Consider the following 230,686-nt stretch of genomic DNA (forward strand, 5'->3'; position numbering starts at 1 on the left):
GCATCCAGAAGCTCACCGTGGATGAAGGCGACACTGTCACCGCGGGCGAACTCATCGCCAACATTCAAAGCGACGACCTCGCCGCAGCCCGCAACGCCGCCGAAGCCACCGCTCTCAGCCAGAACTTTAAGCTGCAAGGTTCGCAGGACACCCAGCGCCAAACCAAAGGCAGCACCACCAGTCAGGTAGCCAACGCCGAGGCCCAATTACAAGTAGCAAACGCCGCACTGTTGCAGGCGCAAGCCAATTACGAGCATCAACAGGCCGATAGCAACCGTACCATAGCTCTCGCCAAGCAAGGCGTCATGAGCCAGCAGTCGAGCGACGAAGCCATTACCTCTCTGCGCGCGTTGCAAGCCGCCGTCGACTCCGCGAAGCAAAGCGTAGTCGCAGCCAACGCATCTCTCAAACTAGCCGTAGCGAATACCATTCAGGCACAAGCCGCAGCCAAAACCGTAGCCTCCACCCGCAGCGACGTGCAAAACGCAAAAGCCCTCGTCAATCAGGCGCAGGTCGAGCTCGACTACGCCAACGTCCTCGCTCCCATCTCCGGAAGGGTCAACGTTCGCGCAGCCCGTCAGGGCGAAGTCGTCGCCGCCGGAACCCCCATCGTCACCATCACCGACCTCACCCAAACCTGGGTCTACGCTCCGCTCCCCGAGACCGAAGCCGACTCCGTCAAGCTCGGCGACAGCCTCCGCGTGGTCATGCCCAGCGGCGAGGCCATTCAGGGCAAAGTCATCAACAAGTCCGCTGAAGCCGACTTCGCCACCCAGCGCGACGTAAGCCGCCGTAAACGCGACATCAAGACCATCGAGCTTAAGCTCCTCATCCCCAATCCCGGCATGAAGTACACCCTCGGCATGACCGCCGAAGTCTACGTCCCCAAAGACAAGCTGGTGAAGCAATGAGCACCACGCCAGTCACAGCTCAACCAGCCATCTCCGTCCAGAACATCATCAAGCGCTACGGCGACTTCGAGGCAGTCAAAGGCATCACCTTCGACGTAGCCGAGGGCGAGATCTTCGGTCTGCTCGGCCCCAACGGCGCAGGCAAAAGCACCCTCATCCGCATGATGACGACGCTCATCCCCGTCACCTCCGGCAAAGCCATCATCGGCGGCCACGACGTCTCCCGCGACTCCGACGCCGTCCGCCGCATGATCGGCGTCATCCCCCAGGCCCTCACCAGCGACATCGATCTCACCGTCGAAGAGAACCTCTCCATCTACGCCAAGCTCTACGACGTTCCCAAGGCCCGCCGCGAACAAAACATCAACGACCTTCTCGAAGCCGTTGACCTCACCAAGTGGCGCAACGCGCAGACGAAAACTCTCTCCGGCGGAATGCGCCGCCGCCTCGAAATCGCTCGCGGCCTCGTCCACAATCCGCGCATCTTCTTCCTCGACGAACCCACCACCGGCCTCGACCCCGTCTCCCGCGTCGCCGTATGGGAGATGCTCAACAACCTCAAGAACAAGCATCACCTCACCATGCTCATCACGACGCACTACATGGACGAGGCCGACCGCCTCTGCGACCGCATCGCCATCGTCGATCACGGCAAGCTCGTAGCCCTCGACACGCCCATGGCGCTCAAAGCCAACGTCCCCGGCACCAACGTAGTCGAAGCGCAGTTCTCCACCGAATCCACTGATTGGCCCGAGCGTCTGCGGCAACTCGAAGGCGTCATGTCGGTCGAATCGCAAAGCTCCGGCATGTACCGCATCATGACCTCCAGCGGTTCGCTCACCACTATCCAGTTAGTTCAGATGGCCGCCAGCCGAGGCGAAACCATCAAGTCCCTCAGCGTACAAAACACCACCCTCGACGACGTCTTCGTCCACTACACCGGACGCGCACTTCGCGACGAACAAGTGAAAGCGGCCGCCTTCGTCATGCCGCCGCGCCCAGGGATGCAGCCATGAACCGAATGATGGCAATCGTCGAACGCGAGATGCGAAAGTTCTTCCGCTCGCCCGCACTCATGATGGTCTCCATGACCCTCCCGCTGGTGCAACTGCTCATCCTCGGCCACGCCTTCGGCGGCAAGATCCGCAACGCCCGTATGGGCATCGTCGATTACGACCACGGCGCGCAGGCCCTCAAAATCCACGAAGCCTTCGACGCCATCGCCGCCAACATCCGCACCTTCACCACCGTCCCTTACAACAATGAGGTGCAGGCTCGCGAAGACGTCCGCACCGGCAAGATCGACGGCGCCGTCATCATCCCGAAACAATACTCCCGCCGCGTCCTCGCAGGCGACTCCCCCAACATCGGCCTCGTCGTCGACAACACCGACCAGGTCATGAGCGACTCACTCGAGCAGGAGATGCAATCTCTCGTCGACTCCCTCAACGCTCCCATCATTCAGCCGCTCGTCGTCCAGAGCATCGCCCTCAAAATCGTCGAACTCTACCCCTACGTCGAGTACATGAAGTACCTCCTCGCAGGCTCCATCTCGCTCGCCATGTACGTCGCCGTCATGATCGGCGGCGGCATGTTGTACATCGACGACAAGGCCCGTGGCGTCCACGAGGGCTACCTCGTCACTCCCATCACCCGGCTCGAACTGGTCATGGGTCTCAACCTCGCAGGCTCCATCAAAGCCATTCTCTCCGGCATCTGCCTCACCGTCATCGGCTCGCTCTTCGCAGGCATCGGAGCCATCTTCAACCCCATGGCGCTCCTGCAACTCTCGCTCCTCATCGTCGCCACGTCAGTCGCCTTCAACGGCATGATGTTCCTGATGATGGTCCGCGTAGAAGACCCCCTCGTCCCCCGCGCCATGTTCGGCGTCCTCAACACGCTTCTCTTCTTCCCCAGCGGAGCCATCTCGCCCGTCTCCGGCCTTCCCCCCTGGCTCCGCGCCATCGCCGACGTCGATCCCTTCACCTACGCCGTCCACGGCTTCAAAGCCATCCTGCTCAAAGACGGAGGCTTCACCGCCATCTATCCCGACATCCTCTTCCTCTTCGCCTTCGGAATCGGCGCGCTCCTGATCGCAACACCGCTCTTCAAACGCACCCTCTAAGCCTGCCGCTCCTCACCCCTTGTCATACGGCGGCACCTTCCACAAACGTGTCATCCTGAGCGAAGGTGCAGCCGAGTCGAAGGACCTGCGGCTGCAGTTGCCTGTTTTATGCCATCCTAGTCACCGCGATTGCAGATAGACTAGGGCCTCCACCCATCTTTGGAGGCCCGATGCGCCACGCTCTACTCCTGACCCTGCTCGTAGCAATGAGCAGCACTCTAGCTGCACAAGCGCCTCCCCTATCCGACTACGTGGGCACCTACACCGACCGCCCCGGCCACACGCTCGAAATAGTCGCGGGCGATCAACTCTTCGCCGTACAGGACAGCGCAAAGTACAAGCTCCAATCCTCCAAACCCGACGAGTTCATTACCATCACCGGGAACAAAATCCCCTTTATCCGCGACGCCAGCGGCAAAGTCATCGGCTACGAAGAAGACGGCAAACTCCACCCACGCGTCTCACTCTCCATCACGCCGGAGTCCGCCGCCCTCGCCCGCCCGTGGCCACTGAGCAAAGGCACCACGTACCACTACCACCCACCCGCCAATCTTCACGACGGAATCGCCGTAGCCAGCATCACCCACTCCGACCTCGGCGAAGCCACAGCAGACGCCATCGTGAACAGCATCCTCAATGGCACTTACCAGGACGTCCATAGCGTCCTTCTCTACCAGCACGGCCACCTCGTCATGGAAGAGTACTTCTACGGCTACAACGCCACTCGCCAGCATCAACTCCGCTCCGCCACCAAATCAGTCGTTAGCGCGGTGGTCGGCATCGCCATCGACCGCGGCGCTCTCACCGGAGCCAACGAACTCGTGCTCCCCCACATGAGCTACACCACCTACGCCAACCCCGACCCGCGCAAATCGAAGATCACGCTCGGCAACTTTCTCTCCATGAGTTCCGGCCTCGACTGCAACGACCACAGCGGCACCTCTCCCGGCCGCGAGACCGTCCTCGATGACGCGCCCGACTGGGTCAAAGCCACGCTCGATCTCCCCATGATCAACGACCCCGGCAGCAAGGGCTTCTACTGCTCAGGAGGCGTTGCTGTCGCAGGCCGCATGGCCGAAAACGCAACCCACATGTATCTCCCCGACTTCGCCCAGAAAAATCTCTTCGCCCCTCTCGGAATCCCACGCACCAACTGGACGTGGAACTACAACCTCACCAACGCCAACAAGGAGTACTCCCAGATCCATCTCCGCCCCCGCGACATGCTCAAGCTCGGCATCCTCTTCGCCGACGGCGGCAAGTGGAAGGGCCATCAGGTCATCTCCTCCTCCTGGGTGCAGGCATCGCTCACAACCCAAAGTCAGATCGACGGCACCGACTACGGCTATTTCTGGTGGAAGCCCTACTTCAATGTGCCCACCCCCAACGGCATACAGCGCGTCCACTTCAGCGCCGCGCAAGGCAACGGAGGCCAGAAGATTTACCTCCTTCCGCAATACGATCTCGTCGCGGTCTTCACCGCGGGCGATTACAACTCCGGCGGAGCGCCCCCCAACAAGATCATGATCAACATCATCCTGCCGGCACTCATCGCAGCCCGTTCCCACGTAAAGTAATTTCGGACGCGGCATCCATCCAAATGCCGCGCCCGAAATCCAAACATCCTCTTCAAAACTTCTGAAAGTTCACTTCTATATTCAGCGCAACCGCCACCGGCTCTCCTGCTCGCGTAGCAGGCTTGAAGCGATATTGCTCAACAGTCTTGACAGCATTCGCATCGAAGTCAGGACGAAGCGAACGCTTGACGTGGACATCATGAACCATCCCCGACGAGTCCACCACCAGTTCAATCAGACACGTTCCTCCAAACTTGTCCTTACTCTTTTTCTCAGCCTCAGGATATTCAGGCTCCACAGACCAGACCAGCACAGGCGCAATTACATCTTTCCCAAGGTGATAGACCTGCCCATACGGTTGCGACTGTTCAGCTACCTGAGTAGAGGCTTGCGGTTCAATCACCACAGCCATCGCCGCCCCGCCCACCGCTACCGAGAGCAGGAACACCGTTGCCGGAATCACCAGACCATACTTCAAAGCAGAGCTGACGCGCGGCTTCTTGAGATTCATCATCATGATTCGCTTCTCCAGAATGTTGGCATCGAAGATCCCGATGGCGTGAGAGGGATAAGCTCGCGAGCCCACAGCGACCATAGTCGCGAGCCGTAGCAGAGAGTCCGTATATTTGCGCGAATCGATCAGCTTATCGGTGGCCATGCCATCGCAGATCATCTCCCGCGTCTGTGCGATGTGGATCTTCAGAACCCAGATGACAGGGTGGAAGGCAAGCAAGAGACTCGCAACCTCGTAGAACAGGTTCTTCTGAAAATCCCTCCGCTTCATATGCGCGCATTCATGCGCCAGTGCAGCCAGCAGGTCCTGCGGCGCACAGTCGGCGACAAACGCATCCGGCACCAGCAGCATTGGCTCACGTAGCCCCAGCGTCACCGGTCCCGCGATACGCGAAGAACAAAGGATACGAGCCTGATCCAAACCAAACGCCCGCTTGCAATCAAGCCAAATCTCCTCCTGCTCCTCTGTCAGCAAGAGAGGACGAGCCAACCGAAGCAGCCTTGCCGTCGAGCGCAACGACCACGCAAGCCTCATCGCAAAGTAGATCAGCGCGCCAAAATAAAGAGACAACAAGGCCCCAACAAGCACCGCAGGCAGAATATAAATCCCCCTTTGATTCAGCGCAGCGCCTTGAGCGGCAACAAAAGCAATCGAAGTATGCCCACCCGCCACATGAGGAAGATGCACAAAAGCCAACAGCCATCGAAAAAAAGGAAACGCAGGCGCAAGAATCGCAAGCCCCAGCGTGGATACCCAGACAAGATGCTCCGCCTGCGGCCCAGCCTTTTTGAGCAGGCGGCTTACCAGCCATCCCGCTGCGGCGATCAGGGCCACCTCCCAAATTGAGTTAATGAAATAAGAGACCATAAATCCAGAGAAGCTATTCATCCTCTTCTCCTCTCTCCTCGGCCGCAATCTTTCGGCTCAGGTCCGCAATCCGCTCCAGATCGACCTGACGGCTTTTCACCAGGCTCATCACCAGAGCTTCGGAAGATCCTCCGAACATCCGCTCGACCAGATCACGAACAGCCTGCCCCAGCACCGTCTCCTTCGAAGCGACGGGAGAGTAGACAAAAGCACGCCCCTCCAACGCCCGCTCCACCCTGCCCTTGCGATGGAGAACGTTGAGCATGGTCTGCACCGTGTTGTAAGCCAGCTCATTGCTGGGCAGCAGCCCCTTCTGCACATGCTGCACATTGCCCGCCCCCTCGCTCCAAAGCACCTGCAAGATCTGCAGCTCAAGAGGGGTAAGAGCATTCGTGCCTTTTTTACGTCCGACCATAGCGTCTCCTAAATTAATAGGAGTCTAGGATCGAACATCCGTACCTGTCAACCTAAATATTTAGGCCTTTGCCGCCACCACCGGCAAAGGCCATAACATCAATACTTAGAACGAAAGCCGCGCGCTCAGTTGGATCTCTCGTCCCGGCGTAGTCACCTCGGTGATCGATCCGAACCCCGCCGTATTTACAAACCGGTTCGGCGTTCCCAGGTTGGTGTGGTTCAGCGCGTTGAAGAACTCGCCCCGCGTCTCCAGCCGCATAAGCTCGCCCAGCGCGAAGCTGCGCACCACGCTCACATCCGTCGTCTCCATCCCAGGCCCTACAACCGAGTTGCGTCCTACATCGCCGAACGCATACGCGGGCGGAGCCGCGAACGCCGCTGGATTGAACCAGTTCGTCGCATTCCTCGTCCCCGGCGCAAAGACCTGCTGGCCGGTGACGGCGTTGGCCCGTATGGGATTCTCACCCAGCGCCGTGCCCGCATTCGCCGTGTCGCCGAACACCGAGATCGTCAGCGGAAACCCGCTCTGCGCCTGAAAGATCGCCGAAGTGTGCCAGCCTGCGGTCACGACGCGCGTCAACCGGCTTCGTCCCCACTCTGGCACGTCGTACACTGCGCTCAGTGCGACGCGATTCCTCACATCGCACGCCGGCCCCTTCTCCGCTGCCAGGTCGTTATCGTTCTGCGGGATCGCCGCTTCGAACATCGGCGAACGAAAATCCGGTGAATTCGACAAGCTCTTCGACCAGGTGTAGTTCGCCAGGAAGCTAAGCCCCTTCGCCGCCCGCCGCCGCACATTCACATAGCCCGCGTCGTACCAGCTCTGCGCCGAATTTTCGAGCAGGTTGATCGTGCTCACGCCAAACGTCGTACTCGCCACCGTCACGCCAGGCGGAAGCACCGAATTCGGAACGAAGCTGATCTGCTTGAATGGCCGCCGCGGCTGAATCAGTCCGGGTCCCGGCAGCGCGTTATTGATCAGATGCGAGCGTTGCAGATGAAATCCGCCCGAGCCCAGATAGCCGATCTCAACCACCGTGCTCTTTCCAATACTCTGCTCCATCGACGCGCTCCATTGTTGGATGTACTGCGGCGACGGATGCGTCTCCATCGCGGTAAAGCTGACTACCGTCTTGCCCAGCACAGCCGGGGCAAAATTGAAGCCGTTGATCGACGGCGTAAAGTTATCGCTCTGGTTCGTCTCCGGGAACGTATAGGGAACATTATGCCGCTGATTGCACCATGTATTCATGTCCACCGGCGTGTAGAAGATCCCATACGCCGCATGCAGAACCAGCCCTCTACCCGGCACGTTCTGCGAGATCCCGAGGCGCGGCGCGAAGTCCGTCCGATTGGGATACATCAACCCCTTCGGCATTCCATTCTGGCCACCGATAAACACGCTCGGCGTTCCATCGGATGCGAATGTCAGGTTGCTATTGGTGTATCTCCTGTCGATCAACGCGCTCATATACTCATAGCGCACGCCATAGTCGAGAGTCGTGTTGTTGGCCAGCCGGAAGGTGTCCTGCACATACCCATCGCCATACCACTGGCTCAGGTTCATCTGCGGAATTCCTGCCTGTCGCTGGCGAACCGCGGGCAGACCCAGCAGAAAGCTCGCCAGCGCCGACCCGGTGCCGTCGTTCGCTCCAATATCCGTCGTAAACCCGTTCGTAAACTGGTAGTATCCGCGGTTTTGAAAGAACCCCCACATCGGCCAGATGAACCGCTGATAGACGCCGCCAAACTTCAGGCTGTGCCGCCCCAACAGCCACGTCAGCGTATCGCGTCCCTCCACCAGCGTGTCCCACGCGTGCATCGGCGTCGCCGAAAAGCTGTCTCCGATGGGCGAATATCCCTGCACTGCGAAGTACGGCGCTCCCCATGCACCCGGTCCGCCAAACCCTACTCCTGTAATTCCCAACTCGCCTGTAATGTCGTTCTTGTCCGCACTCTCCGTCGTATGGTTCATGCTCAACCGCGACACCGCAATCGTTGCCACATTCAGCAGCGACGGCGTAAAGACGTGGCTGTACGACCCCATCCCCTGCTGCGAAAGATTGTCGTGCAGGTAGCCGAACCCCGGCATGTTCTCCGGCATAAACCCATGCTCGCCGCCAGCGCTGTACCGCGCAAATCCCGTATTGCTGGCATTGAACTGGCGATCCAGACGCACCGTCCCCTGATCGGTGTAGTGGATTTCGTTGCGCACATCTAGATAGTTGTTGGAGTCGTTGCCCGAGCCTACCACCGTCGGCTGCCCCATCATCGTCATGCTGCCGCCCATACCCATCATCAGGTTCGGCTGCGGCACATACTTCGTCAGCATCGTCACCGCGACAGGGCTCAACCTGCTCGCAGGAATGACGTTGTTCGGAAACGGCTGCCGGTTGAACTGCGGATTCTGCTGGCTCACCGGGAGCGCCGGGTTGTAGTTCGGATTCACCGTCGTCTTAGCCGGGTCGTAGATCGTTACCCCGCTCATACTGAAGTCGCCGCCCGACTCCTGTACCGTTGGCACCGTCAGCGTCATCGTATCCGCCTGAACATGTCGCAGCGCCTCATAGTTCAGGAAGAAGAAAGTCTTCTTGCCAGGCAGCACCGGGCCGCCCAGCGAACCACCAAAGTTGTTCTGCACCAGATGGTTCGTCCCGCCCATATCGTTGAACGAGTGAGCATCCATCGCTCCGTTGCGCAGAAACTCATAAGCTGTCGCATGCAGCCGCGTCCCGCCTGACCGCGTGACAATGTTCACCTGTCCGCCGCCCGCACCGCCCATCTCTGCGGAATAGCTTCCGACCTGCACTTGAAACTCCTGCACCGCATCCGGCGACGCGCTGAAGTTCTGCGTATTGAAAGTAGGATCAGTGTTCGTCGCGCCGTCCAGCAGAAAATAATTCGCGTTCGGACGATTGCCCCCCACAGTAATCGCCGATCGCTGCCCCGGCCGCCAATACAAGGGATTCGTATCTCCTGTCTGCGCCCCCATCCCCACATGCGCCCCGGGAACGGTCAGCATCAGGTCCACCAGCATCCGTCCGTTCAGCGGCAGTTGTGCCACTGCCCGTTGGTCCACCACCTCGCCCACGCTCGCATCGGAAGTCTTCAACAACTCCGCCGCTGTCACCGCCGTCACCGTCTGGCTGTCCGGCCCCACCGCCAACGCCACATCCAATGTCGCCTGCTGGCCTACTTCAAGTTGCAGCGACCGCCGCGCCACGGCAAACCCCTGGCTCTTCGCCTCCAGCAGGTAAGCCCCAGGCAGCAGCCCTCCTGCCTCATAGACGCCCTGCCCATTCGCCGTCACGTCCCGCGACTCCCCAGTCTTCACCAAGGTCAGCTTCACCGTGGCACGAGGAATGGCAAGATGCTGAGGGTCGGTCACTACGCCGCGCAGAACGGCATAATTCGTCTGCGCTTCAAGCGTTGAAATAGAAACGGTGAAAACCACAACACCTAACATTGCCAGCAACCATACGCGTCTCATAAGTCTCCCGGAATTGAATTCGTGGCCGCCCCACTCTCTCTGGAGTGGGGTCATGCGTCCCATCGACCGCATTCGCCAGAGAGCCGTCTGGCCTCACCGCGTGAACGATCGATTCGTTATCATTTTCTTGAACTGCCCGATGCTATCTGCAAGTCCATCCCTTGTCATCCGACAAATGGATGATTAAAATCTCAACCCTTAGGCGTAACCACCCTCTCGTCGCATTCCATTGCGGCTAACATGACATCCGCAAAGACCTCTCGAACACACGTCATCTCGCCCCCTCCAAACACACGTCATCTCGATCGCACCAAACATCCGTCATCTCGACCGAAGGCGGCGCTTTTGCCGCCGTAGTGGAGAGACCCCTGTATTTGCCCTTGTGTGTTCCACTCTCGGAAAATGCAGACTCCAAACGTTTTTTCCCTTGTCAAGCCCCAGGTCGTCAAAACCTGCGCCAGTCAAGAAGAAAAGTACCGGAGGGAGAATTCCCGGTAGTGGGTTAGTTTGAACCTATTGGGCTCTCTCTTGCCGTTTTGCCTTGACGCTGAGAGCATTGAGGAAGAGGTGTGGGTATGGCTAAGCGGAGAGGCTATCCTGATCGTCGCGGTATGGGCGCCCAAAGTGACTTCATTGCTGAACAGTTCGTACCAAGTGAGCAGTACAAAACGGAACAGATGGCGAGGGTTCAGTATTTGCTTGCAGCGGGTGTGAGTCCTGAACAGGTCGCGAAGATGCTTTCCATTCCCTTCGATCTGCTTTCAGGTCAAAAGCACAATCCATAAAGCCCGTTCGTGAAGAGAATTTCAAACTGACCCACTACCGAATTCACGCAAATCCGACAGCCTCCACAGGCTATCCTCATAAAAGCATGGCCATCCCTCTCCACATCGAAAAAGACGAAGCCTTCATGCACCGGGCCCTCACCCTCGCCCGAGAAACCGTAGCCCTCGCTTCGCCCAATCCGCAGGTAGGCTGCGTCCTCGTCAAAGATGGCGAGATCATCGGCGAAGGCGCTCACCTCTATGCCAACCGCGACCATGCCGAGATCGTCGCCCTCAAGCAGGCCCGCGAACGCGGCATCGACGTCACCGGAGCCACAGCCTACGTCACCCTCGAACCCTGCTCCCACCACGGACGAACCGGCCCCTGCGCCGACGCCCTGGTGGCCGCCCACATAGCACGAGCCGTCGTCGCCACCGAAGATCCCAATCCACAGGTCAGCGGCCAGGGCATCGCAAGACTCCGCGCCGCAGGCATCGAAGTCACGCTCGGCATCCTCCAGCAACCAGCCCGAGACCTCAACGACGCCTTCGCCCACTTCATCCAGCACCATCGCCCCTTCGTCACCCTCAAAGCAGCTCTCTCCGTCGACGGCTACCTCGCTCCCTCACCGCAAAACCGCACTCCCAACCAACCCCACTGGCTCACCGGCCCCGCCGCCCGTGCCGAAGTCCAGCGCCTCCGCCACGCCTCCGACGCCATCCTCACCGGCATCGGCACCGTCCTCGCCGACGACCCAGCCCTGACCGACCGCACCAATCTTTCCCGTCGCCGACCACTGCTCCGAGTCATCCTCGACACCCAACTCCGAACCCCTCTAACCTCCCAGCTAGTTCGCACAGCGAACAACGATCTCCTTATCCTCACCGCCCTCACCGCTTCCGCTGAAAAAATCGAAGCCCTTCGCGAAGCTGGGGCCGAAGTCCAAACCATCCCTGAGCAAAACAATCAACTAAGCCTGCCCGAAGTCCTCAAAGCTCTGGCCGAACGCAACATCCTCAGCCTTCTCCTCGAAGCCGGCTCTCATCTCAACGGAGCCTTCCTGCATCAGAACCTCGCAGACAAAGCCATCCTCTTCTACTCCGAGACCGAGCTAGGCTCTCAATCGCTTCCCTTCGCCGAAGGCATCGCCTCTCCCTACCTCTTCCAGCAAACCCTCCAGCGAACCACTCGAACCGCCTTCGACACCGACGCCTGCATCACCGGCTACCTTCACGATCCGTGGTCAGCAACTAGCCACTAAAATAGATCCATGTTCACCGGCCTCATCGAAACTACTGGAACCGTGCTCGCCGTTACGCCGATCGCAGGCGTGACGCGCATCACCATCGCCGCACCAACGCTCACCAGCAAGCTCAATACCGGCGACAGCATCGCCGTCAGCGGAGTCTGCCTCACCGCGCTCTCCATCGAGCCCAACGCCTTTCCCCCGCGCTTCTCCGCCGACCTCGCTGCCGAGACCATCGCCCTCACCACGCTCTCGCGCCTCGAACCCGGCTCCACCGTGAATCTCGAGCTGCCCACCCCCGCAGGCTCGCCGCTCGGAGGCCACGTCGTTCAAGGTCACGTCGACGGAACCGCGACTCTGGTCGCGCTCAACCCCATCACAGCAGATACCGAGATCACCGACTACCGTCTGCGCGTGGCGATTCCTGAGCAACTGACCACCTATGTCGTCAACAAAGGCTCTATCACCATTGAAGGCATCAGCCTGACCGTAGCCTCGGTGCGCGGCAACGAAGTGGAGGTCGCGATTATCCCCCACACTTACGCCACCACCAGCCTGCGCACCCTGCCTATCGGATCTCCGCTCAATATCGAGGTCGATGTTCTGGCCAAATATGCCGAGCGTCAACACAAGTCCAACGGCCCCGGAATCACCGAACAAGACCTCATCGCGAACGGCTACTGACAAATCCCCTTCGAACCTATAGGCCTCCTTCTACATCCTTCGTGTGCTATTCGTACCCGTGGCCAATGTCGATAATCTTCTTGGAGGACAGCGTGATGTTCAGGCTAGTAAGGAATAGGCAACCATGACCCCAATCGCCACAACCTATGTCTACTGGCTCGTGGGGGTCTCGCTATGCATGGCGATCATTGCATCCTATGCCGCTTTCAGCTTTGCTGAACGGATAACCGTATCCACAGGAGTGCGGTTCTGGGGATGGCTGTTCGGCGGCGCCTTGGCGATGGGGCTGGGAATCTGGTCCATGCACTATCTCGGCATGCTTGCAGTGAGGCTGCCTGTGGAAGTGACCTACCACATTCCCACCGTCCTGGCTTCCCTGCTGCTGGCGGTGCTGGCCTCAGCCGTGGCGCTCTGGGTCGTGAGCCGACCCCGGTTGCGCGTGTTTCAAATTGCCGTTGGCGGCATACTCATGGGCGCGGGAATTGGCGGCATGCACTATTTGGGGATGAAGGCCATGCGCGCCAGCGCCATGCACCACTACAACGATAAATTGGTCGTTCTATCGATCGTCGTGGCGATCGTCTTCTCCTGGATGGCGTTGGGAATTACGTTTTTTCTGCGTAATGATCACCTACAGCGAGAGTGGCAGCGCCTGGGCGGGGCAGTCCTGATGGGCAGCGGTATCTCCGCAATGCACTACACGGCCATGGCCGCGGTGACGTTTACGCCGGGCGAGATGCCGTGGTCCCCCGTAGGGACGATCCGTGTATCGACGCTGGGGATCGCAGCCGTCGTGGTGACTACGATCCTGGTCCTGTTCGGAGCTTTGCTGACTGCATTCTTCGATCGCATGACGTACCACAGGCTTCAGGTTTCTCATCATAGTCTGGTCGAGGCACAGACTGCTCTCATCCAAAGCGAGTCCGCTCTTCGAGAAGCCAACCTCCAACTGAGGAGCCTCTCCATTCGGGATGGATTGACGGGCGTCTCTAACCGGAGACACTTCGACGAGACCCTCGAAACCGAGTTGAAGCGAGCGGCGCGCACGAAGCTGACCGTCTCTTTGCTGATGATCGATGTGGACTACTTCAAAGCACTCAACGACCGCTACGGGCATCCGGCAGGCGACGACTGCCTCCGCAAAATCGCAGGGGCGTTCACCGCCAGGATTCGCCGTCCGCAGGATATCGTAGCCCGCTATGGAGGCGAAGAATTCGCAGTCATCCTCCCCGGTGCAAGCACAGAATACGCCTTCGAGCTGGCAGAGTCGTTACGTCTCGCCATCGAGCAATTGGAGATTCCAAACGATGGTTCGAGCATAGGGCCATTTGTCACCGTCAGCATCGGAATCGACACCCGAAGGCCGGAGATTGGCGAACCGGTCACAGAGATCCTCGCTGCCGCCGATGCGGCCCTCTACCTGGCAAAAACTCAAGGGAGAAACCGCACGCTATGCGCCACGCGCCTTGGCCAGCCTGTTGAAAAGCAATAGAGGAGCGCGACCGGCTGGCCGCGCTCCTCTATTGGTTCAACTTTCCGGGTTTAGATCGAACTCATATTGTGCAGGAACTCCTGATTGTTCCTCGTCTTAGCGAGTTTGTCCGTCAACAGTTCCATCGCCTCCACCGGCGACAGCGGGTTCAGCACCTTGCGCAGAATCCATGTCCGTTGCAAATCTTCCTTCGGAATGAGCAGCTCTTCCTTACGCGTACCGGAGCGCTGAATGTCGATCGCCGGGAAGACGCGCTTGTCGACCAGCTTGCGGTCGAGGATGACTTCCATGTTGCCGGTACCCTTGAACTCTTCGAAGATGACCTCGTCCATGCGCGAACCGGTATCGACGAGAGCAGTCGCAATGATCGTCAGCGAACCGCCTTCCTCGATATTACGGGCCGCACCGAAGAACCGCTTCGGCCTTTGCAGCGCGTTCGAGTCCACACCGCCTGAGAGCACCTTACCCGACGGCGGAACGATGGTGTTGTAGGCGCGAGCCAGACGCGTGATCGAGTCCAGCAGAATCACAACGTCGCGCTTGTGCTCAACGAGGCGTTTCGCCTTCTCGATCACCATCTCGGCGACCTGTACGTGGCGCGCCGCAGGTTCATCGAAGGTGGACGAAATCACTTCGCCCTTCACCGAACGCTGCATGTCCGTCACTTCTTCCGGGCGCTCGTCGATCAGCAGAACGATCAGCACTACCTCAGGATGGTTGGTCGTAATGCTGTTAGCAATCGACTGCAGCAGCATCGTCTTACCGGTACGGGGAGGAGCGACGATCAGACCGCGCTGTCCTTTGCCCATCGGCGTCAACAGGTCCATGACGCGTCCGGAGATGTGCTCACGGACGGTCTCCATCTTCACGCGCTCCTGCGCATAAAGCGGCGTCAGGTTGTCGAACAGAATCTTGTTGCGGGTCTCTTCAGGCGACTCAAAGTTGATCGCTTCGATCTTGACCAGGGCGAAGTACTTCTCGCCCTCGTGCGGCGGCCGAACATTGCCGCTGATGGTGTCGCCGGTCTTCAGGTCGAACTTGCGGATCTGCGAGGGCGAGACGTAAATGTCGTCCGGACCGGGCAGATAGTTGTAATCGGGAGAACGAAGGAAGCCGTAGCCGTCTGGCAGAATCTCAAGCACGCCCTCGGCGAAGATGTGCCCTTCTTTTTCGCTCTGCGCCTGAAGAATCTTGAAGATAAGGTCTTGCTTGCGAAGGCCGCTGGTTCCGGCGATGTCGAGGCCGCGCGCAAGCTTGCCCAGCTCCGCAATATTGTGTTCTTTTAACTCAGAAATTGTCATGTTTTACCTGGAATTTGATTTGATAAGGAGGGATTGTTTGAAACGGAGGCGGGATCTGCTTGACGGGGGGTCGTGCGGAAGGCCAGAGGTAAGTGAAGTTGCGGATGGGTTATAAAGCGGATATTCGTTAAGTTATCAATAGTTGACTACTAAACTATTTTGTTGACTGCAGGAAAAGCCGCGCTATGCCGCGCGGCGTTCCTGCAATTCTACCTTTTTGACGACAGTATCTTCAGATTCATTCATCGGAACGGTGTCCTTGAAACGATCGAGCACTTCGTTGGTCGTGTCCTGCAGACGCGTATTGGGCTTGTGCAGCTTCCGCGTTGCCTTGGATGCCAACTGACACAGCTCATAGCGGTTGTTCACATGCGTAAGTGCTCCAAATATAAGATCCGAGCGCATAATTTCTCCTCTTCTTTTCTAAAAAGCGTAAGCGTCTAGCTAGCGCTCACTCGCCTAAAAATCGTCACAAGTTGCCGAATTCAATAGATTTGCTCTACCACTTCATTAGACGCAGAAAGACCTCTGTTGGACTCTCTATCGCCTGCCACTATTTTCCTCACTACCTTCTGCTATGCCTCACAGGCAAAAGCAGACTACAACCGGTCAAAACCAGCTTGTTCACGACTGTCTCTCTCATGCGATTCAGCGCGGCCGGCGCCTCGGCGTTAAACAGAGAAGCCAACCAAAACCTTCTGGCAAGCAAATAACCTCATCGACCGCTCCCGCTGTCCCAAAGACCGTTCAGCAGATTGGAGCAACTCGATACTTAAGTAAAAATAAATGGTCTCAGAGATCAGGTCAATACTTTTTTTTGGAATCCGCGCACTTCAATATCCCAAAAACAGGATTTTTACTGTCATCAAATATATTGGCAGGGTTATTCCTTCACGACCAATAACTTCTGTCCAAAGTACGGTATTGAATCGCTTCGGCAATATGCTTCACAGCGATGTCCTGCTCCCCGCCAAGGTCCGCAATCGTCCGGGCCACCTTCAAGATCCGGTCATGCGCTCGGGCACTTAACCCCTGTTGTTGCATCGCGCGCTCCAGCAAACGCTCCGCATCCGACGAAAGCTCACAATAAAGCCGAATCTGCTGCGTATTCATCTGAGAATTGGAAAAAATCTGCCGCGAAGGCCCCTTCGCCGTCCCCTTAGTCCGCTCCGCAGCCTGATTGAACCGCTCATGTTGCCGCTCCCTCGCGGCCAGCACCCGCGCGCGTATCTGCTCCGATCCCTCCGCCGATGCCCCGCCCCGCAACTCCTTATATTGCACAGCCGGGACCTCTATATGGATATCGATCCGATCCAGCAGCGGCCCCGAGACCTTGGAGACATAGCGTTGGATCATCGGCGGCGTACACATGCACTCCCGCGACTTGTCGTTGAAGTAGCCGCAGGGGCAGGGATTCATCGCCGCCGCCAGCATGAACCGCGCCGGAAAGCTCAGACTCATCGCTGCGCGCGCAATCGTGACCATTCCATCTTCCAGAGGCTGGCGCAGCACCTCCAGAACGTTCCGGGGAAACTCCGGCAGCTCATCCAGAAACAGCAGACCGTTATGTGCCAGCGAGACCTCGCCCGGTCGCGGCATCATCCCGCCGCCAATCAACCCCGCATCCGAAATAGTATGGTGCGGCGACCGAAACGGGCGGTGCGTCACTAATCCCTGCTCCGCGTCCAGCACCCCCGCCACCGAGTGGATCTTGGTCGTCTCCAACGCCTCTTCAAACCGCAGCGGCGCAAGGATCGACGGTAGCCGCTTGGCCAGCATCGTCTTGCCCGACCCCGGCGGCCCGATCATTAATATGTTGTGGCCACCCGCAGCCGCCACCTCCAGCGCCCGCTTGGCCACATGCTGACCGCGCACGTCTTTGAAGTCGAAGGGAAAGTGTTGCATCTCGTTCAGCAGATCGGCTGTCTCTACTTTTAAGGGAACCGCCGTCACCGTGCCAAAGGACGCCGAGTTCAGCAGCTCCCTCACCTCCAGCAGGCTCTTCACCGGATAGACGTTCACTCCCTCCACTACCGCCGCCTCGCGCGCATTGCTCGCCGGAATAATTAGGTTCGGAATCCCCTGGGCCTTTGCCGCAACCGCAATCGGCAGCATTCCCTGCACCGCACGCAGGCTCCCGTCCAGCCCCAGCTCGCCGACCAGTAGAAAGTCGCTGATGTCCTTGGTATGCAGCGCACCGTATGCGCCCAGTATGCCAATCGCAATGGGAAGGTCGAACCCCGACCCTTCCTTCTTCAGGTCTGCCGGAGCCAGATTGATCGTGATTCGCGTCGGCGGAATATCGAACCCGGAGTTCTTGATCGCCGACCGTACCCGGTCGCGGCTCTCTCGCACCGCCGCGTCCGGTAGCCCCACCGTGTTGAACTGCTCCTTGTCCAACTTGACGCCCGAAAAATCGACCTCAACATCGATGACATGCGCATCGATTCCATACACTGCTGCGCTACGAACTTTAAAAAGCATTCTCTAAGCCTGATGAACCGTTGAGGCAGTTGATTGTGCGCCAAATTGAAATCAAAAATAGGCGGCACTGAAAAACGATCCCGCAGCAAAAGCATGTTGCGGTTTGGCTCCCCGGATAGAAACCTCGCCGAAATTACATCCGCGTTCCTTCAGCTTCCGGTGAATTAAATTGGACAACTCCTGTTCGCCTTCCCGTTCCATATCATCCACTACGATGACAAAACTGTCAGCAAGATTATTTTCAATCACCTCGATTGCGCCCAATCGATTGAAAATCGTCCCTTTTTTATAAGCAGGAGGGCCATCGACCAGCACGAAATCGTAGAGGACCGATGAATCGAAATATTTGCCGCCATAGTGGTGAATTTTATGGCCATCAATCGTCTTCGGCACAAGGTCCGCCGTAACGACATTGTGGTTCACCTTTGCCCTTACGAAATCTGCCCATTGCAAATCATGTTCAACCGTTGTGATTGTCGCTTCCTTCTTCAGGCGGTCATTGAGCTGGCTCATCAGGATACTTGACTGCCCCGCACCAAATTCAATCGCATTACGGATAGGCAACTCCAGGAAGCATCGCGTAATAAAGTACAACAAACTATGATTTGCGGCTGAACCTACAGGATAGTACGAGTCGTCCAACTCCAGCTTAGCGATATCTCGCACAAATAAATCACGATATACAACCTCCATCGATGGCCTGGTTGTATGTGCCTGCCACATCAAAGAGTTAAGAACATCCAATCGGCGATGGACTTTTTGTATAAGACCCACACTTCCTCCAGATGGTTGATTACGAATCCGCCGGAACTCTTCAAAGCAGCGCCCACCATTACTACCAGACAACGTACTGCGTCGTCCTAAAAATCCGGCACCATGCGATCATGCGCCCCTCCAGGTAAGCCAGGGCGTACCCGCGCCTACAATAAGACAGCCGTGAATACCAGCCTCTTCGAACTCTTCAAGATCGGCATCGGTCCCTCCAGTTCGCACACCGTCGGCCCCATGCGTGCCGCTCTCCGCTTCGTTCGCTCACTCGATGCCTCAGGTCTCCTCGCACGCACGGGCTCAGTCCGCATCGATCTCTACGGCTCACTCGCACTCACCGGAATCGGCCACGGCACCGACCGCGCCATCCTGCTCGGCCTCCTCGGCGAAGCGCCCGACACCGTCGATCCCACTCTCATCGAAATCGAACTCGCCGCCATCCGCACCACAGGCACGCTTTACCTCCTTGACCTCCACGAGATCCCCTTCACCGAGAGTCAGCATCTCCTCTTCCACCGCGATCAGATGTACCCCAACCCCGCCGTACCCACCCATCCCAACGGAATGCGCTTCTCCGCCTTCGACGACGCCGGTACTCTTCTCGCAGAAGAGATCTTCTACTCCATCGGCGGTGGCTTCATCCTCTCCGGCACAGAGTTCGAAGCCCAGCGCACCGCGTCAAGCGCCACCACGCGCACCGTTCCCTATCCCTTCCGCAGCGCAGACGAGCTTCTCTCTACCGCTGCCGCTCACAACCTCACCATCGCGCAGCTCATGCTCTCCAACGAGGTCGCGCTCCTCTCGGACTCCAGCGTATCCATCAACCGCCCGCCGTCCGCAGAACCCTTGCACAGCCCAGTGACCCCTGAGCAAAAAATCAAAGCCAGCATCCTCACCCTCTGGCACACCATGCAGTCCTGCACCGCTCGCGGCATCGCTACCGAAGGGATCCTGCCCGGAGGCCTCAACGTTCGCCGCCGCGCGCCGCGCCTCGTCCAGCGACTTGAAACCGAAGGCTCCAAATATCCATTAGACCCGCTCGCCCCACTCGACTGGGTCACCGTCTACGCCATGGCCGTCAACGAAGAGAACGCCGCAGGCGGCAGAGTAGTCACCGCTCCCACCAACGGAGCCGCCGGAGTCATCCCCGCCATCGCGCACTTCTACATGCGCTTCACCGATGGCGCAGATGAAGAAGGCCTCCTCCGCTACTTCCTCACCGCCGCCGCCATCGGCATCCTCTATAAAGAGAACGCCAGCATCTCCGGAGCCGAAGTCGGATGCCAGGGAGAAGTCGGCGTAGCCTGCTCGATGGCTGCCGGAGGCCTCGTCGCCGCGCTCAACGGAACCAACGCGCAGGTCGAACACGCCGCCGAGATCGCCATGGAACACAACCTCGGCATGACCTGCGACCCCATCGGCGGCCTCGTGCAGATCCCCTGCATCGAACGCAACGGCATGGGCGCAGTCAAGGCCATCAACGCCACCCGCATGGCCATGCACGAGACCGGCGGTCACAAGCTATCCCTCGACCAGATCATCGCCACCATGTACCAGACCGGTCTCGACATGCAATCCCGTTACAAAGAAACCTCACTCGCCGGATTAGCCCTGAACATCATCGAGTGCTAGATTGGCCACCTATGCGAAAAGTAAAGACCAAACGCTACTGCCAACTCCCTAAAGTACGCACCATAACCTGCCGCTCATCGAGCATCACCAACGCATTCTTCAATGCAATCATCCCAGTGCACACTCCCACGCCTCAGGATGAGCGTGACGCGCTTGCAGTGTTAGAGATGAATCCTGAAGATATTCGCTGTGTGTATTGTGGCAATTCATATACTGAATGGGATCACCTACGGCCAATTATTAGGGGGAAAGGGCCTTCTCGGTACATTACCGAGATCGCAAACCTCGTACCGGCTTGCGGAAAGTGTAATCAATCTAAAGGTGCCTACGAATGGGACAAATGGATGCTCGGTCCTGCTCTTCTTTCACCTAAAACTCGCGGGGTAGCAGACATCGATCATAAGGTTATGCTTCTCAGAAAGTATGAGTCTTGGAGAAAGCCTATCCGTGTCGATTTAGACAGCGTGATTGTGCAACCGCTTTTGAAAGAGCACCAAGAGAATTTACAAAAAGTCCTCGCCTTACTCAAGGAAAGCCAGGTGTTGGCGAATAAGATTCGCGAGCTCCTGAACGACGCCACTCCGCGAACTGAATAGCACTCACCGCTCTACGGCCAGAGCCACCGAGTTCCCTCCGCCCAGGCAAAGCGCAGCCACACCCTTCTTCACATCCCGCCGGATCATCTCGTGGATAAGCGTCACCAGCACCCTCGCGCCGCTCGCTCCAATCGGATGCCCGATCGCCACCGCCCCTCCATTTACATTCACGCGACTCGCATCAAGTCCCAGTTCTTTCATCACCCCTAGCGCCTGCACACTGAACGCCTCGTTCAACTCAAACAGATCGACCTCGTCCATCTTCCAGTCCGCACGCTGCAAAACCCGCTGCACGCCGATCACCGGAGCAAGCATCACCCATCGCGGAGCAACTCCACTCATCGCCTGCGCGCGAATCGTCACCAGCGGCTTCAACCCCAGAGCTGCAGCCCTCGCCGCCGACATCACCACAACCGCCGCAGCCGCATCGTTCACGCCGGGAGCATTCCCCGCCGTCACCGTGCCATCCTTCTTGAACGCTGGCTTCAACGCAGCCAGCGTCTCCAGCGAAGCATCGTCGCGCACGCTCTCGTCACGCGAGAAGATCACCGGCTCGCCGCCCTTCTTCTTCGGCGGCAATGAGACCGGAACCACCTCCGCATCGAACCGTCCTTCGCGCCACGCAGCGCTGGCACGACGATGCGACTCCAGCGCATAAGCATCCTGCATCTTTCGGGTGATGCCATGCTTCTCCGCGACGAGTTCTCCGGTCATGCCCATGTGCCAGTCCTCGCACGCACACCACAACCCGTCCCTCACCATCGAGTCCACCACCGTCGAGTCGCCCATGCGCAACCCCTTCCTCGCCTGCGGCAAAAGATAGGGCGCGTTGCTCATCGACTCCATCCCGCCTGCGACGACGATCTCCGCCGCACCCGTCATCACGCTCTGCGCTGCCAGCGCCACCGCCTTCAAACCCGAGCCGCAAACCATGTTGATCGTCATCGCCGCAACGCTGTCCGCAAGGCCGCCTTGCAACGCCGCCTGCCGCGCTGGGTTCTGTCCCAACCCTGCGGGAAGCACACACCCCATCACACACTCGTCTACGCTTGCAGTGTCAATCCCCGCTCTACGCGCGGCTTCGCGCACTACCACCGCACCGAGCTGCACCGCACTCATCTCGCTTAGCGCCCCTTGAAATTTTCCCACCGGAGTCCGCACCGCCGACACAATCACAACGTCGTCCATCGCTATACCTCGTCACAAAACCATTCCTGAATTCGAAATTCCGAACGCACTCTGAACGCGAAAAGTATACGGCGCGCGCTCTCTCACACGCATTCTTCAGACGCTTCAGCGGTCAACTCATCCTCTCTTTCGAAATCCACCTTGGACTTCGCCCAAAAAATAAATTCACAAACGTATCGATTTTTCTTGACAGTGAATTTCCATGAATCTATACCTTCGTTAGCTGCAATGCAGCGTGTTGCAGCAACGATGTCTAATCAATAGGGAGAATAGACAAATGGCAACGAAAAAGGCAGCCACAAAAGCAGCAAAGAAACCGGCGAAGAAAGCCGCAAAAAAGAAGTAAACCAACCAGGCAAACTGAAAAGGGGGACGCGATGAGCGTCCCCCTTTCTGCGTCTGCATGTTGCAATCGCTACTGGCCCGGCGCGCCCTTCGGCGTGGAGAGATAGCCCGACACAGTGTTCTTCTCGATGTCGTTCACCACCAGCTCATACAGCACCGGCGTCTTGCCCGTGTAGAACTGCACCGGCTCGTCGAGGTTCTTGTCCTTCTTCTCGATGTTACGGTCGTCCGCGCTCACGTTCAGCGTGAACCGCGCGTGCTTCATGTCCACCTTCTTCAGTTGCAGCTTAATGGTCGAGAGCAGCACTGGCTTCTCGCCCTTCTTCAAGGTGAACTCGATATAGTTCCGGTCGCCTTTATGCTTCAGGATCTCAAGCTCACCGTGGTTGGTCGCAATCAGGCCGCTCATCACACCTGCATCGCCGACCACCCGCTGAAGCTGCGTCTTCGTCGCCTCCAGGTCGGTCTTCGTCGTCGCAACATCTGTCTTCACGCCGCCCACATCGGTCTTCACCGTGGCCACGTCGTTCGAAACCGCGCCGATCTGCTGATTGGTCGCCGCCTGTTCCTTTTCCAGCTTCGACGTCGCAGCCTGCTGAGAGGCAAGAATGTTCTGCGCGCGGATCTCAATCTGCTTCTGCGCGATGCCGACGCTCTGCCCCAGCGTCTCGCTCGTCGCCCGCAGCCGGGCATTCGTCGCCTCCAGCTTCTCCGACAAATCAGCATTCTTCTGGACAGCCGCCGTCAACTGCTTCTGTGTATCGGCCAGATGGTTCTGTAAGCCATAGCACCAAACCAGCGAGCCCAACGCAGCCAACAATGCCACTACAAGAACACCAAGAAATACTCCAGACATCGAACGCTCTGCTACATATCCGTCTTCGCTCATTCCACTCTCCTATGCATCGCACTTCGATTCGCCTGTGCCGATCTTCCCGGAACAAGCTGCTCGTCAGTCTCTCAAACTTGCGCGTCCCTGACCATACCACTTCTGAAATCGTGCCTCTCCTCTATTTTTGTAATCGCACTAAACTAGTCTTATGCACCACTCCGACATCTGCATCGCTGGAGCCGGCATCATCGGCCTTTCTCTCGCCCTCGAACTCCATCGCCACGGCCTCAGCGTCACCGTCTTTGATCAGGCACAGCCGCTCGGCGAAGCCTCGACCGCTGCCGCCGGAATGCTCGCCGCCAGCGATCCCGACAATCCTGCGCCGCTGCGCAAGCTCGCCGACCTCAGCCTCTCGCTCTACCCCGCGTTCCTCGACCGCCTGCACGCACACTCCGGCATCGCCGTCCCTTTCCACACCAGTCAAACCCTGCAATCGCAGATAAGTTCTTCGCCCGATCCCCTCTCCCCCGAAGCACTCAGCAAAATCCTTCCTCAACTCACACCGCAGCATCACCACTTCACCCTCCTCGACGAGCACAGCCTCGACCCACGCAATCTCGCCGCCGCACTCCTCGCCGCAGTCCGTGCAACCACCATCGACCTGCAACCGGACACAAAGGTCCTCTCCACGCAGTCCATCGACGACGCCGTCGAAGTCCACACCACCCAGGGCATCTTCCACGCCGCGAAGTTCATCAACTGCACCGGCGCCTGGGCGACTCACTCCACCCTTGCACCCAGCGCCGCCATCGCTCCGAGAAAAGGCCAGATGCTGGCCATCGCCATCCCCCCCACGCTCTCGCTTCCTCTCGTGGTCCGCACCCACGGCATGTATATCGTCCCTCGCACCACTGGCCCCAACGCAGGCCGCGCCATCATCGGAGCGACTATAGAAGATGCTGGCTTCGACAAGATCGTTCATCCAGCCGACATCGCTCACCTCCGCTCTCTCGCCGCGGCTCTCCTTCCCGCTCTCGCCGACGCGCCGCAGCTTGAGGTCTGGGCAGGCCTCCGTCCCTCAACGCCGGACGAACTTCCCTTCCTCGGCCCATCGCCCGGCCATCGCAATCAATTCGTCGCCGCCGGACACTACCGCAACGGCATCCTCCTTGCTCCGGCAACGGCGCACGTCATGGCGCAGAGCATCCTCGGCAAACCCACCGCAATCGATCTGTCCGACTACTCTCCCACCCGCACCCTGGCATCTTCAGCTATCGCACACTGAAGGCGATATTCGCGCAGCGAACCGTGACAACCCTTTCGCGGCTGCGCTATAAACGATGTAGTTCGTTTAATTCTGGAGAAGTCGCTCATGTCCAATGTTGTCGCACCGAAAGGCTTGGAAGGCATCGTCGCCACCAGCTCTTCCATCTGCTTTATTGACGGCGACGCCGGCGTCCTCTCCTATCGTGGAATCGACATCCACGAGCTTGCCCAGCGCTCCACCTTTGAGGAGTGCGCCTACCTCCTCTGGTTCGGCAAGCTGCCCAACGCCACCGAGCTTGCCAACTTCGCCACCCAGCTCGCCGCAGCGCGCAAGCTCGATCCCAAGATCGTCGATTTCCTCCGCACCGTACCGGCAACCGCGACGCCCATGCAAGTGCTCCGCACCGCTACCTCGCTGCTCAGCATCTACGACGCCGACGAGGCCGATTGCAGCCACGACGCCAACGTCCGCAAGTCCTTCCGTCTCACCGCGCAGATCCCGATGATCGTCGCCCTCTTCGACCGCATCCGCAAGGGCAAGCCCGTCGTCGAGGCCGACCACAAGCTCTCGCACGCCGGCAACTTCCTCTGGATGCTCAACGGCGAGCGCCCTTCCGAGACGGCGACCCGCGCCTTCGACATCGCGCTCATCCTCCACGCCGACCATGAACTGAACGCCAGCACCTTCGCCGCCCGCGTCATCGCGGCGACTCTCGCCGACATCCACTCAGCCATCACCGGAGCCATTGGCGCGCTCAAAGGCCCCCTCCATGGCGGAGCCAACGAAGCCACCATGCGCCTGCTCTACGCCATCGACAAGGCGGGAGCCGACCCCATCGAGTACGTGAAGCAGATGTTCGTCGAGAAGAAGAAGATCTCCGGCTTCGGCCATCGCGTCTACCACACCGAAGACCCACGGGCCACGCACCTCCGCAGCATGTCCGAAGAGCTGGGCAAGGCCGCTGGAAGCACCAAGTGGTTCGATATGTCCCGCAAGATCGAACTCTTCATCAAGGAGCAGAAGAAGCTCAACGCCAACGTCGACTTCTACTCCGCCTCCACCTACACCACGCTCGGCATCGACATCGATCTCTTCACTCCGATCTTCGCCATCAGCCGCATCGCCGGATGGGCCGCCCACGTCATCGAGCAGCACGATGACAACCGCCTCATCCGCCCGCGCGCCGACTACGTTGGCCCCGCTTACCCGTCGCCCTACGTCCCCATCGCAGAACGCTAGATTTAAAGTGGAATGTGCGGACGGTAACAGCACCAAAGGCGCGATCTATACCAGCCTGGGGCAAAGCCCCAGGTAATTGGCCAGCAATGCCCAAGGGCTGAAGGCCCGTCCCATAGGCATCCCGCAGCGGTAAAATGGACGTATGCGACCTATCTACATGGACGCGAATGCCACCACCCCTCTTCTCCCCGAAGTCTTCGAGGCCATGCGACCCTTCTGGATCGAACACTTCGGCAATGCCAGCTCCATCCATCAGCAGGGCCAATACGCCCGCGCCGCCGTCGATCACGCCCGCGAGTCCATCGCCAAGCTCCTTCATTGCCGCGCCTCCGAGATCGTCTTCACCTCCGGCGGCACCGAGAGCGACAACCTCGCCCTCTTCGGCACCCTCTCCGCAGGCGCGCACCTCGTCACCACCGCCATCGAGCACCACGCCGTCCTTCACGCCGCCGAATCGCTCGCCGCACGAAACATCGAGGTCACCTTTCTCCCCTGCACCGCGCAGGGACTCATCGAACCCGCCGCACTCGAAGCCGCGCTCCGCCCCAACACCAAATTAGTCAGCATTATGTACGCGAACAACGAGACCGGCGTCATCCAACCGATTGCCGAACTCGCCCGCATCGCGCACACTGCCGGAGCACTCTTCCACACCGACGCCGTACAAGCCGCAGGCAAGCTTCCCCTCGACCTCAGCCCGCGCGGCCCACTCAAAGACGTGGACCTTCTCAGCATCTCCGGCCACAAGATCTACGCGCCCAAAGGCATCGGCGTCCTCTTCGTCCGCCGCAGTGTCCGTCTCTCCCCAATGATGCACGGAGGCACGCACGAGCGCCAGCGCCGTGCCGGAACAGAAAACGTCACTGGAGTCGTAGGTCTGGGCAAAGCCGCCGAACTCGCCCAGGCATGGCTAGCGACCGATGTCCCCGCCACAAATCTGGGTGCCCCATGTCCCGACTCTGGGACATGGGATGCGGGCGGATGCCCGCCCCCTCTCGATCCGGCGCATGGCCCCACCCACCTCGCCACTCTCCGTGACCGCCTCGAACAAGGCATCCTCGCACAGGTCGAAGAGTGCGGCATCAACGGCGAGGGCGCGCCTCGCGTGGCAAACACCACCAACCTCTACTTCGACCACGTAGAGGCCGAAGCACTCGTCATTGCGCTGGATTTAAAGGGCCTCTCCGTCAGCGGAGGCAGCGCCTGCCAGTCCGGAGCCACCGAACCCTCACACGTCCTCACCGCCATGGGCCTCATCCCGGCCCGCGCTCGCGCCAGCATCCGATTCTCGCTCTCCAAGCTCACCACCGAAGAAGAAGTCGAACGGGCTCTCGCGCTGGTCCCCACCGCGGTAGCTCGTCTCCGCGAGCTAAGCCCTACTTATCACAAGAGCATAGAGAGCGTTGCCTGACTCACAGGTACCAGGGAATATTCACGATCACGATTCTCTGGTTTCCCTTCAGCAGCAGCAGCAGCTTCAGTAACTGCACCCGCTGTCCATGCAGCGCATTCTCCCACCAGTGCGCCACCACCATCTCCGGCAGAATCACGGCGACCTTCCGCCCAGGATTCTCATCCTCCAGCTTCAGGATGTATTCCATCAACGGCGAGAGCACGAAGCGGAAATTAGACGGTATCGTCACCAGCTCCGGCTCCTGTAAGCCCTCTTTCCTGATAGGGCCCACCACCTTGTCTTCCCACACATCGTCAAGGCCCTCGTCCCCTTCGTCGTCCGAGTGGATGTGTACCGCCTTGATCTCCTTCGACAGCAGCAGCCCAAACCGCAGCGCCTTCTCCGTCACCCGGTCCCAGCGCGCCATCGGAATTACCACAATCGGTGGCTCCAGGTTCATCAGGTTAATCGGGGTCATGTCCTTCATCTCGCGCTTCACCCGCGAGTAGTGCCGCTTCACGCCAAGCATGATCAGGATCAGCAGCGGAATCAAAATCGCCGTCACCCATGCCCCGGAGAGGAACTTCGTCACCAGCACCACCAGCGTCGTAATGCCGGTCGCCAGCGCGCCGAAGCCATTGACGAACATGTGCCACCAATGTCTTTTGTAGCCCCCCTCCTGCTTCTTCCAGTGCACCACCATCCCGGCCTGCGACAGGGTAAAGGCGATAAATGCGCCAATCGCATAGAGCGGAATCAATCGGTCGGTCACACCGTCGAACAGGAAAAGAATGACAGCGGTAAATCCTGTGAGCGCGTAGATGCCGTGCGAAAACAGCAACCGGCGGCCACGCAGCAGAAACACATGCGGCAGATAATCATGTGCGGCGATGGCCCGCGCCAGCCGTGGAAATCCGGCGAAGGCGGTATTGGCGCTCAGAGACAACGCCACCAGGATCGACGCCATGGTCGTGTAGTAAAACCATCCCCGCCCAAACACGGCCGTGGTCAGGATGCTCACCATGCTCTGGTAGTGGAGCGCCGTCGGCTCCATCGCCGTGATGCCATAAGCCCGGGCCAGATAGGTCGTCCCAAACAACAGGACAACCAGCATCGCGATAATGACTGTCAGCGAGAGTTGCGCCTTCTTCGCCCTCGGCTCCTCAAAGGCATTCACGCCGTTCGATACAGCTTCAACGCCGGTCATAGCGGCGCAACCATTGGAAAACGCCTTCAGCAGCAGCCAAATCCCCAGGTACTTCACCGTAGCAGGCAGTGCCGGAGGAGGGGGCGCTACCGGTACAGGATGGCCACCGGAAACAATGGTGTGATAAACCCCGACACCAATCACAGCCATCAATGTCCCGACGAACATGAAAGTCGGAATAATAAATGCTGCTCCGGCTTCTTTCACTCCGCGCAGGTTCACAATGGTCAGAATTGCAAGTATGAGTAAACAGAGAAGAAGCGTATCCGGCAGCAGGCTCGGGACAGCAGAGGTCAGCGCCGTCACGCCGGCTGAAATTCCCACCGCAGCCGTCAGAATATAGTCGATCATCAGCGCCGCAGCCGCCAGCAGCGCCGGGCCGATGCCCAGGTTCTCGCTCGCAACGGTGTACGATCCGCCACCGTTGGGATATGCGGCAATCGTCTGCAGATAGCTGAAGAAGACGATTCCCAGCAGGATTAAAATTGCCGTAACAATCGGAACGATGTAATGAAGTCCCGCGAGCCCCAGCGGAATCAGCAGCGTCATCGCCGCCTCTGGCCCGTAAGCTGCGCTGGTCAGCGCATCCAACCCAAAAATCGGGATTCCCGCAGCGACTCCGATGTGCTCGGAGTGCTCTTCACTTGTTGCTAACGGCTTCCCCAGAAGGGAGTCTACAAAAGACATCGTTTTTGTATAGTAACCCGTTTGTCAAAGCGCGCATCTAACTTCTTTTGATGCATCGTCCTGTCAAAAATAGTTCCATACAATCCCTTTATCATCAAAATAGAAAATCCTAATCCCGCATCAGGAGCCCCCATGCCCGCAAATCTCTACGACATCCCCGTCAACCGAATCACCGGCGAAGCTACCTCCCTCGCCGACTATCGCGGCAAAGTCCTGCTGGTAGTCAACGTGGCCTCCCAATGCGGCCTCACCCCTCAATATGACGCACTCGAAAAGCTTTACACCCGCTTCCAGGACTCAGGCCTCGCTGTTCTCGGCTTTCCTGCCAACGACTTCGGCTCGCAAGAGCCCGGCAGCAACGAGGAGATCCAGACCTTCTGCCGCAGCACCTTCGGCGTCAACTTCCCCATGTTCTCGAAGATCGCCGTCACCGGCCCCGACACTCATCCTCTTTACAAGTCCCTCATCGAAGCCCAGCCCAAGGCCACCGGCGAAGGCCGCGCCGCCATGCGCGAGAACCTCAATGGATTTCTCAGCAAAAGCAACTCCACCACCAACCCCGAGCCCGGCATCCTCTGGAACTTCGAGAAGTTCCTCATCGGCCGCGACGGCAATGTCGTCGCCCGCTTCTCCCCCGAAGTCGTGCCCGACGACCCAGCCGTCGTCGCAGCCATCGAGTCTGCCCTCGCTCAATCGTAATTTCAAGTTGTAAGCTGGATGAGTCAACGCATTTTCCTCGCTCATCCAGCTTCCAACTCTGAATTACTGAGAGGGCCCCGACCTTGAACCTTCGCATCCTCCCCTTCGCGTTCTCCCTTCTTCTTGCCTTCCCCGCCATCGCGCAAAAGCCCCCCATCCGCATCACCGCCGATCTCTCCGAGGCTCCCCGCAAGCTCTACCACGCCGAGATCGAGATCCCCGTCTCTCCCGGCCCGCTCACCCTCATTACGCCAGAGTGGATTCCCGGCAACCACCGCCCCACCGGCCCCGCCGAAGACATCACAGGAGTCGTCTTCACCGCCAACGGCCAAACCCTGCCCTGGCGCCGCGACGACACCAATCTCTACGAGTTCCACCTCATCATCCCCGCCGGAGTCACCACCCTCCACGCTCACCTCGACTGCATCGTCACCTCCCGCGTCGCCTCGAAGTTCGCCGTCCTCGAGTGGGAAAAGCTGCTCCTCTATCCCGCCAACACTCCCGTCGCCAATATCCCCATCCAGCCCTCCGTCACCGTTCCTGCAGGCTGGGGCATCGGCACCGCGCTCACTTCCATCGGCACCGGCGCACCGACCACCGCCAACACCGGAGTCGATCAAGCCGACCACACTACCACCCCCGGCGCGACCACCACCAACTACGCAGCCACCACCGTCGAGCAGCTTCAGGACTCCCCTGTCATCACCGGCCAATACTTCCACGAGTTCCCCCTCGCACCCGAGGTCACGCCCAAGCACTACATCGACGTGGTCGCCGACGCCCCCGAAGACTCCGAACTCCGCCCCGAACTCCTCGCCGAAATCTCCAACCTCGTCCGCGAGACCGGAGCGATGTACGGCCCGCGCCACTATCACGTCTACCACTTCCTGCTCACCCTCTCCGACGCAACCGACGGCGAGGGTCTCGAGCACGGCCAGTCCTCCAACAACGGCGTCGACGAAAAGACCTTCTCCGACGCCGATCACCAACTCATCGACTCCGACCTCCTCTCGCACGAGTTCACCCACTCCTGGAACGGCAAATACCGTCGCCCCTTCAACCTCTACCAGACCGACTTCGCCACCATGCAGCAAGGCTCGCTGCTCTGGGTTTACGAAGGCATGACTCAATATCTCGGCAACGTCCTCGCCGCCCGCTCCGGCCTCAAGTCGCAAGCGCAATACCGCGACCAACTCGCCATCTCCGCCGCCAACCTCGATAACAAACCCGGCCGCGTCTGGCGCAACACCGAAGACACCGCCATCGCCGCCAGCATCCTTCGCGGCGGCAACCCCGCATGGTCAAACTGGAAGCGCGGCCAGGACTACTACCAGGAGGGCGAACTCTTCTGGCTTGATGCCGACACCACCATCCGCAAGCTCACGAACAACAAAAAATCTCTCAACGACTTCGAGCACATCTTCCTCGGCAAGGGCGGCAATACCGGCCCACTCATCGTCACCTACAACCGCGACGAGCTCGTCGCTGATCTCAACCAGGTCGTCAAATACGATTGGGCAACCTTCATCCACGAGCACATCGACACGATCAACCCCCACGCCGACCTCTCCGGCATCGAACAGGGCGGCTATAAGCTCGTCTACACCGACAAGCCCAGCAAATCCCAGACGACCATGAATTCCGCACGCAAGGATCATCCCGGCCCCGACGTCTGGTACTCCCTCGGTCTCCGCATCAAGAACGATGGCACCATCACCGACATTCGCTGGGGAGGCCCAGCCGACAACGCCAAACTCGCTCCCGGCCAAAAGATCATCGCCGTCGATGGAATCATCTTCTCCTCCGACGCGGTCAAGGCCGCCATCAAACAATCCAAAGACAACGCCGCACCGATCCACCTCATCCTGCAAACCGATCAATTCGTCACCCTCACCGACATCAACTACCACGGCGGCGAACGCTACCCCTCGCTCCAGCGCATCGAAGGCACACCCGACTTCCTCGACGACATCACGAAGCCTCTCACCACACCCCAAACCGCCCCCGCAAAAGCCGAGTAAGAAAACCGTTACAAAGCTCAACTCAAAAAAGAGGACGCAAAAGTTTTCGCTAACACCCTCATAAGCTAGGATTGTGCAGTTCCGCTATAGAAGCATGCGGCGGTAAACCGAGTGAAAGGGTGCGCGATGGGAATGACGGAGACCTCGGGAGCGGCGGTGGCGACGGCAGAGGTCAGCACGACAAGGCCGCATTTTGTAGTGCTGGATGGTTTGCGCGGCGTAGCCGCCGTGGCAGTAGTGACCTTCCACTTTCTCGAGATGGTGATTTGGAACTACAGCAAGCTTTGGATTGGGCATGGCTGGCTGGCGGTGGACTTCTTTTTTTGCCTCTCCGGTTTTGTGATGGGGTATGCGTATGACGACCGCCTGGGCAAGATGGGACTGGGAAAGTTCCTGAAGGCGCGATTGATTCGGCTGCATCCTTTGGTCGTCTTTGGGACGGTGCTTGGGCTCATTGCATTTTATGCAAATCCGTTTGGGGTGACGCCGGGGTATGGCCCGGGAAAGATGGCGCTCATCGTTGCGGCGTCCCTCTTGATGATTCCTTACGGTGCGATAACGCAACGGGGAGGAAGCATCTTCGGCCTCGATGCGCCAGGGTGGTCACTATTTTGGGAGTACGTGGCCAATGTGGTGTTTGGTGTGGTGCTGTACCGGATGAAGCGCAATGTGCTGGTGGTGCTAACGGTGGCGGCAGCGGTGCTGCTGTGCTGGGTGGGACACCGGGCGGGAAACTTATTCGGCGGATGGAACGTGCATACCTTTTGGGACGGTGGGGCCCGGGTCACGTTCTCGTTTATGGCGGGACTACTCGTGTACCGGATGGGGTGGCGGCTGCGGACGCGGCTTGGCTTTGGGGCGTTAAGTGTACTGCTCATGCTCGCGTTTGTGATGCCGTATGCGAAGGGCGGATGGGTACGAGAGGTGGCGGTGATTGTGGTGTATTTTCCGCTGCTGGTGGCACTCGGTGCGGGGGCAAAGGTATCGCCTCGGATAGAACGGCTTTGCCGGTTCTCGGGGGACCTATCCTATCCGCTGTATATGACTCATTACTCCGTGATCTGGATTTGGGCAGACTTTGTCGGCAAACACAAACTGGCAACGGGAGAACTGGCGCCAGCGGTTGTGTGCGGAGTGGTGACAATGGTGGCGTTTGCGTACATAGTGATGGTGGCTTATGACAAGCCGGTACGATCGTATCTGCGGGCGAAGTGGTGAGTGGCGAGGCATCGATCCTTTGCTGTTGTACTTACGTCGCTTTTCAGTTCCAATTGAACCCACCAATCGAGGAAACCCTATGCGCCTCGCAGCCGTTGCTCTCTTCCTCTTCTCGGCCCTTGCAGGCTCCGCACAAACCATGTCAGCGCCCTCGGCGCAAACGCCTCCCGCCACCATCACATGGCCCACGCAGGACGGCACCTACCTCATCAAAAATTTTCGCTTCCGCACCGGAGAAACCCTCCCCGAACTGAAGCTCCACTACCTCACCCTCGGCACACCGCACCGCAACGCCGCAGGCCACATCGATAACGCCATCCTCCTCCTCCACGGCACCGGCGGCGACGCCCACTCGCTCCTCGCCCCGCAGTTCTCCAACATCCTCTTCGGCCCCGGCCAGCCCCTCGACATCACGAAGTATTACCTCATCCTCCCCGACGACATCGGCCACGGCCAGTCCAGCAAGCCCAGCGACGGCCTCCGCACGCGCTTCCCGCACTACGACTACGACGACATGGTCTCCAGCCAACACACCATGCTCCTCGAAGGCCTCCACGTCGATCACCTCCGCCTCATCTTCGGAACCTCCATGGGCTGCATGCAGTCCTTCGTCTGGGGCGAAACATACCCCGGCTTCGCCGACGCCCTCATGCCCATGGCCTGCCTCCCGACTCAAATCGCCGGACGCAACCGCATGATGCGCTACATGGCCATCGAAAACATTAAGAACGATCCCGCCTGGAAGAACGGCGACTACACCACCGAACCCGTCGTCGGTCTCCGCGCCGCCAACGAACTACTCCTCGTCATGGGCTCCAGCCCGCTCCAGATGCAGAAGGCCGCGCCCACCCGCGCCGCCGCCGAAGCTTACGCCGACCGCTCCCTCGCCCGCAGCACCGCTAACACCGACGCCAACGACTTCATCTACTACCTCGACGCCTCACGCGACTACGACCCCAGCGCCAAGCTCAGCACCATCACCGTTCCCGTCCTCTGGATCAACTCCGCCGACGACTTCATCAACCCACCTGAGCTGGGCATCGCAGAAAAAATGGTGAACCTCATGCCCAACGCAAAGTTCATCCTCATCCCCATCTCCGACGCCACCCGAGGCCATGGAACCCACACCCAGGCCACCGTCTGGAAGGACTACATGGCCGACTTCCTCCGCCAGACCCAGTCCAAATAGCGCATAACAAGTAGTCTGTAACCTGTGACCTTAACTCTCACCAATTTTCTGGGACTGCTCGGCGGCCTGCTCGTTCTGGCCTTCGTGACCAATCGTTTCTCCCGCCGCACCCGCGTGCCCGACGTCATCGTCCTGCTCATCTGCGGAATTGTTCTGGGCCCCGTCTTGCACTGGATCAACGCCGACCGATTTCCCGAGCTCATCCGCGGAGTCGGCACCGTCGCCCTCATCCTGATTCTCTTCGCCGCCGGCCTGGAGCTCGACCTCCGCCGCGCCCTCAAGCAGTTCACCGCCGGCATGACGCTGGCGATCTTCAGCTACGGCCTCACCTTCGCAGGCGTCGCTTATTTCTGCATCCACGCCCTCAGCATGGCCAGAATGCCGTCGCTCCTTGTCGCCGCGGCGCTGGCCTGCATGAGCAGTTCGATCATCCTCCCAACCCTGGACCAGCTCGACCTGCGCCACGACCTCAAGACCACGCTCGTCATCGAAGCCTCCTTCGGCGACGGCCTCGGCGCCATCGGCGTAGGCGTCCTGCTCGGCCTCGCAGGCGGTGGAAGCTTGTCCCTCCATAGCAGCAGCGGCGCTATCCTCGGCAGCGCCTTCGCCATGTTCATCTTCAAGTTCCTGCTCGCATTCATCGTTGCCATCATCGCCGGATTTCTCTGGGTGCGGCTGCTGCCCAGCGTCTCCGACAAGCAGTTCTGGCAGGTGCTCACCTTCGCCGTCGTCCTGATCGTCTATTCCATCACCGACGCCATCGGCGGCAGCGCCCTCTTCGCCGTCATGGTCTTCGGCGCCACGCTGGCCAGCCTGCTCGATCCCCAGAACTCCATGCAGAGGTTCGGGTTCGAGATCCTCGCGCCCGGCCACAGCGACAAGATCCACTCCTTCCACTCCGAACTGGCGTTCCTCGTTCGCAGCTTCTTCTTCGTCCTGCTCGGCGCGATGATCCAGTTCGCCGGATTGAAGAAACAGCTCCTCCCGAGCCTTGGCATTCTGGGTGTATTTCTTGTCGCGCGCATCCTTGCCGTCTTCTGCAGCCGCATCGTTTGGCGTGGAACAACCTACCGCGAATGCGAGTTCGCCACCCTGCTGATCCCCCGCGGCCTCATCACCGCGGTCCTCGCCCTCGAAGTCATTCAGGCCGCCCCGACCGGCCTTGCCTACTTCCCGTCCCTGACCTTCGCCCTCATCCTGTTCACCAACGTCCTCATCCTCCCGGCATCGATCCGCGCCCGCGTCCTCGCCCCCGCCTCGCCCCCGACAGCCGACGAGCTGCCAGTCTCCTAATCTTTATCGGATCATATTTGCCCTATTTTGTTGTCATTCCCGAAGGGAATCTGCGTTTCTTCCCGGGCTGGCATGACTACACTCGGAGGGGAACAGCTTTAGCGCCGTAGTGGAGAGACCCTCGCCGTTGTTCCTGTCATTGCCCGTTCTTAAGACCTTTACGGCCTCAGGCTTAAAAGATAAAGCTTCCCATCGGTTCGATTGAGGCATAGGATTCCGTCGACAAGTAAGGTGGCTCGTATGTTGAAGCCTTTGTTGGCTCTTCCCGCTCTTCTGCTCTTCGTTCCCTCGCCCCAGCAACCGGCTCCCGCAAATATTCCTGCAACTGCCGCTGCGGCTCCAGCCATGCCGGCGGATGCCAAAACTCTGGTCAATCCGGTAAAGCCCACGGCTGATTCTCAGACGCAGGCAAAGAAGATGTACGGATATGACTGCGCCGTATGCCACGGTGAAAACGGCAACGGCAAAGGCGACCTCGCCGCCGACATGAAGCCTCCGCTCAAGGACTACACCGACCCGGCCGCGCTCAAAGACCTCACCGACGGCGAGATCTTCTACATCATCAAGAACGGCAAAGGCCAAATGACCGGCGAAGGCGACCGTTTGAACAAAGACGGTACTTGGAACATGGTCATCCTTGTACGCTCGTTCGCCAAAAAGTAATCCTGCTCCAGCCCCAACCGTACGTCATCTCGACCGAAGCGAAGCGGAGTGGAGAGATCCCTGTATTTTGTCTCCATAGCTATTTCTTCTCAGGTATGGCTTCCTTTTATTTGTCATTCCCGAAGGGAATCTGCGTTTTGCTCAAATCGCCAAAACTCCCTCCGGAGGAGAACTCTAACAAACAGATTTTATTGGTCTTACCAATCTCATCCCTAAAAAATCCAGCAAAAGCATCTGTCAAGCCCCAAAAGCATCTAACTAAAACAAAACAAACCGAATAGAGGTTGCAGGTTAGTTTCACTCAACTCGATAAAATAGAAACAGCATAAAAAAAGTAAGAGCAATCGTTCCCGGCTCCACCTGTAACTCCTTTTGATGGAATATTTTACCGATAAACCATCTAAAATCAATATTTTAGCAAGCATAATTTTGATACATCACTGAAAATAAGCAGCTTACTTCTTTTCGCTACATAGGGAGCCTTCCCCAACAGGAGAGATCATGACCGACTTCGCCATCCGCCGGGCCACCTTCCGAAAGCTCCACGAGAGCGGCTGCTTCGTCCTTCCGAACCCTTGGGATGTAGGTTCAGCGCGATACCTCCGCAGCCTCGGCTTCAAGGCGCTGGCGACGACCAGCGGCGGCTTCGCCTTCTCCAGCGGCCTGCCCGACGCACATTGGGCCGTCTCCCGCGATCAGGTGCTCAAGCACATCGCTGAGATCGTCGCCTCGGTCGATCTCCCCGTCAACGCCGACTTTGAATCCGGCTACGCCAACGAGCCCGAGGACGTCGCCGAAAACGTTCGCCTCTGCGTCGAGACCGGCGTCGCCGGACTCTCCATCGAAGACGCCACCGGCGATCGCGAAGAGCCGCTGTACGATCTGCCGCTCGCCGTCGAGAGAATCAAGGCAGCAAAGGCAGCCATCAAGGCCTCCGGCGCAGACGTGCTCCTGGTCGCAAGGTCGGAGTGCTTCCTCCTCGGCCATCCCGAGCCATTGGCCGAAGCCATCCTTCGCCTCGAGGCCTTCGCCGAAGCAGGCGCAGACGTGCTCTTCGCTCCCGGTGCAGTCAAGCGCGCCGACATCGAGGCCATCGTAAAGGCGGTTCATCCTAAACCGGTCAACGTCCTGCTCACCTCCAGCGCCGGGCTCAAAATTCCCGAACTGGCCGATCTCGGCGTGCGCCGCATCAGCGTAGGCTCCGCACTCGCCCGCACCGCATGGACAAGCTTCATCCGCGCCGCCCGCGAAATCGCAGAGCAAAGCAGCATGGCCGGAATGGACAACTCAGTCACCTTCGCCGAGCTGAACGGCTTCTTCCAAAAGGACCTGGCCCAGCGCACCTAGAGCGATTTCGCCCACGTGTAGCTTCCCTTGTTTGTCATTCCCGAAGGGAATCTGCGTTTTGCTCGAATCACCAAAACTGCATCTGGAGGAGAACCGCTATCAGCCCTTAATCCGGCGATATCTGCGAAAATAGAAGCAGTATGCCCGAGCAGCAGACTATTGCCGTAGCCATGTCCGGAGGAGTCGACTCCTCCGCTGTCGCCGCGCTTCTGCGTTCGCAGGGCCACACGCTCGTCGGCCTCACCCTTCAGCTCTGGAACCAGCGCCGCCTCAGCGGCCACGAGGGAATGCCCGAAGCAGTTCAAGGCCGCTGCTGCTCCATCGATGACGTCTACGACGCCCGCCATGTAGCCGAGCAACTCGACATTCCTTACTATGTCGTGAACCAGCAAGACCGTTTCGAAGCCGACGTAGTCAAGCCTTTCGTAGCCGAGTACCTCGCCGGACGAACACCGATTCCCTGCACCCTCTGCAACAATCATCTGAAGTTCGACCAGCTCCTCACCACCGCCCGCCAGATCGGCGCTGACCGCATTGCGACCGGCCACTACGCCCGCAATCACTTCGACGAAGCCCGCCAGCGCTGGATTCTCTCGCGCCCTGCCGATCACACGAAGGACCAGACTTACTTCCTCTTCGGCCTGACGCAGGAGCAGCTCTCGCGCACCCTCTTCCCTCTCGGCGAGATGCAGAAGCCCGCCGTGCGCGAGATGGCCTCCGACGCTGGTCTCAACGTCGCCTCGAAGCCCGACTCGCAGGAGATCTGCTTCATTCCCGGCGGCGACTACAACGCGTTCCTGAAGGCCTATCTCGACGAGCAGGGCGAAGACCTTCCCGACTCCTCCGGCGAGTTGGTATCGAGCTCAGGCGAAGTCATCGGCCACCACGAAGGTATTCAGAGTTTCACGGTCGGACAACGCAAGGGCCTCGGTCTCACCTCGCCCGATCCTCTCTACGTCCTCGCCATTCATCCGGACAGTCATCAGGTCACCGTCGGCTCCAACGACGAGCTGATGTCCAACGACCTGCGCGCCAACCGCCTCAACTGGATCTCCATCCCCGAGCTGACCGAAGACATCCGCGTCACCATCAAGGTGCGACACCGCCACACACCCGCAGCGGCCATATTGAGCCCCGGACCTGACGGAACCGTCCGCGCCACCTTCGATGAGCCCCAACGTGCAATCACCCCCGGCCAGGCCGCCGTCTTCTATCAGCAAGACGAGGTCGTCGGGGGTGGTTGGATTTTTTAGGATTCTTTACAGATCGATGTCATTGCTGTCCCGATAGCTTGGGCGAGTTCGGCCGCTGCCGAAACCCTTGGCACGCCCTACCAGAACATCCAGTCCGGCTTTCAGTCCATTCACTAACCCGTTGAACTCGCGCACTGGAACTCGAATCCCATTCTGGACCGCATTCACTGCCTCAGCGGTTCCGGTCAGAATTGTGGTGACAATATCATCCACGCGCGCTGTCTGCACTCGCGCTTTGTTGTTGACATCGCTCAAGGTAGCGTCGAACTCCGCAGCCTTGCTGCGAACCACGTTGCTGGTCTCGACGAGGTTCTCGGCAAGCGTCATCATCTTCGGGGCGGTATTGGCAATGAAGTCCTGCGTACTTTCAAGAGCAGGCATTGCCTTGGCTCGAACTTCCTCCACAATGGCAAGCACGCGCTTGCGCGCCTTGGCCGCGCCGACAGCCATCACGACCAGCGCTATCGCCTGCACAATCAAAGCAGCCGCAACCATGCCGACGAAGACCATCAGCAGCCTGGAGTTGCCCGAAGAAATCGAGTCGGCATCCTGCAGCCACATTCCCGACAGAACAAATTGTGCCGCTACCATGCAGCCTCTCTTTCAAATTCAAATACACAAAATTTCAGGGCCTGATCCCCATCCACGAGAGATCAGGCCCCGGCTACAGCTATGCTTTGCCTAGATCTTTCGTTACATTCGCATAGGCATCTTTGCCTGCATCAATCGCGGCGGCAACCTTGTCCTGCTGCTCATGCACCAGACCCTTGCCCTTTTCGACATACTCTGCCCACTGGTTGCGGCCACGGTCATAGTACTCTTTACCGCGGTCGACATATTCGCCAACCTGCTGCTTGCCCTGCGCTGCCAGATCGGCAGCCCGCTCCTTGCCTTGCTGGGCAAGGACCGCTGCCTTTTCCTTTGCATCGAGGGCGCCGGCTACGAGATCATCCCGCGTTTCTTTACCTGCCTTCGGGGCATACAGGACGCCCACAAGGGCACCGACGCCGAGGCCCGCCAAAAACCAACCCAATCCACCTACGCTGTTGTCATCTGACATATTCTTTTCTCCTGTCTGTCTGAAAATGCAAACTCTTGTCCCCGCCTTTATAACCCAGCGGACGAAAGAAACTCATGGGCGCTGCCAAATATCAAGCATACCTTTTCGTGCAAGAGGAAGCGTCTTTAACGCCAGGCAGCCTGTAGGGAAAGATGCCCTCTCGATGGAATAGGTTGCGCCATTCGCTCTACCGCCCTCTTAGGATTGCCTCCGTCAACCTCACTCTTGCGCCCTCCGATCCGTCTATGAAATAGCACTCTTCGGCAGTGGCTGCAACTCTTCATACAGCCACCAGCTAAATAGAAGCATCTGAAACCAATAGAGTGAGTTGCAGTGTTTGCAATCGCTCTACCCACAACGAGGTTCCATGTACGTGTCCCATGCCGTTTCCTTTCCGCGCGCCGTTACGTTCGCTGCCGTCTTTGCTGTAGCACTCAGCCTTGGAGGTTGCAAGAAATCCACGCCTCCCCCCGACGATGCCGCCCTCACCTCCGCAGTCCAGACGCGCATCGCAGGAGATAGCGCGCTTCAGTCCGAATCCATTCAAGCCACGGTCCAGGACGGCAGCGCCACGCTCAACGGCACAGTCAGCAGTGAAGCCGCTCGCTCTCTCGCCGCTTCGGACGCTGCCCAGGTAGCGGGCCTCAAAACCGTCATCAATAACCTCGCCGTTCAACAGGCTGCAGCCCAGCAGCCTGCGCCACAAGCCGCTGAAGTCGCTCCACCTCCGCCCGCTCGCGTCCGCAAGGAGCAGGTAAAGAAGAAGACGCGCCCCGAGCCGGTTGCTCATTCCCCTGCTCCCATCGAGCGCGTTCCTCCTCCGGAACAGGCTCAGGCCGAGCCGCCACCATCTCCTCCACCGCCGCCGCCAGCAAAACCCGCGGCTCCAGCTTTCCGAGACGTCAACATTCCCGCAGGCACGACGCTGCCCATCCGCATTACCCAGACGCTCGACAGCGCCAGCACCCAGCAGGGTGACAGCTTCAGCGGCACGGTAGCCAGCGATGTCGTCATCGATGGCGTAGTCGTCATTCCAAACGGCGCTGCCGTCTCCGGCCGCGTCGATGCCGTGCAGGAAGCTGCACACTTCAAAGGCAACTCCCTGCTGACCATTGAACTCACCGGCCTACGCCATCGGGGCGACGGCGTCGCCCTCTCCACCGAACCTTACAGCGTGGCGGGCAAGGGACGCGGCAAGAACACAGCCATCAAGACCGGCGGCGGCGCAGCCGTGGGAGCTATCCTCGGCGGCATCTTCGGCGGCGGCAAGGGCGCTGCCATCGGGGCCGCGGCAGGTGGTGGAGTCGGTGCCGGAAGCAACGCCATCACCCGGGGCGAGCAGGTCCAGATTCCCTCGGAAAGCCTGATCCGCTTCCATCTCACGAACACCATCTCTCTCCGCGTCTCCAACAACAGTGCACGAAACGCATCCGATAGCCCAGATAACCCCAACCTCCAGCAACGGCCTGATTCTCAGCAGCAATAGCAGGCGCACCCAATCGCTGGTTCAGCTTCATCGTCCCTATCCACGTGGCGGCAAGGTATTCGCCGCCACTCCTGATCGATATTTTCCTGCGCACCCTTCGTGTAAACTTGGTATCAGCGGGCCAGAAAAACCCATGCACGATGCTTCTTTTACCGAAAGAAATTTACTTCTTTGAGGTACTCCGTCTTGACGAAGGCATCGCCTAACACCACGGTTAACATTACGAAGAAGCCATCAGGGTTTCTCACCTTCACCCTGCATGCTCACCTGCCCTACGTCGTCAACCACGGCACCTGGCCACATGGCATGGAGTGGCTGCACGAGGCTGCCGCCGAAACATATCTGCCGCTGCTTCGCGTCTTAAAGAATCTTGAACGCGACAAGATCCGCTTCAACTGCAATCTCAATCTCTCTCCCATCCTGCTCGAACAACTCTCGCACCCCGTGTTCATCGCGGAGTTCCCGAAGTATCTCGGGCGAAAGATCGTCGCCGCGCAGGAAGACGAGGCGTTCTTCACGCAGTCCGGCGAGGCCCACTACGCCGAGACCGCGCGCTTCTGGCATCGCTTTTTCTCGCAGGCGCTCGAAGACTTCAACCACTTCGACCAGAACATCATCAAGGCCTTCCGCCACTTCAACGACATCGGCCTGATCGACATCATCACCTGCGGCGCCACCCACGGCTACATGCCGCTGCTGGGCACCGACGAGAGCGTTCGTGCGCAGATTCGCACTGCTGTCACGACCCACATCCGCCACATCGGTCAGCACCCAAAGGGCATCTGGGCTCCCGAGTGCGGCTATCGTCCCGCTGGCTTCTGGAACTATCCCGTGGCCAATGCAGACGGCACACCGACACCTCCGGGCTTCGACCGCATCGGCGTCGAGCAGGCGCTCTCTGAATCCAACATCGATTTTTTCTTCGTCGATACGCACCTCGTCGAAGAGTCGCATCGCGTTCCCTCGCCTTACGAACTGAAGAACGGTGCCGTTCCGACCGACGAACAGACTGAGCAGATGACGCACCGCGACTACCGCCGCCTCTACCAGCCTTATTACGTCGACGGCCCCTACGATAAAGCCCACGCCACCACCATCTTTCCTCGCGATCCGCGTACCGGTGTCCAGGTCTGGTCCGGCGAGAGCGGCTATCCCGGCGACGGTACCTATCTCGACTTCCACAAAAAACGCTGGCCGGGCGGTCATCGCTACTGGCGTGTTACCGGCCCCAAGGTCGACATGGGCGACAAGCAGCCCTACTACCCGCAGGAGGCCGCAGAGCGCGTGAAGTCTCACGCCGCCAACTACGTCCATCTCGTGTGGGAGGCGCTCCAGTCGGGCTTCAACGATGCCATTCCGCCGATTCTCTGCTCTCCCTTTGACGCAGAGCTCTTCGGCCACTGGTGGTTTGAGGGGACGTTGTGGCTCGAGGCTGTCGCTCGCAGCATCCACGACCATAACACGGGCATCCAGCTCATCAGTTGCGCCGAATATCTGGACCGTTATCCTCGCGCAGGCTTCATCGCCATGCACGAAGGCTCATGGGGAGCCGAGGGCAACAACCATGTCTGGATGAACCCCGAGACCTCGTGGACTTACACCCACATCTATCCCGCCGAGCTTTACACCCGCGACGTCTGTACTGCAGGCCACTGGTGCAAGTCCGCGCTGGGCAAGCGCATCATGCAACAGCTCTGCCGCGAGCTGCTGCTACTCGAGTCCTCAGACTGGCAGTTCCTCATCACGACAGGCGCTGCTCGCGACTACGCGGAAATTCGCTTCCTCACGCACAACGACCAGTTCAACGAGGTCAAAGCCATCTGGCAGGGCTTTGAATCGAGCGGCAGCCTCACGCCGACGCAGGAGACTCGCCTCGCGGAGATCGAACTGCGCGACAGCGTCTTCCCTGACATCGACCCCGGTTTATGGGTTGCCGGAGCCCATCAGGTCCGCGAAGCGGAAGGCCTAGCGAGGATTCACGCCGAAGCAACGCCTGCACCTGCCGCAGACGCTGCGACCGCTTGATTCAGGCGCAATAGCAATGAAGGAGCAGCTCCCTTTGAGTTGCTCCTTTTTTCGCGCCTAAAATAAGAGTGTGGCTCTCGCATCGTCAACCTCGACGCAACCAACGCTGACACCAGCAACAAAACCCCGATCCATGAGTCGCCGCTCTCCGCTCGTACTGTGGCATCTTCTCTCGCTCGATGCACCCACCATCGCCGCTCTGTGGGTATGGTTTATCGCTGCCGCCGACCACATCCGCCTTCCACTCTCTTCCATCGCCGCGATGTTCATCGCTGTGTGGATGCTCTATGCCGCCGACCGTCTTCTCGACACACGGCTGCTCGACAGCCAGTCCCGGCAGGAGCAACATCTCGAAGCCCGCCACTACTTCCACCACCGCCACCGCAGCGCCTTCCTCACAGGGATACTGCTGGCCTCCGCGGCCCTCGCGCCGCTTCTCCTACGCCTCTCCACTGAAGCAATCCACCTCTATCTGATTCTGGGCGGCCTTCTCTTCGGATACTTCATCCTCATCCACGCCACCCGCAGCGCCCACCGCTTCCCCAAGGAGATCGCCGTGGGCATCTTCTTCGCCGCTGCCACCTTCATCCCCACCGTCGCGCGCCAGCCCGAACTGCGTCTTGCACTGCTACCATCAGCGCTTCTTCTGGGGATGCTTTGCAGTCTTAACTGCCTCTTCATCTACGCATGGGAGCATGATCCCCAACGTTCATCCGCTCCTGATCACCCTACCCACGCCACTACCCGCTTCGCTCTCCGCCATCTGCCCCTCTTTGCCATCGTCATTGCTCTCGCGGGAACAATCCTCGCCATCTTCCATCACCGCGCTCCGTGGTCAATTCCGCTTGCAACCGTCATCTCTGCCGCTCTTCTGCTCGTACTGCATGCTCGTCGCCACCACATCTCCCCACTGACGCTTCGTGCTACCGCCGATCTGGTGCTGCTGACTCCAATGCTTCTCATCGCCTTTCTCCGTTGATGAATTCGATGAACTCTGATCCCAACTTCAACCCCATAGCCCGCCCCTACCGCTGGCTCGAGTACCTCACCCTCGGCCGTACCCTGGAACGTTGCCGCCTGCACTTCCTCCCAAAACTTCTCGGCCAGAAAAAAGCCCTCGTCCTCGGCGACGGAGACGGCCGCTTCCTCGCGGCCTTCATGGCCTCCAACCCTCACATCCACGTTGACGCCGTAGACTCCAGCGCGACCATGCTCCAACTCTTAAGCAAGCGTTGCGAAGTCAGCGCCGCACGCCTTGAAATCCACCACACCAGCGCACTCACCTTCGCGCCCACCGAAGCTTACGACCTCGTCGTCACCCATTTTTTTCTCGACTGCCTCAGCCAATCCGATCTAGAAGCCCTCATCGCCCGAATCACTCCCACGCTCACCTCAAAAGCTCTTTGGCTCATCTCCGACTTCCGCATCCCAGAGGGACACATGCGTCTCCCCGCACACATCCTCGTGCGAGCTCTCTACCTTGCATTCCGCATCATCACCGGTCTCCGCACGACTCACCTCCCCGACTACGCCACGCCCCTCGCCAAAGCCGGACTGACACGCATCGTCCATCACTATTCGCTCGGAGGTCTACTGACCACCGAACTCTGGCAGATCGAATCGAGTCCCATTGCATTCGCCCCACCTTAACCAGTACGCTGTGGATGGCGCATCCAAACCGCGCAGCCAGCAAATGAACAAGCCCTACACAATGCGAAAGTGGCGAAATTGGCAGACGCACCAGACTTAGGATCTGGCGGAGCAATCCATAGGGGTTCAAGTCCCCTCTTTCGCACCAAATTCTTTACCATCCGCCCCACAAAGCAGTCTCTCGAAAGCGATCCAAATGAGCCAGCCCAAGACCACGGCCAACCAGCCGACTGAACAGCCCGCACTCCGACTCACCAACACCGAGAACTATCGCGAAGACTACGCCAACAGCGTTCAGGTCCGCATGAGCGTATGGGACTTCTTCCTCGTCTTCGGCACCATGACCCAGGACACTCCCGAAGAGCTGCATGTCAAGAACTTCGAGGGCATCTACCTCAGCCCGCAGCAGGCCAAGGCCCTGTGGAACGTCCTCGGCCATAACCTCGCCCAGTACGAACAGGCCTTCGGCCAGATCACGCTGGAGCAGGTTCCTCCGTCGCCCAACGGCCCCGTCCACTAAGAGAGTGCGAACCCCGGAGAAATTCAGCGGCGCAAGGCCCGGCAACTCCGCACCGGGCGACATCTCCCTCTGGATGCTCTTCCCGCTCTTTTTCGCCGCTGTCTATCTCTCCCATCTCACCCTCCTTCGTCTCCCTTATTTCTGGGATGAAGGCGGCTACTACATTCCTGCCGCGTGGGACTTCTTCCGCACCGGCAGCCTCATTCCGCAGACCACCGTCACCAACGCCCATCCACCGTTGCCTTCCATCCTGCTTGCGGCGTGGTGGCATCTGTCGGGATTCGTCGTCAGCGGCACGCGAACGCTCGTCTGCATCGTCAGCGCCTCGGCCCTTCTCGGCGTCTACAAACTCACACGAACTCTTGCCGGAGCCACCGCAGCCGCAGTCGTCACCTTCCTTACCGCAATCTATCCCATATGGTTCGCGCAAAGCACGCTCGCACACGCCGACATCTTCGCCGCCGCCTTCACTCTCTGGGGCCTCGCCTTCTACTTCGACCACGACGAGGCAAATCGAAGCACGACAAAGAGCCAAATCCTCGCGGCCGTCATGTTCTCTCTCTCGGTCCTCTCCAAAGAGACCGCGATCATCACTCCTGCGGCGCTCGCGCTATGGGAGGCAATCCTCTTCCTGCAAACCCAAGACAAAGCCTCCAGCAGACGCGAAACCCTGCGCTGGCTGGCTGCGCTCCTCTTCCCCATCGCACCGCTCGTAGCCTGGTACGCCTACCATTACCACCGCACCGGTTTCATCTTCGGCAACCCCGAGTTTCTCCGCTACAACGCCACCGCGAACCTCAGCGCCTACCGCATTGCTCTCTGCCTCTGGCACCGCTTCCTGCACCTGACGACGCACATGAACCTGTTCGTCCCGGTCGTTGCCACAGTAGCCGTCTTCCTGATTCCAGTAACATCCCCCGCGGCTCCACAAGCGATTCGCAAATCCGCGCTCAAGGCCATCGCCGTCATCCTTCTCGCCAACTGGATCGCCTTCTCCATCCTCGGCGGAGCGCTGCTCACCCGCTATCTTCTGCCGATGTACCCTCTGGTGCTGCTCCTCTGCGTCTCGACATGGCGCCGTCATCTGCGCCAGTGGTGGCTCATCGCCGCGCTCAGTACAGCGGCCTTCCTTAGCGGTATCTGGATCAATCCACCCTATGCCTTCGCGCCGGAAGACAACCTCACCTACCGCGACATGATCGTTCTGCACCAGCAGGCCGTCCAGTTCATCGAGCACAACTACCCTCAGGCCACCGTCCTCACTGCATGGCCCGCAACGTCCGAACTCTCCCGTCCCGAGATCGGCTACACCCACCACTCCATCAAGACCGTAGCCATTCCCAACTTCTCCATCGAGCAGATGCAGAAAGCCGCAGCCGACCCCGGAGCCTACGACACCGCCTTCATCTTCTCTACTAAATGGGAGCCACCACCCGGCACCATCAACCTCGGCAAGCCAAACGAATCCGAAGACACGAAGTTCTTCGACTTCCACCACGACATGCATCCCGCCGCCGCCGCAGCCCTTCTGCACGGAGAGGTCGTCTGGCAGGCTCACCGCAAGGGCGAGTGGGCCGCCGTCCTTCGCTTCCCCCGCTCGGTAGACGCATCGCTCACGCTGCCGCGCTAACGTCCAAGCTCTATACTCATAGCTGTGCTGAGACCGTTAAACCTGCGCTCGATTCTCCGAAAAAAATGGCTGCCCGCTGCACTCCTCCTGTGCTGCTCCCTTGGCCTCTTGCCCCGCGCACATGCGGCACAAAACGCTGCTGACGCTGAACCGCCTCAGGCGATGGGCCGCGTCGTCCTTGTGCTCCCCTTCGACAACCGCTCCGGCCAGCCCAATCTCGACTGGATCGGTGACTCGTTCCCCGACACGCTGAATCAGCGCCTCACCTCAGCCGGGTTCCTTACTCTCTCCACTGACGACCGCCAGTTCGCGCTCGACCATCTTGGTCTGCCTGTCGACTTCAAGCCCACCCGTGCCACGACCATCCGCATCGCCCAGACGCTCGACGCCAACTTCGTCATCGTGGGCAGCTACACGGTTAGTAACAACCGCATTAATGTGCAGGCGCAGATTCTGAACGTCGACAAGCTCAGTCTGTCGCAGCCACTCGCTGACTCCAGCGATCTGCCGCGCCTGTTCGACGTCGAAAACTCCATTGCATGGACGATCGCAAAACGCATCGATCCCCACTTCAACGTCGCGCAGCAAACTTTTCTCGCCGCTGCAGGTGGCGTTCCCCTCAACTCGTTTGAGAACTACATTCGCGGCATCAGTGCAGCATCGCCACAGGAGCAGATCAAGCGTCTCCAGATGGCCATTGCGTTGACGCCCAATTACGCTGCCGCTCTGCTTGCGCTGGGCAAGGCGCAGTTCACCCAGCGCGAATACGATCAGGCTGCCGCCACCCTCGCCAAGGTTCCTCACAGCGACCGCCGCGCGCTCGAAGCCGGCTTCTATCTCGGCCTCGCCCGCTTCAACTCCGGCAAATATGCCGACGCCGAGACAGCATTCGGCTTCGTTGCCAGCCGTCTTCCGCTTCCCGAGGTCGTCAACAACCAGGGCGTCGCCGCCAGCCGTCAGGGCCACAACGCCGTTCCCCTCTTCCAGCGCGCCTCCACCGCCGACCCCAATGACGCGGACTATCACTACAACCTCGCCGTATCTCTGCTCCGCCAGGGCGATTTTGCCGGCGCGCAGCGAGAGGTCGATGAGACCCTGAAGCTCCGCCCTGCCGACAATGAAGCGGCGTTGCTCAAGGCGCGCATCCACTCCGGCAGAAGCCTCAAGCCCTCTCCAGCAGCCACCCCCAAGGCCGATACAGCCAACGCCGCAACGACCTCATCCGACGACTCCGACTTCGACCCCTTGGAGCGCATTCGCAGGACCTACTCCGAAGCCTCCTTCCATCAGGCAGCCTTTCAGCTCGACCAGATGCGTTCCATGCGACTCGCCAACCTGCCGCCTGCAAAACAGGCTGTTGAATACACGCAGTCGGGCAACGAATATCTCACACAAGGGCTGATTCCCGAAGCCGAGCAGGAGTTTCAGGCGGCCATCACCGCCGACCCCGCCAGTGCCGACTCTCACACCGGACTCGCCCAGGTACGCGAACACACCGGCGACATCGACAACGCGCGCGCCGAGGCGCAAACCTCTCTCAAGCTCCATCCCACCGCTGGAGCGTACACTCTTCTCGCCAAGATCGAACTCGAAGCCAAACAGATGGACGCCTCCGCCGCCGATGTAAGCAGCGCCCTCAAGCTCGACCCCAAAGACCCGGCAGCGCTGGCCATGCGACAAGCGCTGCTCGCGCGCGGACAGCGCATCCCATGAAGACCTCGCTGAAGTTCCTCTTCGCACTCGCCTTCATCCTCTCCTGCCTTCTGCCCGTGGCCGCGCGCGCCGACTCCGCAAAGCCCGTCACCAAGCCGATCGCGGTCAAACTGATCATCCACGACACGGTTCAGCCCATCACCGCCGATTATCTCCAGCGCGGACTCAACGAGGCCGCACGCATCCACGCCAGCGCGGTCATCGTCTCACTCGGCACTCCGGGCGGCCTGCTCGAATCGACCCGCGTCATGGTCGAGTCCATCGAAAAATCTCCTGTTCCGGTCATCGTCTATATCTCTCCCACTGGTAGCCGTGCCGGATCAGCAGGTTTCTTTCTGCTCGAAGCCGCAGACGTAGCCGCCATGGCACCCGGAACCAACGCCGGAGCCTCCCATCCTGTTACAGAAGGCCGTGAGCCCGACGCCATTCTCAAGCAGAAGATCGAAAATGACGCCGCGGCCTTTCTCCGCTCCTACGTCTCTCGCCGCGGACGCAACGTACAGGCCGCCGAAGACGCCGTCCGCAACTCGAAATCCTACAGCGATGAGGAGGCCCTCAACCTCAAACTCATCGACCTCATCGCCAATAATGACCAGACGCTGCTGTCCTCGCTCGACGGCCGCGAGATCAAGCGCTTTGACGGCAGCTCCGAAACCTTTCACCTTCAAGGCGCGACCATCACCACAATCGCGCCCTCGTTGCGTGAGCGGCTCCTCACCCGCCTCACCGATCCCAACCTCGCTGTCCTTATGCTTGTGCTCGGCGGCCTGCTGATCTATCTCGAATTCAACGTTCCCGGAACCATCATCCCCGGCTCCATCGGAACCCTACTCGTTCTGCTCAGCCTCTTCGGCCTGAACCTCCTGCCCATCCGCCACACGGCAGTCCTTCTGCTGATCGCAGCCGTCATTCTGATGGTGCTCGAAACCAAGTTCGCCAGCCACGGCATGTTGGCCCTCTCGGGAACCATCTGCCTTGTCTTCGGCTTAGCTACGCTGGTCAGCTCCTCCGTCCCGGAACTACAGGTCCACACCGGCACCGCAGTCGGCGCGGGCATCGGCTTCGGGGCCATCTCCTTCGGCCTCGCCTGGATCGCCCTGCGCGCCCGTCGCGGCAAAGTCCTCACTGGTCCTCAGGCCATGCTCGGAGCCACCGCCGTCGCACAGACTCCACTTACCCCCAATGGTCAGGTCGAAATCCGTGGTGAGCTATGGCAAGCCTCTCTCCGCAACCATGCCACGCTGCCCGCCGGGGCCACCGTCCTCGTACGCAGCGTCGAGGGCCTCACCCTGATCGTCGAGGCCGCTGGAGATTCCACCCCCTCCTGAGCCGCACCACCACGGCAACCGAGGTAAACTGAAATGAGTATCAGTTCGCGCTAAAAGTAACTAGCCAAAAGTACGATCCTACGATCCAAGGGAGTCTCGTCTCGATGTTGAATGTGTCCCGCCTGTCCTGTGTCTGGAGTGTTTCGCTTTGCCTGCTCGCAACTCTGGCGACACCAACCGCAAAGGCCCAATCCCCCGCCCTCCAGAAACAGCTCGACCGCATTGACTTCAGCGTCAACGGCATCGGCCAGTTCAACGGCAGCGGCAGCGGCATCCCCAAGAGCGGGCCCACTGACGCCAATGGAAACCCTCTCACCGTCGATCTCTCGACCGGAAACACTCTCGGCGCGCTGATCACTATCCGTTACGTCAAATCTCCCTACGTCGGCTTTGAAGGCAATTACACCTACGCTCGCTACACCGAGACCTTCACCCCCTTCGGCTCTCCCACAAGCGGCGGCGCGGCTACAGCGGGCGTTCAGACCAATGCCTCCGAGTACACCCTGGGCTACGTCGCCCATACGCCGAAGCTGTTCACGTTGCAGCCATTCCTCTCTGCCGGACTTGGCACCATCGCCTTCCGCCCTACTACCTTCGGTGGCCAGTCACTCCGCGAACAGGCCCGTGCGGCCTACTACTATTCGGCCGGAGTCGAGGACGCGATCTCACCCCACTTCGGTCTCCGCGCCCAGTTCCGCCAGGTCTTCTTCCTCGCCCCTGACTTTGGACAGAACTACCTGACCATCCTTCACCACACCTCGACCTACGAGCCTGGTGTCGGTTTCTACCTCCGCTTCTAATTCACTTCCAGAAGTTATCCGCAGCCCGGCGAAATCATCCTTCGCTGGGCTGAAAACTTTAAGCTACAAACTCCAGCCGCCCCTTCGCCATCACCGAGTGCCGCGCTGCCGCGTCTCTCCCCGGAAAGTCGTTCCGGTAATGCGCTCCCCTGCTCTCCTCCCGTCCCAGCGCCGCAGCAACGATCAATCCAGCCACGGTATGCAGATTGCGTGCCTCCAACGCTCGCCGGAACATCCCTCGCGGCATCGTCACCGCCAGCGCATCCAGACCACGCTGGGCCTCGTGCAATCCATTCGCATCACGCAGCAGCCCGGCGTACTTCCACATCAAATCCCGCAGCTCTGCAATCCACCGCTCCGTAGCCTTCTCTCCGGTAACGGAACCTGCCACAGCGGTTGTTGTCTCCGCGACCTGTTCCCCGCCAACTCGCTCCTGTTCCACGCCGTCATTGGCGATCATCGCCTCCGCCGCCAGCACCCCAAACACCAGCCCCTCCAGCAGCGAATTGCTGGCCAGCCGGTTCGCTCCATGCACTCCCGTACAAGCCACCTCGCCCGCTGCATAAAGCCCCGGCAGCGAACTCCGTCCATGCACATCCGTCCTTATGCCGCCCATCAGGTAGTGGGCTGCTGGACGCACCGGGATCAAATCCCGTCCTAACTCCAGCCTGTACTTCGCCAGAAACTTCGAGATCCCCGGAAACCGCGCCTGCAGGTCCTTTTTCACATGGCGCATGTCCAGATAAACCTCGCCATCCATCCCTTCGTGCGTGATCGCCCGCGCCACCACATCTCTGGGAGCCAGCTCCAGCAGCGGATGATACCGCTCCATGAACCGCTCACCTTTGGCATTCACCAGATACGCGCCCTCGCCCCGCAGCGCCTCGCTCATCAAAAACCGCGGCGCACCCGGCGCACTGAACGCCGTGGGATGAAACTGGTAGAACTCCATATCGCTCACCTCGGCGCCCGCCCGGTAAGCCATCGCAATGCCGTCCCCCGTAGCTACCGCCGGATTGGTCGTGTCGCTATAGACCTGCCCTGCGCCACCACTGGCCAGCAGCACCGCCTTCGCTCGAACCACGCGCACGCCGCCCTCGCCGTCCAGCAGCGTAGCCCCCGCCACGCGTCCGCCTTCCACGAGCAGATCGACGCCGGTCGTCCACTCCATCAACTCAATCGAATCCATCTCCCGCACATGCCGCAGCAGTGACACGGCAATCTCTTTACCCGTAGCATCCCCATTCGCATGAAGAATCCGCGACCGGCTATGCGCCCCTTCGCGTGTCCGCATCAGTTCGCCATTCTCGCGATCGAACTTCGTACCCCACGCCAACAACTCTTCCACCCGTCGCGGCCCCTGCTCCACCAGCACCGCCGCCGCCTCGCGATTCACCAGGCCATCGCCCGCGCTCATCGTGTCTTCCAGATGCAGCGCGACGTCCTCCTCGCCTCCCATCGCCACAGCAATGCCGCCCTGCGCATAAGCTGTATTCGACTCCGCCAGCTCTTCCTTGGTGACGACCATCACCCTGCCCACCCGCGCCAGGCAAATCGCCGCACTCAGACCCGCAATTCCCGCACCCACTACAAGAAAATCAACTTGTTCCATCTCTCGATGCTACTGCAATACTGGTTGCTGGTTGCTGGTTGCTGGTTGTTGATCGTTGATCGCTGCCTACCCAGAACTCACGTCATCTCGACCGGAGCGAAGCGGAGTGAAGAGACCGCTGTATTTCGTCTTTGCCTGTTCCTAATCGGTGTCATCCGTGCAAATCGGTGTTAAGCCTTTCCCCCGCACCTCAACCAGCCATTATTCCTGCGATACCATGGAAATACCGTGCCCGTCATCTCACTCAAGACGCCCTCCGCCGCTTACGACATCACCATCGCCTCCAGCCTGCTGCGCACCCTCGCACCGCGCCTCAACAAGCTCGCAAAGGGACGCCGCTTCATCATCACCTCGCCCGAGATCTGGGGCCTCTGGCACAAACAAGTCCTGGCTTCGTTCAAAGAAACACCCACCGTCCTCTTCCTCCCATCAGGCGAAGCACACAAGCGTCTCGCCAGCGTCGAGTCCCTCGCGCAGCAGCTCGCCACCGCCGGGGCCGACCGCGACTCGCTCCTCATCGCCTTCGGCGGCGGTGTCATCGGCGACGTCACCGGATTCCTCGCCGCCATCTATATGCGCGGCATCCCCTACGTGCAAATCCCGACAACATTACTCGCACAGGTCGACTCCTCCATCGGCGGCAAGACCGGAGTCAACCTCGTCGCCGGAAAAAATCTCGTCGGCAGCTTCAACCATCCCCTCGCCGTCTTAGCTGACACCGATATCCTCGCCACCCTCCCGCCCGAGCAGCTCCGCGCCGGGCTGCAGGAGTCCGTCAAAGCCGGAATCATCCGCGATCCCAAACTCTTCAAATACATGGAACAGAACGCCGACGCCATCCGCAAGGGAGACGCCAAGGCGCTCACCCACGTCGTTACCGCCAGCGTCCGCGTCAAGGCCGACGTCGTCGCCAACGACGAGCGCGAATCCGGCCTGCGCATGATCCTCAACTACGGCCACACTATCGGCCACGCCATCGAGGCCGCCACCAGCTACAAGCAGCTCCTCCACGGCGAAGCCGTCGGCTGGGGCTCCATCACCGCCACCCACCTCGGCTTGTCGCGCAAACTCATCACGCAGGCGCAGTCCGATCGCATCATCGCGCTCATCCTCCGCTATGGCCCGCTGTCGCCCTTCAAAGCCACAGCCGCAAAATTAGTAGCCCTCACCTCCAGCGACAAAAAGAACCGCAGCGGCACCCTCTCCTTCATTCTTTCCACCGGCATCGGCACCGTACAGATCGTCCGCGACGTCACCCAGCCTGAGCTCCTCGCCGCCACAGAATCCATGCTTGCCCTGATGCGCCAACATACCGCAGCACCCAAGCCCGCTGCGGCACGAAAGCGCAAGCGGTAATGTCAGCACAGCAAAACATACCGGAACACACCACCGGAGCCCGCCCCACCGGCACCACCACCGATCAGGACGCCGCCGCGAACGTCCAGCAGATGTTCGACACCATCGCGCCGAAGTACGATCTGCTCAACCACGTCCTCTCGGTCGGCATCGACCGCTGGTGGTGGTCGCGTGCCGCCCGCACCTTCCGTCCCATCCTCCAGCGCCCCGAGTCCGTCGCCCTTGACCTCTGCTGCGGCACCGGCGACATGACCCTCGCCTTACTCAAGCATCGCCCTAACCAACAACCAGTAACCAAGAACCAGCAACTAATAGCCCCCCTTCTCGCCGTAGACTTCTCCCACCAGATGCTCTCCCGTGGAGCCGAGAAGTTCGCCCCGCACAACATCATCCCCATCGAAGCCGACGCCCTGCATCTCCCCATCGCCGACAACTCCATCGACCTCGTCACCTCGGCCTTCGGCTTCCGCAACCTGAGCAACTACGAGGCTGGCCTCGCAGAGCTCCACCGCATCCTCCGCCCCGGTGGCCAGATCGGCATCCTCGACTTCAACCAGCCCACCGGCCTCACCGGAGCGTTCTACAACGTTTACTTCAAACAGATTCTGCCCCGCTTCGGCGGGCTCATCTCGGGAGACCCGGCGGCCTACACCTATCTCCCCGACTCCGTGGGTCGCTTCCCCAGCCCATCGCGCATGATCGAGCTGATCCAGCAGGCGGGCTTCACCGATACCACCTGGACCAGCTACACCTTCGGCACCGCTGGCCTCTACCGCGCCACCAAACCCTGAACCATATAGCATCTTTATCATGGCTCCTGTTATGACGCCCGAAGAAGCAGCGCGCACACACGCAGCCAAGCGTTCCGCCGCGCTGTTGTCCGTCTTCGCCGCGCTCATCATTACGCTGCTCAAGCTGATCACCGGCATCTTTACCGGCTCTCTCGGTATGCTCTCCGAAGCGGCCCACTCCGGCATCGATCTCGCCGCAGCAGCTATCACCTTCTTCTCCGTACAGGTCTCCGACCGTCCCCCTGACGAAGACCACAACTACGGCCACGGCAAGATCGAAAGCCTCTCTGCCTTCGTCGAAACTGTGCTGATGCTCGGTTCCTGCGTCTGGATTCTGACCGAGGCCATCCGCCGCATCCTCTTCCACCACAACCTTGCGCTCACCTTCTCCGCATGGCCCTTCGCCGTCCTTCTGCTCTCCATCACCGTCGATTACTCCCGCTCCCGCACCCTGCATCGCGTCGCCGTACAGCATAAGAGCGAGGCTCTCGAAGCCGACGCCATCCACTTCCGCACCGACATTTGGTCCTCCTTCGCCGTCCTCCTCGGCCTCGGCGCAACCTATGCAGGCAAGCACTGGCACCTTCCCTTCCTCGAACTCGCCGACCCCATCGCGGCCCTCATCGTCTCCGGCATCATCCTCCGCGTCAGTTGGCAGCTCGCCCGCCGCACCATCGACGCACTGCTCGACGCTACCCCCGCCGAGACCCGCGCCCAGACCCGACGCGACCTTATCCGCGACCTCGCCGCCATCGACGGCGTTCTCTCCGTCGACCGCGTCCGCACCCGCCGCTCCGGCTCCAGCTACTTCGCTGACGTCACCCTCGGCATGCCGCGCAAGCTCACCTTCCAGCGCTCCGAGCAGATCACCGCAGCCGCCACCGCAGCCGTCCAGCGTCACCTACCCGACGCCGACGTCGTGGTCCACTCCGTCCCCACCGCTTCTCTGGCCGAGAGCGTCCACGACCGTATCCGTGCCGTCGCCGCTCGCTCCAACCTCACCATCCACGATGTCAGCGTGCAGGAATACAACGGAAACCTCCACGTCGAACAGCATCTCGAAGTCGATGAAACCATGCCACTTCGAGATGCCCACGCACTGGCCACCAGGCTGGAGTCCGACATGCGTCGCGAGATTCCCGCCATCGCCACCATCCTCACCCATATCGAGAGCGAACCCGCCACCATCGAGCGTCCCGCTTCGCTCGAGCGCGACCGCCAGCTCGAAGTCCGCCTTCGCCGCGCTGCCGCCGCATTTCCCGAGATACTCGACATCCACGAGGTCTTTGTCACTCGCGCCCACACCAATGGAGTCGACCGCATCCAGGTCAGTTGCCACTGTACCCTGCCAGACGACCTGCCTATGGCCCAGGTCCACTCCGTCATCACCGCGCTCGAAGGAGCATTTAAGCTGGATGCTCCGGAGGTCAGCCGCCTGTTAATTCACCCCGAACCTGCCACCGACAACCGCGGCTGAAGACTGTATCCTGACGTTGATGAAGATCTCCAGCATCAACCGCTTTTTCAACATTGTTCTGGGCGCGATGGCGATGCTTGCAGTTGCGCTGATCTCCGCATTCATCACGATGCGTCTCGCCATTCATGGACGCGAGGTCGAGGTTCCCAATCTGGCCGGGCTCACGATCGCTGAGGCCAGCCAGACCGCCAGTTCACAAGGACTCAACCTCAACGTCGAAAACCGCTTTTACTCGAATGACGTTGCTCCCGGCCATATTCTGGCCCAATCGCCGACCTCCGGCGTTACCGTCCGGCGCGAATGGACGGTGCGCGTCACCGAGAGTCTTGGGCCCCAGAAGGTCTCCGTGCCCGATCTGATCGGGCAGACAGAGCGTCCTGCCTCCATCCTGATGCGGCGCCTCACCCTCGATATGGGCACAGCCGCCCAGCTTCCGGTTGATGCCGAAACTGGGATTGTGCTCGCTCAGACGCCTACGCCGAATGCCTCAGGGATTGACCGGCCACGCGTAAGCCTGCTGCTGAGCGCGCCGGAAGACCCTGACTCGACGGCGTATGTGATGCCCTCGCTCACTGGCCTGACGCTGACAAACGCCGCAGCTCGCGCGGCCGCGGCAGGTGTACACATCGCCAGCGTGGAGGATGTCAACCTGCCTGCGCCTACAGTTCCTACAGCTCCAGCAGCTCCCACGACTCCGACTGTTCCTGCGGCTTCAGCGACGCCCATCGCCGCGGCAGCTGTTCCAGCAACGACGGCGGTGCAACCGGGTACGGTAGTGGACCAGAGTCCCCAGGCTGGATACCGCGTGGTAAAGGGCGATGCCGTCCACATTACGCTGACCCACTGATTTTTTAGACCACACCTATTTTGCGGTTTCGAGTACCGTTGCGAAGAAGCCATCGCAGGGATGGACACCCGGAAGCGTCCGCAACGCTCCGTCGCGGATGGCCGACCTGAGGTCGGCATCTTGTCGGAGGGTGTCTGAGTCCGATAACTTCTGCATCAAAGCGTCAACTGGGATTTGAACGATATTTGTTCCGGCGATGACTTCAGCTACCACCTGCTCGCACTCCTCCGGCTCCAGCGAACAGGTGGAATAGACCAGCTTGCCGCCGGGAGCCAGTTGTTTCAAGGCAGCCTTCAGGATCGCCTTCTGCCGGTCTACCTGACGGGAAAACTCTTCAGGCTTGAGACGATGACGAATCTCCGGGTTCCCGGCCAGCGTTCCGGTCCCGCTGCAAGGCACATCGCAAAGGATGAGATCGAAGTTCTGATCGCCGGAGGGAGCTGTGGCATCGGTGACAGCACAGCGGATGCGCTCGGCATAGGCATAGCGGCGGAACCGGGCTTCGGTCTGTGCCAGCCGTTTAGCGCTTACATCGCTGGCCGTGATCGCTGCCGAGGCCATGCGGTGGGCGAGTATGAGGGTCTTGCCACCCGGCGCGGCGCAGCAATCCCATACCGTCTTTGCGTCGGGTGCGGCGGCTGCGGCAAGCTCGGCTACGAGACGGGAGCCATCGTCCATCTGCGGCAGATCGCCACCGTTTTCGGTGAAGAGTGTGCCTTCCGCCGATTCTTTTTGGTCGGCCTCGCAGATCTTCAGCGCAGCCTCGCGGCCATAGGCGGCGACCCATCGCTCCGCCAGCCATTGCGGATGGCCGAGCCGCTCGGAGAAGGCCGCGACCGATTCAAAGACGCGCTGGCCGGGCTTCTGCGCTGCTGCCAGCTTGCGCAGGACCGCATTGACCATTCCTGTGGCGTGGGGCTGGCCTGCGGCGCGGCATAGTTCAACGCTCTCGCTGAGGGCAGCGTGCGCGGGGATGCGGTCGAGGTGCAGAAGCTGGAACGCGCCCAACCGCAGGGCAATTGAGACCGGCTCCGCCAGCCGCTGCTCCGGCCTTTGCAGCAGCGTGCGGATGCGGGCGTCGAGAGCGATCTGCCAGCGCAGGACTCCCATGACCAGCGCCGTGGTGAGGTTACGATCTTCGGGAGAAAGCGCTTCGATGCGTGGCGAGTGCAACAGCTCGTCGCTATGGCCTTTGCCTTCGCCTACGAGGGTCAGGATCTCGAACGCCGCCAGCCGGGCTGGGGTGATCTTAGCGATGGCCGCTTCGGCGGTGGCAGTTGGGCCAGCAGAGGCTGGGCGCTTCGCTGGGGCGGGACGCTTTGTCTGCGGAGTCTTTGGCTGAGTCGGCTTGTTCTTCATATCCCCAGCCGTTCCCCACTCTTAACCTGGTAGCCGTTCAGAAATTCGGGAGCGGTCATGCGGCGCTTGCCCTCGAGCTGTACCTCGTCGAGGTAGATGGCTGTGCCGTTACCGCAGAGGGCCATCATGGCATCGCCCTGAACGGCAATCGTTCCGGGCTCGCCTTCGGTGGCTTGGGACGACGCGCGCATCTTGTGAACGATCAGCTTCTTGCCGCGCAAGGTCGTGTGCGCTCCGGGCCACGGCTGGAAGCCGCGCCAGCGATCGTAGATATTGTGGGCCATGCGCGTGAAGTCGATGCGGCCATCGTCGCGCGTGAGGATGGGAGCAAGGGTGGCCCGCGCGTGATCTTGCGGCTGGTGGAAGAGCGACTTGTTGGCAACGCCGCAGAGGGTCTCGACCATCAGTTCGGCTCCGACCTCAGCAAGGCACTCGTAGACATCGACAGCAGTCTCTTCCTGCGCGATGGGAACGACCTTTGCCAGCAGCATATCGCCAGTGTCGAGGCCTGCATCGAGCCGCATGGTAGTGACGCCAGTGACGTTCTCCCCGTTGGCGATGGCCCATTGAATCGGGGCGGCTCCGCGATACTTCGGCAGCAACGAGCCGTGCAGATTAATGCAGCCGTAAGGCGGGAGATCGAGCATCCACTGCGGAATGATGCGGCCATAGGCGACAACAAGGATGGCCTCGGGAAGAATGTCTTCGAGCAGGGCGCGCAGCTCGAAGTTGTTCTTGATCTTCTCCGGCTGCATAACGGGAATGCCATGTTCGAGGGCAACGCGCTTTACAGGAGGCGCCTGCGTCTCCATGCCTCGGCCTGCGGCGCGGTCGGGCTGCGTGACCACAAGGGCGACTTCGTGACCGGCGGCGAGGACGGCTTCGAGGGTGGGGACAGCGAATTGAGGAGTGCCGCAGAAGACTAGTTTCAAAGCTGGGTTCTCATTTCTGGCTGAAAACTTAACACCGATTTACACCGATGGGCACCGATTTAAGAACAAGCAACACCAAAAGACGAAATACAGGGGTCTTTCCACTTCGCTAGGCTCCGGTCGAGATGATGGAGTTTTGAAATTACCACTCACCGTTCTTCTGCAGCTTCTTGATCTTGCGGATGACGAGGTCGCGCTTGAGACGGCTTAGACGATCAATGAAGAGCACGCCGTCGAGGTGGTCGATCTCGTGTTGCATGGCGCGGCCCAGCAGCTCTTCGCCCTCCATCTCGATGGGGTTTCCGTTTACGTCCTGTGCCCGTACCTTGACCCAGGCGGCGCGAGAGACCTTTTCGCGAATCTCAGGCAGGCTCAGGCAGCCCTCTTCCTCGACCTGCTTGCCCTTGCGATCGACGATCTCGGGATTGATGAGGACGACCTTTTCATCGGGGTTCTTTTTGAAGCTGCAATCGATGACCGTAATGCGCTGCGAGATATTGATCTGGGGCGCGGCCAGGCCGATGCCCTGCGCGGCGTACATCGATTCGAACATCTCTTCGACCAGCTTTTTGAGCTTCGCGTCGAACACGGTGACATCTTCGCCGCGCTTTGCCAGCACCGGGTCGGGCCACTTCACGATTTCATGGATCTTGCCTGTTGATGGACTCGTCGATTTGCTTACGGATTGGCTCACTTAATATTCTCGAATCTGGTCACAATAGCCGTTGAAGTTTCGCTGCATCTCACGCAGCGAATCGCCGCCAAACTTTTCTACCACAAGGCGCGCAATGGCCAGCGCCACCATCGCCTCCGCCGCTACGCCCGCCGCGGGGACGACACAGACGTCGCTGCGCTCATAAGCAGCCTTGACCGGTTCGCGGGTCTCGAAGCTGACCGAGCCAAGCGGACGGCGCAGGGTAGAGATGGGCTTAAGATAGCCGCGCACCACGATGTCTTCGCCGTTCGATATGCCGCCCTCGATGCCTCCGGCGTTGTTCTGCTCGCGGGAGAATTTGGTGAAGCCGCCCGCGCCTTCGTAGCCGATCGCATCATGAACCGTCGACCCGAGGGATTCGGCAGCGGTGACTCCCCGACCGATCTCGACGGCCTTGACCGCCTGCAGGCTCATCACCGCTTGGGCCAGCAGGCCATCCATGCGCTCGTCCCAGTTGGCGTGGGTACCGACGCCCGGAGGCAGGCCGTGAACGACGACTTCGAAGACGCCGCCGATGGTGTCGCCGGTGCGGAGGACGGCATCGACTTCGGCCTTCATCGCGGCTTCGCTCTCAGGGTCGACACAGTTGAGGAGGACTTCATCTTTAGATTGGAGGGCTACAATTTCGTCCCATGTGGCCGGGCGGGATAGCTCGGCCTTGCCTACTCGGATGACGTGGCTGGCTACACCTACGCCTAATTCTTTGAGCAGAAGTTTTGCGAAAGCCCCGGCAGCAACACGGGCGGCGCTTTCGCGGGCGCTTGCGCGTTCAAGCACATAACGGGCATCTTTAAAGTCATACTTGAGAGCTCCCGCGAGGTCGGCGTGCCCGGGACGCGGAGAGGCAACAGCCTTGTGCTTCTCGGGATCGCCTTCTTCGACGGGCAGAATCTCGGTCCAGTTCTTCCAGTCGTTGTTGGCCAGCGTCATGGCGATGGGCGAGCCGATGGTCTTGCCGTGGCGAACGCCGCTGAGGACGTGCGCGGTGTCGCGCTCGATGCGCATACGGCCGCCTCGGCCATAGCCCTTCTGGCGACGCCATAGCTCGCGGTTCACAAACTCAAGATCGACGGGAACGCCAGCCGGCATTCCGCTTACCATGGCCACGAGGCTTTCGCCGTGACTCTCTCCCGCTGTCGAAAATCGAAGCATTTCCCTCACTAAAGCGGCGCGAAGGCGCGCTGACGCCGCAAGTCTAATTGTAACAATCGTGAAGGCGAGCTTAGTGAGCGTCGGCCAGTTGTCCCTGCGGTGGCAGCAGCCAGTCTTCGCGGGTGGTGGGTGATAGATGTTCGTCGCTGCCGGGGTTGGAGAGAAGGATCTGGTAGACGCTTATCTTCGCCTTGCGGAAGGCCTCGGCCGAACCTGCCATGTAAAGCCGCCAGATGCGATAGGTCTCCGGATCGACGTAGTTGAGCAGGTCGCGCTTGCAGCGTTCGAGGCGGTCGACCCAGCCGCGCAGCGTGCGCTCGTAGTGCTCGCGAAGGCATTCGACATCGCGGAGTTCAAACCCGGCGTGCTCGGCCTGACTGGTAACGATAGGCAGTGTGGCGAGCGCGGTGTCGGGGAAGACGTATTTACGGATAAACGATGGGCCGTGCTTTTTGTACTCGTCCAGCGACGAGACGATGCCATGGTTGAGAAAGGTGCCGCCGGGTCTCAACAGCTTCTTGACGGTGTCGAAGTAGATGCCGAGGTTCTGCCAGCCGACGTGCTCGAACATACCTACGCTCGATATCTTGTCGAAGGAAGGCGCGGCGTTGTCGAGCTGGCGATAGTCGCAGAGGCGGACCTCGCAGTCGGAGGCGAGGCATTCCTGCGCAATACGTCGCTGGGCGAACGCGAACTGCTGCTCGCTGAGGGTAATGCCAGTGGCGTGAACGCCGTAATACTTGACCGCGTGGAGGATGAGGCTTCCCCAGCCGCAGCCGATGTCGAGCATCTGGTCGCCGGGTTTGAGGCGGAGTTTTTTGCAGATCAGGTCGAGCTTGTTGCGCTGCGCGTCTTCGAGCGTCTCCGAGTTGCGGCAAAAATAGGCACAGGAGTAGACCATGGTAGGCCCCAACCAGGGAGCGAAGAATTCTGGCGGCTTGTCGTAGTGGAAGGAGATGGCCTGCCGGTCGCGACGCAGGCTATGGGTGAAGAGATCGCCGACGGTGTATTCGAGATGGTGATAGGCCCTAGCGGCGGAGATGGCGAGGCGGCGGGCGTAGGAAGGACTTTCGACTGCGTGGGCGCGGCTGAAGACGAAGTCGGCGAACTCGAACATGGCGAAGATGTCGCCTTCGACTTCGAGGTCGCCTTTGACGAAGGCGTCACCGAGGGAGATCTCGTTAGGATCCCAGAGCAGCGCCTTCAGGACGTCGAGCGACTTGACGGTGATGGTAAAGCTGGGATTGCCTGCGCCATAGTTCGCGCCGGTATCGTCCCATAAACGCAGCCCGAAGGAGGGCCCGTGATAGGCCTCGAGCTCGTGGGTAAGTCCAGCGTAGAGTTTGTGAGAGAGGGCGTTAGTTCTGGTGACCGTCGGCATAACTTACTCCCGAATGATCAATTTCCCGATTCCAGACAATACTATTTTCAGTGTTGATTTGACTCCATTCGATGCCAGAAATCAAACTCAATCCTTCAGGTAGCTGCGGGAGTCGAGCAGCGGGCGGTCCATGCTGCGGACCCACTCCGTCATCTCATCGCTGGACTTTCCGCTGGCTGCCGCAGCAGCGAACTCGTTGCGCAGCACCTGCATCTTGGCTTCGAGGTCGTCGAGCATATTCAGCAGCAGGGCTTCGGCGGTCATGGGCAGCTTGGGCGAGCCAAACTCGTACTTGCCGTGGTGGCTGAGAATCATATGCTCCACCAGAACGCGCAGCTTCTCGGGGAACGGTGCCAGCTCCTTCACTTTTTCAATCAGCATTCCCTGGGCGATGCTGATGTGGCCGATCAGTTGGCCTTCGAGCGTGTAGCCAAAACTGTTCTTCCAATGAAGCTCGCGGGTCTTGCCGATGTCGTGCAGGATGGCTCCGGTAACGAGCAGGTCAGAATTTACCTCGGGATAAAACGGAGCGGTGGCGAGGCAGACGCGTACCAGGGTGACGACGTGCTCCAGCAAGCCGCCAAGCCAGGCGTGATGCAGGCGTTTGGCCGCAGGAGCGCTGCGGTAGGCGGACGCGATGGCTTCGTCGTCGAGGAAGGCGAAGACCAGCCGCTTGAGGTCGAGGTTGGTGAACTGCGAGACATAGCCGCGAAGTTCAGCCCACATCGCATCGACGTCGAAGAGGGATGCGGGAAGATAGTCGGCGGGGTCGATCTCGCTCTCGGCGGCGTTGCGCATCTTTTGCAGGGTGATCTGGAACTTGCCCTGATACTTGCTGACCTGCCCTTGCACCTTGACGTAGCAGCCTTCGGAGCAGCTTGCCAGCGCGTCGGCGATGTCGTCCCACATGCGGGCTTCCAGGGTTCCGGTCTTGTCGGTCAGCGTGAGCGCGAGATACTGGCCGCCCTGCTTCTTCTCGCGCACCGACAAGGAGGACAGCGCGAAGTAGGAAACTACGGTGTCGTTATCGAACTTCGCGGCGTCGGCAATAAAAAAGTCTTTCATGCACCTCAGGATACCGCGCCATGCTAAGAAAACGTACTTCGCAGACAACGACGCGAGGGCCGGAGCCCTCGCGTCATTGGCAGATTATGTTTACAGCTAGTTCGGCGTTGTCGGTGCAGGTGGCGTAGTTGGCTGGGCAGGTGCCGGAGCGCTTCCCAGCCCCTGTCCCAGAGAAGGATTCACCGTCGGCGCGGGAGGCGGAGGAGCCGCTGTCGATGGCTTCGCCTTGTTCTCCAGGCGTTCCTTCTTCTCTCCCTTGGTCCTCTTCTTTTTCTTTTTCTTCTTTGCCGTATCGCCATTTAACCCGAGAGGAGCGGCCTGCGTCTTCTGGTCCGCGCTCTCCTGTGCCGTCTCCGTTACAGGTGTCGCTGCAGCCTTCTCTTTGACCTTTCGACTTCTGGCGGCCTTCTTTTCGGCCAGAACGATCTTCTCTCGCGAGGCATACCGCGTCTTCTTGGTAGGTGCCGCTTCCGTAGGCGTCAGCGGATTGACATCGGCTGCCTGCGCCGCGCTCTCCTCGCTGTTGGTCATGGCCGCACCCGGAGCGGCAGTGATGGCCGAAGCTGAGGCAGCGCCTGCTCCTACGTCGCCCCCGACCGCCGTCTGTTCCGGCCCGGCAGGTAACGCATTGCGGGGAGCCCGTCCGAAGCGGATCTTTTCACGCTTGATCTTCTTCTTTTTGTGCTTGCCATTCCCCGAAGATTCAACCGCAGCTACAGGAGTGGCAGTTGCTGCCGCCCCTGCTGCAGCAGGGGCTGCTGACGATCGCTTACCCTGTGCCGCAAATCGACCCGTACCATTGCTTTCGTAACGCTGCTTCTTCTGAACCTTTTTCTTCTTGGCGACAGGAGCAGCATAGGCGGTAAATAACGGCTTGCTCTCGTTGGCGCTGGCGCCAGAGTCCACAAATCCCGGCGCGAGGTCGATGAATGCTTCTTCGCGCAATCTGGTGAGATAAGTACGCAGCGCAGGCTGCAACTGCTCCATGTACATCGCTTCCTGAACCTGCGGCTCAACATCCTTCAACGCCGGTGTGCCCGCGTACTGGTGCTCCGTGACCTTCATGATGAGGTAGCCCTGGCGCGTCCGGATGGGCGCGGTCACTTCTCCTGCCTTGAGGCTGAAGGTCTGGTCTTCCAACAACTGCGATTTCAAGCCGCCTCGCTTGTACTCTCCCAGATCGCCGCCCTGTGCGGCTGTCGATCCGCTGGACTCAGTCTTAGCGAGTTCGTCAAACTGGGCACCGGCCTTGAGCTTCGCTTCGACATCGTCGGCCTTGGCCTTTGCTGCCGCCAGCGCCGCGTCGTTTGCATCGGCTGCCGTCGGAATCAGGATCTCGCTCAGCCTCACCTGCTCCGGCTGCGAGAAGTCCTGCTTATGCGCGTCATAGTAGGTCTGCTCCTGCCCCTGCGTCATTTGCAGACGCCGCCCTACCTCGTCGCGGACCACCTGTTGGGTGAGAATGCTATCGCGGATGTTCGCCTTGAAGTCTTCAAACGAAATGTTTTGCGACGCGGCAGCCTTCTCCAGCGCCTCCATAGAGTCGAGGTGGTTCTGCTTGCGGATCTCATCGAGCCGCCGGATGACCTCGGCATCGGCGTTCAGGCCAAGCTCCTTGGCCTTGGAGAGCAGCAACTGCTTGTCGATCATGTCGCGCAGCAGATCTTTTTGCCGCAGTGCAGCGTCGGCCGGAGTGGCGTTGGCCTGCTGGTCCTCGTGGACAAGCTCCTGCTGGGCGCGTTCGACATCGCTGCGGTTGATGATCTGGTCGTTCACGCGAGCGACCACATCCTCCACGACTGTGGCGTTGGGCGTAATGGGGGCTGGAGTCGGCAGCGACAGTTGCGGCTGCGGGGCCTCCGGTACGCTTACAGGACTCTGATACCGTGGCATCTGCGCCACACCCGGCAATGCCAGCACGCTTAGCCCCAACACCACCGCAAACTGCGAAATTCTAAAGGTCATCGTCACTCGTAATCTTCAATTAACATCCGCGAAGCCGCAGCCATCGCACGGGTGCCAGCACTGCTTCTTTGACTGCCCGCAGCATTGGACGGTATCCGCTCACCATTCTAACTGCCCCCGCACCTATCTAGCGAATCCCCTTTATGTCCAGCAGCCGCTCACCCCCCGATGCTATACTCCGTCCAAAGAGGACGCGCCCATAGTACGCATTCCGTTGCGTAGATATTGAGCACTGTTTCCCGCTTTTTTTGAGGTAATCCAAGCTAATGGCTCCACGCACCCGCCGCGCACTCTTTATCGCCACCCTCTTTCTGGCCAGTTGCGCCGTGCTCGGCACATTCATCAACCAGAAAGTCGATGCCCAGTCGGCGACGGACGAGTCCACGCTCCGCGATTCCCTGCACTCCTTCACCAACGTCTATGCTCTGGTCGAACAAAACTACGCCGAGCACCTCGACTCCGACAAGGTCGACAAGGCCGTCTATGATGGAGCTATTCCGGGGATGCTGCATACGCTCGACCCGCACTCCAGCTTCCAGGACCCTAAAGCCTTCGCCCAGCTGCGCGAAGACCAGCACGGCAAATACTACGGCGTCGGCATGTCGATCCAGCCGCAGCCTGACCCAACCGCGAAGAACGGCCTGAAGATCGTCGTCCTTACGCCCTTTGAAGGCACCCCCTCCTATAAAGCCGGCATCCGCCCCGGCGACGTGATCATGGACGTCGATGGAAAATCCACCTCCGGCATGGACTCGGCAGCCGTCGCATCCATGCTCAAAGGACCCCGCGCCACTCACGTCTCGGTCACCATGGAGCGCGAAGGTAGCCCCAAACCACTCGTCTTCGATCTGGTCCGCGAAGAAGTCTCCCGCCCGTCGGTCGATCTCGCGTTCATGATTCGGCCCGGCATCGGCTACATTCACGTCACTAGTTTTATGGAGACGACCAGTCACGAGGTTGGCGATGCGCTCGATAAACTCGGCGACATCAACGGCCTCGTCATCGACTTGCGCGCCAATCCCGGCGGACTACTGAACGAGGCAGTCGGCATGGCGGACAAGTTCCTCCAGAAGGGACAGATCGTCGTCTCGCAAAAGGGCCGCGCCTTCCCCGATCAGGTCTATCGCGTCGCCAATGGCGAAGAGGGCAAGAAATACCCCATCGTCGTCCTTGTCAACCGCAATACCGCCTCCGCCGCCGAGATCGTCTCCGGCGCGCTCCAGGACCACGACCGCGCCCTGATCGTCGGCGAAACCACCTTCGGCAAAGGACTGGTCCAGACCGTCTTCCAACTCAGCCAGGCCACCGGTCTTCTGCTGACCACCTACCACTACTACACGCCGTCGGGTCGCTTGATCCAGCGCAACTACAACGGCGTTTCGCTCTACGACTACTACTATGTCCGCAATGATGCAGCGAAGCCCGACAAGAGCAACCTCGAGGTCAAGCTGACAGACTCCGGCCGTACCGTATACGGCGGCGGCGGCATCACGCCGGACGAGCCAATCGCGGAGTTGAAGGCGAATGATTTTCAGGGAACTCTTCTACAGAAGTATGCCTTCTTCAACTTCACCAAGCACTATCTTGCGACCCGCACCGTCAGCAAAGACTTCGTGGTGGACGATGCTGTGATGAAGGACTTCAAAGACTTCCTGAAAGCGCAGAACATCGACTACACCGATGCCGATATGGCCAGCAACCTCGACTGGGTGAAGGAGAGTATCAAGAGCGAGCTCTTCACCTCGCAGTTCGGCGAGCTCGAAGGCCTGAAGGTCCGCGCCGCCTGGGACCCGCAGATCGCCAAGGCAATCACGTTTCTGCCACAGGCAGAGGCACTCGAAGAGCGCCTTGCGGCATCCCAAAAAACTACGCTGGCCAACCGCTAGCGACAATCTCCCTCTACAACAAAACGCATCGACTCCGGTCGATGCGTTTGTGTTTGTGTCTGAAATTTAAGGGATCGTTGCTACCAAGTTTTGGAGCGGGAGACCGGGATCGAACCGGCGACATTCAGCTTGGGAAGCTGACGTTCTGCCACTGAACTACTCCCGCCCAATCCATCCGCCAGGCGATATTTTGGTGGAGCTGAGCGGGATCGAACCGCTGACCTCCTCGTTGCGAACGAGGCGCTCTCCCAGCTGAGCTACAGCCCCCCACCAGATGCGCTGCACACTGCCTTCGCGGGCATACGCACTGTCAAACGACATCTCCGAGTGTATCAGCAAGCAGCCTGCCGCTCAAACATCAAAGTGCGCTCACACGCGCCGTCACCGATGTGCCCGCAGCCAGTGGCTTTTCCACCACATGCCATGTCTCCCCCGCAGCATCCACCACTACGCGAAGCACCGGGACCGCAAGCTTCACTCCACTGGGCGCAACCGCTTCAAGCTCTCCGACATCTCCAGCTCCAAACTCCGTCCGGTCCAGCGCCATCTGCCAGCGCTGACGCCCGCCCACGCGCGACTCCTCGCGAATATCCACCACGACTGCTGCAAACTCCACATTCACTCCCGCACTCATTTCAATTCCCCAAGCTGCTGCACATCGTCCAACCTGCCCACCGGATAAAGTCCGACGCGGTTGGCAGCAAACCACGGTGACCGCTCATAGAAAAATTCCAGCCGCGCATTAGCATTTCCAGCAAACACCGGATCGCTCGATACCTTCTTCTCAAACTCTTCTTTCAGCTTCGGATCTTTCGCCATCATCTCTCGCGCCAGCGACTCCAGCACGTAGGCCTCGCCATACTCCTTCTGTTCAAAAATCGTATCGAAGAATCCCCACTGCAACGCCGAATCCGGAGCAGCCGGTTCCAGCCACTCCATCACCACCTTCGACAGCCGCTGATTCAGCCGCACCACCGCCGAACCCGCCGGGAAGCTCATCTTCTGACGGATCAGCACGCAGCTCCCAAACTTCCCCGGATCGTGCGCCGCCTCGCCATTGAACGTCGGATGCCGTCCCTCAAACGGAGGCTCCTGCCACGCCATCCCCGCACACTGATAGGTCTCAACCTCTCCCGCCCATTCCTTCGCAGTGCGCTTCATCTCCACTTGATGGGCCGCCAGCACGCCGATCACGTCCGTCCACTGCGCCGGAATAATATAAGCAGCCGGAGGAGCTGCCTCCGCCGTCACCTTGAATCCCGCCTGTATCGGCAGCGAAACATTCCACGGCTCATGCGAATACTTCACCCACATCGCACCCGAAACCGCGCTCAACTCTTTCGTGTACTTGTACCCATGAAACAGCACCGGAGTCGTCTGGCCGCCCCACCCCAACGCCAGAGGAAACTTGGTATCACTCAGCGGATGAGCACCGAGGCCCTCCGCCTGTTGATCCGCCGCCGCATTCAGCGCAATCACCTTGTCGGCGTCGCGATTCATCAACTCCATCAGGCCAGCAAGAATCTCGTAGTTCCCTGTCACCCGTGTCTTGTAGTCCTTCAACATGTGCAGCTCGACCAGCATCCCCGGACGCCCCTCCAGCACCATGTATCCGGTAGAAAACCGCGGCGGATCGTCGTTGAATCCCAACCCCTGCGCAGGATCGTTGTCATTCACCAGATTGATGTAATTCGGGAACGCCAGATGCCCATGCGCATCGACATATTTCTCCAATGTGGGATTGGCCACATCATCCACCCACTTCACCGTGGCGGCGGGCAGGTTCGGCCCGTCGTCGATAGTGAAGGTCACGTCATATTGATAGTCCGCACCATCGGTCACATGGTCATCGACAAAAAAATCCGGCAGCCAGTGATGGTACATCGCCATAAACGCCCGCGTCTCCGGTGCATCGGCCTTCAGATAATCGCGGTTCAGATTGAGGTTCGTTCCATTGCCGCGCCATCCCATCTCCGCCGGACCATCCTGATTGATGCGGTTATATGCACTCCGCCGCTCATGCCCATCGGCGTTGTACATCGGGATAAACACAAACACCGCGCGGTCCAGCAGCGCAGCCTTGGTCTTGTTGATCACCATGTCACGCAGTAGAGCAAGGCAGGCATCCTTGCCATCCATCTCGCCTGCATGAATCGAATTTTGCACCAGCACAATCGGCCGCTTCGCCGCATGAATCGCAGCCGGATCGAACACCCCATCGCGCGAAGCGATCACGATATCCAACTCGCGCCCTTCACCCGTCGTGCCAAACCCCTCGATCTTCACCTGCCCCGGAGCCGCCGCCTCCACACGCCGCAAGTACGCCATCGTGTCGTCATAATCCGGGGTCGTGGCATAGCAACTCTTCTCCCCCGGAGTCAGCCACTTCGCATCGCCACTCGGAACGCACGCAGAACTCGCCGCCTTACGCGGCTGAAGGCTTGCATCCGCAACCGTCTGAGCCATCGCACCGACCGACCCCATACACAAAATCAACGCAGACAGCCGCGCGAAAGAAGTCACAGTCCATCCTCCATAAAATCGGTGCAACTGGTGCCGATCGGCTAAGTCTCTCGCAGTTCTAAGTCAAATCGTCCGCATCGAATGCCGGCCTCTTCCGCCCCAAAGCGGACGTGTCCCGAACGCCCTGCACCAGGCTCTCGACTACCTGATTCACCTCGTCCACATCGGCCGTAGCCGACAACTTCTTCACCGGCTCAGGAACAGACAGACTCTCCAGCAGGACCGTCGCATGAGCCACTGCAACATGATCCTGATTAAGCCCCTCAGGAGTCTTGGCCTTGATGCCAACCTCGCCCGGCTCTACGCCCAGCAACTCCGCCACGCGTTCACGCAGTTCACCGGCAATCGGCACGATCTTAGGCCGTGCCATCACCAGAACCGTATCGATATTGACGATGCGGTACCCCGCCGTAGCCACCTCTTCGAGAGCCGTCTTCAAAAACACGCTCGAGGCCGCACCCTTCCACCTTGGATCGCTTGGAGGAAAGAACGTCCCAATGTCCCCCGCCGAAACCGCACCCAGCAGCGCATCGGTAATCGCATGAAGCAAAACATCGCCATCCGAGTGCCCAGCCAGCCCCTCGCTATGCTCAATCGCCAGCCCGCCGATCACCAGCGGCACACCCGCCTTGAACGCGTGCGAATCAAACCCATACCCAATTCTCATCATGGAATCATCTCAGGAGCCATAAAAGGCTTAACACCGATTGTCACCGATTCCACCGATTTATGTTTCGGCTTCTTCAGTTCGTTGTCCATTACAAATCTCTTGAATCGTGGCGTCGGCCCAAAGTTCATCAACAGACCAACTTCTATCTGCGTTGCTCTCAAATAATGCATAGTTTGCGATTCATGTTGCCGAATTATCTGTTCACAAGCCTTCAATTCAATCAGCACAACGTCATTCACAATCAAATCGGCTCTAAATATCCCAACAACAACGCCTCGAAAGTTCACCGGCACAGGAACTTCTGTATTTACCCCAAGACCTGCTTGAGACAGCGCCAGCCGCATCGCCTCCCTATATACCGACTCAAGAAAACCGCTCCCAAGTTCGTTATAAACATCGTAGAAAATACGAATAATCTGCTCCGTAAGAGCATCATGTTTACCACGCATTGGCTTTTGATCGGTGTTCATCGGTGTAAATCGGTGTTAAGCCTTTTCCCGTGCCAGGTAAAACTCCGCCAGTTCAATGTCCCCCGGCTGCGTAATCTTAAAGTTCCGCGCCGAACCCAACACTACGGCAACCTCGATCCCCGCCCGTTCCAGCACGCTCGCCTCATCGGTGCCGGAAAATCCATCAGCCTCGGCCTCCTGGAAAGCCCGGCGCAGCAAACCAAACCGCGCTCCCTGCGGAGTCTGCGCCAGTACTACGCGCTCCCGGGGAATCGTCGAGGTGATAATCGCTCCATCCGCCGTCCGCTCCACCTGCTTGATCGTGTCCACTGCGGGCAGTCCTACTATCGCGGCGCCATGCTTCACAACCGCATCAATCGTCCGCTCAATCGTCGCCGGATCGATCAGCGGGCGCACCGCATCATGCACCAGCACCACATCGTCCTCGGCACACTGCAACGCGGCCAGCGCATTGCCCACCGACTCCTGCCGGTTGTCGCCGCCCTCGACCATCTTCACGCGGTCGCCCAGCTTGTACTCCTTGATCTGGGCCTCCAGGCGTTCCCTCTCCTGCCCGCGCACGGCGACACACACCGCATCCACCTTCGGCACCGCGAGAAACGCCTGCACGGAACGCACCAGCACGGGCACGCCACCGATCTCGAGAAACTGCTTGGGCGCAACCGCCGCCGCTCCATGCGCGGCCATCCGCGTCCCAATCCCTGCTGCCGGAAGAATCACAAAAACTCGCATAACCAACGGAGTATACAAGATCGTCCCTACCGGTAAGTGATAATAACGACGTGCCCCCACCCACCGCTCCCACCCCGTCAGAGGAATACAGGCAACGCCAGCAGGCTCGCGAAGCCACCGTCCTGCACTTTGAAAAAGTACACCGCTCGCTCGGAAATCTTCGTCTTCTGCTCGTCATCATGGCGCTGTTCATCGCATGGTTCTCTTTCTATCGAGAGATCATCTCTGCGTGGTGGCTGCTTCTCCCAGCGGCAATCTTTGTCGCAGTCGCCATCTACCACGGCAAAATTCTCCGCAGAAAATCCTTCGCCGAACGAGCCGCCAACGTCTATCGCAAAGGCATGGCCCGCATTGAAGACCGCTGGATAGGCGGCGGCCAACAGGCTCCGCGTGCCGAGGCCGCCACCAGCCTCTACGCGACCGACCTCGACCTCTTCGGAGCAGGTAGCCTCTTCGAACTTCTCTCGCAGGCCCGCACCTGCATGGGCGAAGACACCCTCGCGCACTGGCTGCTCTCTCCCTCTCAGGTCAGCGAAATCACCGAACGCCACGCCGCAATCACCGAACTTCGCAACCGTCTGGACCTCCGCGAAGACATGGCCATCCTCGGCGAAGACAGCGCAAAACTAAAGACCGGAGTCCACCCCAAAGCCCTTCTGCAATGGGCCGAACAGCCAACCCAGTTGAAGCAGCAAAACCTGCGCTGGACAGCGCTCCTGCTCGCCATCCTCGCCATCGCCGGAGCCATCGTCTGGGGCGAAACAGGAATCAAGACGCCCCTCCTGCTCGTCCTCGTCGTCGAAGCCTTCATCGCCTTTTCGCTCAGAGATCAACTCGACAAAGTCTTCGCCAGAACCGACCGCGCCCTCGCCGACCTGGAGTTGCTTTCGTCGTTGCTGGCGAGGCTCGAAGACGAACCGTTCACCTCTCCCCGATTAGTGCTCCTCAAGCAACAACTTTCTTCCCACGCCATTCCCGGCTCAAAGGCCATCGCACGCCTCAAGACCATCGTGCAGTATATCGACTCGCGCGATAATTTATTCATACGCCTGTTCGATAAACCGCTCCTGTACTCCGTGCAGGTCGCATTCGCCGCAGAAGCATGGCGTCGCGCCCACGGCGGAGCAGTAAGCTCCTGGCTAAACGCGGTCGGTGAAATGGAAGCGCTCCTCTCTATCGCTGCCTACAGCTACGAACACCCCGCCGATCCCTTCCCCGAATTCATTGAAGGCACGCCCACCTTCCACGCCGAAGAGCTGGGCCACCCGCTCATCCCCATCGCAAAATGCGTTCGCAACACCGTCAGCATCAGCGGCAAAACGCGGGCCCTACTCATCAGCGGCTCCAACATGTCCGGCAAAAGCACGCTCATGCGCACCGTCGGCATCAACACCGTCCTCGCCATGGCAGGTGCGCCCGTCCGCGCACAACGCCTGCAACTGACGCCGCTCCACGTAGCCGCAAGCATCCTCGTCAACGACTCCCTACAAGAGGGCAGCTCCCGCTTCTACGCCGAGATCACCCGCCTGCGCCACATCTGCGATCTAGCCGAGCAGCACCCGCCCATTCTCTTTCTCCTCGATGAGCTTCTCCAAGGCACCAACTCCAAAGACCGCCTCATCGGAGCAGAAGCCGTCGTCAGCGAGTTGATCGACAGCGGCGCAATCGGCATCATCAGCACGCACGATCTCGCCCTCACCGACATGCAGCGCTCCGGTGAAGGCCGCCTGCAAAACATGCACCTGCAGGATGAGATCGAAGACGGCAAGATGAAGTTCGACTTCAAACTACGCGACGGCATCGTCACCAAAAGCAATGGCGTGGAGCTGATGAGATTGATCGGCCTCAAAGTCTGAGATTCACACGCCGCATCCCTTCCCCGTGCATAATGAACAGACCTACCGGCTCCCCACAACTCAATCAGCGTTCAACGAAGGAGATCGATCATGCCGCTTCCCACCGACGAAAAGCTCCTCGCCCTCAGCAACGACCTGCTCAAGCAGTTCGAAACCATCTTCGGCGAACATCCTGGCTTCCGTCCCGCCCATGCTAAAGGCACCCTGCTAACGGGTACATTCACGCCCTCACCCAATGCAGCCTCTCTTACCCGAGCGCCCCACGTCACGCGCTCCTCCACTCCGGTCACGGTGCGCTTCTCCAACTCCACCGGCCTCCCGCTGATCCCCGACAACGACCCCAACGCCAGCCCCCATGGCCTCGCCATCCGCTTCCACCTCGCCGAGCACTCGCACACCGACATCGTCAGCCACTCGACCGACGGCTTCCCCGCCCGCACCGGGCAGGAGTTTCTGGAGTTCCTCCGCGCCATCGCCGCCAGCGCCTCCGCGACTTCACACCCCACCCCCATCGAGACCTTCCTCGGCAGCCATCCCGCCGCACTCGCCTTCGTGCAGGCAGCCAAGCCCAACCCCTCCAGCTTCGCCCTCGAATCCTACTTCGGCGTCACTGCAATGCGCTTCACCAATAAGGATGGCATCAGCCGCTACGGCCGTTACCGCATCCTCCCCGAAGCCGGCAATGACTTCCTCGACGACGCAGCCGCCACAGCGATGAGCGCCAACTACCTCTTCGACGAGATCGCCGAAAGAGTAGCCAAGGGACCCATCAACTTCCGCATCCTCGTCCAGCTCGCCAACGAAGGCGACGTAGTGGACGACGCCACCATCCACTGGCCCGAAGACCGCACCCAGCTAGAACTCGGCACCCTCACGCTCACTCAGCCGGTCGCCGAAGACGCCCACGAACAGAAGACCCTCATCTTCGATCCCATCCCGCGCGTCGACGGAATCGAGCCGTCCGACGATCCTCTGCTCGAACTGCGCGCCGCCGTCTACCTCATCAGCGGACGCAAACGCCGCACCGCGCCCGAACAATAGAGATGGCCTCAAAACCGGGTGCCCCATGTCCCGATTCTGGGACATGGGTTTCCACCCATCAATCAATTCAAATTCCAGGGTGCCATCCTTCGCGAGTGCACCATCCTTTGCCGTCTCATCACGAAGGATGGTGCAAAGCCTCGCTCCACAGAATCATCTCGCTCGTAGGCTCGAATCCATTGCGCTCATACAGCGGCCTGCCGAACGTCGAGGCATGAAGCGACACCACCTTGATCCCTCGCCGCCGCGCATCGTTCATCGCCATCTCCAGCAGCTCCCGAGCCAGCCCACGCCCGCGGAACTCAGGCTCGACATAGACATTCAGCAGATAAGCGCGCACCGGCTCCGGGTCCATCCAGTGCGGCGGAAAATCCATAAACAGAACTCCCGCACCAGCCACCACACGCCCATCCTCCGACGTCAGCCATCCAACATAGCGGCCGTCGCTCAGCCTCTCCCGCACCCACGGCACAAAGTTGTCTGCTACTTCTTTCAGCCGCGCCTCATTACCCTGGTCGGAGTCCACAAACATCCGACACCGCTGCTCACTGATAAGCTCCGCATCCGCCTCTGTCGCCAATCTCGTCTCGAACATCCATCCAGTATAAGAACCTATCCAAAAGCTCTAAAACAACCTCACCTAATCTCAAGCTCAAAAACCACGCCATTTCGACCGGACCCTGAGCGAAGTCGAAGGGGTAGTGGAGAAACCCCTGTATTTCGTCTTTGTTCTTGCCGTTGCCTGTTCCTGATCGGTTTAATCGGTGCAAATCGGTGTTAAGTATTTCCACCTTAAACAGATTCCAGGAGGCCACCGTCTCGCCGCAAGTACCATAGACCTGATGCCTCCCCCTGCACTTGCTTTCGACCGCACCAACATCAAGCCGGGCGACCGCATCTGCGTCGCCATCTCAGGCGGCGCAGACTCCGTAGCCCTCCTGCTCACCGTTCACGCCGCCAATACTGCGAAGCGAGACGCCCTCGGCGTCGGCCTGAGCGCCGCCCATGTCCACCACGGCATCCGCGCCGCCGAAGCCGACACCGACCAGCAATTTGTCGAAGCACTCTGCGCACGCCTCGACATTCCCCTCCACCTCCATAGCGCCAGCGTCCCCGACCGTGTCGCCAAAACCGGCGAGACCATCGAAGAGGCAGCCCGCTACGTCCGCTACGACTACTTCGCCTCGCTCATCGCCACCGGCGAGGCCGACTCCATCCTCACCGCCCACACCCTCGACGATCAGGCCGAAACCGTCCTGATGAAGCTCCTCCGCGGAGCCTGGACCGAGGGCCTCAGCGCCATTCACCCCGTAGTTCAAGTCCTCGGCACCCGCCCCGGCAAGATCCTCCGCCCCTTCCTCAACACCCGCCGCACCGAGATCGAGGCCTATCTCAATCAGGTCAACCAGCCCTGGCGCGAAGACTCCACCAACACCGACACCACCTACACCCGCAACCGCATCCGTCAGGAGCTGATGCCCCAGCTCCGCCAGTACAACCCCAGTCTCGACCAGACCCTCGCCAATCTCGCCGAACTCGCCCGCGAAGAAGAGGCGCGCTGGCAGGCCGAGCTAAGTCGCCTGCTCCCACAGATTTTGCTCCCCGGCAAGCCCGTCCGCGGCGGCGGACGCTCCGTCAGCACCGCCCCCGGCGAGGCCACCGTAGCCATTGAACTCGACCGCCTCCGCACCCTCGATCCCGCTCTGCGCCGCCGCGTCCTCCGCGCCGCTGCCCGCCAGCTCGGAGCACGCCTCAGCTTCGACGAGACCTCCCGCCTTCTCGCCCTTTGTGGATTTTTGGCCCTTCCCACGGTAGCCGCCCGCACAGGGGCAGCGCTTCATCTCTCCAACCAGCTCCGCGCCGAGCGCTCCCACCGCGAACTCCGCCTGTTTCTCGAGAAATAGGCCTCATCCAGCCGCAATACCTTTGGTCACAAACATCCAGAATTCAACAACCCGAATCCCCAGCCAAAGAGTAGAATCTAACTACTTGACTCGGTAGGACGATTCTCCAGGACGGCGCTTAAACGTTCTTCCCGGCACTTTCCCCTACCGGTGTCGTCTAACGATGTAGGCTTCCGGAGCTTTTGGCATTCCCGGCAGCTGGGTCCAGCAAGCGCCAGAGCGTCCCAGGGTTGCTGCAAAGACCGGAAAATAGAGGAAATTCGCTTTGAACTCGACTGTCAAACAAATTCTGATCTGGGTCTTCATGGCAACGTGTCTCTTCGTCGCCTGGCAGTTTGTTGTCAAGAACACGGGCGCGGGTCAGGACAAGGCCATCAGCCTCACCCAGCTCCTCAACGACGCCGACGCGGGCAAGATCGGTGACGTCGTGGTCAACGGCTCCGAAGTAACCGGCCACTATCGCGACGACGCCAAGAACCAGTTCCACACCGTCATTCCGGCCAACTACCCGGACATGTACACGACGCTCCGCAGCCATGGCGTCAACATCAACGTCAAGGACACCAGCGGCAGCACCTGGCTGAACCTGCTCATCAATCTGGCTCCCTTCGCCCTTCTGCTCGGTCTCTGGTTCTTCATGATTCGCCAGATGCAGTCCGGCGGCAACAAGGCCATGAGCTTTGGCAAGAGCAAGGCGCGCTTGCTCTCCATGCAGCAGAAGAAGATCACCTTCAAGGACGTCGCCGGAGTCGATGAGGCCAAGGAAGAGCTCAAGGAGATCATCGAGTTCCTGCGCGAGTCGCAAAAGTTCCAGCGCCTCGGCGGACGCATCCCCAAGGGCGTCCTGCTCGTCGGGCCTCCGGGCACCGGCAAGACCCTGCTCGCCCGCGCAGTCGCCGGCGAAGCCAACGTCCCCTTCTTCTCCATCTCCGGTTCGGACTTCGTTGAGATGTTTGTCGGCGTCGGCGCAAGCCGCGTCCGCGACCTCTTCGAGCAGGGCAAAAAGAACGCCCCCTGCATCATCTTCATCGACGAGATCGACGCCGTAGGCCGTCACCGTGGCGCTGGCCTCGGCGGCGGACACGACGAGCGTGAGCAGACCCTCAACCAGCTTCTGGTCGAGATGGACGGCTTCGAAGCCAACGACGGCGTCATCCTCATCGCCGCCACCAACCGCCCCGATGTGCTCGACCCCGCGCTCCTCCGCCCCGGCCGCTTCGATCGCCGCGTCATCGTCGATCGTCCCGACATCCGTGGCCGCGAAGAGATCCTCAAGGTCCACTCCAAGAAAGTCCCCATGGCCGAGGACGTCAACCTCAACATCCTCGCTCGCGGCACACCGGGCTTCAGCGGAGCCGACCTGGCCAACATGGTCAACGAAGCAGCTCTCACCGCCGCCCGCTTCAACCGCAAGTCGGTCCACATGTACGACTTCGAAGTGGCCAAAGACAAGGTCATGATGGGTGCCGAGCGCAAATCCATGCTCCTCACCGACGAAGAAAAGCGTGTCACCGCCTATCACGAGGCCGGTCACACCCTCGTCTCCGCCCTGCGCGAGCACTCCGACCCGCTACATAAGGTCACCATCATCCCACGCGGTATGGCCCTCGGCGTCACCGTCTACCTGCCAGAAGAGGACCAGCACACCGTCACCCGCGACTATCTCGAAACCCGCCTCGCCACCCTCATGGGCGGACGCTGCGCCGAAGAGATCTTCCTCAAGAAGATGACCACAGGCGCCGGTAACGACATCGAGCGCTCCACCGAATTGGCCCGCAAGATGGTCTGCGAGTTCGGCATGAGCAATCTCGGCCCCATGACCTACGGCAAGAAGGAGCAGGAAGTCTTCCTGGGTCGCGAGATCGGCCAGCATCGCGACTTCTCCGACGACACCGCCAAGCAGATTGACGCTGAGGTTCGCCGTTTCGTCGAGGCCGCTTACAAGTCCGCCTACACCATCCTCGACTCCAACCAGGACATCATGCACCGCATGGCCACCGCCCTGCTCGAGCGCGAGACCCTGGATGCAGCCGAGATCAAACTCATCATCGAAGGCAAGGAACTCCCCGCCGTCCGTTCCGCGCTCTCCGGCGTAGACCCCGGCAGCGGCGGCGAGCCGCAGAAGGTGCTCAAACCAGAGTCTGGCCGCAAGCCCGGTTTTGGCGAGGGCCACACCTCACCGGCATAAACCTCCAACCAGGCAATAAAAAGGGCAGCCTCTCATCAGGCTGCCCTTTTTATTGTCGCTACAAGTATCAGGATTAGAGCGGCTCCAAAAGCTAATACCCTGCAAATTATTTGTCATCCGTAAATGATTTGTTATCCTTCGCCGAAGGATCTGCTGTTCTCTTTGGAGGGCATCGTCGGTGGAGTGTCCTAATGGCCCCCCTTCTTTCCTCCAGCCTTAGGAGTGGCCGCCTTTCCCTTGCCCGAAGTCTTCTTCGCAATCGCCTTATTTTCCGGAGAAGTCGTAGCCTTCTGGGCCTCATCCTGCTTCCCGCGATCTTCCCCAGGAATCTTCCCGTTGATGTCGCCGACGGAAAGCCCTTTGCCGCCATTCAGCTGCGAATCGACCAGATGCAGTCCGTAAGAAGAAGTCCACGGCCCACGCACGTCCGTATCCCCTTCGTCGCCATTGCCCGTAGAACCGTTGAAGTACTCATCCACGATTCCCGGCGTCGGCTTCAGCATTCCAATCGAAAACGGCTTCTTCTCCAAGCTATCGAGCGCTGCCTGAAACGCCTTCATATGCGTAATCTCGCGCGTCATCAAAAACTGCAGCGTATCAATCGATCCCGGATCGTCCGTATGATCGATCAGGCGTTCGTAAACGATCTTCGCCCGCGCCTCGGCAGCGATATTGCTATGCAGGTCCACATCCAGCTCACCCGTAATCTTCAGGTAAGTAGATGTCCACGCATTCCCCATCGAATCAAACAGGTTCACCCCGCCACCACCCGCAATCGTCACCAGCGGATCGGCCTCAGCCGCCTCGCGCTTCGTCTTCAGCGGTGCCAGATGCATTCGAATCAGCGCCCCCACTACCTCCAGATGGCTCAACTCCTCGGTCCCGATATCCAGCAGCAAGTCCCGCCGCCCCAGATCGTCTACGCAGTTCCACCCCTGAATCGTGTACTGCATCGCAGCAGCAAGCTCTCCGTTCGCCCCGCCAAACTGCTCCAGCAGCATATTTCCGAACCGCACGTCCGGCTCTCCGATATTTACCGTGTACATCAGTTTTTTAATATGGTGATACATAACGAGAAACCCTCAAATTTAATTTGCGTGCCGCGTACTCTCCGTTCGATGCCCGATCCTTCCCTTCTCGCGACCGACATCCCACATCCACTTTGATGCGACAATAAAATCAACAAGAATGCGCCTCCGTACCCTTACGCTCCTCCTTCTTCTTCCCCTCGCCGGATGCGGTTACCACACCGTCGGCTCCGCCACGCACATCCCCGGCAACGTCAGCACTCTCGCCGTGCCCATCTTCGCCACCCGCGCCCAGGCCTTCCACACCGAGATGGCCTTCACCCAGGCCACCATCCGCGAGCTGAACACTCGCACCAAATACCGCATCCTCAACACCGATGACTCCGACGCCGACGCCACCCTCCACGGCACTATCCTCTCGCAAGCCGTCGCGCCGCTCACCTACGACGCCACCAGCGGCGAGTCCTCCAGCTACCTCGTCACCATCACTGCTAAAGTCCTGCTCACCGCCCATGACGGCCACGTCCTCTACCGCAACGACGCCGTCATCTTCCACGAGCAGTACCAGTCCACCCAGGACCTCAGCGGCTTCATCCAGGAAGACCCCGCCGCCGTCCGCCGCGTCGCCCGCGACTTCGCCCAGGCACTGGTAAGCGACATGCTCGAATCTTTCTAGCTCCCTAACCTCGTCCATCGTTACCACTTATCTACTTTTGCCCTCTTATCGCCTTACAAATCGGTAGAATCCCGATTAGGCTTTCTCCGTAACCTGTGTCACCCGCGTAAATCTGCGGTCGGTCTTTCTCTAACGATGCCCACTTCACTTCGCAGCTTTGCCAGCACCGACCGCTTCATCGAAGAGATCGCCTCCTCGTCCCTTCGCGCCGGCTACGTCCTCATCGGTGACGAGATCTTCCTCTACGACCGCTGCCGCAAAGCCGTCCTCTCCACCCTCGCTCCCGCAGAGACCCGCGACTTCTGCCTCCACGACCTCGACCTCGCCGAAACCAGCATCTTCGAGATCCTCGACCGCGCCCAGACCCCATCGCTCATGGCGCCCTTCCAGGTCCTCTTCGTTCGCGGCCTCAAAGCCCTCTACGGACGCGGCAGCAAAAAAGAAGAGTTCGCCGCAATCGATGCCTACTTCCGCTCGCCCAACCCTTCGGCCCTCATCCTCTTTGTCGCCGACCACCTCCGCATCCCCACCGACCTCCGCAAGATGGACTACCAGGACAAGGAGCGCTACGAAAAGATCCGCGAGACCCTCGGTGACTGGTGCGGCTTCGTCGAGCTGGCCCGCGTCGAAGACATCGACGCCATCAAATGGGTCACCACCACCGCCGAATCGCGCTCCGTAAAGTTCGACCCCGACGCCGCTCGCGAGCTCGTCGACGCTCTCGGCGCCGACATGATGCTCATCGCCAGCGAGTTCGAAAAGCTCCTGCTCTATGTTGAAGGAAAGAACCGCGTCACCCTCGGCGATGTAGAAACCATGGTCCTCGCCGCCAAGCAGCGCTCCCTCTACGAGCTGACCGATGCCATCTCCGCCAAAGACCGCCCCCGCGCTCTGCTCCTGCTCCACGGCCTACTCAACGCCTCCGACGGTGGCGAAGACGCCGCCATCGGCCACCTCTACATGCTGGCCCGCACCTTCCGCCAGATGCTCATCATCTCCGAGAAGAACGTGCGCGACAGCCGAGCCATCTGGCAGGCGCTATGGCAAGGCTTCCGCATGCCGCCCTTCGCCGCAGAAGACCTCATCAAGCAAGCCCGCCGCTACAAATCCCGCCGCGACCTCACCCGCGCTATCCGCTTAGTAGCCCGCGCCGACCTGGAACTCCGCTCAAGCCCCGCAAACAAATTATTGGTCTTAGAACGCCTCATACTGGACCTCTCCACCGAACCCAAAGCCAGCACCTACGAACCCTCCCACCAGTTCGCCATGGAGCTGTAGGATGAAGTCGAACGATAAGTCCAATAAGAGTCTAAAAATTACGGGCGGCGCAATTGGCGTAATTGGTGCCGTGTCTGTTGGTCAATGGCCAGATCATGCTGTTCCCTTTCAAATGGCGCTTTACTCAGGAATGGTGCTTATACCGTTCTTATTTGGATTTTGGAAAGATAGGCATCGTGCAAATTTTTGGACAGGGGTCGGCTTACTGATTTTGTTGCACTGCGTCACCCTGATTCTCATTCACTCATACTTCCCATTCAGAACAATACTGCTCATTCTTCCAATAGTGTTGATTGAAGGAACAATCCTTGCCATAGTGATGCTTAAAAGTCTGGGATATTGAAATAAAAGATGGAAGCATAAGAGCGGGTGCCCCATATCTCGATTTTGAGATGTGGGCATCGTCCGAAGGACGACCGCACTCCTGTCTTCAACCTATAATCACTCCCCTTTTGGCGTAAGATGAAAACCACTCAAACGAATCTCTCCGAGAGTGAGTATCAGACCATGCTTCGACAGATCATCCTTGTGGCTCTCATTGTTTCGACATCCGGAATACTCGCACAGTCACCCGCACAGTCACCCGCTCCGCGCCCTAAATTCGACGCCTTTGAAGTAGCAACCATCAAACCGGTGGAACCCGCCGACAAGACCCCGCGCTACATCAAGATGGAGGGATCAAATCGCTTTGTCGAGAAGTACTACACCCTCAAGCTGATGATCGCAGCCGCCTATGACCTCAATCCCAAGACCATCTCCGGCGGCCCATCCTGGGTCGACTCCGATCACTACGACATCCTCGCCCTCACTCCCGGCGAAGTCCGGCCCTCTCATGACGAGCAGATGTCGATGCTCAGAAATCTACTGACCGACCGGTTCAAGCTCACATTTCACCGCGAACAAAAAGAGTTCTCGATCTTCGAATTGGAAGTCGCCAAGAGCGGCCCCAGGCTCAAGAAAAGCACAGCATCTCCAGACGATCCCGCCGCACTCATCAGCACCGTCTATCCGCAGCGTATCCTGCTGCCCGCGCGCAACGCGACCATGGGCGACTTCACCTCTCTGCTGCAACGCGCCCTGCTCGACCGCCCGGTCGTGGACAAGACCGGCCTCACCGGCAAGTATGACTTCGATCTGGAGTGGGCTCCTGACAACTCTCAGTTCGGCGGAGACATAGCGGCAGCCTCACCAGATGCCCCAAGCCCGCCCTTCTTCACTGCCGTCCAGCAGCAACTCGGCTTGAGATTGGTAGCAACCAAAGGCCCGGTTGATGCCCTCGTTGTCGATAAAGCGGAACGCCCCACCGATAACTGATCGAACAGGCTAAACTTCCGTATCCAGCCGAAACGCATCTCGATAAGGCTCTACCGGATACCCCTTAGCCTTCCACGCTCCAAAGCCGCCTCGCAGAATCTTCAACCGCGAAAAGTTCAGGCCCAGCGCCCGCTGCAAAATCTCCTTGCTGGTCTTGTCATCGGGACACGTACAGTACACCACCGCATCTTCTTCCTTCGGAATCAGCAACGGATTCGCCATGACCTCCTTCGGCGGAACCCGCGTCGCCCCCGGAATCAGCTCGGAGTAGGCCAACAGATCCAGTGGCTGACGAACATCGAATATCCGCACCTTTTTGTTGGTCGCCAACAGATCATGCAGCGCCTCCGGCTCAATCGTGTGCTGTTCGAGTTCACGCCGTTCTCGGCCGCGCTTGATTCTGCCGCCGACAAAAAGGGCAAGACACAACGCCGCAACGCAGATAGCAATGAGCGCCATTCACAGTCCTCCTTGCAGTCGTATCTATCTGATTGTCCGAAAACCGAAAGGATTCGCCAATCAAACCACTGTCTTCCGCTCCCGGGCGCGGTGCAGGATCGTCATCGAAAGATAGGCGCCAATCCACGACCCTACCGCCGCAAAGCAAACATACACCCAGTTCTTCGTATAGCTGATAACGGCAAACGCCGAAAGCAGATACCACACGCTGCTCCACGTCGCCGCCGGCACGCGCCGCTTCGCCGACACCGCCGAGTTGAACATCACATAAACCGCATCCGTGGCAGCAGTAGACACCATCACCCCGCACGCCAGCCAGGCATCAAGACGCACCATGATCCACACCTCCTCAATCAATTTTCAGGGAGCCCAATCTCGACCTTCGCCAACGCTGTCAGAATACCCCTAACAACGACGTACCTCACCACTTAGAATTTTCTTGTGATAAGCCTTAACCATGGCCTGCTCACAAAAGCTGCATCTCCTCTGCGTGGCTATCCTCATCGCTCTTTCCCCGCTCGCCCACGCAAAGCCTGCCACAATATCGAAAGAGTTCATCTACACCTCAGCACCCTTCCCCTCTGCTCACGCCTCCACCCTCGTCCAATTGCGCAACGGCGATCTGCTCGCCGCATGGTTTGGCGGATCCCACGAAAACGCGCCCGACGTCGCCATCTGGGGCTCTCGCCGCGCAGCAGGCCACTGGTCGGCGCCCTTCCTGCTCATTCGCGAGCCCAACATCGCCTGCTGGAACCCCGTCCTCTTCCACACCACCGACGGCAAGCTCTGGCTCTACTACAAGTTCGGCCCCAGCGCCCGCACCTGGACCGGCGCCCGCCTCGTAAGCAACGACGACGGCAAGACCTGGTCGCAATCGGAACATCTTCCCGCCGGTCTCCTCGGCCCCATCAAAGACAAGCCGCTCGTCCTCGCCGACGGCACCATCGTCAGCGGCACGTCCGTCGAAAGCTACTCCTCCTGGGCCGCATGGATCGACCGCAGCACCGACAACGGCAAAACCTGGCAGAAGATCGGCCCCATCACCGTGCCATCACAGAGCGCGCCTCCGCCGCAGCCTCCAATCGACGCAAAGGAAAACGTCCACGGAATCATTCAACCCGCCATCGTATCGCTCGGCAAAAAGCATCTCCGCCTCTACGCCCGCTCCACCTCCGACATCGCGCGCATCTGCGTCGCCGACTCCTTCGACAATGGTTTCACCTGGACCGAGGCCCACCCAACCGACCTTCCCAACCCGAACTCCGGCATCGACGCCGTCGGCCTTCGCGACGGACGCATCGTCCTCATCTTCAACAACAGCACCAAGGACCGCAGTCCACTCAACGTAGCTATCAGCTCCGACGGAGAGCACTTCAAAATCTTCGCCACCCTCGAAGACGAGCCAGGCGAATACTCCTATCCCGCCATCATCCAGGACAAAGACGGCGAACTCGACATGACCTACACCTGGAATCGAAAGCGCATCAGCTTCGCTTCGATGCCCTTACCTCCCCTGCCGTCCACGCATCGAGACGCGCCATGATCTACACTTTCTCAATGAATTTTTAAGGCTCGAAATCAGATTTCACCACGCACCAGAATACTCCGCAAAACAAGGTGCCCTGTCTCCATTCAGAGACAGGGCACCTGCGCAACAGAGACGTTACTGCGGGCCAGCAGCCGCCTTCGCAGCTTCCCGATCTGCCTTGTCCTGCGCCTTATCGGCCTTCTTCTTCTGCTTCGTCTTCAGGGCCTTGCGCTCGGCCTTGTCCGCCTTCGCCTGCGCCTTGTCGGCCTTATGCTGCTGCTTCAACTGTTTCTGAGTCTCATGCGTCTCATCGACATTCGTCTGGGCAAAGCTCGTGCCGCCCAGCAAGAACGACAACGCAAGCGCCGCAGTAGCTGCTTTATAAAATCTCATCGTCATCTCTCCTTACGCTTCTTTTGGATGGCAAACAATCACAGAACGATGGCTCAGCAAAAATCTCAACGAGCTACCCTGCACTACTGCGCTTGTTTGCCGTTGTCCTTAGGCAACTCAAGGTAGACGAGAGCAAAGCGAGTGGAGCCGGCATGAGATTCATCAATCCCCACGATACGAAACTGATGGGGAGAGCCCGCGCGGATTTCGTGATTTGTGGAAGAGTAAGAGGCCTTATTGCCACTGTCTTTCAAGTCGCAGGTCAGACCGCTGCGCGTCACGGTGAGCGCGCCCACCGGCTTGCCGTGGTCGCATTCAAGAACCTGCCCATAGTGCGAGAGTGGCTTGCGATAGAAATTTAAAACCTGCTCCGGCGAATCCTTCGTCACATAATTGATCGCCATCAGGCTGAAATGAAAATCGCCGAAGCTTAGTCCCAGATCGCCTCCCGAATCGTCGTCCTTGCCTTTGTATAACGTGGCTCCGGGATAGACAGGCAAGCCGATCCCCGCCGCACTGGCATGAGAGTTGGCATGAAGCTCAATATCGCCGTCAGGCTTCTGTCCGAACGTTGCTACGCTGCCACAAAACGAGATAGCCACTAACACGGCCATCGCCGACCAAGCCGATGAGAATCGAATTCGCAGAGGCATAACTCTCCTATCCACAGCCGAAGTATCAGTAGGTACGCCGTGATGAAAGAGAATGTTCCGCAGCTCTTGAACCCCCGTCAAATCACTCATTCGCTTCGCAGAACCGTCAGGCCAGCACATCGACCACCTGATATCCCTTCAGCTTCCCCTTCGCCGTTACAGTCAGGTTCTCCGGCCGATACGCTGCCACCTTGTCCAGACGCGCCTGCACCGTATTGGCCATCACCGCATTGTCCGGAACTTCGCGATGTTCCGGAACGCCCCAGGGAACAATCTTCCACTCATCATGCACCGCCCCCTGCGCATTTTCAGGATCGACGTTCAGATACTTCGCCATGGCATCGTCGCTGAACACGAGCCCGCACTTGATCGCGTTCTTCATCATCCAGCCCAGCGTAATCTCCGACAACTGGCAATCGTCATAGCCTCCGCCGATGTCGCAGTGGACGCCGGAAAACCACACCTGCTGCACCTTATCGTCATTGGCCCGCGGCGACCCGTCCGAGTTCGTCCACAGCGTAGGCTTGAACTGCGCGCGCCGCTCGTCGATGCAGACCGCATGATAGGCATTCTTCACACACGGATGCAGCGACGTATCCAGGAAGCCATACTTCTGCTGATGCAACACGCTGAAGAGTATGCCCGGCACACCCAGCGACCCCACCGTGTCCCATACCCCAACCATCCGCACGTCGGCCTCGGCCAGCGCATACTCCGTATTCAAATCTGCCTTCATGCTGGCCCGCAGCTTCGGATCGGTCTGACGGTAAGCCGCGAAGATCTTCTGCACGGTCATATTGTCGAAGTTCTTGTTCGGCACACCGAACCCTGCGATCATTCCGCCCAGGCTGCGCGCCGTATACGCTCCACGGCTGAACCCGAAGATGTAGATCTCGTCTCCCGGGTCCCAGACATAGGCCAGAAACTCGTACCCATCCTGCACCTTCTCGAACAGCCCATCCCCCATGGCACCGCCAGCCAAATGGTCGATCGGTGTGCCATCGGTTCCCACTCCGCTGTCGTAGTACCGCATCTGGTCCGGAGTATCGGCCAGCGCGCAAAACAGTTTGCGAACATTCGTATCGTTTGCGAAAGCTCCGACGCCATGAGACGAGTTCCACGTCCCATCCGCGCAAATGATGATCTTCTTTGCCATCTCATCCTCCTGCTTCGGGGCCCGGGAAAAATAATCTTACCTCGCTCGGCGCTGCAATTGAGATAAATTAGCGGAACGATGACCCTTCGCGACGAATAGCCGTCTGAAGCATCTTACTCACTGCAAGGTCACATCCGTCACTCATCCCAGGGAGTAGAGCTAATGCCGTCCAGCCACGAAGAAACGACATGGAAGCAGATCACTTTTTATCTTCTGACCCTTGCCATCCTCGCCGTCTGCGGTCTTCTGCTCTATCCCTTCTTCACTGCCATCCTCGGAGCGATCGTCCTGGCCGTCATCACCCAGCGCCCGTATAACTGGCTGGCCTCAAAGATCAGGCACCGCTCCACCGCCGCCGCTGTCGCAGTCATCCTGGTGATGCTCGCCGTCATCGTCCCCGGCTATTTCCTCGCGCAGAACATCGGCAAGCAGGCCCTCACCGCCATCAGCGCCCTGCGCGACGACGCCAGCCAGCAGAGGTTCAGCGAGTTCATCGGCAGCCATCCCACCCTCGCCTCCGGCATCGAAACCGTCTCCAACTCCATCGACCCCGGCCACGCCGCTCAAACCACCGCGGCCTACGTCGGCAGCAAACTCGCCGGTGTTCTCGGCAACTCTTTCCGCGCCCTCACCCAGATCGTGGTCATGGTATTCATCCTCTTCTTCCTCTTCCGCGACCGCGATCTTGCCCTGGCCTTCCTTCGATCTCTTCTGCCGCTCCGCGAAGATGAGAGCCACGAACTCCTCGAAAGATTAGGCGATACCATCTACGCCACCGCTCTCGGCAGGCTGGCCGTCGCCGGAGTGCAGGGCGTCCTCGCCGGCTTCGCCTTCTGGGCGCTCGGAGTCCCCGGCATCATCCTCTGGGCTTTCTCCACTGCTGCCTTCGCCATGATCCCCGCCTTCGGAGCCTTCCTCATCTGGGGTCCCATCGCCATCTACCTTGGCATCTCCGGCCATTGGGGAAAGGCTCTGCTGCTGGCCATCTGGGGAGGCGTCATCGTCAGCACCATCGATAACTTCCTCTACCCCATTCTGGTCGGCACGCGCCTGCGCAGCCATACCGCTACCATCCTCATCTCCATCCTCGGCGGCATCGCCGTCTTCGGCATCACCGGAATCATTCTCGGCCCGGTCACCTTCACCATCGCCGCGACGCTACTCGAATTCTGGCGCAACCGCACCCATGCGCCGATCGAAATCACCGACGCATCTTCCAGGCACTCCTAGCAGTATCGACATATAGATTGAGTGCAAGTGATTGAGAATTTAGAAGTTGTCATCCTGAGCGAAGCCTCTCGCAGTTTTATCGCGTGAGGCGGAGTCGAAGGACCGGCGGTTGTCTTGTGGTGTCGACATTTTCTCGCTATTTTTCACCACATTCTATCCAGCCCCTCGTTTCTATATGTCGATACTGCCTAGCAGGACTGATCACTTTCCCGTAGTCGTAGCCGCAGGCTGACCCACCACATCCGGCCCCAATTCCACCTGCATACGAATCAGGCTATCGGCAACCATCCGCCCAAACAACGCCTGTCCCTTCGCATTCAAATGCGTCCGGTCGAGCTTCGTCTCCTCTTTCCGCTCCGCCTTAGCATCCGGATGCCCACTGGCATCAAACTCATCCGCCTGTGCCTGCGTCATCCCTTCCAGCAGCTTCACCGACATCGCATTCAGATCAACCAGAGTGACATCTTCTTCCATGGCCACACGCTTCGCCGCATTCACATAAGCAGTCAAGTCCTGCACCAGAACTCCATCCTTATAATTCCGCCGCGACAGAGAAGTCACAATCACGGGCACCACCCCAATCGCCCGCACGTCCCGTATATAGCGTCGAAGATTCGCCGCATAGGTCGTATCCGGATCAGTTGCTCGCGCCACGTCCTTCTTCTGGTCGTTGTGCCCAAACTGAATCAGGTAGTAATCTCCTTTGTCCGCCAGCGCCTTCGCCCAGGCTCCCTCGTCGATAAAGCTCTTCGAGCTGCGCCCATTCAGCGCCTCGTTCACACAGGTAACATTCGCAGTCACGATCGCGCAAAAGCCCTTGCCCCATCCGCCTCCGGCATTCACGGTCGAATCGCCAACCAGCACAATCTTCACCGGGCCGCCACGAATCACCTTCATCGCCTTCACGCCTGCCGTTGGAAGCACGGCTGCCTCAGGTCGTACATACTGCTGCAACGCCGGAACCGCCTTGCCCATATCGACGGCGACGATTCGCCCAAACACATAACTTCCCTGCCAGTTCAAATGCGTCTTGTCGAAGATCGTCTTGCCGTCGTTGTCCTTCTTCGTAATCGCCAGTTCATCGCCTGCCTTCTCGCCCACCCGGTCGAGGTAGGCAATACTGTCCCGCTGCAGGTCGATCACCGGCACCTTCATCTCCGCCGCAACCTTCTTCATCGTCTCCGCGTGCGCCGTCAGGTCTGAGTGAATCTTCCCGTCCGCGCCAAAGTACCTACGCGTCAGCGGAGTCACCAACACCGGCTTGATGCCAGCCGCACGCGCCTCATTCACAAACCGCCGCAGGTTCGTCTCATACTCCGCCATCGTCGTCTGTCGCGGCAAATGGTCCGCCGACTCCATATCGTTATGGCCAAACTGGATCAGCATGTAGTCCGGCTTCGTCTCCAGGCTCTCCTGCCACAGCCCCTGCTCGCGAAACGTCTTTGTGCTCGCGCCACCCTTGGCCATATTCACGCAGTCCACCGTCGCCATCACATTCGCGCAGACCCCCCGCCCATACCCCGCATTATTCGTCTGCGTCGAGTCGCCAATCAGATCAATCCGCACCTTCGTTCCCGGAGCCCTCTGCGCTGCCGTCGCCGCATCGAAGAGCCGTGGCGGATCACCCTGTGCCATCGCCATCACACTCGTCATTGCACACGCAGCAATCAGAATTTTGGTCCAACCAATAGCCATCAAATTCTCCCTCGCCGGAAGTCTACTGCATCCCTCATCGAACGGAACAATCGTTCGATAAGCGAACAGACGTGCGATCCCCATTGACACCATTCCGTCCCGAGGCGAACCATGGAGACCAAGGAGTTCTTGTGCCTATGAAAACAGCACTCTCCACCGCCACTCCTCCCACCACCAACAAGCACCTCATCCGCTGGGTCGAAAAGATGGCGGAACTCACCCAGCCCGACCGCATCCACTGGATCGACGGCTCCCAAAAAGAGTACGACCATCTCTGCGATCTCCTTGTCGAAGCCGGAACCTTCTTCCCGCTCAACGAAAAAATCTGGCCCGGCTGCTTCTACGCCCGCTCGGCCCCCAACGACGTAGCCCGCGTCGAAGACCGCACCTTCATCTGCTCGCTCTCCAAAGACAACGCCGGCCCCACCAACAACTGGGAAGACCCCTTCACCATGCGCCGCAAGCTCAAGCAGCTCTTTCGCGGCAGCATGAAGGGCCGCACCATGTACGTCATGCCCTTCAGCATGGGCCCCGTCGGCTCTCCCATGTCGCAGATCGGCGTCCAGCTCACCGACTCCGCCTACGCCGTCGTCAACATGCGCATCATGGCCCGTATCGGCGCTCCCGTCTTCGCCGAGATCGACAAGGACATCAAGCGCGTCGTCCCCTGCCTCCACTCCGTCGGCGCGCCGCTCGCGCCCGGAGAAAAAGACGTCCCCTGGCCCTGCAACGACACCAAGTACATCGTCCACTTCCCCGAGACCCGCGAAATCTGGAGCTACGGCAGTGGCTACGGCGGCAACGCGTTGCTCGGCAAAAAATGCTTCGCCCTCCGCATCGCCTCCAACATCGCCCGCGACGAGGGCTGGATGGCCGAGCACATGTTAATCCTCGGCGTCGAATCCCCACCCGACAAAAAAGGCAAGACCGAAAAGACCTACGTCGCCGCCGCTTTCCCCTCCGCCTGTGGCAAGACCAACTTCGCTATGATGATCCCGCCCGCTGGCTTCGAAGGCTGGAAGGTCTGGACCATCGGCGACGACATCGCCTGGATCAAACCCGACGCCACCGGCCAGCTCCGAGCCATCAATCCCGAGGCAGGTTTTTTCGGCGTAGCCCCCGGCACCTCTGCCAAGACCAATCCCAACGCCATGGCCACGCTGGCCAAAAACACCATCTTCACCAACGTCGCTCTCACCCCCGACGGCGGTGTCTGGTGGGAGGGCATGACCGACAAGCCGCCCGCTGAGTGTCTCGACTGGCAAGGCAACAAGTGGACGCCCGCCATCGGCAAAAAGACCGGCAAACCCGCCGCCCATCCCAACGGACGATTCACCGCGCCCGCCAGCCAGTGCCCCACCATCGATCCCGACTGGGAGGCACCTGACGGCGTCCCCATCTCCGCCTTCATCTTCGGCGGCCGCCGCGCCAACACCATGCCGCTCGTCTACCAGGCCTTCAACTGGTCCGCCGGTGTCTACATCGGAGCCACCATGGGCAGCGAAATCACCGCTGCCGCCGGTGGCATCTTAGGCAAAGTCCGCCGCGACCCTATGGCCATGCTTCCCTTCTGCGGCTACCACATGGGGGACTACTTCCGTCACTGGCTGCGTATGCAGCGCAACCTCTCCGTCACGCCACGCGTCTTCCACGTCAACTGGTTTCGCAAAGATGCCGACGGCAAATTCCTCTGGCCCGGCTTCAGTGAAAACATGCGCGTCCTCAAATGGATCGTCGACCGCGTCCACGGCCGCGCCCTCGGCAAGGAAACCCCCATCGGCTGGACGCCCCACTACGACGACATTAATTGGAAGGGCCTCGACTTCCCTCGCGAAGCCTTCGACGAGCTTCAAAAAGTCGACCGCACCCAATGGCGTCACGAGGTCATGGACCACGAAGAGTTGTTCCTCCTCGTCCACGATCACCTCCCTCCCGAGATGATCTACGAGCGCGAACTCCTCATCTGCCGTCTCTAAGTTTGTCCTAAAACCCCGAACGTCATCTCGACCGAAGCGAAGCGCAGTGGAGAGACCCCTGTATTTCGTCTTTGCCGTTGCCTTTACTGGACGAGTTTTCGCCTCTTCCGCTAACGCCACACACAAAGCATCTCCAATCAAATCAATTCTTTCCACTCTCACTAAATCTCCCTTGACTCTACCCACCTTTCGCTTTACCTTAAAGGGGTGGCAAGACTCCCTTCGGGTTGAGTCAGTCATAACGAAGTCCACCCACTTCGTTGCTTTACCGGAATACCCACGCAACAGCCCCCACCGCGCTGCGTGGGTTTCCTTTTTAAGCCTTCCTCTTCGCGCCAAATACTTGACGTTTCCGCATAAACTCCTTAGTCTCAAGGCATGGGATTGATGCACATCGCAGCTTGTACCTGTTGCCTTTGTTGTACGGGCGACGGCTGCTGCGTTGGATCTTCCCAGACCTAAGCGAATAACACAAATTCAGGCTTAGACACTTCAGGAACCCACGTATCAGCGTAAATCGCGATACGTGGGTTTTTCTTTTTCCCGAACGAAATGCAGGAGACTTCACCATGGCAACCTCTCAGGACCGCACCCCGATCAAGCCACACGCCGCCAACCGGCTATCGATCAACGTCGATCTCATCGCGGTAACCATTGCCCTTGCCCTCGCCGCACTCATCCGTTTCAACATCATCCCCTCCATCCCTTTCTAGTCACCGGGCCCTCGCCGTTCAGCCGCCGCCTCTAAAAAATGTCAGCCCACACTTTACCCAACCCGACTGCCAGTTCGGCCCCGTCCCCTGCCTCACGTTTCGTTAAGACGATTCCAGGCATGGCGCTGCTCTTCGGCGTCGGTCTTCTGGGCAAAGTCTTTGAACACACCTTCGCCGTCCTACACGCTGAACATCCCACCTGGCTACTTCCCCACATCGAGTACGTCCTCTGGGCCATCATCCTCGGCCTCGTCATCAGCAACACCTTCGGCGTCGCCCGCATCTTCCAGCCCGGCGTCGCCACCTACGAGCTCTGGCTCAAGCTCGGCATCGTCCTCATCGGCGCACGCTTCCTCATGCAGGACCTCTTCCACATCGGCGGCATGACCCTCGTTCTCGTCGCCATCGAGCTGGTCCTCTCGCTCTCCGTCATGACGCTGCTCGGGCGTATCTTCAAACTCCCGCCCAAACTCACCAGCCTTCTCGCCATCGGCAGCAGCATCTGCGGAGTCACCGCCATCATGGCCACGCAGGGAGCCATCGACTCCAGCGAAGAGGACACCTCCACCGCGATGGCGGCCATCCTCACCCTCGGCGCCATCGCTCTCTTCACCTTCCCCGCCATCGGCCACGCGCTCCACATGAGCCAGCAGTCCTACGGCATCTGGGCCGGCCTCGCCGTCGACAACACCGCCGAAGCCACCGTCACCGGAGCCATCTATGGCGATGTCGCCGGGCGCTTCGCTGTTCTCTCTAAAACCGCGCGCTCGTCTTTCCTCGGTTTCGTCGTCCTCGGTTATGCCGTCTACTGGGCATCGAAGGGCCAAGCCACCGCCGTCGAAAACAAGGCGCTCTTCCTCTGGCAGAAGTTTCCCAAGTTCGTCCTCGGCTTCATCGCCATCTCCGTCCTCGCCACCGCCGGATTCTTCACCCACGGACAGCTCAACAGCCTCTCCAATCTTTCGCGCTGGGCCTTCCTTCCCGCCTTCGCTGGCGTAGGTGTCCGCACCAACCTGCGCGACCTCGTTGGACAGGGTTGGCGGCCTCTCATCGTCGGCATCCTCGGTGAAATTTTTATCGCTCTGGTTACGCTCGGCCTTGTCTACTTGAGCTACCGTCACGGAGCGATCCAATGACGATGACGCAAAACAATCTCGGGCGCCCCATGTCCGGACTCTCGGACATAGATTTCCACACCACCTCAAATGCACGGGTGCCCCATCCTTCGCAGTCTCATCGCGAAGGGTGGGAAGTAAACTCTCGCCCCAGCATCACCCTCCAAAGCTGTTGTTGTTGCGCCTAAGCAAGAACCAGCTCCCCTAAAAACATAAAGAACGCGCAACCTCGCACCTAAACCAACCAGCGAGGAGCGCTCCCACATATACCTTCTGGAGGCACCCATGTATCACTTCATCACCAAAAAGCTCCCCCTCATCGCCACAACGCTGGCGCTGTTTATCGCAATCACCGCGCACGCGCAGATCGTCGGCGGAACCATCTCCGGCACCGTCACCGACTCCACCGGCGCCGCCCTCGCCAACGCCAAAGTCCACGTCCACAACGACGAGACCGGCAACGAGCGTAATCTCGTCACCGCATCCGACGGCCGCTACGCCGCGCCCTCCATCCCCGTGGGCACCTACACCATCACCGCAGAGCTTCCCGGCTTCAGCGCAGCACGCCGCGCTGAAATCGGACTCACAGTCGGCCAGAGCAAGCAGATCGACCTCACCCTCTCGCTCGATTCCGTCGCGCAACAGGTCACCGTGCAGGACACGCCCTCCGTCGTCAACACCTCCACGCAAGAGATCTCAGGCCTCGTCGACGAGCGCCAGATCAAACAGCTCCCCCTCAACGGCCGCAGCTACGACCAGCTCATCACGCTGAACCCCGGCGTCGTCAACTACACCGGCCAGCGCTCCGGCACCATCGGCACGTCAAATTCGTCGGTAGGCAACATGTTCGCCATCTCCGGCCGTCGCCCACAGGACAATCTCTTCCTCCTCAACGGAATCGAGTACACCGGAGCCTCGCTCATCAACGTCACCCCCGGCGGCACCAGCGGCCAGCTCCTCGGCGTCGATGCCGTGCGCGAGTTCAATGTCGTCAGCGACACCTACTCCGCCAGCTACGGCAAGCGCCAGGGCGCGCAGATCTCAATCGTAACCGCGTCAGGCACAAATAAACTTCACGGCTCCGCCTACGAGTTCATTCGCAACTCCGCCCTCGATGCCCGCAACTACTTCGACCAGGCCACCATCCCCGAGTTCCAGCGCAACAACTTCGGTGGCTCGCTCGGCGGACCCATCAAGAAGGACAAGCTCCTCCTCTTCGCCAACTACGAGGGCTACCGCCAGAACCTCGGCCTATCCGACGTCACGCTCGTTCCCGACAACGCCAGCCGTGCCGCCGCCGTAGCCAGCGTCAAACCCCTGCTCGCCCTATGGCCGGTAGCAAACGGCCCCGAACTCGGCAGCGGCATCGCCGAAGCCTTCTCCAGCCCCATGCAGCACATCCGCGAAGACTTCGGCACCACGCGCTTCGACTACAACATCAGCCCCAAGGACCTCTTCTTCAGCGCTTACACCATCGACGACTCCACCGCCAACACGCCCACGCAAAACCCGCTCGCCCTCATCAACGAGAGTCTCCGCGAACAGGTCCTCAGTGCGCAGGAACAGCACGTCTTCTCCCCGAAACTACTCAACACCACTCGCTTCGGCTTCTCCCGCGCATCCTTCTTCTTCCTTGGCTCAACTCCGATTGACATTCCCGGCTGGGTCGAAGGCAAGCCTATCGGAGCCATCGTCATCGCAGGCAGCACCGCCTCGAATGGCTCGTCACAAATCACCGGAGCAGGCGGCAACGTAGGCTCCGACAACACCACCACCCGCAATCTCTTCACCTTCGACGACCACATCTTCTGGAGCCATGGACGCCACCAGATCGAAGCCGGTGGCTGGATCCAGCGCCTGCAGTCGAACGACAACCTCGCCCAGAACCAGTATGGCCAGGCCTCCTTCGCCTCGCTCGCAACCTTCCTGCAAGGCACGGTAAAGACCTTCACCGTAGTCCCCGCGCCGACCGAGCTCGGCTGGCGCTCCTTCCTCGGCGCAGGCTACATCGAGGACACCATCCACTTCACCCCACGCCTCGAAGTCCGCGCAGGCTTCCGTTTCGAGTCAACCAATGGCTTTAACGAGGCCCAGGGCCGCGCCTCCAACTACGGCTTCACCAATGGAATCATCAACACCAATCCAACCGTAGGCTCCGCAGCACTCGCCACCAATCGCGCCAAATTCCTCCCCGAGCCGCGCGTCGGCCTCGCGTGGGACGTCCTCGGCAACGGCAAGACCTCCGTCCGCGCAGGCTTCGGCATCCACCGCTCGCTGCTCGATAACCTCGACTACCGCCTCGACCAGTCCGCCCCCTACAACACCACGCTCGCACTCTCGAACGTGCCCGTCTCCAGCCTCAACATCACCGCCAACACCAAGCCGTCAGCCAGTTCACTGGTCTCGCCCTCCAACGTCCAGACCGATATCTACACCCCCACCGTCCTGAGCTGGAACCTCCGCGTCGAGCAGCAACTCGCTCCCAACACCTCACTCACCCTCGGTTATGTAGGCTCGCACGGCTACCATCAGATTCTCTCCGCCGACCTCAACGAACCCGTCACCACAACGGTCAACGGAACGATCTACTATCCGACCACCACCAAGGCCAACCCGCTCGTAGCCAACACCACCTCGTGGATCTCGCAGGGCATCAGCAACTACAACGCCCTCGAGGTCGACCTGCACCGCAGCTTCGCCAACGGCTTCCAGCTTCGCGGCAACTACACCTGGTCGAAGAACCTCGACAACGGCTCCGCATGGAACACCAGCGTCAGCGCCAACACGCCCGCCTTCGTCATGTACCCCGCCAACCCCAACATCGACTACGGCCCCTCCGCCAGCGACATCCGCAACCTCGCCTCCATCAACGGCACCTACGATCTTCCCTTTGGAGCAAACCACCTCATCGGCGCAAACTTCAACGGCTTCGCCAACCGCGCCATCAGCGGCTGGACACTCAGCGCCATCGCCGCCATTCAGTCCGGCTTCCCCTTCTCGCCGCAACTCGGCTACAACCCCACCGGCAGCGGAGACACCCGCAACCCCGTCCGCCCCGATATCAATCCCAACTTCCACGGCAACCTCTACCTGCACACACCGAAGCAGTTCTTCAACGCCGCCGCCTTCAGCGCACCGGCCTATGGAACCTTCGGCAACCTTGGCCGCGACACCCTCGTCGGCCCTGGCCTCACCAACCTCGACCTCGCGCTGCACAAATCCACCCAGCTCGGCGAGCGTCTCCACGCCGAGTTCCGCGCCGAGTTCTTCAACGTCCTCAACCACACTAACTTCGCCACGCCCAACGAGGTCGTCATCTCCTCCGGCCCCACCCAGGGCAACCTAGCCAGCCAGACTGCACCCGTAGTCGCCAGCCCCACCGCAGGCGTCATCACCTCCACTGCCACCAGCTCCCGCCAAATTCAATTCGGTCTGAAGCTGCTCTTCTAAAAACGCCCTCCAACAGAAAAGCCTCTCCGGCAATCACCGGAGAGGCTTTTCCATTCACATCAGCACTAAGCAGCAGAAAACTTCCGCCGCACCACACCCAAAGCACCCAGCGCTCCCGTGCCCAGCAGCACTAGCGAAGAAGGCTCAGGAACCTCCGACGCAGCCACCGCCGAGAACGTAGAGGTTCCCGCTGCCGTCAGATCCAAGCCACCCTGGTTCGTTCCATAGACAGCCTCGCCCAGATCGGTGGCGAAGTTGTTGAAGATCGACGAGCCCGAGGTCGCTCCAATCGCTCCCAGCTCATACGCCGCAAACGCCGGGTTTGAGGTGTAAAGCAGCGCGAAGTCGTTCGTGTTGTCGCCCAGGCCCGCGATGTTGCTCGTCTGGTTCACAAAGAGCTGGAGGCTGTCGGTGAACACGCCGCTCACGCCACCGGCGATGCTGAACGAGACCGGCGTCGAAGGCGAAAGAGCGAAGATGCCGCCGCCTTCATTAATCAAGCTTGCAGGATTTGCCGTTGCGGTAAACGTCACCACTGCGTTATTGAAATCGACACCGCCAACGCTGCCGCTGCCGGTAAACGTATCGGTATAGGTAAGCGAAGAGGCGTGCATCGCAAGCGGAGCTGCAAAGACCGCGGCAAGAGTCAAAAGTTTAAGAATGCGCATTCGAGGAGCCCCCTCCCTGGGGGCTATGCGCTCAAACTTCTCACGTTTACATTAACGCAAAGTCAAAACGGAAACATGCAAACCTTTGCACATCAATAGGTTACACAGTTTCTATCGTCTCGTTCCTCATCCTTTTCTCATCACGCTTCTATATAAACCTTGTCATCCCTCTCCAATAAGAGTTTGTCATCCTTCCGCGAAGCGGAAGGATCTGCTTTTGCCCTTAGAGCCGCATTCCCTCAACTCTCCCACCAGAGCAACCCGTAAACTAACCCAAGCGCCTCATGCCCTTCGAAACCCCAAACACCGGCCCGGCCACAGCAGCCGCCGCTCCCACACCAAGCGGCTTCGCGCCCCTCCGCATCGCGCTCTTCCGCGACCGCTGGATCGCCAGCACCATCTCCTCCGTCGGCACATGGATGCAGGACACCGCGGGTACCTGGTTCATGACCTCGCTGACCACCTCGCCTCTGCTCATCGCGCTGATGCAGACTGCGGCCAGCCTCCCTGTCCTTATCCTCGGCCTTCTCGCCGGTGCCACCGCCGACATCTTCGACCGCCGCAAGCTACTCATCTTCTGGCAGGCCTGGATGCTCGGCTCCGTCAGCCTCCTCGCCATCCTCACCTTCCTCGGCTACGTCTCGCCATGGACGCTGCTCGCGCTCACCTTCATGCTCAACATCGGCTCCGCCATGAACAATCCCGCATGGCAGGCCATCGTCCCCGAGCTGGTCCCCCGCGAACTCATCCCCGACACCGTCTCCCTCAACTCCGCCAGCAACAATCTCGCACGCGCCGTCGGCCCCGCTCTCGGCGGCTTGATGGTCGCCGCCTTCAAGCGCATCGACAGCGGCGCCGGCTCCGTCTTCCTGCTGAATGCCGTCTCCTACGCCGCCGTCATATGGGTGCTGGTCAACTGGAAGCGCATCCCGCTCTTCAAATCCACCCTTCCCTCCGAGCGCATCGCCGCCTCCATCCGCTCCGGCCTGCGCTACGTCCGTTACTCTCCCGAGCTGCAATCCGCGCTCGTCCGCACCTTTACCTTCACCTTCTTCCTCTCGGCCATCTGGGCGCTGCTCGCCGTCGTCGCCAGCCACGTCCTCCATCAGGGAGCGCTCGGCTATGGCATTCTCAACGGCTCGCTCGGCGTAGGCGCGCTCGTCGGAGCCACCACGTTGCCTCGCATCCGTCGCCGCTTCTCCGCCGACCGCATCATCATCGCCGCGACCCTCTACAACGTCGTCACCCTTCTCATCCTCGCCTTCGCGCATGTTCCCTGGCTCATCATCATCGCCCTCATCTTCTCGGGCTTCGCCTGGACCTGCACCCTCTCGACCCTGAACACCTCCGTCCAGCTCGCCGTGCCTGCGTGGGTGCAGGCCCGAGCCCTCGGCACCTACCTCATGACCTTCCAGGGCGGCATGGCGCTCGGCTCTGTCCTCTGGGGAGCGCTCGCCGAACACACCTCCACCCCCATCTCACTTGCCACCGCCGCTGCCGGACTCGCCATCACCCTTCCCATCGTCAGCCGCTTTCACATCCTGCAAGGCCCGGTTCCCGATCACACTCCCTACCAGTGGCAGCGCCCCGCGCCGCAGCCCATCCCCGCCCTCGATTCCGAACCAGCCGACGACCTCAACTCCGCCGGTCCCGTTCGCATCTCGATCGAGTACAATGTTCCCGCCGAGAACTACGCCGAGTTCACCCACGCCATCCACGAGCTACGCGGCGTCCGGCTCCGCGACGGCGCGCTGCGCTGGGGCATCTACCGCGAAGCCACCAACCCCGAGCACCTCAATGAGACCTTCGTCATGGAGTCCTGGCTCGACTATCTCCGCTCCCGCGAGCGCGTCACCGCCGCCGACGAGGCCATCCGCGAGCGCGTCCGCTCCCTCCACCGCGACTCCGAGCCACCCCGCACCACTCACCAGATCTACGCCAAAGAGATCACCCACCCCAACGAATAGCGCGTCTCTCTCTCAGCGAAGACACGTCATCTCGACCGGAGCGCAGCGCAGCGGAGAGACCCCTATATTTTGCCTTTGCCGTTGCCTGTTCTATTCTTTCCGCCGGTATTTTGTGGAACAAGTTCAAAACTACAACACACGGAAACAAACGCTGATTCTTTCAAGATGAGCCGCTAAAAACAAACAAGAGCAAATACAGGGGTCTCTCCGCTGCGCTGCGCTCCGGTCGAGATGACGTGAGTTCTGCAGGGGGATTGAAGGAATAGAAAACAACAAAGGAACCTTCTAAACAGTTCTCACCGCGGACCCTCCACCGGCTTCCCCATCCCCGGCAGAATCGTACTCGTCACCTTGAACTTTCGATATCCCGAATCGACCTCGCGAAACGTCCCATTGAATTTGAAGAGCAGAAGCATCCGCGCCGCTCCTCGCCCATTCGCCTCGACCGGCAGCCACACCTCGTCATTAACCTTGCGCTGCTCCAGCGAAAAACTCGTGCCTTTCTGGATGTTCGCCACCAGCCCCGCACCGATCTTGAACGTATCCAGAAAATGTCCTTCCAGCCTTGCAATGGCGCGGTCTTCTTCATCCACCCAGACCGTTCCCGCCATATCGCGGATCACACCCTCCAGCCGGTTCCGCGTTTTAGCTTTGGGATCGCCCGTATAGTCCACCGCGATGGTCTTCCGCCCATTGAGCATCACGCGCCGGGCATTGCTGAAGCTCCCCAGCTCAAGCAGTCGCGATACCGTGACCTCGTCGTTGCCATCAGGATCAGCCGGTTTCCCCTTGGCATCGGCCTTCGCCAGCCGCTCCTTGGCCTTGGCGACTTCCTTGTTGATACGTTCGTCCTGTTTCTTCAGGTCCTGTGGGCTTAGCTCTTTCCCATCCTTCTTTGTCAGCTTGTGTACCGGCACCCCTTCTACCCAGAACACATCGAACTCCCGCGTCACTGTGTTCTTTACCCGGCCATGCCCATCTACCTCCTGAACCGTATCTACCGCATGGTAGAGATAGTCTTTCTGAACTGCCTCCGCCGTTTTCTCGTTCTCCTCGACCTCGTGCATCAATTGAGAAATATCGGGGAGCGGACGCTCTTCGGCCCCACCGGGCGCAACTTCGGATGTAACCAGAGAAACAATGCCATGCAGGTTACATATCGGAGAGATGAGGCCAGATGTAACCTGAAAAACAGCCGGATACCGGTTACCTGTCAGGGTAGCGTGCGCCGTTGCTCCGGGAGCAAGCCATCCCAGAACCGCTATCAAAACCAGAATTCTCCAAGCGCGACTCGCCATATTTCCATCTTAGTTGCCATGCCTGAAAACGCTCACTCGCAGCGATAATTCCCGGGAGATGATCTATCTGTAATAGAGTAGTTTGTGGTCTTACCATTTATCCGGCTTTGCGCACTCCCGGTCGTCGCGCTGAGGAAAAAAGAAAAGTTCATGCCCAAGATGCTCATCCTCGGCAACTCAGACGACGTAGCCGTCGCCCTTAACCCTATCGATGCAAGCACTTCCATTCCTGAACTGAAGATCACGGCCCTCTCTGATATTCCGGCTGGCCATAAGATCGCACTGCACGCTATCCCCGTCGGTCACCCCATCCGCAAGTTCAATCAAATCATAGGCTTCGCTACCAAGCCCATCGCCGTCGGCGAGCACGTTCACACCCACAACCTCATCACCGGAAACTTCGAGCGCGACTACTCCATCGGGACAGAAGCTCATCCAACCGAGTTCGTCGATCGCGCTCAGGCCGCCACCTTCGAGGGGATCATTCGCGCCGACGGTCGTGTGGGTACTAGAAACTATGTCGGTGTTCTGACTACAGTTAATTGCTCAGCCACGGTCGCCCGCCGCATCGCCGCCCACTTCACTCCTGAAGTCCTCAGCGCCTACCCCAATGTAGACGGCGTGGTCGCCATCACCCATGGAACCGGCTGCGGCATGGCCGAGCACGGCGAGCCAGCAGACCTGCTCCGCCGCGTCTTCGCAGGCTACGCCACGCATACTAACTTCGCCGCTGTCCTTCTGCTCGGCCTTGGCTGCGAGACCAACCAAATAGACAGCCTGATTACGCTGACGGGAAGCTCCTCCAACCTGCGCACCAGCACCATTCAGGAAGAGGGCGGCACCGCTGCGGCCATCCGCCACGGCATCGCCACTGTTGGGGAGATGCTGGAGCAGGCCAATCAGGTCAGCCGCACCACTGTCTCTGCTTCGAATCTGATGGTCGGCCTTCAATGCGGCGGCTCCGACGCTTACTCCGGCATCAGCGCCAACCCCGCTCTGGGAGCGGCTGTCGATCTCCTCGTTCAAAATGGAGGCACGGCCATCCTCTCTGAGACACCTGAGATCTATGGGGCGGAACATCTGCTTACGCGGCGCTCCGCCAGCCCCGACGTCGCTGCACGCCTGATCGAGCGCATCCACTGGTGGGAGGAGTACACCGCTCGCCACAAAGGTTCCATCGACAACAACCCCCAGCCCGGCAACAAGACTGGCGGCCTGACGACGATCCTCGAAAAATCTCTGGGAGCGATCTCGAAGGGCGGAACCACCAATCTGATCGAGGTCTACCGCTACGCCGAGCCGGTCCATAAAAAAGGACTTGTCTTCATGGATTCCCCCGGCTTCGATCCCGTCTCAGCCACCGGACAGGTCGCCAGCGGCGCGAATCTTCTCTGCTTCACGACGGGCCGCGGCTCGGTCTTCGGCTGCAAGCCAAGCCCGTCGATCAAGCTGGCCTCGAACACCCCTCTTTACAACCGGATGGCCGACGATATGGACATCAACTGCGGCACCATCATCGACGGTGAAGAGACGGTGCAGCAGGCTGGATTGAGGATCTTTGCAGCAATACTGGCAACGGCCTCGGGCAGGCAGACCCGGAGCGAAGAGCTCGGCTTTGGCGAAGAGGAGTTTCAACCCTGGTTACAGAGTGCAACTTTATAGTCGGGTATCGCACAACATTGAATGAAGTAGATGCGGTGCGCCGCCGAAAGGTCTAGCATAAAAGAAGTACGTTAATTTCGCTTTCGCGAATAGACCTGGAGTGAGGACGCAATGGCCACCAAGGCAGGGGTAGTGACCCCACCGGCTTCCGCAGTAGAACAGCAAGACCGTGAGACTGTTTTCGATATCTTCCGCCGCTGGGGATATCTTCAAGCTTCCCTCGATCCACTCGGTCAGTATCTTCCACCCGAACCCTTCCCAACTCCTGCTCCCGAAGGCGAAGCCGCAGCAGAGGCGCGCAAGTTTTACTGCGGCACCATCGCTGCCGAGTTCATGCACATTCCCAGCCCGGAGCAGCGGCAGTGGCTGCAGGACCAGATAGAGCGGACACCTCCTGCCGCCAACCAGAAGCTCATCCTCACGCAACTGATCCGCGCCGAGATCTTCGAGCAGGTCATTCAATCGCGCTACCTGGGAACGAAGCGCTTCTCGCTCGAAGGACTGACCGCCCTGATTCCCTTCCTCGATCGCGTTCTCGCCCTCAGCGCTGGATATGGAGTTACGAAGAGCGTGATGGGCATGAGCCATCGCGGCCGCCTGAACGTGATGACCAACACCATCGGCCGCAAGGCAACCGAGATCTTCACCAAGTTCGAAGACGTCGATCCGCGCAGCACGATGGGCGGCGGCGACGTGAAGTACCACATCGGCGCGACCGGCGAATACCGCTCTCCGAAGGGCGAGGTCATCTCGCTGCATCTTGCATCGAATCCCAGCCATCTTGAAGCAGTCGATCCTGTCGTTCTGGGACGCGCGCGCGCCAAGCAGGAGCGCATCGGCAAGGGCGGCAAAGACGTCGTGCTGCCGCTGATTATTCATGGCGACGCTGCGTTCGCAGGACAGGGCATTCTTGCCGAGTGTCTGAACATGGCAACGCTGCATGGATACAACGTCGGCGGCACGATCCATGTGATTGTGAACAACCTGCTCGGCTTTACCGCGATTCCCGAGGAGTCGAACTCGTCGCGCTTCTCGTCCGACGTTGCCAAGCGGCTGCCGATTCCCATCTTCCATGTGAACGCCGAAGATCCGGATGCCGTGGTCAGGGTGGCTGCGATTGCCGCCGATTTTCGCCATCGCTTTCACTCGGATGTCGTGGTCGACCTGATCGGCTATCGCCGCCATGGCCACAGCGAGGTTGATGATCCTACGGTCACGCAGCCGCGCCGTTACGCCGTCATCAAGGACCATCCTCCGCTCTATCAGATTTACGCGCAGCGCATCGGCGTCGATCCAGTGAGCGAGGTGCAGCAGATTCAGCAGGAGTTTCTCGACGACCAGAAGGCCGCAACCAAGGCCGAACATGTGCCGCTGCTGCGCACGATGCCCGACTATTGGAACGCCTACAAGGGCGGCGAACTGCCGCCGGAAGACGAGGTTTCGACCGGCCTTTCGAGCGAGCGCGTCAATGAACTGGTGCTTGCGCTGACCAGATATCCGAGCGATTTCCATATTCATCCGAAGGTGAAGAAGCTCTTCGAGCAGCGGGTGGAGATGGGAGCTGGCGCAAAGCCCTTCGACTATGGAACGGCAGAACTGGTGGCGTATGCCTCGCTGCTCGAAGCCGGTACGCTGGTTCGGTTGACCGGGCAGGACTCGCAGCGGGGAACGTTCAACCAGCGCCACTCGGTGATGGTGGATACGGAGACCGAGGTGAAGTACTCGCCGCTGTCGCACCTGAGCAAAGATCAGGGACGGTTCGAGGTCTACAACTCGCTGCTTTCTGAGGCTGCCGTGCTCGGCTTCGAGTATGGGTTTGCGCGTGACTATCCCGAAGCACTGGTGCTTTGGGAGGCGCAGTTCGGCGACTTTGCCAACGGCGCGCAGGTCATCATCGACCAGTTCATCGCGTCGAGCGAGATGAAGTGGGGTCTGCTCTCAGGCATCGTGATGCTGCTGCCGCACGGCTACGAAGGACAGGGGCCGGAGCACTCGAGCGCGCGCATCGAGCGCTATCTGCAACTGGCGGCGAACGACAATATGCAGATCTGCCAGCCCTCGACGGCGGCGCAGTACTTCCACCTGCTGCGGCGTCAGGTGATGCGGCCGTGGCGCAAGCCGCTGATCGTGTTTACGCCGAAGAGCATGTTGCGGCACCCGGACGCCTCTTCGTCACTCGCTGACTTCGCCAAGGATAAGTATCAGGATGTGCTACCGGACAATGAAGTGGTGAATCCGCGGCGGCTGCTGGTTTGCAGCGGCAAGGTCGGGCACAACCTGCGGATGGAGCGGGCGAAGCGCAAGGACATGGGCGTCGGCATCATCTTTGTCGAACAGCTTTATCCGTGGCCGAAGGATGAGTTGCAGGCTGCGCTCGATCAGCATCCCGGAGCCGAGGAGATCGTCTGGGTGCAGGAGGAGCCGGCGAACATGGGCCCACTGACGTATGTGATGCCTCTGCTGCGGCGTCTTGCCGGCGACCGCGCGGTGCTGAGCGTAAAGCGCAGCCCAAGTGCGACACCAGCCACCGGATCGGCCAAGGCCCACGATATGGAAGAGAAGACTTTGCTCGATCTTGCTTTTGGAGTTTAGCTTTTCTTCGTTGGACAAAGCCCCGTCTCCTGCGAGATGGGGCTTTGTTTTGTCTCTTCTGGATAGCCCGGAGCTTAAACGCGGAAGGGGACAGCCTGAGCCGTCCCCTTCGCAAATCTTTTTGTTGCTGTGGTGTCTCTAAAGACTAGAGAGGCTGGACGTCAGACGCCTGCCATCCCTTGGGTCCCTTGACCACGTTGAATTGTACGGCCTGGCCTTCCTGAAGGCTTTTGAAACCGTTTGAATTGATCGCCGAGTAGTGTACGAATACATCCTCGCCGTTCTGACGGCTGATAAAGCCAAACCCCTTTGCATCGTTAAACCACTTCACTGTTCCCTGTTCCATTGCTTCTTTCCTTGTGCTGCTATTGAATTCCGTAGATCCAAATCGGGGTTCTTACATTGGCTAGCGCTGCAGAAAACCAATCTGTTTCAAACGATGTGTGAAGGTTAGCACATCCTGCAAGTTTTTTTGGCGAAAAGAGATAAATAGTTTGGTTGCACTAGTTTCGGTGCAGTCCTTTTGATGAGGCAAACAAAGCTATTTATCGGCTGGAAGATGGGCGTGGACGATCTCTTCGGCCCGTTTCAGGACCTCTTCGAGGGTCATGGCGGTGGAGTCCAGAATGACCGCGTCGGCAGCGGGCTGGAGCGGCGATTCGGCGCGATGGCGGTCGCGGTAGTCGCGCTCTTTAAGGTCGCGGAGGATGGCTTCTTCGGCGGAGCGCTGCTGCTCGGCAGATTGTGGTTCGGGGCTTTGACGGTCTGAGTTCTGCCGAATGGTGGGGGATTCGGTAGGGACGGTCTGGCGGAAGCGGCGGTTGCCGCGGACCTCGGGTGCGGCGTCGAGAAAGATCTTTACTTCGGCATCGGGAAAGACAGCGGTACCGATGTCGCGGCCTTCCATGACGACCCCGCCCTGCTGGCCGAGGGCGCGCTGCTGGAGGACCATCCAGGCGCGGAGGTTGTGATGAATGGAGATCTGCGAGGCGGCGGAGGTGACGTCCTGCTCGCGGATGCGGCGGGAGACGTCGATACTGTCGAGCAGGACGCGGTTGCCTTCTGCCTGGGGTTCGAGCGTGATGCGGGTGTGGCTGGCCAGGTCGAGCAGGGGAGCCTCTTCGTCGAAGGCGAAGTCGTTTTCGATGGCCTTGAGCGCGAGAGCGCGATACATGGCTCCGGTTTCGAGGTTGAGAAAGCCGAAGCGGCGCGCGAGATGGGCGGCGAGGGTACTTTTGCCCGCGCCAGCGGGGCCGTCGATGGCGATGACGGGCCGCTGGCGTTTGCTGGGCTCAGGCTGCGGGGTGGTGCGAGATTGCGTCATTCGGCGGATGCACCTTTTTCAGGTTTGAATTTACGCGCAGGAGCCCGTTTGCCAAAGGGTTTTTTGTTGCCCTTGAACTTGTCAAAGGTGTTGGCAGGTTTTCCGCTGTCCCCCGCGGATTTGCCGTAGGGCTTTTTGCCGGCGAAGCTGCCGCCGCTGGATTTACCGGCGTAGCCGCCGGAGGATTTGCCGTAGGGCTTTTTCGCTCCGAAGCCACCGGACGGCTTGCCTGCGTAGCTGCCTGAACCTTCAGGACGAGCTGGACGGCTGGGGCGCTCGCCACGATCTGAGGAATAAGGACGGGCGGGGCGATCAGAAGAAAAAGGACGCGCCGGACGGTCGCCACGGTCCGAGGAGAAAGGACGGCTGGGGCGAGCAGGACGGTCGGAGGAGAAGGGACGCGCCGGACGATCTGGGCGGTCTGAGAAAGAGCGCGTCGGACGGTCGGAAGCAGGACGATCTGAGAAGGAACGCGCAGGGCGGTCGCCACGGGGTGCGTCGAATTTGCGGAAGGGCGGCCCGCTTGGGCGCTCGCCTCGGCCACTTCGCTCGCCGCCACGGTCATCGCGGTCGCGGGAGAAGCTCGGCTTGCCGCCGAAGCGGGAGGGACCTGCTCCGCCTTCGCGGGGAGGACGGGGGCTGAAGCTGCCGGGGGTGCGCGGACCACTAAAGGACGGTTTGTCACCAAAGGTTCGACGCGGTGGACGGCTGTCGCTACCGCCCTCGGGGCGGGGGGTGAACTCTCGGCGAGGGGGGCGCGAATCGCCGAAGTCACGACGCGGCGGACGGGAGTCTCCGAAATCGCGGCGGGGTGGGCGGCTGTCAGTGCGGTCGAAGGATTTTCCAGCGAAGCCTTCACGCTTGCGGTCAAAGGTTCCGGGCTTGGAGAAGGTACTGCGCGGCGGACGGGTGTCGCCTGATGCACTGTCGCGAGGGAACGGCGGTCTGCTGCTGGGACGGTCGCTGCGGAAAGCTGGCTTGTTGCCAAAGGACGGCCTTGCTCCAAAGGCAGGGCGCTTCCCTTCCCGGTCGAAGCTGGGCTTGCGGGGGTAGGGGCGGGGTGTGTCCTGGTTGGTGCTGTCGCCTGCTCTGCCTTCGTCACTTACGGTCGAGGGTGTGCGCGAGGCAGCGAGGCGGTCCGCCTTCTCTTCTGCCCAGGGCTTGGTGAAGCTGGGACGGTCGGGGCGGTTGGACTCGCGGGTGAAAGGACGACGCTCGCGGCTGGAACTTTCGGACGGCTTGGTGATATATCCGGTGCCGACCTTGCGGGGTTTGGGGACGAACTTTTTAATACGGGCGTCGGAGCCCGTTTCCGTTCCGCCTTCAGCTTCGGCGGCGGCGGCGAATGTGTTGGCGTCGTCAGCATCGGGCGCGGGTGAGGCGATGGCGAGGAAGTCGGGGAGGTCTCCGTTGACGTGGAGGACGGTGCGGCCTTCGATGGCGATGGTCTCAAGCTGGCGCGCCGACATGAGCGCGTGCACCACGTCGCGGATGCGTGAGCGAGAGGCAACGGGCGAGAGGAAGGTTTCGACATCGTCCTCGGTTGCGACGATGGCCTGACCGAGATAGAGCGAGGTAAGCGCCGAGAGTGCAGTGGGCTGGCCTGCGTTGGCTCCGGCCTTGATCTGCTTGGTGAAGCGGGTGGTGGTCAGCTCCCAGAGAGTCGCCGCGCCGTCAGGCTGCGGAATGGGGAGGACGCGGAGGTGCTGCCAGAGTTCGGTGAGGGCGCGGAGAACGGCGGCCTCGGTGACCTCTTTGCCGAGCTGCGTGGCCAGGTCGTAGGCGCTCATGGTGATGCGCTCCACCAAAACGTTGTAGGTGGCCAGAGCGAGTGGGGAAACTTTGGCGGGGCCGCTGGTGGTGGGGGGCTGCTTCCAGGCCTTGTCGCCGCGGAGAGTGAAGATGTAGGGGAAAGCGAGGGGAGAGACGATGAAGTCGGGAGTCTCGGTGCCGGTGCCTGTCGGGTTGCCGAGCAGGTTGAGGGGAACGGCTCCTCCATCGGCGATGAGGCGGGCGAGCAGGCTGCGGGGTTCGTCGGTCTCGGCCAGCGTGGGCGCGACGTTGGGGGTGCCGAGGATGGCCTCGACGAAGGACGGCGCAGGGGACGGAATCTGCTGGGCGCGGGGAGTGTAGAGGACCAGGCCAGAGGTATTGAGCCAGTCCCGGAGCATGTTGATGGTGAGAATGGGCTGGGCGTCCTGGTGCCAATGGGTGAGGCGGGCGGCGGCGAGCTGGTCGGCCGTGGAGTTGCTTAGGTTACTCAAGGTGTTGCCTTCCTGCTGGGCGAAGCTACCGCACGCAGCAATCGTTCAGCCTGGGCTGAACGAGGATAATTCTGATGGGTCGATGGAACAGCATGATTCAGTTGGGTTGAAGTCCCTGCCGCTGCTTCAAGAATACCCTAAAACCGTGGTGAAAAGTTGGGAGCTAGCCCTATTCCTGGCGGTTGGAGCGAGAAGCTTTCTTCTATGCCGTCACCGGATTTGACCTAGATGCGCTGGAAGGCTTTGGCAATGTCTTTGTGGGAGTAGCGAAGGGCGATGGGGCGGCCGTGGGGGCAGCTGGTGGGATGCTCGGTTTTTCCTAGCTCGGCGAGCAGCCAGTCGATTTTGACGGGTTCGAGAGGCGTGTTGATCTTGATGGCAGCGTGGCAGGCGATGCTGGCGGCAATGCGGCGGCGACGGGTCTCGGAGTTCTCGGTTTGCTGCTCTCGGTCTGGGACGGCGAGGACCTCTTCCAACATGCGCTCCAGTTCCCTGCCTTCGAGGCCCACTGGCGCGGCCTTGATGGCGATGGTGTTGGGGCCGAAGGGCTCGGCCTCGAAGCCGTTGCGGTCCAGCTCGTCGGCGAGGCGCGCGAAGGAGACCATCTGCGCGGGGAGAAGATCGATCAGGACAGGCATCAGCAGGCGTTGGCGCTGGACGCTCTCCGTGTCGCGGGCGCGGAGGATCTTTTCGAAGAGGACGCGCTCGTGGGCTACGTGCTGGTCTACGATCCATAGGCCCTCGTCGTTGACGGCGAGGATGAACGAGTCGCGGAGCTGGCCGAGGGGCTTCAGCGTGGCGAGGGCGTTGAGGGTTTCGTTTTCGTTGGGCGATGCCTCGCCTTCGTAGCCTACGGGGATTTGGGCTTCAGGGAAGGCGAGGCTGCCGGGGGATTCTGGGACTTGTGGAGCGGCGAGGTTGAAGGGCGCGATGTCGGATGCGGTGGGATCTGCTTCGGACTGCGGTTCGAAGACGGGCTGTGATGGGCCGTTACTCATGGGGCTTACGTCGAGGAGCAGCGAGGCGCTGGCGTGGGGTGTGTTGTGCAGCGCGGCGGCGAAGCTGGCTACAGGGCGGCTCTGCATGAGCGTGGTGCGAACGGTGTCGCGGATGAAGTCGTGCACGAAGCTCGACTGGCGGAAGCGAACTTCAGTCTTCGCGGGATGGACGTTGACATCTACCTCTTGGGGTGGCATTTCCAGGAAGAGGAGGACGACCGGGAATGAAGTTGGCGGGATAATGTTGCGGTAGGCCTCGTTGAGCGCGTGCAGGACGAGCTTGTCGCGCACGAGGCGATGGTTGACGAAGACGTAGACGGAGTTGCGGTTGAGCTTTTGCAGCTCGGGCTTGGAGACGAAGCCGGTGATGCGGAGATAGCCGGGATCGGGCGGCGTGTAGTCCTGCTCGCGCTTCCAGGGTGGCGGCTCGGGCAGACCGGCGCGGGTGAAGTCCATCTCGGCGGTGGTGGAGAGCATGAGGCCGGAGGTCTCGCGGCCAAAGATCTGGAAGAGGCGGTCGGCGCTGTTGCTGACGGCTGGCGCGATCAGGAGGGCTTGCGTGGTGTTGTGCAGCTCGAAGTGTTTGGTGGGGTGGGCGAGCGCGTAGTTCGTGACCAGAGAAGCGATGTGCGAGAGCTCGGTCTGCTCGGAGCGGAGGAATTTGCGACGGGCGGGAGTGTTGAAGAAGAGGTCGCGGATGGTGATGGTGGTTCCGGCGGGAAGGCCAGCCTCTTCGACGCGAAGGATGTTGCCTCCGGCGATCTCGACGAGAGTGCCGGAGTCTTCTTCGGGGGCGCGGGTTTCGAGGATGAGGCGGGAGACGCTGGCGATGCTAGGCAGCGCTTCGCCGCGGAAACCGAGGGTGGAGATGGAGAGCAGGTCGTCGGAGGTGCGGAGCTTTGAGGTGGCGTGGCGCTCGAAGGCGAGCAGAGCGTCATCCTTGACCATGCCATGGCCGTTGTCGGCGATGCGGATGAGCTTGCGGCCACCGGCTTCAACCTCGATGCGGATGCGGGTGGCACCGGCGTCGATGGAGTTTTCGAGCAGCTCTTTAGCGACGGAGGCGGGGCGCTCGACGACTTCTCCGGCAGCTATCTGGTTGGCTACCAAGTCAGAGAGGATGCGGATACGACCCATAGAATGCGATTGTACGGGAGCAGGGCGTGTGAATCCCGCTGGCGTCGTTGAAGTTCGAGGTTCTTTCCCGTTCTGAGTGGAGTTGGCAACTGAATAAACCGCAGATCCTTCGACTTCGCTGCGCTCCGCTCAGCATGACAATTTGCATGTGGCGGATTTGAGGGTGAGGGAATAAAAAATGGCCGCCTCCATGAGAGGCGGCCATGCGCAAAGTTTCTACAGGTACTGCAACTCATCAGGCCTGTTGCGGCCTGGATGAGATCTCGTTAGCAGCTCTCTGGGCTGGCGGTTTGCGCGCCCATGCGGAAGTAGAGCAGGCCTGCCGCTGCGATAAGGCCGGTGGCGAACAGCAGAAGCGACGAAGGCTCGGGAACAGGAGACGGTGAAGAGCCGGAGGTGCCGGTGACGGTGAAGCTTCCGTAGGAGGCTGCCTGCCCGTCGTTGTAGTAGAAGGCGTAGCCTCCGGTCGAATCGAGAGTGAAGCGTGCAGGCGTCGTTCCGATGGTCTCCGCAAAGGTGACGTCGTTGAGCTCACCGTTGAGGAAGCGCACGAGGGTGGTTCCGGTCGCCCCGGCGAGCGAGAAGTTCTGGCCATCGATGTTGAAGGTCACGTCGAGCAGGCCGCCGTTGGCCTGGGTATAGTCCACCTGTCCGGTTGAGGGCACGGCGCTGTTGAGCGTGATCGTTCCTGTACCGCCATAGAGTGAACCGGCGCCGGGCGTGAGGGTCAGATCGTAGGTGATAGGCGAGGCGTGCAGCGTGGCCGGCACAACCAGGGTAAGAACGGCAGCACAGAGGGTAAGGAAAGTGGCCTTGAGGATGGTTGCTTTACGGGTCCGGAGAGTTCCAGGCAGAGAGAGCATTGAGAGTCCTTCAAAAAGAGATAGGTACAAATCGTTGTCAACGATCAGTGAGTAAGCATTTGGGTCGCCAAACTTTGATGGAGCGCAGTTTGAAGAAATTCCCCATAAATACCGCTTTCTTTTATTTGAACGGTTCTCCATGCGCACATGTTTTCCCAGGTGTGCACTTTTTTGCTCACTTTTTATCCCTGACAATTCCTTTGCGCGGGGATGATGCCCAAAACCAGCACATTTGTCTCGAGGCATCTGGAATTTATTGCTCCTTCGATAATTAGTTCGAATAAAGATCGAAATAGTGGCCAGACCACTTATAAGTTATGTACACTTCGCTGGCTGAGAGACTCGATGATTTTCCGCGAGTCTATTTTCTGGCTGGAAACGGTATGACCACATCGAGGAGATTACGCATGGCATCGCAGGACACTAACCGCAGAATTTTTTTGAAGATAGGCAGCTCGGCGCTGGCGGCTACGGCCGTCTCATGGAATGCGACCAGCTACGCGAGCATCGTGGGCGCGAATGACCGGGTAAAGGTCGGCATCGTGGGCTGCGGCGACCGAATGAAGGGCGCCCTGATTCCTGCGTTTCAGGAAAATGCGAAGGACAAGAACTTCGAGATCGTTGCGGTGTCCGATATCTGGAACCGGCGTCGGGAGGAGGGCGCTGCCTATATTCAGAAGCTGAGCGGCAACCAGATCGCGTCGGTGCGGAACAACGACGAGCTTTATGCGCGCAAGGACATCGATGCCGTTCTGGTGGCGACGGCTGACTTTCAACATGCGCGGCATGGTACAGAGGCTGTGAACGCAGGGCGTGATGCCTATGTCGAGAAGCCGACGGCTCACACGATGGAAGATGCTCGGCTGTTTCGGGCAGCCGTGCATAAGACGGGCAAGATTGTGCAGGTGGGCACGCAGCGGCGCAGCACTCCCAGCTATATGAAGGCGGCGGAGTACATCAAGTCGGGCAAGTTCGGCGACATCGTGATGGTGGAGATGACGTGGAACGTGAACCAGCCGGGACGGTGGCGCAGGCCGGACGTTGTGCCTCTTCTGAAGGAGCAGGACACGGACTGGAAGCGCTATCTGATGAACCGCCCTTATGAGCCGTTCGATGCGCGGAAGTATCTTGAGTTCCGTCTGTTCTGGCCGTACTCCTCGGGGATTCCCGACCAGTGGCTGGTGCACCAGATCGATACCGTGCACTGGTTCAGCGGATTGCCGCACCCGCGCAGCGTTGTGGCCAATGGCGGCATTTATCTATGGAAGGACGGCCGCAAGAACTGGGACACGATGACGGCAGTCTTCGACTATGGCCCGCTCGACGATCTGACCAAGGGATTTCAGGTGCAGTACACCTCACGCTTTACCAACTCGGCTGGCGGAGTGAAGGAGCTCTACTATTCGAACGGCGGCATGCTGGATATGTCGAAACAGACGGTGACTCCGACGGGCGGCCTGACAGCGAAGTCGGCAGAGGAGATGAAGATGCAGGCCAACCTTCTGCCCAGCTTTCCGCTGGTAGAGAAGGCAGAGGCGATGGAGACAGGCCTTGGCACGCATGTCGATGCCGAGACCTCAGCGAACATGCGCAACTGGATGGAGTGCGTGCGGTCGCGCAAGACGCCGAATGCGGACATCGAGGCCGGATATAGCCACTCGATCGCGCTGTGCATGAATATTGCCGCCATCCAGACGGGGGAGAAGGTGACCTTCGACGACAAGACGCAGCAGGTGATGGCGGGAGGAAAGGTCCATGCATAAGCTGGTCTTGTGCGGCGTGATGGCTATGGTTGGATTGGGAAGCTCGGCCCAGGTTTTTGCCAGGGATGCAGGGCACGGCGTTAAGGTCACGAAGAACCAGGCCGGGCGGCGCGTCGATGTCACCATCGATGGCAAGCCGTTCACCTCGTACGTGTGGCCGACGACGCTGAAGAAGCCGGTGCTGTTTCCGCTGATCGCGGCGGATGGCGTGACGGTGACGCGCGGATATCCGCTCGATCCGCGGGCGGGAGAGCGCGTGGACCATCCGCACCATGCGGGTTTGTGGTTCAACTATGGCAATGTGAATGGCTTCGACTTCTGGAACAACTCCGACGCGATCAAGCCGGAGAACCGCGAGAAGATGGGCAGCATTTACCAGGAGAAGATCGTGTCTGCGAAGAGCGGACGCGATCGCGGCGAGCTGACGGTCGATTCGGTCTGGGTTACGGGCAAGGACCAGAAGATCATCAACGAGACGACGCGCTATGTGTTTTCGCAGCATGACGATGAGCGGGTGATCGATTTCATCACCACGCTTCATGCGCTGGACAAGGTGGTCTTCAACGACGACAAGGAAGGCGTGCTCGGAATCCGGGTCGCGCATTTTCTGGAGTCGGCAACGGAGAAGGGCGGAATCTTTTCCGATGCCAATGGACGTCCGACGAAGGTTGATGCAGGAGATACTGCTGGTGCGACCGGAGTCTATCTAACCAGTGAAGGCAAGAAGGGCGATGCCGTCTGGTCGACGCGTGGGCGCTGGTGTGAGTTGACTGGCACAAACGCGGATGGAAAGACGGAGACGGTTGCGATTATCGATAACCCGACGAACCCGGGCTATCCGACTTACTGGCATGCTCGCGGATATGGATTGTTTGCGGCGAACCCGCTGGGGAGGAAGATCTTCGATCCGACTCAGTCGGCGTTTGATTTCACCATCGACAAAGGGCAGAGCGCGACTTTCAAGTATCGGGTGATTCTGTTCTCTCATGCTGCTTCGGCGGAAGAGATGAACCAAGCTGCGGATCGGTTTGCTGCGGAGTACAAGTAACTCGGTAAGGCACTTGTAAGACTAATTACATTGCAAAGTAGAAAGTAACTTCCCTTAGTTATGCAAACTACTGCATAACTAAGGGATTATTTTTTTATTCTTTGATGAAATAATCAATCTTACAAATCTCTCCCATGGATTGTGGCGTACCGAGTAGGTACGACTAGATCATCCCAGGAGAATTATGAAAAAATATAGTGTACTCATCTGTGGCCTCGCATTAGCAGCGATGGCATCCACTCCCATGTTTGCCGATACGTTCAATTTCAGCTTTGCAGGGAATAGCAGTGTCAGCGGTATTCCCGGGACACCTTTCTCGGGAGTTGGGCAATTCGACGCGCAAGCTACGAGTACATCCGGTGAATTTCTGATCACTGGAGTTACTGGAACTACGGATGGCCAGGTAATTTCCGGCGTCCTGTCGCCGGGCAGCTATGGATTCAATGACAATTTGCTGTTCTTCGCAAATGGAGACAGCTCTGCTTCGCTGGACAATGCAGGTGTTTCCTATCAACTTTCCAACGGCGTCGATGTAAACCTATTTTTGGGGGTTCCGTCGCAATATCAGCAAACATTGTTTGGTTTCGCGAATGGCTTGGTGGTCGAGGCGCAGACGTCTCCGATCAGCATCACGCCTGCGGCAGTTTCAACTGTCCCTGAGCCGAGCTCGATTGCGCTATTGGGAACGGGCATCCTCGGATTGGCAGGAATGGTTCGGCGACGAATCGCTGTCTAGTTGCAGTTGTGCAAATTAGAAGAGCCGCCTCGATATCGAAGCGGCTCTTTATTGTTAATGTCTCGGCTGAGTTCGTAAAGTGTAATCAGCCAGGAGACAGTGACCTTACTATTTCTTCTTGCTCGTCTTGGTGGATTTTTTCTTGCCTGTCTTTCGCGATGGGGTTGTCGTATCGCGGTCGCCTACCATGTGCAGACGCATGAAGTTGGTTGCGCCGGACTTGGTGCGGGTTCCGGCGACGATGCCTACGATCTGGCGAGGCTGAACGTGGCCACCTTTTTCGAGGACCTCTTCTGCCATGTTGACGAGCTTGTCGGTGTCGCGGAAGCGGTCGCAGAGGATCGGGTAGGTGCCCCAGAGCAGCATGGAGCGATTGATGACCTTCTCGAAGGGCGAGAGAGCAAAGATGGGCGGCTCGGGGTGGTACTTCGAGAGCAGGCGCGCGGTCATGCCGGTCTCGGTGAAGATGGCGATGGCGGCTACGTCGAGATCGTCCGCCGCGTGCGACATACACTCGCAGATGGTCTCAGCAATGGAGAGGCGGACGCTGTGCGAGCGGCCGAGAGCGGGACGAGGATCGAGGCGGATCTGGTGCTCGGTCTCGGTGACGATCTTGGCCATCATGGCGACAGACTCGACGGGATACTTGCCGGCGGCGCTTTCGGCTGAGAGCATGACGGCGTCGGTGCCGTCGTAGATGGCGTTGGCTACGTCAGAGGCCTCGGCGCGGGTGGGACGCGGGTTGTCGATCATCGATTCGAGCATCTGCGTCGCCGTGATGACGGGCTTCCGATACTCGGCGGCGCGGCGGATGATGTGCTTCTGAATGGCCGGGACTTTTTCGGGGGGAACTTCGACGCCGAGATCGCCGCGAGCGACCATGATGGCGTCGGTTACTTCGAGGATGCTGTCGAGGTGCTCGATAGCCTGCGGCTTTTCGAGCTTGGCGATGATCCAGGCGTCGGACTTGAGCGCAGCGAGGCGGTTCTTGACGTGACGAACATCGTCAGCGGTGCGAACGAAGGAGACGGCCACCGTGTCCACCCCTTGCGCGACGGCGAAGATGAGGTCTTCTTCGTCCTTTTCGGTGAGCGAAGGAACCTTGACGGGGATGCCGGGGAGGTTGATGCCCTTGTTCTCGCCGAGGGTGCCGCCGTTGATGATCTCGCAGACTACGTCTAAGCCTTTGACCTGCTCGACGCGCAGCTCGATGAGGCCGTCGGAGAGGAGGATGCGGGAGCCGGGTTCGAGGTTTTCGGCGAGCGTCTTGAAGGTCGTGCCGACGAGGGCGGCGGTGCCTTCGATCTCGCGCGGGGTGATGGTGAGGCGCTTGCCCGCAATGAGCTGGACGGCCTTGTGGCCCTTGAGCTTGCCGGTGCGGATCTTCGGCCCCTGCAGGTCGGCGAGGATGCAGATAGGCTTGCCCTCTTCGCGGGCGACCTTGCGGACCATCTTGATCAGCTCGGCCTTCTGGGCGTGGCTGCCGTGGGAGAAGTTGAGGCGGGCGACGTCGAGTCCGGCCCGGACGAGCTTGCGGAAGACTTCGGGAGTGCTGGAGGCAGGCCCGAGGGTAGCGACGATCTTGGCACGGCGGAGGCGCTCGGTTCCGATAAATGAGGGGTCGTTCGGGAGGGGATTTGGAGAAGTCGTCATGAAATCGTTTGCCGCATTCTTTCTACCCCGCGGTGAACCGCAAGGTATGACCAGTGAGTTTTGCTACCGAGGGCAATTTTACCCGGTGGGAGGGGTCTGTGCGCTTGAAAGGGTTGAATGAGTTGGAACAGAGGGGAAAAAATGTGTGTTGCACTGCGCGTTGAACTCCGCTCCGCAGAGAACGCTGAGCGAGATGATATAGAGCCAGAAGAGCAATGCGATGCCCGCGCCGAGCGAACCGTAGACCTGGGAGTAGTTGGCGAAACGGGTGACATACCAGCCGAAGGCCAGCGTGGTGAGGAACCACATGGCGGTGGCTAGGACCGCTCCGGGGATGGTGCGTTTCCAGGACTGCCGCATGGGCGTTCCCATGTGATAGATGAGAGCGATGATGCCGATGCTGCTCGCGAAGGCAATCACCCAGCGGATGATAAGGGCCATGACATAAACCGGGGTGCGGATGGAAGGCATGATGTGCATCGCCATCCATGTGGCGACGATGAAGTGACCGAAGACGATGAGCAGGCTGGCGATCGCAAGAGGAATCAGCGAAAGAGGGACCAGCGCGAAGGCGCGGATGCGGCGCTGCCAGAAGGTCCAGCAGTCGTCGGGAAGATTGTGGGCGCGGCGAAAGCCTTCCATGAAGGTGGCGATGACACTGGAGGCCCCGGTGACGCTGACCAAGATGCCGATGATGATTGCCTGGACGGATTTGGGACTGTGATGGGTGGTGGCGAAGTAGCTTTCGAGGATCGGAGTGACGTCAGAGGGCAGGATGCTGTTGAAGAACTGAGCGAGTTGAAAGCGGAGCGGGGCCATATCCGGCAGAAAGCCGATAAAGGCGGCGGCGATGATGAGCGCGGGAAAGAGCGAGATCATCGCGGAATAGGCCGCCGACTGTGCGACGTTGAAGCAGTCGTGCTCCACTACGCTGAGCAGCGTGCGATGGAAGACGGAGGAGATGCGACGAAATCTTCTCAAGATTGGCGCCCGCGCGGTGCAAGGAGAGTAGTTCGCTGAATCAGGCCTTCCACTGGTTGAGGAACGCGGTCACATCACTGGAGCTCATGTTGCGCATGTTCTCGAACTGGCCCGTCTGCTGGGAGTAGAGCAGCTTGCCGTGGGCGTCGATGACGGCGAGCGCCGGAACTCCCTTGTTGATCGGCACACCATATTTTTTGGGGATGTCGAGGTTCAGGTCCATGTGGCCGATGTAGACGTGGACCACGATGAAGTGTTTGGCAAGAAGGTCCGCGTTGGGCTGCTGGCGGAAATAGATGTCGAGGACCTGGCAGTCGGGGCACCAGTCACCGCCGAAGTCGAGGATGACGCGCTTGTGCTCGGCGCGGGCCTTTGTGAGCGCGGCGGCGATGTCGGCGGTGGGGTTCGCGGTCTCGGAGTAGATGTGCTGCTTGACGAAGGGCGTTGTGAGCTGGGCCTGAGCTTGATTGGGCACGGCTGCTGCCATCGAAATGAGGGCGAGCGAGAGCAACACCGTGCGGAGTCTGAAGTTTAAGTTCGAACTCTTCGAGGTCTTTAAGATCATAGGTATATGCCTTCCTTGCTGCCACCGCTGCTGACGAGGGTCACTGTAGATGATGCACGAAAAGGGCGGGAGGACGCAAAGACGCCTCAATCCATCTTGCGCGGGGCCGAGTCTGCACTGCCGGTGTAATAGCCGTCTCGGGTCTGAACGGTCAGGCCTTTGCCCTTCACTGTGAGATCGATCTGGTGGTATCCATCGGAGGCGGTGGCCTGATCAGGCGTATAGCCGAGGCGATACTGGGCGCGAAGTTCTTCGGCTATCTGGTCATAGATCTGCGCCACGGTCTGCTTTTTGCTGACCTCGAAGAGACGGCCGCCGGTCTCATGCGTCATGCGCTCCAGGATTTTTTTGCCGTCAACATGGCTGGTGCTGTTTCCGCCTCCGGGAGTGTTACCGCCACGACCGCCGCCGCCGCTGCCGGGATAGCCTCCCCCCCCAGGGTAACCGCCACCGCCGGGGTAACGGCCACCACCGGGGAAGCCTCCTCCTCCGCGCCCGCCGGGGAAGCCGCTGCGGGAACGATTGTTGTCGGAGGACTCCTCTCCTTTGAAGTAGATCGCGTAGAGGATCGTATCTGCTCGCTGGGCCGCCTCAATCGCGCTGGTCAGATTTTCTTTGCTGCCCCGGTCGACGCCGTCGGAGAGGATGATGAGGGCCTTGCGGCCTTTTTGTTTGCTCGTAAGTTCGTCGGAGGCAAGGAAGGTTGCATCGTAGAGAGTGGTGCCTCCGCGAGTGCGATGCCCGTTGCTGCTGGAGTCGTCGGGGTCATTGCTCGCGTTGGCGTCTGGACTGGAGGTGTCTATCTCTTTGAGGGCCGCCTGAAGTTTTGGCTTGGAGGGAGTAAGGTCCTGTAAAAGCTCGGTCTGGCGGGCAAACTGAATGACAAACGCCTGGTCGGGAGCGCGGTCGGGCGGGGCGGTAAGCATCTGCTCCAGAAAGGTTCCGCTGGCGGTGCGCTCGTCATCGATGACCTTACGCTGGGAAGCGCTGGTATCGACCAGCAGGCCGAGGGTAAGTGGAAGATTCGAATCGAGATCGAAGTAACGGATGGTCTGGGGATGGCCATCGACCTGAAGCGTGAAGTCGGCTTTGGTGAGGTTTTGCACAAGCGCGCCCTTCTTATCGCGGACGACGACAGGAAGATTGACCAGACGGGCATCGACCGATATCGTCGCTGCGGTGGAGTCCGGCGATGGAGCAGACGCTGAAGGCTTTTGTTGCGCAAAAAGAGGCAGGGCGAGAAAAAGGCCACCGAGCAGGCTAAGCCGAGTAAAACATTGAGCAACCATGCGATGTTAGACGTGAACCTCAGAAGGAGGTTTCAAATTGGGACGACACGATTCAAAGCGACTTTTGGGATTAGAGAAAACCCTGATGATGGTCTCAGGAGCTGAACAGCCGCCTTGCCCAAGGTCGGCTATCCGACAGGTAGTGTGCGAAATGGGATTCATCTGGTGGAAAAATGCTGAAATATTGTTTAATTGAAGCAAATTAAACGTTACTCTCGTAACGAGAAGTAACTTTCTCTACAGCTTCTCCTTCATTAGTTTGATGTTCGATTGAGGTTTTACTTGAAGGCTCAGGTTCTCCCGCATTTGCGGGCGTGGAAGATTGGCTTGCTCGCAGTGGCCTTGGGCCTGATGCTGACAGAGTTTTTGCGCTTAAGTAATTGCAACTACTTAGCCACTGTCGTCGGAGTCACGCTTGCGATGGGGGGAACCATGTTTGCCCTGGGGATCCTGTGGCGGGAACATGATCGCGAGATACGGCGAAAGGCAACCGAAGAAGCTCAGTCAAAATTCCTTGCCGCGGCAGAAACCAGCATGGATGCGTTTGTCATCTTTGAAGCTGTGCGTGACCAGACCGGCGCAATCATCGATTTTCGCTTCCAATATGTAAACGCGAACTTTGAACGGATGATGGGAAAGTCGAGATCGCAACTGCTGGGGCAATTACGGTCCACGATAACGTCCGTTCCGCCAAAGAGCGAGCTGTTCGAGCGGCTCTCCGGGGTTGTGACAACTGGCGATCCGATGTGTGAAGATTTCCTGATCGTCGATCCCGAGATCAACGCGACATGGCTCCGGCTTCAGGTCACCAAGCTGGGCGACGGCATCGCGATGACCTGCTGCGACATCAGTGGAATCAAGACAGCGCAGGAACGCTACAAGCACCTGCTGGAGTTCACCGACTCCGTCTTTCAGAATGCACCATTCAGCATCGTCGCGACCGACATGGAGGGAATCATCACCGCGATGAACGTCGCGGCGGAGAAGCTCACCGGTTATAACCGCGAAGAGCTCGTCGGTAAGGCCCCGCTGACCATTTTGCATGACGAGGCGGAGTTACAGGCAAGGAGCGGCGACAGCGATCCAGTGACAGCATCCGATAGCAACAACTTTCGCCTGCTGACCGCGACGGCTGCCGCGGGCGAGTTGGAAGAGCAGGAGTGGACGCTGGTTCGGCGGGATGGCTCGCGAACTCCGATCAGCCTGGCGATGAGGGCAGTTCGGTCAGACGCTGGCGAGGTGACCGGCTTCGTCGGCATCGCAGTCGACATCACGGATCGCCAGCAGATGCTGGACTATGTCACGCACCTCGCGACCCACGATCAATTGACCGGGCTGATGGGGCGGGCACTCCTTCGGGACAAGACGATGGAGGCGGTGGAGCGGGCGCGGCGTTATGGCACCAAGGTCGCCGTCTTCATGCTCGACCTTGACCACTTCAAACGAATCAACGACTCGCTGGGGCATACGTCGGGCGATCAGATTCTGGTGGAGGCAGCCAATCGACTTCGGCGGTCGGTGCGCAGCACGGACATCGTGGCGCGGGCCGGCGGCGATGAGTTTGTCGTCGTGATGCCGGACATCACCAGCGTTGCGGATGTTGATCAGTGCGCGGCCAACCTGGTGCTCAAACTGTCGCCCGAGATCTCCGTCGACGAGCACCTGGTGAAGGTAACGACGAGTGTAGGGGTCTGCATCTATCCCGACTTTGCCTCCGATGTGAAACATCTGTTCAAACGCGCGGATGCCGCGATGTATGCGGCGAAGGACAACGGCCGCAACCAGCACCAGATCTTCAGCGAAGACATGCTGAAGGAGACGACCGACCGGCTGATGATGGAACACGCGCTCCGCCACGCAATTGCGAATGGAGAGATGGAGCTGCACTATCAGCCCCAGGTTTCGTTGACGACAGGGGCCATCACCGGCATGGAGGCGCTGCTGCGATGGACGCACCCGCGGCTGGGCAAGATTTCACCAGCACAGTTCATCCCGCTGGCGGAAGAGACGGGATTGATTGTGCCCATCGGCGAATGGGCCTTTATGCAGTCGTGCTGCGAAGGCAGGGCACTTCAGGTGGAACTGGGGGTGGATTTGACGGTGTCGGTCAATCTGTCGCCACGTCAGTTCCAGCAGAAGAATCTTGTGCAGGTGATTGAACACTGTCTGGCGAAGAGCGGACTAGCTGCTTCTCACCTGGAAATCGAGATCACCGAGGGCATGCTGATGGTCAACTCCCATGACAATCTCGACAAGCTGCAGAAGATCCGGGAGCTCGGCGCGAGAATCTCGATCGACGATTTTGGCACAGGATTTTGCAGCTTCTCGTACCTGCTGCAATACCAGGTAGACCGCCTGAAGATTGATCAGAGCTTTGTAAGGCAGGCAGAGACGGATATCAATGCCGCTTCCGTAGTGCGGACCATTATTGCGATGTCTCATGGGTTGAACATTAAGGTCGTCGCGGAAGGCGTAGAGACGGATGAGCAGTTGCGCTTTCTGCTCCGCAGAAAATGTGATGAGGCGCAAGGCAACTTTCTCGGGCTGCCCGTCGCGGCAAGAGATTTTGCGGCTGCCGCTCGATCGTACGCCGGGAATATGGGCACTCTGCAAAGTCTGGAGACACTATGAAAGGATGTCCCATGCCCTATGTGGAGACGGAACACCCTTCGGGGGCTTCAGGCAGTCTGACTGCGTTTGATCAAATGGTAGATGCCGAGCAGAATGAGCGCGCCGACAAGCGACATCAGGAAGCCTGCGGACTGGTCCGGCTGATAGTGGCCAATGGCGCGGCCAAGCCACGTCCCCAGAAATGCGCCGGCAATACCGATGAGCATGGTGATAAAGATTCCGCCAGGCTCCTTGCCGGGAATGATGAGTTTTGCAAGCGCACCTACAACAAGACCAATAATTGCCGTCCACAGCAGATGAAGCATAGGGATTCCTCCGTAATTTCCCGGGGCCGCCGGGGTGATTTACAAATCGTTCGGAAAGCATACTCCAGCTTCTCGGAGATGGGGGAATTTTGTTTTGCGTTCGGACCGATTGAAGAGAAGTTCCAGTAATCTGCGCGACCAAATTCAAAAAAGCTCGAGGGACTTCCGGCGTGATTGCAGTTATTTTATAGGGCTGAAACGGCCTTTTCTCTCAGGATTGCTAACGATCGAATAGCGGCCTCGCTGCTGTTGCCATTACTTACAGGAGTTGTTGCAACATGAAATTTCCCCACGGTGCAGTTCTATCCCTATTGTTTTTGTTCATTCCTTCGGCCCATGCACAAACGGCTCCCGTTATCCATCTTCCCTCTTCACCTCAGTTCGTGGCCTCGGCTGCTGCTAAGACAAGTTCTAGTACAGAGAGCAACGAAACACAGCCATCTGAACCTCAATCTCTTGCCACATCGACACGCTCCGGTGCAATTCCCACTCGTGCGCCTGGCCGTATCGGCGTCGATGTGCACGCTGGCATCAACGGTATTGGCGCCGATGTGGCGCTGGCAGTCGCATCCCACTTCAATGTGCGGTTGGGAGGGCAATTCTTCGGCTACTCCAGTTCGTTTCAGGAAGAGGGAGCCAATGTGAACGCGACGCTGCGCCTTGGAGGCGGCCGAGCCTCGCTTGACTGGTTTCCCTTTCATAATGGCTTTCATGTCAGCCCCCTGCTCGTCTTTCTGAACCAGACCAGCGTACGGGCTAAAGTGATTGTGCCTTCGGGAGAGACCATCTCGCTAGACGATGGGGATTACGTCAGCAGCCAGGCCGATCCATTGCATGGAAGCGCCTCCATCGGCGTCTGGAAGACCTCGCCTGGATTGATGATCGGCTATGGCAACATCATTCCACGAAGCGGAAAGCACTTCAGTTTTCCGGTTGAGGCTGGCTTCTACTACGTCGGGCAGCCGACGCTGAAAGTTGACTTCAGCGGAAGCGCTTGCGATCCAACGGAGCCGCAACCGCTCGGCTGCCAGCCAGTGCAACAGGATGCCGGGTTTCAGCACGACCTTGCAGCATTTATACGGCGCAACAATAACAACCTGAGCTACGCCTCGTTTTTGCCCGTTGTCTCTTTCGGCGTTGGTTATAGCTTTTGATCTGCACAGAGATGCCACGGAGTGGGGCTTGAGGGCTGTGACATTCGTCAGCCCTCAGGCTGCATTTCCGAATGCACCGGCAGAACGATTTCGATGCTCAAACCACCGCCTGCCTCGTTCATCGCGCGAATCCTGCCTCCATGAAGATGCAAAATCCTTTCGGCTATCGCCAATCCAAGCCCGGCCCCGGTCGAGTTCGTGCCGCGAGAATCGTCCAAACGGTAAAAAGGTTTGAAGATTTGCGTAAGCTCAGCCTCTGGTACGCCTGTACCGCGATCTCGCACGACGATGATCGCTTCGTGTGCGTCTATCACCGGATTATCCCGGAGGTTGACTTCAACCACTGTTCCGGCGGCCGTAAACCTGACCGCGTTGCGGAGAACATTTTCAATCGCACTCCGCAGAAGACTGGGATCTCCGAGCACAGTCAGATCTGCCTCCTGAACGATGTCTACACGGCTTCCTCGCTCTTGAGCTTCAAATTCAGCGTCGCTGGCAACGCTCGAAACAAGCTCAGACAGATTCACACGCACCAAATTCTGGAGAGTCGAGGCAGCATCAAGTCTGGCCACTGTCAGCAACCGCCCAATCATCTCATTCAGACGCTGCAGATCGATCTCCATGCGATCCAACGCCGGGTCTTCTCCAGCATGGCGGCGCAGTAGATCCAATGCCACATTCATCCGCGCCAACGGAGAGCGTAGCTCGTGAGAGACGTCATTCAATAATTGCCGTTGGCTGGAGATGAGATTCTCCGTTTTATTCGCCATCCGATTGAAGTCTCGAACAAGATCTCCAAATTCGTCTCGACGCAATTCCAGCGCGGCATCTGCACGGACACTCAATTGTCCCGCTGCGATTTGTTGCGCGGCGGAGCGCAGACGAAGTATTGGCTTGGTCAAATATCGTGTCAGAAAGTAGCACACGAGGCCCGACACAAACAGCGCCAAGCCTGCGCGCAACAAGACGGCCATGGGATTAAAACCAAATGCCGCACCCGGCCCCGCCAGCAACTCGGATGCATAGATATAACTGTGTCCGCTGGAGCCTTGAATCGGGATCGCCATCCTCACCAGGCCTCGCCGCATCTCGTAAGCCTTAGGCTCGCCTGTGACGACAGGAGCGACGATCCTCGAAAACTCCGAGCAGGACTCTCCGGCCAGTGGATTGCCCATCGTGTCGAAGAGGCAGGCGTGAATATGCCCATCTTTGAAGAGTTGCTGCGTATAACGTGTGGCCTCGGTGACGCCTCCCTGTTCCAGCGCTCCTACATCTGCCGCACCAAAATATTTTGTTGTATCCGAGAGGCTCGCCTGCCAATGGGAGGGCACGTTTCGCGGTTGCAGTACAAAAGCCAGCACGAGCGTTATTCCAGTTAAGACCACGGTCGCCCAGAACCAGAGAAATATTTTGACGAACAAGCGCGGCACCTTCAAAGCTCCTCGCCGGAAGAACGTGGCGCCAGGAGATATCCACTGCCTCGAATGGTCTTGATGCGCTCGACGTCGCCGTAAATGTCCAGCTTCTTTCGGAGGTTGCTGATGTGTACATCGATCGAGCGATCGAATGCTCCCAGCTTTCTTCCCAGAGCAGCATCGGTCAGATAATCGCGAGTGAGTGCTCGTCCTGCGTTCCGGACCAATGCCTCAAGTAGAGCGAATTCAACGGTTGTCAACTGCACCGATTTGCCAGCGACCCACGCCTCTCTCAGCGCAATGTCGATGGTGATATCTCCTGCGGTACAGCTGTCCCGCCCTGCTCGCCGATCATCCAGTCGCCGCAGAATTGCCTTGATACGGGCGACCAGTTCTCGTGGGTTAAACGGCTTGGGCAAGTAATCGTCTGCTCCCACCTCAAGCCCGATGATGCGGTCGATGTCATCTCCACGGGCCGTCAGCATAAGGACTGGGACTGAGGAATGCATCCGCAACTCTCTGAGCACCTCCATTCCTCCCATTCGCGGCAACATCACGTCGAGAATGACGAGGGAATGGCCGCCGCCGATGGCGCGCTCCAATCCATCTCTCCCATTGTGTACGGCATGCAGGACGAATCCCTCTTCGGCAAGCCGCTCGGTGAGCAGAGTGCAGAGTTCTATATCGTCGTCGATCATCAGCAGCGGATTCATGGCAGCGCGTTTGACCTCTCGCCTATTCCTTCTCGATGTTAGCCGCATCAGCGATTGATGGCACAAGCTTTACCTATCTTTACAATCCTTTACCAACCTTAATCGCACGCACTCCTCGCCGATGCTGTACTCAAGATCAGAAGTTGGAGAGGTGCACCGATGAAACGAAAAACTTTTTGGATAGTGATTGTGGTGGTAGTGATTGTTGCCAGCGCAGCCCTAGCGCGCGCAGCGTTCAAGGGAGGACGCGGCTGGTGCGGGCCCGGCTGGCACCGTGGCGGACCACTGGGCCATGTGGCCCGCGAACTCCACATGAGCAAGGCACAGGTCGCCGAGACCCGCTCGATTGTTGTTGCCGAACGCCCGACGCTAGCCGGGTTGCTCAAAGAACTGATTGGCGAGGCTCATCAAATGGCGGACGCAACCGTCAACGGATCGTTTGATGAAAACAAGGTTCAAGCCATTGCGGCCACAGAGGGCAATACCTTCGCAAAGTTGATGGTAGAGAAAGAGCTGATCAAATCGCGAATCTATGCCACGGTGCTCGATAAAAGTCAGCGCAAATCGGCGGATGAGATGCAGCAGCACTTGCTCGACAGGCTTGACCATGTCGTTACGAAAATGCAAAGGCCGATTCAGTAAGCGTTGGTTTCTGTGAGGAAAATAATGAAAAATGATTCGATTTCCATGTCTCAACAGCGTCACGCTGGCCCTAATCTACTGCTGCTTACAATCGTCTACGCCGGGTTGCTGCTCGCGGGAGGCTCAAGACTCAGCGCCGCCTTCGCTATTCCGCACGACTCCGCTGAAAAGGCAGTCGCCTATGTTGCAAAATATGGCTGGACCATCCAACTAGGCTCCTTCTTCGAACTGCTGTCCGCAATTCCGCTGGGACTCTTCATCGCAACCACCGTCAGCCGCTTGCGGTTTCTCGGTGTCAGCGCTTCGGGAGAGTCCATCGCGTTTCTGGGTGGGACCGGCGCTACGGTGATGTTGATGCTCTCCGCCCTTGCCAACTGGTCACTCACGAGGCCGGGTATCGCCGAGGCGAACGGCGCTGTACAGGCGCTGCGGTCGATCAGCTTCGCCAGTGCAGGGCCTGCCTTCGCTATTTTCCTCGGCTTCTTTATCGCAGGCGTGTCTGTTACCTCTGGCTGCTATAAGCTCATGCCTCGTTGGCTTATGTGGCTTGGTATTGCCGTCGCCGTCGCATGCGAGTTGGCCACGCTGACCGTTCTCAATTTCACGGCAGGCTACTTTATCCCAGTGGGTCGCTTCATCAGCATTGTCTGGATGATTGGTGTGTCGCTCAACCTGCCAGTCAACATCGCTGCTAAAAGAATTGATCCAGTTGGCGAAGAGTAAAATCTGCCTGGCATCACTGTGATCGATCTCAGTGATGCTAATGAACGATCACAGGCGGCGGCCTCAAAGTGAAATCGACATAGACTGTAGTCGCAACGTCCTGGGGCTGCCCATCGACAGAATACGGTCTGTATCGCCACGTACGCACGGCAGCGACCGCCGCGCTTTGCAGAGAGGAAGGCCCCTTGATGACATGCAAAGTTTTAATCGCTCCAGACCTCGATATGGTGGCTTGCAGCGCAACTTGTCCCTCAAGGTGATCCCTTAGAGCTTGAGCTGGATACTCGGGCCGCGGTGCCGAGAGCAGATACCCTGCCATGACGTTCGCGGGGACATATCTGAGCTTTGGACTATCGGAGATGGGGTGAGTATCGGATGAAACGTTGGAGTTGGCGCCATCGAATGCGGTCGAAGGCGTCGACGTGGCTGCGGCTGTACCAACAGCAGTGGCGAGCTGGCTTGTTGATGAAGGAGGCGCAGGCGATGCGCCATCTGCGGTTAAAGCTGGTGATGGGGCAGTAACTGCGGGTGCAGACGTGGCCGGTGGAGGGGAACTGTTGAGATGGGATCGATCCCCTTGAAAACGTGCCAAGAGTGCCTGACCCCGTGCCGAGTGAATGTAGAAAAAAGCAGCAGCGGCGATTGCAGCCAGAACGATAAAGATTACAACGGGAACAATGCGCCGTCTTTTCTCGGTGCCATACTCGAAAGTCGGTGAGGAGAAGTCGTCATCTTCGTCCGTCCGAGGTTCGTCGAGATGAGTTGGACCGAAGAATATGGCCCGACCTCGAGTTGGCAGTGGCGGGTCAATCGCGGGAACCTCTTCGGCAACGGGCATCACGACATCGGGCGCAACAGCATCCGCCGTGCCACGACGCTGGAGAGGTTCGAGCCCCGCCGATTTATTTGCAGAAAGAGCAATTGGAGACGGCTCCATTTTGCCGATTCGCTGTTCAATGGAATCCAGGTGAAGCTTGACCTGCTGTGTATTGCTCTCGAGACGAGAGAGCGTCTGGCGAAGTTCGTTGGAGATCTCAAGTAAGCTGGCTTTGTCTTCAGGCACTTCGGCCGCACTCTTAGCAGGCGAAGCAGGGAGGGAAATCCGGATGGGCTCAGGCTCTTCAGTACGAACGACCGGCTTAGGAGGTAGCACTGCGCGTTGAGAGATTGGTCGCGAAGGTGAGCCGAACTGCTTCCAACATCCGGTGCCCAACAGGAACTCCATCAGCGTGTTCGTCGGCTGGGTGAGGTCGGCAGTTGTATCTGTAACGGACCGACCGCCAACAGAGGCCGCGATGATGCTCATCATATCGGTGAGCAGCAACCCTTCCCTCTCCTTCCTCACGACGGATTTAACCAGCGCCGAGAGGTCCATTCGAAACTGGTTGCTGCTTTCGAGCGTCCTTGTAAATTCGAAGAGATCGTCGGCCGATCCATGACGGATGTGATTCGTGTCGAGCAGCGAACGAAACTCCGCGATAGCGCTTCCAAAGCGCTGGACCGTCTCCTGCGTGTCTAAAAAGAAAGGCATCCCCTCTTTGATGGACAGCGCTTTAATAAGGGTTGCGTGCAAAGTGCAGGAATCGGGCCGTCTGCTGTAAGCGGAGATATATCAGCAGATAAAATTGGGCCGCTCTGCTCAAAGAGAGTGATCCAAGCTAGAGTCCAGAAAATAAGCGCCTTAAGGAAGATCAGGCCAACTCCGAAACGTCGGAGTTGGCCTGGGTCTTTTTCGATTCGCAAGCTTTCGCTTCTAGTAGACATCCCTCTGATAGCGCTTCTGCTTCTTCATCGTCGCGAGGTACTCTGCCGCATGTTCAAGCGTGCCGTTCGATCCTCTGGCGATTACATCGAGCAGAGCAGTTTCTACGTCCTTCGCCATACGCGTCGCATCGCCGCAGACATAGAAGTACGCGCCGCGCTCGAGCCATGCATACAGCTCGGCAGCCTTCTCCTGCATACGGTCCTGCACATAGACCTTCTTCGCCTGATCGCGCGAAAATGCCGTATCAAGATGCGTCAACACACCATCCTTGTGCATTCCCTGCAGCTGTTCCTTATAGAGAAAGTCCATCGCCTCGCGCTGCTCGCCGAAGAAGAGCCAGTTGTCGCCAGGCTCACCCTTCGCCTGCCGCTCTTCAAGAAAAGAGCGGAAGGGAGCAATTCCTGTTCCCGGCCCGATCATGATCACCGGGGCCGATGTATCTTCCGGCAGCCGGAAGTTTCCGTTCGCATGAAGGAAGATCGGCATCTTGATGCCGACGCCGGCGCGGTCGCCGAGGTGTCCGCTGGCCACGCCCTGACGGTTGCGGCCATGCGCGTCGTATCGCACCACGCGCACCGTGGTCTGCACATTGTCGTTGTGCATCGCCTGGCTCGACGCGATGGAGTACATGCGCGGCGTCAAACGCTGCAGCACATGAAACAGCTCCTGAGGATCTTTCACGACGCCGGGAAAGTCCGTGGCGAGATCCACAAACTCGCGACCCCAGCAATATTCTTCAGCGCGGGCTTTGTGCTCGGGGCCAACCATCACCTTCAGCCCTTCGATCTCGGGTGCCAGCTTCGCATACTGGTTCACGCTGCCGCGTGCGAGCTTGCCGATGCCCAGCCGCGTCCGCAGCGCCTCTTCGAGGCTAATCTCTACCTTGTAGTGGTCCAGCACGCGCTCGTCACCCTTGAAGCCCAGAGCGGTCAATGCCTCCGCAACCGCCTCGGGGCGGTTCTCGGGGAGGATCCCGACCGCATCGCCGGGGGTGTAGGCCATGCCATCTTCGAGCGATAGCTCCACATGCCGGGTCTCTTTTTCCGATCCCTCAGCCGTCAATAGCTCGTTGACAGTAACCGTCGAAAAATACGGGTTATTGCGTGTGTACTTCGCCGCGTGCGCCGGCGCTGACTTAGCTTCCTGCTCCAAAACCTCACTCATCCCTTAATGATAAAAGGTAATGGCCATTCCGCAAAATACATTCGCACACAGATGCAATCTTCTTATGGCAGCCGAAACACAATTCCCGTGCTCAGCGTCTTGGGAACGAAGCTGTCTCCGAGCCCCGCAAGCCTGCCATAGCTGAACTCCACCACCCGCCAATCGATCCTCGGCAGGATAGTAAAGTCAACGCCACCAACAAACTGATAGGCAAATTTGGTCGATGACGTTCGCGCCGACCCTTGCCCTACCTTCAAATGCCCGAGGCCGCCCAGCACCTCTCCATAGGGTTTGAACGGCAAGACACGCGGCGTCACCGCAAGGCGCACCCCACCCAGTAGGGTGTCGAGCGTCTGGTTGGTATAGGCTCCGTTCGTGTTGCCACTCCCCGCAAAGGTTCCGCGAACGTCCAGCCCGGTGGCGAACAATCCATGCTCCGCGTCGTGATAGAGGCCCACCGTCGGCCCATACATCCATGATGTGTTTGGAGCACTCAACTTGGCCGCGGTGAACTCACCATAGATAGCAGTCTGTGCATGAGCCATACCAACCAGCCCCAACGTCATCATTCCCAACAAACAGATTCTGATAAAACGCATAAACATCTTCCAATTTTAAGCTTCTCGCCGCAGCTTGTCCTGTGCGCGAACCTGATGGATAAACCCATCAGCTACAATCGCAGTGTGCGACGCATTCTGGCACTTTCGCTGTTGCTGCTCTTCAGCTTTCCGCTGGTGTCGCCGCTGCTCGCGCTCTCCACAAACTCAGACTCGAACCTGCCAGCCTGCTGCCGCCGCAACGGAGTCCACCACTGCCAGATGAAGGTGCAGCGGCCGGGCGCCTCCGCGCATCAGGTCACAGTTTCCACCGTTTCGACGAAGTGCCCCTTTTATCCCAGCCCGGCAACGCTGGTTCGGCACAACGACGCACGGCTTCATGCCAGCACCCGCCTGCTTGCTGCATCTGTGAATCACAGCACCGTCAAAGCGCACCCCTGCGCTCATGTCCGGATTGCCCTTGATACAGCATGGCAAAAGCGCGGCCCTCCTAGCTACATCTCCTAACCTCTAAAAACTGATCCGACATTGTTCGCTTCGCGCCCGTAACTCAAGGCTCCACTTTTATGTGGTGCGACGCTGTACACGAACAATCTCATGTCTTCTTCCAAAGTCGCCCTATAAACATTGCTGCGTAAGGCTGCTTGTGCGTCGTGTTCTCTCCATCTCGCTGCTGTTGCTGTTCATGCTGCCGCTGGTCTCGCCGCTCTTCGCGGCGTCCACGGCAGACGCGAACGTGCCTGTGTGCTGCAGGCGCAATGGCAAGCATCATTGCATGATGGCGGCTGCCATTGCGCAGCGTTCCTCCAGCGACACTGGCAAAGCTGAAACCGCAAGCGTGCAGGAGAGCTGCCCCTATAGCGCAGCCGTTCCCGCAGTCGTCAATCTTCCCTTCAACCCCGACGAAATCCAGACGGCAGTCTCCGCCGTCACCATCAGTTCGTCGGCTCACCCAACCCAGATCGAAGTTTCCCCCCGCGTTTCCATCGACCGCTCCCACCAGAAACGCGGTCCTCCATCACTGAGACTCTCCCGCTCCTGAACACAGGAAATGGACAGTGCGGCATAGCGCGACAACCGTGCACCGCACCCGAACCTTTGGAGGAATCAGTGCAGCTTCTCAGGCATCACCTTGCAGTCATCGTCTTCACCTTTGCCGCTCTCACAACCACCAGTGCGCAGCAGACCGTGAACAACGCTTCTCTCAGCGGACGCGTCATCGATCCGTCCGGCGCTGTCATCGCCAACGCGCAGATCACAGCAACCCAGACGGCAACCAATATTTCGCGCACGATCTCAACCAGCAAAGACGGGCGTTTTCGCTTCCCTTATCTCTCCCTCGGCACTTATAACGTCCACGTCCACCAACAAGGCTTCGCAGAAGCCGACCGTTCCATCACCCTGACCGTCGGTGCGGACTTCGATCTGCAAATTGCGCTCCCTCTGGCCGGAACCCAGACCTCAGTTAACGTATCCAGCCAGTCCATGCTTCTCGAAACCAACCGCAGCGAAGTTGCCAACACCATCTCTCCGCACGAGATCGAGAACCTCTCCCTGCTGGGCCGAAACTTCCTCGACCTGGCTCTCCTCGTTCCCGGTGTCTCACCCACCAACACCGCCAGTACGCAGCTCTTCGCCGAAACCTCCGCCGTCCCCGGGCAGGGAATCTCCATCGGCAGTCAGCGCAACTTCTCCAACAGCTTCGTCGTCGATGGCCTCTCCGCCAATGATGACGCCGCGGGACTCACCGGAACCTTCTACGGACTCGACGTCGTGCGCGAGTTTCAGGTCGTCACCTCCGGCGGTCAGGCCGAGTTCGGCCGCGCACTCGGCGGCTACATCAACATGGTCACCAAGAGCGGCACCAATGCGCTCCACGGCAGCCTCTACGGCTATCTGCGCAACCAGCGCCTCAACGCCGACAATGCGCTCTCACAAAGTAAGCTGCCCATCACGCAAGCCCAATACGGAGCCAGCCTCGCAGGCCCCATCCTGCGCAACCGTACCTTCTACTTCACCAACTTCGAACGCAAGCAGCTCAATCAGGACGGACTCATCACCATCGCGCCCGCCAACGTCGCCGCCATCAACAGCCGTCTCCAAACCATCGGCTACCAGGGCCCGCAGATCACGACTGGCCTCTACTCAAACCCGGTCCACACAAATAACTTCTTTGCCAGGATCGATCATCACCTCAACGACCGCGACCAGCTCAGCGCGCGTTACAGCCTCTACGAAGTGGACAGTAAGAACTCGCGCGGCGTCGGCGGGCTAAGCGCCATCAGCGCTGCGGCTGCGCTTCACGATATCGACCAGACCATCGCCGTCAGTAATATCTTCACCCTCTCTCCCCGAACCGTAAACGAAACCCGCGGCCAGTTCACTCGAAGTAACCTCACAGCGTTGCCCAACGACGCCACTGGCCCTGCCGTCAGCATCTCCGGCGTCGCCTCCTTCGGCACACTCTCCGCCTCTCCCACAGGCCGCCTCGACTACCTCTACGAAGTAGTCGACAATCTCTCTCATCAGGCAGGCAGCCATTCGCTCCGCGCTGGCGTGGACTTCCTCTTCAACGACCTCACCATCACCTTCCCCATGTCCAACCGTGGAAGCTACTCCTTCTCTTCGCTCAATAATTTTCTCAACGACACCTACAACAACTCGGGCTACACCCAATCCTTCGGCAACCCCCTCGTGCCGCAGACCAACCCCAATCTCGGCCTCTATGTGCAGGATGAATGGAAGCTCGCGCGATCCCTCACGCTCAACGCTGGTCTCCGCTACGATCTGCAATTTCTCAAATCCATCGCCACGGACACCAACAACATCTCGCCAAGGATAGGCTTCGCCTGGTCACCACATCGCACTACTGTAGTTCGCGGAAGCTACGGACTCTTCTACGATCGTGTTCCCCTGCGTCCGCTCTCAAACGCGCTCCAGTCGAGCAACAACACGACCAACATCAACAGCTCCACTTTCGTTACCGTCAGCGTTTCGCCGACTCAAACCGGAGCGCCCACCTTCCCCAACATTCTCACAACACTCCCCACGGGTGTTCTGGTCAACTTCACCACGATGGACCCGCATATCCAGAACGCCTACTCCGAGCAGGCCAGCCTCGAAGTCGAACAGCAGCTAAGCGCCAGCAGCAATCTCAGCCTCAGCTACCAACATCTGCGCGGCCTCCATCTGCTTGCCTCCGTCAACCAGAACACGCCCACCTGCATTGCCACCGGCAACAACAACGGCTGCCGTCCCAACGCCGCCTACGGCAACAATAAGCAGTACCAGTCCGCCGGAGACTCCTACTACGACGGGCTCTCCGTCTCCTTCCAGCAAAAGCCAACGCGCTGGGGAGCTTACCGCATCTCCTACAACTGGTCGAAGGCAATCGACGACGTAGGAGAATTTTTCTTCAGTTCACCCATCAACAATTTCGATATCGCCGAAGACCGTGGCCTCTCCGACGACGATCAGCGCAATCGCCTCGTCTTCGACGGCACCATCCATACTGCGATGCAGCCATCCCACGGACTTTGGAGCCACGTCACCAGCGGCTTCCTGCTCAGCACCATGCTCCAGTACTACACCCCTTCGCCCTTCAACATCACCACCGGAACCAATAGCATTCAGGGCACAACCCTGCGCCCCTGCGTATCCGGCATCGCCAACTGCACCCAGGCGCTGCCCGGAACCGTCATCGCACGCAACGCCGGAGTTGGCTTCAACTTCTTCAACATGAACACTCGCCTTAGCCGCACCTTTCCCCTGGGAGACCGCTTCCGTCTCGAAGCCATCGCAGAAGCCTTCAACGCACTCAACCATCGCAACGACCTCATTCCGAACGGAACCTTCGGAACCGGCACTTACCCCAACGCAGCCAACTCCAGCTTCGGCCATGCCACCGCTGTCGGCGATCCGCGGCAGGTTCAACTCGCAGCCCGCCTGACTTTCTAACAATCAAAGGAACCGTGATGACCAGAAGCATCTCGACAAATCGCCTCGTTGCAATCAGCCTCACCATCGTCGCGGTGCTGGTCATCGCGTTCTTCCTCTGGCGGCACACACGCCCTCTCATCCAAACCGGGCATCAGGCGTTCGTCTTCGAGGCCCATCCACACGCTCTCGGCATCGAAGCAAAACGTCCCGTCGTCGCCGCCACCGTCACTGGCGGACTCTATCTCCTTGCCGTAGAAGACAGCGCACTCACCCTGCGCATGTCCCATGATAGCGGTGAACACTGGATGCCCGCCACCTCCCTCAGCACACCGGGCAACACTGTAAACACCTCCGCCGAAAACGCCCCGCAACTGGTCGCACACGGCATGTACGCCTTCGCGCTTTGGCAGCAAAAAGGCGCAGCCGATCAAACACAACTCGTCGAAGCTCGCTCCACGGGCATGGGCACAGCGCCACCACTCTCCACTATCGTCACTGACAAGCCAGCAGCGGACAAATCCTACTCCGGCTTCGCAACTTTAGCCGTAGCTCCCAACGGTGACGTCTACGCCGCATGGCTTGATGGCCGCGACAATACTTCAGCCTCAACTGGCACCTTCAACGTCTACCTCGCCCGGTCCACCGATCGTGGCGCGACCTTCCACCACAATGTAAAAGTAGCCACCCTCGCCTGTCCCTGCTGCCGCCCCTCTGTCGCTATTGCAGCCGATGGCACCGTGTATGTTGCCTACCGTCACGTCTATGGCGACAACGAGCGCGACATCGCCGTCGCCGCCTCGGCCGATCACGGCGCGCACTTTGGCCCACCCGTCCGCGTCGCCAACGATCATTGGAAGCTCTTCGGCTGCCCGGAATCCGGCCCGGTCACAGCAGCACAAGGCAACAAGCTCATCGTAGCGTGGTACACAGCCACAGGCGAACACCCCGGTATCCGCATGGCCGCTTCGCATGACGGCGGCCAAACCTTCTCGAAGGAAATCTCCGTCAGCGAAGGCGTCGAAAACGCAAACCACCCATACCTCTCCATGGCCGACGACGGCACCATCGCCCTCGTCTTCTCAGGCCGCCAGGCAACAAAAGGCGGCGACTGGAACAGCCTCACACCCTACGCTCTCCGCATCGACACGAGTGGTCACGTCTCAGACACAACTCACGTTCCGGCTGATGCCTCCGGCGAACGCTACCCCACCGCCGGCCTCTCTCCCGACGGCGATATCTATGTCGTCTGGAGCGGAACTGATGCAACCCACGCCTCGCTCATCCGCGGCACCTCGCATTAGGCAAATGATTGCGACGCAATTTGACAACCGCCAGAATCGCAATCTATAAGCATCTCTGGTCGTCATAAGTGAAATTAAAATTTCACTTATAGATACATTTGCTCGGTGAACTTAATGCAAACTCGTCCCCGCACGATCGCTCTTCTCCTCTGTGCCAGCTTCATGCTTCCGGCGGCCGTCGCTCAGGCTACAAAAATACCCGCATCCAATAACATTCTCGAAACCATCGAGTGGACGTGGGCGGCTAAGCCCGATGCCCCCGATCCTGCGCTGCCCAACGTCCTGCTCCTCGGCGACTCCATCACCCGTGGCTACTATCCCGAGGTCACAAAACTCCTCGCCGGACGCGCCAACTGCTATCTCTTCGCCACCTCCGCAGCCTCCGGCGATCCGCGCCTTATCCATCAGGTGGCCGACTACTTCGCAATGATGCCGCTGAAGTTTACCGTCATTCACTTCAACAATGGAATGCACGGATGGAAGTACACCGAAGCCGCCTATGGCAGTTCTCTTCCCCAATTGGTCGAAACGCTGCGCGCAAAATCGCACGGAGCAAAGCTGGTCTGGGCCACCACCACGCCAGTCCACACAGCCGATTCAGGCGGAGCCACCAACCCGCGCATCGATCAGCGCAACGCCGAATCTCTCCGCACCATGCAGCGCTTTCATATCGCCATAGACGACCAGCACGCTCTCATGGCTGCGCATGATGACCTTCACAACGGCGATGTCCACTACACCGAAGCAGGCAGCGCGGTACAGGCAAAACAAGTTCAACAGATCGTCGAAAAATTATTGCCAGCTAACTAAGATCTGGCAATCACTACGAGACCTTCCACTTCGTAGCCAGCAGATTCAACTTGTCGTTCATCGAAATCTCAGGCTTCTTCGGAGCTTCTCTCTGCACCCGCTGCGCCGGTCCCATCAGCGCCTTCATCGACAGAGCAATCCGCTTCGTCTTCACATCCGCGCTCAGCACCTTGACCTTAACAATCTGCCCCGCCTTCACAGCCTCTGACGGATCTTTGATAAACCGGTTCGACAGCTCGCTGACATGCACCAGCCCATCCTGATGCACGCCGATGTCAACAAACGCGCCAAACTTGGTCACATTCGTCACTACACCCTCCAGCACCATCTCCGGCTGCACATCAGCAAACTCGCGGACCGTTTCATTGAAGCTCGGCGCAACGAATTTATCGCGCGGATCGCGCCCCGGCTTCTTCAACTCTTCCAAGATGTCCTTCAACGTGTAAGTTCCTGCAGAAAGTAGCTTCGCATCCACTTTTGTCAGCAACTCGGGCCTGCGAATCAACTCTCCCACCGGAGCGTCCAGCGACTTCGCAATCTCCTCCACTACGCCATACGACTCAGGATGCACCGCCGTCATATCCAGCGGATTCTCTCCATTCCGTATCCGCAAAAATCCCGCCGCCTGCTCAAAGGTCTTCGCCCCGATTCCGGTAACTTTGTTCAACTCTGTCCGCGAGCGAAACTGGCCATGCTCATCGCGGTAGCTCACAATGTTCAACGCAGTCCGCTCCGTAATCCCTGAGACGTAGCGCAGCAGCGTCCACGAAGAGGTGTTGAGATCAACCCCCACGCGGTTCACGCAACTCTCAATCACCGTCTCCAACGACTGCTGCAACTGCCGCTGATCGACGTCATGCTGATACTGCCCCACGCCAATCGACTTCGGATCGACCTTCACCAGCTCCGACAGCGGGTCCTGCAACCGCCGCGCAATCGAGATCGCACCACGCACCGTCAGATCAAGATCAGGAAACTCCTGCCGTGCAATATCCGACGCCGAGTAGATACTCGCGCCCGACTCGCTCACCGTGACGGAAAAGATATTGTCCAGCCGACGTTCGCGCAGAAAGTCCCGCACAAACGCGTCCGTCTCCCGCGAAGCTGTCCCATTGCCAATCGCAATCGCGCGAACATTGTGTTCCACCAGCAACTTCTCCAGTACCTTGGCCGCACCGTCCGCAGCGCCCTTCGACGTATGCAAATAGAGCACGTCATTCGCCAGAAACTTGCCCGTCTGGTCCACCACGGCGACCTTGCACCCCGTACGCAACCCCGGATCAATTCCCAGAATTGAGATCGGCCCAGCAGGGGGAGCCAACAGCAGATGATGCAGGTTGTCGCGAAACACCTGAATCGCATCCGTATCCGAACGCTTCTTCAGCTCCAGCCGCAGCTCACCCTGGATCGAAGGATTCAGCAGCCGCTTCCACGCATCCTCCATCGCCAGCTCAAGCTGCGCCGTCCAGTCCCCCTGCTTCCGCAATACGCGCGGCCGCATTACGCCCAGCGCACGCAGAGGCTCCATCTCGATCAGGAAGTAAAGCACCGACTCGCTCTCGCCCCGGCGAACCGCCAGCATTCGATGCGACGGAATCGTCTTCACCGGCTCGCGATACTCGTAGTACATCTTGAACTTTTCCTGCTCATCGACCGCATCCATCGCCTTGCGGCTCACAATAATGCCCTCGTCGAACATCAACTGCCGCAGCGCCTTGCGCAGGTCGGCATCCTCGCTCAACATCTCGGCGACGATATGGCGCGCACCTTCCAGCGCTTCCTCCACGCTGTTGACTTCCTTTGCAGCAACCACAAAACCTGCGGCCAGCTCTGCCAGCGGTTGCGGCCCAGCCTCCTGCGCCATCAGATAAAGCGCCAACGGCTCCAATCCTTTCTCTCGGGCAATCGTCGCCTTGGTCCGCCGCTTCGGTTTGTATGGAAGATAGAGGTCCTCCAACTCACTCTTATCGAGTGTGGCCTCGATGCGCGCCTTCAACTCATCGGTCAGCTTGCCCTGCTCCAGAATGGAAGCCAGGATCGTCTCCCGCCGGGACACGAGGTCGCGAAAGTAAGCCAGCTTCTCTTCGATATCGCGAATCTGAACTTCATCCAGATTTCCCGTGGCTTCCTTGCGATAGCGTGCAATAAAAGGAACGGTTCCGCCCTCATGGAGCAGCTCAATCACGGCGACCAGCCCACGCATGGGCACATTTAACGAAGTTGCAATATGAAGAAGAATTTCAGGGGAGAGAACTTTAGGATCAGCCATGGATATCTTCCCATCCTAGCCGCAAATCATCTGGAAAAATCCCTTTCAGCCCACCCGCGCTAAACTAAATCCATGCTCGACGAAACCACGTTCCGCCGCGAATCCGACCGCGCACTCGAAGCCCTCAAGCAATCCCTCATCGTTGCCGAAGAGGAGTCCGAGGCATTTGAGGCCGAGGAGAACAACGGCGTCCTCAACATCGTCTTTGAGGATGGCACCAGCAAATTCGTCCTCACACCCAATACTCCCGTCCGCCAGCTCTGGATCTCTGCCACCTCCACCAGCTTCAAACTCGAGTGGTCCGAGACCACAAGCGCCTTTGTCCTCCCCAAAACCGGGGAAGATCTGAAGACGCTCACACAGCGCCTGCTGCGCGAGCACCTCAACGACGCAACCATCACGCTCGCCTAATACTTCTTAAAATAGAGATGCTAATGAAGCCAATGTTCTTCTCGCTCGCCTTACTGGCCGCCATATCCGCCACCGCCCAGACCACAACCCACAAAGCGGTCGTGGCCCATCATCACACCGCGACAACAGCCGTCTCCAAAATTCCGCGAGTGCCGGGCATCCCCAAATCTCTCTACACCTTGAAGTACGTCGACATCGTCGCCGGCAAAGGCCCGCTCGCTGAGACCCACAAGTGGTACACCGTGCGCTACACCGGCTGGCTTACCGACGGCACCAAATTCGACTCATCTTACGACCATCCCGGCGGCGAGCCCTTCACCTTCCCCGACGGAGCCAAACCCCAACGCGTCATCATTGGCTGGGACACAGGATTCGAGGGCATGCACGTGGGCGGGAAGCGCCGCCTCTATGTCCCCTACCAGCTCGCTTACGGAGAACTAGGCCGCCCGCCCGTCATTCCCGCCAAAGCTAACCTCGTCTTCGATATCGAGCTGGTAAGCATGTCCGACAATCCGCCGGAAGAGCCAGCCCCAACACCCGCACAGGCACCGCCAACTCAGGAGACACAGCCAGCTGCCCCTGCCACGCAGCCGCAAACTTCTCCGCATCCGGAGGGCCTCTAGTCGCGTCTAATTTGCTGGCGACTTAGAACCAATCCTTTATGCTCGATCGACTTAGACCGTTATTCCCATACCTCCGGCGCTACTGGAAGAGCCTCGCCTGGGGCGGCATCGCGGTTATCTTCTATAACGTCCTCAAAATTCTGATCCCGCTCGTCATCGGCAGCGCCGTCGACGACATGCAGCACGGCCTCACCGAAGCCAAGGTCGTCCACCACGCGCTGCGGCTATTCGTCATCGCGATCTTCGCCGCGATCTTTCTTTACATCACCCGCGAAGTCATCATCGGTGCCTCACGCGATATCGAATACGACCTCCGCAACGATCTCTTCGCCAATCTCGAACGCCAGTCGGCCAACTTCTTCCACACGCACCGCACCGGCGACATCATGGCGCGCACCACCAACGATCTCAACGCCGTCCGCCAGCTTCTCGGCCCGGCGATCATGTACAGCGCCAACACCATCATCTTCACCGCCGCTGCGCTGCCCTTCATGATTCGCATCAGCCCCAGGCTGACGCTCTGCGCCTTCGTTCCCCTGCCCATCGCCTCGGTCCTCGTCCAATACTTCGGCAACCGCATCCATCGCCGCTTCGAGCGCATCCAGGCCATGTTCTCCGACATCTCCGCCAAGGCGCAGGAGAACTTCTCCGGGGCCCGCCTCATCCGCGCCTTCGTTCAGGAAGAGGCCGAGATCGCGTCCTTCGAGACCGCCAATCAGGAGTACATCAAGCGCAGTCTCTACCTCGTCCGCCTCATGGCCATGCTCTGGCCCACGCTCGAATTCGTCCTCGGCCTGTCGCTCATGATTACCTTGCTGGTGGGTGGCCACGAGGTCGTCGAACACCGCATCTCTGTCGGCCAGTTCACCTCGTTCATCGTGTACATGGTGCAGCTCACCTGGCCTATGATCGCGGTCGGCTGGGTCGTCAATCTCTTCCAGCGCGGTACCGCCTCGGTCGTCCGCATCGACGAGCTTCTGCAGCAGAAGCCGTCCATCGCCGACGCTCCCACCGCCACTAACGATCCCATCACCGGCGATATCGAGTTCCGCAACCTCACCTTCGCGTACCCGAACGCGCCCGATGTACTCCACAACATCAACCTTCACATCCCCGCCGGCACCAGCCTCGCAATCGTAGGTCCCACCGGCTCAGGCAAATCGACGCTGGTCAACCTCATCCCTCGCCTGCACGATGCACCGCCCGGCACCGTCCTCATCGACGGCCAACCCATTCGCCATTTCACGCTCGCCGAGCTTCGCAAGAGCATTGGCTTCGTGCCGCAGGAGACCTTCCTCTTCTCCGAGACCATACGCAAGAACATCGCCTTTGGCAGACCCGACGCAACTATGGAAGAGATCGAAGAAGCAGCCACCACCGCTCACATCAGCACAGAAATTCTTGAGTTCCCCAAAGGCTTCGATACGATGGTCGGCGAGCGCGGAGTCACTCTCTCCGGCGGACAGAAGCAGCGCACTTCTATCGCCCGCGCCGTCATCCGCGATCCCCGCATCCTCATCCTCGACGACGCTCTGGCCAGCGTCGACACTTATACCGAAGAACGCATTTTGAGCGGTCTGCGCCAAGGCATGGCTGCCCGCACCACCGTCTTCATCTCGCACCGTATCTCCACAGCGCGCAACGCCGACCAGATCGCGGTGCTGGTCAACGGAAGCATTGCAGAGCGCGGCACCCACGACGAACTGCTAGCACGCAACGGCTATTACTCCAGCCTCTTTGAGAAGCAGCGCCTCGAAGAAGAGCTCTCGGTCGCAACTTAGCTACGCCAGCCAACGCGAGACACTGGCCTCGCTATCTGCTGCGCGCATCTCAGTGACCGGCACAAACTTCTCTTCCCTCGTGCGCAACTCTCTGGGCAGCACCCTTCCCGCCTCCGGGTCACGCGCGACGACCACCCACGCATCCCGCACATTTCGCACACAGCCAATCACCTCTTCAAACTGTTCCTTCGATGCAAGGTGCGATGCCTCGAGCGTCATCGTGAACATTGCCGCATAGAAGTCGGAAAGCGAAGGAGCAACGCTCCCACCAATATCCGGGCGCAGCCGTGCCTGGAGGTACATTAGGATATCAACCACCTTCTTCACCGCAATGCGCCGACCGCGAACATCGTCCTCTTCAACGCACTGCATGGCCCTGTAGAGAAAACGGATCGCCGCATCATAGAGAGCCACCACGAGTTCGACGCCGGTTGCTCCCTTCAAAGCCTGTTGCTGATAGCTTGTCTCGCTCATGCGCCTATCCTCCATTTCCTGTGTTGTAGCCCGTCACCGCGCTATAGAGTTCATTCATCTCGCTCAGTTGGCTGGGAATCGACTGAAGGACCTGATTGGCGGTATTTAGCTCCGTCGTAAGATTGGTCTTCTCAGTAGCCAGCGTCGCCTCTTCATTGCTGATGCTCAGATTGAACGCAGCCTCCTGCGCGCTGTTCTGTTGCTGAGCAAGGTAAATCGCCCCGTTCGGCGCTTGCGTGCCCAGATTATTCAGCGTAGTGACGAAGCTCTGACCGAAGCTGCCGGAGTTCTGCAAGAATCCGGTGACGTCGGAGAAATCACTGTTCAATACATTATTGAGAGTGTCGCCATCGAGGGTGAGCGTTCCATCCTGGTTGAAGCCGATTCCTATTTGAGTGATGCTGCTGATGGAACCGCTCGCTTTTCCACCAACCAGAGCGCTCGAAAGCTGGCTTTGAAGCAGCGCCAGGGTGGGGCTTCCAAAGAGCGGCTCCGCATTTCCACTCGAATCGTTTCCTTCCTGCCCGTTGATGTCTTTGATCACCGCGTTGTAGGCGGAGACTACGCTGCTTACCGCAGTCGCAACATCAGAAGTGTCATTGGTAATCTGCACCTGTATCGGCGAGGCGGAGACCGACAGCAGTTGAAACGTAACTCCGGGAATTGCCGTCGTCACAGTATTCGAGCCGCTATTTATCGCAAGTCCGTCAACCGTCAGGCTGGCGTTCTGTCCGCTCTGTCCCGTCGCAAATCCAATCGCCGTACTTGTCGTTGCATCACTCAACGCGCCGCTGATCGTCAGTTGCCCGGCTGTACCGCTGGTGCCGCTGACCAGAGAGAGCCGTGAGCCGGAGACGTCGCTGATGACGCTGGCATTCACGCCGATATTGGCGGAGTTGATCGCGCTTGCCAGCGAAGCCAGCGTGTTGCTGTTGCTGTCCACCGTGATCGTTTGACTCGTACCCGAGCCCACCTGGATCGTCAGCGATCCCGAGAGCGTATCCGCCGCGTTCGCAACCGCATCGGAGTAGTCCGACGATGTCTGCGCAAGTTGGCTGACAAGAACGGTATGGCTGCCCGCAACCGCGGCAGTGCTTGCCGCAGTCAGCGCCAGCACATTCGTATCGGAGCTGGAGCCTTGCTTCTCCGCCATAACACCGCTGAAGTCGGTGAGCGACTGCATCGCCGTCGTGAGCGTCGACAGGTCGGTCCCCAGAGTCGTGAAAACGGTATCCTGTGCCTGCAGTGCCGTCAGTTGCGTCTGCCATGGCGTTTCAATCGCCTGGTCGCTCGCCAGAATCGCCGTGACCGTGGAGGCCACATCAAAGCCCTGTCCACTGCTTGCCGCACCGAAGTTTATTCCGACTGTACCCATTGCACCTTCCAGTTACTGCTCATTGCAGCAGTAGCAATCCCACAGCCAACCTGGCCATCGGCGCATTAGACGCCGCTAAGATTTCGGAAAAATACCGAGGTCGCGGCGGCCACGCCAAAGTGCCAGCAGCCGTCGCGACCTCGATCCAACCTATTGCATCAGCTTCAGGATCTCCTGCTGAACGCTGTTCGCTTGCGCCAGTGCGCTGATACCGGTCTGGCTCAGCACCTGGAGCGAGGCCATGCTGCTGGTGGCTTGGCCGTAGTTGGTCGAACGAACGCTGTCCTCGGCAGAGGTCAGGTTCACCGACTCCGCGCTGGCAACGTTAGACGCGGCATTCAGCTCGTTGATGCTGGCACCGATGTTGCCTCGCTGATACGCAACGTTCTGCAGCGCATTGGTGACATTGGTCAGCACGGCCGCCGCGCTCGTCGAGGTAAGCGATGTTCCGGCGAGGTTCACTCCCGCCCCCGGTGTGGTCACCGAAGCAGTCGTGTCGGAGATCGCGCCCGACAAGGTGAGTGTGTTCGCCGCGCCGGTTGGGCCGGTAATGATCAGATCATTCGGCGACGTCGGGCTCTGGCTGGCGATCAATCCCGCCGTCCTGAAGGACACGTCGTCGTTCATCTGGCCAACAGCCTCGGCAAGCGTAGTGCCGGCTGCAAAGTTCTCCGTGACTACACCGCCGGCGCCCACTTTGATCCCCAGAGAACCGGAGACCGTATCGTCCGCCGAGGTAAAGCCAAACGTCGCGGTTCCAGAGGTTGTCGCCGTCGGAACGGTCGGTGTCGGATTGGTAATCGCCGTCGTTGTGCCGGCGGTGGTCGTTGCGGTAGAGGTACCTACACTTGCGTCGCTCAACGACCCAACGAGCTCCTGGAAGGTCGTTGCGCCCGAGGCCGTTCCATCGCTGACAAAGACGTTCGTCGCCGTATTGGTAAATACAGTGTTGCCGTTGAAGTTGGTCGTCGATCCAATGTTGCCGATCTCGGACAGGATATTCTGGTACTCCTGGTTGGCCGAACCGACCTGGCTGGCATTGAGCGTTCCGTTGGCCGCTTCAGTCGCGAGAGTAACGGCGCGGTTCAACAGGTTGGTCACCTGCGAAAGCGCGCCATCGGCGGTCTGCAACAGGCCGACGCCAGAGGTAGCATTCTGCGCGGACTGCGTCAGTGCCGCTTCGTTTGCATGAAGGCCGTCTGCCAGGGCAAGACCGGCCGCGTCGTCCGCGCCGCTGTTGATGCGCGAACCGGAGGAGAGCTGCTGAAGAACATTCTGAAGACTATTCTGCGTCTGGTTCAGATTGTTCTGCGCATAGATTGCTGCGATGTTGTTCAAGACACCCAAGGACATGGAAAGACGCTCCTGTATTGCTCGATTTGAACTACCGCGTCGCCAGTCCCCGGGTGTTGATCCGAAACCTCGCCCTGCTAGTACAGCAGCAGGAAGCTCCGGTTCACCTTGCGGAAGACTCCGCGTTCACACACCTCATCGGCCTCGCAGGTGGGCACTTTAGCCGCCGCATTACCTTTGGTTAGTTCGTTCCGCTCTCTCTCTTGAGAACGGAACGAACTGCCGATGAAGCAAGCAGAGGGCCTCTTCCGCATGATTGAACTGACACGCCTCAACGGCAGTCGCCTCGTCGTCAACTGCGACCTGATCAAGTACGCCGAATCCGCACCCGACACCGTGCTCACGCTTATTACCGGAGAGAAGCTGGTTGTGCTCGAGCCTTCGGGGGAAATCCTGCGGCGCACTCTCGAATACCGCGCCCGCGTCCTTGCCGCAGCCTGGCCTGAGGCCGCTCCATCGCTCAGCGCGAAGTCCGCCCACGATGCGCAAAAAGTCCTGCGCGACATTGAACACCAAACGTCGAAAGACTAAGCCCCCGGAGAGGATTTCTTATGGATTTCGCCAGCATCGGTGGCATCGCCCTTGCCATCATCGGCATCATGGCCGGCATGATGATCGAGGGCGGCAGCATCTCCCAGATCACCCAGCCCACCGCCGCAATGATCGTCGTTGGAGGCACCGTGGGCGCAGTGTTGCTGCAGTTCCCCATGAACATCTTCGTGACTGCGATGAAGCAGGCGATGACCATCTTCGTATCGCACGGCTCCGATGGCGAGGCTGTCGTAGCGCAAATCGTAAAGTTCGCCAACAAGGCGCGAAGAAGCGGAATCGTCTCGCTCGACCAGGATCTTGCCGGAGTCGAGGACCCCTTCCTGAAACAAGCATTAATGCTTGCTATCGACGGCACCGAGCCCTCCGAGGTCCGCAAGATCATGCAGATGGAGCTCGACAACAAGACCGAGATGGAAGAAAAAATTCCGCAGGTCTTCGAGGCCGCCGGTGGCTACTCTCCCACGGTTGGCATCATCGGCGCAGTCATTGGCTTGATTCAGGTGATGCAACACCTCAACAACATCGACGAGGTCGGCCGCGGTATCGCTGTCGCCTTCGTCGCCACTATTTATGGAGTCGCGCTGGCAAACCTCGTCTTTCTTCCTGCCGCAGGCAAACTCAAAATTCGTCAGCGCGAAGAGCAGATGATTAAGGAGATGGTACTCGAAGGCGTGATCTCCATCCTTGAAGGCATGAACCCGCGCATGATCGAGACCAAGCTCCGCACCTTCCTGTTCGACAGCAAGCCAGCCGAGGTCATCGCAGCATGAGCCGCAAGAAAAAACACGAGCACGTCAATCACGAGCGCTGGCTGGTCTCCTATGCCGACTTCATCACGCTACTCTTCGCATTTTTTGTCGTGCTCTTCGCCTCCAGTCAGGCGAACAAAGCAAAGCAGACCGAACTTTCGGCCGCGATGCAGAGCGCATTCACGCCTATGGGCGTCTTTGAAGCCCACTCCAAAACGCCGCCATTGACTGACCGTCGCAGCGCCCCGGCCAACGCAACTCCCGCTGCCCTTCCCCTTCCGCTTCCATCGGTCAGAATCGAAACCGCGGAAGAGACCGAAAGGCATCTCAACAAACTTCTCGCCGAACAGGTAGCCGCAGGCCACATCCCCCCCGGAAGCGTCACCATGCGCATCACAACCGAGGGCCTCGTCATCTCGCTGCACGAAGCAGGCTTCTTTCCCTCAGGCTCAGCCGAAGTCCGCGCAGCCTCCATTCCCATGCTTTCGAGTCTGGCTGCAACCTTGCCAGCAGGTCCGCTGCGTATCGAAGGCCACACCGACAACGTTCCCATTCACACCGCCCAGTTCGCCACCAACTGGGAGCTGTCCACTGCGCGAGCCACCACCATTGCACGACTGCTCCTCGAACACGGCCCCATCGATCCCGCCAATCTCTCCGCCGCCGGTTACGCCGAATTCCATCCCGTCGCCAGCAACAGCACCGCCGCGGGCCGCGCTCAGAACCGCCGCGTAGACATCATCCTTTTGCGACGCCCAGCAGCTTCACGATGACGCGCTTGGCCCGCTGTCCATCGAACTCCGCATAGAAGACACGCTGCCACGTCCCCAGATCGAGCCGCCCCTTTGTAACCGGCAACGTCGTCTCGTGATGCAACAACAGCGCCTTCAGATGAGCGTCGGCATTATCTTCACCGGTCCGATGATGCTTATACCCAGGCCATGCCGGAGCAAGCTTCTCCAGCCACGCACCAATATCTTCGATCAGGCCATCCTCATGGTCGTTCACATAGATCGCGGCCGTAATGTGCATCGGAGACACAAAGCAAAGTCCATCGTCGATCCCACTGCGACGCACAACCTCCTCGACCTGCGGTGTGATGTGGACCATCTCATAACGTTCATCCGTATGGAACGTCAGATATTCCGTATGCGCTTTCATCGTTGACATAGTGAACTCCGCTCTTCGATCTACCGTAAGCTTACTTAAATCTAAGTCAGCTTACTTAATAGACAGGCCCTGGCACGTCCCTGCTGGATTTATACTGCAACAAGAATCGCCGCGTCCCATGAACCAAGCCTTTCGCAATCTCGCCGCTGTCCTCTGCATGATAATGCTGATCGCCAGCTCCGCATCGTGCATGCAGATTGCGAGCCATAGCCCTGCCTCGTGCAGTCACTGCACAAAGCATCGGCCAGTCAACCAACAGACTCCGGTATGCTGTGATGCCCATCATCAACCTTCGTCTGCCACAACCGCCGTAACCATCGAGCAGCCTGCTCAAATCTCATTCGTTGAAGCTTCGGCGATCAGCATCGGCACCATAGCGATCCTGTCGCCTCCCGATCAACTCGTCTGGCCTCCTCCGCACCCACCACGCCTCACGCTTCGCATCTGATTCCACTCCTACGCCTCGCCGCAACGCAGCGCTATCCACGCTGCACGCTGTCCAGCCGTTCATCAGGAGAAGAATTCGTCATGCCCCGCACCTTAGCCGCAATCTTTTTTGCACTCGTCTTTTTGCCCTCCGTCACTCAGGCGCAACAACCCGACATGCCCAATATGCCCGGCATGGGTTCCAAACCGATGACGATGAAGAAGATGGGCATGATGCATCAGCCCACCACCCTCATCGAAGCCGAACTCAACCACGCCTCCTCCGGCACCAGCGCTGAACCCGCTTCCACGCCGACTCCCATGCTCATGTCGCACCACGGCCCATGGATGCTGATGCTCCACGGCACCGCTTTCATCTCCGACACCCAGCAATCAGGCAACCGCGGCGCCGACAAACTCTTCTCCACCAACTGGCTCATGCCGATGGCGATGCGGCAGCTCGGCCCGGGCCAACTCACCCTGCGCGCGATGTTCTCGCTCGAACCCGCAACTGTCAGCGATCGACAATATCCTGAGCTCTTCCAGCAGGGCGAAACCGCCTTCGGCAAGCCCATCATCGACGGTCAGCACCCTCACAACTTCTTCATGGAAGTCGCTGCGCTCTACGACATCCCTCTCGGCCAACAGACTCTGCTCAGCTTCTACGCCGCTCCCATCGGCGACCCCGCCATCGGCCCCACTGCCTATCCGCATCGGCTCTCCGCATCGGAAGACCCACTCGCCGCACTCGGCCATCATCAGGAAGACTCCACCCACATCGCCTACAACGTCCTCACCGCAGGCATCACCTGGCGCGGCCTCCGCTTCGAAGAGTCAGGCTTCCACGGCGGCGAGCCCTCCGAGCAGCGCTGGGGATTCCAACCCTCGCCCAACGGCCACGCCATCGACAGCTACTCCTCGCGCCTTACCTTTTCTCCAACCCCAAACTGGAGCGGCCAGTACTCCATCGCTCACATCGTCAGCCCCGAAGCACTCTATCCCAACGAAGACCAGCAGCGCCAAACCGCATCCATCATGTACAACAAACCCTTTGGCAGCACGAGCCACACCGGCAACTGGTCAAACACGCTCATATGGGGACGAACCCGCTCGCTCTCGGACGACAGCAAAGAAAACAGCTACCTCGTCGAATCCCTCTTCCAATTCCGCACGCGCAACTACCTCTGGACACGCATCGAAAACGCAGGCCGCTCCAACGAACTTCTCATCTCTCCCGGCAGCCAACTCCCACCCAACTTTGAAGAATCCCCCATCGGCCACGTACAGGCTTACACCGCCGGCTATGACCGCGACTTCCACATCGCACCACACCTGCTCGCCGCACCGGGAGCACAATTCACCACCTACACTGCACCCGAAGCTCTCGTCCCCACCTACGGCCACCACCCTTTCGGAGTCGTAGCCTTCGTCCGCTTCCGTCTCCACTAAACTGATTCGAAGACAAAAATGATCCTCTACATCGCCACCTCAAATCCCGGCAAGCTACGCGACTTCGCCGCTGCCAACACATCGGACATCTCGCTCCTCCCACTCCCCGGCCTCAAAGAAATCCCCCCACCCCCCGAAGACGAACCCACCTTCGAAGGCAACGCCCGAACCAAGGCCATCTATTACTCAAACCTCGCTCCCGGCGCAATCGTCATCGCCGACGACTCCGGCCTAGAAGTGGACGCTCTCCAGGGCGCACCCGGTGTCCGCTCCGCCCGCTACGCTGACGAGCACAACTTCCATCCGGCTGAAACCGCCGATTCCCTCACAACCGACCAACGCAATAACCTTTATCTCATTTCCATCCTCACGGGGATTCCCCTCACGGAGCGGAGCGCCCGTTACCACTGCGTCCTCGCCGCCGCTCGCAACGGCGAAGTCCTCGCCATCGGACACGGAGCGGTCGAAGGCGATATTCTTTCCACCCCACGCGGCACAGAAGGCTTCGGCTACGACCCTCTCTTCTACCTCCCTCAGCGCGGCAAAACCATGGCCGAGCTCGACCTCCAGACCAAGCTCACCTTCAGCCACCGAGGCCGAGCCTTCAAGGCCTTACTCAGCGAACTGGCAGGCGACATACCGTAAATTCGCACAAACATCACGATAACCGCACAAATCCAGTCCCTTTCCTTGACGCTGACAAGACAGCAGCGGAATAATCACCATGCTGCACTATCTTCAGCAGTGCACCCTTCAAGATATTCAAGGAGTCCTCATGGCCGCAGCCGCACCGCCAGCAACACCTGCCGCACCGACCCCGCACGGGATTAAGGGCGTGCAACCGCTTCGTGCCGGTCAGGGTCATTCTTACTTCTGGCGCAAGCTGCACTCGCTCTCAGGAATCGTCCCCATCGGCGCCTTCCTGGTCGAGCACATCATCTCCAACTTCGAAGCCATCAACGGCCCCCTCGCCTACGCCAAGCAGGTTCTCTTTCTCAACAGCCTCCCGATGGTCCGCATCCTCGAGTGGGCCTTCATCTTCATCCCCCTCGCCTTCCACGCCGGATACGGCGCCTTCATCTGGCTGCGCGGCCGCTCCAACGTCAATGTCTACCCCTGGGTCGGCAACAAGCTGTACCTCATGCAGCGTGTCACGGGAGTGATAGCTCTGGCCTACATCGTCCAGCACGTATGGCGGCAGCGCTTCTCCGGAGTCAGCCTGCCCGAGCATCCCGGCGCGGCCTTCGCCAAGGTACAGCACGAACTCCACAACCCCTGGATGCTGGCTATCTATATTGTTGCGATGATCGCGACCTGCTGGCACTTCTCCGCCGGAGTCTGGCTCTTCGCCGCCAAGTGGGGCATCACCCCCGGCGACAAGGCACGCAAGCGCTTCGGATACGTCTGCGCCGCGGCTGGTTCAGCCCTCTGCATCATGGGCCTCATCAGCATCTACGCCTTCGTCGGGCCAAAGTACCAGAACGCCCCCGCAGACGTAATGCCCGAACAGCCAGCAGGAGTCACCATGCCTGCTCCTTCCGTGCTTCCACTTAATTCAACGAATCCCTCTCAGCCGGAGTAGTTAGGTAACTATGCTAAGTCTACCGGGATTCACAGATAACTCGGATTTGCGACAACTGGCCATCGACTCTAGTGAAGAGCGTGCTCAGTTGAACGAGAGACTTGCGCAAGCCGCCAACTGGTCCGAACAACGGTGCCAAATCTCAAACCCGCCCTTCTGCTTGCGCTCGGAACTACTTAGACCGAGTCTGGTCCTAGGAGAGAATTTTCCAAGATACTCGTGGGATTACAAGGCAAATCCTCTGGCAGAAGTCGAAGCATTAGTGAACAAGCGAGCCGAACTTATGAGAGCAGAGCATCACACTCAGACAAGTGCAAGGCCTTCATCTACTGGCAGGCTCCTACTCTACTATCCGCATGAAACGCTCTCAGACGGCGCAGCATGGCAGATTACATCTGGGTACTTCGATGAATGGAATATGCCACCTTGGGATACATGGATATGGTACGGGCAGATGACAGGAGGCGATTACTTATTGTCATGGGTACCGGAACCCTTCGTAGAGCTTGTCTCTGCGGGTATATGGGCCAACCCTGAAGAGTGCATTCGGTGGTTGCGTCCTGATTTTCACAAATTGGCTTACAACACGAGACCCGCCACAGCCGATCTGGTTCAATAGTCACTTGCTGTAAAGATAGGATTACTAATGGCAGCAGCAACTCCCAGAATCATCGTAGTAGGCGGCGGCCTCGCCGGACTCTCCGCCGTCATCAAGATCGCCGAAGCTGGCGGCACGGTCGACCTCTTCTCCATCGTCCCGGTCAAGCGCTCACACTCCGTCTGCGCGCAGGGCGGCATCAACTCCGCCAAGAACCTCAAGGGCGAAGGCGACAGCACCTGGGCCCACTTCGACGACACCGTCTACGGCGGCGACTTCCTCGCCAACCAGACCCCCGTCAAGCAGATGTGCGCGCAAGGTCCAGCCATCATCGACCTGCTCGACCGCATGGGCGTCCCCTTCAACCGCACCCCCGAAGGTCTGCTCGACTTCCGACGCTTCGGCGGAACTCTCTTCCACCGCACCGCCTTCGCCGGAGCCACCACCGGCCAGCAGCTTCTTTACGCGCTCGACGAGCAGGTTCGCCGCTTCGAGGCCGAGGGCAAGGTCACCAAGTACGAGGGCTGGGAGTTCCTCTCCGCCGTCCTCGACAGCAAGGGAGCCGCACGCGGCATCTGCGCCATGGACCTCCGCACCATGGAGACCCGCACCTTCCCCGCCGACGCCATCATCGTCTGCACCGGCGGCAACGGAGCCATCTTCGGCAAGTCCACAAATTCGGTGGTATGCACCGGCTCCGCTCAATCCGCCCTCTACCAGCAGGGAGCCTTCTACGCCAACGGCGAGTTCATCCAAGTCCACCCTACCGCCATCCCCGGCGAAGACAAGCTCCGCCTCATGTCCGAGTCCGCCCGTGGCGAAGGCGGCCGCGTCTGGGTACCGAAAGATAAAAACGACAAGCGCGCCGCGCAATCCATCCCCGAGGGCGACCGCTGGTACTTCCTCGAAGAGTGGTACCCCAAGTACGGCAACCTCGTCCCTCGCGACGTAGCCACCCGGGCAATATTCAAGGTCGTCTACGAGCACGGCATGGGCATCGATGGCCAGCCCATGGTCTATCTCGATGTCTCGCACCTTCCGCCCGCGGCCCAGAACAAGCTCGAAGGCATCCTCGAGATCTACGAGAAGTTCGTCGGCGACGACCCCCGCAAGGTCCCCATGAAGATCTTCCCCGGCATGCACTACACCATGGGCGGTCTCTGGGTCGACTTCAACCAGCAGACCAACATCCCCGGCGTCTTCGCCGCAGGCGAGGCGGACTACTCCATCCACGGGGCGAATCGATTGGGGGCCAACTCCCTGCTCTCCTGCATCTACGGAGGCTTCGTCGCCGGTCCGCAGGCTCTGGCCTACGCCAAGTCACTCCCCGCACAGGAAGGCGACGGTGGCCACGCCGCCGAGCTGCAGCGTCAGAAGGAGAGCAACAATCTCCTGCTCAACAACCCCGGCACTGAAAACCCCTTCAAGCTATGGCGCGAGCTGGGCGAGACCATGACCAAGCACGCGACAATCATCCGCTACAACGCGGGCCTCGACGAAGCCGATGCCAAGATCGTCGAGCTGCTCGAGCGCTACAAGAACGTCAACCTCTCCGACAAGAGCCAGTGGGCCAACACCAGCTTCGCCTTCACCCGCCAGCTTTACAACATGCTCCAGCTCGGCCGCGTCATCGTTCAGGGCGCACGCCTCCGCGACGAGTCCCGCGGAGCCCACTACAAGCCCGACTTCCCCGAGCGCAACGACGAAAAGTTCCTCAAGACCACCAAAGCCAGCTTCAAAGACGACGCCCCCGCCTTCGAGTTCGAAGCCGTAGACATCAGCCACCTTCCACCCCGTCCGCGCCACTACGGCGCCACCGCATAACCTGTTTATCGTTATTTGTCGCTTCACTTTTTTGATTGTCATCCCGCAGGGATCTGCTTTCGCTTTTGAAATTTTGTTAAGGGCACGCCTTCAGCCGTGCCGCAACGTAGTCGAAGAAACGGGGCTTTAGCCCCTGAGGGCGAATCAAAGAGTGCCAGTTACCGTCAAAATCGAGCACCAACCCCGGCACAGGCCGGGATTCGCCTCGACCACCGGTAAGCTCCCAGCGCACTCTCTACCATTTCTTCAACAAGCCACAGCAGCATCTCTCCCTCCTGACCGCTCGCGCCATCTAACCGGACATGTCAGGCATACACGTCGTCTATCTCGTCCTTGCACTCATATTCGCGTGCTTCATTACCTATATGTTTGTCTACAACATCCGCACCAACAACCGGCAGAAGGCCCTGAGATCGAAACCTCATCAGCCCATCGGCCATCATTAAGGCATCGCCGCAGCAATCATCAAAGAGGAGCAAACAGGCAGCACAGCCTGAGATCGCTCCGCCTGCCGGCGAATGAAATCTATAGCAAGAAAGGCCTCCACACTCTCTACTCGTCGAAGGCGTAGGGAGAGTTCCGGTCTCACAGGGAGCATTTGCATGGCACAGAGCAGCATCGCACAGAGCATCAAGGTCGAGATCAAGCGTCAGTCCAACCCGAACTCCCCCTCCACCACCGAGAAGTTCGAGATTCCCTACCGCCCCGGCATGAACATCACCTCGCTGCTCGGCGAAATCGCGCTCAACCCCGTCGACGTCTCCGGCAAACAGACCACGCCCATCACCTACGACTCCAACTGCCTCGAAGAGATCTGCGGCTCCTGCGCCATGCTCATCAACGGCAAGGCCAGCATGGCCTGCTCCGCCCTGGTCGACAAGCTGCGCGGACCAAATCAGGATCAACCCATAACGCTCGCGCCCCTCTCGAAGTTCCCCGTCGTCCGCGACCTCGCCGTCGACCGCAGCGTCCTCTTCGAGAACCTCAAGCGCGTCAAGGCCTGGGTTCCCATCGACGGCTCCTACGATCTCGGAGCTGGCCCACGCCAAGCCCCGCAGATTCAGGAGCAGCGCTACCCACTCTCCAATTGCATCTCCTGCACCATCTGCATGGAGGTCTGCCCCCAGTTCAATGACGTCACCAACTTCGTCGGCGCGGCCACCATCGCCCAGGCAAAGCTCTTTAATATAGACCCAAGCGGCTCCGTCCTGAAGGAAGAACGTCTCCGCGCCCTCTCCGGCGACGGTGGAATTCAGGAGTGCAGCTTCGCCCAGAACTGCGTCCAGGCCTGCCCCAAGGGACTGCCTCTCACCGAGGCCATCTCCGACATGGGCCGCGACGTCTTCATCCAGCAGGTCAAAGACTTCTTCACCCACTAGCCATGCTAGTTACCTGCAAATTCTGTCAAATCCAAAACACCGGCAACCGATACAAAACAAAAGGGGTAAGCGTTGCAGATTAGTTCCACTCCATCTGCTACTATTTAAATCAGTAGAGAAAAACCATAGGCCCGGCATTCACGCCGGGCCTAAATCTTTTAGAAAGAAGACTTTACGTTTAACTCTTTTAAATGCAGGACTTTGCAGCGAAAGTACAGGGGGTACACTTCCCGAAGAATCGTCTAACCCAGGCCGGTCAGGCATCCGGCAAGCCGAAGCTCGACGCATCTTCGCAAAGAGAGTTGCCGCATCCACCGAACCAACTTAGCCGATTCGAACACCGTCCACGGCATCAACGCGGTACACCTTTAAGTCTTGCTGTCGTCTAAACAACTGTGAAGCTCCTGATGCCCTCTAACCGGGAAGGGTATCTGAAACAATTGACTATACTCAGACTTTCGCCCGCGCACCGGACGGACGCAAACGCACGAAAAGAGGTCAGACTTTCTAATGGACATACGAAATAACCCTTCTCCGAGCCTGCTGGATCGCATGCGTACCCACCGCCTCACAACGACCTTCACCCTCCTCGCTACCCTCTCCATCGGAATCCTCGCCGGCTCAGTTCTTACGCGAAATGTTAGCGGCAAGGAACAGGCCAAGGTCGATACCTCCGACGCCGCACCGATCGTTATTCCCTCCCCTGTCGCGCTCTCAAACGGCTTCTCGCAGATCGTGAAGCAGGTCAGCCCCGCGGTCGTCAACATCAATACCGAAGAGATTCCCAAGCAATCTGCCAACAAGCGCGGCCGCCGCGGTTTGCAGCAGCAGAGCCCCGACGGCGACGACGATGATCAGCAGCAGGGACAGAGTCAGGGCCAAGGCCAGGGCGATATGCAGGACTTCTTCAATCGCTTCTTCGGCGGCCAAGGCGGCGGTCAGGGCGGCGACGATGATGGAGGCGGCCAGATGAGCGGCGAACGTCGCGCGCTCGGCTCCGGCTTTATCGTCGATCCTCGCGGCTACATCATCACCAACAATCACGTCGTCGACAAGGCCGACAAGATCTATGTCAAACTCTCCACCGATCCCGACGATCAGGACAGCTCTGAAGGCCACCCGGCCCACGTCGTAGGCGTCGATAAGGACACCGATATCGCCGTCATCAAGATCGATGTCGACAAGCCCCTCCCCACCGTCAAGCTGGGCAACTCAGACGGAGCGCAGGTCGGTGACTGGGTACTCGCCATCGGCACTCCGTTCAACCTCTCAAAGACCGTCACAGCCGGCATCATCTCCGCCAAGGACCGCTCCATCGATGAACCCGGAGCCAACGGCATCGCTCAGAACCAGTTCCAGCGCTTCATCCAGACCGATGCCGCTATCAATCCCGGCAACTCCGGTGGCCCGCTGGTCGATATGGCAGGTCAGGTCGTCGGCATGAACACTGCCATCTATACCCAGTCCATGGGATCGATCGGCCTCGGGTTCGCCATGCCGTCCAATACCATCGCCAAGATCTACAACATGCTCATCGGGCCCACCCATAAAGTTGTGCGCGGTTCCATCGGCGTCAGCTTCCAGCCCGCCGTCAGCTCCGCCGTCAACCGCATGTACGGCTTCACCAGCGGTGTGATCGTCAGCACGGTTGTTCCGGGTAAGGGCGCAGCCAAGGCTGGCCTCCAGCCGGGCGACATCCTCGTCTCCATCGATGGACGCAACATCAAAGGCGGCGATGATATGGTCAATGACATCTCCGCACGGAGTATCGGATCGACCATCAAGCTTGGCTACATCCGCAACGGAAAACAGGACGTTGCCAACGTAGTCATTGGCGACCGCGCTGAAACCTACGCCGATCTCGTCGGCGGCGGGGACGATAACGCCGCTCCACAACAAGCCGACGCCGGACAGACCACCCTCGGCATCACTGTCTCGGCAATCCCTGCAGACATCGCAACCAAAACGGGGATCAGCCATGGAGTCATCATTACAAGCGTTCGTCCCGGCTCCTTCGCCGATGAGATCAACCTGGGTAAGGGCCTGATCATCACCGCGATCAACAAAAAGCCGGTCACCGACGAAGGCAGCTACAGGGCCATCGTCTCCACCCTCAAATCCAAGGATGACGTCGTCTTCGTCGTTCACTTCCCGACGCAGAAAAACGCTGGTAACTCTTACATCGGCGGAACCCTACCGTAGAAACACGCTCACCACAAAGGAAGGGGACACCGAACCTGGTGTCCCCTTCCTTTATTAATCACGCAATCTGTAATCAAATTTGTCATTCTTCAATCAACCAACCTTGTCAGCCTTCAATCAAATTTGTCATCCTTCGCCGCAGGCGGAGGACCTGCTTTTTGCGGTTGTCCCTGTTTTTGCCTGTTCTTGATCCATACCATCGGTCAAAATCGGTGTTAACCCTTCAGTTTTAAACATCTTCCAAGAACAATTTTCCAAAAAAGAACCACTTTCCGAACTTTCGTCCAGCACAACTGCAAAAAGTGCTGCTTATGGGGAATATCATTCCTATTGTGAAACGGTTACTCTCGGGATACTCTGATCAGACGATGAATAGAAACAGAGAGTCATCTATTCCATACTGAAGTTTGAGGTTTTGCTCCATGAGGTTTACTCAACTCGTTCTGTGCTCCGGGCTCGTTCTTGCTACTGCCATTCCCGGTGTTGCCGTCATTCATGCACGCCGTGGTCCGACATCGCACCACAGGCTGTTTCACACCCGCAGCCACAGCAAGCATTCCAAGGCAGCAGTTAGAACAGTTGGTCAACGCTCCATCGATGACAGCCGCGCCACGCAGATTCAAACAGCGCTGGTCAAATCGGGCTACCTGACTGGTCCCTCGGGTCACTGGGATTCCAGTACTTCGGCTGCTATGCAGAAGTATCAGTCCGACAACGGCTGGCAGACCAAGCTGGTTCCGGACTCCCGCGCCATCATCAAGCTGGGCCTCGGTCCCGGCCGTGACGCAGACCGCGCAGCCGCCGCAGCCACCTTGGGCACGACAGAATCGGCTTCAGCCACCATAATTTCGCAGTAAACCGTCATCGACAGCAATAAAAAGAGGGCCACTCGGCCCTCTTTTTATTGCTCAATTCCAGAACGAATTCAACCCTGTGGCCCAACGGTAAAGATATAGTCACCCGTGTCTTCTCGACTCACAGGAAACTTGCCCAGCTTCCCTACAGCACCATTCTCCAGCCACAACCTCAACCAGTAGTAATGGTGCAGCCTCACCAGACGAGAAGCGGTCGGCTGCTTCTGCTCCAGGATGGCAGTGATTCGCCCGGCCAGTGTGTCCGCATCCGAGAGCGCTTCAAGTTTCGTCTCCACCCGGTCACACTCGAGCAGCCTGCTTCGCGCCGCTCTGAACTGGACCTCATTCAAGATCCCGCTCTCAACCTTAAACCCTGTCATCCGCTCAATTGCCAGAGAAGCCGAAGCGTCGAGATGGTCCTCAAAGGCGAGATAGAGGATACGGTTTCCCGCAATCCGCAACGGCATCAACCCAAATTTCTCAACAAAAATCTCCGGCATCACCAACGCCATCGCCTCCGGAGAAAATCCCTCGACGCTAAGCACCGGGCAACCCCATTGCAGACTCAAGCCGCGAGTGATCTGTTCCGCTTCGAGGCCGCATTCGGCGATCAGCCACTCGCCGATCCTGCCTGTACCATTCTGTCGCTGCGCCTCAAGCGCACGCCGCAACTGCGGATGCGTGATCCAACCCTGCGACAGCAGCAAGAGCCCCAATGGAACTCGGTGGTGATGCAGCGCCGACGTTGTTGCTATCCTTCCGTCCCCTGCCTCTCGCCGCAGTGCATCCCGCACGATCGCCAGCACACAGCGTCCGCTGCAACCCCATTGCTCCTCAAAGATGGGGCGGCGGCGACTGCGCCACGGCATCGTCCATCCACCGGCGCAATCTGCTGATCCACAAAAACGCCGTTGTTCCTGGATCAGCGTTGCGGGTAATCCAATGCCATCCAGATCCTGCGCAGGCAGGGCCTCCGCGCTATATCGATCTCCCCCAAAAAGCGAGACATCGGCGGCTCGACTATTGTTTCTTCTATCTAGAAAAGGCATCGGATGCTCTCCAGCCGCAGTTGCGGCGTTGCAACTTCTGTAACCCGAAGCGCGAAGTTTCCGCTCACAATGACCACTTCACCGCGAGCTACGATCCTGTCGCCAATCACCAGGTCCACCGGTTCAGCGACGTGCCGGTCGAGTTCGATCACATCTCCAGGCCCCAGCTCAAGCACCTCTCGCAGCGGCATCTCTCGCGAACCAAACTGCAGCGATGCATCTAACTCGATATCGCACAAAAGCCCTATCGCCTCGGCTCGCGCCGTCTCCTCTGCACTCATCACCTTCTCCATATCTAAAGCCTCGCTCAATTCACGCTCATCGCTGCGTTATCTGTCTGCCTGCTCAAAGACGGGGCAAGACGCCCATCCATCAACTCACCTTCCAATTGCGCTCCACGATGTTCTCCGGTTCGCACAGGATACGCACTCCCAAGATGCAGCCTTCCGATGCGCAACTCCGCAGCCGCGGTCTTGGGGATTGGAAGCCGCAGCACTGTGCCGGGCACAAGTGCCGCTACGTCACTTGCACGCAGTCGCATCTGCGGAAACTGCAACAGTGTTCCTACACTTACTTGCCCCAGCAGATTTCTTATCTGCATATGGGCCTCTTTCGATCGCCTGCGCGGACGGTCCCCTTCTGCGATCAGCCGTCGCAGAATTGCATTGAGCACGACAGCGGGCAGACAAAGGTTAATCACTCCCTGCGCCTCCGGCATGCGCGCTTCGAAACTTACACACAATGTCCTTTCTCCGGGCGTCATCATGCGCGCTACCGCCGCATCCGTCTCACGCTTCTCAAGGACAAACTCGAGCCCCACCGATTGCCAGGCAAGGTTCAACTCCTGCACGGCAAGCTGCACGACCGAGGTAAGAATTGCCTCCTCGATATCGGTCAATTCGCGCACCGGCCATGCCTTACCCACACCGCCCAGCAAAACGTCGATGACCGACGACGAGATCGCAAGTTCAAGCTCCAACAGGCCGACGGCGCCCAATGGCTCCAGCCGGAGCGAACAGACAAAGGTATGGATCGAGAGCCGCTCCAAAAACTCCTTGAATGGCAATTGCTCGCCAGCCACAAGTTTTATCCGTAACGGCGTTCTCAGCCATGCTCCAAGCGTATGCATCAGGTTGCGCGCAAATAGATCGTTCACCGTGCTGATGGCCCGCATCTGTTCATTGCTGATCTGTCCGGCCCGGCTGAAGTTGTATCTTTCCGGAGCTGACTCTCCGTCCGTCGCCGCCTGTGTCGCGGCATTCGCTCCGGCTGCCGCGAAGAGTGCGTCGATATCTCCCTGCTCAAGTTGCTTTCCCATCAAATCCCTCTCTGCTTCTAAATCTTGTTGCGTTCAATTTCACCGCTGCCTATCTGACATGAGGACTACTTCTTTCCTCCGGGTAGTTTGCTGCCTCTCGATGTTTCAACCGTGCGTAGTCCCGCAAGCGCAGTCCTCAGCCGCAGGACAGCGGAAGAGTGGATTTGAGAGACTCGCGACTCGACCACACCGAGCGTGAGCCCGATCTCCTTCATGGTCAACTCCTCGTAATAGTAGAGAGTCAAGACCATGCGCTCCTTTTCAGGAAGCTCGTCAATTGCGTCTGCCAGCCGCTGTTTCATCTCGCCTTTCAGGCAACGAAACAATGGATCTTCTTCTGGTGGCCCTGGAATATAGGCCAGCTCTTCATCGCCCGAATCCTCCGACCGTTCGGCGTGCAGACTGCCGATCTCCAACCCTTTCAGATCGCCAAGCAACTGTTGATACTCGGCCAGGCCCAGTTCCATCTCGCCCGCAATCTCCTGCTCAGAGGGGGCGCGACCAACTCTTTGCGTTACAGAGCGGATCGCCTCTTCCACCGCTCTCCCTTTTCTTCGCAACTCCCTCGGGCTCCAGTCCAGCATTCGCAGGGAATCGAGGATGGCGCCGCGGATCCTGAACTGCGCGTAGCTCTTGAACTGGACCTTCTTCTTGTGATCGAACTTTGAGAATGCATCAATCAGCCCGACTACACCGGCGGAGATGAGATCATCCAGTTCCACATGCTGCGGCAAGCGCTCGTGAATCCGCCGTGCCAGATATCGCACTGTGGGCAGATGCTCCATCAGCATAAGATCGCGATCCATTCCAGTCTCACTTTCACTCTTTCCTTCCGGCTGATCCTTCGCCGTAAATGGGACAAAGAACGATGCCGCTGTCATAGAGCTGTCGCAAAGCAGTTTCCCCTTCGACACCCCGTGCAAAATCTCTACCGGAACCGAACCACCTATGCTCATCACTTCCTCCGTATCCTGCTCTGCCTTCCGTGCTTTCATGTCTTACCCGCCTGCACTTCCTGCTTCTTCAACCAACGGTCCCCATACTTCGCACTCGAATCTCGCTCGGTATCTCTACGGGTGCCAGTACTGTAACCTTTGGCAAAAATGGCTCCAGCCAGCGCCGCACATGATAACGGGCTGGACTTGGGCATAAGAGCACGGGGAGTGCCGAGGTAGAGGCACCTCCGGTTAGGCGTTTCACAGATTCCACCAACCGCCGCATAAAGTCCGCGGGCATGTTGCCTGCTCGCGCGCCATCTCCCAGCAGCAGTGCAGACTTCGCGTCGAATGTATTCAACAGATCTGTCTCCAGCGTTGGTTCCAGCATCAGCACACGCAAGCTGCCCTCTCCATCGAGCAATGGATGAATGAGGCTTCGCCCCAGTGACTGGCGCACCGTCTCGACCAGATGAACGACGTTCTTCGACGTCTGTGCCGCTTCCACGAGATATTCAAGAATTGCGCCGATATCGCGGATCGAAACTTGTTCGCGCAGCAACTGCTGCAACACTCGCTGCACCTCGCCCAGCGTCATCAGCTTTGGCACCAGCTCTTCAACCAACTTCGGATAGCTCTCGGTCATACTGTCCAGCAGGCGCTTGACCTCCTGACGCCCCAGCAGTTCGTGCGCGTACCGGCGAATCAGTTCACCAAGATGCGTGCCAATCACCGTGGTCTGATCGACAACCGAATAGCCTGCTGCCAGCGCCTGTTCCTCCAGCCCAGGCTGAATCCATCGCGCCATCACACCGAATGCCGGCTCGCGCGTCTCTACACCCGGCAGCACACGTGCCTTCGGATCAGCGTTTACTGCAAGCAGGCAATTCTGCTCTGTCTGCCATCGCGCTATCTCAATGCCACGCAGGCTCACCACATACTCGCGCGGCTTCAGGCGAAGATTATCCGTAATGTGTATCGGAGGAACGATAAATCCGAGCTCAGTCGCAAGATGCCGTCGCAGGGCCCTGACGCGGTTAAGCATCTGGCCGCCCTGCTTTTCGTCCACCATGGGAATGAGCTGGAAGCCGATCTCCAACGTGAGTTCGTCCATCTTCAGCAGCGATGCCAGGTTTTCTCCCTTGGCCGCATCGATGGCCTTCGCCTTCTCTTTCGCAGTACCTCCATCTTCGGCCGCCTCGTCTGCAAGCAGGGCTGCGTCACTTTTCGCCGCTGGCAGCTTGCGCGCAATCAAGGCAACTCCCACCGCCATCAGCACGAAAGATAACTTTGGCAATCCTGGAATGAGGGCCAAGGCAAGCAGCACGCCACAGGCAATCCAGAGCGTATTTCTCCCGCGTAACAACTGCGTTCCGAGCTCTGTGTCCAGTGACCCCGACGAAGACGCTCGCGTCAATACGATACCGCCTGCAATCGACACCAGCAGGCTCGGAATCATCGTCACCAGGCCGTCGCCGACGGTAAGGATCGTATAGGTCTTGACTGCAGTTGATAGATCGGCGCCCTGCTGCAGCACTCCGATCAGCAGTCCTGCGATAATGTTGATCGCCGTAATCAAGATGGTGGCCATGGAATCTCGCTGATTGAACCTCGCGGCACCATCCATCGCTCCGTAAAACTCGGCTTCGCGCGCAATCGCCTGCCGACGCTTCCTGGCGCCCTGTTCGTCGATCAGCCCTGCGTTCATGTCCGCGTCGATCGCCATCTGCTTGCCCGGCAGCGCATCCAGCGTGAAACGGGCCGTGACCTCGGCTGTTCGCACCGCGCCATGGCTGACGACGAGAAACTGGATCGCAATGAGAGCGAGGAACAACACGAATCCCACGACATAATTGCCGCCAACGACAAACTGTCCAAAAGCTTCAATCACAGAGCCGGCAGCATGTGTTCCCTCATGTCCATGCAACAGAATCCTTCGACTGGACGCGAGATTCAAAGACAGTCGAAACATTGTCAGTAACAGCAGCAGTGTAGGAAACACAGAAAAGTCCACTGCGCGTCGTATCTGTACCGCCGTCAAAAACACAATCACCGATGCCGTGATCGATGCTGCCAGCAATAGATCCAGCACAAAACTCGGCACTGGAATCAGCATGACGAACACCATGCTGATGGCTGCTACAGGCAGCAGCAGCGGCCGCATCTTTGAGGCCTCCCATGTACCACTCTTCTTCACCAAGCCTTCACTCACATCCCACCTCCATAGCCGCGCAATCCAATTAATCCAGACGGCACAGGACGCTCTGTAACCTGCTGTGCCTGCTGCTTCTGACGTTCGCGTCTTAGCCGCTCTTCTACTTTTTGGCGATACAGATACGCCAGAATTCCTGCTACCGCCGCATACAACTCAAATGGAATCGACTGCCCAGGCTCGACCGCTCGATAAAGACTTCGCGCCAACGGCGGATTTTCAACGATAGGAATGCCTGCCCAGCGGGCCTCTTCGCGAATCTCCGCCGCGAGTAAGTCTCGCCCCTTCGCCAATACGATGGGTGCCTGCATCGTCTCGAAGCTGAACTCCAGTGCGACTGCATAATGCGTTGGATTGGTGATGACGACGCTTGCACGAGATATGTCAGCTTTGACTTTGCGCTTGCGCATCGCCCTTTGTATCTGCCTCACCCTCCCCTTGACCTGCGGGTTCCCCATAGCGTCCTTCATCTCTTCACGCACTTCCTGTTTGCTCATCTTGAGCCGCTCGTTCCAACTTCTCCACTCGATCGCATAATCCAACGCCGACCAGGCAAGCGTTATCCATGCCGCGTCCAGCGCCAGGCCATACGCTGTTGAGAAGGTCGTGGACAACCGCACCAGACTCATCACCGGCATCGGCAACATCAATGTCTTCAGTGCGCCCCAGCCAAGCACCACCATTGCAGCGGCTGGAACCAACGACTTCATGACCCGCGTCGCAGACTGCAGGCTGAACAAATGTCCAAGGTTTGTAATTGGATTGAGTTTTCCGAACTGAGGCTCAATAGCGTTCGGATGGATCTCAACACCGCCGACCTGGGCCACTCCCGCGATCAGTGTTCCGGTAAAACTAGCAGCCAGCACCAGCCCCACGGGCAACAGAGCAGGCTCAAGCATCTGCCGAATGGCCTCATTCCATCGCTGCTCTCCATTTACCTCACCGACAGCCGCAGAGCGCACGCTTTCCGCATACACCTTGCCCCAGCCTGATACGAATCCGTGCGCCGTTGCCCCTAACATAAGCACGCCGCCAAGCATTGCAATCGCAGAAAGAAGCTCGCGGCTGCGAACGCTGTCTCCTCTTTCTTTCGCCTTCTTCTTTCGTTGAGGCGTGGCTTGCTCTGTTCCTTTTTCGCTCATAGCGCGGTCATCAACCTTCCTGCCGCATCAAGCAATCCCACGAAGTGATGCTCAATCCATCCCGGCCATACGGCCAGGCTCCCGATCAACACGGCATACGAGACCATCGTCTTCAGCGGAATGCTCATCACCATCGCCGGAAGCTGAGGTGACAGCCGACCGACGAGCGAAATTGTCATCTCGACAGCAAGCGAAGCTGCAATGACCGGCGCTGCCAGTTGCAACCCGGCCAGGAAGATTCCACCGGCCATCATTGCTAATGCCTCACCAGTCTTCGCCTCGATCACTGCCTGCCCTACCGGTACCGTGCGAAAGCTTCGCACCACCGCCGCCAGCAAACTTCGGTCTAGGCCTGCACCAATGATCACGAGTATTCCGAGCCAACTAAGCATCTGCCCCAGGACAGGTGTTTCGATCATCGAGTTGGGGTCCATCAGGTTGACCAGTGAAAAGCTAAACTGCATTCCCAACAGCATTCCGGCGAACATCAAAGCTTCATTCAGCAGCATCAAAGACAGGCCAAACACTAACCCAACGCCCAGCTCGCCCAATACCGAGCGAGCATCAAGCGTGGTCCTCAGGTTCGGGATTGCAGCCACGGCAGGTGTCAACAGCACCGTCATCGCAATGACAAATCCCGCCTTGATTCGCGGTGCAATTGCCGCTGAGGAAAACAATGGGGCAAATACCATTGATCCACTGAGCCGGATCATTACTAGCACGCCCACCATCAGATACTGCGGCCAGTCCGCGACCAACGTACTCGTCTCAAGGTTCATGCCGCCTCTATCCCAAGTACCGGTGAAAGTCGCTGAACAGGCGCACCGTAAAGCTCACCATCCGATGCACCATCCACGGCAAGGTCGCCATCGTCACGATGAATACGGTCACTAACCTTGGAACGACAGTCAGCGTTTGCTCCTGCACGCTGGTCAGCGTCTGCAGAAGACTGACCACAAGACTGACCACGCATGCCGCCACCAACAGCGGCGCGCTCAACATCATCGCCTCCATCAGCACTTTTCTCATCATCTCTACAGTCTGGTCGGGTCCCATCGCTGCCTCTCTTAAAATCAAACCTTCAGAAACTTTTGATCAACTGATGGGCAAGCAGGTTCCACCCATCCACCATCACAAAGAGCAGAATTTTTAGTGGCGTCGATATCACCACAGGCGGCAACTGCATCATGCCTACGGACGTCGTGACACTTGCTACCACCAGGTCTACGAGAAGGAACGGAAGAAACAGCACCGCCCCAATCTGAAATCCGGCTTTTAGCTCGCTGAGAATATAAGCTGGAATTATTACCTGAATAGGAAGGTCCGCTCGTGACTGGGGTCGAGTCCCTATCCCCGCGGCTGCGAAGACTTCCAGATCTTTCTCGCGCGCATACCTCAGCATGTATTCCTTTACAGGGACAAGACCGCGATCCATGGCCTCCATGCCTGAGATCGCTCCTGCCTGATAAGGAACTACCGCTACTTGTTCTACCTTCAGCAAAACCGGCTGCATCAGAAACCAGGTCATCATCAACGCCAAGCCCATCAAAATCTGGTTTGATGGCGCGGTCTGCGTTCCTAATGCCTGCCGCAGAAAATGAAAGACAACCAGCAGGCGCACCATCGGTGTGATCGATAAAAGAATTGCGGGCAGCAGTGTCAAAAGAGTGAGCCCTAAAACAATCGACCACGGCACACTTCTGTTTGCTTCGATGACCTTCGCGATTGAATCGCTGTTGTTGCCGGATCCCGATTGTTTGTCAGTCCCACTGGCCCTTGTGGCAGCAGGAGTGATGCTGGCCTTGTGCGCGGCCTTCGTCGGCTTTGGCATATGCTTCACCCAGAACGATTCCGGGGCCACAAATATTCCGGCCATTGGGACTGCGTTGACTCGTTGCGCATGCAGCACCGGCGAGAACATGCTGAGTATCGCTAATAACAATCCACACCAGTAGAGTCCGCGTGCTAAAGGCATAAACCATCCATCCCCTTCGCCGCGATGCTCTGTGAAGTTCCGCCCTGAACCCGCACAATAGACTCAATACTTTCCGCGCTCCCTCCCACCAGAAAGAGTTCTCCCGCGCAACTCACCAACATCAAATTTCGTCTCCCGCCCAGCGGCAGCGTCTCGAGCAACCGCATTTGCTTAATGGCAGCTTGGCGTTTAGCCCCTGCTTCTCCCAGGCGACCAAGCAGCCATCCGGCAAGACCGCCTGGATGGGCTGATGTCTTTGTTCCACTCACTCGCACCGCACCTCGCAGAGAATGCATCATCGCTCCGTTTCCAATCTCTCAATCGCTCGCTGTCCCAAATTCCATTTGCCCCTAAACAAGCCTTGTCAGCCTCAAAGCAATCTTCTGGTCGACCACTTCAAACTCCGTCCAGCCGAGTTGTACGCCGCCTATCCTCAAAGGAACATCCTCTGTGTCCGAGAATGCGCTCTCGAATACCTGACCTTCGGACAGCCCCAAAAGGTCTTGCACTTTAAACCGAAGCAGCGGTACTTCAACTGCCATCATCAGCTCCAAGCCAGACAGCTTGGGCCACGCAGAATGCTCTTCAATTCTCGACATCCAGGGGACTGACGGATTCAACATAGAACCTGAGTCCTCTCCGAACGTAGCCCCGCTGCGATCTGTTATCTCTGTCCACTCCATCTCTGTCTCCATCATTCAACTTCCTCCTTGTCGCATTCCAATACCGCTGCTACCGCTGCACTAGAAAATCAGTGAAGAGTATCTTCTTCACCTTGATGTCAGGGTCATGCTCATTCAAGGCCTTCAGCAGCTCGACCTTCAGATCTTCTTTTCCAGACGGCGCTAATAAGCTATCCGCCGTTTGCTGGCCAAGTACGGTCAAGGCAGTGTCACGAACTGCGGCCGTGACGTCATCGCCACTCTTATTGTTCGTGGCCCTGGAGTCCTTCGTCGCGATAGCATCTTCAACCTGCAGAGTGATCGACAGTCTCAAATAGGTGCTTTCCCCTTGATCTGCGAGGTTCACAAGCAGTGGATCGAGCGCCAACAGATGGGTATGAGCATCCACGGCGGCCACGCTCTTCGATGCCGCATCTTTCCGCATCGACAGTCTCCCCGACCGTGCAAGGTAATACAACGCTCCACCGAATACCATCGATGCAATAGCGCATCCGGCCAGTATCGCCAGCAACAAGTATGCAATCGAAGGCTTGGCTGATCCAGACACAGGGGATGCAACAGGCGGCGGGGTTGGAGCGACATCAGTAACCGGAGCAGAAGTAGCCATGATGCTGAACATGATGCAAGCCGATCACCACTTCGCGGCATTCAACATTAGCTAATCTTCACGATCGATAGAGCGAACGGGCATGGAAACGAATATTCGATTCCATGCCCGTTTGTCTGCTTCACGTCATAGGAAGATACTTATCTGATCATTGCAAGCGTATCCTGGGTCACTGTGTCGAATGTAGTGACCGTCTTTGAGTTCGCTTCAAAGGCGCGCTGTGCAACGATCAAATCTGCAAATTCAGAAGAGATATCTACATTTGACAACTCCAACGCACTGTCAGTGATCGTTCCGCGAGAGCCTGTCCCCGCAACCCCGATATTCGCCTGCCCCGAAGCCGCAGTGGTCGTGTAATTATTGTTCCCAGTGACAGTCAATCCCTGATCATTTGCCACAGTAGCCACCGCGACCTGACCAACAACTTGCTTTTGGCCGTTGCTATAAGTAGCTGTGATAATTCCGCTCGAATCAACACCGAAGCCCTGGTAAACGCCACTTGTAAACCCATCCTGGTTGCTTGCGTTGCCCGCCGAGGCGCCCGTCGTCTGAGAGATTGTCGGATTGCCAGTGGCATCATCCAGGTTCCAGTTGACGCTCAAATCGCTGGCCCCGTTCGGCAGACTGGGAAAGCCGATTGCTGCCAAGGTACCGGTCGGCGAGACTAAGTTTCCGCTCGAGTCGAACGTGAGAGTTCCGGTGGTGTTCGTAGCCGTGCCCGTATAGTCTCCAGCAGGAAGCGCCACGCTGTAATCCCATGTGTTTGCTGCCGTTTTCGTGAACGATATGGTCAGTTGATGCGTTTGCCCCAGGGAATCATAGACCTGTACCGGAGGAGCAGTAAAAGAGGTTCCGACCGTCGCGCCTGCATTTAGATTCGCCGTCATCGAGAAGTTCTGGGTTGCCTTTGCCGACTCGGTCGATCCAGTCGGCAGTGTTAGCGGCGCAAGCGCGCTGCTGCCACTGATGGCCCCGTTGACAGCGTTATACCCCATCACATTTTCACCTTCCGCTGTAGTGAGGTTTCCGCTGGAGTCCAATTGAAAATCACCTGCGCGAGTCAGCGACTGTACTCCGCCCTGCTGGACAACAAAAAATCCGTCCCCGCTCAATGCCATGTCGTTGGTATCGCCTGTGGGGTTAATACTTCCCTGGAGGTAGCTTGTTGATGTGCTGGCGACCTTCGTGCCCACACCGACCTGCAGCGCATCGTTGGATCCATTCTCTCCAATCTGTTGATAGAAGAGATCTTCGAAATTGGTCGTCTGCTTTTTGAAGGCAGTCGTGTTAAGGTTCGCCAGATTGTTTCCAATCGTGTTCAGTGCCACCGAGTCTGCACTCAAGCCGCTCAATGCAGTTGAAAATGATCCCATCGCCGTTCTCCTCATTCCCTTGGTTTTACTTCTGCTGTGGTTGTCCGCCAGCCCGCGCCAGTCTTCTTTGCTCTGCGTCTCGGCTTCGACTCTAGGTGCCGGTAGTTGAAGTAGATGCCGGTATAGGCGTTAGATCCTGATTGATCGAGATCAACTGCTGCAAGCTATTTACGCCCACCAACTGCTGGATGTAGGCATTTGGATCGGTCGGCTGCGTGGGATCCTGGTTCTTCAACTCTGTTACCAGCAGCGTCAGAAAATCGCTCGATGTAATCGTCGCCCCGTCCGAAGCCGCATCACTGGAACTGCTTGATGCAGCACTCCCTGTTGCCGCTGCGTCTTTTGCCGTGGCTTTCGGCGACAGCGCGGAAGCGACCGTAGTCGCCGCTGCCGACCCTATTCCACCGGTCAAATTTATGTCTGACATAGTATCTCTACTCTCCTTAATTCAATTAGTTGTTGGCTCACTTTATGTCTGCATTCCATCCATCTCTTTATGCCCTTACACTCAACCAGTTTCCTCCCCCTGCATAGGACGCCGAAGAAAATACTTCCTCTCCCTCGGCACCGCTATAAAGCGCGCTTGTTCCTGCAGGCGTAGGCACTGCATTCGTTGGGCCCTGTCGACTCTCTCTTCCGCGACCGTCGCTCTGCTGGGCCTGCCCATTTTCAGTGCCTCCAGTCCCTCCAAAGGAGTTCCTGAAATCTGTCTCCCCCGCAACCGTTGGCTGAACGACAACCGCGTTCACAGCAACATGTTCGCTGTGCAGATACGCCGTTAACGAAGGAAGTTCCCGGTGCAACATCTCCTGTCCGGAGGACGAAGCGGTAGACAAGGACGTATTAATCGCGCCACCGTCCGCCATCTCGGCACGAATCTTAAGCCACCCATGCGTCCCATTGGAAACGCCTACTTCAAGCGACGTGGGGGTGACCATCAAGGTCTTGTGCGCCAGATCGGCCGACACTGTCGCATCAGCCGGATTCGAGCCAGTCTGTACCGTTGAAACCGCATGGGAGATCGCGTCCGTCATGTGAAGATTCACCCCAGCATCATGAGTCAGCGCTCTGCCAGCGACATCTCCAACGATAGGTCCAGTTCCGTCCGACACAGCATGCAACTGTCCGGCAACCGTACCCAACGCCGCCATACTCTGTACCTTGGCTTTGTCCTCATCCGGATTGCTTGCGATAACAAATCCCGTCTTTGACGCATCAGCCTCTGTTTTTTGCGAAGCCGCATTTTCAGTTGAGGAAGACTCAGACGTCTTCATCTTGCCCTCATCCGGATTTTCCGTATTTGCAGTTTCTTTGCTGCTCTTACTATTTACAGCCACTGCGGTTCCAGCGCTTCGCCCGGAGGCCGAAGAGAGAATGGGCGACAGCAAATTGGCATCTGAAGCCACTCCCGCTCCAGACTGTTGTCTTCCCATCGGATTCACTATCGCCAGGGCATAAACTGCGGTTTGTCCCTCGATCCCAACCACAGCTTGTCCCATTCCGGCCTTTTCAACTGACTTACTTGCTGACTTAGAAGCCTTCTCTGTTTTCACCGACGCGTCGTGATCCTTAATCATTTTCCTGGCCGAACTTGTCTTCTGACTCTTATCAGGGCTCGAAATCTCGCTCTTGCTTTCAACAACTCGTTGAACAACGCTGTCCGTCTCGGGAAGCTTTCCGGGGGTAGCACCTTCTGTATCAAGATCCACTTGCCCATCTAGACTGTCCAACGTCTTCCCGTCAGTTACCCCATCTGTTAACTTCTGGGCATGATCATTTTTGTTCCCCGAAGTAACTGATGAAGTCTGACCGTCCGACATCTCTGACTGAATATCTGTATCCGTTCCTCCACTTAGCTTCCCACCACTCAGTGGCACTGCGGCGGTTACACTCGAGCTCGTTTTACTCAAAACATGAGCAATTGTTTTTTTTATTCCCAGCGCGGCCAGAAGCACATTCGCAGAGCCATTTTGGATCTTGCCTGCGGCATTCTCACCGCCTTTCGCCTTTGAATCCGAGACAACGGCGCCCATAGAGGAGCTTTTACCAGAGGTCAGAACTTCACTTTCGATCATGGCCATCGGCTTGATCTGATCAGCAACGGGGGACTGCGTTTCACCAGTAAGAGCCGACCCTCCATCAAAGCTTTCGGCGAATGAGATGCCCAAACTTTCTGTCCGCTCGGAGGAAGCAGACCAGGTGTTCGCCGTATCGGTACCAGGTGATGTCGAAGTTACTGCTGCCATCAGCATGTCTCTTCCTCTTCCGCTTTACCAACGAAGTGCATTTCATTTGCCAAAGAAGCTGCTGGAAGGATTAGGAGGAACTTATCTCAACCGGCGTCCGCAATTCCTCACGCGTATCAGACCATCGTTGCCGCGCAAGAAACCGGTCATCCAACGCCGTCTGCATCTTCCTTCCAGCCTCGACTTCCATCTGCGCCTTCGTATTGTCGACGACATATTTCATCTGTTCACTCTGCAAACGGCTCGCCACATACTGTCTCCGCGCTTCAGCTTTTAGCATCTCGCGTTGCAACCGAACCTCCTGCAGGCGCTCCTGTCTCCATTCGGCAATCTCCTGCTGCGTCCGGGCTGCAGCCAGGCCTAAGGGGTCTCCGGCCATCAACGCATCGCGGCCATGAGAGCTCGAGGAACGCGCTCTCTCCTCCTCGACACCAATTGCCTGCTCCGCTTCGCGAACAGCCATCGCGGCCCGCTCAAGGTCTACCGAACGCATCTCTTCGATGCCTCCGTACAACGACATCAGCCTCTTCAACGCCACTAATCTCGAATGCACCTTTAGAGCTCCATTGCACTCAATCGCGCCACCGTTTGCTCCATCGTCACGCGCTCGTGACTTCCCTGCTCAAGAAACTCGCGCAGCCCAGGCATCGCTCGCATCGCCCGATCCAGTTCTTCGTCCGTCCCTGCCTTATAAGCCCCAATGCGAATCAGGTCCTCCGACCGCGCATGAGCTGCCAGCAATCGACGCGCCAGCGCCGCTTGCGATCGATGCGCCGGTGCCGTAACCGCGGGCATCAACCTGCTCAACGAATCCAGAACATCCACGGGCGGATACCATCCTCCAGCCGCCATCGACCTCGACAAAACTACGTGCCCATCCAGAAGCGATCGCACAGCATCCACCACAGGGTCCTGTTGATCGTCGCCTTCCATCAGTACGGTATAGAACGCCGTAATGCTGCCATTCTGAAAGTTCCCTGCGCGCTCTACAAGCTTTGCCAGCCGCGCAAATACTGAAGGCGTATACCCCTTGCTGGCCGGAGGCTCACCGGCTGCGAGTCCAATCTCCCGTGCCGCCATCGCGTACCGTGTCAGCGAATCCAGCACTAACAACACATGCTTGCCACGCGCAGCATAATATTCCGCAACCGCCGTGGCCGCCATCGCCGCGCGCATTCGCAACAACGGGCTTTGGTCCGAAGTAGATACCAGAACCACCGAGCGTCGACGCCCTTCTTTCCCAAGCGAGTCCTCGACGAACTCGCGCACTTCACGCCCACGCTCCCCTACCAGGCCCACAACCGTAAGGTCGGCCGCAGTATTGCGCGTCATCATTCCGATCAATGTGCTCTTGCCCACTCCCGATCCGCCAAAGATCCCCACCCTCTGACCGCGTCCCACAGTCAACATTCCATCGATGACCCGCAGCCCTGTCTGCAACGACTCTTTAATCGGCTCTCTCTCCATCGGGTGCGGTACAGCGCCGTCGAGCGGCCACATCTGCGCCGATCTGGGAACCGGCATCTCATCGAGAGGCTCACCCAGCGCATTGAAGATGCGCCCCTCCATCTCTTCTCCAACCGCAATCTCTGGAGTCCTCCCAGTCGCCATCAACGAATCCCCGTAGCGAATCCCCCGTGTCGCCTCAAGTGGCATCGCCAGCACATGTCGCCCGCGAAATCCGATGACCTCTGCGCGATGCCGCCTTCCTTCTCCGTCCAGAATCTCGCAACACTCGCCTACCGAACATAGAGGCCCTTCCGCCTCGACCGTCTGCTCATTGGCCTCTACGACGCGCCCGCTCCATCGCAATGCCGAACGGGTAGCTAGTTGGGTAAAGTACGATCCAAGCATTTTCTGCGCCGGCATCTCATGCACCATTAAGCGGGCCTCTGCTGCAAAAGATCGAAGAACCCCTTTTCAATCTCCTCCAACTGCGCACTCACACCGAGCTCCACTTTCCCCACGGATGTTTCAAGAACGCATTCGCCGATGCCCAGCCGTTCATCTCCCATCAGTTGCACCCTCGATTTTGTCTCCATCACAAGCGCGTCCTTCCATCGCTCCAACTCGGCAGCAGGAACGCGCAACTCCATCGTGCTGTTGTCGGCAACTTTATCCAGCACAACGCGCACGGCAGCAGTCAGGAGCAAGGGATCGAGCTTTGCCTCGCGATGCAGAATACGCTCTGCAATCGCAAGAGCCAGCTTCACAACTTCAGCCTCTACGGCGATGAAGTAGCGCTTGCGTTCCTCTGCAAACTTCTCACAAACGTGAGCCACGCGAGCGCGTTCCGCTGCCACGCTCTCGCTCAACTCTGCTTCCCACTGCTCCCGCGATTCAATTCGCGCCTCGCCACGAACCCTCTCAAGCTGTGCCTCGAATTCCAGTTGCTGCAGCTTCAACTGATGCGTTAACTCTTCAACCTGTTCCTGCGTGTAAACCTCGGCCGCATCAAAAACCTGTACCGCGTCCAAATTCTGCGCGGGAGAAGTTCCAGGCTCACTCACCGCATGAAACTCAAGCCGGGAGATGTCATTTCTTTTACGAGTTCCGTTGATCGGCCTCTCAGGCATACCTGGCAAAGCATTGTTCGCACGTCCATTGCTCGCGTCCTCAGATAGCGAGATCATCGTCGACCTCCATCTTCAGAATCATGCGGCCTTCGCCTTCAAGTTGACGCGCCAGCGCCAGCAGTTCCTGTTGCGCGTGATTGACCTCCTTCAAACGCACCGGGCCCATCACCTCCATGTCTTCCTTGAGCATCTCGACCGCACGAGAACTCATCGCCTTGAACAGATGCGACTTGACGTTGTCGCGTCCGCCCTTGAGCGCCAGCGCCAACACCTTCTTGTCCGCGGCCGCGACAAACTCGCGAATGCTCTCCGGCGGAACGGTCACAAGATCCTCAAACGTAAACATCAGGTTCCTGATCCCGATGGCGAGCTGCGGTTCATCGTGCTCGATCTCCTCAAGAATTCCCTTACTCTCGATCTGGTCCAGGCGATTCAACAATTCCGCCACAGCCTTGAAGCCGGAGTAGGATTTTCTTCCAGACGATCCGGCTCCTTCCATTCGCTTGTGCAACACCAGGGCGACGGTCTGCGCCATCTCCGGCGAGAACTGCCGCATCTCCGCCAGTCTGCGCACGACATCGACTCGCATCTGCCCATGCAGGCTCATCAACACCGCCGATCCTCGCTTTGCATCGAGATGCGCCAGCACCAGCGCAATCGTCTGCGGATGCTCCGTCTCCAGAAACTTGCTCAAATGTTGCGGATCCATCTTCTGCAACATCGCCATATCGCCATTGGTCCGCTCGCGGATCTTCTTCACCTGCGCCAGAAGATCTTCAGCCTTGCTCGACCCGAACGCCTCGGTCAACAGCTTCAGTGCATACTCCGGACCGCCCCGCACCATGTACTGCTGCGTCTCCAGCAGACCGTAGAACTCCGTCAGCACCTGCGTCAGCTGCTGCGCGGGAATCTCTCCCAGGCGCGTAATCTCCTCCGTCACGCGCCGGACATCCGCCTCCGACAAACTCAGGAAAAGTGTCTTCGCCAACTCATCGCCAAGCGCCACCATCAGGATCGCGGCCTTCCGCAAACCCGGTATCTCCGCCGGCGCAAACCCCGACTCCGCCGGCAACAACAGCGGATTATGCCGCACGCTCTCAGCCTCACGCATCTGCATCGCTGCACCCATCACTCACCGTCCTCCGTCGATCCGATCCATGCTTCAAGCAACCGCGTGCTCTGCGTCGGCTCCCGCCGAATATGCTCGGAGACATAATCGAAGATTCCCTGTTGTTGGCGTTGTGCTCTACTCCTCACCTGCAGTGGAATTGGATCCTCTCCCTCATCCAATTTCCATTCCGGCTCTGCGGGCAACATCCGTTCCTGCTGATTGCCTAAGTCAACAGAGGCATTCGCACCAGCCGTCAGCAACAACGGCTCGCGCAGTGTAGCCGCCACCTGTCTCCCCACGGGACGCAGCACAAACAGCACCAACAGCACGCCGCAGATTCCTATCACCACAGTCCGCATCATTCCTGGCTGCGACATCGCAAGCGTGCGTGCTCCCTGCATCACACTATCCAGCAATGGCGGCTTCATCTCTGGAAAGTTTGTACTGAAGCTGATGTTTTCCATCACCACCTGGTCTCCTCGCCGTGCATCATAGCCGACCGCTGCCTGTGCCAGTTGTTCGAGCCTGCGCATCTCGTCCGCGCTTCGCGGCTTCCAAGCCGTATGCTCCAGCTTCCCTGTACCCTCCGTCATCGCCCGATCATTGACCACGACTGCTGCCGTCACTCGTCGCACTCGCCCCGGCCCTTCTTCCGAGTGCAGCAGATGCTTCGTCACTCCATAGGTCCCGTTCTCTTCCTGAATGCTCTGATCGCGCCCATTTCCCTGCTGCGGATACACCGGCAGCGCCTGCTTCTGCAACAACGGAGGAGTTCCCGGAGCTGCCGCAGCCTGCGATCCCGCAACGGAACCCGCGGGAGCACCCGCCGGAGAGTTGCTCGCCGTCCCCGGAACCCCCGACGCCTTCTCCGTCGGCAAAGCCGAGACCTCTTCCTTCTTCTGCATGCTCAACGTTGCCGTCTGACTTGGGTCGTAGACTTCGTCGGTCCGCTCCTCGCTGCCTTCGTCGTAACTCACATTCACCGTTGCGCGAACGTTGTCGCGGCCAGCGAGAGGCTCGAGCATCGCGACCAGCTTCGCCTCCATCTCCTGTTCCGCCTCGTCTTTGCTGGCGTCGCCCGACTTCGGTTTTAGATTCGCCCTTCCATCGGCATCGACCAGTGTCACCTGGTCCGGACTCAAATTCTCCACGGCTCCCGCCACCAGGCTGCGAATCGCATCGGCCTGCTCCGGATCGACCGTTGATCGCCGCAACTTCAAAACCACCGAGGCCTTTGCCGCCTTCTCCTCCGACACAAACAAGCTCTGTTGCGGCAACACCAGATGCACCCGCGCCGACCGAACAACATCGAGCGTCTCGATGGTGTGCTCCAACTCGCCTTCAAGTGCACGCTGATAGTTCACGCGCTCATCGAATTCGCTTCCCACCCAGTTCGGCTTGTCGAACAGCTCAAACCCCAGCCGCCCTGTCTGCGGCATCCCCTTCGCTGCAACCTCCATGCGTGCCTTGTCCAACATATCCGCAGGCACTTCGATGCCTGTGCCATCCGCCGTCATCTGAAAAGAAATTCCCGCGGCCGCAAGCTCCTGCGACACCTGCTGCGTATCTTTGCCGTCAAGCCCGCTGAACAGCACCCGCCAATCCGGACGCTGCGCAAACCACATCATCCCCACACAGGCCGCAGCCAGAAATGCAGCCGATGCAATCAGCCACGTCCGCTTGCCCACCGGCATCGCCATCAGCCGCTGCTGCATCGCCGACGCCATCGCCGCCGCTCTATCCACCAGCCCATCGCCGGAAGCCCCGGCAACGCGCTGCCCGGTCTTCTCCAGCCCTGCCCGCTCTATCTCAGCCATCTCGCCTCAGCATTCCTTCAATTTCGTTTAGAACTGCATGCCCATCATCTGCTGGTACGCCGCGACGGCCTTGTTCCTCACCTGCAACGTCAGCTCAAAGGCCATGTCGGCCTTCTGCGTCGCAATCATCGCGTCGTGGATCTCGACACCCTGACCTGTCAGCAATCCCGTCACGGCATCGCTCGCCTTTTTGTCGAGCGCGCTGGTCTGCTGCACCATCGTCTGAAACATCCCGGCAAACGGTACTGTTGCACTGTTGGCCGCTGCATTCGTTGCCGTGTCCAGAAAGCCATCTGCCCCAGCCGCGCCCTGGGCGCTGCTCATCACGCTTGCGATTGTTCCGGCATCCATCATTGCTCAAACCTCTCTCGTCTTCCCTATTTCAAAATGTCTAGCGACGACCCAACCATGTTCTTCTCTGCCTGCACCGCGGAGGCGTTCATCCCATACGACCGCGTCGCTCCCATCAGGTCCGTCATCTCCGTCAGCGGATTAATATCGGGATAAGCCACAAACCCATCCGGCCCGGCATCAGGATGCTGCGGATCATATCTGCGCAGCGGAGCGCTCTGGTCCGCAATCACACCTGTCACCGCGACTCCACCAGGCGCTCCATTCGAAGCGGTCACATCACTCGAAAGATCATTCGTAAAGCCGCTGCTAAAGCCAGTATCAAAACCACCTAAGCCATCGCTCGTACCTTCGTTCATCTGGCTCATCAGTGAACTCTGAAAGCTTCCGCCCCCCTCCGCTTCAAACACCACATGGTGCCGCTGGTACGGGCCGCCCTCCGGAGTCCGCGTCGTCTCCGCGTTTGCCATATTCGAAGCAACCACCTCAGCCCGAACCCGCTCAGCCTTCAGCGCCGACGCGCTCACATCCATCACGCCAAAAAGATTCATCGCTTACTTCGCCTCCGCGTGAATCGCATCCATCACATTGGTGAACTGTTGCTTCAACAGCTCCACGCCCATCCGAAACTGCAACTGTGACTTAGCCATTTGCATTCCTTCGCGGTCCATCGAGACGTTGTTCCCATCGGGCCGCGCAACCAAACCATCGACATCCTGCACCTCTGCACCTGCACCAAAGTCTTTCTCCGCGCTGCCATTCATCTGCTGCAAAAACTGTTGCTCAAAGTTGAAGCCCTCGGTCTTATAACCCGGCGTATCGACGTTGGCCATATTGCTGGCAGTTAACTTCATCTGCTCGCTAGTTAGGTCCAGGTATTTGTTCAACGCATCGCCCGTCGGCGTCATCACGTCCATGCTCGTCATCTCCACGCGATTACCTATGCAGTCCGGGTTCCAAACAAAAGCGCCCTCGGATGAGAGCGCTCTTATCTATCGGCAGATCTTCGCATTTCTTCAACTCCTACTCCCGCGTAGCCCGCCGATAGCGGATCTCCTCCGCGCCAATCTCCATCCTGTCACCGGATAGAATCGCGCCTCGTTCCAGCACATGCATCAACTCGCGAACATTACCCGGCCAATGATGCTCGTGCAGCTTCGCGGCAGCATCCGCACTCAATCGCTTGCGCGGCATCTTCTGTCCCATCTTTTCGAGAATGTGCTCGGTGAGCAGATCAAGATCTTCCATCCTGTCACGCAGAGCAGGAACCTCCACCGGAAACACCGCCAGCCGATGATAGAGATCGAGCCGAAACGTCCGCTCTTCCGATCTCTGCTGCAAAGGCTGATGCGTCGCCGCAATCACGCGCACATCCACGCGCACCGTCTCGTTGTCGCCTACACGCTGCAACTCGCCGCACTCCAGAAAGCGCAGCATCTTCGCCTGCAACGCCATCGGCATCTCGCCGATCTCATCGAGAAACAAGGTCCCTCCATGGGCCGCTTCGATTCGTCCCGTCCGCGACTGCACCGCTCCGGTAAATGCTCCCCTGGCATGGCCGAACAACTCCGCCTCCAGCAACGATTCGGGAATGGCCGCGCAGTTCAACACCGTAAACGACTTTGCCGCTCGCTCGCTGAGCCGATGCAGCGCCTGCGCCACAACCTCCTTGCCCGTTCCCGTCTCGCCCTCGATCAACACCGTCGTCGAACGCGGAGCCACCAGCCGAATCAACCGTGTCAGCTCTCGCATCGGCTCACTCGCACCCACCATCTCCGGCAACATCGCTTCATCCTGCAAAGGGCTGCCCACGACGCTCTCCGGCCGAGAAGTCTCATCGCGCCCCAGCAGGACCGAGAGTGCGCGTCTCGCCGCCTCCTGATCGAAGTTCTTCACCACCAACGGCGCACTCCCTGCGCTTCGAGGCACAGCAATCGGCGCTGCCTTCCACGTCGCCGTGTCATTCAGGGGAGCATCCTGCGCCTCGCGCAGAGCATGAAGCAGTTCATTTCTCCTCGGACTCCGCGCTCCTCCGTCCACGCCGCCATCCACCCGCAGCATCTCCATCGCCGGATACATCATTCGCACCTGCCCCGCGAACTCGCCCACCTCAAGGTCAGGCAGCCAGCTATCCACCAGCAGCGCCTCAGGACGCGAAGCCTCCAACTGCGCCATCGCCTCCGCGCCGCCCGTCGCCTCGCGCACCTGCCAGCGCAGCCCGGTCAACGACCGCCGCAATCTCTGCCGCAATGCCGCGTCCGCACTTGCAAGTACAACCGTTCGCGCCACTACCTCTACAACGCCCATTCCCGTCACGATATCCTGACCTGCGCTCATCCGATTTACCTCATCCTCTCCTGCATATCTCGATCCATCTGCAACTCGTGCTGCAACATCTCCCGCATCAGACTGACCGCCAGATTCACCCGGGTACACTCCACCAGCGCTTCCGCAATTGCCGTCCGCATGGTATCGTGTCCGCCGATCAACTCGCCCATCGCGAGCCTGCATTGCAGCACCGTCAACGGCTGGCAAAGTCCGTGCAGCGCATCATCCATCCGCACCGCAAGCTCTGACTTACGTCTTTGCACGAGGTCATGCACTGGCAAACATCGCCCGCCGCGGAAACTCGCTGACCCGTTGCGGCATCTTCTTCATGCTGCCCATCTGGTAGCCCTCGCCGCGCACCGTCTCAATCACAGGGTAGCCCGCATCCACATCGACATCGCCTACGCTCAACTTCTTTCTCAAATAGTTGATGTACACATCCACGACATTCGTCCCCGCATCCGGCGACATATGCCAGACCTCCTGCAGCAACTCGGTACGGCTGCAACACCGCCCACGCCGCAGCATGAGAAACTCCAGCAGGTTGAACTCCTTCACCGTCAGCTCCACCGCCGCGCCGCGCCGCGAAACCTTGCGGTCCATCCGGTTCAGCTCAACGTCGCCATGCCGCAGCACAGGATCGGCAAACTGCTCCCGCCGCCGCAGCAGCGCCCGGCACCTCGCCGTCAGCTCATGAAAGCTGAACGGCTTCAACAGGCAATCGTCCGCGCCCAGGTTCAGGCACTTCACCCGTTCCTCCACCTGGTTACGTCCCGTCAGCACCAGCACGGCCATCTCATCGAAACGGCCCTGCATCTCTGCCAACACCTCCGTTCCATCTTTACGGGGAAGACTCAGGTCCAACACCATCAGGTCGGGCCGGTGCTCTTCGGCATGACGCAGGGCCGTTTCTCCATCCGCGACCCACTCCACCTCATGCCCTTCCAACTTCATCCCCTTCTGCAGAAACGATCCCAAGGCCGCGTCATCTTCAACAATCAATACCTGCATCTTTAGTTCTCCATCTCCGTTGTGTTGCAATTCCCAACGGTGTGTAACCACCTTGGTCGATATGGAACGAGGTGACAAGATGAATGTGAAGTTTTTTGCATATCCAATTTCAAAACGGGAATTACTTGCCTCTGGATTTACCCATCAGTAACCCCTGAAAATCGAGGAATCAATAAAGTTATTGCAATTCGCCTTTTATTCGCTACAATCTCCGCATGGCTATCACACGGCGGCAAAAAGAAGTCCTCGACTTTCTCTCCGGCTTCACGCAAAAGAACGGCTACTCCCCGTCTTACGAGGAAATCGCCAGTGGTCTTGGCCTTAGTTCACTTGCCACCGTGCACAAACACGTCACCAACCTGCAGAACAAAGGGCTGCTCCAGCGCGCGCACAACCGCAGCCGGTCCATCGACGTTCTGCCTGCACGCACCGGCAAAAAAGGCTCCGATCGTCTTCCCCTTCTGGGACGCATCGCCGCTGGCCAGCCCGTAGAAGCCATCGAAACCGCAGAGAGCATCTCGCTGAACGACATCATCGGCAACCGCGAAGTCTTCGCCCTCGAAGTCCGCGGCGACTCCATGCGCGACGAGCACATCGTCTCCGGCGATTACGTCCTCGTCGAGCGCACCCGCACCGCCCGCGAGGGCGAGATCATCGTCGCTCTCGTCGACGGCTCCGACGCCACCCTTAAGCGCTTCTACCGCGAGGGCAGCATGATCCGCCTCCAACCCTCCAACGCAGAGATGGCCCCCATCTACGCCCCCGCCGCCAACGTCAGCATCCAGGGCAAAGTCCTGGGCGTCCTGCGCAAATACGCTTGAGAAATCGCGTTATGTATTCCGTAAACAATTTTTCACACCTGTAATGGAACCAACCCCCGGTATTCTGCGTAAACTTCTCCGAGACGGCTCATCGTTGATTCAACCAGCATCTCTCGGAGCAACTACGTGGCGACAGCGCGCAAGAATAAACACAAACTCTGGATCTGGGGCGGCATCGCTGTCCTGGTCATCGCCGCGATTCTGGGCATCACCATCGCCGCCAGCAGCAGCAGCACAAAGATCGACCCCTCGCAGCTTGCCAAGGTTGAGCGTGGAGACATCGCCCGCTCAGTCGTCGCCACCGGCAAAGTCCAGCCCATCACCAAGGTCGAGGTCAAATCCAAGGCCAGCGGCATCGTCACGAAGCTCTTCGTCGACATCAACGCCCACGTTCATCAGGGCCAGCTCCTCGCCCAGCTCGACCAGATCGAGATTCTGGCGCAGGTAGCCGCGCAAAAGGCCCAGCTCGCCGCCGCCGAATCGAACGCCCACGCCGCCGCCGCCTCCATCGAGTACGACAAGGTCAACGCCGAAGCTCCCGACCTGCCTATGTACAAGCACACCTATGAGCGTGCCGTTCAGATGTCCAAAGATGGCGTGGTCTCCAAACAGGCCCTCGACGACGCCGAGCAGAAATATCTCTTCGCAGCCAATACCCGCGACAAGGCCGTCGCCCAGATCACCGTCGACAACTCCAAACTCAAGCAGGCGCAGTCACAAGTCGCCGAAGCTCAGGCCTCTCTCCGGCAGCTCGAAGAGCAGCTCAGCTACACCATCATCATCTCGCCCATGAATGGCACGGTCCTCTCCCGCGACGTCGAAGTCGGCGACGCCGTCAGCTCTATCCTTGTGCTCGGCTCGACCGCCACGCTCGTCATGACCATCGGCGACACCACGCAGGTCTACGTTCAGGGCAAGGTCGACGAGTCCGACATCGGCAAGGTCTATCTCGGCCAACCCGCCCGCATCAAGGTCGAATCCTTCAAGGACAAAACCTTCTACGGCAAGGTCACCAAGATCGCCCCCCTCGGCGTCGAAAAAGATAACGTCACCACCTTCGAAGTCCGCGTCTCCATCGACAATCCCGGCGGCGAGCTCAAAGCCAACATGACCGCCAACGCCGAGATCATTCTCGATGAGCACAAAAATGTCCTCACCGTTCCCGAGCAGGCCGTCCTATACGACAAGGACCGCAGCGCCTCCGTCGAAGTTCCCGACCCCAAACAAAAAAACGGCCGCCGCAAAGTCGCCATCAAGGCCGGCATCTCCAACGGCACCAAAACCGAACTCCTCTCCGGCCTCAACAGCGGAGACACCGTCATCCTCCAGCAATAGCCAAGGCCGCGCTGCATCTACCCTCGCACTCAAGGAGCCTCCATGAAAGTCCGCGCCCTCACCGCCGTCATTCTCACGCTTGCAGCCTCTGCCGCCTTCGCCGCAGGCAAAGACTTCGACCGCACCCTCAACGTCAACGCTGCGCCCAGCGTCTCCATCTCCACCGGCTCCGGCTATATTCATGTTCGTCCCGGCTCCGATAGCCAGGTGCACGTCATCGGCCATGTTCGCCCCAGCAACTCATGGTTCAGCAAGGACGGCGATTCGCGCGTCCAGCAGATTGTGGACAACCCACCCATCACCCAGAACGGCAACACCATCACCATCGGCGACACCCAGTCTCGCGATCTCTACCGCAACATCGGCATCGACTACGATGTCACTCTTCCCCGAGCCTCCAGCATCCGAGCCGGTAGTGGCTCCGGAGATCTCGACATTCGAGACGCAGGCTCCACGCTCAAAGCAGAATCCGGCTCAGGCACCGTCCACGCCGAAGGCATCCACGGTCCCGCCGACCTGCAGAGCGGTTCAGGAGATATCTATCTTCAGCAGACCGCAGCCGGCGACGTCCGCGCCCAGACCGGCTCCGGCTCCATTCAGCTCAGCGGCATCTCTGGCGGCCTCAAAGCAGGCACGGGCTCAGGAGACATCGAAGCCGGTGGCCAACCCACCTCCGACTGGAAGCTCGACACGGGCTCCGGCTCCATCCGTCTCAACCTCGGCTCCTCTGCGCGTTTCACCCTCAACGCAGGCACCGGTTCAGGCTCCATTCACACGGCTCAGGCCATCGCGATGCAAGGAGAGATCAACACCCATCACGTCAACGGCACCGTCAACGGCGGCGGCCCAACCGTTCGAGCCAACACGGGATCAGGCGATATCAGCATCAACTAGACGAAGCTTCCTTTGTTTGTCATGCCCGAAGAGAACAAGTGTGGCTTCCTTTTCGTTTGTCATTCCCGAAGGGAATCTGCGTTTTGCTCGAATCACCAAAACTACATCTGGAGGATAACCTCTCTAAAGCGGCAGCACCTTCCCTGTGGCAAGGTCGTAGTATCCGGCTACGACCTTCACGCCATCATCCGTCATCGCCTTTGCAATCACGGTCGAGCTCTCGCGCAGCAGTTGCGCCTGAAACAGCGCATTCGCCTTCACCGCTGCCGCAACATCGCTATGAATGTCTTTAATCGCAGGCATCATATGCTGATACAGCGCGCTGATCTGCCCCGGAACCTCCTGCCCCTTCATCGCCGCGCTCACCGCGCCGCACTTCGCATGTCCCAGCACCATAATCGCCTTGATCCCAAGCACCGCCACGCCATACTCTAGGCTGCCGATGATCTCGGGAGTCAGCATATTTCCCGCAACCCGCGCCACGAACAGATGTCCGATGCTCTGATCAAAGACCAGCTCCACCGGAACCCGCGAATCCGCGCACGACAGCACCGCCGCAAACGGTTCCTGCTTCTCTACCGTCCCCGCCTTCAAGATCTTCAGATCAAGATCAAACGAAGTCAGCTTGCCCGAGACAAATCTCGCGTTGCCCGCCATCAGCTCCTTGATCGCCTCTTCCGCGCCAACCGGATTCTGCGCCTCAGCCGCGACCCCATGCATCATTGCGCTCCCGGCAACGCCGGTTGCCGCCACTGCCGTCATAAACCGCCGCCGTGTCCATGCACTTCCTTCCAGCTCGCTCATCGCACTGCCTCCTTGCGTTCGCACCGAGCTTACTCCAGCTTCGTCGATTATCGTTAAGAAATGTCCCCCCTCTCCCGCCCCCGCCTCATTGTCTTCGATCTCGACGGCACCCTCATCGACTCCAGCGTCGATCTCTGCAACTCCATCAACGCCGCGCTTGCTCACTTCAACAAGCCGCCGCTTCCCGATGCCGTCATCGCCGGCTACATCGGCGACGGAGCCTCCATGCTCGTCCGCCGCGCCCTCGGCGACCCCGAAGGCGATCTCCACGACGAAGAATACGTCGCCGAAGTCCTGACCTATTTTCTCGACTACTACCGCATCCACAAGCTGGACTTCACTTACGTCTACCCCGGCGTCCTCTCGGCGCTCGAAGCCATCCGCGCCGCCTGGCCCGAAACCCTCATGGCCGTCCTCACCAACAAGCCCGTCAACCCTTCCCGCGACATCTGCGCTCACTTCGGCCTCTCGCGCTTTTTCTTCCAGAACTACGGCGGCAACAGCTTTCACACCAAAAAGCCCGATCCCCACGGCCTCGAAACCCTCATCGCCGAAGCCTCCGCCATCGCAGGCCAAACCATCACTCCCGCCCAAACCATCATGGTCGGCGACTCCCACGTAGACATCCTCACCGCCCGCAACGCCGGAGCCCAATCCATCGGCTGCACCTTCGGCCTCGCCCCGCAATCGCTCGTCACCACGCCACCCGACGACCTCGCAAACACTCCCTCCGACTGGCTCACCATCCTTGGCATCAAGCAATGCGGCTCTTAGCTAAATAAGACTGAACTCATCAACCACCCATGCGCCATGCATCGCCCTTGTTCAGCTAAAAGCTAAGAGCTAACAGCTAGCCGTCACATCACCCTAAACCCACGTCATCTCGACCGGAGCGCAGCGCAGTGGAGACACCCCTGTATTTCGTCGTAGTCATTGCCTGTTTTAAATCAGCCTTGCCCAACCCCGTCGAACTTGTGCCCGGGCTTTGTCATCAAGCTGGAGGCGAGCTGGAACAAATCCAGTTCCTCCTAGGCCATATGTCGGTCCAAACCACCGAACGTTATCTTGGGTGCAAGCAGCGGCTCCGAAACGCCGTCAATGATCACATCGGACTGGAACCGGGTCTTCACTGACCGGCATCCCACCCTTGCTTGTCAGGGCTGACTCGCAGAGCCACCCGCCGACTTACCTGTTCGAGCTATTCACTCAGCTTTTCCCAAAAGCTTAAGGGCCTCACAAAGATTGTGAGTATCCCTGGTTCAGGCTTCGCTACCGCTTTGCCGCAGGTATTTGCGGTCACAATGCCGGTGCGAACCCAATCTTCGGTCGAGTATGGCGTGATATGCAGCCACGAGTACTTCTGTTGCTTAACTTGGCAAAGGACGAAACCTGCCTGAATCTTAATCTCTGGAGCGTAAGGAAAAGTGGGCCAGTGAGCCGACTCCGCTTGCACACCTCCACCTGCCGCACCACCTGTCAACCTTAGGACGGCATTCCCACTGCCGTCGATGGGAATAGGGATAGCTTCCTTTCGTTGATCGCCAACCCAGACATTGACATATGTATTCGCAATAAGCTTCCCACTACTTCCATTCAATAATTTGACGCGTAGGGTTTGGGCATTGCCTATTGCCCCTGCAGTGGCGACTAGGGCCAAGATCACAAAACGGAACTTTTTCACAGAGTCTCCTTCCCGCATGGTATTGCAACGCTGCAAGTAACGATAAACGCCGTTCTCGTCATGTTCGTGCGATTTAAGCAGCAAATGATGAAATGATGTCCTCACACTTGAGGGGAAGTTGTGATGCCTTTTGATAACCCTGCCTTAGTGCTTCGTCCGTGCTGTACAAATTTTCCATATCCACGCATTTCTTTTTGACTCCCCACCAACCCCTTGCTACCCTTGCCGCACCATGGCCGCCCCTCTGAGCACGTCCCTAACCACCACCTGCTGCATCGTCGGCGGAGGCCCCGCCGGAATCATGCTCGGCTTCCTCCTCGCCCGCGCCGGAATCGATGTCGCCGTCCTCGAAAAACACAAGGACTTCTTCCGCGACTTCCGCGGCGACACCATCCACCCCTCCACGCTCCAACTACTCTACGAACTAGGCCTGCTCGAAGAATTCCTCGCGCTCCCCCACCAGCAGCTCACTGAGCTTGCCATGGCCATCGGCGGCCAGACGCTTCCCATCAGCGACTTCTCCCACCTCCCCACTCATGCGAAGTTCATCGCGCTCATGCCGCAGTGGGACTTCCTCAACTTCCTCTCCGCGCAGGCCGCGAAGCTGCCCAACTTCCATCTCCTGATGGAGCACGAAGCGACCAGCCTCATCGAAGCTAAAAACCGAGTCGTCGGCGTTCGCGCCAACACCCCGTCAGGTCCGGTCGAGATTCGCGCCTCTCTCGTCGTAGGCTGCGATGGCCGCCACGCCATCACCCGTGCCTCCGGCCATCTTCCGCTTCACGAAACCGGTACGCCCATCGACATTCTCTGGTTTCGCCTCAGTCGCCACGAAGGCGAGCCGGAAAACGCTCTCGGCAACATCAACTTCGGCAACTTCCTCATCCTCATCAACCGCGGCGACTACTATCAGTGCGGCTACATCATCGCCAAAGATACCTTCGTCACCCGCGTCCAGCCCGCAGGCCTCGACGCCTTCCGCGACTCCCTCGTGCGCCTCGTCCCATTCTTAAGTGATCGCGTCCACGAGATCACCGGTTGGGACCAGCTCAAGCTTCTCTCCATTCAGGTCAACCGCCTCACCCGCTGGTACAGCCCCGGCCTCTTATGCATCGGCGATGCCGCCCACGCCATGTCTCCCGTTGGCGGCATCGGCATCAACCTCGCCATTCAGGACGCCGTCGCCGCTGCACGCATTCTCGCGCCCGCGCTCAAAACCAGCATCGTCACCGAGCTTACCCTCGCTCACATCCAGAGCCGCCGCGAACTACCCACCCGCATCACCCAGGCGTTTCAGGTCATAGTCCACCGTTTTCTGGTTCGCACCCTGGGCCACCCTGAAGCGATCAAACCGCCCCTGCTCCTCCGGCTCTTATCACCTCACCCCCGCTTCCGCCGGTTCATGGCCCGATTCATAGGCATGGGCGTCCGCCCCGAGCACATCCAATCTCATTAAAATGTAACCTGACTAAACGCCTTGAAGCAGTTACATGCTGTCGCAATGTAACCAGTAAAAACCACTCTTGGGGGTTACATAGTATCTTTCTTCACCGAGCCTACCCCTCGAATCCCCGGTTCCATGCCTCGATCACCCTCGTCTCCCGCTCCCATCCCAACACGCTCACGCTGCCCGTTCCCAGCACAAACAGCCTTCCATCCCGCGCCTCCAACCCGACCCAGCGTGCCGCAAGTACCCGCAAAATATGGGCATGAGCGAACAAAGCCACCCGCCCACCCCCAGCAGCCAAAGCGCGTGCGATCACGCCATCCGCCCGCACGCCAACCTCTTCCGCCGTCTCGCCCCCAGCAATCTCATCCTTCCACACCGACCACCCCGGCGTCTCCGCCCGAATCTCCTCGGTCGTCCGCCCCTCGTGGACGCCATAGTCCCACTCCATGAGCCCCTCATCTACCTTGGCAACTTCTCCAAACCCGGCAATCGCGCAAGTCTCAAGCGCCCGTTTCATAGGGCTACTGAACACAGCCGTAAACTCCGTCCCTGCAAGATAGTTACGCAACTCCAGTGCACGCTGCCGGCCATGCTCGGTCAGCCCAACATCCGTCCGGCTGGTGTGTTTCCGGTTCAAACTCCACTCCGTCTCGCCATGCCGGATCAGCCAAAGCTGCGTTGCCTCACTCATTGCCAACCTCTCCTGTTTTCTGCCTATGTTCTTATATCCTACAAAGATGGACTTCCAGCTCTCCACCACCTATAAGCCACAGGGCGATCAGCCCCGCGCCATTGAAGAATTAGTGAGCGGTCTCAACGCCGGAGAGAAAGACCAGGTCCTGCTCGGCGTCACCGGCTCCGGCAAAACCTTCACCATGGCCAAGGTCATCTCCGAGTCCAACCGTCCCGCCCTCATCCTCGCGCATAACAAGACGCTCGCCGCCCAGCTTTACCACGAGTTCAAGACCTTCTTCCCCAACAACGCCGTCGAATACTTCGTCTCGTACTACGACTACTACCAGCCCGAGGCCTACATTCCCGCAGGCGACCTCTTCATCGAAAAAGAAGCCACGATCAACGAAGAGCTGGACAAGCTTCGCCTCTCCGCCACGCGCTCCCTCTTCGAACGCCGCGACTGCATCATTGTCAGCTCCGTCTCCTGCATCTACGGCCTGGGTTCGCCCGAAGCCTACTATGGCATGTTGCTGCTGCTCGAAAAAGGCCAGAAGATCAAGCGTGAAGACATCACGCGTCGTCTGGTCGAAATCCTCTACGAGCGCAACGACGTCGACTTCCGCCGCGGGACATTCCGAGTCCGTGGCGACATCATCGAGGTCTACCCCACCTACGACGAAAACGCCTACCGCATCGAACTCTTCGGCGACGAGATCGACTCACTCTCTCAGATCGATCCCCTCTTCGGCAGTGTTCGCCAGAAATATTCGCGTCTGCCCATCTACCCAAAGTCTCACTACGTCGTGCAGCCTGAACGCAAAAAGGCCGCCTCTGAATCCATCCTCGAAGAACTCTTCGAGTGGGAAGCACAACTCGAAAAAGAAGGCCGCCTGGTCGAGTCGCAACGCATCCACCAGCGCACCCGCTTCGACCTCGAGATGATTAAATCCGTAGGCTACTGCCACGGCATCGAGAACTACTCCCGCCACATGTCCGGCCGTCTTCCCGGCGAACCGCCGCCAACGCTGCTCGACTACTTCCCGCGCGACTTCCTCATCTTTATCGACGAGTCCCACGTCACCGTCCCTCAACTCCACGGCATGTGGCACGGCGACCGCAGCCGCAAGCAGAACCTTATCGACTACGGCTTCCGCCTGCCCTCCGCCCTCGACAACCGCCCCCTTAAATTCGAGGAGTTCGAGTCCCGCACCGGCCAGATCATCTACGTCTCCGCCACCCCCGGCCCCTACGAGCTGACAAAGGCTGCCGGAGTCGTCGTCGAGCAGATCATCCGCCCCACCGGTCTCATCGACCCGCCCGTCGAGATCCGCCCCGTCAAAGGACAGATCGACGATCTGCTCGCCGAGATCCGCGACCGCACCGCAAAAAATCAGCGTGTGCTGGTCACTACTCTCACCAAGCGCATGTCCGAAGACCTCGCCAGCTACTACACCGAAGTCGGCGTCCGCTGCCGCTACATGCACTCCGAGATCGAAACCCTCGAACGCATCAAGCTTCTCCGCGACCTACGCAAAGGTGAGTACGACGTCCTCATCGGCATCAACCTTCTCCGCGAAGGCCTCGATCTTCCGGAGGTTTCGTTGGTAGCAATTCTGGATGCCGACAAAGAAGGCTTCCTCCGCTCCCAGGGTTCCCTCATCCAGACCATCGGCCGCGCCGCCCGCCATCTCGAAGGCCGGGCCATTCTTTATGCGGATAAGATGACCGACTCCATGCAGCGCGCCATCAACGAGACCGACCGCCGCCGCGAAAAGCAGGTCGCCTACAACGAAGAACACGGCATCACCCCGGAAAGCATTATCCGACCGCTCGAAATGGGTCTCGCCGGAATCCTCAAAGCCGACTACGCCGACCTCACCGACGACGCCGAAGGCATGCCCGACTTCTCCACCCAGCAGGAGCTGGACACCTACATCGGCAAACTGGAATCCGACATGCGCGAAGCCGCCAAAAAATTCGAATTCGAAAAAGCCGCCAAGCTGCGCGACACAGTAAAGGAGCTTCGTACCAAGGAGTTCTTATTCAGCTAGCCGACTAATACCAACACCTTACTTAACCGATTTCTTCGTAGCACCCGCTTTGGAAGGTACCGTTTTAGTTGGTTGCACAGACTCACCATTAACCTCATCATCAATTAACTGTCCATGAGATAAAAGTAAGGGTGATTTTGATGGTTCTGGGAATTCCATGGATTTTCCCAGTTCAGAGAGGCTTTCTAATTCTTTTTGTTCTTCGGTTGATTCTTCTTCGTCGATGGAAGCCCGGAACCTCACGGTGAGGCCTAGCTCAATTTGTCCAAATAGACGCTTCGTACCTTGCCTTAAAGCAGTTGTTAGTTCATGCTTTCTTGTCTTTTCCCCTTCGTAATTTTCGATCGTACTCTTTACGGCTTGGTCAACGACTCCATCAATCGTTTCCGTAATTTTCTTAGTGAATTCGTCGTAAGCAGCACCTTTGACGCCTAAGGCCTCTACCCGAGCACGAACTTCTCTGATTTCTTCCACCTTCTTCCAAGCATCCAGAAACTTATTCGTTACATCAGCGACCTTCGAAAGCACTGGCAATGCGGCAACTAGAACTATTGTCGGCACCGAAGATGACAATCCCTCTAGTTTGACTTGTTCTCTACTACCGGTAATGGCTTCACTATAGTCAGCAAATAACTTACTAATGAATCTCAATTCTTTCGAGAAAGAATCCAGTTCGTTATCAAATAATTCTCTAGGTATAAGAAAGGAAACATCCGCAGTACCCGGTGCAAGATTAGTTGGAGTTACGTCTAAATTTTTTAAACTGATTGTCGCCGCATGAACATTGTCGAGAAATTCTTTTCTATTGTTCGATAATTCTTGAACAAACTCGCGTGCTACAGAAGGCGTCATTGCGTTGCGCGAAACGGAATCAGAAACCTCTTGGGCTAGATCACGATCAAAAAAACTTTTACCGCCCATTTTCGAAATAGCCTCAATATCGGCTGGATTAAGATGCTGATCAAGTTCAGCGACTGCCTGATTGAGTCTTGTGAGCCCTGCAGCTAATGCAGTTTGTTGTGTGGGTTGCCCTGGAGAATTAACCAAAGCCGTAAGGTTGGAGGCAATACTTTCCAAGGTCCGTTGAGTGTCGTAATTCTCCTCAACAGTCTCAATAAGATTCAGAACTTCTAAGAAGCGCTCAACTGTCATAATGGACGAGCATACAATCAAAACCTAACAAAACAAATAACATATTGAGATACTTGGGCAATCCGCCTCTTGCCCTTTTCGCCACTATTTAATGCCACCACACCCATTCAAAGGGATGCATGAACACCCACCGGCCAAGCCCCAAGAAAACCTAAGCTGGCTTCACCGGCACCAACCCATGCCTCAGCATCACCTCGGCAAGCGCCTTCGGATTCGGTGGCGCACCCCCGGCAAGCAACTGCCCAATCTCCCTGAAATACTGCGCACCGAATATCCCCGGAGTAATCACCACCATCGCCTTCGCCGGCTCCGTAAACGGGTTCTCAAAGCCATGCACCGCCCCACGCGGAATAAACAGCGTATCTCCCGGCCCCACGTCAATCGTCTTCCCATCCAGCGTCATTCGCAGCTTACCCGCCAGCCCATATCCCACCTCATCGAAACTCACATGCTGGTGTGGCAGAGGCACTCTTGCCCCCGGCGCTACCGTCATCTCAAACATCGTCATCCCCGCCCCGGTCGAAGGCCCATCAATCAAAAACCGCAGCACAATCCCGCCCAGCCGAATCTCCTCCACCTGCACCACACCCGCACCCGCCACGTTCTCGCTCATCGCTTCTCTCGTTGTCTGGATTTAATTTCCATCATTTATAGCACTCCGCGCGATGATCGAAGATCATCATTCCGCTGAATTACATGCCTGATACACTCCGCCAAGGAGCCCACCAATGTCCACCAACGGCCTCATCTCCCACCCCAGCCCCTACACCGTCCCCGAAACCCTCGACCGCCTCGAAGCCATCCTCCACACAAAAAACATCACCGTCTTTGCCCGTGTCGATCATAGTGGCGAAGCGGCGAAGGTCGGCCTCACCATGTCGCCCACGCAACTGCTCATCTTTGGCAATCCAAAGGGCGGCACACCCATCATGATCGCCGCTCCGCTCGCCGCCATCGATCTCCCGCTCAAGGCGCTCGCCTGGCAGGATACCGGCGGCAAAGTCTGGTTGAGCTTCAATGATCCCCACTATCTGCAAGGCCGTTACGACCTGAGCGACGAGGTGCTTAAACCGATTGCCGGCCTCGAAGGCCTTATCCTGCAGGCCATAGCCTGATAACCTTACTCCGTGAGATTTCTCAACGGGGCCCTCTTCTATCTCTCGGCTATCGTCCTCGCCATTGTGCTCTTCGCGGTGGGCATCTATCTCACCATCCCGACGCACAACACGAGTGCCACCCACTTCGATGCGCTCATTGTTCTTGGCTATCCGGCCAATGCAGACGGCACGCCCTCGCCGGAACAGCGTGAGCGTGTCCTCGAAGGGGTCCGTGAGTACAAGGCCGGAGTCGCTCCGTACCTCATCATGTCGGGCGCTGCTGCGCACAATCAGTACATCGAAGCCGACGTGATGGCGCAACTGGCGCGCTCGCAGGGCGTTCCCGCATCGGCGATTCTCGAAGATGTACAGGCGCAGAACACCATTCAGAACATCTACTACTCGGCCACCATCATGCACGATCACGGCATGAACTCCGCCGAGATCATCAGCTCTCCCAGCCATCTTCCTCGGGCGGCGATGATCGTCAACACGCTGAACGTCGACCAGCCCAGCCTCTACATTAACTGGCGCACCCACGCCGCGCATTGGCCGCCCGAATACAGCATCTTCCGCGAGGCGGCGCTCTACATCGGGGAGGCCCGCAACTGCCTCATTCTCCGCTTCAATGGTTTTCCCTCCACCCGCTTCCTCCCACGCGACCGCGCAATTAATTAGCGCCCTGCCCGCATTGGGGAGCCAAAAACCGCATTCTTCGGGTAGGATCGTTGTGCACCATAAAGTAAACGTTATCTCACCGTCTAATTCACGAAGGACTTATCCATGCGCCTCGAAAAATTTGCCGCCGTCCTCCTTGCCGGTCTGCCTCTCGCCGTCATGGCCCAGCAGCCCGCCACGCTGACCATCGACACTGCCAAGCCCATCGCCGCCGTCAGCCCCACCCTCTATGGCCTTATGACGGAAGAGATTAATTACTCCTACGATGGCGGCCTTTACGCCGAACTGGTCAACAACCGCACCTTCCAATCGAATCGCGGCCCCAGCACTGCGGACTGGACTATTCTCGAGAACGGCGACGCCCGCGCCACCATGGCCATCGACAAGACGACTGGCCCAAGCGAAGCGCTTCCCCTCAGCCTCAAGCTCACCGTCGACACAGCCGCCGCTAAATCTGAGGCAGGGATCGTCAATAGCGGCTACTGGGGCATCCCCGTCCGGCCGTCGGAGCAGTATCACGGCTCCTTCTACGCCAAGACCGACAGCGTAAGCATCGGTGCCGTCACCATCCGCATCATCAACAACGATACCGGAGCCACCGAAGCTACTGCCACCGTTCCTACTCTCAGCACCGAGTGGAAGCGTTACGAGTACACGTTGAAGACCGGAGCCGTCACCGCCTCTGCAGCCAACCATCTCACTCTCTCGGTCGAGCACCCCGGCACTGCATGGTTCTCGCTGGTCTCGCTCTTCCCGCCGACCTATCAGAACACGCCGAACGGCAATCGCATCGACCTCATGCAAAAGCTTGCTGCCATGCATCCGGCCTTCCTGCGTTTTCCCGGCGGCAACTACCTCGAAGGCGATCACATCAACGAGCGTTACGAGTGGAAGAAGACCATCGGTTCGCTCGTCGATCGCCCGACACATCCCAGTCCGTGGAACTATCACTCCTCCGATGGACTCGGCCTGCTTGAATTCTTCGAGTGGTGTGAAGACCTGCACATGCAGCCGCTGCTCGCCGTCTATGCCGGTTACTCCATGCGACAGGAGCACGTCGACGCCGGTGTCGGCCTCGAGCCCTATGTACAGGACGCTCTCGACGAGATCGAATACGCCACCGGCAGCACCTCGACCAAGTGGGGAGCCATCCGCGCCAAAGACGGCCATCCTGCGCCGTTCCACATCAACTACATCGAAGTAGGCAACGAAGACTGGTTCGATAAGTCCGGCAGCTACAGCGGCCGTTACGCCCAGTTCTACAAAGCCATCAAGGCGGCCTACCCCGACATCCAGATCATCGCGACCGCACCCGTCACCGGCATTCGTGCCGATGTCGTCGACGACCACTTCTACCGCTCCGCACAGGAGTTCTTCAATGACGTTCACCACTACGACAAGACTGACCGCAATGGTCCCAAGGTCATGGTCGGCGAGTGGGCCACGCGTGAAGGCTCACCCACCACCAACATGGGCGCGGCCCTCGGCGACGCTGCATGGATGACGGGCATGGAGCGCAACAGCGACATCGTCGTGCTCGCCAGCTATGCTCCACTGTTCGTCAACGTCAACCCCGGCGGCATGCAGTGGCCCAGCGACCTGATCGGCTACGACGCGCTCAACAGCTACGGTTCGCCCAGCTATTACGCGCAGGCGATGTTCAGCACGCACCTCGGCGACCATGTGCTCGACTCGAAGCTCGACGCTACCAACCCGCGCCTCTTCGATTCGGTGACGGTCGACTCCAAGCATCACCGCGTCATCGTGAAGCTGGTGAACGGTTCGTCGCAGCCGCAGGCCGTTAGCATCAATCTCTCCGGCGCAAAGGTACACAGCAACGCCCACGTCACCACTCTTGGCGCTCCTACCACCGAGGCCACCAACTCCATCACCGACCCCACGCGCATCGTTCCCGTCGTCAGCACGATCTCGAACGCTGCATCCACCTTCACCCACACCGTACCCCGCTACTCCATCCAGATCCTCGATCTCGACCTCAACTAATTCAACCCCGCGCGGCCCATCCTTTCGCCTTGATCGAGGCGAAAGGATGGGCCGTTTTTATTTGCAATCACCTTCGCAGCATCTAATCTGAATGTGCCAAATTTAAAGTTCTGGAGCGATCCCATGAGCGCAATCGGCAACGTCACCGCGAACACCGAACTGGTCGACATGGCGATGTCCTACTCGCGCAGTTGCATCCTATGCGCCGCCGCCAGGCTCGGCATAGCCGACGCGCTCGGCAACGATGAGCGCACCGTCGAAGAGGTCGCCCAAGCCTGCAACGCCGACGCAGCCTCGCTCTATCGTCTCCTCCGCGCTCTCGCTGTTCTTGGCATCACAACCGAATCTGTTCCCCGCCGCTTTGCCCTAACCCCGTTCGGCCAGCCGCTCCGCAAAGACGCGCCGAACTCCGTCTGGGCCAGCGTCGTCTTCTGGTCCGATCTCCTCGCCGATAGCTGGTCTCATCTCACCGAATGCATCCGTACCGGAAACACCGCCATGCAGATCATGCAACAAAAAGGAATCACCTCGCGCTGGGCCACCGCACCCGACGCCAACGCCATCTTCCGCGCCGTCATGGGGACAGCCCCAGCAGAGGACTATTTACCCATCACAAAACAGTGGGACTTCGCTAGCCGCCAGGTCATCGCCGACCTCGGCGGCGGAGGCGGTTCACTCCTCGCAGCTATCCTGTCCACGTCCCCTCAACTTCAAGGCATGCTTGTAGACCGCTCCGAATCCATCGAAGCCGCAAAACCTCGCTTTCAAAACAATGATCTCGCTACCCGATGCAAACTCATCGCCGCCGATTTGAGCACCGAGGTCCCCCGCGGCGCGGACACCTACATCCTCAAGCATGTCCTTCACGGCTACACCGACACCGCCGCAGCCGAACTTCTCCGCAACTGTCGGAATGTCATGGACGGCGACGCCCGCCTGCTCATCATCGAGTTCGTCCTGCCCGACGTCATCTCCGAGCCCAACCCGCAACTACAGGGACGCTTCTTCAGCGATATCAACATGCTCGCCGTCACCGGAGGCAAAGAGCGCAGCGCAGTCGAGTGGTCCACCCTGCTTCAAGCGTCAGGTTTCACCATAGTGCAGTTCATTCCCGTAGCAGAGATGGACATCTCCATAATCGAGGCGCGAACGGCCTCTTAAGCCGCCGCGCCCGACATCGGTTTCTTTCGGCTAAGAAAATAGAATCCCAGCCCAATTCCAACCAGCGTCATCAAAGCCGCCAGCCCCAGTATCCGCAGCACCGCCACCGTGTACTTCCCCGACGACGGAACATAGTTGCAGCAGTACAGCAGAAACAGATCCTTCGCCGTCGCAATCTTGAGATGCGAAGCATTCACCAGCGCCAGCCGAACATCTCTCGTCGGATAATCGATCCCGGCCAGATACTCCGACATCTTTCCCTCGGGCGTGGCAAACATAATCACGCTCGAATGCGCGAACTGGTCCATCTTTCCGTCCGGCCCCGGCACCCGAACGTAGTGAAACCCGGTAGCCTCGGCGAGCGCGGTAATCGAAGGCTGCTGCCCGGTCAAAAAATGAACGCTATCCCCCGCCCCCGGCTGCCCGATCCCAGCCAGAAAGGTCTTCTTCGCGGCACTAGCATCCGCCGGCGTGTCCATCGGATCGATGCTCGCCACCACAACGTCATAGTCCTTCCCCGCCTTCAACTCGGTCCCCTTCAACCCGGCGGCCATGCCATGCAGCACCTGAGGACACAGCATCCCACACTTGAAATAGACCAGCGCCAGCGCAATCGGACGTTGATGGAAGTACTGCCCCAGTGTCACCTGCTTGCCCGCATCGTCCACAAAGGCAGTCGCCAGAGGTAATGGCTGGTTCAACCGCTCCACCAAACCGGCGCCCTTCAAATAGTCCGGCGTCTGCTGCGCCATCGTGCCCATCGGCTTGTCCGCGCCGATCTGTTGCCCATATGCACCTGTTGCCAACAACCCAAGACCCGCTACCGCCAGAACCCCAAAGCGCCGAAACCCAATCAAAGCACCCTCCAACCGACTCTCTCTCCATGCTACGCCGTTGCTCCACCGTATTCGCTTCTGGGTACACCAAGGCTTCAGCCTTGGGTAGCATAAGAAGACAAAGTATAAGGAACAGTTCTTCCCCATCCGCTTAGAGGAAAACATGATTATCATCAGCGACGAACACGTAGACCTGCCCACCCACAATGGCCCCATGCGCACCCACATCGTCCGCCCCACCGCGCCCGGCCGCTATCCCGGCATCGTCTTCTACTCCGAGATCTTCCAGATCACCGCGCCCATCCATCGGACCGCCTGTCTGCTCGCGGGACAGGGATACGTCGTCGCCATGCCTGAGGTCTATCACGAGTTCGAACCCGCAGGCACCGTCTTCGCCTACGATCAGGCTGGCTCCGACCGCGGCAACGCCCTCAAGACCACCAAAACCATCGAGAGCTACGACGCCGACGCCCGCGCCGCCATCGACCACCTCAAGTCACGCCCTGACTGCACCGGACACATCGGAGCACTCGGCATCTGCCTCGGCGGACACCTCGCCTTCCGCGCCGCCATGAACCCCGATGTCCTCGCCACCGCATGCTTCTACGCCACCGACATCCACACAGGGAGCCTCGGTAAAGGCATGAACAACGACTCGCTTGAACGCGCTGCCGATATCAAAGGTGAGCTGATGATGATCTGGGGAAGACAGGACCCCCATATCTCACTCGAAGGCCGTCTTAAGGTTCTGGCCCGGCTCAACGAGCTTGGCACCCGCCTGAGCTGGCACGAGGTCAACGGAGCCCACGCCTTTATGCGCGACGAAGGCCCGCGCTACGATCCCGAACTGGCCTACAGCCTCTACGGCCTGGTCTTTAATCTCTTCCACCGCAAGCTGGGCCAAGGCGACCTGACCGTCGCCTCAACCTAAACCCGCCACTAGCTGAGTTCTAGATCACCATCGCGGTACGCGGCTTGTTTCAGGTTATAGTCCATGCACCGCACTCAATCATTCCGCGCGCAATGCCTGCATTGGATCGACCTTGGAGGCACGAGCGGCGGGCAGCCATACGGCAACAAGCGCAACCGCGACAAGAATGAGCGGTGCAGAGAGGAACGCCACCGGATCCCATGATTTGACGCCGAACAGCAGGCTGGAAACGAGACGCGTGAGACCAAATGCTCCAACGATGCCGATGACCGCACCGGCGACCGTCAATCTCATGCCATGCCACATCACAAGCCTGCGAATACTGGATCGATCCGCACCCAATGCGATGCGGATTCCCATCTCTTGATTGCGCTGCTGCACGGAGTATGCCATGAGTCCATAGATGCCGACGGCGGCCAGAACCAGAGCGACTGCACCAAAGATGCTGAACAGCAGCATGTCGAAATTCTGACGGGCCGTCGAGCTTCCCATCACCTCGTCCATGGTGCGTAGATGCGCCACCGGAAATCCTCCGCTGGCGAAGCGTAACTGCTCACTGACAGCAGCAATGTACTGATGGGGATCGTCGCGGGTTCGTACCACCCAAAGAAGCGGCTGGACATCGGAATAGGCTGCTGCGTAGCCGTCGGTGACCTGCGCTATCGGAACCATCATCATCGGGGAGGGAGGCGAGCCGAGACCGGCGTTGTGCGAGTCGGCGACCACGCCTACGATCTCTCGCGCAGGTTCTTCCAGCTCCGGCCCCATGCCCACGCCAATGATGATTTGCCGACCCACCGGATTTTCGCCCGGCCAGTATTGCCTGGCCAGGGCCTGATTGATGAGCACGACACCAGGAGCATTCGTCGTATCGGTTTCTTTGAAATCCCGTCCGCGCAGAATGGGAATTCGGAACAGGCCCAGGTACCCCGGAGAAATACTCATCCATCTTCCCCCGGCCTTGTTTTTTTCAATCGGCCGCCCAACGATCCGGAAGGGCAGAGCGTCGTCAACCTGAACAGGCAGCCAGTAAGCGGCTGCCGAGGCCTCTACGCCGGGGATAGTATTCAGTTTATTTGTGCCATCTCGCGCGAGCTGAGCCACTCCCGCCGTCTTCTGGAATCGTTGGCCGTTGAGCGACATTTCCATGGTGAGAACGTTGTGAGAATCGAAGCCGGGACCGACGTCGTGCAACGCGAGAAAGGTGCGGATGAGAAGAACCGAGCCGACCACAAGCACCAGCGCCAGTGAGACCTCGCTGATGACCAGCAGCGAGCGCATCTTTCCTTGACGAAATCCGGTTCCGGAGCGGTTGCTGCCCTCCTTCAGGATCGTATTCAGGTCGATGCGGGAAGCGGCAAAAGCGGGGAAGAGCCCAAAGAGAATGCCGGTCACAAGTGAAACAGCGAACGTAAAGCCCAGCACTCGCCAGTCCATACCGATGGCGGAACCGCCTTCGCCGACTCGGGGAAGGCCGGCGGGACTGGCGGCCAGCAGGGCGTGCACTCCGGCGAAACCCAGAATCAGGCCCAGAATACCGCCTGCGACGGAGAGCAGAACGCTTTCTGTGAGTAATTGGCGAACGATACGCGCCCTGCCGGCTCCCAGAGCGGAACGGATAGCGAACTCGCGTTTACGACCTGTGGCGCGCACCAGTAGCAGATTGGCGACATTGGCGCAGGCGATCAGCAACACCAGACTGACCGCGGCCAGCATGATCAGCAGCGATCTGCGCACGTCGCCAACGATCGAATCACGCAACGGCTCAACAACAAATCCCGGCAGATGATTTGTTTTGGGATAAGCACGAAGGAACTGCGCGGCTGCGAGCTTCATTTGCGCGTTCGCCTCTACCAACGAAATGCCGGGCTGGAGCCGGGCCGCGACCTGAAAGGAGTGGTTCATGTTATCGCTGAAGGCTTCGAACTGAAACGGCAGCCAGATGTCCGCTTCCGGATCGGAGAGAAACTGCTTTCCAATGACACCAATAACGGTGTACGGTTCGTTGCCCAGCGAAAGCGACTTCCCGAGAATATTTGGATCGCCGCCGAACCTGCGCTGCCACAGGCCATAGCTCAGTACGACCACCTTTCCGCCCTTCGGCGAATCCTCCTGTGGTGTGAACGTGCGTCCGAGTGTCATCGGAGCACCGAATAAACGGAAGTAGCCCTCGGTAACGTGAATACCGTGAATCTGCTCAGGCCTGCCGCCGGTAAGGTTGAAGCCGGGCCCGGCGGAATCGTAAGCCGCGACCTCACTGAATACGCTGGTCTGCTGCTGATAGAGGTGAAACTCAGGAATTGAAGACAAGGGATAGTTGCCAGTTGGCGAGGAGAGCAGAAACCTGACGATGCGATCGGAGCTGGGGTAGGTGAGAGGCTTGAGCAGCACCGCGTTGACCACCGAAAAGATCGCGGTGTTGGCTCCGACACCCAGCGCGAGGGCGGCAACGGCAGCAATCGTGAATCCGGGATTCTTCAGCAACATTCGAAAGGAATGCCTTATGTCATTCCAGAGATCACCCACGTTTCGACTCCTGTTCTGCCGGGAATCTTACCGCACTGCAATAACATGTCGATACCACCACAGTTCCAGCCTGTTGACAGCCCCGATATAATTAACCAGAAGGTAAAAAGAGAAGCCCGGCAATTGCTGGGCTTTTTCATTTGATCTGACTCCAGACCGAAGTCCGGCCCCGGTCTGGACTTCGGTCGGATTTACATTGGACTTAAAATATTTGTCTGGAAGACTTTAGGACTTAAGTAGGGGGAGGGGGATACTTGCGCAACGTCGGCAAAACATCGGCCGAACTAGCGCCAGCTCACTGCCAGATGCCAGCGCATCTCCCGGTCACGAGCCTTCTCAAGCACCTCTGCGTACTCTCTTAACTCGGAGAGCACCTGTTTCCCCTCGGTGCCTAGTTGCTGCGGATCGTCGCGCAGGGCCTGCAAAAGCGCCTGCACTGTCTTGAGGCCATCGGCAGGTTGATACCACTGCGGCGGCGGAAGCTTTCGCAGCAACTCCTGGTCGCCCGCGCCCTCTTCGATCAAAAGGGCCATCGAGTTCTCGTCCGCGGAGAAGTACTCAATCAAAGGGCGCACCCCCAGACTGAGTGCGAGCTTTTCAAGGGCGTCCTCATGCCGTGCCAGCGAACGGCCATTGACGAAGGTATCGAAGCCTGGGTCCTCACCTTCGACCACGATGTACATGGAAGCTGCCATTCAAGGCAGTGTACCGCTCCGCCACGAGGAAAATCTATCGGATCGAGAGTACCGCATCAGAGTCCCAACCCCTTGAAAGCAGCAGGTAGGCTGCTCCGGCTATGAGCAGGGCCAGGCCTGCGGCCATCCGTACCGTCAAGGGAGGGTGCAAAAATGCGAAGCCTTCGAGAACAGTGAAGAGAGGAACGATCAGATATCGCGCCGCAAGACGCACGGGAGACATCTCGCGCACCAGCCATACCAATAAAAGCAACTCCACCAAATTGTAGAGCGAGTGAATCGAGAGCAACGACGATACTCCGCTCCAACTCTCGGCAGAAGGCAAGTTCACGAGGTGGCAGGCAATCAGGAACACGGCATTCGAGAGAGCCACGACTGCCAAGGCCTCGATCATTCCGAATCCGCGCAGCAGGCGATACAGCGATTCACTCGCAAAACCTACCAGCGCGATTGCTACAAGAAGAACGCCGAAGATGATTTGTCCGCGCGGCGACGTGGGAAAGCTGAATGGAAGCAGCAATAAAACTCCGCCAAAACCGATCAGCGTTGGGATCGAGAAGCGTCGAACACTGGGCTCGGATTCTCGGGCGGCTGCGACCATCACAACGACAAACGGCACCAGAGCAAAGAGCGCGGCGCGGTTGATGTCCGATATGCCGTTGCGTGCCCACTCTCCCAGTACGGCAGGCACACCAAGCAGAAGAATACTTACGGCGGCTACACGCAAACACGCACGCCACTGCAATCGAGCCCGCACACGTCGATACGCAGGGATCAAAGCTATAAGCCCAACCAGGCTGTAGAAGCAGGCCTGCTGTGTGATGGGAGACTCGTCGGTTGTGCCGGCGGGAAGCAGCCATGAACTCGACAGCAGAAGGCACAACGCAAAAAATACGAACCAGATGCTCCATCGCGTTTGCTGTGGCCGGGCTGTCGGCATGAATCAGCTCCTCGGGATTTGTCATGAGTCCTTGCGGCAAAAGCAGAAGGGCCGCGCAGTTTGCGCGGCCCTTCTCATCCTTCGATAACGACTACTGGTTCCCGTTGCCGCCGGTGCGAGGAGCACCGCCGCCCGAACCACCTGCGCCCGGTGCGCCACGGCGTCCGCTGCGACGACGACGGCCGCCACCGGGACGACGCTGTCCGCCAGGTCCGGCAGGAGCGCCTGCTCCTTCGCCAGTGGTTGCCGGAGCATCTCCATCGGCACGGTTGAAGTTGGGCTCATCGGAGTCCGACTCGTCCTCGTCCTCGAAGTCGTCGCCATCTTCCGCATCGGCAACGTTCTCTTCTGTGGCAGTTGCATGGGGAGCTGCGGGTGCACCATCGATGCCGACCTGTCCCGGCTCGGGAAGGCCGAGCTTGGCGCGCTGCTCGCGCAGAACCGCCTTGCGGGAGAGCTTGATGCGATTGCCTTCGATGGCGAGTACCTTGACCAGAATCTGGTCGCCCTCGCGAAGCTCGTCCTTGACCTCTTTGACGCGATGCTCTGCGATCTCGGAGACGTGGAGCAGGCCGTCGGTGCCGGGGAAGATCTCGACGAATGCGCCGAACTCTGCCAGACGAACCACCTTGCCGAGATAAGTTTTGCCGATCTCGGGCACTGCGGTGATGTCGCTGATCATCTGGATGGCACGGGCCAGGCCGTCGGCGTCGCTCGAAGCAACATTGACGCGACCAGTGTCGTCCACATCGATCTTGACGCCAGTGGCCTCGACGATGCCGCGGATGACCTTGCCGCCAGGTCCGATGAGATCGCGAATCTTGTCGGTCGGGATCTGGATGGTGTGAATGCGAGGAGCGAACTGCGACTTCTCTTCCTTGGCGCTGGAGATGGTCGCGTCCATGGTATCGAGGAGGTTCAGACGGTTCTTGCGAGCCTGCTCGAGCGCCTCGCGCATGATCTGGGGAGTGATGCCCATGATCTTGATGTCCATCTGGAGCGCGGTGATGCCCTTGCGGGTGCCGGCTACCTTGAAGTCCATGTCGCCGTAGTGGTCTTCCGCACCTGCGATGTCGGTGAGGATGGCGTACTTGTCACCCTCTTTGACGAGGCCCATGGCCACGCCGGCTACTGCGCCCTTGATAGGAATGCCAGCCTGCATGAGTGCAAGCGACGCGCCGCAGATGGTGGCCATGCTGGATGATCCATTGGATTCCAGAATGTCGGAGACGACGCGGAGGGTGTACGGGCTCTCGTCCTCGCCGGGGAGGACGGCCTCAATCGCACGCCAGGCAAGTGCGCCGTGGCCGATCTCGCGGCGGCCGACGCCGGTCATGCGACCGACTTCGCCGACTGAGAACGGCGGGAAGTTGTAGTGCAGCATGAAGCGGCGCTTCTGCTCGCCTTCATAGCTCTCCATACGCTGCGCGTCATCGGTGGTGCCGAGGGTCGCGGAGACAAGAGCCTGAGTTTCGCCACGGGTGAAGAGGGCGGAGCCATGGACGCGCGGCAGAACGCCGACCTCGACGGTGACCTCGCGGATCTGGTCGAAGGCGCGATGATCGGGACGGATACGGTCGTTGAGAACCTGCTCGCGGAAGATGTTTTCGCGCAGCAGCTCGTAGTATTTGCTGAGCTTCTTGGCAGCTACGGCGTCGCCTTCGGGAAGATCGCGCTTCAGCTCGTCCTTGATCTCCTTGACCAGCGCGTAGCTCTCGAACTTGGGGTGCTTCTGGGTGTCGAGCGCGTCCTTCAACTTCGCGCCGACCTTGGCGGTCAGGCCATTAAGGTATTCGTGGTCGGTCTCGATCGCGGTGACGAGGCGCTTGGTCTTGCCTGCGCGGCTGACCAAGTCTTCGATGGCGGCACAGATCTTCTTGATCTCGACATGAGCGAACTCGATGGCGCCGACGACCGACTCCTCCGAGGTCTCCTTTGAACCGGACTCGACCATCACGATGCCGTCTTTGGTGCCGACGACCATGATGTTCAGCGTGCTCTTGGCGCGCTCCGCGTAGGTGGGGTTGACGATGTACTGTCCATCGATGTGGCCGACGCGTACCGCACCCACCGGGCCGTGGAAGGGAATGTCGCTGAGCGCGAGGGCGCAGCTTGCGCCGTTGATGCCGAGCACGTCGGGATCGTTTTCCTTGTCGGCGGAGTAGACGAATGCAACTACCTGCGTCTCGTTGCGGAAAGCCTCGGGGAAGAGGGGACGAATAGGACGGTCGATCTGACGGCTGGTCAGGATCTCCTTCTCACTGGGGCGGCCTTCGCGCTTGATAAAGCCACCGGGGATGCGGCCACCTGCGTAGGTGAACTCGCGATACTCGACCGTAAGGGGGAAGAAGTCGATGCCTTCTTTGGGGTCGGGCGAGGCTACGGCCGTCGCCAGAATGACGTTGTCTCCGCTGGAGGTAAGCGCTGCGCCGGAGGCCTGCTTGGCCATGCGCCCTGTTTCAAATTTAATCTGCTTGCCGCCGGCAAGCTCAACTGTAACGTCCTGCTTCATGTTGCCCCTCTTCTCTCGTTTTATCTATCTATATAGAAACTTGTTGGATCGCGTCATCCTTTTGCGGGCGCGAAAATGCAGCTCCACGGGGCCGACTATCGAGCCGCCTGGAAGCTGCACAGTAAAAAATCTTTGACAAATGATACTTGTCCGGCACGGTCAACCATCGACGCATGACATAACCCGCTCATCGTCAGCGACTCCAGCGGCAAGGCCATGCATGACCTTGCACGAGAAGTTGCAGCCGAACGAGAGCGGGCCGTGCATGCTTCCATAGGATTGAACGGTGTCTCCGGAGACAATGCGCTACTTGCGGATTCCCAACTTACCGATGACTTCACGGTAACGGTCGGCATCGCACTTCTTGAGGTAATCAAGCAGACCGCGGCGCTTGCTCACGAGCATGAGAAGCCCGCGGCGCGATCCGTGGTCCTTCTTGTGGGTTTTGAAATGCTCCGTCAACTCGCCGATACGCTCACTCAGAATCGCGATCTGAACCTCGGGACTCCCGGTGTCTGAGTCGTGTGTACGGAACTTTGCAATAATGTCTGTCTTTTTACCAGATGCCAGCACAGATGTCTTTTACTCCTGATCTTCTAGTCCACTCTTAGTGTCTACGTTAGGATAGCACCGCTCACGAAAGGCAGCAATAAGCCGGGGGAGGCATTTCAGGGAAGGGGTTGGAGGAATCCAAAGGTTGAGTCGTAACGCTGAACGGGCGCTGGGGAAATCCTCCAGGAGCCGAATGTCGTATTGATTCAATGACACTTGCGCAGTTTCATTGTGATTCGGCGCAACATATTCCCGATGCGTGTACCAGTCGAGGCACCCATATCCACTGGAATGCCCCGTAAACTGGCAGGATGGACAAGTTTGTTGTACGCGGCGGAAATCCGCTTCTCGGCACGATTAAAGTCTCCGGAGCGAAGAACTCCGCCCTTCCCTGCATGGCCGCCGCCATCCTCACCGAGGATGAAGTGATCCTTGAAAATATCCCGCAGGTGCGCGATATCGAGACCGAACGCAAGCTCCTGGCCAGCATGGGGGCCGAGGTCGAGCTGGGCTATGGCCGGGCGCAGCATCGCACTCACATTCGCTGCGCTGTGCTGTCGGACCCGGTGGCCAAATATGAGATCGTCAAGACGATGCGCGCCAGCTCGCTGGTGCTGGGGCCGCTGATCGCCCGCACCGGCGTCGCGCGCGTTGCCATGCCGGGAGGCTGCGCGATTGGCGGACGTCCTATCGATCTGCACATTAAAGGCCTGGAGGCGATGGGCGCTACCATTACGCAGGAACATGGCTATCTGGAAGCCCGCACGGACAGGCTCAAGGGAGCACACATCGTCTTCGACAAGATCACCGTTACGGGAACGGAAGACCTGCTGATGGCGGCGACGCTTGCCGAGGGCGAGACCCTCTTTGAGAACTGCGCGAGAGAGCCGGAGGTGACTGACCTTGCGGCGCTGCTGATCGCGATGGGAGCCAATATCGAAGGCGCGGGGACATCCACGATCCGGGTGCAGGGTGTCGCGAAGCTGCATGGCGCGCGCCACCGGATCAATCCTGACCGCATTGAAGCCGGTACGTTTCTGATTGCCGGAGCGATTACCGGGGGCGACCTGAACGTCGATTGTTGCGAGCCTGCCCATCTGAGCGCGTTGATTTACAAGCTGGAGCAGTGCGGCGTTCGCATCGACGTAGGGACCGATCATATTCGCGTTCGCAGCGGCGGCGACCTGAAGGCGGCGGACATCTCGACCGAAGAGTATCCGGGCTTCCCGACCGACATGCAGGCGCAGTACATGGCGCTGGCCACGCAGGCCGAAGGAACGACCATCGTTACGGAGAACATCTTCGAGAACCGCTTTATGCACGTGCAGGAACTGAACCGCATGGGCGCAAACATCACGGTGCAGGGACGAACGGCGACGGTGCAGGGCAAGACGCCGTTGCAGTCGGCTGCGGTGATGTGCTCGGACCTGCGAGCCTCCGCTTCGCTGGTGCTGGCGGCCCTGGTGGCGGACGGCGAGACTATTCTCGACCGGGTCTACCACATGGACCGCGGCTACGAACGGCTGGAGGAGAAGCTGCGTGGCGTAGGAGCGCAGATTCGGCGGATGGGAGATGTTTTCGGGAAGAAGTAAGGTTTTGGGGGGCATTTTTCAAATTCTGCCGTGCAAGGATAGTGAATGAAGATTTTTCTGTTTGTCCTTGTTGCGACTGTATTTGAGGCTGTGGGTGACGCCATTGTGCGGATTGCACTTCACAACCCTTCGCTGCTGATGCGGACCGGACTCTTTGTGATTGGGGGGCTGCTGCTGACGCTCTACGGGACCTCGCTCAACCTTGCTCCGGTGGAGTTTGCCGCCGTCACCGGCATGTATATTGCGACCCTGTTTGTGGTGTTTCAGATTACCAACTATGTCTTCTTCCGAACTCTCCCGACACCTGCCGTCGTAATGGGCGGAACCCTGATCGTGACCGCCGGTCTCGTCGTCTCGCTTTGGAAGTAACGCGATCATCGCAGCGTCCTGGTTCGATATTGCTCGCTGCAATCGCGGTAGAAGGTGTACAAAGGTTGCACAACATCGCACTCAGAATCCCTGGAGAACCATGACAGGAAAGAAGAAAATATCCGAAGCCGGCAAGCCGGTAACGCTGAAGATCCTTGCGGAATATCTGGATCTTTCTCCAGCGACCGTCTCCATCGTGCTGAATGATTCGCCGGTGGCAAAGTCGATCTCCGCCGCGACCAAGGAACGGGTGCACGCGGCGGCAAAGAAGTTTGAGTACCGCCCCAATCTGCACGCGCGCATGTTGCGCACGCGAGTGACTAACACCGTTGGCCTGATCGTGCCTGAAGTCAGCGAAGGATACTTCACGGGTGTCATGCTGGGCGTGGAGCAATATCTCTTGCAAGAAGGCTTTCTCTACTTCACGGTCAGCCATCTGGGACGGCCCGACCTGATCGAGGAGTATCCGCAACTGCTGATGAACCGGTCCGTCGACGGTTTTCTGATGGTGAACACCGAGCTGAAGCACAAGGTACCGCTGCCAGTGGTAGGCATCTCGTCGCACAGCAAGACGCCGGGGCTGACGAATGTCGTGCTCGATCACAATCGAGCCGCGAAGATGGCGCTACGCCACCTCTATGATCTGGGCCACCGCCGTATCGCATTCATGAAGGGGTCGAAGTACGTCAGCGATTCGGCGGCCCGCTGGGAGGCGATCGTCAGCATTGCGCAGGAGATTGGGATCACGGTTCGTCCGGAACTTTGCATTCATCTGGAGAAGAACTCGTGGTCGCCGGAGCTGGGCTATCCGCCGGTACGGGAGCTGTTGGCGCGTACACGCGACTTTACCGCCATCTTCTGCTTCAACGATACGGCGGCGATCGGCGCGATTCGCGCCATCGAAGATGTTGGGTTGAGCTGCCCGCGCGATATCTCGGTGATCGGCTTCGACGACATCATCGTTGCTGAGTACTACAACCCGAGGCTAACGACGATTCGGCAGCCGCTGCACAAGATGGGTTGGACAGCGGCGCAACTGCTGGTCAACCGGATTCAATCACCGGATGAGCCATATCCTGACGCGGTGTGGTTCGAGCCGGAGTTGGTGGTGCGAGAATCGACAGCGGGCATTCGCGAGGATCGCGCGGTGAAGGGGCAGAAAACAAAGCATTAGGGTCTTCTGGACCTGCGCGAAACAGATAGGCGGGGAATATAGGGATGCTTCCCTTTCGGCTGTGCTCAGGCCAAGATGACGACGCGAGAACAGTGCATTGCCAGAGATCACACCATTGACAACTGATGCGTCGAAGACACGGGCGAGCGCTTTCTACGCGCTGGGACCGGTGTTCTTCTATTTTTTTGTGGCGGGCATCGCGACCGTCATGCTGGGGCCGCTGCTACCGGCACTGATTGGTCGATGGCATATTCAGGACGCGCAGGCCGGAACCTTGTTCACAACGACCTTTGCAGGCCAGCTCTGCGGAGCGTGGTTCGCAACGCGCAACCTGCGGGCGAGCATATTGTACGGCGCGTGCATGAGCGCGGCGGGATGCGCTTTTATGGGCTGGGCGGATTTCAACACGGCGCATGTCGCGCTGTTCTGCGTCGGGCTTGGTTTGGGAGCGGGACTTACCGCAGGGAATGTGATCTCGGGCATCGCGATACCGTCGGCGCGTACACGCCTGATTGCGCTGCTGAACATGACATGGGGAATGGGCGCGATCAGTTGTTCGCTGCTGGTGCGCGCCTGCGGGGCAGGGCGGGTGCGGCTCTTCTTCTGCGTGCTTGCAAGCTGCCTCGTGCTGGCCGCCGCATTCTCAATCGTTCTGCCACGCGATAAAAAGGCCGAGCCTGCTGTCACAGGAGACGAAGACGCAAAGACAAAGAGCCGGATGCCGATGCCGCTATGGCCGTTGCTGATGTTCTCTGCCGCGATGCTGTTGTTTGTAGGAATAGAGAACGCACTGGGAGGATGGTTGCCGAGCTATGGCGTGCGTACAAGTTCGGCGTTACTGGCTTCTTCGATTGCGCTCTATTTCTGGGTGGCAGAGATGACGGGGCGGCTGTTGCTGGCAGTGTTGACGGACCTTTTCGGTGAGGCTTCGCTGTATCGAGGCAGCGTTGCGCTGCTCATCGTGTCAGAAGGCGTGCTAATTATGGCGAAGCATCTGAGCGCTGGCGGGGTGGTAGCGCTTACTATTTTCTGCGGTCTGGCCATCGCTCCGATCTATCCGCTGATACTCTCGTTCTTTCTGGCGCGGACAGGAAATCATCCGCGGCTCGGGCGAGTGTTTGCCGCTGCCTCGGTTGGAGGAGCAACTCTGCCTTGGTTGACCGGAGTGGTCTCGACCGAATTCCACGGGCTGCGCGCGGGGCTTGCAGTGCCTGCCGTCGGCACGGTGCTGCTGTTGCTGCTCGCTAGCGTCATTACAAGTACACCGATGTTCTCTGCGAGAGCGACCGAAAGGTGAATCGCGTATTCGGCAGTGAAACCGCAGATTGCTTGTTTCCTGTTCGCTCACTTCTTTATAGTTTTGCGTAGACGCGTTACGCGATCCGCATTGAAGGAAATCTATGACCCCGATGTCCCCGGAAGAACTTGCAAAGAAAACAGGAGCGGGTCTACTCTCGTTTCCGGTCACCCATTTCACCGATGCCTACGCCTTTGACGAGGCTCCCTATCGCGAGCATCTTGACTGGCTCTTACAGTACAAGCCGGCTGGCCTGTTCGCAGCGGGAGGCACGGGCGAGTTTTTTTCGCTCAACCTGCAGGAGTTCTCGGCTGTCGTTGCGGCCGCCGTGCAACAGACCAACCATCGCGTGCCGGTAATAGCGGGTTGCGGTTATGGCACTGCAATCGCAAAGCAGTTCGCGCAGGCGGCGGAGAGTGCAGGCGCGGATGGCATCCTGCTTCTGCCACCGTATCTGGTCAACGCAGAGCCTGCCGGAATCATGGCGCACGTCGAAGCAGTATGCGCTGCCACCAGCCTTGGCGTGATCTTCTACAACCGCGACAACGCCATCATCAACGATGTGACGCTGGAGCGCCTGTGCGAGCGCTGCCCCAACCTTGTCGGCTTCAAGGATGGATATGGTGACATCGAACTCATGACGCGAATCTATGCGCGCATGGGCGACCGGCTAACCTACATCGGCGGGTTGCCAACGGCGGAGACCTTTGCCCTGCCCTATCTGGAAATGGGCGTCACTACCTACTCGTCGGCGATCTTCAACTTCCTTCCGCAGTTCGCGCAGGACTTCTACGCTGCGGTTCGCAGGCGCGATCATGCGGAGGTTTTCAGGCAGTTGCGTGATTTCGTTCTGCCTTACATCGACATCCGTAATAGACACAAAGGCTATGCCGTGTCGATCGTCAAAGCCGGAATGCGTTCCATTGGCAGGCCTGCAGGACCGGTGCGCACACCGCTTACCGATCTCGACCAAAATGAGCTGGACGCTTTGACCAGCCTGATCGCTGGCCGTTCCTAAGCTGACTGGAAGATTGATGAGCGCCGGCAAACAGACCCACATACGCTATCTGATCGTGTCGATGCTCTTCATCGCCAGCTGCTTCAGCTATGGCGATCGGGTTGCTCTCTCCATCGCCGGCACTGCGATGGAGAGAGAGTTGGCGCTGGACCCGGTGAAGCTCGGCTTTCTGCTGTCAGGCTTCAGTTGGGCATACGTGCTTGGCCAATTGCCCTCCGGTGGTCTGCTGGATCGCTTCGGCTCGAAGCGCGTTTATGGCATCAGTATTATTTGCTGGACGACCTGCGCCTTCCTCGTCGGATTCACAGGATATCTCGCTGCGGCGTGGGTCTTCAGCGCGATCTTCATTCTGCGGCTGCTGTCGGGCCTGGCGCAGTCCCCAGTCTTTCCCGGCAACGGGCGTATCGTCGCCGCATGGTTTCCGACGGCAGAGCGTGGAGGCGCCTCCGCGATCTTCAATGCGTCGCAGTATTTTGCGCTGGTTGCGTTCGCTCCACTCTTCGGATGGCTCACGCACTCGTATGGATGGAGAAGCTGCTTCTGGTTTATGGGTGTGTTCGGCTTCGTGCTGGCCTTCGCCTGGTGGAAGATGGTCTACAACGTGAAAGACCATCCATTGATCTCGCAGTCGGAGATCGAGTGCATCGAGCGAGGCGGCGGCTTGGTCAACGTCGACCGCGTGGCCGGAGGAAGACCGACCGCCCATGCCCTTACCTGGGCCGGAGTCAGGCAGTTGCTGAGCCAGCGAATGCTGGTGGGGATCTACCTGGGACAGTTCTGCATCACAACATTAACTTATTTTTTCATCACATGGTTTCCCGTCTATCTCGTACAGGCACGGCACATGTCCATCCTTCGCGGAGGATTCGCGGCAGCCTTGCCAGCACTATGTGGTTCTATAGGAGGCGTGCTTGGTGGACTGTGCTCGGATGCGCTTCTCCGTCGAGGCAGGTCGCTCACATTTGCGCGGAAGGCGCCGATCATCGCAGGCATGTTGCTCTCGGTCACAATGATCGCGTGCAACTATACGAACGTGCAGGCTCTGGTGATGTTCCTGATGTCACTCGCTTTTTTCGGCAAAGGCTTCGGCGCGCTGGGCTGGACGGTGATCGCAGATACGTCGCCGAAAGAGTTAATCGGCCTGAACGGCGGCCTCTTCAATCTCTTCGGCAATACGGCCGGCATCACCACGCCGATTGTGATTGGATATCTGGTGAAGAGGACGGGCTCGTTCAACGATGCGCTGATCTTCGTCGGCATCGCCGCGCTGCTGGCTATCTTCAGCTACGTTGTGATTGTCGGCGAGATCAAGCGGCTTGAGCTGCAACCGCAAACGTCGTCAAGGTAAGAAAGATTCGGAGGAGACCGGTGAACTCGGTAGAGACAAAGATTCCGCGCGGACAGACGCCCGTCATCACCAGTATGCGCGTGATTCCCGTGGCCGGACATGACGGCATGTTGCTGAACCTGAGCGGCGCGCATGCACCATTCTTCACGCGCAATGTCGTTATCCTGATGGACAATGCGGGCAACACCGGCATAGGCGAGGTTCCGGGCGGAGAGAAGATTCGCCGTGTACTCGAAGAGTCACAAGCGCTGGTAGTGGGACACCCTCTGGCTGCTTATAACGCAATCCTCAATGCTGTACGTGTGGGCTTCGCCGATTGCGACAGCGAGGGCCGCGGGCTGCAGACCTTCGACCTGCGCACGACCGTCCATGCAGTGACCGCGATTGAATCGGCTCTGCTCGATCTGCTCGGCCAGTTCATCGAGCAGCCGGTCGCAGCCCTTCTCGGAGAAGGTCAGCAGCGTTCGAGCGTCGAGGTTCTGGGCTACCTATTCTTTATTGGCGATAGGAAGAAGACGGCCCTTCCCTATCGCAGCGAGCCGAATGCAGACGATGCGTGGCTCCAACTGCGGCATGAGGAAGCGTTGACCACCGATGCCGTGCTGCGGCTGGCGGAGGCCGCTCATGCGCGTTACGGATTCAATGACTACAAGCTGAAGGGAGGAGTGCTGACGGGCGCACAGGAGATGGAGACCGTTACCGCGCTTGCAGAGCGCTTTCCCGATGCGCGCATCACACTCGACCCGAATGGAGCGTGGTCGCTCGATGAGGCTATCCGTCTCTGCCAGGGCAAGCGGCATGTGCTGGCATACGCCGAAGACCCATGTGGCGCGGAACAAGGATTCTCTGGCCGCGAGATTATGGCTGAGTTCAGGCGCGCCACCGGCCTGCCAACAGCAACCAACATGATTGCGACCGACTGGCGCGAGTTGAAGCACGCAATTCAACTCAACGCAATCGACATCCCGCTGGCCGATCCACACTTCTGGACGATGCAGGGCTCGGTGCGCGTGGCGCAGCTTTGCCGCGAGTGGGGGCTCACCTGGGGATCGCACTCCAACAATCATTTCGATATCTCATTGGCGATGTTCACGCACGTAGCCGCGGCTGCACCGGGCAAGATCACCGCGATTGATACGCATTGGATCTGGCAGGATGGGCAGCGCCTCACCAAAGAGCCGCTCAAAATCGTCGGCGGCAGAATTACCGTGCCGGACCGTCCAGGGCTTGGCGTCGAGATCGACATGGAGCAGATCGAGCGCGCCCATGCGCTCTACAATACGATGGAGCTTGGAGCACGGGACGATGCGAAGGCAATGCAGTTCCTTGTTCCGAACTGGAGATTTAACCCAAAGCGACCCTGCCTGGTCTCGTAGATTTTTAGCAACAATAGAAGGAACAGCATGCCCAGCGGAAATAAATTGCGTCCCCTCTTCGTGCAGGTGCACCCACAGGACACGGTAGCCATCATCGTAAACGAAGGCGGCCTGCCCGCAGGCACCGAGTTCGATTCGGGACTGAAGCTGATCGAGGATGTTCCCGAAGCGCACAAGGTAGCACTAGTTGAGATCGCAGTCGGAGCGCCCATACTGCGGTACGGATCGGTGATTGGATACGCAGAGCATCCCATCGCAAAGGGTAGCTGGGTGCATGAGGAGCGAATGCGCCTGCCGATTGCTCCCTCGCTGGACAACCTTCCGCTTGCGACCGCTGTGCCTGCGCCGATGCCTCCGCTCGATGGCTATACCTTCGATGGCTTCCTCAACGACGACGGATCCGTAGGCACAAAGAACATTCTCGGCATCACAACGACGGTTCAATGCGTCGCTGCCACCGTCGACTTTGCCGTAGAGCGCATCAAGGCTGAGATTTTGCCGCGCTATCCCAACGTCGACGATGTCATCGCGCTTACCCATAACTATGGCTGCGGCGTTGCCATCGATGCACCGGGAACCGAGATTCCGATCCGCACGCTGCGCAACCTCAGCCTCAACCCAAACCTGGGTGGCGCGCCGATGGTGGTGAGCCTGGGCTGCGAGAAGCTGCAGCCGGTGCGGTTGCTCCCTTCGAATACACTGCCCATTCTCGCGACGGAGGCCTATGTCGTTCGCATGCAGGATGAACAACACCACAGCTTCGGCGATATGGTGACCGCCATCATGGAGCTGGCGGAGAAGCGGCTCGCGGAGCTTAATCGAAGGACGCGAGTCACACGCCCTGCATCGGACCTCGTCGTCGGCCTGCAGTGCGGCGGCAGCGATGCCTTTTCCGGTGTCACCGCAAACCCCGCTGTTGGCTACGCATCCGACCTGCTGGTTCGCGCTGGAGCCACTGTGATGTTCTCCGAAGTCACCGAGGTTCGCGATGCCATCCACCTGCTGACCGCGCGTGCGGCAGACGAGCAAGTAGCCCGCGATCTCATCCGCGAGATGGCATGGTATGACGCCTATTTGGATCGTGGAGGAGTAGACCGCAGCGCCAACCCAACTCCAGGAAATAAGAAGGGAGGCTTGACCAACATCGTCGAGAAGGCGCTGGGCTCAACAGCGAAGGCGGGCACCAGCGCCATTGCAGGGGTCTTCGGTCCGGGCGAGCGAGTTACGAAAAAAGGATTGATCTTTGCCGCCACTCCGGCCAGCGACTTCATTTGCGGAACCCTGCAACTGGCAGCCTCGATGAACATGCATATCTTCACCACTGGACGCGGCACGCCTTATGGCCTGGCGATGGTTCCAGTGATTAAAGTGGCGTCACGTTCCGCACTAGCAGAGCGATGGTCCGATCTCATCGACCTCGACGCAGGCAGCATCGCAACCGGCGATGCCACCATCGAGCAGGTCGGCACACAACTTTTTCAACTGATTCTTGACGTAGCCAGCGGGCGCAAGCAGACATGGACAGATCACTGGGGGCTGCACAATGATCTCGCACTCTTCAATCCTGCACCCGTTACCTAGCGCCTGAGTCGAATTTCAGTCGCTATATTTTTTTGTTGAGGAAGCAGCGTCGAAGTCCAGCTCCAGCGGCTCGATCAGCGGCATCAGCCACTCGCCGAGGGCTTGATGGACGGGATGCGGGAAGTAGGCGTCCAGTGCGGCCCTGTCGACAAACTTCATCACGCCGCCAAAGGTGTAATCCTGTCCGCGCGGCGAAACATTGGTGCCGACATGCGTCTCAAGCAGTCCGGGAATCTTGCCCTGCAAGGCGAGAATTTCTTTCTTGACGTGCTTCTTCTGCTCTTCGGTGATTCCTTCTACCCATCGAAATAAGAATGCGTGAATATACATGCGGTTGAAATCCCCAATGTTCTCAGCGCGTGGGGGCGCTGCGGTTGAATATTTGCTTGCCTTGCCTTCAAAATTATCATCTCGCATTGCCACACGGCGCGAAAGGGATTGTCCTTATTTGCTTGCTTATTTATCCCTTTTTTATCAATAGGCAACCGAAAGACACTTCAATGCACCCTATTAAATGCGACCTGTAAGGTGTGGATCGCGAACGGAACATTCTTATTTACGAATGGCTTTTCGAATCCCTGTTCAGGAGCTCAATCATGAGAACAAGTTGTCAGGTAATCAGCAGGTTCATGCACGGCATTCCTGTGCTTGTCGCAGGTGCGGCGCTTCTCAGCGTTCCTTCCGCAATCGCGCAGATGCCTCCTGGAGGAGGGGGAGGAGGAGCGCAACAGACATCTCCGACCCAGCAGACTACACCTGGCACACAACCGGGAGCGTCGCCCATGGATCAGGCTGCCAGCAGCAACCAGGACCCGAATGGACCCGCAGTCATGATGGACAAAGCATTTGTTCGACAGGCATTGCAAGGCGGGATGGCTGAAGTTCAACTTGGGCAACTCGCCCTGCAAAAGAGCAGCAACCCTGATGTAAAACAGTTTGCTCAGAAGATGGTCGACGACCATACCAAGCTTGGCGATGCCATGAAGCAGGTAGCGCAACAGATGAGCGTCAAACCGCCTGACTCGCTATCGGGCAAAGATAAATCGACGGTAGCTAAACTCGGCGCGCTAAACGGCGACGAGTTTGATAAGGCCTACATCAAAGACATGGTGAAAGACCATAAACAAGATGAGAAAGAGTTCAAGCAGGAGGCGCAGAATACCTCCAATCCTGCGCTGAAAGACCTTGTTTCAAAGGGTGGGGAGATCATCGATCAACACCTGCAGATGATCGAGCAGATCGCTCAGAAGAATAATGTGGTTGCTTCAAAATAAAGCAAGCTGAAATTTCTCGTAGATAAATCTGCAAAAAGGGCGCTCATCCAAGCGCCCTTTTTGCTGTCTGCCGAAGCGCGGCGAATTGCGATTAGTATAGGTGCGTCAGCAATTCACGCAAAGTTGGCGCCCTTCCCTGCGCGCAGCTATTCCTCCGGAGAAATCATGATGCAGCCGATTCGAAAACTCCTTCCGCTCGCTTTTGTAACCCTTTTCATCTTCTCTGCCCTGGGTACACCCACACAGGCACAACCGCAATCTCAGCCCGAGACACAGCCGCCGATCTATCTTGGCACTGCATGGTATCCCGAGCAATGGCCGGAGTCGCGCTGGGACGCTGACCTCACCTTGATGCAGCAGGCAGGGATTCGCTTCGTGCGCATCACGGAGTTTGCGTGGTCGTCGATTGAGCCCGAAGAGGGTGTGTACAAGTTCGACTGGGTAGACCATGCCATCGCCGATGCGGCACAACACCACATCTTTGTTGTGCTGGGAACGCCTACGGCGGCTCCTCCGGCGTGGTTGACGCAGAAGTATCCGGAGACGCTGCGGATTAAAGAAGATGGACGTCCGGACGAGCATGGCAACCGCGAGCAGTTCAACTGGGCCAATCCAAAGTATCGTGAACTTTGCCGCGGCATCGCTGAAAAGATGGCGCAGCGTTATGGACATAATCCCAACGTTATCGGCTGGCAGATCGACAATGAATACGCAGCCGAATCATACGGCCCCGATGTGCAGAAGCAGTTTCAGGACTGGCTGAAGGCGCGCTACGGCACACTCGACAACTTGAATGAGCGCTGGACGACCGCCTACTGGAGCGAGACCTATTCAGACTGGTCACAGATTCCCATCGAGGAGAAGAGCGGCAATCCGGGATTGCTGCTCAGTTGGAAGCGGTTCGTCTCGGACACCTACAGGAGCTACCAGAAGAACCAGCTCGATGTGATCCGCGCCAACAGCGACAGGCGGCAGTTCATCACAACCAACATGATGGGATGGTTCGATGGCTACGATCACTACACGGTCTCGCAGGACCTCGATCTCGCATCATGGGACGACTATGTTGGGCGCGGCCATCTCGATCCCTATCGCAACGGCGCAGCGCATGATCTGACGCGGGGATTTCTGCGCAAGAACTTCTGGGTGATGGAGACGCAGCCCGGATTCGTGAATTGGGCTCCGGTGAATACCGTGCTCGATAAGGGCGAGGTCCGCGCGATGGCGTGGCACGATGTCGGCCATGGCGCGGATGCGGTGAGCTACTGGCAATGGCGCTCCGACCTCAACGGACAGGAAGAGCTGCATGGCACGCTGATCGGAGCGGATGGAACTCCGGTTCCGGTCTATTCCGAGGTCGCACAGATCGGGAAAGAGTTTGCCAAGGCTGGTCCGGCGCTGGCGGGGACAAGCGTTCATTCGCAAGTCGCGATTCTTCACTCCTACGACAGTCGATGGGCCATCAACTGGCAGCGGCACAATCAGGCTTTCGATCCGGTGACGCAGCTTGTGAGCTACTACAAGCCGTTGCGCGAGGTCGCGCAGTCGATCGACATCGTGCCGCCTACGACGCCGCTCGATGGCTACAAACTGGTAGTTGCGCCGGGGCTTGAGGTGATCTCGGAAGCCGAGGCCGAAAACCTGATCGCCTATGTCAAGAATGGCGGACACCTTGTTCTGGGGCAGCGCACTGGAATGAAGAACGAGGACAACGGGCTGTGGCCGGAACGCGAACCCGGTCCGCTGGCGGCACTGCTTGGAGGGAGAGTCGATCAGTTCTATGCGATCGACGACAAGCCGGAGGACACGGTTCCCGTCACCGGAATATGGGGCAATACCACCTCGAAGATATGGGCAGAGCAGCTTAGCACTTCAGCTCCGGATACGAAGGTGCTGATGCGCTATGGCAAGAGCAACGGCTGGCTGGACGGCCAGCCCGCCGTAATTACTCGCAAGGTGGGCAAAGGCCAGATCACTTACATTGGCGCGTGGATGGACGAGCCGACGATGCTGAAGGCTGCGAAGTGGATGGCGGAGACCAGCGGCGTTACAGCGGCGTTTGGGCCTGTGCCGGGCAGCGTCGACGTCTATCCGCGCGAGGGAGATGGAAAGAAAATCTTCATTCTGGTCAACTTCAACAAGGCAACGCAAACCGTCACGCTTCCTGCAATGATGCGTGACGTGCTCGATGACAAAGAGGTGCGCACAGTGTCGCTCGATCACTACGGGGTGGCCGTATTGCAGTCGAAGTAGATTTGGCGCAGATTGGCAAAGAGGAGCCGGGGCTATGGCGTCCGACTCCTTTTGCTACTTACCGATCCGTACAGACCTGGGTTTGGGGCGGTAAGTAAGGTGAAAGCTAAAGGCTCGAAGTGTCAGACTGCTTTGACTTTGCAAGGGAAAACTGATCACGAAGCTGGATGAAACCGATAACAAGAACCGCAAGCAGAGCTGGGATAAACAAAAGGTACATTAAGGTCTCCTATTGACGAAGATGCAATGTAAAGCGAGTTCCCTGCGCCCCTGGATGCAAGCGATCAGATCGTGCCTATGGGATGGGTGGAAGCAAGTAAGCTGCCAAATGTGAAAACCGGAATAATTTACTTATTTCTGGGTTTTCTACAGGCAGCACGAGATATTCGCGGCCTTTTGGGAAAAACTTTTCCTGCAATCTATCGCGGGAAAGGAAAAAAAATGCAGAGGCGTTAGCGGGCGTTGCTAAAAATGAAGTCAACAAAGCACATAGGCTTGGAGCCTACTGCTGCCGCCTGTTTTTACTGGCTTAGCCTCTGCTCAGACCGCGACGGTGAACGTGTCTTCGCTACGCGTCACAGCCCGGTACAGGGTGTCACGCTCGAAGGGCACACGACCCGCCTCGGTAATAAGGCGGATGAGGTCCGTACGACGCATTCCCTGGGGTGTCGTCGCTCCGGCATCGTGGTAGATCTTCTCCTCGACGACCGTGCCGTCGATATCGTCGGCTCCGAAGCGAAGGGCGATCTGCGCCATCTTCGGCGACACCATCTGCCAGTAGCTCTTGATATGGGAGAAGTTGTCGAGCATCAGGCGGCCAATGGCGATCTGCTTGATGTCGAGCACCCCGGTGGTGCGCGGAATGTGCGCAAGCGCGGTGTGGTCAGGGTGGAACGCCAGCGGGATAAAGGTCTGGAAGCCGCCAGTCTCGTCCTGCACGGCGCGCAGTCTCACCATGTGGTCCACGCGGTCTTCGTCGTTCTCAACATGGCCGTAGAGCATGGTCGCGTTGGAACGCAGGCCCATCTGGTGGGCCGTTTTGGCAGTCTCCAGCCACTCGCCGCCGTCGATCTTGTGGTCGCAGATGATGTGCCGGACACGGTCGGCGAATATCTCCGCTCCGCCGCCAGGCATGGAATCGACACCTGCGTCCTTCATGTGCTGCAGGGTTTCAGGAATCGTCATCTTGCCGCGCTTGGCGAGGAACGCCACCTCGACCATGGTGAACGCCTTTACGTGTACCTTGGGAAAGCGCTGCTTGAGGCCGCGCACCAAGTCCATGAAGTATTCAAAGGGCAGGTCGGGATGCAGGCCGCCGACAATATGAAATTCAGTGATCGCTTCTGAATAGCCCGAGCCAGCCGTCTCCCATGCCTCTTCGAGCGCCATGGTGTAGGTTCCAGCCTCGCCCTTCTTGCGCCCAAAGGCACACAAGCGGCAGGAGGCGACACAGACATTGGTGGGATTGATGTGGCGGTTGACGTTGAAGTAAGCCAAGTCGCCGTGCAGCCGTTCGCGAACGAGGTTGGCCAGCCAGCCGACGGCCAGGATATCGCCGCTGCGGTAGAGCGCTACGCCATCGTCAAAGCTGAGCCGCTCGCCACGCTGCACCTTCTCCGCAATGGGCAGGAGGGAGGCATCGTCTGTCTGAAAAGAGTGGCGCGGGCGCGCTGCTGCCGAGGGAAGACTCATACTACAATTCTATTCCTTCTTCTAAGGCCGGGCGATGATCGCCGGTTTTGCGGATGTCTCGGTCGTGGTGGATGCCTCAGTATTGCTCGACACTTCCTTCGAAGCCACCATGCGCGGTTGCACCACGATGCCGTCAAACAGGGTTGCGCCCACCAGATGATCGCCGACAGGCCGAGCCAGCCGAAGCGACCAGCCTGCGTTCCAGTACTGCACATTTCTGTCGGGCAGATGGACGGCGTAGACAATGGTGTTTTTGTTGTTGGCCGTAATCAGGATGCGCTGTGCCCGCGCGTCGTAGAAGAGATTGCTCACATCGTGGATGGAGAACCGGCTCATGGTATGCCAGGTCGCGCCTTCGTCTTCGGAGAAGAAGACGCCTTCGCGGCCACCGATCCATAGGCTACCGGCTCCATCAACGGCCACGGCAGCAAGCTGCGTGACGGCCGACGGCAAGCTCACCGTCTTCCACTTCTGGCCATTGTCCATTGAAAGGGAGACGCTGTTCAGATCGGCTACCGCTGCCATGGACCGGGCGGCGGCGACCAACCGCCAGCTCTGTCGTCCCAGGCCGGGCGTCAACTGCCAGTTCTGGCCAGCGGTTACGCTCTGCAACAGGCCGTCAGTCGTGGCGGCGTAAAGGGTATCGCCCGACCGCGCGATCGCATTGACGCTGCCGTCGAATGGGTCTGCGCGGAGATGCCGGGGAGCAGCAACGACTGCCGTCCGACCCGAACGTCTTGCGCCAAGCCTCTTTGGAGATGCCACCGCTGCGGCCTGAAGGCTCACACCGTCGACGCGGTTCCAAAGCTGCCCCTGAAGCCGATAGAGACCATGGGCGGTGCCCGCGATGATGGTCCCGTCCGACGCTTGTCCCAGGCTGAAGACATCGCTGCCATTCAAGCCCGCGCTGAGTTGGTTCCAGGTCAGTCCGCCATTGTTGCTGACAAATACTCCGCCCCACTCCTTGTCGTTGACCACGCCGACGTAGATGGTTGCCGGATGCTCGTCATCCTGCACATAGGCCACGATCTGGCGCGAGGAGAAGCCGCTATTGGAGGGCAGGAAGCTCATCCCTCCATCGTTGCTGGCCAGCACGCCGCCTCGGTCCGTCGCCAGAAGGACGCGGTTTGCATCGGATGGATCGACGTACACATCGTTCACGATCACTTCGGGGCCGGTCGTACGCAGCCATGATTTGCCGGAGTCGCTGGAGCGGAACAAGCCCTCTGTTGTCCCAGCAAAAACAATGTTCAGGTGCTGCGGGTCCTGCATCAGCACGCGCGTTCTGCGGGCAGTGGAGGGGATACCTTGTATTTTCTGGAATTTGAGGCCCTGGTCTTCACTCTTGTAGATGCCGGAGCAGGCACTGGCGTAGACGGTGGTTGGCTGCTTGGGATCGACGATGATCGAAAACACATCGGAGTCGTCGATGATTCCCTCTTTGATGTTTTTCCAGTGCTCTCCGCCGTCGGTCGTCTTCCACGGCAGGTGCCACGTTCCGGCATAGATGATCTGTGGATCGACCGGATCAATCGCGATCGATTCGACCTCATGCAATTCTTTGCTGCCTTCGGGGCTGATGAGCTTCCAGTGAACGCCGCTGTCGGTCGAGCGATAGACGCCAAGCAGCGTACCGGCGATGACGGTCCTGGAATCGGAGGAAGAGGCAGCAAGGGAACGAATGGATTGCCCCTTCATGTCATTGTCGCTGCTCCAGGTGATGCCTCCGTCCTTGCTGTCGTAGAGACCGCCATAGGTGCTGCCCAACACCCACGCACCCACGAGAATATGTTTAGGGTTGGATTTGTCGATGACGATGGAATCCAGCACCAGATCGTTGAGCCCTCCCACAAGTGCAAGACGCTTCCAGTTATGGCCGCGATCATGGGACTCGTAGATCCAGCCGTTCAGCGCTCCCAGGTACAGATGCGAGGCATCCAGAGGATCGGCTACCACCGTCCTCGCGTCCCCGCCGTCCGGGCCAAAAGGCAACCAGGTGGCCGCGTTGCCACGCAGGCAGGTGAAGGCAAGGAACAATGCAAGGAAAGAGATTTGAAATCTGTACCGTCGGGTCAACGTATTCATCCAGTTCTACAAGCTCAATGTTATAAGCATAAGCCGTAGCGCGATAATCGCGCTCAACACAAAGGCCGACTGGGAACCAACCCAGTCAGCCTTTTGTGCCTTTATTACACGTTATTTACTTCTTGTGGCGACGAGCATGGTGCTTGACGGGAGCCATGACTGCACTCTCATCCACTGCGGTGATACCGGTGCTGTCCAGCGTGGCGCCAGCAGGGATCAGGGTCGTCGTTACCGTCTTGCCATCCTGCGTTCCGGTGTAAACCGAGATGCGGCTGGCGTCGATGCCCTTCTCCTTGACCAGGTAGTCCTTGGTGTTGACAGCACGCTTGGCGGCCAGATCGGTGCCATGCTTCTCGGTGCTGGCTGCGTTGCCGACCAGCGCGAGCTTCGCGTCAGACGACTGCTGCAGTTTGAGGGAGACGTCATCGAGGCAGGCCTTGCCTTCGTTGTCGACACGGACCGGGCGGCGCTTGTCACGCTCGAAGTTGACCGAGCAGAGGCTGCTGACCGTTGGTGCCGGCGGCGGTGGCGGCGCGGCGATGGTGACGCTGGTGGTCGACGATGCAGTCTGACCCTTATCGTCCACCACGTTGCAGGTGACGGTAATGGTGCCAGGCGCTGCGCCTGCGGTGCTCAAGGTTGCCGTGTTGCCGTTGCCGCTGACCGTACCCTCGGTGGCGCTATAGCTATAGGTCAGAGGACGGTTCTGCGGGCTGACACCTTCTGCCGTAATCGTGGCGGAATCGCCAGGATTCAGGCTGGAAGGATTGGCCGAGCAGCTGATGGTTGGCGGCTGGAAGGCTTCGACCGTGTACTGGGCCGTGCAATCTGCCATCTGACCAGGCTTGTTGCCCTCGGTTACGTGGCCCTTGGCCGTGTAGGTTCCGGGAGCAGCACTCTTGGTGTCGATGTTGGCTACATTGGAAGTGCCGGTGATCGTGCCGCCGTCAGCAGTCCAGTTGTAGGTCGCCGTCTTCTTGGGGTTGAGGTTCAGAGCGGTACCGGTGACGGTCAGAGGATCGCCAGGGTAGCCCTGTGCAGGCGAGACAGCGCAGGAGTAGGTGACGGGCGGCGGCGGAATGACATGGCCGAAGTGCGTCACGATACCGGTGCTGAGGTCCACGCCGCTGAGGTTCGCACGACCACCCATCACGCCACCCGTTGGGGGAGCAGTATAGGGGCCGAAGCTGGTGTGAACATAGCGGTAATCCGCCTCGAAGAGACGCAGCGAGAAGCGGTTGTTGAGAAACGGCAGATCGTAGTCCATGCCGCCGCCGGCCGTCAGAGTCGGGCCCCAGGTGTAAGGCTCGTGGTACGGGAAGGGAGCTTCGCTGTTCGGTCCACCGAGCTTGGCGCCCCCGACCAGGCCGTGCGCGAACAGGGTGAAGTTCTGCATCGGAGCGCGGAAGATCGGACCGGCAGATGCCGAGTACAGGCCATCATTGTTGCCGTCCGGATGCGCCACGAAGTTCACTTCGCCGCCGAAGTACTTGTTGAAGTAGTAAGCGCCGCTGCCAATGGCTCCGAGATCGACTGAAGAGTAATTAATCCCGGCGGGCTTTACCTGTCCATGGGCTCCAAAATAGGAGTAACCGGTGAAGATATCCACTCGCGAAGGGTTAGGCCCCAGGGGGGCGGTTGTGCTGGGCGTCTGTGCGCCCAGAGTGGCTACTCCAAGGCTGACTGCACATGCAGCCAGTACGAACCGGCCTACACTACGAAACGGGCGATGAACCATTGAACTTCCTCCGCTAAAATTCTTTCATTGTTCACAAGCCTATTGGCTCGTTTAGTTTAGTTCGATTCAGTACAGCTTACGTTGGTTGTGAGCCGTACCAGTTAAAAAGCTACTTTCGGCTACTATCTTTTCAATACTTTACCAGCCGTAATTCTTAAAAGACCCTACTTATCTCCCAGAACGAACCTTGCAAGTTATTAGCCTTTAACCATCTAAATCACGACAAATTGAGGGTCTTTTTCAGTGAGCCGCGCTCGTGCTGAATCTTTTCCTGCAACAACGTGATGGCATATAACAACTGTTCCGGACGCGGCGGGCACCCGGGAACATAAATATCGACGGGAATTACCTGGTTGACGCCCTGCAACAACGCGTAGTTGTTGAAGACGCCGCCCGACGTAGCGCAAGCCCCCATCGAAATAACCCATTTCGGCTCCGGCATCTGCTCGTAAAGCCGTCGAATCACGGGCGCCATCTTCTGCGAGACCCGTCCCGCGATAATCATCAGATCGCTCTGCCGGGGGGATGGCCGGAAGACCTCCGCCCCAAAACGGGCAATATCGTACCGCGAGCCTCCCATCGACATCATCTCGATAGCGCAGCACGCAAGGCCAAATGTCATGGGCCAGATGGAATTCTTCCTCACCCAGTTGATAGCGCCATCGAGCGACGCCAGAACGATGCCCTCCGGCTGGTCGTATCCCCAGCTCACTTCTTCCAGCTTCTCCTGGTTTTTGCCAAAGCTGTCCAAAGCGCCGAAGAAGTAGCGATCATTCTTTTGCGGAACCGCGGTCGGACGTCCGCTGCTCGTTGTTTCGTTGGGTGCTGTACTCATATATCTAATAATAAAACCGATGTCGCCCGCCGACGACATTTTTCATGCAATTGGCAAACATTTGCACAAACTTAGGTCAAAACATGTGATGCGATGCCGCTAAATCTACTCAGGTTGTCCAGTTACAGAAAAAATATCTTACGGGCGGGTATTTTCTTCTATTGCCCGCAGCAAGGCTTGCCGCAGCGCCCATTCTTCGCCCTGATTCAGCTTTGCGCCCTTGCGTGTCAGGTAGAAAACGTCGATCGCCATCTCTCCTTCGGTATCGACCAGCGCCACCTCGATATTGCAGTTCTGCCGGGCCAGCGTGAGGCTGAGCGCGTGCAGCAGGCCCGTCGTATCCTGCGCGACGACCTCGAGCAGCGTGCTGTGCGATGAAGCTGCATCGTCGAATTCGACCCTCGACTCCACCACTACCTTTGGAACCTTGCGCCTGCCGCGCCTGCGCCCGCTCAGCAGTTTTTCAACGGAGAGAGTGCCGGTCATCACCTCGTGGACACTCTTCACAAACGCCTCATGCTCGGACGCGTTCATCTCCAGCGTGCGAAAGCTGTCGGTAAACCGGAAGCTGTCCACCACCACGCCGTGTCGGTTCGAGAACGCATCCGCCGTCACGATGTTCATGCCCCACGCCGCCAGCGCACCCGTCATGTTCGCAAACAGCAGCGCCCGGTCCGGAGTCACCAGCGTCAGCTCGCTCACGCCCGGCGCGTAGCGGAAGTCCAGTTGTACGGCATCCTCGGAAAACTTCTGGAACTGCTGGAAGTTTGCCCGAATCTGCTCCGGCGTTCGCGTCAGCACATACCGCTCGGGGAAGCCGTCCAGATACTCCGCCACGGCTGCCCGCTGTCCCGGCAGCAGCGCGGCGACGCGATGCACCAGTTCGCTCTCCTCCTGGGAGCCCACGCGGTCTTCGTCCACATTACGGTCAAGATAGTTCGACGCCGCCATGTAGAGACGCCACAGGTTTTCCGCCTTCCACGGCGTCAGTGCATCGGGGTGCACGGCATTGATGTCCGCATAGGTAAACAGCGCCAGCATTCGCAGATTCTCGGGCGTCTGTACCTTCCCGGCAAAAGCCCGCACCGTCTGCCGGTCGAAGATATCGCGACGCATCGCCAGCGACATCTCCAGATGGTTCGCAATCAGGTTGCTCACCATGCCGCTCTCGTAAGAATCCAGCTCCAGCCGCTCCAGCACGCCCTGCGCCATGGTCATGCTCTCCTTCGCATGATCGTCGGTGCTGCGGCCCTTGCCGGTATCGTGCATCAGCGCCGCCAGATACAGCAGCCCAGGATGCGGCAGCTCGCGCAGCACACGTCCGAACTGCGCTGCCCACTGCGCCATCGGGCCTTCCTGCGCCGTCTCCAGCCCATGTAGCGTATCGATCAACACAAAGGTGTGTTCGTCCACCGTGTAGCGATGGTAGGCATCGCGGATAACCAACGCATCGATGCCGTGAAACTCCGGGATCAACAGCTCCAGCACGCCCAGCACATGCATCGTCCGCAGCGCGTCTCCGGCATGACGCCCAGTCAGGATGCGCTGAAGATGCTGCCACAGCGCCGGTCCCTCCTCAAGATGCGCTGACAACACCGGCAGCGCGAGCAGCAGCCGCTGCTCCGCCTCTTCGCCCAACGTACATCCCGTCCGCGCCATGGCCTCGAACACATCCAGCACAATATCGGGGTCCTGCGCCGGATCGTGGGCCGGGGCGCCGCTCCCATCATCCACCAACGCATCCAGCACGATGCGCCCACGCTCCACACGAAATCCCTGCTGCAACGGCTCCGTGCGACGCTCGCGCCGCAGACCCAGCAGCTTCAGACGCGGCTTGTCCAGAGGGGTTTCCCCCATCATCTGCGACACGCGCCGTTCTACCCGGCGTGCATGGCGGAAGTAGAAGCGCATCCAGTACGCCGCTTCTGCATTCGGGGGCGCGGCGCCATCCATTCCAACGCCTGCCGCAGCGGCGGCATCCTGTGCCTGCCAGTCCAGCGAGTTGTCATCGCGCTCGTGCCGGTAGTGTAGAAAACATCGAACCAGCCACAGGAACTCCACCGCTTTGCGGAACTCACTGTCTTCTTCAGCGTTCCCATTTGCCGCTGAGCGTCCTGCCGTATCCGATCCCACACTGCGCAGTAATGTCATCCAGCCACATACATGAACGTCGCGCAGACCGCCGGGGCAGTCCTTGATGTTTGGTTCCAGGTGGAAGAGCGTGTCACCGTACTTCGCATGACGGACTCGTGTCAGCTCCGTCAGACGGGCCATCAGCCCCTTCTGCTCCCGCTGCAACAGCTTCGGTATCGTCACAGTGGCCAATTTGCGATAAAGAAGAGCGTCACCCGCAAGCTGCCGATGGTCCATCAGCGAGACCGCAAACTCGGCGTTCTCCTCGTCGAAACGCTCGCACTCGGCCAGCTTCCGCGTCGCAGGGGAGATGCGTATGCCGCCGTCCCACATCTCCTGGTTGACGCGCCGGATCGCGTCCTTCACATCTTTCTCGGCCAGCCGCCCATCCAGCAGAAACAGCAGATCGACGTCGGAGTAAGGAAATAATTGCCCTCGCCCATACCCCCCGATCGCCACCAGCGAGATGCCCGTCGCCAGCCTGCGATCGCGCTGCACCTCTTCCGCCCAGAGTCCGCTTGCCAACTCGTCGATGGCCTTCGACCGCGCCGCAATCGTTGCAGCGCCCGTAGCCCCGGAATCGAATGCTGCGCGAATCTCCAGCATCTTTCGCTGGTACCGCTCGCGCATCCTGCTGCCTGTGGACTCATTCGTGCTCATGCTGTTTTCTCCTGAAGAAAACCCAAGCCCAGAGAGGCTGCTGAAGAACATTGATGGTTCTAAATTTGCTAAAGCGCGACCTCGCCACGCTCATCGTTGCGGATGCGAATGGCCTCATCAATCTTCGAAACAAAAATCTTGCCGTCGCCGATGGTGCCTGTCCGCGCCGCCGTCGTAATCGCGGTGATGGCTTTGTCCAGCATCTCGTCCTTGACTACCAGTTCCAGCTTCACCTTGGGCAACAGGTCGACCGAATACTCGCGACCCCGGTAGAACTCCGTATGGCCCTTCTGCCGCCCGTGACCGCGGGCCTCGGTGATCGTCATTCCTTCAACGCCAATCTCCACCAGCGCATCCTTCACCGCGTCCAGCTTCGATGGTTGAATCACCGCTTCAATCTTCTGCATAGCCGTCTATCCTCTCGAACACTCTTAGTCTCTATCTACCGCGATACTAATGAGCCCAATCGTATCCTTCTTCGCCGTGTTGCGACAGGTCAAGCCCGATGCGCTCGTCTTCTTCGCTCACTCTCAGGCCGATCGTCTTGTCTACGACGAACAGAATGATAAGCGTACCCACAATCGAGATCGCCCACGCCAGCCCAACCCCGAACGCCTGGTGGAACAATTGGCGCCAGTTGCCCTCGAACAGCCCGGTAGCCTTGCCCGCGCCGAAGATGGGATTGATGGCGCTGTTCGCGAAGAGGCCCGTCAGCAAAGCTCCCAGCGTGCCCCCCGCGCCATGGATTCCGAAGGCATCGAGTGAGTCGTCATAGCCAAACCAGCTCTTAACCTTCACCACCATCATGTAGCAGAAGGCTCCGGCGATCAGGCCGATCCACAATGCCGACATCGGCGATACAAATCCGGCCGCAGGCGTAATCGCGACCAAACCAGCCACAGCGCCCGAGATTGCTCCCAGCGCCGACGGCTTGCCCTGCCGAATCCACTCCACCGCCGTCCAGCCAATCACCGCCGCCGCGGCGCCAAACTGCGTCGCCACAAAGGCCGAGGTCGCCAGCGTACCAGCCGATAACGCCGATCCGGCGTTGAATCCAAACCAACCCACCCACAACAGGCAGGCACCCACAAAGCTCAGCACCACCGAGTGCGGCGGCATCGGAATCTTCGGATACCCGATGCGCTTGCCCAGATAGATCGCCGTCACCAGTGCCGAGACGCCCGAGGTGACATGCACCACCGTTCCGCCTGCAAAATCAAGGCAAGGAAGCGACCCGGTCGCATTCAAAAATCCGCCCTGGCCCCAGACCATGTGCGCCATCGGGCTATAGACGATGATCGACCACAGCACCGTGAATACCACCATCGCAGAAAACTTCATGCGCTCGGCAAAGGCTCCAGTGATCAGCGCCGGGGTGATGATGGCGAACATCATCTGATAGATCATGAAGGTCTGCAAAGGAATCGTCCCCGCATAGGCCTTGTCCGGCGCCAGCCCCACGCCGTGCAGAAACGCATTGTGCAATCCGCCGATAAACGCGTTGCCGCTGCTGAAGGCAAGCGAGTAGGTCAGCAGCCCCCACAGCACTGTAATCACGGCCATCATGGCGAAGGTCTGCATCATCGTTCCGAGAATGTTCTTCTTGCGCACCAGTCCGCCGTAGAACAGCGCCAGCCCCGGGCCGCTCATCATCAGCACCAGCGCCGCCGAGACCAGCATCCAGCCGTTATCTCCAGCCGTCTGGGCCGCGGCAATCGCCGCTGCGTTCTCGTTCTCCTGCTTTTCGAGTGCGGCAATCCGGTCTGTCTGCGCCGTCGCGGACGTCTGTGCCATCGCGACCGATCCGCACAGGACCGATCCACCGAAGATCAGGACGAACAAAAATGAAAGAAATACCTTGGCCGCTCGAAGACGCATGTGTCTACCACTCTTTTCAGAATTTGGAGGAACGATGAAAGAGATACTTCGGCAAACCCGCGGTCATGGCGGTGTGAACAAAAACAGCAACTTCGCCACATCGTGGGAGCGAAGGCACATTTTGCACTGATTCATTTAATCTACACAAGATGGCCAGCAATACAAAGCCGTAAATTCATCTGCCAGCAATAAACTCAACCCCGCGCAAGTATCTCTCCGACAATCTGTTCCCACTCATTCCGCGAGTCGCCCTCCGCCGTCTCTCGCCCCGCCCGGTGATACCAGTAAGCGGCGTTCCCCACATCGCCCTCTTTGCGGTGCAGATAGGCATGGACGCATGCCCCGTCC

The 230,686-nt window shown here is 58.9% G+C and carries 201 protein-coding genes and 3 tRNA genes (2 of these 204 running past the window's edge); 101 read left to right on the plus strand and 103 right to left on the minus strand.

Annotated elements, in window-relative coordinates:
- From GSQ81_RS10005 to GSQ81_RS10020, 4 genes are all read left to right on the plus strand, one after another.
- Positions 1 to 911, plus strand: partial view of an HlyD family secretion protein gene (locus GSQ81_RS10005; RefSeq protein WP_158910622.1) — the 3' portion only. 154 nt of this gene lie to the left of the window's left edge; 911 of the gene's 1,065 nt are visible here — the last part of the coding sequence; its start codon lies beyond the left edge, outside the window; it ends in the stop codon at positions 909 to 911.
- Complete coding sequence (locus GSQ81_RS10010; protein WP_158910623.1) at positions 908 to 1,927, plus strand: ABC transporter ATP-binding protein; 1,020 nt, start codon at positions 908 to 910, stop codon at positions 1,925 to 1,927. The genes GSQ81_RS10005 and GSQ81_RS10010 overlap by 4 nt, the downstream gene beginning before the upstream one ends.
- Complete coding sequence (locus GSQ81_RS10015; protein ID WP_158910624.1) at positions 1,924 to 3,036, plus strand: ABC transporter permease; 1,113 nt, start codon at positions 1,924 to 1,926, stop codon at positions 3,034 to 3,036. Before GSQ81_RS10010 ends, GSQ81_RS10015 begins: the two co-directional genes overlap by 4 nt.
- Before the next feature lie 170 nt (positions 3,037 to 3,206).
- Positions 3,207 to 4,613: a serine hydrolase gene (locus tag GSQ81_RS10020; RefSeq protein WP_158910625.1), complete on the plus strand. Its 1,407-nt coding sequence runs from the start codon at positions 3,207 to 3,209 to the stop codon at positions 4,611 to 4,613.
- A 52-nt stretch (positions 4,614 to 4,665) separates the two neighbouring features.
- Here the strand turns inward: GSQ81_RS10020 and GSQ81_RS10025 are convergent, their stop codons facing one another.
- From GSQ81_RS10025 to GSQ81_RS10035, 3 genes are all read right to left on the minus strand, one after another.
- On the minus strand, positions 4,666 to 6,015 hold the full coding sequence (locus GSQ81_RS10025; RefSeq protein ID WP_158910626.1) for a TonB family protein: 1,350 nt from the start codon (positions 6,013 to 6,015) through the stop codon (positions 4,666 to 4,668).
- On the minus strand, positions 6,008 to 6,409 hold the full coding sequence (locus GSQ81_RS10030) for a BlaI/MecI/CopY family transcriptional regulator (protein ID WP_158910627.1): 402 nt from the start codon (positions 6,407 to 6,409) through the stop codon (positions 6,008 to 6,010). The genes GSQ81_RS10025 and GSQ81_RS10030 overlap by 8 nt, the downstream gene beginning before the upstream one ends.
- Before the next feature lie 105 nt (positions 6,410 to 6,514).
- A complete protein-coding gene (locus GSQ81_RS10035) occupies positions 6,515 to 9,901 on the minus strand; it encodes a TonB-dependent receptor (protein ID WP_158910628.1) in 3,387 nt (1,128 codons plus the stop codon).
- Between the two features lie 575 nt (positions 9,902 to 10,476).
- On the opposite strand from GSQ81_RS10035, the gene GSQ81_RS10040 reads away from it, so the two are divergent.
- The 4 genes from GSQ81_RS10040 to GSQ81_RS10055 all read left to right on the plus strand — a co-directional run bounded on the left by GSQ81_RS10040 (position 10,477) and on the right by GSQ81_RS10055 (position 14,088).
- Positions 10,477 to 10,686, plus strand: a complete 210-nt coding sequence (locus GSQ81_RS10040) for a hypothetical protein (RefSeq protein ID WP_158910629.1) — start codon at positions 10,477 to 10,479, stop codon at positions 10,684 to 10,686.
- Positions 10,687 to 10,772: 86 nt separating this feature from the next.
- Positions 10,773 to 11,927, plus strand: a complete 1,155-nt coding sequence (ribD, locus tag GSQ81_RS10045) for a bifunctional diaminohydroxyphosphoribosylaminopyrimidine deaminase/5-amino-6-(5-phosphoribosylamino)uracil reductase RibD (RefSeq protein ID WP_158910630.1) — start codon at positions 10,773 to 10,775, stop codon at positions 11,925 to 11,927.
- Between the two features lie 9 nt (positions 11,928 to 11,936).
- On the plus strand, positions 11,937 to 12,596 hold the full coding sequence (locus GSQ81_RS10050; protein ID WP_158910631.1) for a riboflavin synthase: 660 nt from the start codon (positions 11,937 to 11,939) through the stop codon (positions 12,594 to 12,596).
- Positions 12,597 to 12,720: 124 nt separating this feature from the next.
- On the plus strand, positions 12,721 to 14,088 hold the full coding sequence (locus tag GSQ81_RS10055) for a diguanylate cyclase (RefSeq protein WP_158910632.1): 1,368 nt from the start codon (positions 12,721 to 12,723) through the stop codon (positions 14,086 to 14,088).
- Positions 14,089 to 14,138: 50 nt separating this feature from the next.
- Here the strand turns inward: GSQ81_RS10055 and rho are convergent, their stop codons facing one another.
- The 4 genes from rho to GSQ81_RS10075 form a co-directional block, all read right to left on the minus strand.
- Positions 14,139 to 15,389: a transcription termination factor Rho gene (gene rho / locus GSQ81_RS10060; RefSeq protein ID WP_158910633.1), complete on the minus strand. Its 1,251-nt coding sequence runs from the start codon at positions 15,387 to 15,389 to the stop codon at positions 14,139 to 14,141.
- Between the two features lie 183 nt (positions 15,390 to 15,572).
- Positions 15,573 to 15,794, minus strand: coding sequence for a DNA-directed RNA polymerase subunit omega (locus GSQ81_RS10065; RefSeq protein ID WP_158910634.1), 222 nt, complete (start codon positions 15,792 to 15,794; stop codon positions 15,573 to 15,575).
- Between the two features lie 486 nt (positions 15,795 to 16,280).
- A complete protein-coding gene (locus GSQ81_RS10070; RefSeq protein WP_158910635.1) occupies positions 16,281 to 17,873 on the minus strand; it encodes a YifB family Mg chelatase-like AAA ATPase in 1,593 nt (530 codons plus the stop codon).
- 51 nt (positions 17,874 to 17,924) lie between these two features.
- On the minus strand, positions 17,925 to 18,647 hold the full coding sequence (locus tag GSQ81_RS10075) for a hypothetical protein (protein ID WP_216846415.1): 723 nt from the start codon (positions 18,645 to 18,647) through the stop codon (positions 17,925 to 17,927).
- Between the two features lie 162 nt (positions 18,648 to 18,809).
- Here GSQ81_RS10075 and GSQ81_RS10080 point away from each other — a divergent pair, with 162 nt between their 5' ends.
- Both GSQ81_RS10080 and GSQ81_RS10085 read left to right on the plus strand, forming a co-directional pair.
- Positions 18,810 to 20,273: an L-serine ammonia-lyase gene (locus GSQ81_RS10080; protein WP_158910636.1), complete on the plus strand. Its 1,464-nt coding sequence runs from the start codon at positions 18,810 to 18,812 to the stop codon at positions 20,271 to 20,273.
- An 11-nt stretch (positions 20,274 to 20,284) separates the two neighbouring features.
- Positions 20,285 to 20,869, plus strand: a complete 585-nt coding sequence (locus GSQ81_RS10085) for an HNH endonuclease (protein WP_158910637.1) — start codon at positions 20,285 to 20,287, stop codon at positions 20,867 to 20,869.
- 3 nt (positions 20,870 to 20,872) lie between these two features.
- On the opposite strand, the gene GSQ81_RS10090 is transcribed toward GSQ81_RS10085, so the two are convergent.
- Both GSQ81_RS10090 and GSQ81_RS10095 read right to left on the minus strand, forming a co-directional pair.
- On the minus strand, positions 20,873 to 22,057 hold the full coding sequence (locus GSQ81_RS10090; protein ID WP_158910638.1) for an acetyl-CoA C-acetyltransferase: 1,185 nt from the start codon (positions 22,055 to 22,057) through the stop codon (positions 20,873 to 20,875).
- Between the two features lie 415 nt (positions 22,058 to 22,472).
- On the minus strand, positions 22,473 to 23,291 hold the full coding sequence (locus GSQ81_RS10095) for a hypothetical protein (protein ID WP_158910639.1): 819 nt from the start codon (positions 23,289 to 23,291) through the stop codon (positions 22,473 to 22,475).
- 151 nt (positions 23,292 to 23,442) lie between these two features.
- Between GSQ81_RS10095 and GSQ81_RS10100 the strand changes: the two genes are divergently transcribed.
- From GSQ81_RS10100 to GSQ81_RS10110, 3 genes are all read left to right on the plus strand, one after another.
- The gene (locus GSQ81_RS10100; protein ID WP_158910640.1) at positions 23,443 to 24,519 is read left to right on the plus strand and encodes an FAD-binding oxidoreductase; all 1,077 of its coding nucleotides are present in this window, start codon (positions 23,443 to 23,445) and stop codon (positions 24,517 to 24,519) included.
- Between the two features lie 87 nt (positions 24,520 to 24,606).
- Complete coding sequence (locus tag GSQ81_RS10105) at positions 24,607 to 25,740, plus strand: citrate synthase (protein WP_158910641.1); 1,134 nt, start codon at positions 24,607 to 24,609, stop codon at positions 25,738 to 25,740.
- Positions 25,741 to 25,882: 142 nt separating this feature from the next.
- Entirely contained in the window at positions 25,883 to 27,151 is a 1,269-nt protein-coding gene (locus tag GSQ81_RS10110) for a cysteine desulfurase family protein (protein WP_158910642.1), read from the plus strand.
- Position 27,152: 1 nt separating this feature from the next.
- On the opposite strand, the gene GSQ81_RS10115 is transcribed toward GSQ81_RS10110, so the two are convergent.
- On the minus strand, positions 27,153 to 29,027 hold the full coding sequence (locus GSQ81_RS10115) for an APC family permease (RefSeq protein WP_158910643.1): 1,875 nt from the start codon (positions 29,025 to 29,027) through the stop codon (positions 27,153 to 27,155).
- A gap of 132 nt (positions 29,028 to 29,159) precedes the next feature.
- Between GSQ81_RS10115 and GSQ81_RS10120 the strand changes: the two genes are divergently transcribed.
- From GSQ81_RS10120 to mnmA, 8 genes are all read left to right on the plus strand, one after another.
- Complete coding sequence (locus tag GSQ81_RS10120) at positions 29,160 to 29,726, plus strand: glutathione peroxidase (protein ID WP_158910644.1); 567 nt, start codon at positions 29,160 to 29,162, stop codon at positions 29,724 to 29,726.
- Positions 29,727 to 29,809: 83 nt separating this feature from the next.
- On the plus strand, positions 29,810 to 31,747 hold the full coding sequence (locus GSQ81_RS10125; RefSeq protein ID WP_158910645.1) for a M61 family peptidase: 1,938 nt from the start codon (positions 29,810 to 29,812) through the stop codon (positions 31,745 to 31,747).
- A gap of 126 nt (positions 31,748 to 31,873) precedes the next feature.
- Entirely contained in the window at positions 31,874 to 32,965 is a 1,092-nt protein-coding gene (locus tag GSQ81_RS10130; protein WP_254060107.1) for an acyltransferase, read from the plus strand.
- A gap of 79 nt (positions 32,966 to 33,044) precedes the next feature.
- Complete coding sequence (locus GSQ81_RS10135) at positions 33,045 to 34,154, plus strand: alpha/beta fold hydrolase (protein ID WP_158910646.1); 1,110 nt, start codon at positions 33,045 to 33,047, stop codon at positions 34,152 to 34,154.
- A gap of 24 nt (positions 34,155 to 34,178) precedes the next feature.
- Positions 34,179 to 35,447, plus strand: coding sequence for a cation:proton antiporter (locus GSQ81_RS10140; RefSeq protein ID WP_158910647.1), 1,269 nt, complete (start codon positions 34,179 to 34,181; stop codon positions 35,445 to 35,447).
- Positions 35,448 to 35,687: 240 nt separating this feature from the next.
- Positions 35,688 to 36,110, plus strand: a complete 423-nt coding sequence (locus GSQ81_RS10145; RefSeq protein WP_158910648.1) for a c-type cytochrome — start codon at positions 35,688 to 35,690, stop codon at positions 36,108 to 36,110.
- 501 nt (positions 36,111 to 36,611) lie between these two features.
- A complete protein-coding gene (locus GSQ81_RS10150; RefSeq protein ID WP_158910649.1) occupies positions 36,612 to 37,457 on the plus strand; it encodes an isocitrate lyase/phosphoenolpyruvate mutase family protein in 846 nt (281 codons plus the stop codon).
- Positions 37,458 to 37,597: 140 nt separating this feature from the next.
- A complete protein-coding gene (gene mnmA, locus GSQ81_RS10155; RefSeq protein WP_158910650.1) occupies positions 37,598 to 38,710 on the plus strand; it encodes a tRNA 2-thiouridine(34) synthase MnmA in 1,113 nt (370 codons plus the stop codon).
- Positions 38,711 to 38,716: 6 nt separating this feature from the next.
- Here the strand turns inward: mnmA and GSQ81_RS10160 are convergent, their stop codons facing one another.
- Both GSQ81_RS10160 and GSQ81_RS10165 read right to left on the minus strand, forming a co-directional pair.
- On the minus strand, positions 38,717 to 39,301 hold the full coding sequence (locus tag GSQ81_RS10160) for a hypothetical protein (RefSeq protein WP_158910651.1): 585 nt from the start codon (positions 39,299 to 39,301) through the stop codon (positions 38,717 to 38,719).
- A 79-nt stretch (positions 39,302 to 39,380) separates the two neighbouring features.
- Positions 39,381 to 39,770, minus strand: coding sequence for a YtxH domain-containing protein (locus tag GSQ81_RS10165; RefSeq protein ID WP_158910652.1), 390 nt, complete (start codon positions 39,768 to 39,770; stop codon positions 39,381 to 39,383).
- A gap of 373 nt (positions 39,771 to 40,143) precedes the next feature.
- Here GSQ81_RS10165 and GSQ81_RS10170 point away from each other — a divergent pair, with 373 nt between their 5' ends.
- The 10 genes from GSQ81_RS10170 (at position 40,144) to GSQ81_RS10215 (ending at position 50,922) form a co-directional block, all read left to right on the plus strand.
- Entirely contained in the window at positions 40,144 to 41,256 is a 1,113-nt protein-coding gene (locus GSQ81_RS10170; RefSeq protein ID WP_158910653.1) for a BON domain-containing protein, read from the plus strand.
- A gap of 186 nt (positions 41,257 to 41,442) precedes the next feature.
- Positions 41,443 to 43,281: a glycoside hydrolase family 57 protein gene (locus GSQ81_RS10175; RefSeq protein ID WP_158910654.1), complete on the plus strand. Its 1,839-nt coding sequence runs from the start codon at positions 41,443 to 41,445 to the stop codon at positions 43,279 to 43,281.
- 133 nt (positions 43,282 to 43,414) lie between these two features.
- On the plus strand, positions 43,415 to 44,260 hold the full coding sequence (locus GSQ81_RS10180; RefSeq protein ID WP_158910655.1) for a hypothetical protein: 846 nt from the start codon (positions 43,415 to 43,417) through the stop codon (positions 44,258 to 44,260).
- Positions 44,261 to 44,268: 8 nt separating this feature from the next.
- Complete coding sequence (locus tag GSQ81_RS10185) at positions 44,269 to 44,931, plus strand: trans-aconitate 2-methyltransferase (RefSeq protein ID WP_158910656.1); 663 nt, start codon at positions 44,269 to 44,271, stop codon at positions 44,929 to 44,931.
- A gap of 63 nt (positions 44,932 to 44,994) precedes the next feature.
- Positions 44,995 to 45,079, plus strand: a tRNA-Leu gene (locus tag GSQ81_RS10190).
- A gap of 48 nt (positions 45,080 to 45,127) precedes the next feature.
- A complete protein-coding gene (locus GSQ81_RS10195; RefSeq protein WP_158910657.1) occupies positions 45,128 to 45,451 on the plus strand; it encodes a DUF3467 domain-containing protein in 324 nt (107 codons plus the stop codon).
- A 4-nt stretch (positions 45,452 to 45,455) separates the two neighbouring features.
- The gene (locus GSQ81_RS10200; protein WP_254060108.1) at positions 45,456 to 47,081 is read left to right on the plus strand and encodes a glycosyltransferase family 39 protein; all 1,626 of its coding nucleotides are present in this window, start codon (positions 45,456 to 45,458) and stop codon (positions 47,079 to 47,081) included.
- 108 nt (positions 47,082 to 47,189) lie between these two features.
- Positions 47,190 to 48,794 (plus strand): tetratricopeptide repeat protein, encoded by a 1,605-nt coding sequence (locus GSQ81_RS10205; RefSeq protein WP_254060109.1) that lies wholly within the window; start codon positions 47,190 to 47,192, stop codon positions 48,792 to 48,794.
- On the plus strand, positions 48,791 to 50,122 hold the full coding sequence (locus GSQ81_RS10210; protein ID WP_158910658.1) for a nodulation protein NfeD: 1,332 nt from the start codon (positions 48,791 to 48,793) through the stop codon (positions 50,120 to 50,122). Before GSQ81_RS10205 ends, GSQ81_RS10210 begins: the two co-directional genes overlap by 4 nt.
- Before the next feature lie 104 nt (positions 50,123 to 50,226).
- A complete protein-coding gene (locus tag GSQ81_RS10215) occupies positions 50,227 to 50,922 on the plus strand; it encodes an outer membrane beta-barrel protein (RefSeq protein ID WP_158910659.1) in 696 nt (231 codons plus the stop codon).
- 58 nt (positions 50,923 to 50,980) lie between these two features.
- Here the strand turns inward: GSQ81_RS10215 and nadB are convergent, their stop codons facing one another.
- Entirely contained in the window at positions 50,981 to 52,534 is a 1,554-nt protein-coding gene (gene nadB / locus GSQ81_RS10220; protein WP_158910660.1) for an L-aspartate oxidase, read from the minus strand.
- 228 nt (positions 52,535 to 52,762) lie between these two features.
- Between nadB and aroB the strand changes: the two genes are divergently transcribed.
- Genes aroB through GSQ81_RS10240 form a run of 4 tightly spaced genes read left to right on the plus strand, consistent with a single transcriptional unit; the run spans position 52,763 to position 57,005 of the window.
- The gene (gene aroB, locus GSQ81_RS10225; protein WP_158910661.1) at positions 52,763 to 53,890 is read left to right on the plus strand and encodes a 3-dehydroquinate synthase; all 1,128 of its coding nucleotides are present in this window, start codon (positions 52,763 to 52,765) and stop codon (positions 53,888 to 53,890) included.
- Complete coding sequence (gene ubiE, locus GSQ81_RS10230) at positions 53,890 to 54,681, plus strand: bifunctional demethylmenaquinone methyltransferase/2-methoxy-6-polyprenyl-1,4-benzoquinol methylase UbiE (RefSeq protein ID WP_158910662.1); 792 nt, start codon at positions 53,890 to 53,892, stop codon at positions 54,679 to 54,681. The genes aroB and ubiE overlap by 1 nt, the downstream gene beginning before the upstream one ends.
- 19 nt (positions 54,682 to 54,700) lie before the next feature.
- Complete coding sequence (locus GSQ81_RS10235) at positions 54,701 to 56,158, plus strand: cation diffusion facilitator family transporter (RefSeq protein WP_158910663.1); 1,458 nt, start codon at positions 54,701 to 54,703, stop codon at positions 56,156 to 56,158.
- 19 nt (positions 56,159 to 56,177) lie between these two features.
- Positions 56,178 to 57,005: a PASTA domain-containing protein gene (locus GSQ81_RS10240; RefSeq protein ID WP_158910664.1), complete on the plus strand. Its 828-nt coding sequence runs from the start codon at positions 56,178 to 56,180 to the stop codon at positions 57,003 to 57,005.
- A 15-nt stretch (positions 57,006 to 57,020) separates the two neighbouring features.
- Here the strand turns inward: GSQ81_RS10240 and GSQ81_RS10245 are convergent, their stop codons facing one another.
- The 7 genes from GSQ81_RS10245 to GSQ81_RS10275 form a co-directional block, all read right to left on the minus strand.
- Positions 57,021 to 58,364: a transcription antitermination factor NusB gene (locus GSQ81_RS10245; RefSeq protein WP_158910665.1), complete on the minus strand. Its 1,344-nt coding sequence runs from the start codon at positions 58,362 to 58,364 to the stop codon at positions 57,021 to 57,023.
- Complete coding sequence (gene fmt / locus GSQ81_RS10250) at positions 58,361 to 59,296, minus strand: methionyl-tRNA formyltransferase (protein ID WP_158910666.1); 936 nt, start codon at positions 59,294 to 59,296, stop codon at positions 58,361 to 58,363. The genes GSQ81_RS10245 and fmt overlap by 4 nt, the downstream gene beginning before the upstream one ends.
- Positions 59,297 to 59,438: 142 nt before the next feature.
- Positions 59,439 to 59,990, minus strand: coding sequence for a peptide deformylase (gene def / locus GSQ81_RS10255; RefSeq protein WP_158910667.1), 552 nt, complete (start codon positions 59,988 to 59,990; stop codon positions 59,439 to 59,441).
- A complete protein-coding gene (gene aroC / locus GSQ81_RS10260) occupies positions 59,991 to 61,163 on the minus strand; it encodes a chorismate synthase (RefSeq protein ID WP_158910668.1) in 1,173 nt (390 codons plus the stop codon).
- A 70-nt stretch (positions 61,164 to 61,233) separates the two neighbouring features.
- Positions 61,234 to 62,544 carry a class I SAM-dependent methyltransferase gene (locus GSQ81_RS10265; RefSeq protein ID WP_158910669.1) on the minus strand — a complete coding sequence of 437 codons (1,311 nt, stop codon included), beginning with the start codon at positions 62,542 to 62,544 and terminating at the stop codon, positions 61,234 to 61,236.
- Positions 62,545 to 62,631: 87 nt separating this feature from the next.
- Positions 62,632 to 63,609, minus strand: coding sequence for a 3'-5' exoribonuclease YhaM family protein (locus GSQ81_RS10270; RefSeq protein ID WP_158910670.1), 978 nt, complete (start codon positions 63,607 to 63,609; stop codon positions 62,632 to 62,634).
- Positions 63,610 to 63,705: 96 nt separating this feature from the next.
- A complete protein-coding gene (locus tag GSQ81_RS10275) occupies positions 63,706 to 65,574 on the minus strand; it encodes a peptidylprolyl isomerase (RefSeq protein WP_158910671.1) in 1,869 nt (622 codons plus the stop codon).
- 266 nt (positions 65,575 to 65,840) lie between these two features.
- On the opposite strand from GSQ81_RS10275, the gene GSQ81_RS10280 reads away from it, so the two are divergent.
- Positions 65,841 to 67,460 (plus strand): S41 family peptidase, encoded by a 1,620-nt coding sequence (locus GSQ81_RS10280; RefSeq protein ID WP_158910672.1) that lies wholly within the window; start codon positions 65,841 to 65,843, stop codon positions 67,458 to 67,460.
- Between the two features lie 91 nt (positions 67,461 to 67,551).
- On the opposite strand, the gene GSQ81_RS10285 is transcribed toward GSQ81_RS10280, so the two are convergent.
- The 7 genes from GSQ81_RS10285 to ispD form a co-directional block, all read right to left on the minus strand.
- Positions 67,552 to 67,626 (minus strand) — tRNA-Gly (locus tag GSQ81_RS10285).
- Between the two features lie 25 nt (positions 67,627 to 67,651).
- Positions 67,652 to 67,727, minus strand: a tRNA-Ala gene (locus GSQ81_RS10290).
- A gap of 91 nt (positions 67,728 to 67,818) precedes the next feature.
- Positions 67,819 to 68,094, minus strand: a complete 276-nt coding sequence (locus GSQ81_RS10295; protein ID WP_158910673.1) for a hypothetical protein — start codon at positions 68,092 to 68,094, stop codon at positions 67,819 to 67,821.
- A complete protein-coding gene (locus GSQ81_RS10300) occupies positions 68,091 to 69,983 on the minus strand; it encodes a M14 family metallopeptidase (RefSeq protein WP_254060110.1) in 1,893 nt (630 codons plus the stop codon). The genes GSQ81_RS10295 and GSQ81_RS10300 overlap by 4 nt, the downstream gene beginning before the upstream one ends.
- Before the next feature lie 58 nt (positions 69,984 to 70,041).
- Positions 70,042 to 70,650, minus strand: coding sequence for a 2-C-methyl-D-erythritol 2,4-cyclodiphosphate synthase (ispF, locus tag GSQ81_RS10305; RefSeq protein WP_158912163.1), 609 nt, complete (start codon positions 70,648 to 70,650; stop codon positions 70,042 to 70,044).
- The gene (locus tag GSQ81_RS10310) at positions 70,650 to 71,123 is read right to left on the minus strand and encodes a GxxExxY protein (RefSeq protein ID WP_216846416.1); all 474 of its coding nucleotides are present in this window, start codon (positions 71,121 to 71,123) and stop codon (positions 70,650 to 70,652) included. The genes ispF and GSQ81_RS10310 overlap by 1 nt, the downstream gene beginning before the upstream one ends.
- Before the next feature lie 15 nt (positions 71,124 to 71,138).
- Complete coding sequence (gene ispD / locus GSQ81_RS10315; protein WP_158910674.1) at positions 71,139 to 71,855, minus strand: 2-C-methyl-D-erythritol 4-phosphate cytidylyltransferase; 717 nt, start codon at positions 71,853 to 71,855, stop codon at positions 71,139 to 71,141.
- A 50-nt stretch (positions 71,856 to 71,905) separates the two neighbouring features.
- Here ispD and GSQ81_RS10320 point away from each other — a divergent pair, with 50 nt between their 5' ends.
- Both GSQ81_RS10320 and GSQ81_RS10325 read left to right on the plus strand, forming a co-directional pair.
- Entirely contained in the window at positions 71,906 to 73,711 is a 1,806-nt protein-coding gene (locus tag GSQ81_RS10320; protein ID WP_254060111.1) for a mismatch repair protein, read from the plus strand.
- 90 nt (positions 73,712 to 73,801) lie between these two features.
- A complete protein-coding gene (locus tag GSQ81_RS10325; RefSeq protein WP_158910675.1) occupies positions 73,802 to 74,752 on the plus strand; it encodes a catalase family peroxidase in 951 nt (316 codons plus the stop codon).
- A 118-nt stretch (positions 74,753 to 74,870) separates the two neighbouring features.
- Here GSQ81_RS10325 and GSQ81_RS10330 read toward each other — a convergent pair whose 3' ends face one another.
- Entirely contained in the window at positions 74,871 to 75,347 is a 477-nt protein-coding gene (locus tag GSQ81_RS10330; RefSeq protein WP_158910676.1) for a GNAT family N-acetyltransferase, read from the minus strand.
- A gap of 247 nt (positions 75,348 to 75,594) precedes the next feature.
- Here GSQ81_RS10330 and tilS point away from each other — a divergent pair, with 247 nt between their 5' ends.
- Together tilS and ftsH are read left to right on the plus strand one after the other, a co-directional pair.
- Positions 75,595 to 76,656 (plus strand): tRNA lysidine(34) synthetase TilS, encoded by a 1,062-nt coding sequence (tilS, locus tag GSQ81_RS10335; protein WP_158910677.1) that lies wholly within the window; start codon positions 75,595 to 75,597, stop codon positions 76,654 to 76,656.
- A gap of 265 nt (positions 76,657 to 76,921) precedes the next feature.
- Positions 76,922 to 78,844, plus strand: coding sequence for an ATP-dependent zinc metalloprotease FtsH (gene ftsH, locus GSQ81_RS10340; protein ID WP_158910678.1), 1,923 nt, complete (start codon positions 76,922 to 76,924; stop codon positions 78,842 to 78,844).
- Between the two features lie 188 nt (positions 78,845 to 79,032).
- On the opposite strand, the gene GSQ81_RS10345 is transcribed toward ftsH, so the two are convergent.
- A complete protein-coding gene (locus tag GSQ81_RS10345; protein WP_158910679.1) occupies positions 79,033 to 79,914 on the minus strand; it encodes a manganese catalase family protein in 882 nt (293 codons plus the stop codon).
- A 118-nt stretch (positions 79,915 to 80,032) separates the two neighbouring features.
- On the opposite strand from GSQ81_RS10345, the gene lptE reads away from it, so the two are divergent.
- The 4 genes from lptE (at position 80,033) to GSQ81_RS10365 (ending at position 83,140) form a co-directional block, all read left to right on the plus strand.
- A complete protein-coding gene (gene lptE, locus GSQ81_RS10350; protein WP_158910680.1) occupies positions 80,033 to 80,548 on the plus strand; it encodes an LPS assembly lipoprotein LptE in 516 nt (171 codons plus the stop codon).
- A gap of 135 nt (positions 80,549 to 80,683) precedes the next feature.
- Positions 80,684 to 81,826, plus strand: coding sequence for a DNA polymerase III subunit delta (gene holA, locus GSQ81_RS10355; protein ID WP_158910681.1), 1,143 nt, complete (start codon positions 80,684 to 80,686; stop codon positions 81,824 to 81,826).
- A gap of 1 nt (position 81,827) precedes the next feature.
- Entirely contained in the window at positions 81,828 to 82,169 is a 342-nt protein-coding gene (locus GSQ81_RS10360) for a hypothetical protein (RefSeq protein ID WP_158910682.1), read from the plus strand.
- 119 nt (positions 82,170 to 82,288) lie between these two features.
- The gene (locus tag GSQ81_RS10365) at positions 82,289 to 83,140 is read left to right on the plus strand and encodes a TIGR03435 family protein (protein ID WP_254060112.1); all 852 of its coding nucleotides are present in this window, start codon (positions 82,289 to 82,291) and stop codon (positions 83,138 to 83,140) included.
- A gap of 9 nt (positions 83,141 to 83,149) precedes the next feature.
- Here GSQ81_RS10365 and GSQ81_RS10370 read toward each other — a convergent pair whose 3' ends face one another.
- Together GSQ81_RS10370 and GSQ81_RS10375 are read right to left on the minus strand one after the other, a co-directional pair.
- On the minus strand, positions 83,150 to 83,599 hold the full coding sequence (locus GSQ81_RS10370) for a rhodanese-like domain-containing protein (RefSeq protein ID WP_158910683.1): 450 nt from the start codon (positions 83,597 to 83,599) through the stop codon (positions 83,150 to 83,152).
- Between the two features lie 60 nt (positions 83,600 to 83,659).
- Positions 83,660 to 83,935 (minus strand): hypothetical protein, encoded by a 276-nt coding sequence (locus GSQ81_RS10375; RefSeq protein WP_158910684.1) that lies wholly within the window; start codon positions 83,933 to 83,935, stop codon positions 83,660 to 83,662.
- A 121-nt stretch (positions 83,936 to 84,056) separates the two neighbouring features.
- On the opposite strand from GSQ81_RS10375, the gene GSQ81_RS10380 reads away from it, so the two are divergent.
- Entirely contained in the window at positions 84,057 to 85,142 is a 1,086-nt protein-coding gene (locus GSQ81_RS10380) for an exo-alpha-sialidase (protein WP_158910685.1), read from the plus strand.
- A gap of 120 nt (positions 85,143 to 85,262) precedes the next feature.
- Here the strand turns inward: GSQ81_RS10380 and GSQ81_RS10385 are convergent, their stop codons facing one another.
- From GSQ81_RS10385 to GSQ81_RS10395, 3 genes are all read right to left on the minus strand, one after another.
- The gene (locus GSQ81_RS10385) at positions 85,263 to 85,520 is read right to left on the minus strand and encodes a hypothetical protein (protein ID WP_158910686.1); all 258 of its coding nucleotides are present in this window, start codon (positions 85,518 to 85,520) and stop codon (positions 85,263 to 85,265) included.
- Positions 85,521 to 85,603: 83 nt separating this feature from the next.
- On the minus strand, positions 85,604 to 86,173 hold the full coding sequence (locus GSQ81_RS10390) for a hypothetical protein (RefSeq protein ID WP_158910687.1): 570 nt from the start codon (positions 86,171 to 86,173) through the stop codon (positions 85,604 to 85,606).
- A 106-nt stretch (positions 86,174 to 86,279) separates the two neighbouring features.
- The gene (locus GSQ81_RS10395) at positions 86,280 to 87,329 is read right to left on the minus strand and encodes a DUF2235 domain-containing protein (RefSeq protein ID WP_158910688.1); all 1,050 of its coding nucleotides are present in this window, start codon (positions 87,327 to 87,329) and stop codon (positions 86,280 to 86,282) included.
- 162 nt (positions 87,330 to 87,491) lie between these two features.
- On the opposite strand from GSQ81_RS10395, the gene GSQ81_RS10400 reads away from it, so the two are divergent.
- The gene (locus GSQ81_RS10400; protein WP_158910689.1) at positions 87,492 to 88,559 is read left to right on the plus strand and encodes an AI-2E family transporter; all 1,068 of its coding nucleotides are present in this window, start codon (positions 87,492 to 87,494) and stop codon (positions 88,557 to 88,559) included.
- 201 nt (positions 88,560 to 88,760) lie between these two features.
- On the opposite strand, the gene GSQ81_RS10405 is transcribed toward GSQ81_RS10400, so the two are convergent.
- A complete protein-coding gene (locus GSQ81_RS10405; protein WP_174237963.1) occupies positions 88,761 to 90,254 on the minus strand; it encodes a GDSL-type esterase/lipase family protein in 1,494 nt (497 codons plus the stop codon).
- A 137-nt stretch (positions 90,255 to 90,391) separates the two neighbouring features.
- Here GSQ81_RS10405 and GSQ81_RS10410 point away from each other — a divergent pair, with 137 nt between their 5' ends.
- The 4 genes from GSQ81_RS10410 (at position 90,392) to GSQ81_RS10425 (ending at position 97,508) form a co-directional block, all read left to right on the plus strand.
- The gene (locus GSQ81_RS10410) at positions 90,392 to 92,230 is read left to right on the plus strand and encodes a phosphoenolpyruvate carboxykinase (GTP) (protein WP_158910690.1); all 1,839 of its coding nucleotides are present in this window, start codon (positions 90,392 to 90,394) and stop codon (positions 92,228 to 92,230) included.
- Positions 92,231 to 92,799: 569 nt separating this feature from the next.
- Positions 92,800 to 92,943, plus strand: a complete 144-nt coding sequence (locus tag GSQ81_RS10415) for a hypothetical protein (protein ID WP_158910691.1) — start codon at positions 92,800 to 92,802, stop codon at positions 92,941 to 92,943.
- Positions 92,944 to 93,062: 119 nt separating this feature from the next.
- Positions 93,063 to 94,079 carry a YeiH family protein gene (locus GSQ81_RS10420; protein WP_254060113.1) on the plus strand — a complete coding sequence of 339 codons (1,017 nt, stop codon included), beginning with the start codon at positions 93,063 to 93,065 and terminating at the stop codon, positions 94,077 to 94,079.
- Positions 94,080 to 94,343: 264 nt separating this feature from the next.
- Positions 94,344 to 97,508 (plus strand): TonB-dependent receptor, encoded by a 3,165-nt coding sequence (locus GSQ81_RS10425; protein ID WP_158910693.1) that lies wholly within the window; start codon positions 94,344 to 94,346, stop codon positions 97,506 to 97,508.
- 65 nt (positions 97,509 to 97,573) lie between these two features.
- On the opposite strand, the gene GSQ81_RS10430 is transcribed toward GSQ81_RS10425, so the two are convergent.
- Positions 97,574 to 98,176, minus strand: coding sequence for a PEP-CTERM sorting domain-containing protein (locus GSQ81_RS10430; protein WP_158910694.1), 603 nt, complete (start codon positions 98,174 to 98,176; stop codon positions 97,574 to 97,576).
- 284 nt (positions 98,177 to 98,460) lie between these two features.
- Here GSQ81_RS10430 and GSQ81_RS10435 point away from each other — a divergent pair, with 284 nt between their 5' ends.
- Positions 98,461 to 100,143: an MFS transporter gene (locus tag GSQ81_RS10435; RefSeq protein ID WP_158910695.1), complete on the plus strand. Its 1,683-nt coding sequence runs from the start codon at positions 98,461 to 98,463 to the stop codon at positions 100,141 to 100,143.
- Between the two features lie 296 nt (positions 100,144 to 100,439).
- Here GSQ81_RS10435 and GSQ81_RS10440 read toward each other — a convergent pair whose 3' ends face one another.
- A complete protein-coding gene (locus GSQ81_RS10440; RefSeq protein WP_158910696.1) occupies positions 100,440 to 101,441 on the minus strand; it encodes a hypothetical protein in 1,002 nt (333 codons plus the stop codon).
- 150 nt (positions 101,442 to 101,591) lie between these two features.
- Here GSQ81_RS10440 and GSQ81_RS10445 point away from each other — a divergent pair, with 150 nt between their 5' ends.
- Entirely contained in the window at positions 101,592 to 103,103 is a 1,512-nt protein-coding gene (locus tag GSQ81_RS10445) for a UxaA family hydrolase (RefSeq protein ID WP_158910697.1), read from the plus strand.
- Between the two features lie 111 nt (positions 103,104 to 103,214).
- Complete coding sequence (locus GSQ81_RS10450; protein WP_158910698.1) at positions 103,215 to 105,695, plus strand: 2-oxoglutarate dehydrogenase E1 component; 2,481 nt, start codon at positions 103,215 to 103,217, stop codon at positions 105,693 to 105,695.
- Between the two features lie 145 nt (positions 105,696 to 105,840).
- Here the strand turns inward: GSQ81_RS10450 and GSQ81_RS10455 are convergent, their stop codons facing one another.
- The 5 genes from GSQ81_RS10455 to GSQ81_RS10475 all read right to left on the minus strand — a co-directional run bounded on the left by GSQ81_RS10455 (position 105,841) and on the right by GSQ81_RS10475 (position 112,281).
- Positions 105,841 to 106,041 (minus strand): cold-shock protein, encoded by a 201-nt coding sequence (locus GSQ81_RS10455; protein ID WP_013581125.1) that lies wholly within the window; start codon positions 106,039 to 106,041, stop codon positions 105,841 to 105,843.
- 195 nt (positions 106,042 to 106,236) lie between these two features.
- Positions 106,237 to 107,019 carry a (d)CMP kinase gene (cmk, locus tag GSQ81_RS10460; protein WP_158910699.1) on the minus strand — a complete coding sequence of 261 codons (783 nt, stop codon included), beginning with the start codon at positions 107,017 to 107,019 and terminating at the stop codon, positions 106,237 to 106,239.
- Positions 107,016 to 109,283 carry a hypothetical protein gene (locus tag GSQ81_RS10465; RefSeq protein WP_158910700.1) on the minus strand — a complete coding sequence of 756 codons (2,268 nt, stop codon included), beginning with the start codon at positions 109,281 to 109,283 and terminating at the stop codon, positions 107,016 to 107,018. Before GSQ81_RS10465 ends, cmk begins: the two co-directional genes overlap by 4 nt.
- A 224-nt stretch (positions 109,284 to 109,507) precedes the next feature.
- Positions 109,508 to 111,418: a DNA mismatch repair endonuclease MutL gene (gene mutL / locus GSQ81_RS10470; protein WP_158910701.1), complete on the minus strand. Its 1,911-nt coding sequence runs from the start codon at positions 111,416 to 111,418 to the stop codon at positions 109,508 to 109,510.
- 266 nt (positions 111,419 to 111,684) lie between these two features.
- The gene (locus GSQ81_RS10475) at positions 111,685 to 112,281 is read right to left on the minus strand and encodes a PEP-CTERM sorting domain-containing protein (RefSeq protein WP_158910702.1); all 597 of its coding nucleotides are present in this window, start codon (positions 112,279 to 112,281) and stop codon (positions 111,685 to 111,687) included.
- A gap of 407 nt (positions 112,282 to 112,688) precedes the next feature.
- On the opposite strand from GSQ81_RS10475, the gene GSQ81_RS10480 reads away from it, so the two are divergent.
- The 3 genes from GSQ81_RS10480 (at position 112,689) to GSQ81_RS10490 (ending at position 115,828) form a co-directional block, all read left to right on the plus strand.
- A complete protein-coding gene (locus GSQ81_RS10480) occupies positions 112,689 to 114,044 on the plus strand; it encodes a Gfo/Idh/MocA family protein (RefSeq protein WP_158910703.1) in 1,356 nt (451 codons plus the stop codon).
- A complete protein-coding gene (locus GSQ81_RS10485; protein ID WP_158910704.1) occupies positions 114,037 to 115,092 on the plus strand; it encodes a PmoA family protein in 1,056 nt (351 codons plus the stop codon). Before GSQ81_RS10480 ends, GSQ81_RS10485 begins: the two co-directional genes overlap by 8 nt.
- Before the next feature lie 184 nt (positions 115,093 to 115,276).
- Positions 115,277 to 115,828 (plus strand): PEP-CTERM sorting domain-containing protein, encoded by a 552-nt coding sequence (locus GSQ81_RS10490; RefSeq protein WP_158910705.1) that lies wholly within the window; start codon positions 115,277 to 115,279, stop codon positions 115,826 to 115,828.
- 108 nt (positions 115,829 to 115,936) lie between these two features.
- Here the strand turns inward: GSQ81_RS10490 and pyk are convergent, their stop codons facing one another.
- The 4 genes from pyk to GSQ81_RS10510 all read right to left on the minus strand — a co-directional run bounded on the left by pyk (position 115,937) and on the right by GSQ81_RS10510 (position 120,316).
- Positions 115,937 to 117,481, minus strand: a complete 1,545-nt coding sequence (gene pyk, locus GSQ81_RS10495) for a pyruvate kinase (RefSeq protein ID WP_158910706.1) — start codon at positions 117,479 to 117,481, stop codon at positions 115,937 to 115,939.
- Between the two features lie 78 nt (positions 117,482 to 117,559).
- Positions 117,560 to 118,462 carry a YihY/virulence factor BrkB family protein gene (locus tag GSQ81_RS10500; RefSeq protein ID WP_158910707.1) on the minus strand — a complete coding sequence of 301 codons (903 nt, stop codon included), beginning with the start codon at positions 118,460 to 118,462 and terminating at the stop codon, positions 117,560 to 117,562.
- A gap of 40 nt (positions 118,463 to 118,502) precedes the next feature.
- Entirely contained in the window at positions 118,503 to 119,027 is a 525-nt protein-coding gene (locus tag GSQ81_RS10505) for a thioredoxin family protein (RefSeq protein ID WP_254060114.1), read from the minus strand.
- Between the two features lie 86 nt (positions 119,028 to 119,113).
- Positions 119,114 to 120,316 (minus strand): VWA domain-containing protein, encoded by a 1,203-nt coding sequence (locus GSQ81_RS10510; protein WP_158910708.1) that lies wholly within the window; start codon positions 120,314 to 120,316, stop codon positions 119,114 to 119,116.
- A 282-nt stretch (positions 120,317 to 120,598) separates the two neighbouring features.
- Here GSQ81_RS10510 and GSQ81_RS10515 point away from each other — a divergent pair, with 282 nt between their 5' ends.
- Complete coding sequence (locus GSQ81_RS10515) at positions 120,599 to 122,947, plus strand: EAL domain-containing protein (protein ID WP_158910709.1); 2,349 nt, start codon at positions 120,599 to 120,601, stop codon at positions 122,945 to 122,947.
- Between the two features lie 47 nt (positions 122,948 to 122,994).
- Here GSQ81_RS10515 and GSQ81_RS10520 read toward each other — a convergent pair whose 3' ends face one another.
- The gene (locus GSQ81_RS10520) at positions 122,995 to 123,252 is read right to left on the minus strand and encodes a GlsB/YeaQ/YmgE family stress response membrane protein (RefSeq protein ID WP_158910710.1); all 258 of its coding nucleotides are present in this window, start codon (positions 123,250 to 123,252) and stop codon (positions 122,995 to 122,997) included.
- A 278-nt stretch (positions 123,253 to 123,530) separates the two neighbouring features.
- Between GSQ81_RS10520 and GSQ81_RS10525 the strand changes: the two genes are divergently transcribed.
- The gene (locus tag GSQ81_RS10525) at positions 123,531 to 124,406 is read left to right on the plus strand and encodes a hypothetical protein (RefSeq protein WP_158910711.1); all 876 of its coding nucleotides are present in this window, start codon (positions 123,531 to 123,533) and stop codon (positions 124,404 to 124,406) included.
- A 47-nt stretch (positions 124,407 to 124,453) separates the two neighbouring features.
- On the opposite strand, the gene GSQ81_RS10530 is transcribed toward GSQ81_RS10525, so the two are convergent.
- Both GSQ81_RS10530 and GSQ81_RS10535 read right to left on the minus strand, forming a co-directional pair.
- Positions 124,454 to 125,836, minus strand: a complete 1,383-nt coding sequence (locus GSQ81_RS10530; RefSeq protein ID WP_158910712.1) for an ATP-binding protein — start codon at positions 125,834 to 125,836, stop codon at positions 124,454 to 124,456.
- Between the two features lie 2 nt (positions 125,837 to 125,838).
- The gene (locus tag GSQ81_RS10535; protein ID WP_158910713.1) at positions 125,839 to 126,534 is read right to left on the minus strand and encodes a response regulator transcription factor; all 696 of its coding nucleotides are present in this window, start codon (positions 126,532 to 126,534) and stop codon (positions 125,839 to 125,841) included.
- 159 nt (positions 126,535 to 126,693) lie between these two features.
- Between GSQ81_RS10535 and GSQ81_RS10540 the strand changes: the two genes are divergently transcribed.
- Together GSQ81_RS10540 and GSQ81_RS10545 are read left to right on the plus strand one after the other, a co-directional pair.
- Positions 126,694 to 127,176: a Spy/CpxP family protein refolding chaperone gene (locus GSQ81_RS10540; protein WP_158910714.1), complete on the plus strand. Its 483-nt coding sequence runs from the start codon at positions 126,694 to 126,696 to the stop codon at positions 127,174 to 127,176.
- Positions 127,177 to 127,200: 24 nt separating this feature from the next.
- Positions 127,201 to 127,899, plus strand: a complete 699-nt coding sequence (locus tag GSQ81_RS10545) for a hypothetical protein (protein WP_158910715.1) — start codon at positions 127,201 to 127,203, stop codon at positions 127,897 to 127,899.
- Between the two features lie 37 nt (positions 127,900 to 127,936).
- Here the strand turns inward: GSQ81_RS10545 and GSQ81_RS10550 are convergent, their stop codons facing one another.
- From GSQ81_RS10550 to GSQ81_RS10560, 3 genes are all read right to left on the minus strand, one after another.
- On the minus strand, positions 127,937 to 129,430 hold the full coding sequence (locus tag GSQ81_RS10550) for an energy transducer TonB (protein ID WP_158910716.1): 1,494 nt from the start codon (positions 129,428 to 129,430) through the stop codon (positions 127,937 to 127,939).
- A gap of 222 nt (positions 129,431 to 129,652) precedes the next feature.
- Complete coding sequence (locus GSQ81_RS10555) at positions 129,653 to 130,828, minus strand: sulfite reductase flavoprotein subunit alpha (RefSeq protein ID WP_158910717.1); 1,176 nt, start codon at positions 130,826 to 130,828, stop codon at positions 129,653 to 129,655.
- A gap of 62 nt (positions 130,829 to 130,890) precedes the next feature.
- Positions 130,891 to 131,427 (minus strand): hypothetical protein, encoded by a 537-nt coding sequence (locus GSQ81_RS10560; protein ID WP_158910718.1) that lies wholly within the window; start codon positions 131,425 to 131,427, stop codon positions 130,891 to 130,893.
- 54 nt (positions 131,428 to 131,481) lie between these two features.
- Here GSQ81_RS10560 and GSQ81_RS10565 point away from each other — a divergent pair, with 54 nt between their 5' ends.
- The 5 genes from GSQ81_RS10565 (at position 131,482) to GSQ81_RS10585 (ending at position 137,435) form a co-directional block, all read left to right on the plus strand.
- Complete coding sequence (locus tag GSQ81_RS10565) at positions 131,482 to 131,892, plus strand: hypothetical protein (RefSeq protein WP_158910719.1); 411 nt, start codon at positions 131,482 to 131,484, stop codon at positions 131,890 to 131,892.
- 139 nt (positions 131,893 to 132,031) lie between these two features.
- Entirely contained in the window at positions 132,032 to 132,427 is a 396-nt protein-coding gene (locus GSQ81_RS10570) for a hypothetical protein (RefSeq protein ID WP_158910720.1), read from the plus strand.
- A 68-nt stretch (positions 132,428 to 132,495) separates the two neighbouring features.
- A complete protein-coding gene (locus tag GSQ81_RS10575) occupies positions 132,496 to 135,342 on the plus strand; it encodes a carboxypeptidase regulatory-like domain-containing protein (RefSeq protein ID WP_254060115.1) in 2,847 nt (948 codons plus the stop codon).
- Positions 135,343 to 135,359: 17 nt separating this feature from the next.
- Positions 135,360 to 136,625 (plus strand): sialidase family protein, encoded by a 1,266-nt coding sequence (locus tag GSQ81_RS10580; protein ID WP_158910721.1) that lies wholly within the window; start codon positions 135,360 to 135,362, stop codon positions 136,623 to 136,625.
- 114 nt (positions 136,626 to 136,739) lie between these two features.
- The gene (locus GSQ81_RS10585; RefSeq protein WP_158910722.1) at positions 136,740 to 137,435 is read left to right on the plus strand and encodes an SGNH/GDSL hydrolase family protein; all 696 of its coding nucleotides are present in this window, start codon (positions 136,740 to 136,742) and stop codon (positions 137,433 to 137,435) included.
- Between the two features lie 13 nt (positions 137,436 to 137,448).
- Here the strand turns inward: GSQ81_RS10585 and GSQ81_RS10590 are convergent, their stop codons facing one another.
- Entirely contained in the window at positions 137,449 to 139,704 is a 2,256-nt protein-coding gene (locus GSQ81_RS10590; protein ID WP_158910723.1) for a Tex family protein, read from the minus strand.
- A gap of 72 nt (positions 139,705 to 139,776) precedes the next feature.
- On the opposite strand from GSQ81_RS10590, the gene cyaY reads away from it, so the two are divergent.
- Genes cyaY through GSQ81_RS10605 form a run of 3 tightly spaced genes read left to right on the plus strand, consistent with a single transcriptional unit; the run spans position 139,777 to position 142,519 of the window.
- A complete protein-coding gene (gene cyaY / locus GSQ81_RS10595; RefSeq protein WP_158910724.1) occupies positions 139,777 to 140,115 on the plus strand; it encodes an iron donor protein CyaY in 339 nt (112 codons plus the stop codon).
- A 23-nt stretch (positions 140,116 to 140,138) separates the two neighbouring features.
- Complete coding sequence (locus GSQ81_RS10600) at positions 140,139 to 140,738, plus strand: FKBP-type peptidyl-prolyl cis-trans isomerase (protein ID WP_216846417.1); 600 nt, start codon at positions 140,139 to 140,141, stop codon at positions 140,736 to 140,738.
- A 38-nt stretch (positions 140,739 to 140,776) separates the two neighbouring features.
- The gene (locus tag GSQ81_RS10605) at positions 140,777 to 142,519 is read left to right on the plus strand and encodes an ABC transporter ATP-binding protein (RefSeq protein ID WP_158910725.1); all 1,743 of its coding nucleotides are present in this window, start codon (positions 140,777 to 140,779) and stop codon (positions 142,517 to 142,519) included.
- Here GSQ81_RS10605 and fliS read toward each other — a convergent pair whose 3' ends face one another.
- The 3 genes from fliS to GSQ81_RS10620 all read right to left on the minus strand — a co-directional run bounded on the left by fliS (position 142,520) and on the right by GSQ81_RS10620 (position 145,721).
- Complete coding sequence (gene fliS, locus GSQ81_RS10610) at positions 142,520 to 142,993, minus strand: flagellar export chaperone FliS (RefSeq protein ID WP_158910726.1); 474 nt, start codon at positions 142,991 to 142,993, stop codon at positions 142,520 to 142,522. It abuts the gene before it with no gap.
- A gap of 4 nt (positions 142,994 to 142,997) precedes the next feature.
- Entirely contained in the window at positions 142,998 to 144,368 is a 1,371-nt protein-coding gene (gene fliD, locus GSQ81_RS10615; RefSeq protein WP_158910727.1) for a flagellar filament capping protein FliD, read from the minus strand.
- Positions 144,369 to 144,518: 150 nt separating this feature from the next.
- Entirely contained in the window at positions 144,519 to 145,721 is a 1,203-nt protein-coding gene (locus GSQ81_RS10620) for a flagellin (protein WP_158910728.1), read from the minus strand.
- 17 nt (positions 145,722 to 145,738) lie between these two features.
- Between GSQ81_RS10620 and GSQ81_RS10625 the strand changes: the two genes are divergently transcribed.
- The 4 genes from GSQ81_RS10625 to GSQ81_RS10640 are packed head-to-tail and all read left to right on the plus strand — an operon-like array spanning position 145,739 to position 147,795.
- Complete coding sequence (locus tag GSQ81_RS10625; RefSeq protein WP_158910729.1) at positions 145,739 to 145,906, plus strand: hypothetical protein; 168 nt, start codon at positions 145,739 to 145,741, stop codon at positions 145,904 to 145,906.
- 40 nt (positions 145,907 to 145,946) lie between these two features.
- Complete coding sequence (locus GSQ81_RS10630; protein WP_254060116.1) at positions 145,947 to 146,252, plus strand: flagellar FlbD family protein; 306 nt, start codon at positions 145,947 to 145,949, stop codon at positions 146,250 to 146,252.
- A 20-nt stretch (positions 146,253 to 146,272) separates the two neighbouring features.
- Positions 146,273 to 147,043: a flagellar motor protein gene (locus GSQ81_RS10635; protein ID WP_158910730.1), complete on the plus strand. Its 771-nt coding sequence runs from the start codon at positions 146,273 to 146,275 to the stop codon at positions 147,041 to 147,043.
- The gene (locus GSQ81_RS10640) at positions 147,040 to 147,795 is read left to right on the plus strand and encodes a flagellar motor protein MotB (protein ID WP_158910731.1); all 756 of its coding nucleotides are present in this window, start codon (positions 147,040 to 147,042) and stop codon (positions 147,793 to 147,795) included. Before GSQ81_RS10635 ends, GSQ81_RS10640 begins: the two co-directional genes overlap by 4 nt.
- Here GSQ81_RS10640 and GSQ81_RS10645 read toward each other — a convergent pair.
- Complete coding sequence (locus tag GSQ81_RS10645; RefSeq protein WP_216846418.1) at positions 147,761 to 148,192, minus strand: secondary thiamine-phosphate synthase enzyme YjbQ; 432 nt, start codon at positions 148,190 to 148,192, stop codon at positions 147,761 to 147,763. The two genes, GSQ81_RS10640 and GSQ81_RS10645, sit on opposite strands and share 35 nt — an antisense overlap.
- A 118-nt stretch (positions 148,193 to 148,310) precedes the next feature.
- Between GSQ81_RS10645 and GSQ81_RS10650 the strand changes: the two genes are divergently transcribed.
- The 8 genes from GSQ81_RS10650 (at position 148,311) to GSQ81_RS10690 (ending at position 158,509) form a co-directional block, all read left to right on the plus strand.
- Positions 148,311 to 148,640 (plus strand): hypothetical protein, encoded by a 330-nt coding sequence (locus tag GSQ81_RS10650; RefSeq protein ID WP_158910732.1) that lies wholly within the window; start codon positions 148,311 to 148,313, stop codon positions 148,638 to 148,640.
- Between the two features lie 80 nt (positions 148,641 to 148,720).
- Entirely contained in the window at positions 148,721 to 150,067 is a 1,347-nt protein-coding gene (locus GSQ81_RS10655; protein ID WP_158910733.1) for a hypothetical protein, read from the plus strand.
- Positions 150,068 to 150,085: 18 nt separating this feature from the next.
- Positions 150,086 to 150,712 carry a non-canonical purine NTP pyrophosphatase gene (locus tag GSQ81_RS10660; protein ID WP_158910734.1) on the plus strand — a complete coding sequence of 209 codons (627 nt, stop codon included), beginning with the start codon at positions 150,086 to 150,088 and terminating at the stop codon, positions 150,710 to 150,712.
- A gap of 130 nt (positions 150,713 to 150,842) precedes the next feature.
- Positions 150,843 to 151,649 carry a succinate dehydrogenase gene (locus GSQ81_RS10665; protein WP_158910735.1) on the plus strand — a complete coding sequence of 269 codons (807 nt, stop codon included), beginning with the start codon at positions 150,843 to 150,845 and terminating at the stop codon, positions 151,647 to 151,649.
- Positions 151,650 to 152,295: 646 nt separating this feature from the next.
- Positions 152,296 to 154,071, plus strand: a complete 1,776-nt coding sequence (gene sdhA / locus GSQ81_RS10670) for a succinate dehydrogenase flavoprotein subunit (protein WP_158910736.1) — start codon at positions 152,296 to 152,298, stop codon at positions 154,069 to 154,071.
- Between the two features lie 602 nt (positions 154,072 to 154,673).
- The gene (gene sdhB / locus GSQ81_RS10680; protein ID WP_158910738.1) at positions 154,674 to 155,450 is read left to right on the plus strand and encodes a succinate dehydrogenase iron-sulfur subunit; all 777 of its coding nucleotides are present in this window, start codon (positions 154,674 to 154,676) and stop codon (positions 155,448 to 155,450) included.
- A 510-nt stretch (positions 155,451 to 155,960) separates the two neighbouring features.
- Entirely contained in the window at positions 155,961 to 157,652 is a 1,692-nt protein-coding gene (locus tag GSQ81_RS10685; RefSeq protein ID WP_158910739.1) for a trypsin-like peptidase domain-containing protein, read from the plus strand.
- A 422-nt stretch (positions 157,653 to 158,074) separates the two neighbouring features.
- The gene (locus GSQ81_RS10690) at positions 158,075 to 158,509 is read left to right on the plus strand and encodes a peptidoglycan-binding domain-containing protein (RefSeq protein WP_158910740.1); all 435 of its coding nucleotides are present in this window, start codon (positions 158,075 to 158,077) and stop codon (positions 158,507 to 158,509) included.
- A 68-nt stretch (positions 158,510 to 158,577) separates the two neighbouring features.
- Here GSQ81_RS10690 and GSQ81_RS10695 read toward each other — a convergent pair whose 3' ends face one another.
- From GSQ81_RS10695 to GSQ81_RS10820, 26 genes are all read right to left on the minus strand, one after another.
- The gene (locus tag GSQ81_RS10695) at positions 158,578 to 159,555 is read right to left on the minus strand and encodes a hypothetical protein (RefSeq protein WP_158910741.1); all 978 of its coding nucleotides are present in this window, start codon (positions 159,553 to 159,555) and stop codon (positions 158,578 to 158,580) included.
- On the minus strand, positions 159,543 to 159,836 hold the full coding sequence (locus GSQ81_RS10700; RefSeq protein ID WP_254060117.1) for a FliM/FliN family flagellar motor switch protein: 294 nt from the start codon (positions 159,834 to 159,836) through the stop codon (positions 159,543 to 159,545). The genes GSQ81_RS10695 and GSQ81_RS10700 overlap by 13 nt, the downstream gene beginning before the upstream one ends.
- 26 nt (positions 159,837 to 159,862) lie before the next feature.
- A complete protein-coding gene (locus tag GSQ81_RS10705) occupies positions 159,863 to 160,873 on the minus strand; it encodes a flagellar motor switch protein FliM (protein ID WP_158910742.1) in 1,011 nt (336 codons plus the stop codon).
- Between the two features lie 65 nt (positions 160,874 to 160,938).
- Positions 160,939 to 161,868 carry a sigma-70 family RNA polymerase sigma factor gene (locus tag GSQ81_RS10710; protein ID WP_254060118.1) on the minus strand — a complete coding sequence of 310 codons (930 nt, stop codon included), beginning with the start codon at positions 161,866 to 161,868 and terminating at the stop codon, positions 160,939 to 160,941.
- 28 nt (positions 161,869 to 161,896) lie between these two features.
- Complete coding sequence (gene flhA, locus GSQ81_RS10715) at positions 161,897 to 163,972, minus strand: flagellar biosynthesis protein FlhA (protein ID WP_254060297.1); 2,076 nt, start codon at positions 163,970 to 163,972, stop codon at positions 161,897 to 161,899.
- Between the two features lie 44 nt (positions 163,973 to 164,016).
- Positions 164,017 to 165,162, minus strand: a complete 1,146-nt coding sequence (locus GSQ81_RS10720; protein WP_158910743.1) for a flagellar biosynthesis protein FlhB — start codon at positions 165,160 to 165,162, stop codon at positions 164,017 to 164,019.
- Positions 165,159 to 165,941, minus strand: a complete 783-nt coding sequence (locus GSQ81_RS10725; protein ID WP_158910744.1) for a flagellar biosynthetic protein FliR — start codon at positions 165,939 to 165,941, stop codon at positions 165,159 to 165,161. Before GSQ81_RS10725 ends, GSQ81_RS10720 begins: the two co-directional genes overlap by 4 nt.
- A 7-nt stretch (positions 165,942 to 165,948) precedes the next feature.
- Positions 165,949 to 166,218 (minus strand): flagellar biosynthetic protein FliQ, encoded by a 270-nt coding sequence (locus GSQ81_RS10730; protein WP_158910745.1) that lies wholly within the window; start codon positions 166,216 to 166,218, stop codon positions 165,949 to 165,951.
- A gap of 25 nt (positions 166,219 to 166,243) precedes the next feature.
- The gene (fliP, locus tag GSQ81_RS10735) at positions 166,244 to 167,137 is read right to left on the minus strand and encodes a flagellar type III secretion system pore protein FliP (protein WP_254060119.1); all 894 of its coding nucleotides are present in this window, start codon (positions 167,135 to 167,137) and stop codon (positions 166,244 to 166,246) included.
- Positions 167,128 to 167,436: a flagellar biosynthetic protein FliO gene (locus tag GSQ81_RS20355; protein ID WP_158910746.1), complete on the minus strand. Its 309-nt coding sequence runs from the start codon at positions 167,434 to 167,436 to the stop codon at positions 167,128 to 167,130. Before GSQ81_RS20355 ends, fliP begins: the two co-directional genes overlap by 10 nt.
- Before the next feature lie 51 nt (positions 167,437 to 167,487).
- On the minus strand, positions 167,488 to 167,835 hold the full coding sequence (locus GSQ81_RS10745; protein WP_158910747.1) for a FliM/FliN family flagellar motor C-terminal domain-containing protein: 348 nt from the start codon (positions 167,833 to 167,835) through the stop codon (positions 167,488 to 167,490).
- A 34-nt stretch (positions 167,836 to 167,869) separates the two neighbouring features.
- On the minus strand, positions 167,870 to 168,244 hold the full coding sequence (gene fliL, locus GSQ81_RS10750; protein ID WP_158910748.1) for a flagellar basal body-associated protein FliL: 375 nt from the start codon (positions 168,242 to 168,244) through the stop codon (positions 167,870 to 167,872).
- A 323-nt stretch (positions 168,245 to 168,567) separates the two neighbouring features.
- Positions 168,568 to 169,800 (minus strand): flagellar hook protein FlgE, encoded by a 1,233-nt coding sequence (locus GSQ81_RS10755; protein WP_158910749.1) that lies wholly within the window; start codon positions 169,798 to 169,800, stop codon positions 168,568 to 168,570.
- 91 nt (positions 169,801 to 169,891) lie between these two features.
- Entirely contained in the window at positions 169,892 to 170,227 is a 336-nt protein-coding gene (locus GSQ81_RS10760) for a flagellar hook capping FlgD N-terminal domain-containing protein (RefSeq protein WP_158910750.1), read from the minus strand.
- A 67-nt stretch (positions 170,228 to 170,294) separates the two neighbouring features.
- Positions 170,295 to 172,052 (minus strand): hypothetical protein, encoded by a 1,758-nt coding sequence (locus tag GSQ81_RS10765; RefSeq protein ID WP_158910751.1) that lies wholly within the window; start codon positions 172,050 to 172,052, stop codon positions 170,295 to 170,297.
- A gap of 64 nt (positions 172,053 to 172,116) precedes the next feature.
- Positions 172,117 to 172,566 carry a hypothetical protein gene (locus GSQ81_RS10770; protein ID WP_158910752.1) on the minus strand — a complete coding sequence of 150 codons (450 nt, stop codon included), beginning with the start codon at positions 172,564 to 172,566 and terminating at the stop codon, positions 172,117 to 172,119.
- A gap of 35 nt (positions 172,567 to 172,601) precedes the next feature.
- The gene (locus GSQ81_RS10775) at positions 172,602 to 173,915 is read right to left on the minus strand and encodes a FliI/YscN family ATPase (protein WP_158910753.1); all 1,314 of its coding nucleotides are present in this window, start codon (positions 173,913 to 173,915) and stop codon (positions 172,602 to 172,604) included.
- 11 nt (positions 173,916 to 173,926) lie between these two features.
- The gene (locus tag GSQ81_RS10780) at positions 173,927 to 174,679 is read right to left on the minus strand and encodes a FliH/SctL family protein (RefSeq protein WP_158910754.1); all 753 of its coding nucleotides are present in this window, start codon (positions 174,677 to 174,679) and stop codon (positions 173,927 to 173,929) included.
- A complete protein-coding gene (fliG, locus tag GSQ81_RS10785) occupies positions 174,663 to 175,751 on the minus strand; it encodes a flagellar motor switch protein FliG (protein ID WP_158910755.1) in 1,089 nt (362 codons plus the stop codon). Before fliG ends, GSQ81_RS10780 begins: the two co-directional genes overlap by 17 nt.
- Positions 175,751 to 177,550, minus strand: a complete 1,800-nt coding sequence (gene fliF, locus GSQ81_RS10790; protein ID WP_158910756.1) for a flagellar basal-body MS-ring/collar protein FliF — start codon at positions 177,548 to 177,550, stop codon at positions 175,751 to 175,753. Before fliF ends, fliG begins: the two co-directional genes overlap by 1 nt.
- A gap of 27 nt (positions 177,551 to 177,577) precedes the next feature.
- On the minus strand, positions 177,578 to 177,904 hold the full coding sequence (gene fliE / locus GSQ81_RS10795; protein WP_254060120.1) for a flagellar hook-basal body complex protein FliE: 327 nt from the start codon (positions 177,902 to 177,904) through the stop codon (positions 177,578 to 177,580).
- Positions 177,905 to 177,927: 23 nt separating this feature from the next.
- Positions 177,928 to 178,452, minus strand: a complete 525-nt coding sequence (gene flgC / locus GSQ81_RS10800; protein WP_158910757.1) for a flagellar basal body rod protein FlgC — start codon at positions 178,450 to 178,452, stop codon at positions 177,928 to 177,930.
- Positions 178,453 to 178,455: 3 nt separating this feature from the next.
- Positions 178,456 to 178,818: a flagellar basal body rod protein FlgB gene (flgB, locus tag GSQ81_RS10805; protein WP_158910758.1), complete on the minus strand. Its 363-nt coding sequence runs from the start codon at positions 178,816 to 178,818 to the stop codon at positions 178,456 to 178,458.
- Between the two features lie 106 nt (positions 178,819 to 178,924).
- Positions 178,925 to 180,238 carry a sigma-54 dependent transcriptional regulator gene (locus GSQ81_RS10810; protein WP_158910759.1) on the minus strand — a complete coding sequence of 438 codons (1,314 nt, stop codon included), beginning with the start codon at positions 180,236 to 180,238 and terminating at the stop codon, positions 178,925 to 178,927.
- A gap of 5 nt (positions 180,239 to 180,243) precedes the next feature.
- Positions 180,244 to 180,492: a hypothetical protein gene (locus GSQ81_RS10815; RefSeq protein WP_158910760.1), complete on the minus strand. Its 249-nt coding sequence runs from the start codon at positions 180,490 to 180,492 to the stop codon at positions 180,244 to 180,246.
- A gap of 4 nt (positions 180,493 to 180,496) precedes the next feature.
- Positions 180,497 to 181,240 (minus strand): response regulator transcription factor, encoded by a 744-nt coding sequence (locus GSQ81_RS10820; RefSeq protein WP_158910761.1) that lies wholly within the window; start codon positions 181,238 to 181,240, stop codon positions 180,497 to 180,499.
- 215 nt (positions 181,241 to 181,455) lie between these two features.
- Here GSQ81_RS10820 and lexA point away from each other — a divergent pair, with 215 nt between their 5' ends.
- The 3 genes from lexA (at position 181,456) to GSQ81_RS10835 (ending at position 184,290) form a co-directional block, all read left to right on the plus strand.
- A complete protein-coding gene (lexA, locus tag GSQ81_RS10825) occupies positions 181,456 to 182,061 on the plus strand; it encodes a transcriptional repressor LexA (RefSeq protein WP_158910762.1) in 606 nt (201 codons plus the stop codon).
- A gap of 126 nt (positions 182,062 to 182,187) precedes the next feature.
- Positions 182,188 to 183,396, plus strand: a complete 1,209-nt coding sequence (locus GSQ81_RS10830) for an efflux RND transporter periplasmic adaptor subunit (RefSeq protein ID WP_158910763.1) — start codon at positions 182,188 to 182,190, stop codon at positions 183,394 to 183,396.
- A gap of 42 nt (positions 183,397 to 183,438) precedes the next feature.
- The gene (locus GSQ81_RS10835; protein WP_158910764.1) at positions 183,439 to 184,290 is read left to right on the plus strand and encodes a DUF4097 family beta strand repeat-containing protein; all 852 of its coding nucleotides are present in this window, start codon (positions 183,439 to 183,441) and stop codon (positions 184,288 to 184,290) included.
- A 123-nt stretch (positions 184,291 to 184,413) separates the two neighbouring features.
- Here the strand turns inward: GSQ81_RS10835 and GSQ81_RS10840 are convergent, their stop codons facing one another.
- Entirely contained in the window at positions 184,414 to 185,094 is a 681-nt protein-coding gene (locus tag GSQ81_RS10840; RefSeq protein ID WP_158910765.1) for a carbonic anhydrase, read from the minus strand.
- A 60-nt stretch (positions 185,095 to 185,154) separates the two neighbouring features.
- Here GSQ81_RS10840 and GSQ81_RS10845 point away from each other — a divergent pair, with 60 nt between their 5' ends.
- Positions 185,155 to 185,868, plus strand: coding sequence for an HAD family hydrolase (locus GSQ81_RS10845; protein WP_158910766.1), 714 nt, complete (start codon positions 185,155 to 185,157; stop codon positions 185,866 to 185,868).
- 424 nt (positions 185,869 to 186,292) lie between these two features.
- Here the strand turns inward: GSQ81_RS10845 and GSQ81_RS10850 are convergent, their stop codons facing one another.
- Complete coding sequence (locus GSQ81_RS10850) at positions 186,293 to 186,775, minus strand: hypothetical protein (RefSeq protein ID WP_158910767.1); 483 nt, start codon at positions 186,773 to 186,775, stop codon at positions 186,293 to 186,295.
- Between the two features lie 232 nt (positions 186,776 to 187,007).
- Here GSQ81_RS10850 and GSQ81_RS10855 point away from each other — a divergent pair, with 232 nt between their 5' ends.
- Positions 187,008 to 188,231 (plus strand): FAD-dependent oxidoreductase, encoded by a 1,224-nt coding sequence (locus tag GSQ81_RS10855; protein WP_158910768.1) that lies wholly within the window; start codon positions 187,008 to 187,010, stop codon positions 188,229 to 188,231.
- Positions 188,232 to 188,331: 100 nt separating this feature from the next.
- Here the strand turns inward: GSQ81_RS10855 and GSQ81_RS10860 are convergent, their stop codons facing one another.
- On the minus strand, positions 188,332 to 188,916 hold the full coding sequence (locus tag GSQ81_RS10860) for a histidine phosphatase family protein (protein WP_158910769.1): 585 nt from the start codon (positions 188,914 to 188,916) through the stop codon (positions 188,332 to 188,334).
- A gap of 46 nt (positions 188,917 to 188,962) precedes the next feature.
- Here GSQ81_RS10860 and uvrB point away from each other — a divergent pair, with 46 nt between their 5' ends.
- Positions 188,963 to 190,951 (plus strand): excinuclease ABC subunit UvrB, encoded by a 1,989-nt coding sequence (gene uvrB / locus GSQ81_RS10865; protein WP_158912178.1) that lies wholly within the window; start codon positions 188,963 to 188,965, stop codon positions 190,949 to 190,951.
- Positions 190,952 to 190,969: 18 nt separating this feature from the next.
- Here uvrB and GSQ81_RS10870 read toward each other — a convergent pair whose 3' ends face one another.
- Together GSQ81_RS10870 and GSQ81_RS10875 are read right to left on the minus strand one after the other, a co-directional pair.
- On the minus strand, positions 190,970 to 192,103 hold the full coding sequence (locus tag GSQ81_RS10870; protein ID WP_158910770.1) for a hypothetical protein: 1,134 nt from the start codon (positions 192,101 to 192,103) through the stop codon (positions 190,970 to 190,972).
- A gap of 151 nt (positions 192,104 to 192,254) precedes the next feature.
- Positions 192,255 to 192,716: a cupin domain-containing protein gene (locus GSQ81_RS10875; protein WP_158910771.1), complete on the minus strand. Its 462-nt coding sequence runs from the start codon at positions 192,714 to 192,716 to the stop codon at positions 192,255 to 192,257.
- Between the two features lie 115 nt (positions 192,717 to 192,831).
- Between GSQ81_RS10875 and GSQ81_RS10880 the strand changes: the two genes are divergently transcribed.
- The 4 genes from GSQ81_RS10880 (at position 192,832) to GSQ81_RS10895 (ending at position 197,043) form a co-directional block, all read left to right on the plus strand.
- Positions 192,832 to 193,218 (plus strand): DUF302 domain-containing protein, encoded by a 387-nt coding sequence (locus GSQ81_RS10880; RefSeq protein WP_158910772.1) that lies wholly within the window; start codon positions 192,832 to 192,834, stop codon positions 193,216 to 193,218.
- A 12-nt stretch (positions 193,219 to 193,230) separates the two neighbouring features.
- Positions 193,231 to 193,878, plus strand: a complete 648-nt coding sequence (locus tag GSQ81_RS10885; RefSeq protein ID WP_254060121.1) for a YdcF family protein — start codon at positions 193,231 to 193,233, stop codon at positions 193,876 to 193,878.
- A 105-nt stretch (positions 193,879 to 193,983) separates the two neighbouring features.
- Positions 193,984 to 195,882, plus strand: coding sequence for an alpha-L-arabinofuranosidase C-terminal domain-containing protein (locus GSQ81_RS10890; protein WP_158910773.1), 1,899 nt, complete (start codon positions 193,984 to 193,986; stop codon positions 195,880 to 195,882).
- Between the two features lie 123 nt (positions 195,883 to 196,005).
- On the plus strand, positions 196,006 to 197,043 hold the full coding sequence (locus GSQ81_RS10895; protein WP_158910774.1) for a methyltransferase: 1,038 nt from the start codon (positions 196,006 to 196,008) through the stop codon (positions 197,041 to 197,043).
- On the opposite strand, the gene GSQ81_RS10900 is transcribed toward GSQ81_RS10895, so the two are convergent.
- Positions 197,040 to 197,900 (minus strand): SCO family protein, encoded by an 861-nt coding sequence (locus GSQ81_RS10900; protein WP_158910775.1) that lies wholly within the window; start codon positions 197,898 to 197,900, stop codon positions 197,040 to 197,042. The two genes, GSQ81_RS10895 and GSQ81_RS10900, sit on opposite strands and share 4 nt — an antisense overlap.
- Before the next feature lie 142 nt (positions 197,901 to 198,042).
- Between GSQ81_RS10900 and GSQ81_RS10905 the strand changes: the two genes are divergently transcribed.
- Entirely contained in the window at positions 198,043 to 198,810 is a 768-nt protein-coding gene (locus tag GSQ81_RS10905; protein ID WP_158910776.1) for a dienelactone hydrolase family protein, read from the plus strand.
- A gap of 78 nt (positions 198,811 to 198,888) precedes the next feature.
- Here GSQ81_RS10905 and GSQ81_RS10910 read toward each other — a convergent pair whose 3' ends face one another.
- The 5 genes from GSQ81_RS10910 to rpsO all read right to left on the minus strand — a co-directional run bounded on the left by GSQ81_RS10910 (position 198,889) and on the right by rpsO (position 206,056).
- On the minus strand, positions 198,889 to 201,336 hold the full coding sequence (locus GSQ81_RS10910) for an ABC transporter permease (RefSeq protein ID WP_256369665.1): 2,448 nt from the start codon (positions 201,334 to 201,336) through the stop codon (positions 198,889 to 198,891).
- A 284-nt stretch (positions 201,337 to 201,620) separates the two neighbouring features.
- The gene (locus GSQ81_RS10915; RefSeq protein ID WP_158910778.1) at positions 201,621 to 202,031 is read right to left on the minus strand and encodes a hypothetical protein; all 411 of its coding nucleotides are present in this window, start codon (positions 202,029 to 202,031) and stop codon (positions 201,621 to 201,623) included.
- Between the two features lie 34 nt (positions 202,032 to 202,065).
- Positions 202,066 to 202,971 (minus strand): DMT family transporter, encoded by a 906-nt coding sequence (locus GSQ81_RS10920; protein WP_158910779.1) that lies wholly within the window; start codon positions 202,969 to 202,971, stop codon positions 202,066 to 202,068.
- A gap of 91 nt (positions 202,972 to 203,062) precedes the next feature.
- Positions 203,063 to 205,483, minus strand: coding sequence for a polyribonucleotide nucleotidyltransferase (pnp, locus tag GSQ81_RS10925; RefSeq protein ID WP_158910780.1), 2,421 nt, complete (start codon positions 205,481 to 205,483; stop codon positions 203,063 to 203,065).
- A gap of 306 nt (positions 205,484 to 205,789) precedes the next feature.
- The gene (gene rpsO, locus GSQ81_RS10930; protein ID WP_158910781.1) at positions 205,790 to 206,056 is read right to left on the minus strand and encodes a 30S ribosomal protein S15; all 267 of its coding nucleotides are present in this window, start codon (positions 206,054 to 206,056) and stop codon (positions 205,790 to 205,792) included.
- 290 nt (positions 206,057 to 206,346) lie between these two features.
- On the opposite strand from rpsO, the gene murA reads away from it, so the two are divergent.
- The 8 genes from murA to garD all read left to right on the plus strand — a co-directional run bounded on the left by murA (position 206,347) and on the right by garD (position 215,790).
- Positions 206,347 to 207,627: a UDP-N-acetylglucosamine 1-carboxyvinyltransferase gene (gene murA / locus GSQ81_RS10935; RefSeq protein ID WP_158910782.1), complete on the plus strand. Its 1,281-nt coding sequence runs from the start codon at positions 206,347 to 206,349 to the stop codon at positions 207,625 to 207,627.
- Positions 207,628 to 207,672: 45 nt separating this feature from the next.
- Entirely contained in the window at positions 207,673 to 207,996 is a 324-nt protein-coding gene (locus tag GSQ81_RS10940; protein ID WP_158910783.1) for a hypothetical protein, read from the plus strand.
- A 100-nt stretch (positions 207,997 to 208,096) separates the two neighbouring features.
- On the plus strand, positions 208,097 to 209,170 hold the full coding sequence (locus tag GSQ81_RS10945) for a LacI family DNA-binding transcriptional regulator (protein ID WP_158910784.1): 1,074 nt from the start codon (positions 208,097 to 208,099) through the stop codon (positions 209,168 to 209,170).
- Between the two features lie 115 nt (positions 209,171 to 209,285).
- The gene (locus GSQ81_RS10950; RefSeq protein WP_158910785.1) at positions 209,286 to 210,467 is read left to right on the plus strand and encodes a sugar MFS transporter; all 1,182 of its coding nucleotides are present in this window, start codon (positions 209,286 to 209,288) and stop codon (positions 210,465 to 210,467) included.
- 103 nt (positions 210,468 to 210,570) lie between these two features.
- Positions 210,571 to 211,485, plus strand: coding sequence for a 5-dehydro-4-deoxyglucarate dehydratase (gene kdgD, locus GSQ81_RS10955; RefSeq protein WP_158910786.1), 915 nt, complete (start codon positions 210,571 to 210,573; stop codon positions 211,483 to 211,485).
- Positions 211,486 to 211,501: 16 nt separating this feature from the next.
- On the plus strand, positions 211,502 to 212,833 hold the full coding sequence (locus GSQ81_RS10960) for an MFS transporter (RefSeq protein ID WP_158910787.1): 1,332 nt from the start codon (positions 211,502 to 211,504) through the stop codon (positions 212,831 to 212,833).
- 20 nt (positions 212,834 to 212,853) lie between these two features.
- Complete coding sequence (gene gudD, locus GSQ81_RS10965) at positions 212,854 to 214,209, plus strand: glucarate dehydratase (protein ID WP_254060122.1); 1,356 nt, start codon at positions 212,854 to 212,856, stop codon at positions 214,207 to 214,209.
- A 27-nt stretch (positions 214,210 to 214,236) separates the two neighbouring features.
- Positions 214,237 to 215,790, plus strand: a complete 1,554-nt coding sequence (gene garD / locus GSQ81_RS10970; RefSeq protein WP_158910788.1) for a galactarate dehydratase — start codon at positions 214,237 to 214,239, stop codon at positions 215,788 to 215,790.
- A gap of 15 nt (positions 215,791 to 215,805) precedes the next feature.
- On the opposite strand, the gene GSQ81_RS10975 is transcribed toward garD, so the two are convergent.
- Entirely contained in the window at positions 215,806 to 216,120 is a 315-nt protein-coding gene (locus tag GSQ81_RS10975) for a Dabb family protein (RefSeq protein WP_158910789.1), read from the minus strand.
- 452 nt (positions 216,121 to 216,572) lie between these two features.
- Here GSQ81_RS10975 and GSQ81_RS10980 point away from each other — a divergent pair, with 452 nt between their 5' ends.
- The gene (locus GSQ81_RS10980; RefSeq protein ID WP_158910790.1) at positions 216,573 to 217,064 is read left to right on the plus strand and encodes a DUF4142 domain-containing protein; all 492 of its coding nucleotides are present in this window, start codon (positions 216,573 to 216,575) and stop codon (positions 217,062 to 217,064) included.
- A gap of 165 nt (positions 217,065 to 217,229) precedes the next feature.
- Positions 217,230 to 219,317: a beta-galactosidase gene (locus tag GSQ81_RS10985; protein ID WP_254060123.1), complete on the plus strand. Its 2,088-nt coding sequence runs from the start codon at positions 217,230 to 217,232 to the stop codon at positions 219,315 to 219,317.
- Between the two features lie 540 nt (positions 219,318 to 219,857).
- On the opposite strand, the gene mqnE is transcribed toward GSQ81_RS10985, so the two are convergent.
- The 8 genes from mqnE to GSQ81_RS11025 all read right to left on the minus strand — a co-directional run.
- On the minus strand, positions 219,858 to 221,009 hold the full coding sequence (mqnE, locus tag GSQ81_RS10990) for an aminofutalosine synthase MqnE (protein WP_158910791.1): 1,152 nt from the start codon (positions 221,007 to 221,009) through the stop codon (positions 219,858 to 219,860).
- A gap of 21 nt (positions 221,010 to 221,030) precedes the next feature.
- Positions 221,031 to 223,094 (minus strand): hypothetical protein, encoded by a 2,064-nt coding sequence (locus tag GSQ81_RS10995; protein WP_216846419.1) that lies wholly within the window; start codon positions 223,092 to 223,094, stop codon positions 221,031 to 221,033.
- 115 nt (positions 223,095 to 223,209) lie between these two features.
- Positions 223,210 to 224,832: a hypothetical protein gene (locus GSQ81_RS11000; RefSeq protein ID WP_158910792.1), complete on the minus strand. Its 1,623-nt coding sequence runs from the start codon at positions 224,830 to 224,832 to the stop codon at positions 223,210 to 223,212.
- A 217-nt stretch (positions 224,833 to 225,049) separates the two neighbouring features.
- A complete protein-coding gene (locus tag GSQ81_RS11005) occupies positions 225,050 to 225,667 on the minus strand; it encodes an NADH-quinone oxidoreductase subunit B (protein ID WP_158910793.1) in 618 nt (205 codons plus the stop codon).
- 138 nt (positions 225,668 to 225,805) lie between these two features.
- Entirely contained in the window at positions 225,806 to 228,460 is a 2,655-nt protein-coding gene (gene glnD / locus GSQ81_RS11010) for a [protein-PII] uridylyltransferase (RefSeq protein ID WP_254060124.1), read from the minus strand.
- A 68-nt stretch (positions 228,461 to 228,528) separates the two neighbouring features.
- Entirely contained in the window at positions 228,529 to 228,867 is a 339-nt protein-coding gene (locus GSQ81_RS11015; protein WP_158910795.1) for a P-II family nitrogen regulator, read from the minus strand.
- Positions 228,868 to 228,913: 46 nt separating this feature from the next.
- A complete protein-coding gene (locus GSQ81_RS11020) occupies positions 228,914 to 230,338 on the minus strand; it encodes an ammonium transporter (protein ID WP_158910796.1) in 1,425 nt (474 codons plus the stop codon).
- Between the two features lie 194 nt (positions 230,339 to 230,532).
- Positions 230,533 to 230,686, minus strand: the final stretch of a protein-coding gene (locus tag GSQ81_RS11025; protein WP_254060125.1) for a hypothetical protein. 182 nt of this gene lie beyond the right edge of the window; only the last 154 of its 336 coding nucleotides appear in the window; its start codon lies off the right edge, out of view; the stop codon is at positions 230,533 to 230,535.

This window comes from Granulicella sp. L56 (assembly GCF_009765835.1).
Taxonomy (GTDB): Bacteria; Acidobacteriota; Terriglobia; order Terriglobales; family Acidobacteriaceae; genus Edaphobacter.

Bases quoted from the DNA above. Each gene is read 5' to 3' on its own strand.
- GSQ81_RS10010 (WP_158910623.1), top strand. From the start codon at position 908: ATGAGCACCACGCCAGTCACAGCTCAACCAGCCATCTCCGTCCAGAAC.
- GSQ81_RS10015 (WP_158910624.1), top strand. From the start codon at position 1,924: ATGAACCGAATGATGGCAATCGTCGAACGCGAGATGCGAAAGTTCTTC.
- GSQ81_RS10020 (WP_158910625.1), top strand. From the start codon at position 3,207: ATGCGCCACGCTCTACTCCTGACCCTGCTCGTAGCAATGAGCAGCACT.
- GSQ81_RS10025 (WP_158910626.1), bottom strand. From the start codon at position 6,015: ATGAATAGCTTCTCTGGATTTATGGTCTCTTATTTCATTAACTCAATT.
- GSQ81_RS10030 (WP_158910627.1), bottom strand. From the start codon at position 6,409: ATGGTCGGACGTAAAAAAGGCACGAATGCTCTTACCCCTCTTGAGCTG.
- GSQ81_RS10035 (WP_158910628.1), bottom strand. From the start codon at position 9,901: ATGAGACGCGTATGGTTGCTGGCAATGTTAGGTGTTGTGGTTTTCACC.
- GSQ81_RS10040 (WP_158910629.1), top strand. From the start codon at position 10,477: ATGGCTAAGCGGAGAGGCTATCCTGATCGTCGCGGTATGGGCGCCCAA.
- ribD (WP_158910630.1), top strand. From the start codon at position 10,773: ATGGCCATCCCTCTCCACATCGAAAAAGACGAAGCCTTCATGCACCGG.
- GSQ81_RS10050 (WP_158910631.1), top strand. From the start codon at position 11,937: ATGTTCACCGGCCTCATCGAAACTACTGGAACCGTGCTCGCCGTTACG.
- GSQ81_RS10055 (WP_158910632.1), top strand. From the start codon at position 12,721: ATGACCCCAATCGCCACAACCTATGTCTACTGGCTCGTGGGGGTCTCG.
- rho (WP_158910633.1), bottom strand. From the start codon at position 15,389: ATGACAATTTCTGAGTTAAAAGAACACAATATTGCGGAGCTGGGCAAG.
- GSQ81_RS10065 (WP_158910634.1), bottom strand. From the start codon at position 15,794: ATGCGCTCGGATCTTATATTTGGAGCACTTACGCATGTGAACAACCGC.
- GSQ81_RS10070 (WP_158910635.1), bottom strand. From the start codon at position 17,873: ATGCTTTTTAAAGTTCGTAGCGCAGCAGTGTATGGAATCGATGCGCAT.
- GSQ81_RS10085 (WP_158910637.1), top strand. From the start codon at position 20,285: ATGCGAAAAGTAAAGACCAAACGCTACTGCCAACTCCCTAAAGTACGC.
- GSQ81_RS10090 (WP_158910638.1), bottom strand. From the start codon at position 22,057: ATGGACGACGTTGTGATTGTGTCGGCGGTGCGGACTCCGGTGGGAAAA.
- GSQ81_RS10095 (WP_158910639.1), bottom strand. From the start codon at position 23,291: ATGAGCGAAGACGGATATGTAGCAGAGCGTTCGATGTCTGGAGTATTT.
- GSQ81_RS10100 (WP_158910640.1), top strand. From the start codon at position 23,443: ATGCACCACTCCGACATCTGCATCGCTGGAGCCGGCATCATCGGCCTT.
- GSQ81_RS10105 (WP_158910641.1), top strand. From the start codon at position 24,607: ATGTCCAATGTTGTCGCACCGAAAGGCTTGGAAGGCATCGTCGCCACC.
- GSQ81_RS10110 (WP_158910642.1), top strand. From the start codon at position 25,883: ATGCGACCTATCTACATGGACGCGAATGCCACCACCCCTCTTCTCCCC.
- GSQ81_RS10115 (WP_158910643.1), bottom strand. From the start codon at position 29,027: ATGTCTTTTGTAGACTCCCTTCTGGGGAAGCCGTTAGCAACAAGTGAA.
- GSQ81_RS10120 (WP_158910644.1), top strand. From the start codon at position 29,160: ATGCCCGCAAATCTCTACGACATCCCCGTCAACCGAATCACCGGCGAA.
- GSQ81_RS10130 (WP_254060107.1), top strand. From the start codon at position 31,874: ATGGGAATGACGGAGACCTCGGGAGCGGCGGTGGCGACGGCAGAGGTC.
- GSQ81_RS10135 (WP_158910646.1), top strand. From the start codon at position 33,045: ATGCGCCTCGCAGCCGTTGCTCTCTTCCTCTTCTCGGCCCTTGCAGGC.
- GSQ81_RS10145 (WP_158910648.1), top strand. From the start codon at position 35,688: ATGTTGAAGCCTTTGTTGGCTCTTCCCGCTCTTCTGCTCTTCGTTCCC.
- GSQ81_RS10150 (WP_158910649.1), top strand. From the start codon at position 36,612: ATGACCGACTTCGCCATCCGCCGGGCCACCTTCCGAAAGCTCCACGAG.
- mnmA (WP_158910650.1), top strand. From the start codon at position 37,598: ATGCCCGAGCAGCAGACTATTGCCGTAGCCATGTCCGGAGGAGTCGAC.
- GSQ81_RS10160 (WP_158910651.1), bottom strand. From the start codon at position 39,301: ATGGTAGCGGCACAATTTGTTCTGTCGGGAATGTGGCTGCAGGATGCC.
- GSQ81_RS10165 (WP_158910652.1), bottom strand. From the start codon at position 39,770: ATGTCAGATGACAACAGCGTAGGTGGATTGGGTTGGTTTTTGGCGGGC.
- GSQ81_RS10180 (WP_158910655.1), top strand. From the start codon at position 43,415: ATGAGTCGCCGCTCTCCGCTCGTACTGTGGCATCTTCTCTCGCTCGAT.
- GSQ81_RS10185 (WP_158910656.1), top strand. From the start codon at position 44,269: ATGAACTCTGATCCCAACTTCAACCCCATAGCCCGCCCCTACCGCTGG.
- GSQ81_RS10195 (WP_158910657.1), top strand. From the start codon at position 45,128: ATGAGCCAGCCCAAGACCACGGCCAACCAGCCGACTGAACAGCCCGCA.
- GSQ81_RS10210 (WP_158910658.1), top strand. From the start codon at position 48,791: ATGAAGACCTCGCTGAAGTTCCTCTTCGCACTCGCCTTCATCCTCTCC.
- GSQ81_RS10215 (WP_158910659.1), top strand. From the start codon at position 50,227: ATGTTGAATGTGTCCCGCCTGTCCTGTGTCTGGAGTGTTTCGCTTTGC.
- nadB (WP_158910660.1), bottom strand. From the start codon at position 52,534: ATGGAACAAGTTGATTTTCTTGTAGTGGGTGCGGGAATTGCGGGTCTG.
- ubiE (WP_158910662.1), top strand. From the start codon at position 53,890: ATGTCAGCACAGCAAAACATACCGGAACACACCACCGGAGCCCGCCCC.
- GSQ81_RS10235 (WP_158910663.1), top strand. From the start codon at position 54,701: ATGGCTCCTGTTATGACGCCCGAAGAAGCAGCGCGCACACACGCAGCC.
- GSQ81_RS10240 (WP_158910664.1), top strand. From the start codon at position 56,178: ATGAAGATCTCCAGCATCAACCGCTTTTTCAACATTGTTCTGGGCGCG.
- GSQ81_RS10245 (WP_158910665.1), bottom strand. From the start codon at position 58,364: ATGAAGAACAAGCCGACTCAGCCAAAGACTCCGCAGACAAAGCGTCCC.
- aroC (WP_158910668.1), bottom strand. From the start codon at position 61,163: ATGCTTCGATTTTCGACAGCGGGAGAGAGTCACGGCGAAAGCCTCGTG.
- GSQ81_RS10265 (WP_158910669.1), bottom strand. From the start codon at position 62,544: ATGCCGACGGTCACCAGAACTAACGCCCTCTCTCACAAACTCTACGCT.
- GSQ81_RS10270 (WP_158910670.1), bottom strand. From the start codon at position 63,609: ATGAAAGACTTTTTTATTGCCGACGCCGCGAAGTTCGATAACGACACC.
- GSQ81_RS10275 (WP_158910671.1), bottom strand. From the start codon at position 65,574: ATGACCTTTAGAATTTCGCAGTTTGCGGTGGTGTTGGGGCTAAGCGTG.
- GSQ81_RS10280 (WP_158910672.1), top strand. From the start codon at position 65,841: ATGGCTCCACGCACCCGCCGCGCACTCTTTATCGCCACCCTCTTTCTG.
- GSQ81_RS10295 (WP_158910673.1), bottom strand. From the start codon at position 68,094: ATGAGTGCGGGAGTGAATGTGGAGTTTGCAGCAGTCGTGGTGGATATT.
- ispF (WP_158912163.1), bottom strand. From the start codon at position 70,650: ATGAGAATTGGGTATGGGTTTGATTCGCACGCGTTCAAGGCGGGTGTG.
- GSQ81_RS10310 (WP_216846416.1), bottom strand. From the start codon at position 71,123: ATGAACACCGATCAAAAGCCAATGCGTGGTAAACATGATGCTCTTACG.
- ispD (WP_158910674.1), bottom strand. From the start codon at position 71,855: ATGCGAGTTTTTGTGATTCTTCCGGCAGCAGGGATTGGGACGCGGATG.
- GSQ81_RS10325 (WP_158910675.1), top strand. From the start codon at position 73,802: ATGCCGCTTCCCACCGACGAAAAGCTCCTCGCCCTCAGCAACGACCTG.
- GSQ81_RS10330 (WP_158910676.1), bottom strand. From the start codon at position 75,347: ATGTTCGAGACGAGATTGGCGACAGAGGCGGATGCGGAGCTTATCAGT.
- tilS (WP_158910677.1), top strand. From the start codon at position 75,595: ATGCCTCCCCCTGCACTTGCTTTCGACCGCACCAACATCAAGCCGGGC.
- GSQ81_RS10345 (WP_158910679.1), bottom strand. From the start codon at position 79,914: ATGTATCACCATATTAAAAAACTGATGTACACGGTAAATATCGGAGAG.
- lptE (WP_158910680.1), top strand. From the start codon at position 80,033: ATGCGCCTCCGTACCCTTACGCTCCTCCTTCTTCTTCCCCTCGCCGGA.
- holA (WP_158910681.1), top strand. From the start codon at position 80,684: ATGCCCACTTCACTTCGCAGCTTTGCCAGCACCGACCGCTTCATCGAA.
- GSQ81_RS10360 (WP_158910682.1), top strand. From the start codon at position 81,828: ATGAAGTCGAACGATAAGTCCAATAAGAGTCTAAAAATTACGGGCGGC.
- GSQ81_RS10365 (WP_254060112.1), top strand. From the start codon at position 82,289: ATGAAAACCACTCAAACGAATCTCTCCGAGAGTGAGTATCAGACCATG.
- GSQ81_RS10370 (WP_158910683.1), bottom strand. From the start codon at position 83,599: ATGGCGCTCATTGCTATCTGCGTTGCGGCGTTGTGTCTTGCCCTTTTT.
- GSQ81_RS10375 (WP_158910684.1), bottom strand. From the start codon at position 83,935: ATGGTGCGTCTTGATGCCTGGCTGGCGTGCGGGGTGATGGTGTCTACT.
- GSQ81_RS10380 (WP_158910685.1), top strand. From the start codon at position 84,057: ATGGCCTGCTCACAAAAGCTGCATCTCCTCTGCGTGGCTATCCTCATC.
- GSQ81_RS10385 (WP_158910686.1), bottom strand. From the start codon at position 85,520: ATGAGATTTTATAAAGCAGCTACTGCGGCGCTTGCGTTGTCGTTCTTG.
- GSQ81_RS10390 (WP_158910687.1), bottom strand. From the start codon at position 86,173: ATGCCTCTGCGAATTCGATTCTCATCGGCTTGGTCGGCGATGGCCGTG.
- GSQ81_RS10395 (WP_158910688.1), bottom strand. From the start codon at position 87,329: ATGGCAAAGAAGATCATCATTTGCGCGGATGGGACGTGGAACTCGTCT.
- GSQ81_RS10400 (WP_158910689.1), top strand. From the start codon at position 87,492: ATGCCGTCCAGCCACGAAGAAACGACATGGAAGCAGATCACTTTTTAT.
- GSQ81_RS10405 (WP_174237963.1), bottom strand. From the start codon at position 90,254: ATGGCTATTGGTTGGACCAAAATTCTGATTGCTGCGTGTGCAATGACG.
- GSQ81_RS10410 (WP_158910690.1), top strand. From the start codon at position 90,392: ATGAAAACAGCACTCTCCACCGCCACTCCTCCCACCACCAACAAGCAC.
- GSQ81_RS10415 (WP_158910691.1), top strand. From the start codon at position 92,800: ATGGCAACCTCTCAGGACCGCACCCCGATCAAGCCACACGCCGCCAAC.
- GSQ81_RS10420 (WP_254060113.1), top strand. From the start codon at position 93,063: ATGGCGCTGCTCTTCGGCGTCGGTCTTCTGGGCAAAGTCTTTGAACAC.
- GSQ81_RS10425 (WP_158910693.1), top strand. From the start codon at position 94,344: ATGTATCACTTCATCACCAAAAAGCTCCCCCTCATCGCCACAACGCTG.
- GSQ81_RS10430 (WP_158910694.1), bottom strand. From the start codon at position 98,176: ATGCGCATTCTTAAACTTTTGACTCTTGCCGCGGTCTTTGCAGCTCCG.
- GSQ81_RS10435 (WP_158910695.1), top strand. From the start codon at position 98,461: ATGCCCTTCGAAACCCCAAACACCGGCCCGGCCACAGCAGCCGCCGCT.
- GSQ81_RS10440 (WP_158910696.1), bottom strand. From the start codon at position 101,441: ATGGCGAGTCGCGCTTGGAGAATTCTGGTTTTGATAGCGGTTCTGGGA.
- GSQ81_RS10445 (WP_158910697.1), top strand. From the start codon at position 101,592: ATGCCCAAGATGCTCATCCTCGGCAACTCAGACGACGTAGCCGTCGCC.
- GSQ81_RS10450 (WP_158910698.1), top strand. From the start codon at position 103,215: ATGGCCACCAAGGCAGGGGTAGTGACCCCACCGGCTTCCGCAGTAGAA.
- GSQ81_RS10455 (WP_013581125.1), bottom strand. From the start codon at position 106,041: ATGGAACAGGGAACAGTGAAGTGGTTTAACGATGCAAAGGGGTTTGGC.
- cmk (WP_158910699.1), bottom strand. From the start codon at position 107,019: ATGACGCAATCTCGCACCACCCCGCAGCCTGAGCCCAGCAAACGCCAG.
- mutL (WP_158910701.1), bottom strand. From the start codon at position 111,418: ATGGGTCGTATCCGCATCCTCTCTGACTTGGTAGCCAACCAGATAGCT.
- GSQ81_RS10475 (WP_158910702.1), bottom strand. From the start codon at position 112,281: ATGCTCTCTCTGCCTGGAACTCTCCGGACCCGTAAAGCAACCATCCTC.
- GSQ81_RS10480 (WP_158910703.1), top strand. From the start codon at position 112,689: ATGGCATCGCAGGACACTAACCGCAGAATTTTTTTGAAGATAGGCAGC.
- GSQ81_RS10485 (WP_158910704.1), top strand. From the start codon at position 114,037: ATGCATAAGCTGGTCTTGTGCGGCGTGATGGCTATGGTTGGATTGGGA.
- GSQ81_RS10490 (WP_158910705.1), top strand. From the start codon at position 115,277: ATGAAAAAATATAGTGTACTCATCTGTGGCCTCGCATTAGCAGCGATG.
- pyk (WP_158910706.1), bottom strand. From the start codon at position 117,481: ATGACGACTTCTCCAAATCCCCTCCCGAACGACCCCTCATTTATCGGA.
- GSQ81_RS10505 (WP_254060114.1), bottom strand. From the start codon at position 119,027: ATGATCTTAAAGACCTCGAAGAGTTCGAACTTAAACTTCAGACTCCGC.
- GSQ81_RS10510 (WP_158910708.1), bottom strand. From the start codon at position 120,316: ATGGTTGCTCAATGTTTTACTCGGCTTAGCCTGCTCGGTGGCCTTTTT.
- GSQ81_RS10520 (WP_158910710.1), bottom strand. From the start codon at position 123,252: ATGCTTCATCTGCTGTGGACGGCAATTATTGGTCTTGTTGTAGGTGCG.
- GSQ81_RS10525 (WP_158910711.1), top strand. From the start codon at position 123,531: ATGAAATTTCCCCACGGTGCAGTTCTATCCCTATTGTTTTTGTTCATT.
- GSQ81_RS10535 (WP_158910713.1), bottom strand. From the start codon at position 126,534: ATGAATCCGCTGCTGATGATCGACGACGATATAGAACTCTGCACTCTG.
- GSQ81_RS10540 (WP_158910714.1), top strand. From the start codon at position 126,694: ATGAAACGAAAAACTTTTTGGATAGTGATTGTGGTGGTAGTGATTGTT.
- GSQ81_RS10545 (WP_158910715.1), top strand. From the start codon at position 127,201: ATGAAAAATGATTCGATTTCCATGTCTCAACAGCGTCACGCTGGCCCT.
- GSQ81_RS10550 (WP_158910716.1), bottom strand. From the start codon at position 129,430: ATGCCTTTCTTTTTAGACACGCAGGAGACGGTCCAGCGCTTTGGAAGC.
- GSQ81_RS10555 (WP_158910717.1), bottom strand. From the start codon at position 130,828: ATGAGTGAGGTTTTGGAGCAGGAAGCTAAGTCAGCGCCGGCGCACGCG.
- GSQ81_RS10560 (WP_158910718.1), bottom strand. From the start codon at position 131,427: ATGCGTTTTATCAGAATCTGTTTGTTGGGAATGATGACGTTGGGGCTG.
- GSQ81_RS10565 (WP_158910719.1), top strand. From the start codon at position 131,482: ATGGATAAACCCATCAGCTACAATCGCAGTGTGCGACGCATTCTGGCA.
- GSQ81_RS10580 (WP_158910721.1), top strand. From the start codon at position 135,360: ATGACCAGAAGCATCTCGACAAATCGCCTCGTTGCAATCAGCCTCACC.
- GSQ81_RS10585 (WP_158910722.1), top strand. From the start codon at position 136,740: ATGCAAACTCGTCCCCGCACGATCGCTCTTCTCCTCTGTGCCAGCTTC.
- GSQ81_RS10590 (WP_158910723.1), bottom strand. From the start codon at position 139,704: ATGGCTGATCCTAAAGTTCTCTCCCCTGAAATTCTTCTTCATATTGCA.
- cyaY (WP_158910724.1), top strand. From the start codon at position 139,777: ATGCTCGACGAAACCACGTTCCGCCGCGAATCCGACCGCGCACTCGAA.
- GSQ81_RS10600 (WP_216846417.1), top strand. From the start codon at position 140,139: ATGAAGCCAATGTTCTTCTCGCTCGCCTTACTGGCCGCCATATCCGCC.
- GSQ81_RS10605 (WP_158910725.1), top strand. From the start codon at position 140,777: ATGCTCGATCGACTTAGACCGTTATTCCCATACCTCCGGCGCTACTGG.
- fliS (WP_158910726.1), bottom strand. From the start codon at position 142,993: ATGAGCGAGACAAGCTATCAGCAACAGGCTTTGAAGGGAGCAACCGGC.
- fliD (WP_158910727.1), bottom strand. From the start codon at position 144,368: ATGGGTACAGTCGGAATAAACTTCGGTGCGGCAAGCAGTGGACAGGGC.
- GSQ81_RS10620 (WP_158910728.1), bottom strand. From the start codon at position 145,721: ATGTCCTTGGGTGTCTTGAACAACATCGCAGCAATCTATGCGCAGAAC.
- GSQ81_RS10630 (WP_254060116.1), top strand. From the start codon at position 145,947: ATGAAGCAAGCAGAGGGCCTCTTCCGCATGATTGAACTGACACGCCTC.
- GSQ81_RS10635 (WP_158910730.1), top strand. From the start codon at position 146,273: ATGGATTTCGCCAGCATCGGTGGCATCGCCCTTGCCATCATCGGCATC.
- GSQ81_RS10640 (WP_158910731.1), top strand. From the start codon at position 147,040: ATGAGCCGCAAGAAAAAACACGAGCACGTCAATCACGAGCGCTGGCTG.
- GSQ81_RS10645 (WP_216846418.1), bottom strand. From the start codon at position 148,192: ATGTCAACGATGAAAGCGCATACGGAATATCTGACGTTCCATACGGAT.
- GSQ81_RS10650 (WP_158910732.1), top strand. From the start codon at position 148,311: ATGAACCAAGCCTTTCGCAATCTCGCCGCTGTCCTCTGCATGATAATG.
- GSQ81_RS10655 (WP_158910733.1), top strand. From the start codon at position 148,721: ATGCCCCGCACCTTAGCCGCAATCTTTTTTGCACTCGTCTTTTTGCCC.
- GSQ81_RS10660 (WP_158910734.1), top strand. From the start codon at position 150,086: ATGATCCTCTACATCGCCACCTCAAATCCCGGCAAGCTACGCGACTTC.
- GSQ81_RS10665 (WP_158910735.1), top strand. From the start codon at position 150,843: ATGGCCGCAGCCGCACCGCCAGCAACACCTGCCGCACCGACCCCGCAC.
- sdhA (WP_158910736.1), top strand. From the start codon at position 152,296: ATGGCAGCAGCAACTCCCAGAATCATCGTAGTAGGCGGCGGCCTCGCC.
- sdhB (WP_158910738.1), top strand. From the start codon at position 154,674: ATGGCACAGAGCAGCATCGCACAGAGCATCAAGGTCGAGATCAAGCGT.
- GSQ81_RS10685 (WP_158910739.1), top strand. From the start codon at position 155,961: ATGGACATACGAAATAACCCTTCTCCGAGCCTGCTGGATCGCATGCGT.
- GSQ81_RS10690 (WP_158910740.1), top strand. From the start codon at position 158,075: ATGAGGTTTACTCAACTCGTTCTGTGCTCCGGGCTCGTTCTTGCTACT.
- GSQ81_RS10695 (WP_158910741.1), bottom strand. From the start codon at position 159,555: ATGCCTTTTCTAGATAGAAGAAACAATAGTCGAGCCGCCGATGTCTCG.
- GSQ81_RS10700 (WP_254060117.1), bottom strand. From the start codon at position 159,836: ATGAGTGCAGAGGAGACGGCGCGAGCCGAGGCGATAGGGCTTTTGTGC.
- GSQ81_RS10705 (WP_158910742.1), bottom strand. From the start codon at position 160,873: ATGGGAAAGCAACTTGAGCAGGGAGATATCGACGCACTCTTCGCGGCA.
- GSQ81_RS10710 (WP_254060118.1), bottom strand. From the start codon at position 161,868: ATGAAAGCACGGAAGGCAGAGCAGGATACGGAGGAAGTGATGAGCATA.
- flhA (WP_254060297.1), bottom strand. From the start codon at position 163,972: ATGCGGCCGCTGCTGCTGCCTGTAGCAGCCATCAGCATGGTGTTCGTC.
- GSQ81_RS10720 (WP_158910743.1), bottom strand. From the start codon at position 165,162: ATGAGCGAAAAAGGAACAGAGCAAGCCACGCCTCAACGAAAGAAGAAG.
- GSQ81_RS10725 (WP_158910744.1), bottom strand. From the start codon at position 165,941: ATGAACCTTGAGACGAGTACGTTGGTCGCGGACTGGCCGCAGTATCTG.
- GSQ81_RS10730 (WP_158910745.1), bottom strand. From the start codon at position 166,218: ATGGGACCCGACCAGACTGTAGAGATGATGAGAAAAGTGCTGATGGAG.
- fliP (WP_254060119.1), bottom strand. From the start codon at position 167,137: ATGCCTTTAGCACGCGGACTCTACTGGTGTGGATTGTTATTAGCGATA.
- GSQ81_RS20355 (WP_158910746.1), bottom strand. From the start codon at position 167,436: ATGATGCATTCTCTGCGAGGTGCGGTGCGAGTGAGTGGAACAAAGACA.
- GSQ81_RS10745 (WP_158910747.1), bottom strand. From the start codon at position 167,835: ATGATGGAGACAGAGATGGAGTGGACAGAGATAACAGATCGCAGCGGG.
- fliL (WP_158910748.1), bottom strand. From the start codon at position 168,244: ATGCGGAAAGATGCGGCATCGAAGAGCGTGGCCGCCGTGGATGCTCAT.
- GSQ81_RS10755 (WP_158910749.1), bottom strand. From the start codon at position 169,800: ATGGGATCATTTTCAACTGCATTGAGCGGCTTGAGTGCAGACTCGGTG.
- GSQ81_RS10760 (WP_158910750.1), bottom strand. From the start codon at position 170,227: ATGTCAGACATAAATTTGACCGGTGGAATAGGGTCGGCAGCGGCGACT.
- GSQ81_RS10765 (WP_158910751.1), bottom strand. From the start codon at position 172,052: ATGCTGATGGCAGCAGTAACTTCGACATCACCTGGTACCGATACGGCG.
- GSQ81_RS10770 (WP_158910752.1), bottom strand. From the start codon at position 172,566: ATGTCGTTGTACGGAGGCATCGAAGAGATGCGTTCGGTAGACCTTGAG.
- GSQ81_RS10775 (WP_158910753.1), bottom strand. From the start codon at position 173,915: ATGCCGGCGCAGAAAATGCTTGGATCGTACTTTACCCAACTAGCTACC.
- GSQ81_RS10780 (WP_158910754.1), bottom strand. From the start codon at position 174,679: ATGATCTCGCTATCTGAGGACGCGAGCAATGGACGTGCGAACAATGCT.
- fliG (WP_158910755.1), bottom strand. From the start codon at position 175,751: ATGGGTGCAGCGATGCAGATGCGTGAGGCTGAGAGCGTGCGGCATAAT.
- fliF (WP_158910756.1), bottom strand. From the start codon at position 177,550: ATGGCTGAGATAGAGCGGGCAGGGCTGGAGAAGACCGGGCAGCGCGTT.
- fliE (WP_254060120.1), bottom strand. From the start codon at position 177,904: ATGATGGATGCCGGAACAATCGCAAGCGTGATGAGCAGCGCCCAGGGC.
- flgC (WP_158910757.1), bottom strand. From the start codon at position 178,452: ATGAATCTTTTTGGCGTGATGGATGTGAGCGCGTCGGCGCTGAAGGCT.
- flgB (WP_158910758.1), bottom strand. From the start codon at position 178,818: ATGGACGTGATGACGCCGACGGGCGATGCGTTGAACAAATACCTGGAC.
- GSQ81_RS10810 (WP_158910759.1), bottom strand. From the start codon at position 180,238: ATGAGCGCAGGTCAGGATATCGTGACGGGAATGGGCGTTGTAGAGGTA.
- GSQ81_RS10820 (WP_158910761.1), bottom strand. From the start codon at position 181,240: ATGCAGGTATTGATTGTTGAAGATGACGCGGCCTTGGGATCGTTTCTG.
- lexA (WP_158910762.1), top strand. From the start codon at position 181,456: ATGGCTATCACACGGCGGCAAAAAGAAGTCCTCGACTTTCTCTCCGGC.
- GSQ81_RS10835 (WP_158910764.1), top strand. From the start codon at position 183,439: ATGAAAGTCCGCGCCCTCACCGCCGTCATTCTCACGCTTGCAGCCTCT.
- GSQ81_RS10840 (WP_158910765.1), bottom strand. From the start codon at position 185,094: ATGAGCGAGCTGGAAGGAAGTGCATGGACACGGCGGCGGTTTATGACG.
- GSQ81_RS10845 (WP_158910766.1), top strand. From the start codon at position 185,155: ATGTCCCCCCTCTCCCGCCCCCGCCTCATTGTCTTCGATCTCGACGGC.
- GSQ81_RS10855 (WP_158910768.1), top strand. From the start codon at position 187,008: ATGGCCGCCCCTCTGAGCACGTCCCTAACCACCACCTGCTGCATCGTC.
- GSQ81_RS10860 (WP_158910769.1), bottom strand. From the start codon at position 188,916: ATGAGTGAGGCAACGCAGCTTTGGCTGATCCGGCATGGCGAGACGGAG.
- uvrB (WP_158912178.1), top strand. From the start codon at position 188,963: ATGGACTTCCAGCTCTCCACCACCTATAAGCCACAGGGCGATCAGCCC.
- GSQ81_RS10870 (WP_158910770.1), bottom strand. From the start codon at position 192,103: ATGACAGTTGAGCGCTTCTTAGAAGTTCTGAATCTTATTGAGACTGTT.
- GSQ81_RS10875 (WP_158910771.1), bottom strand. From the start codon at position 192,716: ATGAGCGAGAACGTGGCGGGTGCGGGTGTGGTGCAGGTGGAGGAGATT.
- GSQ81_RS10880 (WP_158910772.1), top strand. From the start codon at position 192,832: ATGTCCACCAACGGCCTCATCTCCCACCCCAGCCCCTACACCGTCCCC.
- GSQ81_RS10890 (WP_158910773.1), top strand. From the start codon at position 193,984: ATGCGCCTCGAAAAATTTGCCGCCGTCCTCCTTGCCGGTCTGCCTCTC.
- GSQ81_RS10895 (WP_158910774.1), top strand. From the start codon at position 196,006: ATGAGCGCAATCGGCAACGTCACCGCGAACACCGAACTGGTCGACATG.
- GSQ81_RS10905 (WP_158910776.1), top strand. From the start codon at position 198,043: ATGATTATCATCAGCGACGAACACGTAGACCTGCCCACCCACAATGGC.
- GSQ81_RS10915 (WP_158910778.1), bottom strand. From the start codon at position 202,031: ATGGCAGCTTCCATGTACATCGTGGTCGAAGGTGAGGACCCAGGCTTC.
- GSQ81_RS10920 (WP_158910779.1), bottom strand. From the start codon at position 202,971: ATGCCGACAGCCCGGCCACAGCAAACGCGATGGAGCATCTGGTTCGTA.
- pnp (WP_158910780.1), bottom strand. From the start codon at position 205,483: ATGAAGCAGGACGTTACAGTTGAGCTTGCCGGCGGCAAGCAGATTAAA.
- murA (WP_158910782.1), top strand. From the start codon at position 206,347: ATGGACAAGTTTGTTGTACGCGGCGGAAATCCGCTTCTCGGCACGATT.
- GSQ81_RS10940 (WP_158910783.1), top strand. From the start codon at position 207,673: ATGAAGATTTTTCTGTTTGTCCTTGTTGCGACTGTATTTGAGGCTGTG.
- GSQ81_RS10945 (WP_158910784.1), top strand. From the start codon at position 208,097: ATGACAGGAAAGAAGAAAATATCCGAAGCCGGCAAGCCGGTAACGCTG.
- kdgD (WP_158910786.1), top strand. From the start codon at position 210,571: ATGACCCCGATGTCCCCGGAAGAACTTGCAAAGAAAACAGGAGCGGGT.
- GSQ81_RS10960 (WP_158910787.1), top strand. From the start codon at position 211,502: ATGAGCGCCGGCAAACAGACCCACATACGCTATCTGATCGTGTCGATG.
- garD (WP_158910788.1), top strand. From the start codon at position 214,237: ATGCCCAGCGGAAATAAATTGCGTCCCCTCTTCGTGCAGGTGCACCCA.
- GSQ81_RS10975 (WP_158910789.1), bottom strand. From the start codon at position 216,120: ATGTATATTCACGCATTCTTATTTCGATGGGTAGAAGGAATCACCGAA.
- GSQ81_RS10980 (WP_158910790.1), top strand. From the start codon at position 216,573: ATGGATCAGGCTGCCAGCAGCAACCAGGACCCGAATGGACCCGCAGTC.
- GSQ81_RS10985 (WP_254060123.1), top strand. From the start codon at position 217,230: ATGATGCAGCCGATTCGAAAACTCCTTCCGCTCGCTTTTGTAACCCTT.
- mqnE (WP_158910791.1), bottom strand. From the start codon at position 221,009: ATGAGTCTTCCCTCGGCAGCAGCGCGCCCGCGCCACTCTTTTCAGACA.
- GSQ81_RS10995 (WP_216846419.1), bottom strand. From the start codon at position 223,094: ATGAATACGTTGACCCGACGGTACAGATTTCAAATCTCTTTCCTTGCA.
- GSQ81_RS11000 (WP_158910792.1), bottom strand. From the start codon at position 224,832: ATGGTTCATCGCCCGTTTCGTAGTGTAGGCCGGTTCGTACTGGCTGCA.
- GSQ81_RS11005 (WP_158910793.1), bottom strand. From the start codon at position 225,667: ATGAGTACAGCACCCAACGAAACAACGAGCAGCGGACGTCCGACCGCG.
- glnD (WP_254060124.1), bottom strand. From the start codon at position 228,460: ATGAGCACGAATGAGTCCACAGGCAGCAGGATGCGCGAGCGGTACCAG.
- GSQ81_RS11015 (WP_158910795.1), bottom strand. From the start codon at position 228,867: ATGCAGAAGATTGAAGCGGTGATTCAACCATCGAAGCTGGACGCGGTG.
- GSQ81_RS11020 (WP_158910796.1), bottom strand. From the start codon at position 230,338: ATGCGTCTTCGAGCGGCCAAGGTATTTCTTTCATTTTTGTTCGTCCTG.